Consider the following 179,392-nt stretch of genomic DNA (forward strand, 5'->3'; position numbering starts at 1 on the left):
AGTTTCCTCGCTTGGTGGAAAAAAGCTAAGCAAAATAACACCCAGTTATTAGACTTTAGTGAAGCTTTTTTATTGAATGAATCTAGTGATAAATTAAGTACTACACAATATCCAGATTTTTGGCAGCAGGGCAGTATAACCTTGCCGCTTAATTATCATTTTAGTCCGGGCGATATCGATGATGGTATTAGCGTCATTGTACCGATAGCTTTATTAAATCAAATACAAGATATTGGCTTTGATTGGTTGATTCCGGCATTACGCGAAGAGCTAGCCATTGCTTTAATTAAAGCGTTACCGAAATCATTAAGGCGTAACTTTGTTCCTGCGCCAAATTATGCTCAAGCTTGTTTAGCGGCGATACCAAGTGATGAAGGTTATTTGCAACCAGCCTTGGCTAAACAGTTATTACGCATGACGGGTGTACGCTTACCTGAAGATGCCTGGCAGGAAATCTCTCTTCCTGTACATTTAACTATGAATTTCCAGGTCGTTGATGATAAGGGTAAACTACTAAAGCAGGGCCGAGACCTTAATGAGTTAAAAGCTGAGCTGCAAGGTAAAGTTAAAGCCTCAATAAAGCAAGTCGCCGAAAAAGGTATAGAGAAAGCTGATTTAACGCAATGGGACTTTGGTAAATTACCTACTGGCTATGAAAAGAAAGTGGCAAATATCACCATTAAGGCCTTTCCTGCGTTAGTTGACCATAAAAGCAGTGTTGCCATTGAGTTATTTGAGCAAGAGCAACATGCTCAAGAGGCTATGCTTAAAGGTGTCAGTCGCCTTATTTTATTAAATATCCCGACACCTTTGAAATATTTACAAGAAAAGTTACCCAATAAGGCTAAGCTAGGTTTGTACTTTAACCCTTTTGGCTCAATTAATGATTTACTGCAAGATTGTATTCAAGGCGCGTGTTTATCTTTGGTACAGCAGTTTTCTGAGCAAAAAAATGCGGGTCAACTGCCTCGAACACAAGCACAATTTTCCCAGTGCAATGAGTATGTTCGGGCTGAAATAGCGGATTGTGTCTTAGCGGCCACCATTAAAGTTGAGCGGGCGTTAAGTTTACGCCATGAAGTGACCAAGAAAATGAAAGGTAGTGTGCCACTTAATGTTATCCAAGCTCATGGCGATATTAAGCAGCAATGTGAACAACTTGTTTTCAAAGGTTTTGTTAGCCATTCAGGTTTGAGTAAACTTGATGATATTAGTCGCTATTTACAAGGTATGTTACGCCGTTTAGAAAAACTGCCGATTGATCCGAACCAAGATAGGTTGAAACTTATTGAGGTGAATAAAGTCAAAGATGCTTATCAAGCTATTATAAGTAAGCAGAGAAAGGATAAACCTATTGAGCAGGCGCTTCTTACTACGCGCTGGTTAATTGAAGAGTTACGTATTTCCTTATTTGCACAAAACTTGGGTACCTCGGCACCTATATCGGTAAAGCGAATACTAAACCATTTAAAAAGTTTCTCTTAAACTAGGCGCTAGCAACGTTATGTTTCTATTTGCTTAATAGCTGGCAATTTAAGCTTTACTTTTTTGTCGGCAATAGTTGACACTACCCCTTTTGCTCAGTATAAATAATAGCGTGATAACTAGTCTACTTGGGAGAGAGAATGAACGGATTTGATGATAAACGCGATTTTTACCGCATGATGTTAAACAGTGAAGTTACGGTTACCGTTATAGATGATGAAGTAAACAGTCAACTTACCGCGACTTGTCGGGATTTAAGTGCAACAGGCATGGCGTTTGAAATTGGGCATCCATTAGCTATTTCTACCCAGGTAAGAATAAAAGTTGATTCAGCCAGTCCCCAAGTACAAACACTTGATATTAGTGGTCGAGTGGTACGTATTGAAGAAGAGAGTAACAATTGCTATCTCATAGGTGTTGCGATCGAAGAAATAGATTAACCAAGCGAGTTACTGAGGTAGGGTGGCGAGTCACCCTAATCATTACTCAATGTCAAAATAAAAAAGCCAGACTAACTTTCTGGCTTTTTTATTTGCTTTCCCGCTTCTGTTTTTACGCGAGCTAGTCTTTAAAGGCTGGATAAATCGACTCAAATATAGATTATTCTACTTGGCAAACTAGCCCTTTTAAATAATAGCCCTCAGGGTAATTAGATGAAATTGGGTGATCTGCAGCTTGTTGTAAGCGCTCAACAAAGTAAACATTACGCTTGGCATCTAATGCGGCATCAGCGACTACTTTTTGGAACAAACTAGCTTCCATCAGACCTGAGCAAGAGAATGTTAACAATAAACCACCAGGGTTTAATAATTGCATGGCAATCATGTTGATATCTTTATAACCACGACAAGCGCCCGTTAACTGTGCCTTTGATTCTACAAATTTAGGCGGATCAAGGATAATCATATCAAAGCGGCGTTTTTCTTCACGGTATCTGCGTAATAACTTAAAAACATCTTCTTTAATAAAAGAAACGTTGGCATCAGCTAAACCATTTAAGGCGAGGTTACGTTCACCCAAATCAAGCGCTGCTTGTGATACATCGACATTAATAACTTCTTTGGCATTATTCGCCGCGCAATGTAGTGCAAACGTACTGGTATAAGAAAAACAATTTAAGATAGTTTTATCTTTGGCGAATTTTCCGGCCGTTAAGCGAGAGTCTCGTTGATCAAGATAAAAACCTGTTTTGTGACCGGTAGCTATATCAACATGAATTTTGATACCGTGCTCTTCAATAATACATTCAGTCGACTCTTGCGGCTCGGTTAACCAACCCGTTACTGGCTCTAAACCTTCCTTTTTGCGGACATCAACATCAGACCGTTCATATATATGACAATCAGGGTAAAGCTCGGTTAAACAGCTAACTAGGGTATAACGGTGGAAATCTGCACCAGCACTAAGTAACTGACAAACTATAAAATTGTCATATCTATCAATAGTTACACCGGGAAGTCCATCGGACTCACCAGCGATTAAGCGATAGCCGGTTAAATTACCTTGCGCGATATACCAGTCACGTCTCACTTGGGCGTTGGACAGTTTATTTAAGAAAAAGTCTCGATCAATTTCCTGATTTTCATCGAAGCTCCATATGCGAATTCTTATTTGCGACTCAGGTGAATAAGCACCTCTAGCTAACCACGTTCCTTTGCTATCGAAGACATCTACGGTATCCCCAAGCATAGGTTTACCTTTGATCTTGTTAATAGCTTTCGAGAAAATCCATGGGTGTTTACGTAATAATGATTTTTCACGACCAACATTTAAATAAATTCTTGCTGACATAGGTCTATACTTATTTTTAATGAATAAAATACTTAAATAAATAAGCGGATTTTATTCTGTGAAAGGGAAGTTTGCGCCGATTTTAGACAATGACAGACTTAGGTGCAAACTTTACTGATAATAATAGTGATTTAAGAAGAGAAGCAGGTATGAATGTTAGCTATATTGCACATATTTCAGGTAGGGTACAAGGGGTTTATTTTCGAGCATCATCCCAGCAACAAGCCATCGAATACAGTTTAAGTGGCTATGCACGAAACCTAGCCGATGGTGATGTGGAAGTTTTACTTTGTGGTGAGCAAGTTAATATTGACAAAATGTTAGCTTGGCTTTCTCATGGCCCTGAACAAGCACAAGTCGATGATATCCAGCATAAAAAAGTTCCTTGGCAGGAACATAACTTCTTTTCTATCGGCTAAGGCGCAAGCTAACTAATTGATATATTCAACTAAAGCGTTATGGCTTAATGAAGCTGAAGCGCTTTAGTTGTTTCCCTTCTCGCTCTATTGTTTCATCAAACATAGCTAAAGGGCGTAGCCAAATATCTTCAGTATTATCCTTGGGGTGGTAAACCACCATATATTCTTCAGTTTCACTATGTCTGGCAATATAAAGTACTTGATAATAATTGCCTTTAAAGTGTTGGTAGGTACCTATTTTTAACATTTCTTTACCTTTGTTATTGTTTCTTACGGGGCCGATTTAGAACGGGTCTTTCAATATTTTATCCATAAACCATTTACCATCTACCTGAATAAACGCGAGGCGCTTAACGTCTTTAATACGGTTGTCTTGAAAGTAGCCGTCAAAATATATGGTGATGTTAGCACTGCCTTTAAATTGTTGACGCACTTGAACACCACCACTATCGGGTTTCATTTCAACACGGTCGTAAGACATATTAAATAAATGACGGCCAACGGCCGAGGGTGAACGATAATGCATGATCAGCCGTGCTAATTTGGGGCTACAAACAGAAGCGGCTTTCTTAACATTTTTTTCATTATAAAGTGCATCGAAAAAAGCCATGGCGACTATTTCGGGATCATCCACTTTGGTGATTGTTTGTGAGTCATCTCCACTACACGCAGTCAATAACGTGAAAGAGCATAAAAACAGTAAAGAAATTAAAACTTTAAAATAGCGCATTGAAATTCAATCAAAAAATTAAGTATTAGCTTTAATAATAGCGTAATTAGTTTATTAAAGTGAAGCGAAATATCCGTGGCGTTGGGAAAAAGAAAAAGGCACTGCTTTATTTAAACAGTGCCTTTAATTAGTTTTTCGAAGCTATTACTTAACTACGCTATTGATGAACGCTATTGAACGAGTTCTTTATCGCTAAAGCTCTCGCTAAATAATGCACTTGATAAATAACGCTCAGCTGAACTTGGCAAAATTACTACGATATTCTTGCCTTTGTTTTCAGGACGTTCAGCAATTCGTTTAGCCGCAACAACAGCAGCACCCGATGAAATACCAGCAAGGATGCCTTCTTCTTTCATTAAACGGTGCGTCATAGCAAAGGCATCTTCATTTGAAACAAGTTCAACAGCATCAACCATTTCAAGATCTAAGTTACCCGGAATAAAACCAGCACCAATACCTTGAATTTTATGAGGTCCCGGGGTTAATTCTTCGCCAGCAAGCGCTTGACTGATCACCGGAGAGTCTGAAGGTTCAACTGCTACTGTAGTGATAGCCTTACCTTTGGTTAATTTTATATAACGACTTGTTCCCGTGAGCGTACCACCGGTACCCACGCCAGAAACAAAGATATCGATATTGCCGTCGGTATCATTCCAAATTTCAGGGCCCGTAGTTTCTTCATGAATTTTAGGGTTTGCTGGGTTGTCAAATTGGCCTAATAGTACATATCTTTCAGGGTCAGAATCTTTCAATTCTTGGGCTTTAGCAATTGCGCCACCCATACCTTTTGCACCATCTGTTAATTCAACTTTCGCACCTAAAGCGATTAACAACTTACGACGCTCGAGACTCATGGTACTCGGCATGGTCAACGTTATGGCATAACCACGGGCAGCAGCAACAAAAGCTAAGGCGATACCCGTATTGCCACTTGTTGGTTCAACAATTTCCTTTCCGGGCTTTAATAAGCCTTTTTCTTCAGCATCCCAAACCATGCTAGCGCCGATACGACACTTAACGCTGAAACTCGGATTTCTTGCTTCTATTTTAGCGTATACATTAGCACCATTGTCTGCATTAATTACGCGATTAAGTTTAACTAGTGGCGTATTACCTATAGTCGTGGTGTTGTCTTCAAAAATTTTAGACATATTGGATCCTGTGAATTAGTGATATTAATAGCCTAAGAGTAGCTAGTTGTAATAAAAACAGAAGTGATATTTTGTTATAACTTATATTTCTATATAGCATAAAAGTATAGGAAGCTCTATTTTTAGTATTAACTGAGTACTTGGCTATCGCTTCGGGTAACTATGGTTGTGTTTTTTTTATTCTCTTTGCTGTTATTTGTAACTGGCCTTGCTGGTCGTACATTGAAAGCTGGCCACTAATTAATTGAAAGCGTTTAACTTTACTAATAGCTTGCAGTAACAATGTTTCTTGGTCCATCAGAGCGGGTTTACACATTTTACGCGTTGTTGCGATGGCACCGATACTTAACGAGTGATTCTTTGAGTTATAGCTAGATGAGATGTTATTACATGAAGCCGAGCCGGTTAACTTATTATCAGCATTAAAGGATAGTTGAGCATGGCTGTTATCAATTACCCGTTTACCTTGTATTGACACTACATAGAATTTGCCAGGTAATTTTTCTGTAGTTGGTAGGTCAGTAGTACTATTACAGGCCATTAGGGTAGTTGCTAGCGCAACGACTAACGAAATATTTTTATTCTTTATCATTTCTATTTTAATTCCTTGGTTGCTGCTAGAAAATAAGCGGCCTTCACTCAATAATGAGGAATAGTGTCAGTGTTATGTAATTGACGATAAAACTCAAGTGCTTAGTTTTATCGTCAATTACTCAGTTTTACACCATGATCCAGTTTGCTAGGGACACTATTTATAGGTAAGTTATTTCCTACACCTTATTTCTTCGCTTTTTTTAGGCTTAATTTTGCCGTTAATTATGACAGTTTACAGTTAAGTCATGGTTGCTAAGGTATTTACATGAAAGCAAGCCAACTCTTTATTGGTCAATTGACGTTATTGGTCAAATGAAGTTGTTGGTCTAAAAAAATTGTTGGCGTATAATCTTTTATTTTTTATATTTTATTTCGTATTAAGGATTTCATTTTGCCCTTTACTCTCGTTGATATTTTAGCTTTGTTTATATTTATTGCTTCTTGGTATGGCTATACTTTATTCGCACGAAAGAAAGCCAAGACAACAGACTGTATTGCGCGATGTTTGCATCAACATAGAATTCATTGGATGTATGAAGTTATTAGCCGTGAAGTGAGGGTATCAGAGGCTGCTCTTTTGGCTAATTTGGAGCGTAATATTGCTTTTTTTGCCTCGAGTACCTTATTAATTTTAGCCGGTGTTTTTACCTTATTCGCGAAAGTCGCTACATTGGAAGTGGTTATTGCTTCATTACCTTTTGCCACAGAAGTTAATCATTTAGCTATCCAACTTAAGCTGAGTTTATTAGTTTTTATCTTCGTTATATCATTTTTTCAATTCACTTGGTCAATGCGTCAATATGGGTTTTTGAATGTCATGATAGGAGCTACACCGCTAGATTTATCAGGAGGCAACGAAAACTTAACCGCTTATGCAAAACAAATGGCGATAGTGCAAGACCAAGCTGCGCATTCTTACAATTATGGTTTGAGAAGCTATTATTTCGCTTTAGCGGCAATGTGTTGGTTTTTTCATCCTTTATTATTTGTTTTTATGAGTTTGTGGGTTGTTTATACGCTATACACCCGCGAGTTTAATTCCAAGGCAGTTAAAGCAATCACCACAGCTCAGCATCTGCTACAACTAGAGCGCGAGATAAAAAATGAGCAACGTCCTCGTGCCTAAGACTTATCAAGAATATTCGATAGAAGACTTTGACAAGTACGATTGTTTAAAATTATCAAAGCGGTTTTATTTGGTATTGCTCTTTATTTTACGTGGCTATCTAGTTTGGCTGATGTCGGTCACTAATATGAAGGATAGAGTCGCAACCATGGAGTGGATTTACCCAGAAACAAGTTTATTCTTTTTAAGCTTAATCTCAGGCGCACTTGGTTTACTTGTTGTTGTTATGATCAGTTTTCGTCGTCCTAAAGCGAGCAACTGGGTAAAAATCATTTGGCCTTATAGCCGAATGTTTTTAGTGGTGGCCCTCATTTTTGATCTTAGCATTAACCTCGTTGGATTTTTTTACTGGCAACTGGCATCAATCCCTTGGTTAATTTGCCAAGGGGGCATTGTATTTGCGTTAATTATTATGTGCTTTACCAGTAAACGTATGCAAATTAATTTGAGTGAATTTCCTCAAACGTTACCTGAAAAATAGTCATCAATACATTTAGTGTTGAGAATGACTTATTATGATAAATATTACCTAAAAGGCTCGCTAGTGAATAATATGACCGATACCGAGATTCCAGAGAAAGAACAGCGATTAATAATTTTAGATACAGAAACAACCGGTATTAACCCTAGAGAAGGGCACCGAATTGTAGAGATTGGTTGTGTGGAAATGATAAACCGCCAATTAACAGGTCGTACCTATCACGCCTATATAAAACCGCTTGACCAACGTGGCAACGTGTTCGAAATGGAACAAGAGGTTATTAATATTCATGGTTTAACCAATGAATTCCTTAATGATAAACCTATCTTTTCACAAGTAGTTCATGAGTTTATCGAGTTTATTCGCGGTGCAGAATTGGTCATACATAACTCCAAGTTTGATGTTGGCTTTATGGATCATGAATTCTCAATCTTTAATTCCATGGCGCGCAGTCAAGATAAAGTGCCGATGACTGAAGATATCTGTACCATTACCGATACGTTAAAAGTGTCAAAAGATAAATTGGGCTCACCAAAAACATTAGATTATTTAGCGAGATTTTACCGAGTAGACAAACTAGTAGACCGTACTTATCACGGGGCCCTAATTGATGCGCAACTACTGGCCTATGTTTACATTGAAATGACGCGTCAGCAGTCAACATTAGATTTTTCAGTGGGTGATGGTAGCGGAGCTGATGCTAATGCCATAAGACGAATATCCTCGAATCGTAATAAATTAAAGATTATTACGGCTTCGGCCGATGAATTAAAAGCACATGCCGATCGCATTGCGGTAATCGCCAAAAAAGGAGGGGAACCACTTTGGAAATAAATTTACATCACCAAAATTACAGTCAACCCGCTAACGTAGTGAGTTTGAGTGTTGCTATGGTTTTGTTTTTTGTATCATTTAACGCAGCGGCATTTTTTGCTGGCGATATAGCTAATAGCGACAATAAACCTAAACTGACTAAAAAAACCGTTGAATATTACCAGAGTGATAATGCCACTAATCAAATTCCCTATTTCGATAACCGCTTTCGCCTAGATGCTGATATAGATGAAATAACGTTAATTTTTTATCGTAAGCAAGGCAGTAAGCCTATTATTCTCATTAGGCCGGACGGTAGTAAAATAAGAGTCAATGAATTTGACCTTGATAAAGTTGAGTGGTTTGATGACACCACTTTTGACATGATTAAGATAAAGCAGCCTATGCCTGGGCCTTGGCAAGCAGTAGGTAATATTCTACCCAATAGCCAAATACTAGTGGTCTCAGATATTAAAATTTCCGTTGAGCCTTTACCGGAAATTGTTTTTTCGGGGGAAACACTGAAAGTTGAGGGGAAACTCTTTAATGGTGACGATCCGATAAATAGCCCACACTTCAAGCGTGTAGTGAAACTAGATGTTAATTTTTATAGTACCAATAATTCAAAGTATGAAAACTTTGGTGCTGATGCGATTAAAGTCAGCTCTTTTCGGGATGATGGTTATGGTCTAGATGAATATGCTAATGATAATATCTTTACCGGCGAATTTGTTTTAGATTTTGCTCCAGGGGAATGGCAACCCGTTTACCTAGTAAAATTACCCATGGCGACGCGAGAGTTAAGGCAAACCCCGATCTTATTGCAAAATACACCGGTGAAAATTAGCATTGTGCAATCACAAGATTCAGATAAACCCCATCAAGTACTGTTCTCGATAGACCCAAGTTTTACTGATCCTAATAGTTTTGTTTTTCAAGGGAAATTTACCTTCCCGGATAAGCAAATCGAACCCTTTTCTATTATGGAAGGCGAAGGTGATAGTAGGGCGATAACGATGACTAATACCGAGCCCGGTATATATCGTATCAATGTCAGTGCTTTTGGCAAAACAATAACAGGGCGAGAGTTTCGCTTAGTGGTACCAGAATTTAGCTTTAATGTTGAAGTTGCTGATAACCTCGATAACATTACCAATGGCGATGAAGTCACTGCCGTTACCTCTACGACTCAACGTCAAGGTACAGATGAACTACTTGCTCAATCAGCAGAAAGTACTGCGTTGGCTTTATTAGAACAGAAAAAAGCACAAGCAGAGCAAGAACAAGAAACGATTTTACTCATCATCGCTGGTAACAGTGCCATAGTACTGATTGCGGTTGTTTTGTTTTTTACTTTACGTAGAAAGAAAGTAAAAACCAAGTAAGTTGAATGCTATTGTACTAAAGTGAGCGAAATGGGGTGAAATATGCTTTGATTTTCATCAGATTGCTCGTCAAACGCTCAGGCAGTAAGTTTTATTAAAAAAGTGGTTGACTGCGTCGCGTCATAACCGTATTATCTCGCCGCATTCAACGACATGTTGTTGAAGCAGAAGATAAGTCGGAGTGATTGGTTTAGGTCAATTAAACTAGCTTATAACAGAATATAGCGGAGTGGTAGTTCAGTTGGTTAGAATACCGGCCTGTCACGCCGGGGGTCGCGGGTTCGAGTCCCGTCCACTCCGCCAATTTTGTTTAAAATCATCATAGTTGATGCGAAGTAAGATTCGTTAAAATCTGCAAGCGAAATGTAGCGGAGTGGTAGTTCAGTTGGTTAGAATACCGGCCTGTCACGCCGGGGGTCGCGGGTTCGAGTCCCGTCCACTCCGCCAATTTTGTTAAAAATCATCATAGTTGATGCGAAGTAAGATTCGTTAAAGTCTTAATGCAAAGATCGCGGAGTGGTAGTTCAGTTGGTTAGCTTTTTATAAGATAATCGGCCTGTCACACCGGATGGCTTTTAGCGGGTTCGAGTCCCGTTCACTTACCTAGTGATAAACTCGAAGTAACAAAATATGCGGAGTGGTAGTTCAGTTGGTTAGAATACCGGCCTGTCACGCCGGGGGTCGCGGGTTCGAGTCCCGTCCACTCCGCCAATTTTGTTTATAATTAAGTATTAAATTTTCTAGCATTCTGTCTAGAAAATTGATTGCAAACCAATCATAACCAATCATAACCAATCATAACCAATCAAAACCAATGTTAATTCAAAAATAAAGCATAACCATTAATCAGCCTTTCTCTTAGCTTCTCAGTCCAATCATGACTGTTAAATTTGGCTAACATCAATCAAATTCATTCAGACCACTTCCAGTGTTAATTTAAAGCCAATAAATGGCCAATTATCTGTAATACCAATCGGACTAATTAATCCGCCAAAATTTCTTACTCGATTCATTTTTAATTCGCCAATGTTCATTTAGACTTTAGACTTTAGAACTTGATGCGCTTTATTAGCGAAGTTAACCTGCAGTTCCTTACTCTTGTCAGATCTTAAGTCATTTCAACCGCTGATTCGCTGCTGAATTAGCAGAGTAAATACAATTAAACAGTAATTTTTTTGATGATTTTTTCTAAAAAATAAAAAAACAGCTTGAATTAGTGGTACGACCAGTGCTTTAATCTAGGCATAAGTTAATAATTACATCGCTAAAATGATGGGAGAAGGTTAATGCTAAGTTATAAAGCACCAATAGCAGATATTAAATTTTTGATTGAAGATGTGTTCAAGTATTATGATCATTATAAAAAATATGAAGAATTTGAAGAAGCTAGTCCTGACCTAGTCGATGCTATTCTTCAAGAATGTGCAAAGTTTAGTGAAAATGTATTATTACCTTTATATCAAAGTGGTGATAAAGAAGGTTGTACGTTTGATAACGGTAAGGTAACCACACCAAAAGGTTTCAAAGAAGCTTACCAACAGTATATTGATGGTGGCTGGTCTTCGTTACCCCATTCAATAGAACATGGCGGACAAGGTTTACCACCTTCATTAGGTCTGGTGCAATCAGAAATGACAGGCACGGCTAACTGGTCTTGGGCTATGTATCCTGGGCTCAGCCATGGGGCAATGAATACTATCAACACCCATGGTAATGATAAACAAAAAGAGCTGTATTTAACGCGTTTAATTCAGGGTACTTGGACAGGTACTATGTGTTTAACTGAACCACAATGTGGTACCGATTTAGGGCAAGTTAAAACGAAAGCAGAGCCAAATGGCGATGGTACATACAATATCACCGGTACGAAAATATTTATTTCTGCGGGTGATCATGACTTAACTGATAACATTATTCATATTGTACTAGCAAGATTACCTGACGCGCCAAAAGGTACTCGTGGTATTTCATTATTTATTGTACCAAAAATCAAAGCGGATGCAGAGGGTACGCTAGGTGATGCAAACAATGTTACTTGTGGCTCAATAGAAGACAAAATGGGCATTAAGGCCTCTGCAACAGCGGTACTTAATTTTGACAATGCCGTTGGTACGCTAATAGGCCCAGAAAATAAAGGCTTAGAATGTATGTTCACCTTTATGAATACAGCACGTATCGGTACGGCGTTACAAGGGGTTTGTTCATCAGAGTTAGCTTTCCAAAACTCTTTGATTTATGCTAAAGAACGTCTATCTATGCGCTCTCTTACCGGTAAAAAATTCCCAGATCAAGTCGCCGATCCAATTATAGTTCATCCCGATGTACGTAAAATGCTGATGACACAAAAAGTGATCTCAGAAGGCGGCAGGGCAATGATTTATTATACCGCCAAAATTCTTGACGATATTTCTATGGCAAAAACAGAAGAACAGCGTTTAGCCGCAGATGATCGCTTAGGTTTTATAACGCCTATCTTAAAAGCTTTTTTAACTGAACTTGGCTCTGAAAGTGCAAATCATGGTTTGCAAATATTTGGTGGTCACGGTTATATAAAAGAGTGGGGCATGGAGCAAATAGTCAGGGATGCAAGAATCGCGACGCTTTATGAAGGTACCACGGGCATACAGGCTTTAGATTTATTAGGTCGTAAAATACTAATGACGCGTGGTAAGTCGTTAAATGATTTCACCAAAGAAGTACTTATCTTCTGTAAAGACAACAGTTTAATTTCAGGTAATCCTCATAAACGTCAAATGAATCGCTTTATCTGGCCATTAGGCAAAGCTATTGCTAACTGGCAACAGTATTCAGTACGTTTAGGACTTAAAGCTAAGTCGAATAGAGACGTTGTTGGCTCGGCATCAGTCGACTTCTTGATGTATTCTGGCTATATCGTAATGGCTTATTTCTGGGCGCAAATGGCGCAAACAGCTTATGAAAAGCTGGCCGGAGATGTGGAGAATCGTGATTTCTATCGTGCAAAAATAAAAAGTGCAGAGTTTTATTTTGAGCGTATGTTACCTAGAACGAAGTCATTATCAAAAACTATGATGGCTGATCCAAAAACCTTAATGCAGCTTGATCCAGAATTAATGTCTTTCCTTTAAGGCATAATACGTTATCTTAATGCGAAACTTGATTGATATGGGCTAGTCACGGTTAACTTTATCAATACTAAAAAAGCACGGTATATATTATATATACCGTGCTTTTTTATGTTTAGGTGTTTTTGTTAATGTTATGTTTGATGTGAACCAACTATTCGTTGTGTTGGTTGGTTGGTCAATTAACGGATCACCGGTAATGAATACATTGGCTATATAGCAATAACTGTTAGGTCTATCTTGAGCGCTAGTAACGCCTTTATTTATTTACCCCGATACAAGTTCATCAAGTTAACAATCTTTACGGCTAGATTTAAAGCCAGGCGTAGTTAACGCGACATGTTAAAGCTGATTACAAGTCGCAGTAGTTTTGTCTTGGCTATTTTCGATGTTCCACAGCGCTATGATGGTGCAATTATTCGTTAATTGTGCGTGTTTGCTGTTAATTCATTATGATCAAAATCATCAACAGCTATTACCCACTGTCTTGAAATCTCGGCGGCAATTAATAGTTCCGCTTCATCTTTTGAAATAATACTTTCTGCTAGCCCAAGATCAGCTACTTTATTTAACTGATAAAAAGGCAGCTTTTTATCAAGGGCCTGACAAACTTTATCAAAAATTGGTTCACAGTTAATGATATCTTCAAGTGCTTGCTCTAATTTGCCAAAAATATTATTACCATCGCGAGTTAAGTATTGACCTTGGCCCAAACGAGTACGGCTGGCATTAGGGCTTTGTAATAATTGGGCTACTTTATGTGCAATCTCATCACTAGGCTTGTGAAGCCATGTACCTAAAGGAAGTATGATCATACGCAATAGCTTGGCTATTATTCTATTGGGAAAGTTATTGATAAGCTCGTCAATGGCATGTTGTATTTCATAAAGGCTATCTTCAACCGCATACTGTACAAAGGGCAGGTCATCATGTTTTCTGCCTTCATCATTAAAGCGCTTCAAAGTTGCACTTGCTAAGTACAAGTGACTCAATATATCGCCGAGTCTTGCTGATATTCGCTCTTTACGTTTTAAATCAGCCCCTAATGACAACATAGCAATATCAGAAAGCATGGCTAAGTTAGCGCTAAAGCGAGTAAGTAATTGATAATAACGGCGGGTTTCATCATCGAACGGGCTATTCAATAGACGTGATCCGGTGAGAGAACACCATAAACTACGGCTAATATTGCTGATGCAAAAACCAATATGACCAAAGAGCGCGTGGTCAAAATCATTTAGAGCCTGTTCACTATCACTGTTGTTAGCCGCCTCTAACTCAGCCAATACATAGGGGTGACAACGAATTGCACCTTGACCATAGATGATCAAACTTCGGGTAAGAATGTTTGCCCCTTCCACCGTGACGGCGATTGGTGCACCTTGGTAACCTCGGGCAAGGTAATTATTAGGGCCCATACAAATACCTTTACCGCCATGAATATCCATGGCATCGATGATAGATGAGCGCATTTTTTCAGTGAGATGATATTTAGCGATAGCTGAAATCACTGACGGCTTTTCACCCAAATCGATTGCCCCCGTTGACATCGTCGTCACCGCGTCCATGAGATAAGCGTTGGCACCTATGCGAGCAAGAGGCTCTTCAATACCTTCCATTTTACCAATGGGCATTTTAAATTGACGTCTTATTCGACTATATGCACCAGTAGCTAAGGCCACGGTCTTAATACCACCGGCACTATTTGACGGCAAAGTGATCGCTCGGCCGATAGCAAGACACTCCACTAACATACGCCAACCTTGTCCGGCCATTTCAGCGCCGCCAATAATAAAATCTAATGGTACAAATACTTCATCACCTTGTGTTGGACCATTTTGAAAGGGGATATTTAACGGAAAATGGCGACGACCAATCGTTATCCCCGCTAAATTTGTCGGGATAAGTGCACAGGTGATACCCAACTCTTCTTTATCAGAAAGTAGCTTGTCGGGATCTAGTAATTTAAAGGCTAACCCTAACACGGTAGCGATAGGCGCTAAGGTGATATAGCGTTTATCCCACGTTAGTTTCATGCCTAAAACATCTTTGCCTTCAAATTGCCCATGACAAATAATACCAAAATCAGGAATAGCTCCAGCGTCAGAGCCCGCCTCAGGGCTGGTGAGAGCAAAACACGGAATTTCCTTACCCGTAGCCAAACGAGGTAAGTAATGGTCTTGTTGTTCTTTGGTACCATAGGCTTGTAATAGCTCTCCTGGCCCCAAAGAGTTAGGTACACCTACTGTACTGGCAAGAACTGAGCTGACACCGGTCAGTTTTTGTAACACTCTCGATTGCGCATACGCAGAGAATTCTAGGCCGCCATATTGTTTTTTTATGATCATGGCAAAGAATTTATTATCTTTTAAAAATTGCCAAATTTCGGCGGGTAAATCTGCAATTTCATGAGTGATATGCCAATCGTTCACCATGGCACACACTTGCTCAACCGGACCATCTAGGAATACTTGTTCAGCGGTGCTTAGTCTAGGTCGAGGGTAGTTATGTAATTTTTTCCAATCAGGGTCGCCGCGAAATAAATCGGCATCAAACCATGTCGTGCCGGCATCTATCGCTTCTTGCTCGGTTGAGGACATTCGTGGCATTATCTTTTTAAACAATGACAATAACGGCATACTAATAAACTGTTGGCGAATAGTATCGATATTTAGTGGCAATGCTATCACCGCAAAAAGCAGCCAAGAGACGATACCGATAATGTTAAATAACGAGCCTATGACCATCAACCCTGACAAAGTGATGGTATAAGTTGATAAGGAAGCCCTTGAATAACTCATAAACCAAGTTAACGAAAGTGCGATAAATAACCAAATCGTAATATCCACAAATATTGCCTTTTAGTTTTATTGATGTGATGGATGATGAGAGAAAAAGTATTTGAATTTAAAATAATTTTTAGTCAATGATATACTCTACTTATAGAGTAAATTGTTGATTTAGCCAAGCATATTTTACTAATAAGTGTTTGGTTGTTTTTAGGGGTTAAAAATGTGTGAATTGTTAGCGATGAGTGCCAATGTACCAACCGATATCTGTTTTAGTTTTAGTGGTTTAATGCAACGTGGCGGTAATACCGGACCACATAGTGATGGTTGGGGAGTGACCTTTTATGAAGGTAAAGGCTGTCGAAGCTTTAAAGACCCTATGCCCAGCGCTCAATCACCTATTGCAGAGCTCGTTACCAAGTACCCGATGAAAAGTGAAGCGGTGGTTTGCCATATACGTCAAGCTAATTCAGGGAAAGTTTGTCTTGAAAATACCCATCCGTTTGTCAGGCAAATGTGGGGCAGAAATTGGACTTACGCACATAATGGTCAGTTAAAAGACTTTGCCACTGAATTAGCAGTTAAGTTTCATTTACCGATAGGTACTACGGACAGTGAACATGCTTTTTGTTGGATACTTGATCAGTTACATCTAAAGTTTGGTAGCACACAGGTTGAAGCTGAAATTCTGTTTGCTTTTATTGCCTCACTCGCGGTAACGATGGATAAATTGGGTGTTGCCAATATCATTATCACCGATGGGGAATACTTGTTTGCCTATTGCTCTAATAATTTACACTGGCTTACTCGCCGAGCACCTTTTGGTCAAGCCAGTCTTATTGATGCTGAAATGGCGGTAGATTTCAAAAAAGAAACCACCAGTAACGATGTAGTCACTGTGATAGCAACTAAACCCTTAACTGATGATGAAACCTGGCATAAAATGAAACCTGGGCAATGGCAGTTATTTCGTTTAGGCGAACTTGTTGTCTCAGAGCAGCTCATGGCAAAGGGGTCAATGGTAAAATAATTTAAATGACCGCTTGGCAGGACTTAGGCAACTCAATCAAAGATCACCTTCACTTGCCTAGTGGTATTGCTATCAATTGTTAGCTTTTGATAGCAATACCGTCTACCCGGTATAAACCCTATGCTAGAGCTGAAGTATTGCTTAATTTGACTTAACTTTAGCTTCATTCACTTCATAAAAACTCCAGGCGATAAAGCGGCTTATCTTTTGTCCTTGCGCCATATCAATGACTTTAATTTGTTTTGCATGGGATTTTTTTAAGGTGAACTTTAACTTAGCCAGGTGTTCTTTTTTCGATACTAAGCAGGTAAACCAAAGTACTTGTTTGTCATAAATCTTACTCTCTTTTATCATCTTGCTAATAAAAGCTAATTCACCACCAGGGCACCAAAGTTCAGCTTTTTGTCCGCCAAAATTAAGTGCTTTGGATGACACTTTGTTGACAGGCTTGCCTTTATTAAGATTTTTCCATTTTCGCATCGTACCTTTACTCGCTTCAGCTAAGGAGCGATGAAACGGAGGGTTACACAAGGTAAGATGGAAAAATTCACCTGCTTTTATAATGTCCTTAAAGATGTGCTCACTGTTAGGTTGCAAACGACAACGGATATTTTTGCTCAGACTTTTATCTGCAGCGATTATTTGCTCCGCTACCTTGATAGAAGTAGGGTCGATATCAGAGGCGACAAAGTTCCATGCATATTCTCTTTGCCCTAATATAGGGTATATACAACTTGCGCCAGTGCCGATATCAAGAACATTTATCGGCGATTTACCGGTGGGTTTGATGTGTTTGCTTGATGTTAACAAATCATGTAGGTGATGAATATAATCTACGCGTCCTGGTATCGGTGGACATAAATACCCTTCAGGTATGTCCCAAAAATTAATGTGGTAGTGGTTTTTCAATAAAGCACAATTGAGGGCTTTAACTGCTACAGCATTAGCAAAGTCTATTGTATCTTGATTATTATATTTATTTTTTATAATAAACTTCGATAGAGTAGGGTACGCTCTAACTAAAGCACTAAAGCTATAACCTTGTTTGTGTTGATTATTTTTATGCAAAGTAAAATCGCTTTAATAATAAGGTGATTTGAAGGTCGTGCCGATTAATTATTGCTGGGGTTTATTGCCAGTCTTAAAACAACCATTGCTATTAAATTGTACTGCTTGTTGGCGTTTTTTACCGAGTAAAATAGGACCGTCATCCATAAATAAAAAATTCTTCCAGCAGCGTTTGAAAATCAGCCAATTTGTTTCTATAACGTTATCCCGAGAGCTACAGTAGTAAACAATAGTATTTTGGTCCCAGTTCAAATGCGACTCAATTAGCTCCGGTAGTGCGGTTTCATTACTATCCCAAAGCCCCTCCCATTTTCCTTGCTCTACCCAGCTACTTTTATCAAAAGGCCAATCACCTTTTTTGAAAAAATCAGGGTGATCTACTTGCTTGGATATAAAGGTATCCCATAAAGTGTTGGCGCGTTCGATACTCATGGGTTTTATTTTAGCTAAGTCGGCCTCGGCAATGGGTAAACTTTTATGCTTGAAAATCCAAGCATTTTTTAAACTCTCTAGTGGTTGATAATTCATTTAAATTCTCAAAAAGGGGAACAAGCTAATTATACCCACCAATAGTCAAATAAAAAAGCGCTACATAAAGTTACAAAGCGCTACTTATCGCTATGAGACAATTAAATTCAAGATATACGGTAAATTATCTAACTAAATTATCAGTCATTTTTATCACAAGGTTAAATTAAATGTTTACAAAGAAAATCGCTAGAAGGTTTTTACCCCTTACATCTTTAGCATTAACATTAGCATTCAGCGCTAATATCAACGCAGCACTTTTTGATTTCACTGAAAAATCCAAACCAATGGCTAATGATACCATTGTCGTGTTTCAAGCTGGGGATGAAGTATCACCTGATTTGACTCACTTTATTAAACAATCAAATAAGCAGGTAAGTCGCGCGTTAGCGATAGCAAAATTTAGCGGTAAAGCACAACAAGTGGTTGAGGTGATTGCTCCTTGGGGAATAAAGGCACAACGACTAGTGGTTATGGGTTTAGGTGATATAACGACACTTACTGAAGGTGAAATTAATAAATTGGGCGCAGAGCTCAGTGCCCGAATGCAAAAACTTAATGTTAAACAAGTTAAGATATTTACCCGTGGCATTGTCGATAGCAAAGGCAATGCAAGTTTTGCCGCTCAATTTAGTCACGGGATTAATTTACGTGATTATAAATTTGATAAGTACTTATCAACAGAAAAAAAACCGGAACTTCATTATCAAATAGCGGTCAAAAATGCGGCCAAAACAAAGCAGCAATATTCACAGTTAGCCGCTATCGAGCAAGGCGTTTTTTTAGCTCGAGATCTTACCTCAGAAGTACCCAGTGAAATGACGCCAGTTGATTTTGCTAATGCCGCGCTTGAATTACAAAAGCTTGGCGTTAAAGTGACTATTCTTGGGCCCGATGAAATTAAAGCGCTTGGTATGGGAGTATTGCATGCCGTTGGTCGTGGCTCTGATGATGGAGCTCGGTTAGTTGTAGCTCATTGGCAAGGTAGTAATGAAACACCTATCGCCTTAGTTGGTAAGGGCATAACATTTGACTCAGGTGGTTATAATATTAAAACGGGTAGTTCGATGGCTCGTATGAAATCGGATATGGCAGGAGCGGCTGCGGTATTAGGCACGGTCAAAGCCATGGCATTACAAAAAGCGAAAGTGAATGTCGTTGCTGTTATGCCGATGGCGGCTAATATGGTGTCTGCTACTTCATTTGCGCCAGGTGATGTATTAATGTCAGCAGAAGGGCTGAGTATCGAAGTATTGAATACCGATGCAGAAGGGCGTTTAATTCTCGCTGATGGCATGTGGTATGCCCGGGAAAAGTTTGAGGTAAATACTATGATTGATATTGCCACACTGACCGGTTCAAAAATACGCGCGGTTGGCAATCGCTATTCGGCAATATTTACCGATGATGCAAGTTTACTTGATGAGTTAACGGCTTCAGGTGAACGTGTTGATGAAAAAGTTTGGCGCTTACCACTGGCTTATAAAGATATGTTAAAAACACCTATTGCTGATTTGAGAAATACCGGTTCAGGAGGCCCTGGCGCAAGTACAGCGGCTGCTTTTTTACAGCACTTTTCCGGAGACACTCAATGGGCCCACCTTGATATCGCGGGAAATGCATTAATGTCGAAGGGTAAAGGCGTAACACCTGCAGGGGGTACAGGGCATGGTGTTCGTTTACTTAGTCACTGGTTATTAACTCATCATACGGATAAGTAACTGACTCAGTCATAATGTATAGGTCTTGATTGCAGTTAACTGAGCGTACGAGAAAAATACATCGCTTTAGTTAGTTAGTTAGTTAGTTAGATAGTGATAAAAGGGCCGGTTGGCATTGCAACCGGTCCTTTTTGTAGAAAAAGAGACAATGTTGCTTCATTAGTCAGCTAAATACTGTTTGCTTCATTCAGCCTTTATTCATTGTGCATTAATTCCTTCAGCCTTTTTAGCAATTCTAAAGGCGTCCACAGCTGAGAATACCCAGATAAACAAGAGTACATAGCCAACAAACGCTTGTTGCCCCCCTAAAACGTCTTGTTCGGCAAGTGCTTGGCTAATCGCGGTGAGGTCTAATGGCAAGTCGCCGCGAATAACCCTATCAACCACCTCTTGGCTTTTGGTCATAATTTCATTAACAATACCGAGTAATAAATAAGCAAAACTACCCATAAACGCCAAGGCGATAAAATATTTTTTCAACAGTAAATGGCCAGTTCCAGGGAATACCAGCAAGGATAATAAGGTGACTTGGGTTGTTTTTTTCATAAAAAGTACCGTAAAGGTGGATGATATAAGTGGTATCTTATCTCGTTAAGGCGAACTAGGCTATGTCAAAAATTCAGCAACATTAAGGATTTAGCTTTACAGTATGCGGCTTTCAATACGATTTAAGTGCAATTTTCAAACAATTGTTTTAATTCAGATAAAAGTGTAGACTGAATTTAATAAAAAAATCCTGTTACATTTTTTATTATAATAAACTCAGATAGTTGCAACGTAACGTTAAGGAAAGGCTTTATTAATAGGCTTATAGGGTAGTAGACCTCAGATTTTAAGTGATGTTACATAATATTGACTTTAAGTAACATTAAATTAACGCTTGTTTAATTTATGTACTAATGATACAAGTTACTAATTAATAAAATAAAAAACACAATACAAAATAAAAATAAAAATAAAAATAAAAATAAGGAGCGATCATGCCACAAGAAGCAATTCGCCAGTATGAAGAGGATGAACTCTTGCCTGAGGCCGCGGTTGAGCAGCAGGTAATATCTCAAGCACAAGCTAATGAAGTCGTCGTCGATTCCACCAGCGCTGCAGATAAACAGAACGAACCCTATTATCATTATACCGTAGATACTAAGGATCCCGATCCTTGGTTGATTTTGCATAAAGTTAAAATTATTGTTGTAGTGCTTATTATTGCTGCAGTGGTCGCGGGCTCAATCTATAAAAAAAATATAGAACAGGCTCAGCAAACGCTAGCCATTGTTGAACAACCTGCAATCAATGATCTCTACTATATCGATTTTCGAGTCATTAAAGATAATCTTCGTCCTGCGGAAAAGTTTCGCATGGCAAAAGTTCAAGATATTACCGGCGATGTGGTGACCATTAACTTTAGTAGCTATTTTTATTTGCAAGAGCATGAATTGAATGAAGCAATTCGGTATGCACAACTTAGGTACGAAAAATTCTTCCAAGAAAAACGCCATAACTATAAAATTTCTGAATTATTAACCATGATTGAATCAGGTGCTATTGTGCTAGCGCGAAGACCTGAAGGTAATATGCTTGATGGTAATGTAGTGGTTCCCGATTCGCACTTTGAATCGAGCTCAGTTTTTATTCCCGGTAAGAAAGAAAACTTTACCGGTTTAGAGTATTTAAATTTTGCTAACACCAATAATAAAGCTGAACAGGCCTTCACTAAATTTCAACAGTCTGCCGATTTAGGTTTTGCCAAAGGACAAGTTAACCTTGCTCAAATGTACCTTAATGGTACTGGGGTTGAAAAAGATTTATCTGTAGCACTTTCTTTATTCAAGCAAGGCGCTTTACAATCTTACGAGCCAGCAATATTAAAATACGCCATCGTATGTCAGCTAGTCGAAAGCTGTGTCGTGACCGATTTTTACCAAGAGTTAGTTAAGGCAGGGGTAAATATCGAATTTACTAAGCAAGTTAATGTAAGAGCAACGACGAAAGCTTTTGAAAAGGCATTAGAAGATACTAAGAGATAACAACACGTTGCTCCTAATAATTGCTCAAAGGCTTAAAGTTCATTTTAAGCCTTTTTTATGTGCGTTATAAAAGTGCTTTTTGTTAACGCAACCGTAATACTATTACGTTAAATTAATCTGTTTGCTTTTCAAAAACACGGCTAAAAGGCGGTAGTGAGTCAAGTATCTGTTTACCATAACGCTTAGTGACAACTCGCTTATCTAATAAGGTGATAACACCTTCATCCCTTTCATTACGTAGTAGCCTACCACAGGCTTGTACTAACTTTTTGGAGGTGTCGGGCACCGATAAGGTCATGAAGGGGTTACCGCCTTTAGCGGTAATCCATTCGGCTTGTGCCTGTTCGACAGGAGAGGTAGGTACAGAAAAGGGTAGTTTGGTGATGATGAGATTATTAAGATAGTTACCGGGTAAATCTAATCCCTCCGAAAAACTCTGTGTTCCAAAGATAATACTCGTTTTGTTGTTATCACATCGTTTTTTATGTTGCTCTATGATTTGTTGACGTGACATCTCACCTTGAACCATAATTTCGAGTTTATGCTCATCTCTAAGTGCTTGTGCAACTTTATTCATTTGCCAATAGGACGAGAATAGCACCAAGCTGGCGTTACCTTGTTCAAGATACTTTGGTAACTTCTCAATGACTTCATCGGTGAAGCCAGGGGCGCTGGCTTCATTTTTCATGTTGGCGATAATGAGTTGGGCATTGTTTTGATAATCAAAAGGGGAGTCAACTTGTTGGTACTGACTGCCATCATTATTTTTTAAACCGGCTTGAAAACAAAAATGGTCAAAGGAGTTTAATGCTTTTAGGGTTGCCGAGCATAATACCGCGCCTTCGCATTTGCTCCATAATTTGTCTTCTAAGGTAAAGCCGACCTCAATAGGTGAGGCGCTTAAAAGATAGTCTTGTCGCTTAGCCGTAAGTCTCTCTAACCAACGGGCCATTGGCGCACCCTTTTCACTGTCTGTTTTTGCATACATATACCAAAGAGACTGTAGGTTTTCAAGGCGTTGTAGCATAAAGCCTGCCTCGGCAAGTAGTGGCTCAGCTAAATACATTTGGGTATCGCCATCTTTTACTGACTCTATAAGGCCGTTATAGAGTTTATTTAGTTGAGCCAATGATTTTTTACTTAAACTTTGTAAATCTTCAGCCCAATTCTTTAAGGTTTGTGGAATGATGCCATTTTCAAAGCGGTACACTTGTTCATCATGTGAAGACTTCTTAGTGAATTTATTGCTCTGGGATGGGTCATTACTTTCTTGAAAATATACATTGGCATTTGCTTCAATAAAATTTAGCACCTTTTGCATTTCCATCAGCAGATCTTGGCAGTCATCACTCAACTTTAACGCAGGTGAAATGGCACTTTGTGATTTAATTAGCTTAGCCATCTTATCGCCCGTTTCACGAAGCTTAGTAAGCCATTCAATTGATCCCTTTAGGGTAATACTTGCACTGGAAAAATCACGGGTTACTTTGGGAAGGTGGTGTGCTTCATCGATAATATAAAAGGTATCCTCGGGAGAAGACAATATTCTGCCGCCACCAAGCTCAAGGTCTGCGAGTAACAAACTGTGGTTGATTACCAGCACATGCGCTTGATCCATGGTTTCACGGGCTTTGTGAAAAGGGCAATGGTTATGCTCAGATAAATTCTTTAAACAACTGTGTTTATCACTTTGTACTTGTTGCCAAATATGTTGGGGTAGGTTGGTTTTCCATGAATCAATATCGCCAAGCCAAGTGCCATCAAGTAAGGCTTTATGCATAGCATTTAACGTTCTGATATCTTTAGCATCGGGTTTTTCTGCAAAGGTAAAGCCCACTTGTGCCGGTTCGCTACCGGTTGTCACGGCCGATGTTAATTTTTGACGGCAGACATAACGCTGCCTGCCCTTAACGAGGGTAAAGTCAAAATTTAGTCCGGAAAACTTTTTTAAAAAGGGTAAATCTTTATCAACAAGTTGCTCTTGCAGTGCAACAGTGGCGGTAGAAATACAGACTTTTTTGTTTTTAGCCAGTGCTAACGGAATTGCCCCTAAACAATAGGCCAGTGATTTACCTGTGCCTGTACCCGCTTCAATAGTGATTATTTTTCTATCTTTACTGTACTCACCAGCGAGAGTCTTTGCTATTTCGGCAATAAGTAAAGTTTGCTGTTTACGGGGATTAAAGTTTGTCAGGTTCTCGCCTATGGCTTTATAAGCCGCGCGAATAGCTTGTTTTAACTTATCAGATAACATGGTTACTAGTTTCCAAAAATCAGGATATCGGTTACACTGCTGTATATATTAACAGGTTTGCCCGTATCGCACGAAATATATCACTATAAAATGACAAACTTTAAGACAACGGATATCAATCAAGGTTTTTTACTGACCCGACAAGTGCAAGATACCGAACACGGTTTGCAAATAACCTTGTGGCTAAAAAGTGACCTAGGGCCAACTAAACTTGTTATAGAGAATGAGCTAGCTGTTTTTTTTATTGAGCATCATCAGTTAGAACTTGCCTTAAACACGCTTGCTAAGCAAAGAATTCCTCTGGAAAAATCCCATCAATTATCGTTAAAAACATTTGCTCAACAAAAGGTTGCTGGCCTGTACTTTAACTCGATGCGCAGTTTTTACCGGGCTAGAGAATCTTTAAAAGCCCAACATATCAAATGTTATGAAGATGACATTCGCCCCGACGACCGTTTTTTAATGGAGCGCCATATAACCGCGGATATTACTTATCGAGGTCATTCAATCGATGCTAAGAAAAATCATTTAAAAGATAAACCCTGCCAGGGTTATCAATTAATCAAGCAAGCCAAGTGCAAACGTGCCTTAGTAAAAGACAAAGCTAAGCTGAGCATGTTATCTATCGATATTGAGTGCTCGATGAGTGGCGAGCTCTATTCCATCGGCTTGTATGCTTTTAATGGTAATGCTTCAGGCACTAAGGAAGTATTTAATCGAGTCTTGATGATTGGTAAAGCGCAAGTAGATTGTGAAAGTTATATCACGTGGCTAACCGATGAAAAAGAACTATTACAGCAGTTTATCGTTGAAGTTAACTTATTCGATGCTGATATTTTTATCGGATGGAATGTCATTAATTTTGATTTTGTTTTACTGCAAAAAAGGTGTGATCTACATGGTATTAAGTTTGCCATTGGCCGTGATGGTAGTAAGCCTTACTGGCGTAAAAATGCCAATAACAGCGAACAAAATTTCATTGAAATAGCCGGGCGTGTCGTGCTTGATGGCATAGATTTGTTAAAAACGGCCACGTATAACTTCCCTAGTTTTTCTCTCGATAATGTAGCCCAGACCTTACTTGGGATAGGTAAAAAAGTAACTGATGTTGAAAATAGAGTGCAAGAAATCACTGATAACTTTCATCATAACAAAACGGCACTGGCCGCCTATAATCTAGAAGATTGTCGCTTAGTTTGGCTTATCTTTGAAAAAACTCAATTATTGGCGTTTGCGCAACTCAGGGCCCAACTTACGGGCTTAGCTATTGATAGGGTAGGTGGCTCAGTTGCTGCATTTACCAACCTATATTTACCCAAATTACACCGTAGTGGTTATATTGCGCCTAATATGGGCGATGGTGAGTCAGGATTAGTGTCACCGGGTGGGTATGTGATGGACTCAATTCCCGGGCTTTATGAAAATGTATTGGTGCTTGATTTTAAATCCTTGTACCCCAGTATTATCCGAACTTTTAAAATTGACCCTATGGGTTTAATTGAAGGATTAAAAGTTGTCAATGAGCGAATTGATGAAGATAATCGTCTGCAGGTGATAAAAGGTTTTGATGGCGCTTACTTTTCAAGAACAGCACACTTCCTTCCTGATATTATTGAGACACTTTGGTTAGAACGTGATAAAGCAAAACAACAAAAAAATGCCGCTTTGTCACAAGCAATCAAAATCATTATGAACAGTTTTTATGGGGTACTCGGCTCAACAGGTTGTCGCTTTTTTGATCCAAGACTCTCTGGCTCGATTACCAAAAGAAGTCATGAAATATTAAAGAAAACTAGTCATTGGATAACCCAAAAAGGTCATAAGGTCATTTATGGAGATACAGACTCTATATTTGTTTTTATCGGTAAAGATAAGACTAAGCAACAGGCAAAGCAGTTAGGTCTTGAATTACAAGGTTTTATCAATGAAAAATGGCAAGTTACTTTACAACAAGACTTTAAAATTACTAGTCAATTAGACATTGAATTTGAAACCCATTTTACCAAATTTCTAATGCCTAAAATTCGTGGTCTGAATCACTCAAAAGATCAAAAAGTTATTGGTACCAAAAAGCGCTATGCGGGTATCTCTAATGACGTGATGATTTTTAAAGGCTTAGAAACAGTGAGAAGTGACTGGACTGAGCTGAGTAAAGAATTTCAACAGGAATTATATCGATTAGTTTTTAATAATGAGCCTATTGATGAGTATATTACTACCATGGTAGATGGCTTAAAAGCGGGTCTTTATGATGATAAATTAGTTTATCAGAAAAAGATTCGACGTCAGTTAAACGACTATGTCAATACGCCACCCCATATCAAAGCGGCATTAATGGCTAATAAAAGGCTAGTTGAGCAAGGTGTTAAGGCAAAATATAAACATAGAAGTTCTATCAAGTATGTGATTACTTTAGATGGTGTTCAGCCTTTAGAATTTCACGAGAGTAAACTTGACTATGATTTTTATGTAGAAAGGCAGCTTAAACCCATAGCCGATGACATTCTACCTTTTATTAACCGAGATTTTGACGCGATTACCAGTGATCAACTGGGACTTTTCTAACATAGTATTCAAATGCTGATATCAACAACGATTAGTAACTAATAGCACTTTCAATAAGTTTCTTCTCACTCAGTGAGCGTTAAAAGTCTTAGCGGCAAGGAATTGACTGCAGATAATGGCTATTCAGGAGAATATGCTCAGGATAATGTGCTCCTGCATTATCTAATAAGTCATATCCATGTATCGTCTGCATTCTCAATTAAGCTACATCCAAGTAACGTGCTTATCACAATCAATAACGCAGCAGGTAAGCCTTTCCCTTTTATTCGGTATTCGCCTTGGCGGAGCCTACTCAATAGCCACTAACATAGTTAAACTTTTTGGGTTTAGAATGACTAGACCGAAACAAATTTTCCTTGTTATTGAACCTTTCATTGAACCTTTCATTGAACCTTGAATAAAGCTATGTGCTGGGAAAAAAATTAATTAAATTGGTATTATTCTCAAACCGTTGCCAAGCTTTGAATGAGAACTAACTCAAAGGACTTGGTATAACTTATTTCTAATTTTTCTTAACAATGTCTAGCTAGTCTCCCTTAATCAGGTTATAAATACTTTAATGAGTTTTGGATGGCTAGATAGCTGTAAGTGATGAGAAAAAAATATGAAACAAGATACCAAAATAATTAAAGCTGGCCGTAGTGATAAATGGACTAATGGCGTGGTCAATCCGCCAGTAACTCGTGCATCAACGGTAGTTTTTAATACCGTCGCTGAAATGAATAGTGCCGTGGCCAACCGACATAACCAAACCATGGTCTATGGTCGCCGCGGAACGAACACCTCTTTTGCTTTTAGTGATGCCATGACTGAGTTAGAAGGCGGCGCGGGTTGTGCTTTATATCCATCGGGCACTGCAGCAATCACCAATGCTATTCTGGCTTTTGTTAAACAAGGTGATCATATCTTGATGGTCGATAGTGCCTATGAGCCTACTCGTGATTATTGCGATAAAATATTAGCTAAAATGGGCGTAAGTACTACCTATTATGATCCTATGGTGGGCGCTGAGATTGAAGCTTTGATTCAAGATAATACCCGTTTAATTTTCTTGGAATCACCCGGCTCTATCACCATGGAAGTACAAGATGTACCGGCGATAAGTGCGGTTGCCCATAAGCATGATTGTATAGTGATGCTAGATAATACCTGGGCGGCAGGCATTAATTTTCAGCCATTCGACTATGGTGTTGATGTTAGTGTCCAAGCAGCGACTAAATATATTGTTGGTCACTCTGATGTAATGTTGGGTACAGCAACCGCAGTTGAAAAGCATTGGCCACAACTTCGTGATTACAGTTACCTGATGGGGCAGTGTACGTCTCCTGATGATTTATATCTTGCCTTGCGTGGTATGCGTACTCTTGGTGTTAGATTAAAGCAACACCAAAAAAGTGCGATGAAAGTGGCTCGGTGGCTACAGAAACGTCCAGAAGTGGCTAAAATATTACACCCTGCGTTTGAGTCTTGCCCTGGCCATGAATTTTTTGAGCGTGACTTTAAAGGCTCCAATGGCTTATTTTCATTTGTACTAAATTGCGGTAATAAAGCCGCTTTGACCGCTTTTCTAGATGGTTTACAGCATTTTAAAATGGGCTATTCATGGGGCGGGTTTGAAAGCTTAATTCTGGGTATTAGCAATGTAAATTCGATTCGTAGTGCAACCACATTTGATTGTGAATTTCCATTGATTCGCTTGCATATAGGTTTAGAGGATGTTGATGATCTAATTAGCGACCTAGAGCAAGGCTTTACTCGATTTAATCAAGTGATGGCAAGCAGCTAAGTTTATCTCTGAAACTTATTGAGGCTCAGTTTAGGCCCAAGTAAGGCTCAGATACGGGGCAGTGAAGGTTTAGTGTAATCTAACGCCTCTTTACTCGAGCTGAACTTGGCATCTTCCCGCCAATTTCAATAAGTTTAGCGAGAGTTTTATACCATATAAGGTAAACGGTTACCTTATATGGCATTTGCTTTAGCTTCGAGTCAATCTTATAAGCTCGCGAGCAAAGAGTCTGTTGCTAGGTTAGCAGGGGGATTCTATCGCTGCTACGTTGCAGAGTTAAGTATCAGTGTGAAGTATCATAGTTAACTACAGTGTTAGCTTTCGGGCTGACTTAGCTTGACCACATAAAACAGACAGTCATTTATTGCGGTACTTTTATTTGTTGTTGCTTTAAATAGACGTAAATTATGTCGGCAAACAAGTTGATTTTCACGGGTATAAAAATACTCATCTAAGACGTTATCGCCGCGCTTATCAATAAGCTGCAAGTTATCTAGGCCGTTACCGTCGATCCAACCAAGCATTTCATCTTGATGGGCGCTACCAAAATTAAAACATTCAATATTATCTTTAAGCGTTACACCACTGTGACCTTCATCATGCTTGGCGTATGAAAGTTTAGCCTCATTTTTTAGCTGTAATCTTAACGGGCGATAGATAACTTCTACGGGCTTTTCTTGGTGGATATAACCAATACTCTCACAGTGAGCTACTTGGCTAATCCCTGAAAAGGCAACTTCATGGGCTTGTTCATCTTGGCAACCACCACATTCAATAGTGATAAATGGGCAATTAAAGTCTTGCTCTATCATTGAGCCCATAGTCAAGTCAGATAAAATTAACGTTTGGCAAAAAAGTGAAGCCAATGACAAGCTTTGTGTGGTCACGAAAGCGCTTATTGCAAAAGTCGGTCCTGGGCTTGACGAATTATGAAGGTCGATCACCATTTCCGGGTTGACCTCTCTTATTGCCTGCTCAATTAATGAAGCACGTTGACAATAACCTCTATGTCCCTCATTACATTGAAAAGAGCATTGTTTGCCAAAGCAACGATTGATATCCATACCACCAGGTATAAACCGTTGAGTGAAAAGCGGACGCGTACTCGCCGCTTCCACCGAGCAAATAATAAAACGTAAATTGGTTATTGGTTTTTCTTGCGTTACCACTTCTGTTAAATAACGATGTAAGGCGATTAAGCCAGAAGGTTCATTACCGTGCAGTAGTGTGGTAAAAACACGATACTTTTCCTGATTCTTTCCTGAGACATCAATAACGGTTGGACCAGTCATGGATAGCAGAAATTGTTCGTAGTCTGCATGTATATCTTGCCAAGTAGGATCTTTTATATAGTTTATTTCACTAAAATCTATATCCATAGTATCGCCTAAGTAATTGTTTGTTTGATGTGCATAGCGCTTTCTTGACGATTAGCATGTCACAGATACTGCTACTCGCATGTTGATTCAGGTCAATAAACTGTATTAAATAGGTGATTTATATTTATTTGGCGGTAAACTATCACTACATTTGCAAGAACTTATATAGAGGCCCCGTTATGAGTGAAGAAACTATCTTTTCTAAAATCATTCGTCAAGAAATCCCAACACCATTATTATATCAAGATGAATTAGTGACTGCTTTTCGCGATATTTCGCCCAGAGTTGATACTCATATTTTAATCGTGCCCAACAAACTTATAGCCACGGTTAATGATGTCACCAGCGAAGATGAATTAACATTAGGGCGTATGATTACGGTTGCCAAGAAACTTGCCAAAGAAGAAGGTATTGATGAAAAGGGTTATCGGCTAATCATCAATTGTAATAATGATGGAGGTCAAGAGGTATACCATATTCATATGCATTTATTGGGTGGACAACCACTAGGCGCGATGTTGTCTATTTAATTTGAACTAATGGCTTGCTTATCATTCAAGTTAAGCCAGGTATCAACATCCTGTTCAATATGCGACAAGTTGCCGGAATACTAAGGTCAAAAGCAATGAAATCATTTAATTATTAGCGCATACTTTCCTTAGTACCTTTTATATGGTTAATTTTGTGAACTGGAAAGACTTACTCGAAAATAGAAATCGCTTATTTTGGCTTGTGCATACAGCTGGCTGGTTTGGTTTTGCATTTGTGCATTACCTCGGCTCGTTGCAGCATGACCTACGTGATATTTTTGTGGTAATCATTTTTTTAAACGCTTATGCCGGTTGGTTATTCACGGTGCCCCTGCGTTATATTTACCGTAAAGCATGGAACTTCCCGCCCATTAAAATCGCCCTGGTGGTGATACTTTCCTCCTATTTCACCGGGGTATTATGGCAAATAGTTAAAAATATTAACTATTGGGAAATTTATAAACACGGTTATGAACCTGAGTTTTGGTATATGTATACCCGATCAAGCTTAAGCGCCTTTTATATTATCTTGAGTTGGAGTGGTCTTTATTTTGGTAGTAAATACTATCAAATGCTACAGATTGAAAAGCAAAATGTCTTAAAAGCGAATAGTGTTGCCCATCAAGCACAATTAAAAATGTTGCGCTATCAGCTTAATCCCCATTTTCTATTTAATACCCTCAATGCTATTTCTACGCTTATTTTGGTAGAAGAAAATAAAACAGCTAATAACATGGTTACTAAACTCAGTGCGTTTTTACGCTACTCATTAGATAAAGACCCGATGAAAAAAGTAACCTTAGAAACAGAAATACAAGCACTGAAATTGTATCTAGATATCGAAAAAGTACGCTTTGAAGATAGGTTACGTCTCGATTTTCAGATAAAAGAAGATGCTCAGCAAGCGTTAGTACCGAGTATGATTTTGCAGCCTTTAGCTGAAAATGCGATAAAACATGCCATCGCAGTGCAAGAGCAGGGCGGCAGTCTTACTATTTCAGTCAGCCGCTTTGCCGATGACTTATTGATAGAAATTGCGGATGACGGACCCGGGGCCGATATTGTCAACGGCAACTTACATCGCGAAAGTGGCGTTGGTTTAGTCAATACTCGTGAACGTTTACAAGCGTTATATCATGAAAAATATTCGTTAGTTGTTTCCCATAATCAACCTTCAGGTGTTAAAGTAAACCTGCGTTTACCTTTTCAGTTAAGCTAGCGAAGCCTAAATAGTATATTTTAGCCTCATAGGCTGCAATGCTTCGCTAATGTTTATCGGATCAAATTACTTAGGAATTTTGTATGTCACTATCAACCATCATTGTTGATGATGAACCACTCGCCCGAAAAGGCTTGGCAATACGTTTACAAGCGCATGGCGATATAAATGTTATTGAACAATGCTCTAACGGCAGAGAGGCACTCGAGGCTATTAGGGCATACCCCGTTGACTTAATGTTTCTTGATATTCAAATGCCAGGCCTTAATGGCTTTCAGGTCATTGAAAGTATTATTGAGCAAGGCCTCTCCATGCCGGTTGTTGTCTTTGTGACCGCTTTTGATCAATATGCACTAAAAGCCTTTGAAGTTCATGCCTTGGACTATCTATTAAAACCAGCGGATGAAGAAAGATTAGCGCAAACTATTGATAAAATTAAATATTACTTTAAAGGCGCTGTTGATACGGCACATAAATCGAAATTAGTACGTTTAGTGAGCGACGTTACCGGTAACGATTATCAGAAGATCTTAGCGGAATTAGAGAATAATCAAGAATTAAGCTTATCTAGCTATTCTGATGTCTTGGCTATTAAGGATGCTGGCGAAGTGAGTCGGGTACCCGTTAAAGATATTCTTTGGATTGATGCTGCCGGTGATTACATGTGTGTCCACACCTTAGAAAATAAGCAAAGCACTTTAAAAGAAAATACTTATATTCTTAGAAAAACCATGAAAGAACTCGAAACGTGTTTAGATCCTAAGCAATTTATCCGTAATCACAGATCGACAATCGTTAACAAGAATTTTATTGCTAAATTCTGCAGTCAAGTCAATGGTGAGTATTTTCTAGTATTGAAAAATGGCAAAGAATTAAAGGTAAGTCGCAGTTATAAAGATAAAGTAAAACAGGCCGTTAATAGTTAGCCCGTTAGTCGACTACTTAATACCATTCCGCATAAAGAAGTGCCCACTTAGAATGACATGGGCGACATTAGAACAAATAAAATATGTGAAGATATAGTTATTCTACATTAAACAAATTTTGTGAAGTTATCATGGTGTCCATGCATTCCCGAAGGGCGAGTTTTAAAGGCTTACATGCTACGTTATTGATTTTGATAAGGGAATAACCATTCTCTGCAATCAATGCCTTGCCTCTAAGCCTTTAAATTCTCGCTAAGTGATCACTTTCTTATACGGATTGGTATAACTTAATGGCACAAAAAACAACAGTAAAAAAAGGCCAGATGTTATCAACATCTGGCCTTTTTTGTTACTTACTAATTAGTTTTAGCATTTTTCGCTATTAGCGAAGATGTCTTTTAGTAACAGTTAACACTTTCAACGTATTTGAAGCACCAACGGTTTCCATGGTATCACCGTGCGTTAAAATTAACTTATCGCCTACGACTAAGTCAATGTGACCACTGACCGCTTTTAATATCTCATTAGATAAATCGTCATGGTTAACATCGGTAGAATCAAATTCAATGGGATAAACACCACGGTAAATTGCTGTTTTATTCAATGTCTTTCTATGACGAGACAAAGAGAAAATAGGTAAGCCAGAGGTAATGCGGGACATTATTTTACTGGTTTGACCGGACTCGGTTAACGCTATAATCGCTTTAACACCGTCTAAATGATTGGCGGCATACATAGCGGATAAAGCAATTGTTTCTGAAACTTCCGTGAAAGTAAGTTCAATTCTGTGACTAGAAATGTTTACCGAGCGATGTTTTTCAGCGCCTAGACAAACATTTGCCATCGCTTTCACTGTTTCAACAGGGTATTTTCCTGCTGCAGTTTCGGCTGATAACATTACCGCATCAGTGCCATCTAATACTGCATTGGCTACATCCATAACCTCTGCGCGTGTTGGCATAGGCTGCTCAATCATGGTTTCCATCATCTGTGTGGCCGTGATCACTACTCGGTTCAGTTGGCGAGAACGGGCAATAATATGCTTTTGCATACCCACTAGTGCTGCATCACCAATTTCAACACCTAAATCACCACGAGCAACCATAACAACATCTGAAGCTAAGATTATACCATCAAGAATTTTATCATCATTAACGGCTTCTGCACGTTCAATTTTAGAGACTAAACGCGCATCGCAACCGGCTTCTTGGGCGAGTAAACGCGCTTCACGCATATCGGCAGCATTACGTGGGAAAGATACGGCAAGAAAATCTACATCAATTTTAGCGGCAAGTTTAATATCTTCTTTATCTTTTAGCGTTAAAGCTGGGGCTGTTAAACCACCACCTTGACGGTTAATACCTTTATTGTTTGATAAAGGACCGCCAACGGTTACTTCTGTAAATACCGAAGAATCCGAAGTAGATAATACTTTTAATTGCACACGGCCGTCATCCAGTAATAAAACATCGCCAGTGCTAACATCTTGTACTAATTTTTTGTAATCGATACCGACTTTTTCTTGACAGCCTTGGCCTTTTTCTAAGGTGGCATCTAATTCGAATTTATCACCAATAGCTAATTTAATCGGGCCATTTTTAAAGGTAGATACACGGATTTTAGGGCCTTGTAAATCGCCTAAGATACCTACATAAATACCTAGCTCTTTGGCTATAGCTCTAACATTGTTTGCTCTGTCAATGTGATCTTGTGGGATACCATGAGAAAAGTTTAGTCTAACTACGTTGACACCAGCAGCTAATACATTTCTTAAAATTTCTATATCGTCAGTTGCCGGACCTAAGGTAGCAACAATTTTCGTTCTTCTAGGCATGTTAATCCTCTTACGTTGTCGATTACGTTAATAAGTATGATTTAATTCATCTATTATTTATTAATGCATTAAGTGAATAAAGCCACTTGTTAAGCTAAGTTAATCAGCCAAGCATTAATCTCTAAAAAATTAATCTTTTCTTTCAAAGCGTGAGCTTCTTAAACTGTCTTTTACTTTTTTTAGATTATCTCTAAATTTACTGCCGCGACGTAAAGTAAAGCCTGTAGCTAACACATCAATCAAAGCTAATTGAGCAATACGCGATGACATCGGCATATAAAGATCGGTATCTTCAGCGACATCAACCGTTAATACGATACTGCACTCTTTCGCTAACGGAGTTCCTTTCGTTGTAATACCAATAACAGTGGCATCATTTTCTTTCGCTAAACTGGCAACTTCAACCAATGATTTAGTACGGCCTGTGTGGGAGATAACAATAACAACGTCACCTTGACGACTATTTATAGCACTCATACGTTGCATTAATATGTCATCGAAATAAACCACAGGCACATCAAACCGGAAAAATTTATTTTGAGCATCATGGGCAACAATTGCTGAGGCGCCCAAGCCAAAGAATGATATTTTATTGGCTTGTGTTAATACATCAACAGAGCGATTGATATCATTTGTGTCTAAACTTTTACGGGCTGACTCAAGATTGGCCATTGTTGATTCAAATATCTTAGAGGTATATTCCTCTGCAGTATCATTTTCATCAACGTGACGGTTAACATACGGCGTACCATTGGCTAAGCTTTGTGCTAGATGTAATTTAAAATCAGGATAGCCCTTAGTGTCTAATCGGCGACAAAAGCGGTTTACTGTTGGCTCACTGATATTGGCTTGCTTAGCAAGAGCGGCAATACTTGAGTGAATTACGGTACTTGGTGACGCTAAAATTACTTCTGCTACTTTACGTTCAGACTTACTGAGCATGTCCAGTTCGTTAGAGATCTTTTCTAATATATTCATTACTTTTGATCCTAGAGCTTGTCTTCATAGTTTTAGGTAGTATTCATCAATATTTCAATGTTAGCCGCGCTAGAAAATAGGCTAATGTGCCTATACTGTAATTTATTTTCTGTTTGAGGAACAGAAAAAATGAAATTTTATTTCATAATGAACCCTTGATGTGATGAAAATCTTATCGGTTTCACCCACAGTGACCGTTTAAATAATACAGTGATTATCATTGCACAAGCTTAGATATATTGACCTTGACCACTATTCGACTCGTCAACAGCCATTTGTTTTAGCAATATACAATTAATGTAATTAAATTACAAAAAGTTCTTTACTGTCGGCTAAACAAGCGCTAAATTAGGATTATATGTAGTTTAGTTACAACTATTTTTTTCACTGTGAGTTCATTAGAATTACAGCTTAAGTAAAGAAATAAGTAAAATTAAAGCAATAAAATTTTATATAAGAGAAATTCTATGAGTAATTTAAATGGTCAACCCGCGAGTGAAATCGTCATTTTTGGAGCTTTAGGCGACTTATCACGTCGTAAACTCTTACCGGCACTGTATCAATTAGAGGTGTGTGGTTTAATCCACAATGATAGTCGTATCGTCGGTGCAGCAAGACAAGCACACAGTCTCGATGAATTCAAAAGCTTTGTGGTCGAGAATTTAAATGAATTTGTTAAAGAAGCCATAGATGAAAAAGTGCTGTCACGCTTTATCAATCGTTTGGTTTACCAACAACTCGATTTTAAAGACAGTGGTTCATTTACTCACTTAGGTGAAGCGCTTGCAAATGGCAATAGTACTCGTGTTTATTACTTTTCTACCCCGCCAGCAATTTATGGGGATATTTGTCAGGGTTTAGCCCAGGCGAATTTAATTACCGATGCTGATCGTGTAGTCATGGAAAAGCCCATTGGCCACTCCCTTGAGTCTTCTATTGAAATTAACAACCAAGTTTCACAATACTTCAAAGAACAGCAAACTTACCGAATTGATCACTATCTAGGGAAAGAAACGGTACTGAACCTATTGGTATTACGTTTTGCTAACTCACTGTTTACCAATAACTGGGATCGTAACAGTATTGACCACGTGCAAATTACTGTCGCTGAAAGCGTGGGTATTGAAGGACGTTGGGGCTTTTACGATGAAGCCGGCCAAATGCGCGACATGGTTCAAAACCACTTATTACAAATATTATCCCTGTTAGCCATGGAACCACCAGCCGATTTAAGCGCCGACAGTGTTCGTGCTGAAAAGCTTAAAGTCGTTAAAGCCTTAAAACCTATCAACCGAGAAAATATAAAAGAAAAAACGGTTCGGGGTCAATATAGCGATGGCTATTTAGAGGGAGTACCTGTGCCTGGTTATTTAAATGAAGAAGGGGCTAATGCTAACAGCAGCACCGAAACCTTCGTCGCGATAAAAGCAGAAATAGATAACTGGCGCTGGAAGGGCGTACCTTTCTATCTGCGCACGGGTAAACGTATGCCGAAAAAGCACAGTGAAATAGTGGTTCATTTTAAGCAACAACCACATAATATATTTAAAGACAGTCATAGCGATTTACCGGCCAATAAATTAACCATTCGTTTGCAACCCGATGAAGGGGTTGAGTTACAAATGATGAATAAAATTCCTGGCATTGCTTCCCAAATGCGTATCCAAGAAAATAAATTAGATTTAAGTTTTTCAGATACCTATAACGATGAGCGCGTTGTTGATGCTTATGAACGTTTGATGTTAGAAGTGCTAAATGGTAATCAATCATTATTTGTCAGTCGTGATGAAGTTGAAGCTGCGTGGATTTGGGCTGATAGCATCATTGAAGCATGGAAAACTACCAATGAAGCACCTAAACCTTATGCTGCCGGCTCTTGGGGGCCAGTATCTTCTATTTCTTTAATCGCGCGTGATGATCGCCAATGGGTTGAATAATGCACCAGTTAACAGAATTTCTTACACGTAATGATTTAGATGTCGCTTTGGCAAAAAAGGTAAGCCAACTGCTTAGCGAAGCGATAAAACTTAAAGGCAAAGCCAGTATTGCTGTTTCGGGTGGTTCAACACCAAAAGGTTTTTTTAAGGTGTTATCAGAACGTGATCTTGATTGGTCAAAAGTTACCATTACTTTAGCCGATGAGCGTTGGGTGGCTATCGACAGTCAAGACAGCAATACCCGCTTAGTGCATGAAAATTTACTACAAAATAATGCCACAGCAGCTAAATTCTTTCACTTAAAGCAAGGAGAAGAATTTAGCGATGAAACGCTCAATGATTTAAACATAGCCGCCAAAACTAGCTTATTACCACTTGATGTGTTGATTTTAGGTATGGGTGAAGATGGTCATACTGCTTCATTATTCCCGTGTAGCGACGAAATCAATGTTGGCCTTGATGAAAAAAACGATGCTGCTCTGCTTAAAGTTCAACCTAAAACAGCGCCGCATCAACGTATCAGTTTTACTTTTGCTAGCTTAATCACCAGCAAAAATATTTTCCTTCATTCATGTGGTGAAGCAAAGAAGACGGTATTAACACAAGCGTTAAAGGGTGAAGATCCGTTTGAAATGCCGATTAGAGCCTTTTTACACCACCCTAGCTTAAACACTCAAATATTTTGGGCTCCATAACTCACTTGTTAAATAAGTATAAGTTTAAGTATTAAATAAAATTAAAAGTATATAAGTTGAGAGAGTAAATGAAACAGCAAATAGTAGATATTACCGACAGAATCATAAAACGTAGTGCTAAAACACGTGCTCAATATTTAGCGAAAATTGATGCGGCAAAATCAGACACAGTACATCGTGCTGGTTTATCATGCGGTAACTTAGCCCACGGCTTTGCTGCCTGTGGTAAAGATGACAAGCAATCATTACGCGGCATACAACACTCAGATATCGCTATTGTTACCTCTTACAATGATATGCTTAGTGCACATCAACCGTATCAAACTTATCCTGATATCATTAAAGGTGCAGTAAAAGATGCAGGTGGTGTTGCCCAAGTCGCTGCTGGCGTACCTGCCATGTGTGATGGTGTTACGCAAGGTCAACCAGGGATGGATCTTAGCTTGATGAGTCGTGATGTCATTGCCATGTCAGCGGCTGTAGGTTTATCTCACAACATGTTTGATGGCGCAGTAATGTTAGGCATCTGTGACAAAATCGTCCCTGGTTTGTTGATAGCAAGTATGACATTTGGGCATTTACCTATTGTATTTGTTCCTGCGGGGCCAATGCCTTCAGGTCTTCCAAACAAAGAAAAAGCCCGTGTGCGTCAGCAGCATGCTAAGGGTGAAGTAGATGAGGTAGCGTTACTTGAAGCTGAATCTGCATCATATCATTCTGCCGGTACTTGTACTTTCTTCGGCACCGCAAACTCTAATCAGCTAGTGGTTGAAGTGATGGGCTTACATTTACCAGGTGCCTCTTTTATTGCCCCTAATACCCAGCTTCGTGAAGAATTAACAAAAGCTGCTGCTCGTCAGGCGACACGTTTAACCCAGCAATCGGGTAACTATATGCCGATTGGTAAAATGGTCGATGAACGTTCAGTTGTTAACGCAATTGTTGCGTTACTGGCAACAGGTGGCTCAACGAACTTGGTCATGCACATCATTGCATTTGCTAAAGCGGCTGGCATCATTATTAACTTCCAAGATTTTAATGACCTTTCTGAAAGCGTGCCTTTATTAACACGCATTTATCCTAATGGTCATGCTGACATCAATCAATTCCAAGAAGCTGGTGGTATGGCGTTACTGTTCCGTGAACTCATTGAAGGCGGACTGGTATACGAAGATGTCGAAACCATCTGTGGTCGCGGTTTAACTCGATACACTAAAAAGCCTGTTTTAGAGAATGGTGAGCTTAAGTGGGTTGATTGTGTTGAAAAATCACTTGATGATGAAATTATAGCAACCGTTGCTAAGCCATTCAGTTCACATGGTGGTTTACGCGTGATGAAAGGTAATTTAGGTGTTTCTGTTATTAAAACGTCATCACTTAGAGAAGGCAGCTTTGTCATTAAAGCTCCAGCGATTGTTTTTGAGGATCAACATGAATTACAGGCGGCATTTGACGCTGGTGAACTCGAAAAAGATTTTGTTGCCGTAGTAAGATTCCAAGGGCCTAAAGCGCGTGGTATGCCTGAATTACACAAATTAACGCCATTGTTAGGCGTACTGCAAGACAAAGGTTTTAAAGTTGCCCTTCTTACTGACGGACGTATGTCTGGCGCTTCAGGTAAGGTACCTGCAGCCATTCATTTATGCCCAGAGGCACTTGATGGCGGTTTGATTGCTAAGGTGCAGACAGGCGACATGATTAACTTAAATGGTGAAACAGGTGAGTTAACATTGCTCGTTGATGAGCAGGAATTAGCTAATCGCAAGACGGCACTATTTCAAGTTAATGGCCACCATGAAGGTATGGGGCGTGAGTTATTTGGCTTTATGCGCCGTAACTTGAGCTCTGCTGAAACAGGTGCATGTTCGTTATTCGATTCATAACTTGTAAGAACAAATCACGATTAAGGAGTCATACACTGACTCCTAATCAAAATTAATTATATATAGCATTCAGCGCTTATTTAATCCTAGGTTAAACAAGCTAAGAAAATAAAGAGGAATTATGACAGTATCAAAAAATTGGCAAATCATGCCAAAGGACCTTTTCAACATGGGGCCAATTGTTCCTGTACTAGTAATTAATAAAGTTGAAGAAGCGTTGCCTATTGCAGAAGCATTATTGGCAGCAGGTGTAAGAGTCTTAGAAGTTACTTTACGTACACCAGCCGCACTTGATGTGATTAGTATCATTGCCAAAGAGTTGCCAGAAGCGATCATTGGCTCAGGTACGGTGACAAATCGTCAGCAGTTACAACAGTCTTATGATGCAGGAGCTAAATTTGCTATTAGCCCAGGGCTAACCAAAGATTTATTACAAGCAGGTAACGACGGTAAAATCGCTTTAATACCCGGCATCTCTTCTATTTCTGATCTTATGGATGGCGCAGACCACGGCTATGACCATTTGAAGTTCTTCCCCGCGGAAGCATCGGGTGGTGTAAATGCGATAAAAGCCATTGGCGGTCCGTTCCCTAATATTCGTTTCTGCCCAACAGGAGGCATAAATATCAATAATATAGCTAATTACTTAGCCTTACCCAATGTGGTTTGTTGTGGTGGCTCATGGTTGGTTACCAGTGACATCGTCGAGAATAAAAACTGGTCTGAGATCACTCGATTAGCTAAGCAAGTACTAGCACAGGTAAAATAGTAGCTAAATAAATATCGTACCAACAATTGATAAAACTAAAAAAGCCAGTCCTTATAAATAAGGGCTGGCTTTTTTATCTACTACATAGCTTTAGTCGGTAGCTATTATAGATTTTCTTGTGCCATCTTCAAACGTTCTGCCATTGATAGAGGTTTATCTTTAGCTTTTTTAACTTCTACCTTCTCTACCTTATTTACTTTTTCTACTTTACTGTCACCTTTAAACACAGACTTCATCATGTTTTTCATACCATTAAAACCGTCTTTGGCACTATGGTTAGCTTCATATGTTTCATATGAAGTGGATTGAGACGCTGTTTTTTCTGCTTTTTTAGTTACAGTGCTAGGGCTAACTTCAGGTGTTTTTGTTGCTTTATCGGCTTGTATAGGTGTTTTATCAACAGGTTCAGCACGCCTATGAGGTGTCGCTAACTTTTCTTGAGCAAGCTTGGCTTTACTTCCTTGCGCATTGTCAGCAAGTAACTTATTTTCAATAGCTGCCGCCAATGTTTTACTTTGATTACAAGAGGGCATAAAAATGTCATTTGAGTTCATCTTTTGCTCGAATTCGACCACTACCTCAGTCATTTCCTTTTCTGCGATATGAACAGCGCCTTTAATTTGAGATAACTTACGATTGATGTTGTTATATTTTTTCTCTATGTTATCAATAGCACCTTTAACATCATCATTTAAGTTCTTGGTTAAGTCTTTATAACCTTTTATTTGTCGTTCAAGTTTACCAAGTGATGACAGGCTATGATTAATACTGTCGTCAATTGAGACTAACTTTGCATCCAATCGCGATTTCTTTGCTAAAAATTTATCAGATATTTCTTTTGGAATGAGTGGTACTTGTTCTGTAGGGGGGATTATATCAACAAACTCACTAATACAATTGACTGGCTTCCACTGAGTAAATGAAGGGTGCCAGCCATACACATTAGGATTACTGGTTAAATAATCTATTGCTTCGACTAAATCTAATGGCGCCGTTACTTGACCATTATTTGAAAAAAACCATTTTGTCATTGTAATTACTCTTATCGGTTAACTTTTATTTTTGTAATTAAGGTGAACTACTGTCAAATTGCAATTGATACAGCGAAAACTATTAATAGTCCGTTTTAATTACATTCGCTAAATTCTTCTGAAGAGCGGCGTATTGCTCTTCAATTTGTTTAACGACCACGCTCACTTCTTCTGTTAACTTATGAGTGATTTGTCCATAATTATCTAACTCAGCATCTATTTCATATAAAGAATCTGCGGTGATTTTTATCGTTTTATCAATGCGATCTAATGTGGTGATTAATTCTTTTTCTTCGCCAATAAAATCATCAATAAGGTCATTCGGTATTTTTATCGGTGGCGGAGGAGGGGTCATAATTGCTTCGAATTCATCGATACAGTTCACAGGAACCCAATGGGTGTAAGATGGGTGCCAAGCATATAAGTCAGATTTTTTTGCAATTAACGCATTTGACTCTGTAAGCCCAAAAGGACCGGTAACTTCACCATTGTCAGAAAAAAACCATTTTTTCATAATAATTATTACTCTCTTTTATATTTTTGCCCCTGATTAAACGGGGTAACAATAATGACCTTTGTTATTTTTAATAGCGGGCCTTTTAGCTAAAACCATTTAACGTTAGGCAAAGCTAACAGTCAAGTGCTTTGTTATAAAGCTAAGCTATAGTCTTATATAACCTTTCCAAGCCCCCTTGTAAACACTGCGTAATGCCGATGTAATGTTTTGAGCCTAAGCGAACTAATATATACCCATTACCATTCAAGATGCTTTTTTCAGAGTGCTTGAGCTATTTCAATTCAAGGCGCTGTTATGAAATAATGGTTGTTCCATTATAAGTCATAGCAACGATGAAGTGAGGTTGCTCAAGCGCTTCTTTGATGGGTTTAAAAACGATTTAATCCGCGTTATTAATTTGAACAATGGAACAACCATTCTCTAAAATTAACGCCTTGCCTAAATCGTTTTTAACTCCCACTGAAATCGAGCACTTTGAATGGTAACGGGTATAAGTCACCTAAGATACAGTGTTTTACCGCCATTGACTAAATTCATTTACCATAATCACGGGGCAGGGAAAGACAAAAAAAAACCAGTTATAATTTATATAACTGGCTTTTAAATTTACGAAACGCGTTTTGTTATGGCTTGGTAGCCTGCGCGGTACTGCGGTTTACTATATCTGCGACTATAGCGGTTCTACCTGATGACTGATGGGCTAAACGTTCGCTATCTGCCATAGAGTTTGTTGGGATCTCTTTAATGGTGGTGATAGTCTCTGTTTTGGTCATAGGGGCTGTTGCACGGCCCGATAGACGGTTTGCCTTTTTCACCTGTCTTGCTAACTTTTTGTCTTTAGGTGCAGACTTTTTAGTTGCTGGAGCTACTTTCTTAGCCTTAACCACTTTAACCTCTGACTCTACAACTTCGCTTACCACAGGTTCAGTTGCTTGAACTTCAACAATAGGCTCTACTGTTGCTGCTACAGCATCAGCTTTGACTTCAGTGTTAACTTCAGCTTCAACCTTAGGTAAAGTCTCAGTAGGCGCTACCATTGCTTCTTTTTGCTCTAAAGGTAATTCTTGTTGAACTTCAGTGGTAGGTTGAACAACGTCTGCTACTGCAGTTACTTCTTCAACTTTAGTCTCTACAACAGGCTCGTCAACTACAACAACAGGTTCTTCAACTTTAGTTTCTACAACAACAGGTTGTTCAATTTTAGTCTCTACAACAACAGGTTCTTCAATTACTGTAGTTGTTTCAGTGGCTTGAACCGCAACTTGCTCGACTTCAACAACAGGAGTCTCTACTGTAGCCACTTCACTTACAACAGCTGTAATCGTTTGTTGTTCAGTCGTTTGGCTATTAACTTCAGCTGAAGATGGGTAACGTGCTGTTACTGATTCATCGGTAGTAACATTATCACCAGTTAACGCTGCACTATCAGTTTCGTTGTTATTACGACGACGACGCTGACCATTGCCTCTAAGATGTCTAGGAGAACGTCTATTACGTGGGCGCTCTTCGTTAGTTGTAGCATTTTCTACCACAGGGTTAGCTATCTGCTCGACGTCACTGGTGTTAACTGCAGTTATCGCTTCAGTGGTTTCTACAGGCTTATCTGATTGAAGACGTATTTTCTTACGGCTTGTTCTACGTTGGCGACGCTCAGTAACTTTCTCTTCTTTGACAACGTTCTCTCTATCAATGTTGTCATTTTTACGAGCTGGTCTCTTCGGCTTACTCTGTTCTTCATCACGATTAGGGCGAGGACTTCTTGATTGAGTCGCTTTATTTTCAGGATGACTGGTGGTGTTTTCACCGCTTCGTTCACCGTTTCGTTCATTACGTTCAGGGCGGTTGCGATTACCACTACGGTTATTACGACGTTTACCTTGTTGGCTATCGCGTCTACTTTGTGGGCGTCTAGGTTTTTGAGTTGTCTCGGTTTCCTTAACTTCTTCCTTTACTTCTTCAGTAACAAAAAGGCTTTTCAACCAAGAAAAGAAGCCGGCAGGCTTAGTTTCTTTGACACTAACTTTAGCTTCTGCGTTTACAGTTTTAGGCTTAGGAGCACGAGTAGGTGCAGTCATTCCTTGGATTAAAGGCTGATCAGGCTTCACTGTAGTTTTATCAAATTTAGGCATTCTAGCTTCTTCAAGTTCAGCTTTTTTTACCGGTAATTCATAACTTGCTTCTTCGACAGTTTCATCATTTTTAACACGCAGTACTTCGTATTGTGGTGTATCCATATGCGGATTAGGAATGATTAAAACTCTGACATTATGATGTTTTTCAACATGCATAACAGAGCGACGTTTTTCATTTAATAAGTAAGTGGCAACGGGTACAGGAACTTGTGCTTGTACCTGTAGGGTATTGTCTTTAATGGCTTCTTCTTCCATTAAACGTAAGATAGATAAAGCTAAAGATTCAACACCACGTACATGACCAGTACCACTACAACGAGGGCATACACCTTGGCTTGTTTCACCGATAGAAGGACGCAAGCGTTGGCGAGACATTTCTAGTAAGCCAAAACGAGAGATTTTACCCAGTTGAATACGGGCTCTATCTTGGTGAACTGAATCACGCATTCTATTTTCAACTTCACGTTGGTGACGAACAGGGGTCATATCAATGAAATCAATAACGATTAAACCACCCAAATCACGTAAACGTAATTGACGAGCAATTTCTTCAGCTGCTTCTAAGTTGGTATTAAAAGCGGTTTCTTCAATGTCACTACCTTTGGTAGCACGGGCTGAGTTGATATCAATCGAAGTCATCGCTTCGGTAGGGTCAATAACTATTGAACCACCAGAAGGTAGGCGAACTTCACGTTGAAATGCTGTTTCAATTTGGGTTTCAATTTGGTAGTGGGTGAATAAAGGCACATCACTGCTGTAAAGTTTTATCTTGTTTAAGAAGTCAGGGCGCACTACTTCGATGTGTTTTTTAACACTTTCGAAAGTTTTAGGGCGATCAATTAATACTTCACCAATATCACGACGTAAATAGTCACGAATAGCGCGCAAAATAAGGTTTGTTTCTTGATGAATTAAGAAAGGAGCAGGGCGGGTTTTTCCTGCATCGCTAATGGCTTGCCAGTGCTGTAAAAGTACACTCAAATCCCATTGTAGCTCGTCGTAATCTTTACCAACGCCTGCAGTTCTAACTATTAGACCCATGCCTTTAGGTAATTCTAACTTACTTAAAGAGGCTTTTAACTCGGTACGTTCATCACCTTCGATGCGACGTGAAATACCACCGGCACGAGGGTTATTAGGCATTAATACTAAGTAACTACCGGCAAGACTAATAAAAGTGGTAAGAGCGGCACCTTTTTGGCCTCGTTCTTCTTTATCTATTTGCACGATAACTTCTTGGCCTTCACGAAGTACTTCTTTAATGTTGGGACGGCCTTGGAATGTATAGCCTTTAGGGAAGTACTCACGAGCAATTTCTTTCATGGGCAAGAAACCGTGGCGATCTGCACCATAATCAACGAAAGCAGCTTCTAAAGAAGGCTCGATGCGGGTGATTTTTGCTTTGTAAATATTAGATTTTTTCTGTTCGTGACCTGGGCTCTCAATATCTAAATCGTAAAGCTTTTGACCATCTACTAGTGCTACGCGCAATTCTTCTGACTGGGTAGCGTTAATTAACATACGTTTCATAGTTTGTCGGACTCATTTTTTAGTCACAACACACCATTTGCTTAGGACACAAAGCAATCTGTTTTTCTGCTAACAGCAGTTTGTCAACCTCACGGTTGTCAGGGTTAACCTGTCATAAAACCAAGTTAAGCTGTTATAAATTCTGATTGTTTCTAATATCACTGCCTTGACTTAAGTAGGCAATGCTAATGTATTTCTTTATGTGCTCAGCCTGTGTGCTGTGCAAAATACCAGATTATTCACTCCGGTATTATTTTATTATAATTGCTTTATGGTGCTGGGCTGATAACAAATGTTAAAAATGTTAAAACTGTTTATGCTTTTATGACAATCTACAACGGGTAAGTTACCAACTTGGTAATTTACTGTGTCAATTAATGCAATAGGCCGTACTATCAATATGTCGTATTTTTATTTTGTTAACGCTAAGTTGTTGCAATTAACTAAATTTAATTTCGCATAGCGATGTGGCCGCAGTTTGCCTCTTACGTCTCTCTTTAAAGCTTCTAAGGTTACATTGTTACGTCGATTAGCCAGTTGCGAATCTTCTCGTAAGGCTACTTAATACGGTGTTAGCGTTAAATATCAACTAATAACCTTTTTATTATCCCACTATCTTCGTTTTTTAGCCAATAAAAAAGGCTGCTAATTGCATTTTTCACTAAATAAAATGTGTTAAACTGCCCATATGAAAGAATTTAACAGTCAAAAAGCCAATCACGTGCATAAAAATAAATCAAACCATCAACAACGTCCTGTTGTAAAAAAGACACAGCATGCCAACAAACCTGTTGTAAACAAGATAAAACATTCAAATAAGTCTGCTGTAAAAAAGACGCAGCAAGCAAATAAACCTGTGGTAAAAAAGACTCAGCATGAAAATAAAGCTGTTGAAAACACTGCGCAAGTTAAAAGTGTAGAAGAAGAAAGACCGAAAGTACGCTATATCACTATAGATAGTGAAGATGCAGGGCAACGTATCGACAATTTTCTATTAAGAACCCTTAAAGGTGTTCCTAAAAGTCATCTTTATCGTCTTATGCGTAAAGGCGAAATAAGGGTTAATAAAAAACGTATCAAGCCTGTTTACAAATTATTGATAGATGATGTGGTACGTATTGCCCCTATTCGAGTGTCCGAGCAAAAAGATGCTGTTTCTACGGGGTTAAGTATTGTTGCCAATTTAGAGAAACAAATACTGTTCGAAGATGATAGATTAATTGTTATCAATAAGCCGTCTGGTATGGCTGTGCATGGCGGTAGCGGTTTAAGTTTTGGTTTGATTGAAGCACTCCGTGCGCTCAGACCTGAAGCGCGCATGTTAGAATTGGTACACAGATTAGACCGAGATACCTCGGGCTGTTTACTTGTCGCTAAAAAACGTTCGGCTTTGCGCAGTTTACATGAACAGTTTCGTGATAAAAATGTACAGAAATTTTATCACGCCTTAGTTAAAGGTCACTGGCCAACTAAGTTGACGCGTGTTACCGAAGCGTTGAAGAAAAATGACTTGAAATCGGGTGAACGTGTTGTCGTTGTCGACAACCAAAATGGTAAAGAGTCTGAAACACGCTTTAGGGTGTTAGAGCGTTATCGCGGCGCAACCCTAGTAAGGGCTTTCCCAGTAACAGGCAGGACACATCAAATACGTGTTCACTGTCAAACGAGTGGCCACTCAATTGCTATGGATGCAAAATATGGCCACGAAGAGTTTGATGAACAAATGAAGAGTAAAGGCTTAAAGCGATTATTCTTACATGCGGCTAGTATTGAATTTACTCACCCTGTAACGGAGCAACGCATGAAAATTGAAGCGCCATTAGAGGTAAGTTTAGAGCGATTGTTATCTAAACTGGTAAAAGAATAGTGCCGCTACCTGATTATAAATTAGTTGTTTTTGACTGGGATGGCACCTTAATGGACTCTATTGGTAGGATAGTTTCGTCTATACAAGCTGCTGCTGGTCATTGTCAGTTAACTATTCCAACCGTAAGGGCAGTTAAAGATATCATCGGTTTAAGTTTGCCCAAAGCACTTGGGCTTTTATTTCCCAATAGTGCAGAAGACAAAATAAAGGCTATGGTTGAGCAATATAAATATCAATATGTCGAAGGGGACAATACGCCGACACCCTTATTCGAGGGTGCTGAGCAATTATTAATGGCACTTAAAGCAAGTGATAAATTACTTGCTGTAGCGACAGGTAAAGGCAGGAAAGGCTTACAACGTGTTTTTTATGCAACTCAAACCGAGCATTTTTTCCATGCTTCACGCTGCGCTGATGAAACGAACTCTAAGCCTCATCCGCAAATGTTACTGAGTTTATTGACCGAACTTAATGTTTCTCCAGAACAAGCGGTTATGGTGGGTGATAGTCATCATGATATGAAAATGGCTCAAGCCGCAGGGATTGATAGTATAGGTATTACTCTAGGTGTTCATAGCCGAGACGTTTTACAGAACTATCAGCCGATAGCTATTGTTGATTCACTCGCCGAGCTACAACAAATATTATTATACCAAGTTGATTAAGTTCTTTCCCACTCAGCGAGAATTAAAGGGTTTAGAGGCAAGACATTGATTGAAGAGAATGGTTATTCAGGAGAATATGCTCCTGCATTCTCTATTAAGCTGCATCCATGCAGCGTCCTTGTCAAAATCAATAACGCCGCATATGAACCCTTTAAACTCGCCTTTTGGGAGCTTACTCAATGCCCACTAACATCGTTAAATTTATTTGGTTTAGAATGACTAGACCTAAACAAATTTGCCTTGTAATTGAACATTAAGTACAGCTCTGAGCTTGGAAGAAATTTAATCAAATTGGTATTACCTTCAACAGGGCGCATCTAACGCCTGTCAGTATTGAAGTAACAGTAGAAGAGGCGAGCACTCAATCAAAAGTGTTGCCTCTGTTCTAATGACATTAGGTAGTTATTTTAGCTTGTTCAGCTAATACATCGATACCTTGTTGTTTTAATAGTGTTACTAGCTTTATTAAAGGTAACCCTATCAAGGTATTTGGGTCATCACCTTCAAGTTTACTAAATAAACAAATACCCAAACCTTCACTTTTGAAACTGCCTGCGCAGTTATAGGGCTGTTCGGCATGAAGATAATTTGTGATCTCCTCTAAACTCAGTTGATTAAAGTGAACGGTAAAAGGCTCAACTAAGGCCGCTATATTATCGTGTTCACTATCATAAACACAAAGGCCAGTATAAAAGGTTATGCTTTTACCACTAAACTTACTTAACTGAATAACAGCATTGTTAAAGTTATGCGGTTTTCCTAATATTTCGCCTTCACATACCGCGACTTGATCTGAACCTATTATAAGTGCCTTTGGGTGTAGCGGGCTCACCGCTTTTGCTTTTTCAATAGCCAGTCGCTGTACTAGCACTTGTGGAGATTCACCTTGTAGTGCAGTTTCATCGATATTAGGCCTGGCGCAGCTGAAAGGTAATTGCAGCTTTTCTAAAATTGTTTTACGAAACGGAGACGTGGAACCGAGAACTAAGGTTTTCATAATTTGCCTTTAAAATTGTAATTTCTAGTAAAGTTGGTAAAATTATCAATGTTGTTCATTTAAGGAGCAAACGCTGTCTAAATAAACAATTGTTATGTGATTATTGCTGTTATTGGGGCTATCTTGAGCTTTTAAACAAAATAGTGCAATTTTCTTTTGACACTTGCCTATAGGGGCTATAATATGCGCGCCTTATGCAGAATCTTAAACTTCCAATAACAATTAGCCCATCCCGTAGCGCACAGCGAAGACTTGTGTGTGAAGGTGCGTTTAAATTGTCAGATATGACTCGATTACTTGCTGAATGCGAAAGCCGAAGCGATGAAGTCAAAGTTAGTGTTAAGTTTGATGTCGATGAACGGGGCCTGACAGTAATGACAGGTACTGGCTCGACATTAGTTGCATTAACTTGTCAGCGGTGTAACGAAAATTTTGACCATGCACTTAAAGTAGAGTTTACTTTTAGTCCGGCCAAAAATGAGGAAGCCGCTGAAAAAATTCCGTCATATTATGACGTAGTAGAATTAGATGAAAATGGTGAAGTAAACTTACGCGAATTAATAGAAGAAGAGTTCATGCTCATTCTTCCATTAATTCCACGGCATAAAATTCGAGACTGTTCAGCAGATGCTGATTCAGTTTGGGGTGAATTGCCAGAAGAGCTTGAGAAGCCAAATCCATTTGATGTATTAAAACAATTCAAGTAGTTAATAAGCATACAGCCCTTTAACTAATAACCGATTTAGGAGAAACTCATGGCAGTTCAAAAAAGCAAAAAGTCTCGTTCAAGACGTGGCATGCGCCGTTCACATGATGCAGTTACACCAGAAAACTTATCAGTAGACCCAGTATCAGGTGAAACGCATCGTCGTCACCATGTAACAGCTGATGGCTTTTACAAAGGCGTTAAAGTAATCGCTATCTAAGCGATTACTACGTTATAGTAAAATAGTTTAGGCTTCTCGCTTGAGCTTTAATACTGATCTAACCATAGCGTTAGATGTTATGGGGGGCGATAAAGGCCCCTCTATAACAATTCCCTCAGCAATAATGGCGATAAAACATCAGCCTGACTTGCACCTCATTCTTTGTGGTGATGAAACCATCATTACAGAAACCCTTGCCCAATTAAATATTTCTAAAAAGCAATTCGCTAATCATAGGCAATTAAGCCTTTTTGCAACGTCACAAGTCGTTTCAATGGACGATAATCCTCTCGTTGCCTTAAGAACAAAAAAAGATTCGTCGATGCGTAAAGCACTTGATCTTGTTCGAGAAGGACAAGCACAGGCTTGCGTTAGTGCTGGTAATACTGGTGCACTCTTTTCTATGGCACACTTCGTTTTAAAAAACTTACCCGGAGTCGAACGGCCAGCCCTTATTTCATCTCTACCGACCCATGATAAAGATAAACATGTTTTTATGCTTGATTTGGGCGCCAATGTTTTTTGTGACTCACATGTCTTATATCAATTTGGTGTTATGGGCTCAGTCATGGCAGAACAAGTCGATGGTATTATTAAACCTCGTATTGCTTTACTCAATATGGGCGAAGAAGCGATAAAGGGTAGCGATCATATAAAACTGGCTGCGTTGGAGTTAAGTAATAATAAAGATATCAACTATGTTGGTTTTATTGAAGGCAGTGATATTTTCTCCAATAAAGCGGATGTTATTGTTTGCGACGGTTTTGTCGGTAATGTCACCCTAAAAACGTGTGAAGGGGTAGCTCGCTTGGTTTACCAAAAGTCTAAAGCGGCTTTTAATGCGAGTTTGTTAGGCAAAATATTTGGCTCATTACTTAGACCTAGCTTTAAAAAACTATTTAAAACCATGAACCCCGACCAGTATAACGGCGCAAGTTTGATAGGATTACGCGGTATTGTGGTTAAAAGTCATGGTAATGCTAATTCAGGTGCTTTTTTTGCTGCAATTATGGAAGCGGTTAAAGAAGTGGAGCGGCAAGTACCCGAAAAGATCAAAAACTCTTTGGAACACGGCTTTTCTGTTCGATAGCGATTTACAATCATCTACGAAGCACAATCGACAGCCGCACCTACACTTTACATAAAGCACAATACATCATCTTATTCACCGAATAGAACATAATTAGAGTATCAATATGCAAAATAAATTAGCATTCGTTTTTCCAGGGCAGGGCTCACAAACTGTTGCCATGCTCAGTGACTTTGCAGAGAATAGTATCGTACAAGCAACCTTTGCCGAAGCGTCTAAAGCCTTAGGTTATGACCTATGGCAACTAGTTGCCATAGGTCCAGCAGAAAAACTTAATCAAACCAATTTTACTCAACCGGCATTATTAACTGCCAGTGTTGCTTTATGGCGCGTTTGGCAAGATGAGTCGACAGTCACTCCTGATGTCATGGCGGGTCACAGTTTAGGTGAATATTCTGCATTAGTATGCGCCGGTGTTTTTTCACTTAGTGAAGCGGTAGTACTTGTTGAAAAACGTGGTGAATTCATGCAAGCCTGTGTTCCTGCAGGCGTTGGCGCTATGGCTGCGGTTATTGGTTTAGGCAATGAAGAAATTATTGCTGCTTGTGTCAAAGCTGAAGGTACACAAGTTGTGTCAGCGGTGAATTTTAATTCGCCAGGGCAAGTGGTTATCGCCGGCCATAAAGAGGCCGTAGCTCGTGCCAGTGAATTGTGTAAAGCAGCAGGCGCAAAACGCGTCTTGCCATTACCGGTAAGTGTACCATCACACTGTGCTTTAATGAGGGATGCGGCAACTGAGTTGGCTCGTGAATTAGATAAAGTAACGTTTAACATCCCTGTCATAAAGGTAGTTAATAATGTTGATGTCGCAGCCGAAACAACAAGCGAAGCAATAAAACTGGCTTTAATTAAGCAGTTATATTCACCGGTACGTTGGAGTGAAACTATCAGCCAACTGGCCAGTGATGGTATAGAAAAAGTGGTAGAAGTGGGCCCAGGTAAAGTTTTACAAGGCTTAAACAAGCGCATTAACAAGTCAATAAAAAGTGTCAGTTTCAACACAATCGACACTTTACAACAAGCAAAAGAACTTATTAATAGTTAATGTTAAATAATTAGCCTAGGGTAATTATGAGCACAATGGCACTAGGTCAACAAAATAATTAATGTATATAACTCGTTATCTTATTTTTCAAGCTAACGAAATAAAATAAAAAATAGTAGGTAATAATATGTTTTCATTAGAAGGTAAGGTCGCTTTAGTAACAGGTGCAAGCCGCGGTATTGGTAAAGCTATCGCTACTCAATTACAAGCACTTGGTGCAACGGTAATTGGCACAGCGACATCAGAAAATGGCGCCACTAACATTGCTGAGTACTTAACAGCCAATAATGGTAGTGGTATGGGCTTAGTGCTCAATGTAACCAGTGATGAATCAATCAGCGAAATGTTTGCTGCTATTAAGGAAGCGCATGGCTCAATTGATATTTTAGTGAATAATGCCGGCATTACCCGTGATAACTTGTTTATGCGTATGAAAAATGACGAGTGGCAAGATATCATTGATACTAACTTAACCTCGGTATTTAAAGTAAGTAAAGCCGCGATTCGTCCTATGATGAAAAAACGCACGGGCCGTATCATAAATATTGGCTCTGTTGTTGGTACAATGGGTAACGCAGGTCAAGTCAACTATGCAGCAGCCAAAGCTGGTTTATTAGGCTTTACTAAAGCTTTGGCACGAGAAGTGGCTTCTCGTGGCATTACCGTCAATACAGTTTCACCTGGATTTATTGATACGGATATGACAAAAACACTGACGGACGAACAAAAAGAGGGCATTTTCGCTCAAGTACCGGCAAAACGTTTAGGTAAGCCTGAAGAAATTGCTAGCACAGTAGCCTTTTTAGCTTCTGATGCCGCCGCTTATGTAACGGGTGAAACAATCCACGTGAATGGCGGTATGTATATGGTATAAGCCTTATTTGTTAAGGCTTATTTTGTTTTTAATAATATTTTTCAATACTTCAACAGGTTAGACCAGTTTAAAAAAATGAATTAGAAGCTTGCATGGTAAGCTGTTGACGAATACACTACACACAATTTGAAAAAATGCACTTTCAGTCAAGGAAAAAAAATGAGTAATATCGAAGAACGCGTAAAAAAAATCACAGTTGAACAGCTAGGTGTTAGTGAAGCAGAAGTAAAAATTGATTCATCATTCGTTGATGATTTAGGTGCTGACTCATTAGACACTGTAGAATTAGTTATGGCGTTAGAAGAAGAATTTGATACTGAAATTCCTGACGAAGAAGCTGAGAAAATCACTACAGTTCAAGCAGCAATTGATTACGTTACTGCTAACCAGTAATTGTTAATAAGTTCGATTTAATCGGACTTATTAAAATATAAAAAGCGGTATACTTAATTGTAAGTGACCGCTTTTTTTTTATCTTTATTATGATGGTTTTATCCAACTTAACCATTATATTGAATAATAATACCACTTCCATTTATTACGTGATCTATTTTATGCGTAGAAAAAATTGCCAACTACAAGGCATTTATTTTAATAACTAGTTGTTCTAATTATTAAATAAATAACGAAGTAGTTGGTTGTTTTAGCAAGTAGAAATGTTCACATAGTTAGTGGGTTTGGTATAATATTAATTTTTCGGAGGCCGCTCTGTTATGAGACGTGTAGTAGTTACTGGTATGGGCATGCTTAGCCCTTTAGCCAACACCGCAGAAGAAACCTGGCAAAACTTGCTACTTGGAAAAAGTGGTATAGTTAATATGGACCATTTTGATACCACAGATTACCCGACAAAGTTTGCGGGTTTAATCAAAGATTTCGATGCCCAAAACTATATGGAACGAAAAGAAGCCAAAAAAATGGATCTTTTTATTCAATATGGTGTTGCCGCTGGCGTCCAGGCTTTTAACGATTCGGGTCTTGACATAACAGAGCAAAATGCTCCACGTATTGGTGTTGCTATTGGCTCAGGTATTGGTGGTTTAGGTTTAATCGAACAAAACCATCTCAAGCTTTTAAAAGCCTCAGGTAACCCACGTAAGTTATCACCATTTTTTGTACCATCAACCATCATAAACATGATAGCGGGTCACTTATCAATAATGTTTGGCCTGCAGGGGCCGAACATTGCTATTACCACAGCGTGTACTAGTGGTGTTCATAATATCGGTCATGCTGCGCGTATGATCGCTTATGGTGATGCCGACGCTATGGTTGCCGGTGGCGCTGAAAAAGCATCTACTACCCTTGGTATGGGTGGCTTTGGTGCAGCTCGGGCATTATCTCGTCGTAATGATGACCCAGAGGCTGCTTCTCGTCCTTGGGATAAAGACCGTGATGGTTTTGTTCTTGGTGATGGTGCCGGTGTGATCGTTGTTGAAGAATACGAGCACGCTAAAGCCCGTGGCGCTAAAATTTATGCTGAGCTTGTTGGCTTTGGTATGAGTGGTGATGCTTATCATATGACGTCACCACCTGAAAACGGTGCTGGCGCAGCGCGTGCAATGCAAAATGCAATCAATGACGCAAAAATTGATATTAGCAAAATTGGTTATATCAATGCCCATGGTACTTCTACTCTAGCGGGTGATATAGCTGAGACAAATGCTGTTAAAACCGTCTTTGGTAACAGTGCGCACAAAGTCATGATGGGCTCGACCAAGTCAATGACTGGTCACCTATTAGGAGCCGCTGGCGCTGTTGAAGCTATTTTTAGTATTCAAGCACTCATGAACAACCAAGTGCCACCAACAATAAACTTAGATAACCCCGATGTTGGTTGTGATCTTGATTATATTGCTGGTGCTGCGCGTGATGTTGAACTTGAATATGTATTGTGTAACTCTTTTGGTTTTGGCGGTACTAACGGCTCGCTAATCTTTAAGAAAATTTAATCGGCACAAAAGCATGAATAAGCCTGAATACTAGCCTCCCAATGTTGAGGAAGTCTTCAGGCTTTTTTGTTGCTTTTAATAAATCGGCTAAGAAATGATATGAAATATTGCTCGGTCAATGGTATAGAACAAAAAAACATCGATATTACCGATCGGGGTTTGGCCTATGGTGATGGTATTTTTACCACGGCAAAGATCGTTAATGGTAAGGTATTATTACTGGATAAACATTTAGCCAGATTAAATTTAGGTTGTCAGGCATTAGCAATAAAAGCCCCTTTAATGGCGCTGTTAACCCAACAAATAGCAGTCGTTGCCAAACTTTATCCGCTAGCGGTATTAAAAGTGATCATTACGGCAGGCAGTGGTGGACGTGGTTATTCAAGAGTCGGACTCAATGATAACGCTACCAATGTTATTATCATGGTGTCTGATTTCCCCAGCCATTACGCAAGTTTAGTTAAGCAAGGCATTAACCTTGGCGATAGTAAGCAACAAATTTCGACTAGCCCTATGCTTGCCGGAATAAAGCACCTTAATAGACTTGAGCAAGTATTACTTCGAGCTGAGCTTGATGACCGTTTGGAAGATGATCTTATTGTCGCTAATAGTGCCGGGGATGTCATTGAAGTAACCAGTTCTAATTTGTTTTATTGGTTAGATGGGCAATTATGTAGCCCTGACTTATCAATGTCTGGTGTTAATGGCATTATTAGACAACTGCTATTAGAAAAGTACCCACAAATAAAAGTACGCAAAACTAAGTTTTCGGATCTTAAACATACTAAAGCAATGTTTATCTGTAATTCTTTGATGGGCATTATGCCGGTAAAAACGTACAATAATCGAATACTTACTATTGATGCAGTTCAAGATTTACAAAATCAAATGAAAGCGATCATTTAAACCGTATTAGTATCGTGGTTGAATGATTGCCTATTAAGGAAGATTTGTGTTTAGAAAACTTATTGTTTTTATTACTTTTATGGTAATTATCTCATTGGCTGGAGCAGGAGTTTTAGTTTATAAATTTGATAAAGTATTAAACGCGCCACTAACCATCCAACAAGATCATTTTTTAACCGTGAGCCCGGGTAGTTCTATTAGCGCTTTCGCTAAAAAACTCGAGCGAAAAGGTTGGCTGCCTACACGTTTTTGGTTGAGAAATTATGGCCGTTTATTTCCACAAAAGACTAATATTAAAGCCGGAACTTATTTAGTCACTAAAGGGACTACGCTACAAGAATTGTTAGCTCAGCTTGATATGGGTAAAGAACACCAATTTTCAGTGACTTTTATTGAAGGTACTCGCTTTAAAGATGCCTTAGCTATTTTAGCTAAGCACCCGAATATCACGCAAAGTATTAGCGGTAAAAAAATCAGTGAAATGGCGAAGACCTTAGGGATAAAATCAGCCAACCCTGAGGGGTGGTTATTTCCTGATACTTATGCGTTTACGGCAGGTACGTTAGATATTACATTATTGCAGCGTGCTTATCGAAATATGCAGACACAGTTAAATACTTTATGGGAAAATAGAGCTAAAAACCTACCTTATAAAACACCTTATCAAGCCTTGATTATGGCTTCTATCATTGAGAAAGAAACCAGTTATATCGCCGAGCAGCCAGTGATATCTTCCGTTTTTGTGAATAGATTACGAAAGGGAATGCGCTTACAAACGGATCCAACGGTTATTTATGGCTTAGGGGATCGTTATCAAGGGGATATTACCCGTGCGCATTTACGTGAAAAAACGCTTTATAATACTTACAGAATAAATGGCTTACCGCCAACACCTATTGCAATGGCGGGCTTATCAGCACTAAAAGCAACCTTAAATCCAGAGACCACTGATTATTTTTATTTTGTTAGCGGTGGTAATGGTCAACATGTTTTCAGTAAAACGTTAGCAGAGCACAACCGCGCTGTTAGGGATTACTTGAGAAAACAAAGAAAGGCAAAGTAGTATAAAAACAAGCAAGTATTACTACTATAAATTTCATCATTATTTAATTTAGCAATATAACTGAACTAAGGTACAAGTTTAAATATGTCTACTGGAAAATTTATTGTCATTGAAGGCATGGAAGGCGCGGGTAAATCCTCTGCTATCGCTGTTATTGAACGTATCCTAAAGCAGCACGATATTGAGTATATTAATACTCGAGAGCCTGGTGGAACGCCACTCGCGGAATCGTTACGAACAATAGTAAAATCAGTCGACCATCAAGAAATATTGACCGTGGAAACAGAGTTGTTTCTAATGTATGCCAGTCGTAGCCAATTACTCGCCAACAAAATACTGCCGGCTTTAGCTGCAGGTAAATGGGTAATTGGCGATAGACACGATTTAAGTTCTCGCGCTTATCAAGGTGGTGGCCGAGGTTTTGATGAAACTATTATGAATACCATTAGTGATATTACGCTAAAAGGCTTCCGCCCAGATATCACACTTTATTTAGATATTGACCCCCATATTGGTTTATCCCGTGCTAAAGCGCGTGGTGATTTAGACCGTATAGAACTCGAGCAAATGGACTTTTTTATCCGTGTTCATAATAAGTATCAAGAGATTGCTTCACAAGATAGCACTATTGTCACAGTAGATGCCGCGCAAAGCATGGCAGATGTCCATCTAGATATTGAAAAGTCAGTACTTGAGTTTATCGCTAAAACGGCCTTGGATTAATTTGAACTTATGTTAAATATTTGCCAAGAAACGCAAGTGCTGTTAAGTAGACAGTTTCAACAGAAAACCCTAGCCCATGCTATTTTATTGCAAGGTATTGAAGGTACGGGGAAACCTGCCTTGGCAAAATGGCTAATTGAATTATTAATATGTAAATATCCTATATCGTTCATCAGTGACTTACCTGATCATGCAGAAATAAGCCAAGCGTGTAATCAATGTAAGAGTTGTCTACTAAGGAAAAGCGGGAGTTATCCTGATCATTTGTTATTATCGAGTGACAATAAAACGCTCGGGGTTGATGACATTCGTCGAGGTAATAGTTTTCTCGAAAAAACTGCGCATCTAGGGCAAATAAAAACCATATTAATTCCCCAAGCACAGACCATGACTGTTGCGGCAGCCAATGCTTTATTAAAAACATTAGAAGAACCAAGTCAGAACAGTTTCATCGTATTGTTATCAGAGGATCTTGATAGTTTATTACCGACTATTGTGAGTCGATGTGCCATTTATACTATTAGACCTGTGGTTGGAGAAGCCTTATTACTTAAGCTTAAGTCGTCAGGCTTTAGTGAGCACTCCTTACCCCAAAACAGGGCCGCGATGCCAAGAAAGCTTGATTCATCTTTTGTTAATTTAAGTCAATTGGCCGAATTAACCGATGCAGCAACGTTCCAAGCATTTGAAGAGTTTAATCAACGTTATCTTGACTACCTAACTACCGGACAAAGTGAGCCTCAGTTACTTATCCAACTTATTGAAAATAAACATGGTTTACGATGGTTAGAAAAAATAACCTGTAACCTAGTAAGGCAGCATTACCTGACAAATGGCCCTGACTCATCTAACTCTTTGGCTACTCACCAGGATGGGCTAGGTAAAAATGAAATCAGTGAATTGGTTATTTCCCCAGAGGTGCTTAATCAAATTTATCAAGCTATCATCAGTAGTAATAAACTGATAAAGTCTTTTACGCAAGCAAATCGGCAATTCGTCGCTGAACAGCTACTTATGACGATAAATACTATCGTTAGACCGTCGACCTAGGAGAGAAACTTGGTACCATTAAATGTAGAGTTTCATTCAGAGCGTGATTTATATCTGGGTTATATGCCTTTTTTAAATGAGGGCGGGATATTTATTAGAACACCGCGCCAATATGAATTAGGTGATGAAATTGAAATACATATTTTATTGCCAGATGCACTTGAAGAGTCAATCGTTCAGGGTGAGGTCTGTTGGTTAACCCCCATTGGCGCGCAAAATGGCACCCCTCCGGGTGTCGGAGTTATTTTTGTTAAAGACCCTGAAAAAATTCGTCATCAAATTGAACAGATAATTGCACGACACTTAAATTCATCAGAGCCAACGCTAACGATGTAGTTTTCTCTGTTGCCACATGTTTACTCAGTGGAACACCCCCCCTTTAATACCTTTTGAAACACAGGAGAACCTCGTTGTTTATAGACTCTCATTGCCATTTAGATAGGCTTAATTTATCCCTCTATGATAATAACCTTGATAATGTAATACAGGCTGCCAAAGATGCTAACGTTGATAAATTACTTTGTGTCAGTGTTACCTTAGAAGACTTTCCAGAAATGGCCGAAAAAACGGCACATTACGATAATGTCTTACTTACTTGTGGCGCCCACCCGTTAAACCAAGCAGATGAAATCATGCCTGAGCATTTACTTGCCTTAAGTCGTAATGAGCGTGTTATTGCGATCGGGGAAACCGGGTTAGATTATCATTACGCACCTGAGACGAAGGCGCTGCAGCTTGATTCATTCAAAAAGCATATTGATGTTGCTAAACAGTTGAATAAGCCTCTGATTATCCATACCCGAGCAGCGCAAGAAGATACTTTAGCGCTACTGCGTAGTGAAGGTGCAGAGCAGGTCGGTGGTATCTTACACTGTTTTACTGAAAGCTGGGAAATGGCCGAGCAAGCGATAGCGTTAGGTTTTTATATTTCTTTTTCCGGTATCGTCACTTTTAAAAATGCGACAGCATTAAGAGAAGTTGCGGCTAAAGTACCCGATGACAAATTTTTAATTGAAACTGACGCGCCATATCTGGCACCAGTTCCACATCGTGGTAAGGAAAATCAGCCCGCCTACGTAGTCGAAGTGGCTAAGCACCTAGCAAGTATTAGAGGTCAGTCAGTTGAGAAAATAGCGCAGCTTTCGAGTGATAACTTTAACCGTCTTTTTAAACTTTGATTTCTCTGACTGGCGAATAGCGCAATAGATTTAAGGTAAGCTTGGCAGAAATAAAGTTAAAAAAAAGCCCAAACAATCGTTTGGGCTCAAGGATGGCTCAAGGGGTTGAGCCGTGCGCTAATTAACCATTATCTGCTAATTAAGATAAAAACAAAAACAAAAATAAACTAGGGTATATCGTCCTATTTACTAACACCTTAGCGAGTGAAAAGTTACTTCTTGCTAAGCTTGTGTAACTAAGTGTAGTGTAAGTTTTTTAAATAGCTAATGTTTTTTGTCTTATTTGTTTTCTTCTTGTTTTACAAGCTGTTATCTGTTTTTATGACTGTTTTTATTACTAAATCCTCCCAACTAAATTACGTCTAAATCACAGCTTTATCACAAGTTTTCCACAGGTTATTATACGAGTTAAAGAGGGGGGGGGTAAAGGCTAAAAAGTCATTTAAAAGGCCCGTACGACCACATAAATCATATCAACCCGTGGTTAGAATCCTGCAGGGGGAATTGTGGTTTTTAGACTGATTTAGGTAATAAGGCTAAGCTTTCTTCAGCAAAACCAACCCCAGCCTCGGTATAAAAGTTAAATACTTTATCAATACCAAAGGCTTCTAATTCTAGACGTTCATCATCATAACGAGCGACAGCTGCAATTTTTCCTTGATAGTGTGCTGCTTTTAATTGTGTAGTAATGCTAATTGCATCTTGTACAGACGGTAATGCCAGTAACACGAGTTCAAGACGGGAAAGATCGATACTTTCCCAAAAGTGAATATCTTCAGCATCACCGTAATAGGCTTCAACACCCTTATTTATTAACCAGGTTATTTTGTCTTTATCCGCATCTAAGCCCCATGCCGGTTTCGTACTATGGCTATTAATCGCTTGATAAGCACCCATACCAACCCGACCCATGCCGATAATTACAATAGGGCGCTGACAAGGTTGACAAAAACTGTCCTCTTCAAGTTTTGTTTTACGCTCAAAACGAGAGAGAAAGCCTCTATGTTTGGCAAAGAGCGTATGGGCAAATCGATAAAGGATATTGGTTAAAATAAATGAGATAGAGACGCTTAATGCCAAGATGACTAACCAGTCATTACTTAGCCAACCGGCGGTAACACTTAGGGCACCAACAATTAAACCGAATTCACTAAAGTTACTTAATGAAAGGGCAGCGAGAAAGGCACTTCGACAACGCATTTTTAACAGACTAAAAATACCGTAAAACATGACAAATTTAACTGGAATGAGTAGCACTAATAAAGCGGCTAGCCCTAGCATTTCTAACGTGGGTATTGCGGTAAAACCAATTGATAAGAAGAAACCGATTAAAAAGATATCTTTAAAGCTCATTAATGCTTTATTGATCTCACTGGCTTTTCCATGAGATGCTAAGAACATACCGACAAGTAACGCTCCTAAATCACCTTTAATATTAACCAACTCGAATAATTCATAGCTGCCTAAAGCGAGGAAGAATCCCATTAAAGGCAGGAGTTCCCCATGGCCGACATGACTAATTAATTTATTGATCAGCGGTTTTATTAAAAATAAACCCAGTAAGGCAAATGCCCAAATTGATGGGGTTTTACCGGTAGCGAAAACTAAAAAAGTAACCGCAATAATATCTTGAATGACTAGAATACTTACCGCGAGTTTGCCATGGCGTGTTCGCATTTCGCCATTTTCTTCTAATAACTTTATCACACAAACGGTACTGCTAAAGCTTAATGCAAAGGCGATCAATATCGCGGTCATCAAATCTAAGTCACTGAAGTAACTAATCGACATTAAAGCGAGTAATTTAATGAACGTTATAGTGACAACAATCCAAAGTAGGGTATGTAAAGAAGAGCCTAGCCAAACCTCAGTCTTAAATAGGTTTCTTACGTTGAGCTTTAAACCTATGGTAAACAGCATGATGGTAATGCCTAAGTCGCTCAATAAGCTCAAGCTTTCATCTGCTTGATAACCAGCGATATTTAAAATAAAGCCTGCAGCTAGGAAACCAATTGAAGGGGGCAGTGCGATGGTTTTTGCCGCTAAACCGCAGATAAAAGCGAAAAGAATCCAGATAAAGTCCATTATTTAGCTCTAAGTTAAGTTGTTTTACTAAGCAGATTACGTTTTGGCTGTCTTATGCGATTATGCCAGTATATTATGACAACTAAATGTCTAGTAGTTGTTAATTTATATCAATGAATACTTAAAGTTATATCCACAGTCTAAAAAGAAGTTTACCTTAAAAACAGCCTCTTACACCAGTAAGTTTTAGTCAGACTCGGGTTTTATTTAGTCTTCTATCTTGTAGCCAGCTATCAATTTCTTTATGCATAAAGTCACGAATAATTGGCTGTGCTTTAGCATTGGGGTGTAAGTTATCGTTTAGCATTAAGGAAGGTTTTATCGCTATGTCTGTCATAAAGTAGGGCATAAGATACGCATTGGTTTGTTTTGATACCTTAGTATAAGTGTCCGTAAACATTTTCCGATACCTTGGCCCTAGATTTGGTGGTATTTGAATTTCCATTAAAGCGACTTTCGCACCATGTTGTTGGCTGATAGTGACCAGTTGGGTTAAATGTTTTTGGAGTAATTTAATAGGGAAGCCCCTAATACCATCATTACCACCCAGTTCAATCAGTACATGGCTGGGTTTGTGCGTGGTTAACCATGCTTCTATTTTTAATATGGCATTATCTGTAGTTTGGCCACTGATAGCGGTATTAATGATAGTGATAGGCGTGTTATCTTCGATATATTTATTTTGTAACAAATGAACCCAGGCTTGGGCTTGCTCAACGCCATAGCCAGCGCTTAAGCTATCACCAATAAGTAAAATCTTGTCCTTTGCATAACTTGTAAATGACAGGTTTGTCAGCATTAAGATAATAATAAATTTTAGGATACAACGTGTCATGTCAGTACTTTCTCAGTTAAATGTAATTCAAGTGTCAGGGCTTACTAAGCGTGTTAATACGCTTGATGGTAGCCTTACTATCCTTAGCGATATAAACTTTTCTGTCAAGTCAGGAGAATCAGTTGCCATCGTTGGTGCTTCTGGCTCAGGAAAATCAACCTTGTTGAGTTTGTTGGCCGGTTTAGATACCGCCAGTCAAGGAGATGTCTGCCTTGATGGTGACGCGTTGAGTACGCTCGATGAAGAAGCTCGTGCACGGGTGAGAGCTGAAAAGGTTGGTTTTGTCTTTCAATCTTTCATGTTGGTGCAAAGTTTAACCGCCCTTGAAAATGTGATGTTACCGGCAGAGCTTGCCGGCGATCATGATGCTAAAACCCAAGCTTTAGCATTGTTAGACAAAGTAGGCCTCTCGCATAGACTCGAACATTACCCTTCACAACTCTCCGGTGGCGAGCAGCAAAGAGTAGCAATTGCACGCGCATTTATTGGCTCACCGAAGATACTGTTTGCCGATGAACCTTCAGCAAACCTTGATAGTAAAAATGGCCATCTTATTGAAACACTCCTTTTTGATTTAAATAGGCAAAACGGTACAACACTGGTATTAGTTACCCATGATGAGCAATTAGCAAAAAAATGTCAGCGGATTATACATATTGAAGGTGGCAAACTTGAAAAAATCATCGAAGGAGTAGCTGCTAATGTGGGTTAAACTGGCGTTCAAGTTATTTTCACGAGAGTTTCGACGGGGCGAATTAACTATTATTTTTGCTGCCATTGCCCTAGCCGTACTTACTATTTTCAGTTTGTCTTCAATTACCGAGCGGATTAGTTTAAATATAGCGCAAAAAAGTAGTGACTTTATTGCCGCGGATCGCCGTTTATCAAGCAATCATGCCTTTGATGGCCAAATACTCATCAAAGCAAATCAGTTTGGACTTAAAACCGCCAAAATGCTTTATTTTGATTCTATGTTGTTCGCTAATGATGAGTTGGTGTTAGGCTCGGTAAAAGCGACGACAAATACTTATCCACTAAGAGGGAAAATCACCATTAAGGATAGCCTTATTAGCCAGGCTTATGAGGTTGGTTCTGGTCCTAAAGTTGGTTTTGTTTGGCTCAGCGAAGGCTTGTTCTATACCCTCAATGTAAACGTTGGCGATACGGTTGAATTGGGGGCCGGTATTTTTAAGATAAGCAAGGTGTTAGTAAAAGAGCCTGATGCACCATTTTTCTCATTATCGGGAAATAAACGCGTACTGTTAAATTATGCCGACATTCCTACCACACAAGCTGTGCAAGCGGGCAGTCGAGTATTTCATCGGTTGCTTTTTGCCGGCAGTGAAAAACAACTTAGTGATTATTATGCTTGGCTAAAACCTGAGCTGAAAAGTAACCAAACCTGGGAAGGCATCAAGGATAGACAATCACCTTTAGGTAATAATTTAGAGCGAGCAGAACGATTTCTCTTATTAGCCGGTTTATTTGGCATAATGTTAGCCGCAGTGGCCATGGCTGTTTCGGCAAAACGATATTGTGAACGCCAATATGACCCGGTTGCAATGATGAAAACTCTGGGGGGTAGTCGTAAAATCATCCGAAATATTTTCCTATTACACCTAAGTTTAGTGACAGGTTTTTCTATTATCGCTGGTTTAGCAATAGGTTTTGTCTTGCAGTATATAGGCGCAGAGTATTTATCGACCTTTATGGGCACACAATTACCACAAGCGGGAGTCCGTCCTTGGTTATTGTCGGGCTTTATTGGTCTTATTTGTGCACTGATGTTTTCATTAAAACCGTTGCTGGATTTATTCGATATTCCGCCACTTAGAGTTTTACGTCGTAATTTAGGTGATACCTTAGCCGTCAGTCGAATTCATATTGCGCTTTCATTCATGACTATTTTTGTTTTAATGTGGATATTTAGTGGCGAGATTATTACTACCTTAATTTTGTTTGCTTCCACCTTACTTGTCATTGTCATTTTATTTGTTATTTCTCGGTTAGTATTTTCTGCAGGTCGTCGACTAGGTCTTAGGCCTGGCTCTAGTTGGTCTTTAGCGATAGCTACCTTACAAAAAAGAAAAAATGCTAATGCCGTTCAACTGATCAGTTTCGCCTTAGCTATTAAGCTGATGCTCTTTTTGGTGGTGCTAAAAACCGACATTATTGCCGATTGGCAGATGCAAGTGCCACCCGATGCGCCAAATATGTTTATCATTAATATAGCTGAGCAAGAAGTCGAGCCCATCAAGCAATTTTTTAGTCGCCATAACATACCTCATGAAGATTTTTATCCTGTTTTTAGTGGCCGTGTTGATGCGGTAAATGGTGAGCCGTTTGCTCGTCGAGTTTCAAAACAAGAAGGTGAAGAAAAAGAGGAAGGCGCAAGAGAAGGGGTGCGCAGAGAGCCAAATTTAACCTGGTTAGCGTCTTTACCAGAAGGTAATGAGATAACAGAAGGGCAATGGTTTGCTGACGGAGCTAGTGATGGTGACGATATTGAAGTCTCTGTTTTTGAGGGCTGGCAGGAAGTTCTTGATCTCGAGCTAGGTGATACCATTACCCTATTAGTGAATGAACAGCCAATAGATGCCAAAGTAACGAGTTTTAGGAAAGTAGACTGGGGTTCGTTAAAACCTAATTTTGTCATGATTTTGAGCCCCAATATGGCAGGCAAGGTACCGGTAACCTATTTTAGTGCCGCACAGTTGCAAGACAAGCATACCAAAGAGATTAGCAAGTTATTACAGCGTTACCCCACGGTAAGCATGATAGATATCAAGGCTCAAATTGAACAAGCGCAATCAATCATTGCACAAGTTTCAATCGCGATAGGTTTTGTTTTATCTATTGTCTTAATCAGTGGCGCTTTAGTGTTAATTTCTCAGGTACAAGCAAGTTTGGCAGAGCGTATGCAAGAAGTAGTGATATTACGAACGTTAGGCGCAAAAGGTCGATTAATTAAACTAGCAACGCTTTATGAATTTATGTTACTCGGTGGAATTGCCGGTTTAGTTGCGGCAATAGTCAGTGATATAGCTTTATTAGTTATTCAGCAGCAACTCTTTGATATTGAAGGTCGTCTGCATTTGTATATCTGGATTTTAGGCCCGGTAAGTGGTGCGTTTTTTGTCTCCTTCATTGGTTACTTTATGGTGGCAAATACCATGCGACAAAACACCCAAGGCCTATTAAGAAAACTGGGTTGATGCTAGGTAGGGGCTCCTTGTTTCTGACGGGGAGCACAGCTAACTTGTTGGCAGTGGAATATTTAAAGTACTTGAATATAACTAATTGATTACCTGAGCTTAAGCATAAGTTAACTAGTGTAGCTCCTGTATTTAAGGTATATTGAAACCATAAAAATTTAAGGAATGATTTTCATGGTTTCAAGTTCAAATCATAGTTCTATCGTTAAAGCGTTTGTCACCGTTGCCGCAATCTTTATCATTTTTGCCGGTATTAAAACAGCGGCTAATATACTTGTGCCATTTTTACTGTCGGTATTTATTGCCATCATCTGTAACCCCCTAATCAATAAAGCCAGTGAATTTAAAATTCCGAAGGCCATTTCGATTATCTTTGTTATCGCAGCCTTTGTCACGATGGCGGTATTTTTAACGGGGTTAGTGGGCAGCTCACTAAACGAACTTTCACAACATATACCTCAATACCGGTTACAACTCAATATACAATTTGTTTGGTTAACCGATTTTCTTAGCGGTCACGATATCGAACTTTCCTCCACAATAGTGACTGAATATTTTGATCCGGCCGCAGCAATGGGCTTAGCAGCCGATATGCTATCAAGCTTTGGCTCGGTGATGACAAACTTGTTTTTGATTATCTTAACCGTGGTCTTTATGTTATTTGAATCATCTTCATTTCCGCATAAATTACATTTAGCGTTAGATGATCCACAAATGCGTATGAAACAAATTGAGCGTTTCGTGTCTTCAGTAAACCATTATATAGCGATTAAAACCTTAGTGAGTATTGCCACGGGTTGTATTGTTTCGCTGATGCTGTGGGCCTTTGGCTTAGAGTTCTTTTTACTTTGGGGGGTGTTAGCCTTTTTACTTAACTATATCCCTAATATTGGCTCTATCATTGCGGCGGTGCCACCAGTGACGTTAGCTATTTTACAATTAGGTATTGGCGATGCCGGCGCAATAGGATTAGGTTTTGTTTTAATTAACATGGTAATGGGTAATTTTATTGAGCCGAGATATCTGGGGAAAGGCCTAGGTCTATCAACGTTAGTGGTATTCTTATCTTTAATATTTTGGGGCTGGTTACTGGGCACCGTAGGCATGTTATTAAGTGTGCCACTGACCATGATTTTAAAAATAGGCTTAGAAAATTCGCCAGAAGGTCGTTGGTTAGCGGTTATGCTAAGTGATGAAAATGAGCTAGTCGAAAAAGAGGAGCAAGTGCTAGTTGATTAATATTGAGTCGTTCTCCTAATAAGTAATACACAAGCTCAGCAAAATATTAGACAAAATTTGAATCCTATAGCGCACTATAGTTGGTTTGTATGTTACTGAGACCATCTATACGGCTTAGACTGAGCATGATATAACAAGTCTTATAGGCTAAGTCAGCACCTGTTTCAGGTGATATGGCTAAGTATTGCCAACGACAATCATTCTCCCGATAAGTAATAAAATTACTTTGCGAGCGTTTAAACATTTTTAATGCCGAATAGCGACCATTGACTAAGGCCTTTTCTTCCAAGTTAAAAGTATGTAGGTTTACCCACGTTTGTAACTCTCTATCAACATGCGAAATAACGCCATCTAAACATCGAGACATTGCTGCAGTTGACATTTGATCGGCAGTTTTATTTTTACATGTTTCAATATCCTTCGCCGCATTTGCCGGATTACTCATCAGTAAAGGGCATAATAGTGCAAAAGCTAAAAGTATATGATTACGGATCATTTTAGGGTTAACAACTCAGTAGTTTAGGTATTAGGTACTATACAGTGTGTATTAGTATTCGTTAAGTAACTAAACTTATCAGCCTTAAGTTTATTAGGAATAAGTTTAGTTAGGATTAATTTTAGCTGACAAGTTACCCTACTATGCCGGTAATACCTTCTTATAAGGTTTCACCGTGACTTTTTTATAAACGCCGGCATCAACATAAGGGTCTTGATCAGCCCAGCGCTGTGCAGCCATTAAGTTGTTAAACTCGGCAACAATTAATGACCCAGTAAATCCGGCTTCACCGGGATCTTCACTGTCGATAGCAGGACAAGGGCCAGCTAATAATAATCGATCTTGCGCTTGAAGAACTTTTAATCGTTCAATATGTTTATCTCTAACCGATAGGCGCAAGCTAAGTGAATTGTCCACATCTTCACTGTAAATAACATAAAACATGTCAGGGTTCCTTTTTAATAATAGATCAAACAGAAGGGTCTTAAATAAAGATTGTTAATCTTACGGGGCATTTTTTTCATCACTGACTTTATCGCTATCATCATCTTCAAGAGGCAAATGTTTATATAATGCCAAAATAGAGCCGATAGAAAAGACAAACATTAAACCGGTTAAACCAAAAACCTTAAAGTTTACCCAGGTATCAAGGTCGAAATTAAACGCCACGTAATAATTTAATCCGGCGCAAAATAAGAAGAACATAGCCCAGGCAAAATTTAATCTAGACCAAATATTTTCAGGCAACTTTAACGACTCACCTAGAAACTCTTTAATGATGTTCTTGTTGAAAAAACTATTACTTACTATTAATGCACCTGCAAAAAAAGTATTAATAATGGTGACTTTCCATTTAAGAAAGGCATCATTTTGTAGGTAAATAGTCAGGCCGCCAAAAACGACGATTAGCCCGAAGAATATCCATTGCTTGGCCGGGATTTTCTTTTTCTTAATTTTGTAATAAATGATTTGCAAAAAGGCGGCAATTATCAAACTACCAGTGGCCCAATAAATACCGGCTAATGAATTAACAATGAAAAAAATAACAAGTGGGAAGTATTCAAGAAATAACTGCATATAAAACCAATATTGAAAGGGATTTAAAGATGACATTAAGATGTAACTAACATCACCAAACTACTCAGTACACAATTTTAACGAATGTGGGTTTAATAGCCAAGCTTATATTCATTTATCATCACACATTAAAAAGATAATTTTAACCATGCCACTTTTTCCTATCAACGAGCAACCCAAGGATAATTCTTGATAGGGTAAACTTATCAGTTGAAATGGTAATAAAACGACCAATTTTTTAATCCTTCTATTTTCTTTACTCTATAGTTGATTTAGCTATTTATTTTTTTCATATGTGACGGAGTAAAACAGGTAATATCAAAAATACAAGAGTTTAACTGAGCAGGAGGTCGAGATAGTTAAGTTGCTATTAATAAGTCATTTTATGACAAGGTTTACTTGCCCCTTGGTTAAAACAGTATTTGCAAAATATTCCACAGCAAAATATTGAAGATCAACAAGTAGACTTTAGGCAGAAAGTTTTGGGTGCAGAAAATCATTATGTTAAAGCTCCACTTATTGCACATAGCCTTATGTTTATTCCCGATGAGCTCTTCGAGGCTCGCCAAAAGCTACTTTTAGATGCGTTTAATGCGACGAGTACTCACCCAGGGTTAATTGATAAATGGTTGAATTTAGATGAATCGTTTCGCCGGGTATTAGTAAAAAATCGCCCATGGCATGTAATCTACGCCATTTCTTTTTCTATTAATGGCGTGATATCTACAGGATTAATTCACAATTTCTATTGCTAAATAGGGTAAGTCCTTATAAATACTCATGTTTAAAGTGTAAGCAAAAGTAATATTACTTGCGCATTAATTTTTTTATGCTAACAATAATATCAGTATAAAAACCTAGTTGTTCGCTTTTTAATAGTATAAATAAAACATTATTTACAGTGGGTTATAGTATTTTCATGTTTTCGAATCCTCTTTCTTGCAATCCTTTAAATCTGTCATATGCTTTAAGGCACAAACTAAAATAATAACAATACGGATATCTCAAATAAATGTTCAAATTCTCCAGTGAATTAACGATTGCTCAGGTTAACGAGTATCAAGCCCAAATCATTCCAATAAAAAACATATCAAAAAATACCGAACTACGATGCATTAAACGATGAGGAAATTAGTATGACTAAAGTGTTAGTTGTTGATGACTCAAACTCAATAAGAGACATGGTCAGTTTTACCTTAAAAAGTGCCGGATACGAAACGGTTGAGGCTAAAGATGGTCAAGATGGTTTAAGTAAAGCGCAAGCCAGTAATTTTGACTTGGTGATTTCAGATGTAAATATGCCCAATATGGATGGTATAAGTTTATGTACAGAACTGCGCAAGCTCCCTGATTTTAAATTTACTCCTATTTTGATGCTTACCACTGAAAGTTCCACTGATATGAAAATGCGCGGGAAATCGGCTGGGGCCACAGGTTGGTTGGTAAAACCGTTTAACCCGGAAAAGTTATTAGCCACCATTAAACGAGTGGTTAAGTAATTTTGTAAGCATGAAATTTTATTTAATCGTTTAGTTCAGTAACGTAGTTATCTTTGGTGCTTAATATCTAAGTGTTCTGTCGTGATAATTTACTAGATTTTGACAAGGACATAGTGAAAATCTAGTAAATTATCAACAGTATTTTAGTCATGTTGGTATAACTATTTTTAGAAAACCTTAATTCGTTGCCTAAAGCCAACTTTAATAAGGACGTTTTGTGCTAAAAAATAATCATCCACAAGTATCTGAATATATGGCGCAGTGCCTGCCAGAATTTATGCAGATTAATCATTATTGGGATAAACAAAGGAATATGGTAGTTGCTAAAATTCTACCAGGTGAGTTTTATATGACCACTGAGAATGTAGCGATAGCAACAACACTGGGTTCATGTATTTCTGCTTGTATTTGGGATGATCGCAGTCGTATAGGTGGCATGAATCATTTTATGTTACCGGTCACCAATAAAGAAGCTCATGAAGTAAATTGGGGGAAAAAAGATAAGACTTCAGATGCGACCCGTTATGGAAATTTTGCTATGGAACATCTTATTAATACTATTTTAAGATCGGGGGGCCGAAAATTAAATTTAAGAGCAAAACTATTTGGTGGTGCAAAAGTGCTTGATCAATTGTCCGATGTTGGACAAAAGAACATTAATTTTGCCTTAGCTTATTTAGATCAAGAAGAAATTGTCATTGAAAGTAGTGATCTTGGTGATATTTACCCCCGAAAAGTTATCTTTGAACCTTGTAGTGGCCGAGTCTTTATCAAACGACTGGATAACTTGCACAATGATACTATTATTCGCCGAGAAAGTGATTATCGCAATCAAATTAATCAAAAAGAGATTAGTGGAGATATTGAACTTTTTTAGTGGTTACAGCATAGGAATTAAATTGTATGGATATACTTAATGTATTTATCGTTGATGACGGCCAAGGAATGTTAGGTATAAAAGAGCTGGACTCAAGTACAATTATTAAAGATAAAAACTCTAGTCTTAGTTGGGGAATACCCAGCAGGGCTCATGATATTTCAGCGCACACCAATCAAGATCCTTTAACTGATATCGCTAGACAACTTCTTGATTATGCCTTTTTAAGTCGAGCAGAAATGCAACAGTTCCTAACTAAAGATTGCATTGGAGGCACGTTATGAGTCATATGAAAAATACTATGTACTTATCCTGTGTTTTAAGCTTATTGATATGGGTTAACTATTTTTTTATTCACCAAGAAATTATTTTTGTACTCTTATTCTCTGTGCTATTTATTTTATTAGTCGTCTTAACAAGTCAAATAAGTAAATTTATTTCATCCAGTATTGAGCCTAAAAACGGGGATACTATGTCGGTAGTCGATAATGAATTAATACATAGTGTTATTTTCGAGTTACAGCAGTTTATCCACCAAGAAGTAACTATTGTAGAAAATGAGCTTCAAAGAACCAAGGTCATAGTTTCTGATGCGGTTACGGGCATCTCCGATAGCTTTAAGCATTTGCAGAGTTTAAGTGAAGATCAGCAACAAATGATTAAATTGTTGATTTCTCATTCCTCTAGCATGGGAGATGATAACAACTCATCATTAGATAGTTTTGTTACCGACTCCAACAAAACCCTTGATGACTTTGTCGGGGTTATAATAAATACCAGTAAACAAAGTCTTGAAACCATGATTTATACCGATGAGATGGTAATACAATTTGACAGTATTTTTAAACTTTTGTCACAAGTTGAAGGTTTGGCGAGTCAAACAAATTTACTCGCACTTAACGCTGCTATAGAAGCTGCTCGTGCGGGAGAGGCGGGCCGTGGATTTGCCGTTGTTGCTAATGAAGTGCGTAATTTATCTGTAGGTTCAACAGAGCTTAATGAAGATATTCGTACTGAAATAAATAAAGCCAAAGAAATTATTGCTAAGTTACGTAATTCAGTTGAAATAATGGCCTCTGCAGATATGACTTCAACATTAGAGGCAAAAGACAAAATGTCGGTAATGATGAGCCATGTTGAACAGGTAAATATTCAGACGACAACGAGTGTGGAAGAGCTGGCTATTATTGCACCTCAGATTACCAACGCGGTAAGTCTTGGCGTGCGTTCGTTACAATTTGAAGATTTAACCAGGCAATCATTAGAGTCATTACAAGTAAATGTTAGCAGCCTGCATGAAATAAGTGATGTCTTGGCTACCTTTGATAAACAGCCAAATATTGCTATACATCAACAATTGATTAAGCTTAAAGAGACTTGTCAGCAAGTGTATCGCGAAACTCAACAGGCAGAAGATTCTCGCAGTGTTAAGCAGCTAAATATGGATGAGGGTGAGATTGATTTATTTTAATTTTAACAACAATAGGGAAAAGACTTATGGCAGTTAGCAGTAGACTTTCTGGAGATGATAAAGAACTTGTTATTAGAATTGATGAACGTTTTGATTTTTCATTACATCAACAGTTTCGTGACACTTATAACAGTATAACCATTCGAGACTTAACTTATACTTTAGATTTAAGCCAAACAGAATACATGGATAGCTCGGCACTTGGAATGATTTTGTTGTTAAAAGATCATGTGGAACTTTATGCAGGCAAGCTCATTATTTCTAGGCCGAGTGAGACAGTAAGAAAAATATTAGAGATAGCTCAATTTCAACGCTTAATGACGATTGAATAGAATCTTATTCCGTAATTGTAAAATAATGTCTAAACAATCGGTTATAAGGATATGGTATGCCAAAAATCCAAAAGCTTGCTCTTGTTGTCGACGACTCAAAATTGCAATGTAAATTGTTATCAGTTTTGCTGCAAGAAGAAAATTATCGAGTTGTGGTTGCAAACGATGGCGAAAGTGGCGTAGAAATGTATATAAAACACCAGCCAGATCTGGTGTTAATGGATATCAATATGCCGGTTATGAATGGTTTTGAAGCGACAAGGCGGATTAAAAAACTGTCGGGCGTGAACACCCTAGCGCCATTAATATTTATTACTAGCATGGATAGCGAAGAGGCATTTATCAAAAGTGTTGAAGCGGGAGGTGATAGTATTTTAGTTCGGCCTTTTACACCTAAGGTCTTTAAAGCAAAAATAAAGGCGATGCAAAGAATAAGCGACTTAGTCGATCAAGTAAAAAACCTTCAGCAACAACAACAAAATGATGCCGAATTGGCCGAAAAAATGATGTCTGGTGTTATTGAGGCAAGAAATTTTGCTTTAGATAAAATTGGCGTTATTAAAAAAGCGGCGACTATCTTTAGTGGTGATATCCAGTTGACAGCTTTGTGCCCAAATGGGGATATTCATGTTTTACTGGGCGACTTTACTGGTCATGGCTTGCGAGCTTCAATTGGTGCAATTCCTGTGACTGAAACGTTTAGAGCAATGACCAAAAAGGGCTTTTCAATATTAGAAATTGTTGTGGAATTAAACCGGCAAATGTTTACTTTACTGCCAGGTGATTTATTCTTTGCCGCAAGTTTTGCTTGTATTTCAGAGCATGACAAATCTGCCTATATATTTAATGCAGGCTTGCCCGATGGTTATCTATTTAATGACAGTGCAAATATTAAAAAGCGGTTTACTTCAACACACCCTCCTTTAGGGATTCTACCGAAATTATTACCCGATGCTCAGCTTGACGTTGTACAAGTGAAGGAAAAAGATCGGTTAGTTTTTATTACTGATGGAATCGTTGAAGCTAGGAATCAAGCGGGTGATCTATTTGGCTTTGCTCGATTTGAGAAATCAGCGAAAGATGGCATTACTCAAAAAAATCTAGTAAATAGTGTTTTAAAAAGTCTGGATGATTTTTGCCAAAACAGTGAGCAAGAGGACGACATTTCATTGGTAGAGGTACCTTGTAGTGGCTGGCAAGAAATCAAATTAAGCAAGAACGTTACTATTCCAGAAGGGTTTATCGAGGATGATTATTATTTAGGTACAACAACAAACTCATCACCGTCTTGGTCTTATCATTTATATTTAACCGGTCCGTTACTGAAAACAATAAACCCAATTCCATTAATTATGAACCAAATTAATGATTTAGAAGGCGCAGGAGAACACTGGCAAAGCCTATATACGATATTAACAGAACTTTTCATTAATGGATTAGATCATGGGGTATTAAAACTCGACTCTTCATTAAAAGATTCAGCTGAAGGTTTTAGTCAATACTTTAATGAACGAGCAAATAGGCTAAGCCAGCTCGCTGAAAATACCTTGAACGAGAAGGAAGATCACATCCGTATAGCTTTGAAATATTTCCCTTTATTGCACGGTGGAAAGATGGTGATAAATATCAAAGATAGTGGTCAGGGTTTTGATATATTGGAAGTTATGAAAAATAACAGCATTGCGAGGCATGATGGCTTAAAGTTGAGTGGTCGAGGGGTAGAACTGGTTAATCAACTTTGTGATACCTTGGAATATCAAGAGCACGGGACCTTAGTGACAGCAAGTTATATCTGGAAAAACTAAGTAGAGAGAAATTAGCGGCAAAGTAGAACAAAAAGGAATTGTAAGATGATAAAACATAACCTACTAATTATTGATGATGACATTGATTACTTAAACCTATTGGCTGAAAGTTTAAGTGATACCTTTAAGGTGAAATGTGCAAGTAACCTGTCAATGGCACAAAATCTACTTAACGAAAATATCCAATTCGATATCGCCTTAGTTGATGAACATATTGGTAATGAAAAAGGCTCTGATTGGATAAAAGAGCAGCAAAGTCATGAATCCTCTCCAACTTCTTTTATTTTGTATTCAGGGTTAGCCACCGAAGAAGCGATACTTAAAGGCTTAGAATGTGGAGCCGATGATTTTTTAGCAAAACCCTTTTCTTTATTAGCGCTGCATTCAAAGCTCGATAAACTGATTGTTTATCAGGATAAAATTCATAACTTTGAAGATGAAATAAAATCCAAAAATAACGTGATAAATATATCAATGGCACAGGCTTCAAAATATGGCAGCTGTATGCAATTGACTTCTAAACTGAATCATTGTTTTTCCTTTGAGCAAATTCGTGATGAAGTGTTTTCCTACTTGCATGCCATGGATTTACACGGTTGTATTGCCTTTTACCCTATCAATGACAAACCCCGATTTCATAGTGCTCAAAAAGGGTTTTGCTCCCCCGTAGAAATTGAAGTTATGGAGTTATTAAAGATAAAACCTCGCCTTTACCGTTTTGGTTCAAGAACCATTTTTAACCATAGTCTAGTCTCACTGTTTATTCTTAACCTTGAAGAGGGCACTGTTGATACCGATATATATATTGATGCTTTAGCTTCAGTTATTGAATGTATTGGCGCTAGAATCGCGTTTATAACCTATAAAAACTCTTTGGTGAGTGTGCAAGAGCAAATAAAAAAAGCGGTGACTACCACTAAAAAAATGGTAGAAATATCCAAGCATCATCAACAAGAAGTGATGAATGAGATAGTGCAAAAAATGGGTACTAGCTTTCATATTCTAGATATGACACAAGACCAAGAAGATTTCCTTACTGATTTGGTACATGGAGCACTTAAAAAACACAGTCAAGATGATATTAACTTTATAGAAGTTACTCAGTTACTTGATCAAGCTTTAAATAGTGTCGATCAACTCCAGCAATTAAACACCGAAAATGATCAAATTGATAAGTCTTATGATATTGATGATGAGGATGAATTATTTTGAAATCAAAATCACATGATTTTACCCACAAGGTATTAACGGGTATTGAAGAGGCCTACTGGCAATGGGATCTGATTAAAGAAAGCGTTTTTTACTCCGCTCAATTGATGAAACTATTGGGGTATGCAGGAGAAGATACAATAGGGGCAAGTATCATATGGGAGAAACACTTTGAGAGTGATAGCCTCGAGGAAATTCATGCTCAAATACAACAACATTTAAAGGGGGTCATTGAGCGCATTGATGTTACTCTGCCAATAACGAACAATCAGGGAGATAAGTTATGGTTACATGCTGTCGGTAAAGTAGTTGAGCGTATCGATGGTAGGGCTAGTTTAATGTTTGGCACAGTAAAAGATGTTACTGAAACCAAAAACTTGATTGTGCAATTAAAAAAACAGAATAATTGGCTAATGTTAGCTGAACGTATTAGCAATTCAGGCCATTGGCGCTATGATATCAAATCAGAAACCCTTGATTGGTCAGCAGAAGTATTTCGTATTCATGGGCTAGCTAATAAATCAATAATACCAAGCTTTGAACAAGCTATTGAACCAATTTTAGCCAAAGACCAACCAAAATTTCGTACAAGTTTTCATAGTGCCATACACCAACAGCAACCCTTTTACCTTAAAACGGCGATCACTCAACCATCTGGCAGTAAGGTTAAAGTCGAGGTGATTGCCGAAGTAGAGCGTGATTGTAATGGTATTGCAATGGCTATTTTTGGTGTGTACAAAGACATCACCCGTAGTGAAGATTTGCTTGAAAAACTAAAACTTTTAGCAATGGTCAATTATACCATAAAAGTGCCGGTTTTTTTTATTGATGATAATGATAATGTGGTTTATCAAGACATTTCTCCACACCATGACGGTGTCAGTGCTGTACTTTTTAATTATATAAATTTTAGTATTATTGAATATATGGAGTATAAAAAGCTGGCGAAAGAGCAGGGACAAATTAAAGAAAACAACGTTAGCTTTGATAAATATAATACGGTATTTGATTTATCTATAACGTATGAAGCGGATGAAGGCATTTATATCTGGATAGTTGAAAATGTGACTGATAAGTTTCGTAAAGAGCAGCAACAAGTCATTTCCAATCGGTTGGCTTTGTTAGGTAATACTTTTGGTAATGTCTCTCATGATATTAATAATGTACTAGGCGTAGCTCTTGGCGCTATTGAGATGTTAGAAATCAAGTTTTCTCGTGGCGAGAAAGATATTTCGTCATATATCGATAGAGTGAAAAATGCCATTGATAAAGGCAAAGATGTTACAGAGCGTTTATTGGCCTTTACGCGTAGACCTACAGTAAAAGTAGTTAGTTTTGACCCCATTCAAGATATTTTTGATAATCAGTACCTTTTTAAACAACTATTGTTAAGTACAATAAATATCAACTTTAATTTTAAGCCGATAAATTGCTTAATAAACTTCCCCAAAGGTGAGTTTATAAATATCCTGTTAAATTTGGTTCTGAATGCTCAAGATGCTATTCAAGAAAAGGGCCTTAGTGGTCAAATCGAAATTTCGGCAAACTTACTTGATAATAACCGATTAGAGATTCACGTTAAAGATAGTGGTATTGGTATTGCTAAGGATAACTTGACTAAGATATTTGATCCATTTTATAGCTCTAAATCTGTTAATAAAGGTAATGGTATAGGTTTAGCAAATGTCTATAGTACTATGTATAAGCATAATGGGCTGATACAAGTTGAAGGTCACAGCGATTTGGGTGGCGCGCATTTTACCCTGGTATTTAAATGTAAGATATTAAAAGAAAAATATTTACCAAAGCATGCTCAATTAAATACGATACAGTATAAAAACACTAATATTTTGGTACTGGATGATGAAGTCAGTATTGCTGAATTTGTTGCTTTATTTTTGGAGACTAAAGGCGCAAATGTTATTATCGCTAATAACAAAGAGCAGCTAATAGAAAGAATTAACGCTGGCGTCAATTTTGAAATATTTATCACGGATATGATTCTACCTGATCTCTCGGGTAAAGACGCGGTTAATATGGTAAAGGCAAAGTATCCTGATATTAATGTGTTTTCGATAAGTGGTTATGTTGCTATTGAAGATACAAGTTGGGATTACCCTGTACTTAGGAAGCCATTTAATTCAAAAGAGCTTGCTGAATTTCTCGCTATATAATACCTATATTGCAAGTGAACGATTACGCAAACAAATTGAGTAACTTTGCATTACAATTGTCAATGATGATAGGTCAGAGTCAGAGATTAATATAACCGTTAGCGTTGGTTTAGTTTTAGCTCAGGATGATTCTCAGACGATTGATGAGTTACTTAAACAAGCGGATAGTGCGTTTATTTTACTAAAGTACATGGCCGAAGCCAAGTAGTTGAGGCAAGGACACTTATTAACCCTGTTAGAAACAGGGTCAATCGAAGCGAGGCTCACCGCTATGGATAAAAAGAAGTCTGAAAATAACCAATTCGATATCATTAAATATGATGGCATTGACTTTGATGTCGGCCTAAATAATATATTAGGAGATGAAGCCTTATTTAAAGAGATTTTGGTGATGTTTTATCAAGATCATCATCTTGATGGACAAAAGTTACAAAGTGCAATAAAGCAGCAAGATATAGTAACAACCAAGCATATTTCTCATACGCTAAAAGGGGTTGCATGCTCGGTTGGAGCTATGGATTTGTTTAAAGTAACTAAAGCGCTCGACTTAGCGATTAATGATAAGCAGCAGGAAGATCTTGATAGCTTATTGTCTCTGTTGTTCTCAGAACTTAACCGAGTAATGAAAGGAATAGCATTACATTTGGATGTTAGCTAAAGAAAGTTACTCATCAATGAATAAGGTTATGTCGGTAACTGGGATACAACAGCAAGGTAGGATCTCACCTTGACCGACGAAGGCTAATGGCTCCCCTAAAGGGTAGTTAATTTCTCCGTTGACCAGAGTCACTCGACATGCGCCGCAAAAACCATCACGACAATGATAATGTACCTCGATATCGGCAGACTCTAAACATTCCAGCAAAGTTTGTTCATTATTCTTATAATGAACAATTTTGCCGTGTACGTTTATTTTTGGCTGCAAAGAGAGAGAATCTTTCATATTTTGAGTTGAGTTACTTACTTTTATACTCATTCAAAACGCCGGTAAAGAGGTCAAAACTGAGTGCCTGTACTGGCTATAAATCGAAATCATCAAAATCGTCAGCACTGACAGCTGAATCAACTTGTCCTACCAAATAGCTAGATATTTCCGTTTCTTGTGGAGCAACTTGGACATTATCGCTAACCAAGTAAGCATTCATCCAAGGCAACGGGTTACTTTTAATATCGAAAGGTGCATCAAAACCAATAGCAGACAAACGTTGGTTTGATATGTATTCAATATATTGATTTAATATTTCGGCATTAAGACCAATCATTGAACCATCTTTAAATAAATACTGTGCCCATTCTTTTTCTTGTTCAACAACATCTAAGAATATTTGTAAGCCTTGATCACGCATTTCTTCACTGATAATTTTCATCTCAGGATCATCGTTACCAGACTTCCAATTATTGAGGATATGCTGTGTGCCGGTTAAGTGCAGTGCTTCATCACGAGCGATCAGTTTAATTATTTTGGCATTACCTTCTAGTAATTCACGTTCAGCGAAAGCAAACGAACAGGCAAAACTAACATAAAAGCGAATCGCTTCTAATGCATTCACCGAGCAAATGGCCAGGTATAAACGCTCTTTAAGTTTTCTCGTGCTAACTTCGATGGTCTTACCTTCTACTTCATAAGACCCTTCACCCTGAGATTGTAATAATTGGGTGGTGAGTATCACATCATCAAAGAACTTGGCGATACTGGAGGCACGTTTTAAAATCGCAGGATTAACAAGGATGTCATCGAATATTTCACCGGGATTGGTAAATAAATTACGTAAAATATGGGTATAAGAGCGAGAGTGAATAGTTTCACTAAAAGCCCATGTCTCTACCCATGTTTCAACTTCTGGTAACGAGACTAAAGGTAATAATACCGCATTAACCGAACGTGCAGCGATAGAGTCTAAAAGAGTTTGGTACTTTAAATTCGATATAAATATATGTTTTTCAGAGTCAGTAAGGCTCTGCCAGTCGGCTCTATCCTTTGATACATCGACTTCTTCGGGACGCCAAAAGAACGAAAGTTGCTTTTCAATTAATTTTTCAAAGGCAATAAAACGCTGTTGATCGTAGCGCGATATATTAACACTATTGCCTAAAAACATAGGCTCTAATAGTGCGTCATTAGGAGTTTGATTAAACGTAGTGTACGTCATGAATTTATTCCTTTAGGGGACTACGTATTTGTAGTAACCAGAGTCTAGAATTTCGCTAGACTCTGTATATAGTAAATATGAGAGTATTTTAAGATTGAGTAATACGCTATTTAGATTTTACAAGCACCGCCAGCGCAACTGTCATCTTCGAGCTCAATGTTATCACTAGCACCATCGCGGGTGTTATGATAATAAAGCGTTTTAATACCGAGTTTATAAGCCGTTAAAATATCTTTTAATATTTGTTTAATGGGTACTTTACCGCCTTCAAACTTATTCGGATCATAATTAGTGTTGGCCGATATCGCTTGGTCGACAAATTTCTGCATAATACCAACTAATTCTAAATAGCCCTGGTTATCAGGAATATTCCACAGTAATTCATAGTTGCCTTTAAGTTTTTCATATTCAGGAACCACTTGCTTCAATACACCATCTTTACTGGCTTTAATACTGATTAAACCACGAGGTGGTTCAATACCATTGGTTGCGTTGGATATTTGTGACGATGTTTCTGAAGGCATTAATGCCGATACTGTTGAGTTTCTTACTCCGTACTTTTTAATACTTTTACGCAAGCTTTCCCAGTCAAGGTGCAGGGGTTCACCCGTAATGTCATCAATCGATTTTTTATAAGTATCAATCGGTAAAATACCTTGAGATAAACGTGTCTCATCAAACTTAGGACAGGCACCTTTCTCTTTGGCCAATTCATTGGTCGCTTTAAGTAAATAAAATTGAATAGCTTCAAAGGTTCGATGCGTTAAGTTATTTGCACTACCGTTTGAGTAGTAAAGACCATTTTTAGCAAGGTAATAGGCATAGTTAATCACGCCTATTCCTAGTGTTCTACGCGCCATACTGGCACTTTGCGCTGCTGCAATTGGATAATCTTGGTAATCTAATAAACTATCTAAAGCCCGGACTGCTAGGTCAGCCAAGCCTTCTAATTCATCTAATGAATCGATAGCACCTAAATTAAAGGCAGAAAGTGTACAAAGGGCAATTTCACCATTCTCATCATTAATATCGTTCATCGGTTTAGTGGGTAGGGCAATTTCTAAACACAAATTACTTTGACGAATCGGGGCTTTACTTGGTTCAAACGGACTATGCGTATTACAGTGGTCGACATTTTGTAAATATATACGACCAGTACTTGCGCGTTCTTGAGCGAACAGGGTAAATAATTCAATCGCCTTTATACGCTTTTTGCGGATAGAGTCGTCGTTTTCATATTGTTCGTATAAACGTTCAAATTTATCTTGGTCTTCAAAGAAAGCGTCATACAGCCCAGGTACATCGCTTGGACTAAATAAGGTAATAGAGCCGCCTTTAATTAAACGCTGGTACATCAGCTTATTAAATTGCACACCATAATCTAAATGACGGACACGGTTTTCTTCTACGCCACGGTTATTTTTTAGTACCAATAAGCTTTCGACTTCAAGATGCCACAAAGGATAAAACAATGTTGCCGCGCCGCCACGTACACCACCCTGAGAACAACTTTTAACGGCTGTTTGAAAGTGTTTGAAAAATGGAATACAGCCAGTATGAAAGGCTTCACCATTTCTAATCGAACTACCTAAAGCACGAATGCGTCCGGCATTTACACCAATACCAGCACGTTGAGATACATACTTAACGATAGCGCTTGAGGTAGCATTAATAGAATCTAAACTATCGCCACATTCAATCAATACACAAGATGAAAATTGACGTGTTGGTGTACGAACCCCTGCCATAATCGGTGTTGGCAAAGATATTTTAAAAAGAGAAATCGCGTGATAAAAATCTTCAACGTAGGTTAAGCGAGATTCAGCGGGATATTTAGCAAATAAACAGGCCGCGACTAAAACATAAAGAAATTGAGCACTTTCGTAAATTTCACCGCTAACTCTGTTTTGTACCAGGTATTTACCTTCGAGTTGCTTCATGGCGGCATAGCTAAAGTTAAGATCTCGGCTATGGTCCATAAAGCGCGCCATGTGTTCAAAGTCATCTTTAGTATAATCAGCTAATAAGTGTTGATCATATTTTCCAGCTTCAACTAATTTTACCACATGGTCATACAGTGCTGGTGGCTCAAATTTGCCATAGGCTTTTTTTCGTAAATGAAAAACAGCTAAGCGTGCCGCTAAGTATTGGTAATCAGGCGTCTCTTCTGAGATCAAGTCAGCAGCAGATTTAATGATAGTTTCATGAATATCTTCAGTTTTAATACCATCATAAAACTGAATATGAGACTTCAATTCAACTTGAGACACGGAGACTTTTTCTAAGCCATCAGCAGCCCAGGCAATGACACGGTGAATTTTTTCTAAATCAATGGCTTCTTTTTTACCATTTCGTTTAGTTACAGAAAGGTTGTTATTCATGAAATACCTGCAAAGCGATTATTGTTATTGTTTATTGTTCCTAATAAAAGGATCTAAAACGTCCCTAATAAAAAATCCCACACTCGTATTAAGAATAAGGTACTTAATACGTAGTATTAAAAAATAACAACTGAGCATCAAATGCACAATATCTAGGGTTTTTTATAATTCTAGACACAAGATAGTGAGGTTTGACCTTTTTTGCAAGTGATAAAATAGGTTGATCTTTACGATTTTTCAAGTCGTGTTTTCAGGGTTAGTAACGACTAACCTAGCAAGACTTTTTCATTTTGGAATTTACTAAAAGCAACGATTATTTTATCTTTTTTAAAGCGTGATCAGTTTGATGTTTTTTTTTGTTAAATTTTTATTACCAGCGAGCTAAAATCAACGAAAAATGATAATCCGTTAAAATTCAAAAGCTTAAGTTGGTCGGCCGAATGCAGTTTAATGTTTATACAACTTGCTTGTTTATAAAACAATTAACTTGCACTGACTGACCCGTTAAATTTCAATTAAGGAGTATTAAGAGCGTCACCCAATAATCGTCACTCTTAGAGTTTACGAAAACACAGTATATAATTGACATCAAGCGAATCATTCAACTTGTGATTTCCTGTGATTGGGTTGTAATGAATGCCACTGGCATCAATACATTTTAAGTTGTTTTCCTCAGCCCAAGAGATGAGCTGCGAGGGGCGAATGAATTTATCATGGTCATGTGTTCCCTGAGGTACTATTTTGAAGAGTTTTTCAGCGGCTATAATAGCCAGTAAATAGGATTTAATATTTTTATTAAGCGTTGAAAAGAAAACTAACCCGCCAGGTTTAACTAATGCAGAGCAAGCTTGAATAACTGATGCCGGATCAGGAACATGTTCTAGCATTTCCATACAAGTCACCATATCAAATTCTTCAGCACATTCTTGTGCTTTTTCTTCGGCAGTAATTTTTTGATAAGTAACGGATACGGCCGACTCGAGGGCATGTAATTTAGCCACATTGAGTGGTTCAGTGCCCATATCAATACCCGTAACCTTCGCCCCTAACTTTGCGAGTGACTCAGATAAAATACCGCCGCCACAACCGACGTCTATTATTTTCTTGCCAGAAAAGCCACTATTAATACCATCATAGTGTTGGGCAAGATGCTGACTTATAAATTGCACTCTTAATGGATTGATTTGATGCAGAGGCTTAAAATCACCGGTTAAATCCCACCATTGACTGGCGATTCGTTCAAACTTGGCAATTTCATCTTCATTGACGTTAAGCGGTTTGCTTGACATAAATTCACTACTATAAATTAACTTTTGATGTTGAGAGTCTAAACGAAAGTGATTTTTAAACAAAGGGGATTGATCCAATCTTGGCTTTTTAGTCGCTTTTTTAAGCTGTTCTAAATCCCTTAAAAAACCTTTACATAAAGCGGTATTGCATCAAACTTTTTTATGCTAGTATGCTGCGTTGATTACTATTATTAGTGTCTGATACATAACACTTACATAACAATAAAAATCTTTAAAATATCGTTTATACAACACCGAAAAATAGCTGAGCTATCTGACGGGTATTGATAAGCAAAAGAATTAGTTAAGGGATACCATCGATTTATGTCCGATCTGGCCAAACAAATAGTTCCAGTTAATATTGAAGATGAACTAAAAACCTCCTATTTAGATTATGCTATGAGCGTAATAGTTGGGCGAGCTTTGCCTGATGTTCGTGATGGCTTAAAACCTGTACATCGCAGGGTGTTATTTGCCATGGATGTCCTTGGCAATGACTGGAACAAAGCCTACAAAAAATCAGCCCGTGTGGTTGGTGATGTTATTGGTAAGTATCACCCGCATGGTGATACTGCTGTTTACGATACTATTGTACGTATGGCTCAACCCTTCTCATTACGCTATATGCTAATAGACGGGCAGGGTAACTTCGGCTCAGTTGATGGTGATAGTGCAGCAGCAATGCGTTATACCGAAATTAGAATGTCTAAAATAGCGCATTCTATTCTTGCCGATTTAGATAAAGAAACTGTGGATTTTGTGCCTAACTATGATGGCACTGAACAAATTCCGGTGGTTATGCCTACGCGTGTACCCAATTTATTAGTCAATGGTAGTTCGGGTATCGCGGTTGGTATGGCAACCAATATTCCTCCGCATAATTTAACTGAAGTCATTAATGCTTGTTTAGCACTTATTGATAACAGTGATTTATCTTTCGAAGAGTTATTAGAATATATTCCTGGCCCTGACTTTCCAACAGCCGGTATCATTAGTGGTCGTGCAGGTATTGAAGAAGCCTACCGCACTGGTCGTGGAAAAATAAAGATTCGTGCGCGCGCTAGTATTGAAGTTCATGATACTACGGGCAAAGAAACCATTATTGTTCATGAGCTGCCTTATCAAGTGAACAAAGCACGCTTAATTGAAAAAATGGCTGAGCTTGTAAAAGATAAACGTCTTGAAGGTATTTCTGCTTTACGCGATGAGTCAGATAAAGATGGCATGCGCATGGTGATTGAAATCAAGCGTGGTGAAGTCGGTGAAGTTGTATTAAATAACTTATATAAACTGACACAAATGCAGATTTCTTTTGGTTTTAATATGGTTGCCCTAACCAATGGCCAACCTAAAATATTTAACCTGAAAGAAATGTTAGAATGTTTTGTGCTTCATCGCCGTGAAGTAGTGACTCGCCGTACAATTTTCGAATTAAGAAAAGCGCGCGACCGTGCTCACCTCTTAGAAGGTTTATCGATTGCTTTAGCAAATATAGACCCGATCATCGAATTGATTAAAAGTTCAAACAACAGAAAAGAATCTGAAGAAAAACTTATTCTTCAAGGTTGGACATTAGGTAATGTTGCCGATATGCTCGGCGCTGCTGGTAACGATGCAGCTCGCCCTGAGTGGTTAGAGCCTGAATATGGTATTCGTGATGGTTTATATTATTTAACCGCAGAACAAGCAAAAGCCATAGTCGATTTGCAGTTATATAAACTATCTGGCATGGAACACGATAAGATTCTAAGCGAGTATAAAGGATTATTAGACCTAATTGCCGAATTGATGCATATTCTTGCTACACCAGCGCGTTTAATGGAAGTTATTTGTGAAGAGCTTATTGCTATTCGTGATGAATTTGGTGATGAACGTCGCACTGAAATTACCAATGCTTCACATGATTTATCTTTAGAAGATTTAATCACTGAAGAAGATGTTGTCGTAACCTTGTCGCATGAAGGTTATGTTAAATATCAAATATTAAGTGATTACGAAGCACAGCGTCGTGGTGGTAAAGGTAAAGCTGCGACTAAGATGAAAGAAGAAGATTTCATTGAGCGTTTATTAGTAGCGAATACCCATGACACCATTTTATGTTTCTCAGATCGCGGTAAATTGTATTGGTTGAAAGTGTACCAATTACCATTAGCGAGTCGAACTGCCCGTGGTCGTCCTATCGTAAATATTTTACCATTAGAAAGCGATGAGCGTATTACGGCAATATTACCGGTACGTGAATATGCAGATGATAAGTATATCGTTATGGCAACAGCCTCTGGTACGGTGAAGAAAACGCGTTTAGATGCATACTCTAATCAACGTGCTAACGGTATTATTGCCTTGAACCTTCGTGATGATGATACCTTAATTGGTGTTGATATTACTGATGGTAATAACGACATTATGTTGTTCTCAGATGCGGGTAAAGTTGTACGCTTCAATGAAAAAGTTCGCGACAGTGAAACAGGCGAAATTAAGCTTGATCCTGAAACGGGTGAACAGCGATGGGCATTAAAACCTATCGGTCGTACTGGTACGGGTGTTCGTGGTATGAAACTTGATGGCGATCAGAAAGTTGTTTCACTTATCATACCTAAAAATGACGGGCCTATCTTAACCATCACTGAAAATGGTTTTGGTAAACGTACTGATTTAGCTGAATATCCAGCTAAGAGTAGAGCAACTAAAGGTGTTGTTTCTATAAAAGTCAGTGAGCGTAATGGTAAAGTAGTTGGCGCTGTTCAAGTTGAAGAACTTGATGAAATCATGCTAATCACCGATAACGGCACGTTAGTTCGTACCCGCGTTAATGAAGTGAGTGTTATTGGTCGTAATACTCAAGGCGTACGATTGATTCGTACGGCTGAAGATGAACATGTGGTAGCACTACAACGTATTGATGAAATTGAAGAGCCAGAGCAACTTGAAGAAGTTGCTGAGGGTGATGAGATAGTCGAAACGAGTGCGGAACCCAATTCTGAACACAATCCAGAGCATAGCGCTCAGCAGGATAGTGCAGATAGCACAGAAGACGACAACCAAGCGTAGTCGTTATAGGAACATTTGAAAGGGCGGCTAATAACCGCCTTTTTTAATGAGATTTTATTAGTAAGCAGCATTAGTGAAATACTATTTCAAATAGCAGCAAGAATGTAGGAAAGATTATGTCAGAAGTTTTTAATTTTTGTGCCGGCCCTGCCATGTTACCGAAACCTGTCATGGCTAAAGCACAGCAAGAGTTTATCAATTGGCAGGGCACAGGTAGCTCTGTAATGGAACTAAGTCATCGTAGTGGAATTTACAAGGCTATGGCTAAAAAGGCTGAAGTAGATTTACGTGAATTAATGTCAATTCCCGACAATTATAAAGTGTTGTTTTGCCATGGTGGTGGACGAGGTCAATTCTCTGCAGTGCCGCTCAATTTATTACCTCAAGGTAAGTCTGCTGATTATATCGTTTCAGGTTCATGGTCTAAAGCTGCGGTTGCAGAAGCAAAGAATTTTGGTGAAATTAATGTCATTGAAATTAATCAAGACACTGATAATAGCTCAAGCCTGTTAGACAGCTCTGATTGGCCGCTTAATCCAGAAGCTGCTTACGTTCACTATTGCCCTAACGAAACTGTCAATGGTCTCGAAATAAATACGATTCCAGAAACCAATGGGGTGCCTATAGTTGCTGATATGTCTTCAACTATTTTATCCCATGAAATAGATGTTAGTAAATTTGGTTTAATCTATGCTGGAGCCCAAAAAAATATCGGCCCGTCAGGGTTAACTATCGTTATTGTTAGAGAAGACTTATTAGGTCAAGCTCAAATTGCAACGCCGTGTATTATGAATTATAAAACGGCTGCAGATAATGACTCTATGTATAACACCCCGCCAACGTATGCTTGGTACCTTGCTGGTCTAGTCTTTGAATGGCTTAAAGAATTAGGTGGGGTTAAAGCCATTGCTAAGGTGAACCAAGCTAAAGCAGAAATACTCTATCAAGCGATTGATAACAGCGAACTCTACTCTAATCACATTCAAAGCCAATACCGCAGTAAAATGAATATTCCCTTTTGGCTAAAAGATGAGAGCTTAAATGAAAAGTTTTTAGAAGAAGCTGAAAAAACAGGGTTAACAGCCTTGGAGGGACATCGAATTGTTGGTGGTATGCGTGCAAGCATTTATAACGCCATGCCGCTTGAAGGTGTACAGGCACTCATTGAGTTTATGCAACAATTTGAAAAGAGGAATCGTTAGCGTGGAGCAATTAACAATAAAGCCAATAAATAAAATTAATGGCGAGATTTTTTTACCCGGCTCTAAAAGTTTATCTAATCGCGCATTGCTAATCGCGGCGTTAGCTAAAGGTACAACTAAAATCACTAATTTATTAGTGAGTGATGACATTAACTATATGCTAAAGGCATTAAAAAGCCTTGGTATTGAATATACGTTAAGTGACTGTGGAAGAGAATGTACTGTGGTTGGCAATAATGGTTTTTTTAAAAACCAAGAGCCATTGGAGTTATATCTAGGTAATGCGGGTACGGCGATGCGACCTTTGTGTGCCGCACTTGCAGCGAGTGAAGGTGAATACATCTTAACTGGCGAACCAAGAATGAAAGAGCGACCGATTGGTCATTTAGTTGATGCCTTAATACAACTAAACGCTGATATAGAATACTTAGAAAACAAAGATTACCCACCAGTAAGAATTAAAGGAAAAGCGTTAACTGGTAATACAGTGACCATTGATGGCTCTATATCGAGTCAATTTTTAACGGCAATATTAATGATTGCGCCAATGTTAGCAACAGATACCAATATAGAGATTGAAGGTGAGTTAGTTTCCAAACCTTATATTGATATAACGCTTGATATTATGCGTAAGTTTGGTGTTGATGTAGAAAATAATGACTACAAATCTTTCTGTATTAAAGCAAACCAGTCATATCAAGCACTCGATAAGTATATGGTTGAAGGCGATGCATCGTCTGCCTCATACTTCTTAGCCGCAGGTGCTATTAAAGGTGGCGAAATTACCGTGCATGGCGTTGGTAAGTTGAGTGTGCAAGGAGATAAACACTTTGCTGATGTGCTTGAAAAAATGGGCGCAGAAGTGCATTGGCAGGATGAGTCAATTACGGTCGTGGGTAAGCCGTTAACAGCGGTTGATATGGACATGAATCATATCCCTGATGCCGCAATGACCATAGCAACCACTGCACTATTTGCTACAGGTACCACAACCATTAGAAATATTTATAACTGGCGCGTAAAAGAAACCGATCGTTTATACGCCATGGCAACAGAGTTAAGAAAAGTGGGTGCCGAGGTGATTGAAGGTGAAGATTTCATTTCAATTACACCACCAAAATCACTAAAACATGCAGAAATTGATACCTACAACGACCATAGAATAGCGATGTGTTTTTCTCTTGTTGCTTTGGGCGATACACCAGTGACTATTAATGATCCTAAGTGTACGGCTAAAACATTTCCTGATTATTTTGATAAGTTAGCGCAAGTATCTTGTTAATTCTGTTACAGAATAATTCTTTTACGGGATTTTCTGCTGCTAATCCCGTATAATTCCGCCGATTTTCGATGTTAGGAAAAAAATTATGCAGGAAAGCACACCAGTTATTACCATTGATGGCCCAAGTGGCGCAGGTAAAGGAACCGTTGCTAGGATAGTTGCGGATCAATTAGGATGGCACCTACTTGATAGTGGCGCCATATATCGCGTATTAGCGGTGGCAATTCAACACCATCAACTTGCCTTAGATGATGAAGAGGCGCTTGTACCTATAGCCGCTCATTTAGATGTGCAATTTGAAATCAATAGCCAAGGTGAAGCAAGCGTTATTTTAGAAGGTGAGAATGTTACCGATATTATCCGCACGGAAGAAATTGGTGAATTAGCCTCAAAAGTAGCTGCTTTCCCGCGCGTTAGAGAAGCATTGTTACGTAGACAGCGCGCTTTTAGTGTTAACCCTGGCTTAATCGCTGATGGACGAGACATGGGCACAGTTGTTTTCCCACAAGCCAAAGTTAAAATATTTTTAACTGCAAGCGCAGAAGAACGTGCACAAAGACGTTTTAATCAGTTGAAAGAAAAGGGAATTGATGTTAATATCGTGCGCCTTTTGGATGACATACGTCAGCGAGATGAGCGAGATCAAAACCGTAAGGTTGCTCCACTTATCCCAGCAGAGGGTGCGTTAACTATTGATTCTACGGACATTTCTATTACGGAAGTGGTCAATGAAATCCTTATGTTTGCCAATGGCAAATTAACGTAATGTAAACGCAATACACAGCTTTATGGTAGCTAAATCACTAATACCTGCTAGCATTAAAGAACTTTTATTTGAAAGCCTACTGTATGGATGCACTGGGCATACTTAACCACCCCATGAAACAATGACGTTGACTGGATTAATAGCTGAGTTATTACAAGTTATGATGGAAAATTTTGCAGAACTTTTTGAAGAAAGTTTAAAAGAAATCGAAACACGCCCTGGTTCAATCATCAAGGGTACAATCGTAGCCATAAACAAAGACAATGTAATTGTTGATGCTGGCCTTAAGTCTGAGAGTGTTATCTCAATTGATCAATTTAAAAACGCTGCTGGTGAAATCGAAGTAGTTGTTGGTGATGAAATTGACGTAGCCTTAGATGCAACAGATGATGGTTTCGGTGAAACTATCCTTTCTCGTGAAAAAGCTAAACGTCACGAAGCATGGCAAGTGCTTGAAAAAGCATACGAAGAAAAAGAAACTGTTATCGGTGTTATCAACGGTAAAGTTAAAGGTGGTTTCACTGTTGAAGTTAGCAATATCCGTGCTTTCTTACCAGGTTCATTAGTAGATGTTCGTCCAGTACGTGACACTGCTCACCTTGAAGGTAAAGATTTAGAATTCAAAGTTATTAAGCTTGATCAAAAGCGTAATAACGTAGTTGTTTCACGTCGTGCTGTAATTGAAGCTGAAGGCAGTGCAGAACGTGATGAATTACTTGAATCATTAGCGGAAGGCCAAGAAGTTAAAGGTATCGTTAAGAACCTTACTGACTACGGCGCATTCGTTGATTTAGGCGGCATTGATGGTTTATTACATATCACAGATATGGCTTGGAAACGTGTTAAGCACCCAAGTGAAATCGTAAATGTTGGCGATGAAATTCAAGTTAAAGTATTGAAATTCGACCGTGAGCGTACTCGTGTATCTCTAGGTATGAAGCAGTTAGGCGAAGATCCATGGGTAGCAATTGCTAACCGTTACCCAGAAGGTTCTAAACTTTCTGGTCGCGTAACTAACTTAACTGATTACGGTTGTTTCGTTGAAATCCAAGAAGGCGTTGAAGGTTTAGTTCACGTTTCTGAAATGGATTGGACTAACAAAAACATCCACCCATCTAAAGTTGTTAACTTAGGTGACACAGTTGAAGTTCTAGTATTAGAAATTGACGAAGAACGTCGTCGTATTTCTTTAGGTCTTAAACAGTGTATTGCTAACCCTTGGGAAGAGTTCGCTAAGAACTTCAACAAAGGCGATAAAGTATCAGGTAAGATCAAGTCTATTACTGACTTTGGTATCTTCATCGGTCTTGACGGCGGCATCGACGGTTTAGTTCACTTATCTGATATTTCATGGGCTGGCGGTGAAGAAGCTGTTCGTGATTATAAGAAAGGCGACGAAATCGACGCAATCGTACTTCAAGTTGACCCAGAACGTGAGCGTATCTCGTTAGGTGTTAAGCAAGCTGAAGACGACCCGTTCAATATGTATCTGACAGATAAGAAAAAAGGTGCTATTGTTACTGGTAAAGTAACTGAAGTTGATGCTAAAGGCGCTACAATTGAGCTAGCTGAAACTGTTTTCGGTTACTTACGTGTTAGCGACATTTCTGTAGAACGTATCGAAGATGCATCTGCAGTATTAAAAGTTGGTGACGACGTTGAAGCTAAGTTTATGGGTGTGGATCGTAAGAACCGTACTATTAGCTTATCTATCAAAGCGAAAGACCAAGCTGATGAACGTGAAGCAATGGATAACCTAAACCAAGTTGAAGAAACTGGTTTAAGTGCTATGGCTGCAGCGTTTAAAAACGCTAAAAACTAATATTCCTTAACCGGAACTAGTTTTACTTTGCAATGATGCTGTTATTTTAACAGCAAGTGAAAAGAGTATTTATCACTTTAGTGGTGATACTCTTTTCTTATTTTTAACGCCATCGGCGGAGCCAGTTTTATTCAAATGAATAAGATTGAGCGGTGCTAGGTAAATACTGTGAGGTCTAGAATGACTAAGTCAGAACTTATTGAAAAATTATCCGATAAATTAAGTCATTTATCCGCGAAAGAAGTGGAAAAATCGATAAAAGAAATCTTAGAATTAATGGCGCACTCCTTATCAAAAGGTGAGCGTATTGAAATTCGAGGTTTTGGAAGTTTTTCACTGCACTATCGTGCTCCAAGAGTTGGCAGAAACCCTAAAACGGGTGAATCAGTTGAATTGAGTGGCAAATACGTCCCCCACTTTAAGCCAGGGAAAGAGTTACGTGAAAGAGTTAATCTTTCTGTGGCATAAATTGCAAAGCTAACTAAAAAATTAGATAATAAACGGCATGTTACCCATGCCGTTTTTTTTTGGCAAATATAATAAGGCTGATGATAGTGCGATTATATATAATATCCTTTTTTATCTTAGTTTTACTTGCCGTTGCTTTTATATTCGGTAGTCAGAACGAGCAGGTACTGACTTTAAATTACTTGATTGCGCGTACAGAGATGACGGTTGCAGCCGCTATAAGCTTATTTACAGCCCTAGGGTTTTTTTTAGGACTCTTGGTTACCATCGCTTGGCGTATAGTGCGAAAAAGTAAGAAAGTACTCGCGAAAAATAAATCACTAGAAACCTAGTGTTATCTAAGGTAACACTAGGCTTTCTAACTTCTCTTTACAACATTCCCCAAGAGCACTAATGATTGAACTACTCTTTTTATTATTACCCGTTGCCATGGCTTATGGTTGGTTTATGGGGCGTAACAGCATCAAACAAAACCAACAAACGGCAAAGCAAGACTTATCGATAAAGTATTCAACCGGGCTCAATTACTTATTATCTAATCAGCAAGATAAAGCCATCGATTCCCTGCTTGATGCGTTAAAAGTTGAAGACGATAGTGTCGAAGCCCATTTTGCCATGGCTAACTTATTTCGCAAACGTGGCGAGTTAGACCGAGCACTAAAAGTGCATGAGCACCTAGTTAGACTCACTCACCTACCAACCAAAGATAAACAACAAGCTGTGTTTGAGTTAGGTAAAGACTTTTTAAGTGCTGGTTTATACGATCGCGCGGAAACCATGTTTACCAAGTTGTTAAAATCGAAAGATTATGGCTTGAAATCTTTGTCATATCTATTAAAAATATTTCAATCGACTAAAGATTGGCAGCATGGCATCGATCGCCAAAAGCTTATTGTAAAACATAACGATAAACGTATATTACATACCTTAGCTAATTTCTACTGTGAACTAGCGACGACTGCTTTTGAGCAAGATGAATTTATAGCAGTGATTGAACTATTAGAGCAAGCACTTATCCTTGACCCTAACTCATGTCGTGCAAATTGGTTAATGGCCAAAATTTATGAAAATCATCAGCAGTGTGAATTAGCGGCAAAATGTTACCAGGCAATCTATAAGCAGGATAATGAGTTTTTCCCGGATGTTATTGAACAAATGCTTGCTTGTTATACTCGTTTAGATGAACTTGACCAATTCTATAGCTTTATTAAAAAGGTTTATGATGAAACGGCTGGCTCAGGCGCTTTAATTTGTTATTTGAGTCACGTTGAAAACAAGCACGGTAAGAAAAAAGCGCTTGAGTTTATGGTGTCAGCGCTTAAGAGAAGACCTACAATTAGAGGCTTTGAACATTTTGTTAATATGCAAATGACACAAGCTGATGATGTTAGCAATGCTAGTTTAGATTTGATTAAAGAGTTAATTGGTGAATATTTAAAAATCAAACACAGGTATAGTTGCCGTAGTTGTGGTTTTAATAGCCAAATTCATTATTGGTCTTGTCCGTCATGTCATGAGTGGGAACAGCTCAAGCCCGTTCGTGGCCTCGAAGGGGAATAATAATCCCTTTCTTTGTTGTAAAACACTAGAGCTACATCGAAAGTACTCACTGACTATCGTCAGCTCCGTGCTTTCTCTTTGCTCTTGCACTTTACAACGTTGAAACGAATCATTATTAGTTTTAATAACTAGCTTGATTTAAATACTAATACTAAACTTATTGTCATTCCCGAACTTTCCATGTGAAGAGATATCGGGAATCTATTGTTTTAAAAATAGGAAACCCTATGAACGATCCAAAAGTAGTTGTCGCCTTAGACTTTGATAAAAAACAAGATGCCTTATCTTTTGTTGATAAGATTCAACCGACAGATGCTCGCTTGAAAGTAGGTAAAGAGATGTTTACCTATTTCGGTCCTGAGTTTGTTAAGCAACTCACCGGTAAAGGTTTTGACGTTTTTCTCGATTTGAAATTTCATGACATTCCTAACACAGTAGCAAAAGCCGTTACGGCGGCTGCAGACTTAGGTGTTTGGATGGTAAATGTCCATGCAAGCGGTGGCAGTCAAATGATGTCTAAAGCAAAAGAAGCCATAGATAGATATGGTGAAGAGGCACCACTGTTGATTGCTGTTACCGTACTAACTAGTATGAATGAAGCTGATTTACGTGGCTTAGGTATTCATAAAACACCTGCCGAGCAAGTAGACTTTTTAGCCAGTTTAACAAAACGATGTGGCTTAGATGGCGTAGTTTGTTCGGCTTGGGAAGCGGAACAATTGAAGAGAGATTTAGGAAAAGAATTCAAATTGATCACGCCAGGTATAAGACCTGCGGGCTCAGCACAAGATGATCAGAACCGCATTATGACACCCAAGCAAGCAATAGATGTTGGCGTAGATTATTTGGTCATTGGCCGTCCCATTACTAAAGCTGCTGACCCTCAACTTGTATTACAGCAAATTAATGCCTCGATTCGTTAAATAGTCATTAAATCCTTTTGTTTTAAAAGGTGCAGACCAAAAAAAGCTAGGCCATTGCTGACCTAGCTTTTTAGCTTATATACCAGTTGTTATAAAAGCGGTTGCTTACTTTTCATACTTGTTGATAAAGACAACAAGATCTAGCACCTTACTCGAATAGCCAATCTCATTATCATACCAAGAAACCACTTTAACGAAAGTATCTGTTAGTGAGATACCTGCTGTAGCATCAAACACAGAAGTACATGTTTCGCCGATAAAGTCATTTGAAACAACAGCATCTTCAGTGTAATCTAAAATTCCATTTAATTCACCTTCAGCCGCTGCGCTCATCGCTTGACAAATTTCAGCGTAAGTAGCTGGATTTTTCAAGTTAACGGTTAAATCAACCACTGATACATCTGGGGTTGGTACGCGGAATGCCATACCTGTTAATTTACCATTCAATTCTGGAATAACTTTACCAACAGCTTTGGCTGCACCGGTAGAGGAAGGAATGATATTTTGTCCTGCACCACGTCCGCCACGCCAATCTTTAGTCGATGGACTATCAACCGTTTTCTGTGTTGCTGTTGTCGCATGGATTGTAGTCATCAAACCATTTTCAATACCCCAGTTATCATTTAATACTTTAGCGATAGGAGCAAGACAGTTAGTAGTACAAGACGCATTTGAAACAATATCTTCGCCGTCATACTTGTCTAAGTTAACACCACAAACAAACATAGGTGTATCATCTTTTGAAGGGGCGCTTAGCACAACTTGCTTAGCACCGGCAGTGATGTGTTTACGAGCCGTCTCATCGGTAAGAAATAAACCTGTTGATTCCACAACAGTATCGACATCAATATCATCCCATTTTAAATTTTCAGGATTACGTTCAGCAGTTACACGTATCGCCTTACCATTAACAATGAGTTGGCCATCGACTACATCAACAGTGCCATTAAATCGACCATGTGTGGAATCGTATTTTAACATGTAAGCCATGTATTCAATATCCATTAAATCATTGATACCAACAACTTCAATATCATCACGATCTGCTGCTGCTCTAAATACAAAACGGCCAATACGACCAAAACCATTAATACCAACTTTAATTTTCATGGGAACCCCTTAAATACATTATGTAGTAAAATTACACCATTTTGACGAAAATACAAGAAAAAGATTGATTTTGTGTCGTAATATTTCATGTTTTCAATTATTTTTTTGCTTAAATTACTAAATTGTTTACCTTTACCTTAATTATTTGTATATTTTGTACAATACAATTTTAAATAGCATGGTAGAATGCGCAAAATTTTGCAGAATAGTAGCTAGTGGTAAACTACGCGCTTATTTGACATAGGAAGAATATTGATGACACAACAAAAGCTATTGTGTGATATCGGCTTTATTGGCCTAGGTGTTATGGGTAAAAATCTAGTACTTAATTTAGCTGATAATGGCTTTAATATCGCTGCATTTGATTTGAGTGATGACAAAGTACAAGCGGTTATTGCTCAGGATGAATCGGAGAATACTACAAATACTCCACGTGTATATGGTTGCTCTTCTTATACTGAATTGTTATCACAACTTAAAGCACCCCACCTTATTGTACTCAGTGTTCCTGCTGGTGCGCCGGTTGATCAGGTCTGTGAAAACCTTATTGGTGCGGGCATTCAACCCGATGATATTATTATCGATACCGGCAATAGTTTGTGGACTGATACCGTCGAGCGAGAAAAAAGATATAAAAGTAATTTTTTACTTTTCTCCTCAGCTGTTTCGGGTGGGGAAGTGGGTGCCCGTTTTGGACCGTCATTAATGCCAAGTGGCTCTCCCTATGCCTGGGCTCGTGTTAAACCAATTTGGGAAGCAATAGCGGCTAAAGTTGATGCCCAAACGGGTAAACCAATGGTTCGCACTCAACCAGGCCAAGTCATCACAGACGGTGAGCCTTGTGCGGCTTATATAGGTCCAGCAGGAGCTGGCCACTATGTTAAAATGGTTCATAACGGGATTGAGTATGCCGATATGCAAATTATCTGTGAAGCTTATCATGTGTTGAAATCAGGCCTAAATCTAAGCTGTGATGAAATTGCCGATATTTTTGAAAAATGGAACGATGGACCATTAGATAGCTACTTAATGGAGATATCGGTTGAGGTTTTACGTCATAAGTCTTCCGATACTAATACGCCACTGGTTGAATTGATATTAGATAAAGCGGGACAAAAAGGCACGGGTTTATGGACCGCAATGAGTAGTTTAGAACTAGGTTGTCCTGCTCCTACTATTGCTCAAGCGGTATATGCTCGCTCTATTTCATCATTTAAAACACTAAGAACTCAAGCATCAACGGTGCTTGACGGCCCTGAGCAACCAGCACTGTCTGAAATAGAAAAACAACAAGTCATTACGCAATTACACGATGCGATGTATTGCGCTAAAATTTGTGCTTATGCTCAAGGCTTTCAGTTAATGAAGCTTGCCGCAAAAGAACATGGTTGGACGTTAGACTTCGCTAGTATTGCTAAAATTTGGCGTGCGGGTTGTATTATTCGAGCTGCATTTTTACAGTCAATTACCGATGCTTACCAGCGAGATGAAACGTTAGATAATTTAATGCTTGATGATTTTTTTGCTAAGCAATTAAACGACCGTCAATTGAACTGGCGTAAAGCTATTTGCCATGCGACTATGCAAGGTGTGCCTATAGGTGCATTGTCTACCTCACTTGCCTATTATGATTCAATGCGCAGTGAAACATTACCTGCTAATCTTTTACAAGGTCAACGTGACTTCTTTGGTGCTCATACGTTTGAACGCATAGATAAGCCATCGGGTAAAAAATATCACGTGCAGTGGTCAACAAAAGCTAGAGAAACTATTCAAGTTGATACCTAAAAGTTAAAGAATAAGGGTAAAGTATGACCAATAATGATGATTATAAAAATAAATTAACCGAGGATGCCTATAAAGTATGCCGGTTAGCCGCTACGGAACAACCCTTTAGTGGCATTTATAATGATCATTGGCAGCAAGGCACATATCACTGTGCCTGCTGTGAACAACCATTATTTAGTAGTGACGGTAAATTTGACGCGGGCTGTGGTTGGCCCAGTTTTTTTGAGGAAATAGCAAGTAACGTGGCTTACCTGTCAGACGACACTCATGGTATGAAACGGGTAGAGATACAGTGCAAAAATTGTCAGTCTCATCTTGGCCATGTTTTTGATGATGGCCCCAAACCTACCGGAAAACGGTTCTGTGTTAACTCACTTAGTTTAAGTTTTCAGGCGAAGTAAACATCCCAATCAAAATTAATACGTAGGGCTAGTGAATTGCCCTGCTTCAATTTTATCTAAAGTGGAACTGGCGACTTTATCAAGAAAGTTAGCATCTAATGACTTGGCTTGCTGATAGTTACTTAAACTTGTTTCAATTTTCGGATCATCCTCTCCTAATAAAAGCTGATAAGTACGTAACCAAATATAGGACTGTTTATACTGTTTTTTCTTTGTGTATATCGTCACCAGTGACTGCAATATTTCTGGGTTTATCGTTGTACCTGGCGGATGCAGCTCAAGTGCACGGTATAACAAGCCTAACGTTTTCTTGGTATCACGCTTTATATAGTAAGTAGCTAAATGATATTGAGCCGTTGAATTATCTAAAATAGCTTTACCCTCAAGCGCTAGCAGTTTTGCTAAGGCCTGATCGTCAAACTCTCTAGACCAACGATAATAGAGTAGGTGAGGGTGTGTTGAACTTGCAGTTTTCTCGACTAATAACGATAAATTGGCTTTCGCTTTCAACACATTATTTTTTCTCTGTGTCGTTTTACCTTTTAACTTAATATGCTGAATTTGCGCAGCCAATGACATGCACTTGATGTATTTTTCATAACCCACAAGTACGTTATATTTCTCTATCTCAAGCCCTTCATTTTTTACTTTAATCCTACCTAAGATAACGGCTACTCTTTGGCTTTTACACCAACTATCCTTAGGGAATTCGTTACATATTTGTTGATTGTCTTTACAAAGTTGCGTTAAGTTAACATTATCACCGCAGCCGCTGATAAATAGTACGATAGGGAGAAGCCAATATCTTGGCAAAGAAGGTATTTTCACTCGTTTAGTTTCCGATCATTAATAATTAAAACACCAAAAAGATTTTTGTAACCCCTAGAGAAATATTTCATACTGAATTACAATACGCCTGTAAAAATACTCACAACTAGCTATTATCGTTTTTAGTATCGCATGATAATAGCCTAATGTTCAATTGACTGAAATAAAAGGTTTAAGTAATGACTTCTCATCTTGAGGAAAAATATCAAGCAAGCTGGCAAGAGCGTCAAACGTTCGCTGAAAATATGCAACCAATTATTGGACAGCTATACCGTAATAAAGGCATTGAAATTTTGGTATATGGCCGTCAGCTTTTAAACGCTTCTCCTATTGATATTATCAAAGCACATAAATCTGTTGCTCTTCATGAAGAGAGTAAATTGCGTTTACGTGAAAGCTTCCCTTTTATTGAAGCAATTAATAAAATGGACTTAGCACCGGCTCGCATCGATTTAGGTAAGCTTGCTTATAACTATTTATACCTAGGCAAAGCAAATGACTTGTCTATTGAACAATACCTAGATAAAGAGTTAACCGTAGAAAGCCGCGAAAACGCAGGTCAAAAAAGCCAAGACGTTGTTCTTTACGGTTTTGGTCGCATTGGTCGCCTTTTAGCGCGTTTATTAATAGAGCGTGCCGGACCAAATACACTATTAAACCTTCGTGCAATTGTTTTACGCCCAAGTAAAGGCGGTGACGATTTAGAAAAACGTGCAAGTTTACTACGTCGTGATTCAGTTCATGGTGCTTTTAATGGCAGCATTACTATCGATAAAGAAAATAACGTAATTAAAGCCAACGGTGCTTTTATCAAAGTTATTTATGCAAAATCTCCATCTGAAGTTGATTACACTGAATATGGTATTAATAACGCTTTAGTTGTTGATAACACAGGTATCTGGACTGACGAAGAGGGTTTAAGTCAGCATTTACAATCTAAAGGCGTGGCTAAAGTACTCTTAACTGCACCTGCTAAAGGCGATATCAAAAACATCGTTTATGGTGTTAACCACGATATGATTTTAGCTTCAGATAAAATTATCTCAGCAGCAAGTTGTACTACTAATGCTATTACACCAGTATTAAAAGCGATTAACGATGAATACGGTATTCGCAATGGTCATGTTGAAACTATCCATTCATATACTAATGATCAAAACCTGATTGATAACTACCATCCAGCGCCTCGTCGTGGTCGTAGTGCACCATTAAATATGGTTATCAGTACTACCGGTGCAGCAAAAGCAGTAGCTAAAGCATTACCTGAGCTTAAAGGCTTATTAACAGGTAACGCAATTCGTGTGCCAACGCCAAATGTTTCAATGGCTATCATGAACTTGAACCTGAAAAAATCGACGGATAAAGCAGCGTTAAATGACTATTTACGTAATATGTCATTAAACTCGCCGTTACAAAATCAAATTGATTACACTGCATCTAGCGAAATCGTTTCTAGCGATTTAGTTGGTTCACGTTATGCAGGTGTTGTTGACTCTCAAGCAACAATTGTTGAGGGTGATCGCGCGGTATTATACGTTTGGTATGACAACGAGTTTGGTTACAGCTGTCAAGTTGTACAAGTGATGCTTGAAATGTCAGGTATTACCGTACCTAGCTTACCACATAAATAAATTCACTTAACTAAGCATAAGTTAGCAAACCTAAGTGATTAAAAAAGCGCATATTATTTATTAATATGCGCTTTTTTATTTTTAGTAGTCAATAATGAATATCCCCTTTAGCTGAGATTATCAACTAAAAGCCTGAGACCTGATCTGCCATTATTGGGGGTGTTGTTAAATGGCTTATCGTGGGGAATAACTGAGCGCGGTAAAGCGCATTATCTAACATTAATTGAATTACTTCATCGTAGCTTAAACCAAATTCTATTTCACATGATTTTGGAAAATAACTAGAATCTGGAGTTAAGCCTGGAACAAGATCAGCCTCCATAAAAAAACAATCGCCATTTTTGTTTGCTTTAATGTCTATTCGTGCAAAATCTCTTATGCCAAGGTTAATAAATGAATTAAGAGCAAGTTGCTTTATTTTATTTAATATTTCAATATTTTCAATCTTTTTAAGTGCTTCGGTATTATCACGTTTTACCTTTAGTCCTAAAATTCTTAGGCCATTTTTTGATTCCGGTGGAATGATCTCAATGGCAGAAACAATGAATTCGCCATCCGATTTATTTATTATAGCCACTGTAAATTCTCGACCATCCAAATATTCTTCAACCAGTATAGGCTGAGAAAATAACGCATATAGTGATAAAACTTTTGCTTCAAATTCTGAAAAATTTTTGACCCATGATGAATCGTCTATACCATTGCCATTTGCTGCATCTATGGGTTTCAAGAATAAAGGGAATTTAATAGGCAATTCATTTTCACTGCGGTGCTTACCCGGTACCGTGGTGAAATATTTGGCGGTAGCAATGCCCTTATTTTGTAAGATTGTTTTAGCCAGTACTTTATTTGAATCAAATTCTAATATATTCCTGAATGAACCAGTAAAGTTCATTTTATAGCTCATGAAATATTCAGATAACCAAATATCACCGTCATTATCGGTAGGGATATATTTAACAGCCAGAACGACTAAATCAGGTTTTCTGGCGATGATATTACCTAAATCAGCCTTTGTTTTACAGACGGTTACTTGCACTGCATGACCCATTTCACTTATTGCCGACAACATGCCCTGGCAAGTATTAATACTGCCAAATCCAGTTTCTTTTAGTTTTTCATTTGGCGTGGTGATTATCTCTATTTTCATTATAATTTCCTGTAACAAATAAATGATACGTCTAAATTTTATTGACTGAAACAAACATGTTGCTGTTTTAATTTCAGACAACAAATTTTAAATACTGGACGCGGTGAAAAATAATTAAGTAAAAAGTAAAGCCCTGCATCTTGAAGTCGCTGGGTATACACTCAGAATAAGGCTCGTTTTAAGCCGTAATGCTTTGACTCACTGGGTAAAACAATACGCATTTTTTATGACGGCAATATGACAAAAAAAGGATATTTCTATGACAAGGTGCTCGATTGAGCAATAGCTGGTGTGTGTGTTTGAGAGCAACGCTGACATGGCGTATTTTAACCAGCACAAGTGAGCAAGAATTTAATGAAGTTGGTATATACCCGCTACCAATCAGAGTGCAGGATTTCAGTGGGAATTAAAATGGCTTTAGGCAATGAAAATAATGTAAGCATAGTCACTCTATGGTTTAATTATTTAACGCGGTATAAAGTCATTTTAAACCCATCGGAGAAGCGTTTGAGCAACATCGCTTCATCGTTGCTATGTACTTATAATGACGCTACATGGATGTAGCCTATTAGAGAATGCAGGAGCACATTCTCCTGAACAACCATTATTTCATCACAGCGCCTTGAATTGAAATTGCTCAAGCACTCTGAAACATGCATCTTGAATGGTAACGGGTATAATAGGTAAGTCGTGCTCTAATTTTTGCTAAAACCCCTCAAGAGCAAATGCTAATGGAACTTCACTGTCTGCTACTGGCATTATTAACCCAGAAAAACACTTATGTTTTTCACCGCTCTTCCGATATAGGTCTATTGCTAATTAATATACAAGGGTAGGATTTATGTCTATCAGCTTAGGACAAAATAACTCTGTTACAGCACAATCTAGCTCTGGTGCTGAATTTCTCACGGCAGCAGTCGCTAAAAGCCAGCAAGAATTAGAGGGTGAAATGGTATTACAGCTTATTCAATCAGTAAATGTAAATAATGTTCCCGCGCCAACGGGCAGTAGTGGCTTTCAAGTCAATATTAAGGTGTAAAGCTTAAATAGCAGTAAGTTGTTGTTTTTACTTAAACATCAAGCACTCATCATTCAGAATTCAGGTTAAATACAACGGGCCGGTTTTGGTAATCCTGCATATTTTGTCGCTTGTTTTGCGGGTCCTTCTGGAAATAACTTATACAAGTAACGGCTACTCGCTTTCTCTGCGCCGAACTCTGCTTTCATTGCTTTGGTGAGTGCCCGAATAGCAGGGGAGGTGTTATAGGTGAGATAAAACTCTCTGACAAAATTAATCACTTCCCAATGGGCTTCTGTCAGTTCAAATTCATCATTTTTTGCCATAATAAACGCTAACTCTCGCTGCCATAACAAATGATCAAGTAAATAGCCTTGTTTATCTGTGGGAATAATTTTGTCTTGGAACGTCAATGCTATTGCCATGTGATCACTTTATTATGATTAAAGGTAAGTTCAACAACGTCTGTCATTTCAATTGGATTGACCGCTGTTATGATTTCAATGGCTCTCGCCTGTGCATGACTGGCAATAACATTGATATTAACCGAGCCATCTACTCGTTTGATTAAACTATCCATCAACGAGTGCTTCAGATTATAACAACCATCATCCATCAACACGATTGAGTCTTGATGGGCTAAAACGCTTAAACACTGGGCGAAGTCATTGCTAGCAAAAGCCGATTGCCGTACAAAATGTAAAGTACTCATATTCTCTCTCTTGAAGTAAAAGGCCTAAAATAAGAGGTGTTAATTCTTAAAACCTTAGCACATGTTGGTGACGATTTAGCGCAGTGCCAAAGTCAATACTCGATAATACTTGTACATCATCAATATGAAAATCTTCAGCAAGTTGACGATTAGCTAATGACTGTTGGCAAACATAGATGTCTTCAATGTCATAGAATTCAAAAGCTGAAAAAGTTTTTAAATAATCCTTAATCGACACTAAACGGCCATCTTGATTAGCGCACAATTGATAAACACCATCACCTTGAAAGAATAGCGAAACCTTTTGTTCAAAGGCACCAAAAATCAATGCGACATCAAGGGCATCTTTACCATGAGTGCTGCTAAAAGGCGCTTTAGAGTTTATTATTGCTAGGCCCGAAGCGGGGAGTTCAGTACTCGCAATTTGAGTATTTAATACGGTCATTAAAATTGCACCAAGCGTGATGCTTTTGTTGTTAACTCAACTAATTCGCCTAAACCTGAGACAGTAAAAGCTTTATTTATTGTCTCATTGTCTATGGCATCGCAAGCAATACCACGTTTTTCTGCAGCGGTAATACAAATGTGTAGTGGTAATTGGTACTTTTGCTGTAATCGTTGCCAGTGTTCAATAGCTTGGTATTCATCACTAGCAATGCTGATGTCTTCATTAGCATGCATTACACCATCTTGGTAAAAGAACACACCAATAACATTAATACCAGCCTCTAATGCCGCCTCAACATAAGTTAATGCGGTAATTGTTAAGTGGCTATATGGGGGAGTAGTTATTACTACGGCAAGAGTTTTCACAACACATCCAAATTATAAAAAGAGAGTAAAAGGCAATAAAGGGCACCTAGGGTAAATAAGAGCAAAAAAAAGCCCCGCAAGAGCGAGGCTTTTATTATAAAGCTTTTTCAGCTAAATTTTTAGTGTTAACTAATCATCATTGCCTAATACACCTAATAACATTAGTAAGTGTACAAAAATGTTATAGATACTTAAGTATAAAGAGATAGTTGCACGAATGTAGTTACGCTCACCACCATTAATAATACGGCTAGTATCATATAAGATTAAGCCAGACATAATCATAATGATTGCTGCACTAATCGCTAACGATAACGCTGGAATTTGGAAGAAGATGTTAGCAACCATTGCGACTAAAGCCACAATCATACCAACCATTAAAAAGCCGCCCATAAATGAGAAATCTTTTTTACTTGTTAGCGCATAACCAGAAAGTGCGAAAAATATTAATGCGGTACCACCAAGGGCTTGCATAATTAACGCGCCGCCACCAGGCATGGCTGCGTAAGCACTTAACATTGGCCCCAACGAAGCGCCCATTAAACCAGTAAAAGCAAATATCCAATAAATACCACTGGCTGAGTCAGCTTTTTTATTTACCACGAACATTAAACCAAAGGCGACTAATGTCATGATAAGCGCTGCACCGTGTGGTAGGTTCATTGCCATTGATATACCTGCTGTTACTGCACTAAACCCTAGTGTCATTGATAACAACATGTAAGTATTTCTCAATACTTTATTGATTTCTATTGCCGAACTTTTGCTCGCCGTTTGAAAACTCATATTAGATTGCATAAAACTTCCTTAAGAATTTATTTCTAGTTATATAGATAAGGTCATTTTAGATAAGTTCAAGTTTTTATTAATTAAATAACTGACTTACACTAATTTTACCGTCTTGTGACATATTATGGCACGGTGTTTTTTAAAATACTACGCTTAGCTTTGTATATAACTGACAATAACTTGTTTTCTTTTGTAACAAACAAAGCCTTGGCATCACTTTATAGGGGGAAGGTATCAAACACTAGCTGGCCTAACATTGCTTCCACTTTACCCCAAGCGATTGATAACTGTTGATAACCTCTTGTTTTCTTTTACAATCATTACTGTGATCGTTAATCAAACCTGAGGCCTGTAAATGTGCATATATTGTAGTAGAGCCGATAAACTTGAAACCGCGCTTTTTTAGATCTTTACTTAATGCATCTGAAATAGGGGAGGTAGCAGGGTAATCACTTATTTTTGCAAGGTTACTGACATGCACCTTGTTATCAACAAAACCCCATATGTAGTTAACAAAGCTACCAAACTCTTTTTGTATGGCAATAAAACATTTTGCATTATTAACGGTAGCGGCAATTTTACCTTTGTGGCGAATTATACTCGCGTCCAGTAATAAGCGCTCTTCATCAGCTAGGGTAAATAGCGCTACTTTATCTACATCAAAACTTGCAAAGGCTTTTCTATAACCCTCACGGCGTTTCAATATGGTATACCAACTTAAACCGGCTTGGGCTGACTCAAGTACCAAGTATTCAAACATTTTATTATCTTCAAGAACGGGCACTCCCCATTCTTCATCATGATATTTCACATAGTCTAATTTTGTCGTGTCTAACCACGGGCAGCGGCAGGTGTTTTCAGTTGTCATTATCTCACTCTTCCTTTGAATCACTGTAAATTGCTTGAAAATAAAGCAAGCTGATTGTTTTTTAGCAAACTAACGTAAAACAAGCATAAATATTTAAAATAGTGCTTTACAACTTATTAGAGAGACTTTAGTATTCGCCTCGTTCTCAAGCAAGCTTTGTTTTACTCGCTTATTTGTTAACTTCAGGTGAGATGGCTGAGTGGTCGAAAGCACCGGTCTTGAAAACCGGCGAGGGTTTGTAGCCCTCCTAGAGTTCAAATCTCTATCTCACCGCCACATTTAAAGGGTTGCACAATGTGCAGCCCTTTCTCGTTTTAGGCACTTCCGAATATTTTTTCCGAATATAATCGCTATTTTAGCTCAATCTTTGATAAATTTGTTGTAAGGTTTAGTCTCTTTCAAAGACGACCTTAACCCCAGAACGTATTGATTATTTATCGATGATTTAGCTGGTATCAAAGTTAACACCTCGGAATACCCTTCAAATCGATCATGCTTAGGTATAACTAAGCCTTTTTGTTTGAACTCTTTTAACATGATCTGCTCAGCTTGAAAGCAGCGATGAAGTTCAGCATGTTGAGAATCAAGAATTTCTGTTCCTTTAGGTAATGATTTTTTACGCTCAGAAGGATTCAGGTATTTTGAAATTCCTATCTTTAAATAAAATGAATTATTACCAAGTGGAATTTTAGCAAGATAAAGGCAACCTATACTTTTTGCTAAGTCTGGTTTCGCTTTAAAACGGCCTAACGAATATCGGCCATGGCCTTTGGTTACAACGTTATCTATAGTAAGTGCTATAAACGCTTTTTTAGCTGTTTTTATTCGTTTGGAACACTGCTTAACTATTTCTTTTTTAAAGCGCTTTATACGCTCTACAGACTCTCTTGCTTTATTAATGATTTTAAAAAGTAAAGGTGACTTAAGTAGGAGTGCATGATCTGAGTATGACTTTCTTATACTGCCATGCTTATCAGTGAGTACCGCTTTTTCAGGAGACCACCCATAAGTTTTTATTCTATTGTAGACAAGCTCTCTATCTTGCCCAAAATAAGCAGCTAAAGCTGTATAAGTTGGATACTCTGTATTAAATGCGCTAATTGTTTTTTTCATGATTATACTCCTACTTTTGTGATAGTTTGGGCAACTAGGTTTTTTAAAACACGATCAAATTTCTGAGATATATGTGTTTTTATAAAACGCTCAAGTTGCTCATTAAATTCAATCAGTTCGTTATCGATGAATTCAGCAATAAGGTTTTCATCATCAACATAAGTGTCAGATGTTGCTTGTAATGCGAATTTAGCGAAAACATCATCGTCTAACTTTGCTACTAACTCTTTAATTAAACTTTCTCTTTCAAACTTATAAATGCACATTTTGATACCTTTAATATTCAGTGGATGCGTATACGCTACATTTGAATATACAGGTGAGATTTAAAATGTCAAGATATAATTGATATTTATATTATACTAATGTAGTGTGTACTCATCTTTATTAGAGTAAAAAGAAAATGATTAGATTTAAATTTAAAGAGTTGATGGCTGAAAAATCATTCCAAGAAGGACGTAGAATTACAATTGAAGAAGTAAGTAAATCAACAGGTATCCATAGAACTACATTATCCAAACTATCTAACATAAAAGGATATAATGCCTCTACTGATATTATTGATAAACTGTGTGTTTTTTTTGATGTGCAAGTATCAGATGTTGCTGTTTATATTAAGAGCATAGATTAGATTGTTATAATGAGGCGTTTCGCCAATTTAACCTTTTTCATCAATAACAGTTAATTTCATTCAAACTTATTCATTTAACATTTTTGTGAATAATTCTATTAGCTCTGTTGATGTTATTTCAGGATTATTCTCTAAAACTTTTATCAACATTTTTACTACTTCGTCGTCGACAGGCATTCCAGATAAACGGCAATTAGCTTTAGCTGCATTAATGTTTTTCATAGTAGATTCACGCATATCGAGTTAGGCGAATGATTCAATTTGCAGGTTAACAGCAACGAGATAGGCCATATTTTTCATTAAATCAATAGCAAACTGTCTATCTGAATATCGATTCATTGCTAATTGATTAAATGTGTAGTCAGGGTGGGGGTGGCCGACACTTTCAAAATAAGCACAAATTTTTATAGCTCGTTCGTAACCTGTTAGATTTCGAGAAGCTTGCCGAGCTTTTTTGATTTGTTGCTCATAAAGCGTTTCAATATCTAGTATCTTTTTTTTAATGACTTGTGTCATGATTTACTCCGTAATTTTTAAATGAGTTAAGAGTTAAGTAATAAGTGTACTTAGCTCTATTATGTTTTTAGTTTTATGAATACTTTAACTGCATGAATTCATTCACTGATAATTTGTGAATGATTATAGTTTTAGCTGCTATTCGATAATGACAATTAAGCGTTTTTATTAAAATATTATCACTGTTTATCCTTATTGATTTTAAGCGACTAGAAACAAACCAGAGCAGCTTGTCTTTGAAATAATACTCACAATGTAAGAATAAATAGCTTTTGTTATCAACTTTGACTCGAATAAGTCTAGCAACATGAATTGAGCAATTAAGTGATTTAATAACCTTAATTTTCATATTGCTAGACATTCTTTAGCTTGATTTCTTCATTTTTGAAGTCTCTACAGTGTCAACAACGACAGCTTTACGTTGATAAGCTATTGTTTGCTTGATATTGGTATGGCCAGCCGCCATCTGCTTTTCAACCATACTGCCATCAAAATCAGAAATTGATTTCGCTTTAAAATCGTGAATAGTGAAGTCCATTTTCTCTCCAGTAGCAACTCTCGCCTTTGCCCTTACATTCCGAAACCGCTCATCGAATCCTGACTTTGTATATCGAGCACCATTCTTCGGCTGAAAGATGATGTGTTTTGATTCAATTGCAGGGTATAGTTTAGCTAAGTAATTCACTGCCTTTTTTAATCGGGGTCCCCATTTTTTTATTTGGGCGACTTGAGTTTTACTTTGCTTAATATACAAACCCTCTTCAGTAAAATCAGATTTTTGCATCTTTAACACATCTTGCGGCCTTGTAGCACACAAACACATGATTTCTAACATTGCATATACAACTGGGCAGGCATGCTCTTTTATTGCAAAATATTCTTCATCACTGATGTACTTACTTCTAACAATCTCTTTGAGTTTTGGCACGCCAATACAAGGATTAACTTTTGTTTTCTCATAAAGTAAAGCCCATGAAAAAACTACTTGTAATGCCGATTTATGGCGGTTGGCTTGAGCGTTACCGGATTTTTTAGCTTTTGCATCTAAAAATTTCTTAACATCTGACCTAGTCACACGATTAACATTCATATGACCAAAAGATTTTATTAAGTCTTTTTTATATTGATGATAATCTTTTTGCGTTCTTGGTGACTTTTCACAAAAGTCAGACGATGCAAGATACTCGTTGATTAAGTTCGCTACAGTATTCGTGTTTTTAGTTAACGATAACGCTTCTTCGTATGCTTTATATACGACAGATAATGAAACATCGAGCTTACAAAGTTTGTAGCATTTTCCTGATTTAGCTCTAAATTCAAAAGCGCACTTACCCCGGTAAACTCGGGTTGGAAGTTTATTATCAGCTTTGTTTTTACGTTTTCTACCCATAATAATACCCCTTTAAAATTCTAAGTTAACTTCATCATTAGCAGAAAAAGCTCCGGAAAATGAAGCTTGTTCAAGCCATTTTGACGTTGTTACAACCTTACCGTCACGGCCTTCAATATAATAAATATTGTGCTGCCGTAGACATTCAGCTTGTTTAGCCGGACTATTAAATCCGGTTAATTTTTGAAGAAAAGGAAAGTCGATAATATCAATTTTAAGTAGTGTATTATTTGAATTCATAATAACCTCCACCTAAAGTGAATACCGTAAAATTTGTTTTGTTTGAGTTATATCTCTTTAATAAAATAATGTTAATTCTGTACATGAAGTACACCTCATCAGTACCTTAAGAATTACGTGAGGAGGTACTGATAATTAGCTATGTTTTTTGCTCACTTATATAGCCTAACAGTTTTGCTAACTTGACTTATAGCCCCTTTTTCCGATACTATTTTTATTACTTGACAACATTTTTTAATGTGCTTCTATTCAATATTGTTTTTGAAAAACAATATGTTATTAACAGTGAAATAACTTACTGTTTAACTGTGTGTTTTTACTTTTTTACCTCCTATCTTATTTTTTATTGTCTAATTAATCTCCACTTGTAACGCCGGAAATTTATTTTTTACTTTTTATAAATATTTTAAAAATGTGACTTTTTTCACGTTTATAAATAGAAAAGCGAAGAAGGGGCCTGTTTAAAACAGTTTTAGTATGAAATGATAAATGGGTCGGATATGCTCAGCGAGGTATGTATTTGTCAGACAAATACGCTCGAATTTTTGTCTGGCGACAAAAGATTAACGCCTGTCGGCTAAAAAAACAAACAACAACTTAAAGATTTTATATATTCAAATTTTAAGGTGTTGTGATGTTAAGTTTTTTACAAAAAATATTTCTAAAAGAAAAAAACAATGAGAGTAAGAAAGAAAAGGTTTTAGTTTCTAGAAAGCCTAAAGCTAAAAATAAATTATCTGAACGGGGTGTCAATTCAGCCTCAAAAGATAAGAAAAAATCTGTAGCTAAAGTTATTAGTTCAACTACGAATTGTATTCCTGCTAAAAAAAAATGTGTACCGAAAGTTAAAAATAATTCAGTAGTAAAAACCAATACAAATATTACAAAGTTAAAGTGCAATGAAAATATTGAAACTGATGATACGTTATCAGTTGAAGTAACAATAACGCCCTCACCAAATGCTTTAGCAAACAAGTTAACCTTCAGGGTGAATCTTGACGAACTACAGAAACTTAAACAATACGTTAAAGATAATCACTCAACGACATCAGCAGTCTTAAGAAGTTTGGTTCAAAAAATCACATCATCAAAAAGATGCACACATGACATGAATCAACAAATTGTTACTACTAACAAGCAAGCTCAAATACTTCATGAATTAAAACGCCAAGGGAATAATTTAAATCAAAGTGTGAGAGCATTGAATACACTAAATAAAAATATAAATGATGAAGATAAAATTCAAGCAGATTATTTATTAAAAGAGTTGAGAATTACATTAACCGAGCTACAAAAAATGTTTGCTCTTTTTATTTAGTGAAATAATTTATGATAATAAAAATATTAGAACGAGCACATAAAAATGTGCAACCATCTCGAATAAATTATGTTTTTGGCTTATCGAATGATGTAAAGATTAATGATGCAAAAATCAATGATGCAAAGATCAATGATAGAAAGATTAATGATGTAGAGTTCATCGGAAGTAATTGTTTGTCGCCATCCCCTCTTTTTATGATTAACGGAAAGCAAGCCATAGATAAAGCAAAACTTGCTCAGTTAAAAAAGGAAATGTCTCTACCTAATAAACATAATCAAAGAGCAAAAAAAACATCTGATCATTTTGTGATTTCTCTAGCTAAAAATGAATCGCTTTCAAATGAAAACTGGCTAATTATCATTGAAGACTACCTTGAATACATGGGCTTCGAGGGTTGCACTTGGTTGGCAACAAAGCATAATGATACAAAGCAGGAACACGCACATATAGTACTCAACAATCTTAAATATGACGATGAAAAGTCTCGTTATGTGCAAGTGAAAAGTAATAACAATCGACAACGCTCAATAAACGCAAGAGTTAAAATTGAAAGAACACTTCAAAAACGAGGGTTGGAAATAAGTTCGACACCTACACATAAAACCTCATCATCAAATTTAAGCTTTAGCTCGAAAAGCAAGCATTGTCGTAAACAAGTCATAAAATTAAGGGCGAATATAAAAGAAGCGAAAAAGGGAGAAATTGCTTTGAGTCAAAAAGAAGTATCCGCTATACAAAACACAATCAATAAGCTCAATAATACAGTTAAATCTGATATTCATTATCAAAGTAGTGAAAAAGAGTTAATTCAAATTATAAAAAAAGCGCACGCATTTGCGCTCAATACTGATAAATCCGTTGAACGTTTTTTGCTGTACTTGCGTTCACATCAAATATCACCACACATTCAATTTAGAAAACTAAAGGGTAAAGAAAAAAGTGTTAAGCGCATAAATGGCGTTAGTTTTTTGTTCAAAGGGTGCGCTTTCAAAGGTAGTAACCTTGGTACAACATTGAATAATAAAAAATTTAATAAACCATTTAGCGCCGCCTCTTTATTTACGGAGAGTAAAAATGAAAAGTATCAAAAAAAATTAAGTTTTAGGCAAGATGAAATCGAACGATTAACTTCAATTAGTGATAGAAATTATGATGTAAAAAGGTCGGTAGAGCCACTCAATATGCAAGATAAAGAAAACTTTCTTTTTTCGTTACTTCCTGATGAAACGAAAATTTTAATAAAAACTAGCGATAAACTCAAAGCTACTGTGCATGCAATTAATTTAAAAAGTAAATGCTCTATAGCGAATGAAAAAGACATTGTCATAACAAAAGAAAATGTAACAGACCAAACAGTGCTAATCCCTGACTTAGATAGTCCTATAGAAAAAAAGATGCTTGAAGAAGAAAGTGAGGCGATATTAGCGGACGATAACTCACCGTTAGCGCACTTACAGCAAACAGACTTTATTGTGGCTGAGTTATCAAGCACCTTATACAATAAATTTAATAACTTAAGGCAAAAAACAATTAATCAGCGTAAGACAAAACACGGACAACCAAACTTTTTGTTGTTTACCCGTTGCCAGCGTCATTATTATGCTTTTAAACCAAACCTGACTAAAACATATCAATACTTGATAGAGAAAGAGGTAATATCCTATCAAAAAAAACTCACAGATAAAGAAGTAGAGGAGTTAGTTCAACTCATACTCGCGTTAGTTAAAGCGTTTCTTGACTTTATTAGACAACTCTTTGATATACCCGACGTTCGCTCGTTAGATACAGTCACTTTCGAAAATACAAATCATGTTCTTGACGTTAAGATGCAAAATATTCAGGAAGTATTAAACCTGTTTGATGAAAGTGAATATCAGACAATTGAAAAGCAACTCAATAGACTTAAACCTGAAACTATCTATGTTGACTCGATAAATAATAAACGAGCATTAGCTGCTTTGTTCATGTCAGCTTTACATAAAGTGCCAGTACATTATTGGCTATTGTTATATAACAATAATTCCGAAGAGCCTTTGTTGAAATCTATAGGACAACATGCTTACACTGTTTGTGAAAGTAATGCCTTAGCTACGAAAAACAGGACGGATAACAAATCGTTATCAAAAGATATGCTTTATTATTTGGCGCATGATTTTCATGTGATTTATGACCCCGTGTTCGACGGTAAAATTAGCAGTTTAAAGAAAGAAGATGTCATCAAAGCTGTCAATCTAGCTTTTGAAAATAGTGACTCTGGTATTGATTATAAATTTACCCAAAGGAATTTGAGTCAAAATTTTGAAGATAAATATCTTTCTCGATAAATAGATATATTGATTTTTTGGATGTACTAAACAACGATAGTCTAAAGACGGTGGTTTAAAAAAAACAGTGGACTGAAAGTCCAACACTTCGGCTAATGCCTATTACCCAACTTCAAAGTTGTCATTTGGCTTACGTTCAAAGTGATGTTCCAAATATTCCTTGATCATTTCTTTCGTTAATTCTCCTGCTGTTACACAGAAGTAACCTCTAGCCCAAAAGTGCTGCAAGTAGTACATTTAATAATAAAACGATCAAATCCTTCTGGCCGTATATAAAGTTTCTATGCAGCTTTTATTACACATGCAGATCAGATGAACTTTTTTAAAATCCATCTCTTGCGGCCTAGGTTTTTATAATAGTCACTTAAAAAAACACTTAAAATATTTTTTATTTATCTCGCTCAAGACAGTATTCGCTTCAGCCATGTAAAACCGTTAGTAAAATCAATTATTCTTTGTTGCATCCACCGACTATAAGTCGGTGGATGTAGGGTGGTAAAAATAAAAGTTAATTTAAATAAACTTTTACTTTGTTATTTATTATTTGCATTAATTACAAGCTTCTTTTAAAGCCTTACCAGCTTTAAATCCTGGAGCATTAGATGCCGCTATTTGTATTTCTGCACCAGTTTGTGGGTTACGTCCTTTACGCGCCGCACGAGCTGAAATTTTAAACGTCCCAAATCCTACTAATGCAACATCACCACCGTCAGCTAACTCTGATGTTATAGCACTAATCAAACTATCTAATGAGCGTCCTGCTGAAGCTTTTGTAATGTCAGCACCTTCAGCTATTTTGTCTACTAATTCACCTTTGTTCATTGTTATTTTTTCCTTATCATTTTTTATTGTTATTTTGATAGTAAGAAATATAATTCTTGAGAGCAATAGATGCAGTTGGGAAAAAAATTATTTCTATCTCTAATGGGGCACATACCGTCTTAGATTTTTTACACTAAATTTTGCTATTACCCATTTCTATTTACTTTTTACATGCTCAAGTAAAAATATGAATACACATAAAATCGTGGCCAATATCCACTCGTCCACTGTAAAATGACTTTATTGATGGACAGCTAGAGTTTTTTAATTCGGTAAACTATACGGCTGTTATACGTGTCATTGACGTTTGTGTGAATTATGTTATGCTATACGTATATTAAACGTATAGGTAGGAGTTTTTCATGGTAGCTTTAGCACTGAAAAAAGATGCACGGTTGGATTTAAAAACAACTATGCAAAATAAAGAATTACTTGTACAAGCAGCTTTGTTACGTGGTGTGGATATGACCACGTTTATCATGATGCCTGCTTTACGAGCCGCAAGAAAGGTTGTAGAGCTTAATGAAAAAATGCAACTTGATCAGCAAGAGCAACATGCATTATTTGCTGCTTTATCTAAACCGTCTAAACCTACTGATGACCTGAAGGAACTACTATCAGCAGGAACATTTAGTGAGCGATAATCAATTTGTAATAGTAAAATTTGAGCCAACAACTTCATATTTTCAACAAAAGAAATTTGATTGTGGCAATAAAATTATCAATAAGTTTGTACATTCTTCATTAAAAAAGCAGGTAAGCCAACATTTCTCCCAAGCATTTATATTGCTTGATTTAGAAGAGAATGAACGGTTTTCTGCTTTTTACACATTAACGTCATTTAAACTACAAGCTAATGAATTAGAAAGACTATCCAAAGGTAGTTTACCTAGAGATATTCCTTGTGTTCGTCTAGTCATGCTTGGAGTTAACCTTTCCCTTCAAGGTCACGGTATTGGACGTAAAATGATGTCTGATGCTCTGCATCGAGTACATAGAGCATCAAAAGAGATTGGAGTATATGGGTTATATTTAGATGCAGACCCTGCTGCTACTAACTTTTATTTAAGCCTAGGATTTACGCGTTTAGATAATGGTGGAAGTAATGATGTTGCTAAAATGTTTTTAAGTATTGAGGTTATAAATCAGCTGCTTGGGTAGTACTTTATAAGGATTAATTATTAAAAGTATAGCTGGATCATAAACCGTACTTATTTATATGCAGGCACGATAGTATGATCCAATCCACCTAGATTTCTTTTTCTAAAAATATCAAAAACCACATATTAGATGCAACATCTAACGCCTTCTATAGGCATTGACTGAAGCCAAAATCTAGGTAACGAAAGGTGTATGGCCATAAGCTGACACTCGGTGATGACAGGCCCTATAATATTTGATAGTTTTTTCTAAAATCTGAAGGCAGTTCATCGAAAAAAACGCGAAATTGTTGAGTGAAATAACTCGGGTTGGGAAAACCTGATTCATAACCAACCTGTGCAATAGGCATATTGGTCTCTACTAAAAGTTTTTGTGCATTTTCAAGACGAACTTCGTTAATAAACTGTTTAGGTGATTTTTTCAGATGGTTTTTAAACCTTCGTTCTAAAGCACTGACGGATAAATGGCTAACTTGTGCAAGTTCATCAATGGTAAAGTTTTCATGATAATGTTCTCGAATATAGTCAACAGGAACAGTTAAAACTTCAATGCCTGATAATGCTACTGCTTGTTTTTCAAGTTGCTGTGTAATGCCATATGAGCCAATAATTTCATCATACTCATTGATGATAGGGCGCTTCGATGTTGAATACCATGCTTTATCACCCGTTTGGCTAATGTTAATTTCCAAACGCTCGGTAACTTGTTGTCCTGCTAATACCTTGTTGTCATCACGAAAAAATTGCCTTGCAAGATGAATTGGAAAAAGGTCAAAGTCGGTTTTTCCTACAATTTCTTCAGCTTTTTTAAGCTTTCTGTTATCAATAAATGCTTGGTTAACATGTATGAATTTATGGTTTTTATCTTTTATCCAAAACATAGTGTTGGGGAATAAATCAAACATCGACATTAATTGTTTTATGCCCATGTTATTTAGGAATTGTGTGTTGTTAGTCTTGGACATGGATACTTCAAATATTGATAAAGAATAATAGTTGTTATTAATGAGCGCCGAATTAGTGATACGGACAACCGATTTGTTTATACAGTGTTTTGAGAGTTAACTCTATAGTAGTAAGTATATTATAATCACTATTAGTAAGGATTTGTGATGAATAAAATACGTATGGGTATGGTCGGCGGTGGCCAAGGTGCCTTTATTGGTGGGGTACATCGTATAGCCGCACAGCTCGATAACAATATTGAATTAGTCTGTGGCGCCTTTTCAAGTACCGCTGAAAAATCTATTGCTTCGGGCAAAATGCTCATGCTCAATGAAGAGCGTTGTTATGCCGATTTTGACACTATGTTTGCAGCGGAAGCAAAGTTACCTGCTGAGCTGCGCATGCAATTTGTTGCCATAGTAACTCCTAACCATATGCATTTTCCTGCGGCAAAAGCGGCGTTAGAACATGGCTTTCATGTTTTATCTGATAAACCCGCAACCTTAAGTTTAGATGAAGTAAAATCACTAAAAAAAATCATTGATAAAACAGGCTTGTTATACGGATTAACACATACCTATACCGGTTACCCTATGGTCAAAGAAGCGCAAACCCTCGTTGCTAATGGCGAAATAGGTAAAGTACGTAAAGTTATTGTTGAATATATCCAAGGTTGGTTATCTGAATCTCAAGATGCCGATAATAAACAGGCTGACTGGCGTACCGACCCTTCTCGTTCTGGTATTTCTGGTTGTATGGGGGATATTGGTAGCCATGCAGCTAACTTGGTTGAATACATAACTTCTAAAGAAATTACCCATGTTTGTGCCGAGTTAACCGCTTTTGTCGAAGGCCGACGTTTAGATGATGACGGTATTGTCTTACTGAAAATGCAAGATGGCATTAAAGGCACATTACAAGCCAGTCAAATTGCCGCTGGTGAAGAAAATAACCTGACTATTCGTGTGTATGGCGAAAAAGGCGGACTAGAATGGCAACAGCAAGAGCCAAATACTTTAACACTTAAGTACCTAGATAAACCAATGCAAGTATTACGTACTGGCGGTATGCATAGCGCTCGTACTGCGAGCTACACCAGAACGCCTATGGGACATCCTGAAGGTTATTTAGAAGCTTTTGCCAATATATACGTGAGTTTTTCCCAAGCCATCAGAGATGTTGAAAGCTCAGAGTACAACGCCAATAAAGATTATGACTTCCCTGATATAAATGACGGTATACGCGGTATGGCGCTGGTTGAATCATTTGTAAATAGCTCAAACCAAGACACTAAATGGTATGACCTAGACCAATTGTTAGCCGATTAATGGCTTTGATTTAAAACTAGCAAAGATAACAAAAAAAATAACAAAGAGAGTTACTATGAAAACATTAAAAGGCCCCGCGATATTTTTAGCGCAATTTGCTTCTGACGAAGCACCATTTAATACCCTGCCCAATATATGTAAGTGGGTAGCAAGTTTAGGTTATAAAGGTATTCAAATACCCTCATGGGATGGGCGTTTTTTTGATTTAGAACGTGCAGCAAACGATTTAGTCTACTGTAAAGAAGTACAAGCCATTTGTGCTGAACACGGATTAGCGATCACTGAGCTTTCTACGCACTTACAAGGCCAATTAGTTGCCTCGCACCCTGCATATGACACACTATTTGATGCCTTTGCACCTGATCAGTTTAATGATGACCCGAAAGCGCGTACGCAATGGGCTGTTGAACAAATGATGTTTGCTGCTAAAGCTAGCAAGAACCTTGGTTTAAAGTCTCACGCATCCTTCTCTGGTGCTTTACTTTGGCACACCGTTTATCCTTGGCCACAACGCCCAGCAGGCCTAGTTGAACAAGGTTTTGCAGAATTGGCTAAACGTTGGTTACCTATTTTAGACGCATTTGATGACGCCGATTGTGATATTTGTTATGAGCTGCATCCAGGTGAAGATTTACATGACGGTGTGACCTTTGAGCGTTTCTTAAAAGCGGTAAACAACCATCCTCGAGCAAATATTTTATACGATCCAAGTCACTTCGTTTTACAACAACTCGATTACCTTGAGTTCATTGATATCTACCACGAACGCATTAAAGGTATTCATGTTAAAGATGCTGAGTTTATTCCTAATGGTCGCAGCGGTGTGTATGGCGGATATCAAAGCTGGATAGATCGTCCTGGTCGTTTTCGTTCACTAGGCGATGGCCAAGTTGATTTTAAAGGTATTTTTACTCGCTTGGCTAAGTACGACTTTGATGGCTGGGCAGTATTAGAGTGGGAATGTTGTATAAAACATCCAGTGGCAGGAGCAACCGAAGGCGCGCCATTTATTGCTGAACATATTATTGAAGTGACAGATAAAGCCTTCGATGATTTTGCTGCGGCCGGGGTTGATGAAGAGTTTAATAAAAAAATTCTAGGTTTGAAATAACTCACAATACCAAATATACATAAATTTAATCACGATAAAGAGGAAACTATGGGAACATCAACTATATCTACATCGCGCTTGTTTAGCGCTTCATGTATTGCGTTAATTGTTACGGCAATGACTTTTGCCATTCGCGCAGGAATTATGTCAGAGCTTAGCGTTGAATTTAACTTAACAGATACCCAATTGGGTTGGATAAATGCATTAGCTTTATTTGGTTTTCCTGTTGCTACTATTTTGGGTGGTTTTTTATATAACTTAATGGGCGCTAAAAAAATGTTATACATTGCATTTTTTGGTCACCTATTAGGTTTAATACTAACGATTACCGCTAATGGTTATGTCACCTTACTTATTTCAAGTTTCTTAGTTGGTTTTGCAAACGGTTGTGTTGAAGCGGCTTGTAACCCATTAATTGCAGATATTTACCATAAAAATAAAACCACTATGCTGAATAAGTTCCATGTATGGTTTCCTGGCGGTATTGTTATCGGCGCATTATTATCGAAGTTTATGACAGATTTTAATATGAGCTGGCAAATGCAAATTGGCGTAATGTTAGTGCCGACGGCTATTTATGGTTTTATGATTTTTGGTCAAAAATTCCCAGAAACAGCGAATACCGAAACATCTACCACTGCTAACTTTAAAGCATTATTAAACCCAATATTCATTTTCATGTTGTTCTGTATGACATTAACAGCAACCACTGAGTTAGGTACTTCAGGCTGGGTTGACCGTATATTAGGTAATGCCGGTGCAGATCCTATGCTTATCTTAGCAATGATCACGGGATTAATGGCCGTTGGTCGTTACTTCGCCGGGCCTGTAATACATGCACTTAACCCGGTAGGTGTATTGTTAGCATCAGCCATTGTTTCTTCTTTTGCACTTTATTTAATGAGCAGTGCAACAGGTTACATGGTCTATGTTTCCGCTATTTTATTTGCTGTTGGTGTAATGTATTTTTGGCCAACGATGATCGGTTATGTCAGTGAATACCATGAAAAAACGGGTGCTTTAGGTATGTCTATTATTGGCGGCTTTGGCATGTTAGGTGTGGGTTGGTGGAGTCCAATTATTGGTGGTTGGATTGATAAAGGTCGCGAAACTGCACTTTCATCAGGTTTAACTGGCGAAGCGGCTGAATTAGCCGCAGGTCAGTCAGCGTTAGCTAATATTGCAATATTTCCAATCATACTTGTAGGGTGCTTTTTTGTTTTATATTTAATCACCAAGAAACAAGCAATGTCAGTTCCAGTTTCAGCTGAAGCATCAAGCTAGTGACCTAATCGACCATAGAGTTACTGTATAAAGGCTTCTAATACCATATATGGTATTAGAAGCTTTTTTTGCTTTTAAACACTTTAGAATATCATCTCTAACGGGTCAACAAATTAGTTCGATTGGTATCATATCTTGAAGTTAAATAGCTGTAGAGGTAAAGCTCCAACAATAACCAAGCTATTCTATTTGGAAAAACAAGATGTTAAACTTTATGATATCGCTAACAGTGTTTGTTAAAGCGCAAACAATTACATATTGATAATGGTTAAAGGAATGATAGGTAGAATGACAACTTCTAAACGTATAAGAATTCAAGATATCGCAGAAAGAGTTGGTGTGTCTACTATGACTGTTTCTCGTGTACTTAATCAAGATAGTAAAGTGAGTGATGCTAAGCGAGCATTAGTGATGAAGGCGGTTAAAGAACTTAATTATCGACCTAATGTCGCGGCACGTAGGTTGGCAAGTAATAAGTCTTTCTTTATAGGTTTATTATATTTTGATGATTTAGATACTTCTTATCTCAGTAAATTCCTCTTACGTGGTTTAAAAATCTGTCGTTCAACGGGCCATCATTTAGTTGTTGAAGAAATTGATGATGATATAAATAAAGCACTCGCTTCCGTTAAAGAACTTATTGAAGTTACTCAGGTTGATGGTTTAATTTTATTGCCACCCATTTGTAACAATGAAAAATTGCTTACCACACTGCAACAAGCGAATGTTTCTTTTGTTCGTATTGCTCCAGATACTCAACTGAACTTATCTCCGTATATTTGCATGGATGATTATCAGGCAAGCTTTGAAATGACAGAAATGTTGATAAAGCAAGGTCATAGTAAAATTGGCCATATTATTGGTAATCCCAATCAAGGCGTGAGTCGCTTACGTTATCAAGGCTTTTTAGATGCGCTACGTTCAAATAAAATTAATGTACCACCCGAGTATATCGAGCAAGGTTTGTTTACGGTTGATTCTGGTGTGGAAGCAGCTAAAAAGATGTTGTCTTTAGATGATAGGCCGACAGCGATATTTGCTGCTAACGATGCTATGGCGGCGGGAGTTTTATCTGCTGCAAATATGGCTAGAATTTCTGTACCTGATGAATTATCCATTGCGGGTTTTGATGATGGTCACCTTGCTGTTTCTGTTTCGCCAAACTTAACAACCGTCAGACAACCCATTCAGCAAATGGCTGAACTTGCCATTGATATTATTGCTTCGGGTAAGTTTTCAGATCTAGCTAAAGCAAATGCTCGAGAGTTTCGTAATGTGCTAGATTTTGAAATTGTTGAACGAGAGTCTACAAATACTCTTAAATAATCTGATGTAATGGTTAAATAGTTATATTTCTAAGCAATAGACAATTTTAGTATTTAAAGATTTCTTTTTGGTGGTGAAATTAAATGGAAAAATCTGCTGGTTAGGGCTGTAGGGCAGAATTGAGGCTCTAAACAAATACCTTGATTAGTTAAAAAGGTGTCTGTAGATATTACCCTGTATATACTTGTAATGCAGGGTAATTTTAACCATTATATCAACTATCAACTATCAACTATCAACTTTGTTTTAATATACTTTCTTGAAAAAAAGTCATTAAGCCTTTAGTTGAACTGTCGTGATTATCACTGATTTTGTTTTCAGATAATTCAACTTCAATATTATTAGCCAAGCCTTTACCCAGCTCTACTCCCCATTGGTCGAATGAACAAATTTGCAAAAGAATACCCTGAGTAAAAATTTTGTGTTCATACAAAGCAATTAAACTACCTATAGATCGCGGCGAAATGCGTTTCATCAAAATAGTATTGGTTGGGCGATTGCCTTTATGTACTTTATGTGGGGCAACTTTATCAATATATTCTGGCGTACGACCTTTGGCTTTTAAGCCTGCTCGTACTTGTTGTTCATCCACACCTTGCATTAATGCTTGAGTTTGCGCGAAAAAGTTAGCCATCAAAGTTTGGTGATGACCTTGCACTGGGGTAACACTTTCTACCGAGCCAATAAAGTCAGCAGGCACAATGTTATTGCTTTGATGCAGGTATTGATAAAAAGCATGCTGACCATTAATACCCAACTCACCCCAAATTGACGGTACGGTTGAATAATCTATGGACTCTCCTTGCCAGTTAACCGATTTACCATTACTTTCCATTTCTGCTTGTTGTAAATAGGCTGACAACATATGTAGTGGCTGATCATAAGGTAAAATTGCTTGTGATTGTGCCCCTAAGAAAGTGCAGTTCCACAGGCTTAACAAGGCTAAAATGACCGGAGCATTTTGTTCTAACGGTGTTTCACAAAAGTGCTGATCAATTTCATCTGCACCTTCGAGTAACTCTATAAAGCGCTCAAAACCTAAATCGATAGCAATAGGTAAACCAATCGCCGACCAAAGTGAAAAACGGCCGCCGACCCAATCCCACAGTTCAAAAATGTTCTCTGGCGCAATACCAAATTCTGTGGCATTTTTCTTATTTGAAGAGACCGCAATAAAGTGTTTAGCAATGGCTGATTGATCAAATGAAGACGACACCAACCACTTCATGGCGGTTTTAGCATTGGTCATGGTTTCTGTGGTGGTAAAAGTCTTGCTCGAAATAATAAACAGTACTTTCTCTGGATTGAGCGGTCTTAATACATTGGCAATTTGAGTACCATCAACATTTGAAACGTAATGCACATTAACGCTATTATCGCTGTATTGTTTAAGTGCCTCAGTGACCATTTGTGGCCCTAGGTTAGAGCCGCCAACACCAATGTTCACTACATCAGTAATGCGCTTGCCTGAATAGCCTTTCCAATGTCCTTGCCGCACTTTCTCAGAAAAATCTTTCATATGATTTAACGAGCGCTGCACGTCTTCTTTGACATTTTTACCATCAAGCATAACCGGCTTACTTGAACGACTTCGTAAAGCTGTATGTAAAACGGCCCGGTCTTCGGTACTATTGATACGCTGTCCAGAAAACATTTTCTCGCGCCACTGTTCAACATCACATTCTTTCGCCAAGTCGAATAACATTGACATGGTGTCATTACTTATCAGGTTTTTAGAATAATCTAATAAAAAAGGCGCTAACTTAATGGAAAATTGTTCAAAGCGTTGACTATTTTGTGTAAAGAGTTCACTCATATGCTGCTCTTTCATATCTTGCGCATGAGTGACTAATTTTTTCCAGCTGGGTAGGGAGGTTCTTGGTTGCATGGTAATCTCTTCCAAATACTGTTTCAGAATTAAAAGCATGTTGACCTTTCTCTTCATTGCTGTTGAAAAAGGTCACACGATCTCAATCGTTAATTTAAGGTCTTATTAAGGTATTGTTAAGGTGCAGTTTATTTGCTAAATAAAGCTAACGCAGCATCAACAACTTTATCGACAGTAAAACCAAAGTGCTCTAGTAATACCGGACCTGGAGCAGATTCACCGAAGGTGCTCATGCCAATGATTTTACCGTTTCTGCCAACATATTTATGCCAGAAATCGACATGGGCTGTTTCAATGGCAATCACGTTTTCAACATCCAGTGGTAATACCGAATTTTGATAATCACTCGATTGTGCATCAAACAGATTAGTACAAGGCATAGAAACTACACGCACCTTATGACCCAATTCACGTAATTTAGTGGCAGAATCAGCCGCTAAACCTACTTCAGAGCCAGTGGCGATTAAGATAACGTCAAGGGAACCTTGGCTATTACTGCTATTGTCGCTAAGGATATAACCACCTTTTTCAATGGCAGCTACTTGCTCGTTAGTTCTTGCTTGATGTGGTAAACCTTGGCGACTAAAAATGAGTGCAGAAGGACCCTCTTTTCTAATGATGGCAGACTTCCATGCAGCAGCCGACTCAACTGAATCACATGGGCGCCAGGTATTTAAATTTGGCGTTAAACGTAGGTTAGCAATTTGCTCAATGGGTTGATGTGTTGGGCCATCTTCACCTTGACCAATAGAGTCATGGGTATAAACAAAAATATTTTGAATACCCATCAATGCTGACATACGTACCGCATTACGGGCATATTCCATAAACATTAAAAAGGTTGCGCCGTAGTTAATGAAACCGTCATGCAATGAGATACCATTCATGATACCGCTCATCCCAAATTCACGCACACCGTAGAATAAATAGTTCCCACTGGCATCTTCCGCGCTAATACCTTTTGAACCAGACCATAAAGTAAGGTTAGAGCCGGCTAAGTCAGCAGAGCCGCCAAGCAATTCAGGTAACATGGAACCAAACACTTCGATAGCGTTCTGGGACGCTTTTCGACTGGCAATGTGTTGACCTTGCTGCTGACAAAGCTTGATATATTGATTTGCTTTTGCTTCAAAGTCAGTAGGCAACGCTTTATCAATAACACGACGTTGGTATTCAGCAGCAAGCTCAGGGTGGGCTGCTTTATAAGCGTCAAACTTAGCATGCCAGCTTTGTTCAGCATCAAAGCCTTTAGCTTTAGCATCCCAGCCCTTATAAACCTCTAGTGGGATTTCAAATGGTGCATGTGGCCAGTTCAAAAATTCACGGGCTGCAGCAATTTCGTCATCGCCAAGTGGTGCGCCATGGCAACTGTGGCTACCTGATTTATTTGGTGAGCCAAAACCAATAATTGTTTTACAACAAATCATGGTGGGTTTGTCGGTAATCGCTTTCGCTTGAGCAATTGCATCGCTAATGGCTTGTGAGTCATGACCATCTATGTTACTAATGACATGCCAGCCGTAAGCTTCAAAACGGGCAGGCGTATTATCAGTAAACCAACCTTCAACATTTCCGTCAATTGAAATACCGTTGTCATCCCAAAAAGCAATTAACTTACCTAATCCTAAAGTGCCTGCCAAAGAACAAACTTCATGTGAAAGTCCTTCCATTAAACAACCATCACCTAAGAAACAATAGGTAAAATGATCAACAATATGATGACCTTTACGGTTAAATTGAGCCGCTAAGGTTTTCTCAGCAATCGCCATACCGACAGCGTTTGATACGCCTGCACCTAATGGTCCTGTAGTTGTTTCAATACCTGGCGTATAGCCATATTCTGGATGGCCTGGGGTCTTAGAGTGTAATTGCCTAAACTGCTTAAGTTCATCAATGGGTAAATCGTAGCCTGATAAATGGAGGAGAGAATAAATAAGCATTGAGCCATGGCCGTTCGATAATACAAAACGGTCGCGGTCAGCCCAATTAGGGTTGCTTGGGTTATGTTTAAGAAAGTCGTTCCATAATACCTCAGCAATATCTGCCATGCCCATAGGTGCACCAGGGTGACCTGATTGTGCTTTTTGTACTGCATCCATGCTTAATGCTCGAATCGCATTTGCGAGGTCTTTTCTAGAAGACATACCAATACCTTATATGATGCCAATTTTGTTAATAGATTTTATATTTATGGCAAAGTAATTAAATAAAAAGAATGAAATACATCGTGAGAATTAGCTTGTGTAAATGATATAAATGAAGTTGATTTTATTACACTAGCTCTGAAATTTGATGTGTTTCATGTAAACGCTGTTGCTTAAAAGCCGATAATGAAAATACCATGCATTTGGTAAACTCTATTTTCGGCTATTTAATTCCAAGCTGATTACGCTATTGCTGACTGATTAACTAAGTCAGAAACCAAGAGATCTAAGATAGCTTGATCTTTGGCGAAATTACGAATGCCTTCAGCAAGCTTTTCACTCGCCATAGCATCTTCGTTATGTTGCCAAGCAAAGGTAGATTCAGTTAATGGCATAATCTCATCTTGGCTTTTGCTTACTACGTTATCCGCAGATAACTTAGTGATAAGAGGAGCTTCTGTCGCTTGTAGTTCATTTAATAACTTAGGTGCGATAGTCAATAAATCACAACCCGCTAATTCAATGATTTCGCCGATATTGCGGAAGCTTGCGCCCATCACAACCGTGTTATAACCATATTGTTTGTAATAATTATAAATAGCGGTAACAGATTGAACACCGGGATCATCGCTGCCAACAAAGTCTTTGCCTTCTGTTTTTTTGTACCAATCAAGGATACGACCAACAAACGGTGAAATTAAAGTCACGTTTGCTTCAGCACAGGCAATGGCTTGCGCTTTAGAAAATAGTAGCGTTAAGTTACAAGCAATGCCTTCTTTTTCAAGCTGCTCAGCCGCTTTAATGCCTTGCCACGTCGAGGCTAACTTGATTAATACACGCTTTTTGTCAATACCTGCCGCTTGGTAAAGGCTAATAAGTTTACGGCCTTTTTCAATACTGGCTTGAATATCAAACGATAAACGGGCATCTACTTCAGAAGAAATTCGACCCGGTACGTGTTTCAGTATTTCACAACCAAAATTAACGATTAATTGGTCACAAATATCATCAACATTGTTGCCTGATTTTTCAATAGCATTTTCAATTAAATGTTGATATTGCGGCAGTTTTGCGGCTTGTAAAATTAACGATGGGTTCGTCGTTGCATCAGTTGGGTTCAAACTCTTGATAGAGTCAACGTCACCGCTGTCGGCTACAACAACAGTCACTTTTTTTAATTGTTCTAATAAATTCATAATAATGCCTTTATTAGAGCCAGAGATATATTAAGTCTCTGGCTCTTTACGCTTAAATTAAACGTAACGGTTAACGATGTTTTCAAGTAGCTCTTGGCGACCAGACTCTTGCTTAGGATTAATATCATTGTCTAATACTAATTTAGACAAGCTATCTAAGCTGTGATCACCCGACATAATGCTTTGGCCTAATTGACCTTTCCAACCAGCGTAACGCTCGTCAACGAAGTTAGATAATGGTGCATCTTCAATTAATTTAGCCGCGTTTAATAACGCTTTAGCCATAGTGTCCATACCGCCAATGTGAGCGATGAATAAATCATCACGCTCACATGATTGACGACGTAACTTAGTATCGAAGTTGAAACCACCTGTGTCTAAGCCACCATTTTTTAAGATTTCATACATTACTAAAGTACATTCAGCTACATCGTTAGGGAATTGGTCAGTATCCCAACCGTTTTGCATGTCGCCACGGTTAGCATCAATACTACCCAAAATTCCTTCAGCACAAGCAACAGCCACTTCGTGATGGAAGCTATGACCCGCAAGTGTTGCATGGTTAGCTTCAATGTTTACATGTACTTCACCAGCGATACCGTGTTTGTGTAAGAAACCCGCAACAGTCGCTGTATCGTAATCGTATTGGTGTTTAGTAGGCTCTTGCGGCTTGGGCTCAATTAATAACTTACCTTTAAAACCAATTTTGTGTTTATGTTCAATAACCATTTTAAGGAAGCGTGCGTATTGCTCGCCTTCTTGTGCAAGGTCAGTGTTTAATAAGGTATCGTAACCTTCACGACCACCCCAAAGTACGTAGTTTTCACCACCTAAACGATGAGTTACATCCATTGCGTGCTTAACTTGTGCAGCAGCATAAGCATATAAATCAGGGTTAGGGTTGGTTGAACCACCCGCACAAAAACGGGCATTTGAAAATAAGTTAGCAGTACCCCATAAAAGCTTAATACCAGTACGCTGCATTTCTTTTTCAAAAATACCAACAATGTGATCTACATTGTCGTGGAATTCTTGTAATGAATCACCTTCAGGTGCGATATCTGCGTCATGGAAGCAAAAATAAGGTGTACCTAATTTTTCGAAGAACTCAAAAGCTACTTTCGCTTTTTGCTCAGCAAGTTCTAGTTGGTTCGCTCCTGATTTGATCCAAGGACGATCGAACGTACCAGCACCAAAGATGTCTGAACCCGCCCAACAAAAGTTGTGCCAGTAACAAGCAGCAAAACGTAAATGCTCCTTCATTGTTTTACCCAGTACTACTTGGTTTTCGTCATAGTAACGAAAGGCTAATGGGTTAGTGCTGTCAGGACCTTTAAATTGGATTTTTTTTACATTTTCAAAAAACTGGCTCATGTTATTCTCCTAGTTAATACTGTTTATTTAAGTTGAATGTTGCTTGCAAAGGTTAAAAATGTTCTTTTAAACTTTGATAAAGTTGTTGATATTTTAAGTGTTGCGCAGGGTAGTAGTTTGTCATTTGTTGCTGGGGTTCGATCACATGGTCTACTTCACTGGCGATACAAACATCACTGACATTAAGCTTGTTAACGCCAATTTTAGCTAAACGTGCCGCGCCCAGGGCAGGGCCAACTTCACCACCTTTTCGGTAGGTCAATGGTTTGTTGAGTACACTGGCAAGGATTTTGCCCCAAAGCTTGCTACGAGAACCGCCACCAATAACGGAAACTTGATCTATTTTTGTACCGGCTGCAACAAGCGCTTGTTGGCCATCGGCAAAGGCAAATGCAATACCTTCTAGTACGGCACGACATAGCTCTGCAGCGCCGGTGTTATGGCCTAAACCAAAAAATACACCTTGGGCATGTGGGTTGTTATGCGGTGTTCTTTCACCCGATAAATAAGGTAAAAACATCACTGATGAAGGGGTTGAGAAATCGAGTTTTTCAACGTCATCTAATAAGGTTTTTTCATCGGCAAAGTCGGTTAACTTTGTTACCCAAGATAAACAACTTGCGGCACTTAAAACAACTGCCATTTGATGCCAGGTATTTGGTACACAATGACAGAAAGTATGAACAGCACTGTCTGGATTTGGCTTGTATGCTTCATTGGCGACGAAATAGACACCTGAAGTACCTAGTGATAAAAAGGCCTCGTTAGGATTGATAACACCAATACCTGCGGCACCCGCAGCATTGTCGCCAGCACCTGCAGCAACAGGCACTTGCTTCATGCCCCAGTTAGCAGCGATATCAGCGGTTAAAATTCCCGTTACTTCAGTACCTTCGTATAACTTAGGCATATGTGATTCATTTAAGCCCGTTACGGCCAACATTTCACTAGACCATTGGCGGTTTTCTACGTCTAACCAAAGTGTGCCGGCGCTGTCTGACATATCAGAAGCAAAATCACCGGTCATGAGAAACCTAAGATAGTCTTTTGGCAATAATACTTTGTTAACTCTAGCGAATAACTCCGGCTCGTTTTGCGCTATCCACAGCAGTTTTGGCGCAGTAAAACCTGGCATAGCAATATTGCCGGTTATGTTACGAGAGTTGGGTTGACGTTTTTCAATTTCGATGCATTGCTGCTGGCTTCGGCCATCGTTCCACAAAATGGCAGGACGAATAATGTCATTGTTATCATCTAATAACGTAGCACCATGCATTTGACCAGATAAACCAATTGCTTTAATCGCAAGTAATTCTTGAGGATACTTACTTTTAAGCTCGGCTATCGCATCATTCGTTGCTTGCCACCAGTGCTGAGGATTTTGTTCAGACCACAGCGGTTGAGGAATAGAAACCTCTAATGCAGCAGATGCCTGAGCTATTAATGTATCGTTATCATTAAGAATGATTACTTTTACACCGGATGTTCCTAAATCAATACCTAAATACATATCATGTCTTTTTAATGTAATGTTAGCGCTAACATTACCATTGGTTTTATGGTTGTTCAATGGTTTTTATCTAAATTTTACTTAATGCTATTGAGTGATTGTATTTTTATTATTTGGTTGCAGAATAATATTTATTGACCTGAGTGGTTATTTTCTTTTTAGAAATAAAGTATTTAACTAATGTTTCCTGGCTTCTTTCCCATATTTAGCTCTGTCTTGACAGATTGCAATTACTGCGGGTTATCTATAAAGCTTATCTGATTGTGTACCTATTTGTATAACTCTACAGAGGTGTTAAAAAACGATTAGAATGAGTCAAATGCAATTTAATTGTTAGCGCTACCGGTGAGGCGGTTTTTATCTTGGGAATTTATAGACATTGCTTACGTTAGCGTTTGTTTCTACTAACGGCAGCTTCTCACTAGAACTTGACCTTTTTGACAAGATTGGAAGCGCAACTATTGCCATGAAAACGATGGCTTTAGATACTGAAAATAGTTCTAGAAAAGGCTGCTCATGCCAAAAACTGTTGCTTGGTATTCTTCATCATTACAGATATTAGCCCAACGATTAACTTGAAATACTTTAGGAGTACTAGCAGCTTTGGTTAGGTAATTTCTTTACGCTTCATTATTTGAATCGTTATCTGTCATATTTCATCTTTAATATACTTTAAGGGTGTGATATAAACGTTTTCATAATTTATTACTATAAGACTCAGTATTAACAAAAAACTAAGTTTTTATTTTTCCATGTAAGCAAAGTAAAAGTGTCTCTTTATATAATAGGCTCTGAAATGATAAACCCCCCTTAAGTTTATTTTGCTGTTGTTTCGTTATATTTTAGTTGTTAAGGGGTAGTGCTTTTGAAGTCTATCTGTTGTCTAGTTACTAAAGTTCGTGCAGTTATATTTTTTATATTTATAACGTCGCTCAGTGCCAATGTGCAGTCGCAGGAACTCGATAAGAGCCATCATTTCACGATTAAGAGCAAGCTGGCTGTCAAGTCGCTCATTGAATTGTCTGTTCAATCTGGTTATTTATTCCTGATCCCTTACGACGTGCTCGAAGGGGTATCTACAACTAAAATATCTGGCCAATATACTGTATCGCAAGCACTTGAATTGATGTTTAAGGATAGTACCATCACCGTCGATATCGACGAACATGGTGATATAGTTGCTGTTAAAAGAGCTTCAGCCCCTCTTGAAACCCCTGACATTGAAATTGTTAAAATAACTGGTATTCGATCCAGTTGGGATACCAGCCAAATCAATAAATACAGTGCTAATACCATTACCGAAAGTGTTGTTGCACAAGACACCGGAAAATTTCCAGATGATAACCTCGCCAGTACGCTTAAAAGAGTCTCGGGTATCACAGCAGGTACAAGTCATGGGGCAGCTAAAAATATTGCGGTACGAGGTTTTGGCTCGCAATTTAATCTAGTCTTGATGAATGGTCGCAAATTGGCCAGCAGCACGATCACTAGAGGTTTCGATTTTCAGTCGATACCCAGTGAACTGGTGTCTGAAGCCACCATATATAAAACCTCACTGGCAAACTTACCAGAGGGCGGCATTAGTTCCACTATAAATCTTGAAACACAAAAACCGTTAAAAGCACTCAACTCTGCAAACATAGTAAAATTAAATTTAAACTATGAAGATTCTACCAAAAAACCAGGACTTGGCGTTTTTATTAGTATCAACGAAAGCTTTCTTCAAGATAAGGTCGGTATGTCACTTGCCATCTCACACCAAGAGCGAGATTTTTATACTGACTCTGCTACGGCTGGCAGTTGGCATCCAATAACCGTATCAGAAGAGCAAACGAGTGATTTTTTTAAAGATGCTAAAGGCAATGGTGCAGGAAATTATTGGCGGCCATCAAAAAATAACAATAGCAGGTCTTGGCAGCAGCGCTCAAGCACAGGTATTGTTAGTGCTTTACAGTACGCTGACGACAATATAAAAGTTACCTTTGATACTTTACATTCTAACTTTTCTACCGACTCAAAATCAATTTCAGCCGCTTATTTTCTTGATCCTACTACTATCCATAATGCTGAAGTTGGCGAAAATAACGTTATTGAAAGCCTTGATTATGTTAGATTTCCGGAAATGGTTAATCACACCACGCAGCGTCATCTTAATATGCAAATGTATGGCTTAAATATTGAGTGGGAATTAAATAATAACTTGTTTAGCCATTGGGATGTTTCTTATTCTAGTTCTAAAAATAAACCTAGCGATAAAACTAGTACAGTCGTGATTCGGGGGCCTGAATCAACCATGCGTATAGATCATGCCGATAATACCGTGTTACCAGTAGCTAGCATATTGTCTAGTCAAACAGATGACGGTGCTACATTTCAGTATTCATCGTTGGATGAATATAAAAGTTGGTTTGTTGGACGTAGTGGCGATCAACTTATCGAAGATATCACAGCGTTTACTTTTGAATTAAATTGGTATCCAGACTTGCCGCTGTTGACCCGAGTTCAAGTGGGTAGTGCGTACAGCCTAAATAATTTTGATAATATCCATCGAGTCAATGAAGATATATTTTTTTATGGCGGTGGCAACTATGTTGATATACCAAGCAATTTTTTATCATTATTGGATGTCTCTGACTTATTCCCAAACACAAACCACTCAGCTTTTAATACTTGGGCAGATTTTGATGCTGAAGAAGTGATCCAATATTTAGAGTCGGATGAAGCCTTGTTGGCAAGAGATAAAACAATAGGTGCGGAACCAGGCACTTCAAAATCTCAATTTCCAAATTCTGCAATGAATAGTGTTATATCGCCAGATAAAACATTCCACGTTAAAGAGCACAATTTTGCTGGATATTTAAGTGTGTTGTTTGAAACAGAAATCGCTAATATGCCTTTTATCACCAACCTCGGTGTCAGACTATCAAAAACTAATATAGAGCTAAATGGTCATCAAGCTAACTTAAGCGATCTCATTTTACATCCTGATGTCAACAATAGGTTGATTGCTTTTTATGATGAACCCACCGCAGTTAATAGTAAAAAAGATTACTTTTATGTTTTACCAAACCTTAACCTTAGACTAAATATCACAGACGCATTGGTCACCCGCTTTGCTGTTTCTAAAACCTTGACCAGACCTAACTTCTCAAGTCTTGGTCCGGCTTATAGTTATACAGGAACAATATATCATTCTGCGATGAATGTTAGAAAAGCTAACACTGAGTTAGAGCCTTATATTTCAACTAACTATGATTTCGCCTTGGAATGGTATGACGAAAAGGCTGGTTATTTATCTATTGGCCTTTTTCGTAAAAACCTTGACGGTTTTATTGTTACGTCTACCGAGCGTGAAGGCATAACTATAGAAAACTCAAGTAATCTTACCACCGAGAATATCCAAGGTAATACAGCCTACTTCAACGTTAATCAAGATAATAATCTTACCAAAACAAATGTTCAGGGTATCGAACTTTCATTTCAGCACAGCTTTAGATATTTACCGAGTATATTGGCAAATTTTGGCGTAAGAATGAATGGCACCTGGGTAGATATAGAAGATGAATTTCAACAGGACAACTTTAGCAATGCCATAACCTTACCCGGGCTAAGTGATTCAAAAAATATAATTTTATACTATGAAGACTCTGTTTTTGAAGCGAGATTGGCTTATAGTAGTAGAGATGAATACTTCTCTCAGTATTCAACAAGCGAAAGCTTAGAGCCTGAATTTGTTGAAAAATACAAGCAATTGGATTTTCGTATGAGTTATTACCTAAATAAGAACACACAAGTGTTCATTGATGGTATTAACCTTACAGGTGAAGTGGTTAAAGTTAGAGGCCGCTATGAAAATCAGTTTCTACATTACCAGGATGCTGGTCGCAGATTTAGCCTTGGCATCAGGACTAAATTTTAGTTGCTATGAACGAGGTTATCCCCAAAAAATTAATCGCCACAACAAGATGAAAACTGTCAGCTGCCATAAACCATTATATGGCCTAGCTACTTTAAGGCTGCCAAAACAAGGCGTTGAATGTAACTTAAAGTAGCAGGACACTATTTTTTTACTAATACGCTTTCTTTCTATTTTGACCTTTAAAGTCGAAGTTCCAGCTGTTCATATATGACTCCGTACGTGACTCGTCCATTAATTTAAGTGCTTTTTTAACTAACTCAGGATTTTTGCTGGCTAGGTTAGTGGTTTCACTTGGATCATTCGTTAAGTCAAATAACTCAATTTCAGCGCCATCTTCTGACGTACCATTATAATAACGGATCACTTTCCAGTCTGAGCCATTAACATTGTTCATGCGTACTGCTTGTGTGTGACCACCGGTGCTGCGATGAAATTCCCAATATAAGCTGCTATGTTTTTGTTGTTGGCCATTACCAGTTAATGCCGGTAAAAAAGAAATGCCGTCAGTTGTTTTTGGTGCTTCAACGTTGGCAATATCTGCTAACGTTGGCATTACATCCCAAAATGCTGAAACATGGTCGTTTTTAGTGCCTGCTTTTATCTTACCCGGCCAGCGAGCAACCATAGGCATGAGGATACCACCGTCATAGAAATCACGTTTTATGCCACGTAAATGTGCGGTAGCGTTAAAGAATTCAAGATCAGCACCACCTTCAGGGCTAGGACCGTTGTCACTGGTGAAAATAATCAGGGTATTGTCATCAATGCCTAAATCTTTTAATTGCTGAATTAAACGTCCTACGCCTTCATCAATGTGAGAAATCATCGCAGCACGTGTAGCACGTGGTTTAAATGACGGCACATAATTGAAAAAAGTCTCACCGGTATACGGCTCTTCTTCAAAGTTATATTTGGCAATTTCTTCATCAGGTGCTTGTAAAGCTGCATGTGGCGCAGCATAGGCTAAATATAAGAAAAACGGATTGTTTTTATTTTTCGCTACATAATCAAGCGCTTCTTCAGTTAAACGTTCTTGGGCAAAATCGGTGCGTTTAAATTGCTCATAAACTGACTCGTCATATTTATCTGCACCTTCTGGAAATCCAGGATGCGGGTGTAGCCATTCATTATCAAGCGGGAACTTTTCTTCATTTTGCCAAAGGTGGGTAGGGTAGTGGTTATGTGCTTGTTTTTGATCTAAATAACCAAAAAAATAATCAAAACCTTGCTTGGTTGGTACACCAATAGAGCCTGGACCACCTAAGCCCCATTTACCGATTAATGCCGTGGCGTAACCGGCGTCTTTCATCACATCAGCAATTGAGATTGTTCTACCGTCTAATGGTTCCTGACCTCCTTCTTCGCTGTCTAAGTAGCCGCCCATTTCATAGTTACCACGGATTTGACCATGGCCAGAATGTTGTCCTGTCATTAGTGCCGCACGAGAAGGTGCGCATACAGTATTACCCGCGTAGTGTTGAGTAAACACCATACCTTCGTCAGCCATGATCTGTAAGTTAGGGGTACGGGTTTTTTGTTGACCGAAAGGTTCTATATCGCCATAACCCATATCATCAACCAGAATATAAATAACATTGGGTTTGTCGGTGTTTACCGAGCTGGCCTTTGTTACCGGCGTAGTTGTACTTGAAGTAGGATTACAGCCGCCAAGCGCCAGGGAAGCGGCGATGACAGACAAAGAAAATACATTTCTAAAATTCATAAATTGACCTTAATTTGTTTCTTTTCTATTTCATAAAATACATATCAAGTCGTTATATCGACTGTTAAAGGCAGGAAAAATATTTCATGCATATATACAACCAGATCCCCACCAATATCGTTAGTGAGTTAGGACTAGAAAGTGCTATTGATAAGTGATTTACTACTTATAAATTTTTTTTACCTATCATATAGACTGATAGAAAAATTAAAAACCCTATGTTTATATTGATTTATTATTAGCGGGTAATAAAACGTTGGTCAGTGCGCTGACTTTTTTAGATCAGAGGGGGCAATGAACAATTGTCCATGGCTATTTTAAGAACCTGGTTTAAATGGCTAGTTTTACTTATCTAAATTTATGATACGTACTAATGAAATGGGCAACTTATCAGATTCAATGTAAAAGTCATTAAGCATATTTTTACCGTTGAAAGTCACATTTTCCAAAATAAAGCTAACAGTTTTTATCTTGTTATCACCTACAGTTTTAATATGTTGCCAAGTTTTATTGCCATTAGTTTTGCCACTAGATATTGCTAGTTCGCTAACTTTACTATCAAGGTAAGATACTTTTATCATCACGCGATTGATAGTTTTTCCAGGGGCAATAAACCTATCATCAATAGCAAAACCTATTTTGTCTGCTGTTTTTGCTAAATAACTAAAATGTTTATCTTTAGCCATGGTCCACATTGCTATTGGATGTTGCACCTTAAAAGCCGGTTGGGTTTTTATCTGGTCATCATCACGTTGGTATAGCCAACGTTCCATGTTTTTCACCGACTTAGATTTACTCTTACCTTGCTTTAAATCAGCTTCATTAAGAAAGGCCCAAGCCTCGTTGGTATGGTTTACATCTTTACCCATATTAACGGCTGTCCAGGCGGTAAGAACGGCTCGTTTAAGTGGCACACACCCAATATAAGATCAAAACAAGTGAAAATTAGAATTACCTTCAGTGATGGCAAAATTTATGATGAGAGTGATGGTTTCTTTTCTATAAGTGGGTAACCTGTCGGCTAAAAAAACAATATTTAAAGTTAAGTAATTAACATGAAGTGGTACGAGTATAGATGCTTTACTTTCTCTCTATGTGAGTAATTAAGTCGTAATGTGTTTAGATGGTTCCATTGATTGGTGTAACACATCAATAATATCTATATGGGTATGATGCACTCGATAGTAAATGGTGTGTGAGCCTACAAAGTTGCTGTAATACCCAACGTTCAAGTCTTCTCTTATTATTCCGCGAGATGGAGTTTCGGCTAGTTCATGAAATCGTTTACGAATGCTCTGGAGGTAAGCTTTCGTTCTTTTGGCACCAAAGTTTTTAATTGAATACGACCGAATACTTCTTAAGCTATTTTGCGCTTCAGGCGATAAAATAAATTGTGCCATTATCCGATAAGTTCTTGCATAAACCTGTCACCATCAACACCTTCCCCTCGATCAAGCTGTGCTTCACCAACTGAAAGTTTTTGTCTTAATAAGTCTAATTTTGTTTCATGCTCTTCTAGAAGACGAAGACCTGCTCTCACAGCTTCACTCGTTGATTCAAACCTACCTTGTTGAATTTTATTTTCAACAAACCCTCCAAAATGATCTCCTAATGTGACACTGGTATTTCTTTGCATAAATCACCTCTCTTGTTGTATTACATTCTAATACAACATAAAAGTATGTCAATGCTTTGACCTATTCATTAGCATTATCTGTGATTTCTTTGATAACTCTTTGTACAGTGCCAGTGCCTAGACCGAGGGTTTTGGCAATTTTAAACATTCCCATTGGTGGTTTGATACTTTAGCTCGTCCAAGTTTTACACCCTTATCCCTTTTGTAATATTTTAATATTTATGTACCAAACTTTGTCGCCATGGTTACTAACATAGTTAGCATGAAATAGTAGCGAAAATATATTAACATCAATTGCTAAAGTGACTGGTAAAGTCCAGCTTCTTTTATTTGTATATCGCCATCTATATAGCGGTGTTTTCCTGCCAGTTGAATACTTATAGCCTGTAACTGTTTAAATGATTTGAGTAAGTAATCTGTATGTAGTTTTTCTAATGGTACACCAAAATCAAATCTGACTTCTTGCCAGTCGGTCGTTGCTTCAACAAAAACTTTCACTGCCCGTGTTTCATAACCATCAACAGTAATCGAGGTATTGATTTGTATAGGGCCATCTGGAAACGCTTTTGTTTGGTCAAATTTAATTTTCATGGTAAACGCAGACTGGGTAAATTGTGCTAAATTCAGTGGAAAGGTTAATTTAGCTGCACCGCTTTTGTTAGGCAAATAAGCACGTATCGCTTGCTGATTGTCTTTAATATCACAATTTTTACAAGTCACTTTTTTATAGTCTGGCGAGGTAAATGAGTAGAGTGCTTTACCCAAAGTAACCGGCACGGATATTAAGAGATGATCCTTTTTAGGTAACAGCGCTTTATGCTGTGCAATTACCGACTTATATTCAGCAGCAGCACTTAAATTTGACCACTCTTTCGAGTCTTTATTATGATCATAAAGCTCTTCGGTGCCATCTTCCCAGCGGATATAACGGTATTGGTCACTGCGAACGGAATGATTTTTATAGCCCATGGTAGTTAAAATCGGCTCATGCCATTCTTGATCTGGTTTACTGAACAGTGGCGCGAAACTCTTGCCATCGATATCTTTTTTCTCAGGTAAACCCGCAAGCTCAACTAAGGTTGGATATAAATCTTGTAAGCTCACCAAGGCATCTGTTTTTACATTTTTGGCAATGGCGTTAGGTACTTTTATCAGTAGCGGTACACGCGCCGACTCTTCCCATAACTTAGTTTTACCAAACTGTAATTTTTCGCCAAGATACCAGCCATGGTCGCCCCACACCACTACGATGGTATTATCTGCGTAAGGGCTTTTTGCTAAGGCATCTAAGATAACGCCTATACTGTCATCAACATAGCTAATATTTGCTAGGTATGCCCGAGTTGTCTCTTTAAACAGTCCAGCTTCTTTAACCCGTAAAAAATTGTGATGAGGTTTATGTTTTTCTTTGCCATCTGTAGTTAGAATATCACTTAAATCGCTGGGTAAATAATCTGGTACTTGAATGGTTTCAAGCGGATACATATCGAAATACTTTTGCGGTACATACCAAGGTAAATGCGGTTTTGAAATCCCTACACCCATAAAAAAGGGTTTATCAAAGTCTTGTGTTAATTGGTCAGCAAACCAGAGCGCTGTTGCCATATCTTTGGTTTTTTCATCTGGTCCCGACGTTGCTCCCCAGTCAAACTCTTTCTGCAGTTTTTGACTTTTCCCCTTAACTGCTTTCAAGCCATTTAATGGCTTCTCGCCCTTTGGTCCGCCACCACCAGTCGCTTTTTGCCAAACATCCCAGGCCCATTGGCCATGATCTTTACCATGTTTATGGAATATTTTTCCGCGACTGATGGTTTGGTAACCATGCTGAGAAAAATATTGCGGCATGGTGGCAACGTCTTTGGTTACCTCAGAATGTTTTAAGTTGTTACTATTACCATATACGCCAGATTTTGAAGGCAAAAAACCGGTCATAATGGCTGAGCGGGAAGGGCCACATACAGTAGCAGGGGTATAAGCGCGGTTAAATACAACGCCTTGCTGAGCCAATTTTTCCATATTAGGGGTAATTGCCTGAGGGTGACCGCCAAAGGGTGATGGCCAGTCATTCATATCGTCAACCGAAATGAACAACACGTTGTAGGGTTGTTTTGCCAGGCTAACAAACGGCAACAACAGCAACAAAAACAAAGTGGAAAAAATTTTCCTTGTACTGGAATATGGGGGGATATGCATTATGAGAACTCTCTTATTTTTGTTTAATATTTATTATGTCATAAAGAATGGCGCTGAATTTCTTTGAATCAGAAAACTTATTCATATAGTAAGACATGGTAATAGCAAATAACCCTATAAATATTCTCGACCAATCCTGCTAGTTGTTTCGTCGATGCCGACAGGGATGTAAGTAGGAGCCGTTGCTGATGCAATAGCTAGCTTATCATTGGGATTGAACGCACTGGTTTTTTAATAACACAACCACGTTCTCGAATATTAACGGCGCACACAAATGACAGCGTATTAACTTTACTTACCCGTACTCTGTTGCTAGCTAAAATAGCTTATCCAGTTGAAATATTTTAAGGGTTATTTTCCCTTGTCGAGTCTAATTATTAAAGGGTATTACCCACTCGTGGCTGAAAATACATAATCTCAGCGTCGCTCTGATTATCCTTTCCAATGCCCAACTCAAGGAAACCATTAAAATATGAAAAATATAATAATAAGTATTTTGTTTTTATTTAGTTGCCAAGCAGCCTTTGCTGGGCCTGTAGCCAATTTACCGCAACCTGGTTTTTTTGGGGTATATAACTGGGCTAGCTGGAAACCTTGGAAAACCGATAAAGAGAACTCCCCTAATATGAAAGGGGCGACAGTTATTATGCATTGGCGAAATGTTGAACCAACGGAAGATGATTATAAATGGGATGAACAATTAGGTGAAAAACTCCGAGAAGCGGTCGAAAATGATTTCTATGTGCAAGCCATGATTTGGGTTGGTCCTCACGCACCGGAGTGGATATATGATGCACCATATAATGTGGAACTAGTTGAAACAGATCGTGATACTAATGGTTTAGGCGAACCGGTAGTGGGTGAAAACATATTTCCTTATTATTTCAACACTGAGTATAAAAATTTATTTTTTGACTTAATCGAAGATTTTGGTGCTTATGTCGACAGCTTGCCAGAAAAGCTGCAAGAGCGCCTCGTTTTTGTGCAAAGCTGTGAAGGCTCAACGGGCGATGGCTGGGGTTATAAAGGTACTCCACTTGATGAAGTATCATACCTGATGACCCGTGAACAGTTTGACGATTTTCGCCAAGAAACCTGGGCAGAATATAAAAAGCATTTTTCTATACCGATTGCGGTGAATATTGATAATGATACCTTGGCAAACCATGAAGATTGGTTATTCGACAACTTTACGCCAATGGGGGTAAAACAAGGCATGTTTTCGCATGGTTACCACGTAAGCGATAATAATGACCGTATCGAAGAGTATCAGCGCATTAATGAAAGAGCTCAGGCGGCAGGAAAATACATTTTTTCTCGCGGAGAAATGGACGGGGAATTAACTAACAGTGGCTGGTCTAAGCAAAATATTCCTGAGGCGCTTTATTGGTCGGCACTTTTTGCGACCCATGCTGGCTTAGATATATGGAATGTGACATGGGCTTCCTTAATCCCACCAGAAAACCAAGAAGCGTTTATTTTCTTTAACCGCTATGCCGGCCAACGCCAACCGGCAACCGCACAATATGCATTTGCTGCTTTACGCCAAGGTTTAAATGCAGCCGATACCAACACCTTTCCCGAGTCTGAATTTGGTCAAGCTAAAAAAAGCAACAAACAACGTTATCTAAACATTAAAGACAAGTTTGCTGCACGAGGGGCTGTTCAATTAGATGTCGATGCGGCAACGGGCGGCGGTATGACAAATAGACACCGCGACGGCTATAACGACGTGGGTTGGAATATAGTTGCGGGCAACTATGCTCGATTCTTAACGCAATTAAACCCAGAACAAACCTCAAAGGGTTACTGGCATCAAGGACCAGCGGAGAATATTTACAGCAGATTTTCTCGCGACTTTAAATTGACCAACGGCCAAGGAGAAATGAGTTTTGCCTTGCATCAGGACTTTTTCGCCGAGCCAGACATCCCTAAAAACGTCACCGTGAGAGTTGTTTATTTAGACGAGGGTACAGGCCAATGGTCGCTCGACTATCAACAAGCGGATAACACGGTGCAAAGCGTCATTGTGCACAACCAGGACACGGGTAAATGGATCAGTACAGAAGTTGTGCTTAATCAAACGCTGCTAAATCGCAGCTTATCCGGTGCTGATATTAAGTTAGTTTATCAATCGGGGGATAATACCAAATTCCATTTGGTCGAGCTCAATAGGCAGGTAGACTTTTCTATACTAATAGGCACCTTAAGCAGCAATGAAGGCTATTCAACAACAAAAGAACCATTTACCTTAACCGTATCTTTTAATTTGCCCGTATCCGGTTTAGCAATAGATGACTTTATAGTGGTTAATGGGACGGCAGCGAATTTATTAGCAGCAGGTAATAACCGCTGGTCGGTAGACATATCGCCGATAAATGAGGGGGATGTATCAATTTTTTTGCAAGAATATAGCGTACAAGATAGCCATAATAACTGGAATCAAGTCTCGTCAATTACTGTTAACTATCAACTTGCACCTCTTGTATCGATAGCATCATCTTCAATTGATGGAAATAGCGTTACAATAGAGGCAGCTGCGACGAGTGAGACGATTAGCCTAATGGGTTTTTATGTTGATGATGAATTACATGAAAATATTGAATCAGCCCCCTATACCTATACATCTACGGAACTTAGTAATGGCCCTCATGAGTTTAAAGTCAAGTTAGTAGAAGATGACGGTACAATAAGCTGGTCTGAACCGTTAACATTAACGATAGACCATACGCCTGAACCAACTAAACTTATAGAGATTTTAAACTCTTCAATTGACGGAAATAGCGTTACCATAGTTGCAGGCTCTATCAGTACTACTATTACCCATATTGGTTTTTATGTAGATGGTGTATGGAAGAAAAATATTGGTCCAGCCCTAGATGAATATACCTATACATTTACGGGTCTTAGCGATGGCGACCATAATTTTCAAACCTATTTGGTAGAAGATGACTTAACAAAAACCTGGTCAGATACGGTAACATTAACGATAGGAAATACACCTACACCAGAGCCTACGCCAGAGCCTGCACCTGAGCCCACGCCAGAGCCTACACCAGAGCCTACGCCAGAGCCCACGCCAGAGCCTACGCCAGAGCCCACGCCAGAGCCTACGCCAGAGCCTACACCAGAGCCTACGCCAGAGCCTACACCAGAGCCTACACCAGAGCCTACACCAGGATCTGACGAAGAAGGTTCATCTGGAGGTGGTTTTGAATTTATATCAGTCTTATTACTTTTAAGTTTGGCAATATTTAGGAATAGAAAGTTTAGGAATACAAAGTATAAAGGTACCAAGTTTAACAGTAAAAAATCGCAACGATAGAAAGCTCTTATTATTAATTATAAGTGATATAATTGCAGGTTTGATGTTGTACCCAAGCCCCTCAAGAGACTGAAACGAGCATCTTGAAGTCGCTTGGGTATAAGTCAGTAAACAATAATTTGGAAACGTTTATCTTTGAAATTCAACATAGTATTTTTTATAATTGCCATCTTTGAAAGTGTAGCTATCGCAGAACCGATACCCTTGCTACATTTTCCGATGGATGAAATATTTTCCTAATTTTATCTGTGGATATAACGACTTGATATGTGTTTTTTGAAGGAGAAAATAAACAAGTGAAACATTCTATTAAAATCATCTCCCTGCTTACTGCAGTATGTTTAATGTCGGCATGTAGTCTAACGAAAAAGGAAAAAACTTACGATGCCATTACTTTTATTGCTTTTGGCGATACTCCTTACGAAACAGCGCCTATTGGTGCTGCCAAAACGCCTTTTTTGAATGCTTTTTTGGGTTATTTAAATCAAACTGACACCCACCCTTTAGCACCAGAATTCACTATTCATGTGGGTGATTTTATAAAGGGCAGTGAATCAAAAAAACACTGTAACGAAAAACGCTATATTTTTATGAAAGATGCGTTAACGGCCAAGCTGAAAACACCTGCTTTTATTATCCCCGGCGACAATGAATACAATGATTGCGGCAATCGATCTGAAGCCATAGGGTTCTGGCATACTTATCTAGGAAAACTTGAAGACAATTGGTCACTAGAACAAAAAACGGCATTTGCTCTAACTCCAGTAAATAGACAAAATGAACAGCAAGATAATTTCTCCTTTGTAAGGCAGGGTGTTTTATTTATTGGCATTAATCTAGTAGGTAGTCGTGTTCGTGACGTTAAGGAATGGGATGCAAGGATAAATAATAACATTTCGTGGCTTACTCAGCAGATTGAAAAAAATGAAAAATACGTAAGGTCGGTTGTTATTTTTGCCCATGCAGATCCGATACGAAATATAAACACACCTAAATATAGAAACGCAAAATATATGAAGGCTGTCATGAACAACATCCTGAGTTTATCCACCACCACCGGCAAACCATTTTTGTTCATACATGGAGATTATCATTTTTTTGAAAGTGAATATTCGTGGTATGGGAAAAATATTCTTCGTGTAATGGTAGGACAAAAAATGGACAAACCTATCGTTATCACGGTGACCAATGACATAAATACGCCATTTATTGTCAATGACAAAGATGACCACTTTAAAATAATAGTGCCGTCACTAGTGCCGGAGAGTGCAACAGGTAACAAGTCTCTATCCCTTTAGGAGTCAACACTCATGAGAATAGAACTACACGAGATAAATAAATTCGATTAAAAATTACTAAACACTGAGACCACAAGAATGATAATAAAAAGAAATTTATCGGCTAAATTACCTGCGCTAGTGTTGGCTTTGGCTTCATGTACCGCATCGGCCACCATTGATTTACACCGCCTGACTTGGGATGCTGACCCCGCGCATCAAGCCGTCATTGGATTTACCCAAACCGGCTCAGCTGGCACAGCAACCGTAAAATACGGTTATTCTACTAATGAGAGTAACTGGGTAACCAAATCCGTTACTAATACTCAAAGTTTCAAAGGCGTTAACCGCTATAAAAAAAACAAGGGCTGCAGCAAAAAAATCAAAGACGACGTCCTAACAGGCAAGGACGGCAGTAAAAAAAGCAAGGGCTGCAGCAAAAAAATCAAGAACGACGGCCTAACAAGCAAAGACGACAGTCTAGTCAGCAAGTTTGTTCGACTTACTGACCTAAATGCAAATTCAGCGGTATATTATCGAGTTTGTGAAGGCAGTATCTGTGGCGATCGCATGTGGTTTAAAACCGCGCCCACTGACCATTCTGCTTTTGTTATGTTAGCGGGTGGTGATACCCGTACAGGCATTAATACTCGTCGTTCAGGTAATGAGTTACTTGCCAAAATCCGCCCATTATTCGTTATGCACGGTGGTGACTACACCAACTCAAATAATGTCTCGCAAATGAAAGATTACCTTGAAGATTGGAAGCTTACTTTCTCTCATGACAATATTGATGGTATGGCTTATAAACGCATCTATCCGGTAGTAGCTACTCACGGTAATCATGAAAACAAAAATTTCAGTACCTTGTGTCAGGTGTTTGGTGTCGATTACAATGGCGATGGCGTTTGTAACGACGATGATACCTATGGCGCCTTTGATATATCACCTTTGTTGCGGGTATACACCCTAAATACTGAATATAGGAATAGTGGCTGGTCGAAGCAGGCTAATGAGCAAAACAAGTGGTTAGCGAAAGATTTCGCCATTAACAAAAATAAAACCAACTGGCGTTTTGCCCAATACCATAAGCCATTTTTTCCACATTCAAGAGCCAAAAAAGATAATCTAATACTATTCAAGTGGTGGGCTGATGAATTTTACAAAAATGCCCTGAATATAGCGTTTGAGTCAGACACCCATATAACCAAAGTAACCCATCCGGTAACTCCTGTCAGTAATCAGTTTCAAGTCAGTAAAACAGGCGGCACCATTTATGCGGGTGAAGGCAGTTGGGGCGCTGATGCCCGCTCAGCCAATAGGCCCCAAGCATGGACAATTGATCTTGCGAGCATTCAACAATTTAAGATTGTAACGGTAAGTAGTGACAAGGTTGAAATGCGCACGGCACAATTCGACGCAGGTGCCAGTACCCTTACTGCGCAGCAGCGAGCGGATAATGCCACATTGTTACCCACAGGTGTAAACTGGTGGAGTGCCAACAGCATTGGCGAAGTTGTCAACTTAACTCGAAGTAAGCGTGGGCTTTCTATTCTAGAAAATGCACCAACACCGAGATTTACACCAGCACCTATGCCTGAAAATAATGATAGAAAATCAACAGACAGCAACAGAGCAAATGGTTCAACACATTAGTTGGCTTAGTTCAAAATCCATCTACAATAGAAGCGGTAACAAATGAGACTGAATCTTTCTTGGGTATTTATGCATACCCTATTGATGCTACTCGTCGTCATTAATTTACTGACCGGTTTTCGTATTGCTGCGGTTCACCGACCCGAAGTGTTGTTGTGGTCTGGCTTTCTCCCGCAAGGAAGTTTACATTCATTGCATTTCAGTATGGGGGTAACTTTATTAACCTTGGCATTGACATATGGTTTTTACCGTTTGTATCGCCAGCGTTTCTTAACGAGCTCAAAGCGTGTTGGTACCCAAAGCAAATATCATAAATTAATCATCTTATTAGGCTATACATGTCTGTGCTTATTATTATTGAGTGGTTGCTTTCTTTATCTGGGTAGTTTTTTTTATCAGGGAATGATACCGACAGGTTTTGTACTCAATAGCCATTATGTGGCCGCGCTTGTTTTGCTAGTTTATATACCTTTGCACGCTGGCAGTTATTTTGTGCAATATGGTATTGAGATATTTTCTACAATTTTTATTGCATCGAAGCAAGCACGTTTTGCTAATATCACCTTTATTTTCGGCAGCTTACTATTGGGTAGCGCGTTATTTTTATTGCTCGCTAAAAAAGCACCGCAAGCATTAATAGTGCATCAGGTGGAACTATCGCAATACATTAACATTGACGGCTATGCTAATGAAAAAATTTGGGCAACTATTAAGCCGCAAGTTATACATACTTTTGGCGGAGCCAATTTTAACAATGGCAGTACGGATGTACGGGTTAAAGTGCTGCAAAATGGCATTGACGCTTTTTTTAATATCAGTTGGGACGATACAAGTGAGAGCCTTAACCACCTGCCCATTCAGAAAACTAAAGCAGGCTGGCTAGTGCTCGAGAATGGTTTTTATCAGTTTGATGAGAAAACATACTACGAAGACAAATTTGCTATAATTATTTCAAATAACTGCGATTTTGCTGCTGCAGGTACTGCGCACTTAGGCCCTAAACCTTTAGCCGACAAACCGCCAAATTGGCATGGCAAAGGCTATCACTATACCTCGGATAAAAATACCACTGACCAAAGCATTGTTGATTTATGGCAATGGAAGGCTGTTCGTACCAATAACATGATGATAATGGATGATAATTTTATCGGTGCCCCGGTCAAGGTTCGTGCTGGCAAACGTCGTTATGCCGCAGGTTATCAAACAGATCCCAAGCTATCGGGTGCCTATTTAATGAATTGGCAGTGGTATAAACCTAATGGAATTGTGCCTAAGCGCATCCCGTTAGATACTTTGGTACTGAAAACAACGGGCAATCATTTACCCGCTGATAAATTATTGCCCTTCCTTGATTGGGATGACATAAAACCCTATAAAGCGGAATACGACTCTTTTGCTATTGGCGCTACCTTGCCATCGGTGCTTTATGCGACTAACAGTTTCGAGGGCGACCGCGCCGATGTTAGGGCATTCGCACGATGGCACGATGGCCAATGGACCCTTGAACTTAGCCGAAAATTAGTAACAGGATCTCAGTACGACGTCCCACTGCAAGAAAATGTTTGTCTTTGGTTTGCCGCTTTTGATCATAGTCAAACGGCTCATACTCGCCATGCAAGACCCTTGCAATTAAAGTTTAACTAGGAAGTTGACCATGTTCCTCAGGATGATTATATTACTGATGTTTATCGTCGCCATAATCATGGCGGCATACAAGGTAAATCAAATCAAACCAAACGCGACAGTGAGTCAATGGGTAAAGCTTAATGCTAGCGGGGTGGCTATTGCTAATTGGGCTGGACCTTGGTCTTGTATTTTAGATGAAAATACCGGCTTGATTTGGGAAAATAAAGATAACAACGAAGGTATTCACCATGGTAATTGGACTTACTCCTGGTCTAACGGACAAGGCCTAGGTGTTGAAGATAAGGGCACTTGCAGTTTTAACAACTTTCATTGTGATAGCCAAGACTTAATTCGACGAGCTAGGCTAGAAAAAACGTGTGGGCTAAGCCAATGGCGACTGCCTACAGCTAAAGAACTCAGCACTTTATTCAACCATACCCCTCCTGTGGGCGAGCCGATCATAGATATTGACTTTTTCCCGTACACACAACGTAGCGACTATTGGACAGCTGAAAGCCGTCAGACCCTAACAGGGTTTTATCATTTTTTAGGAGAAGGCGCAATTACCTTAGATTTTAGACAGGGCGATAAAACAGTAACCCCTTATCGGAATGCGGCTTATGTTAGGTTAGTGACCAGCGAACAGGAATAACTTAATACAAATATTACCAGCCAACCTGAGCTCATTTTATGTCGGTAAAACTTAAGTTGCAGCGATCAATACTTAGCTTAATTGAGGCGAAGTTTTAAATTTTTATTAGGGTTTTATTTGCCTAGACACTCTATTAAATGAATAAACAACAATAGTTAGCACTAATTGATTACCAAAAGGTACTCTCTTAAAAAAAACAATAACTAAGGTGTTAGCTTTGTTGCTAATATTTTTGTGCAGATAAATTATTGCAAATTTCTGCGCACGCTCAAGAAGTAGGTGAGCCCAAGGTAATCTCAGGAAAACAGGAACAACGTGAGAATTTGATCAATCAATAGACTGAACCAGTATTGCTAATAATCTACACTGAGAAATCAGTTAGGAAAAAAGGATAATTTATTTGAAAAAGCTTAATATTTTAACAACCTTAATGTTCTGTACCTTGTCTATGGCGGGGAACAGTTTAGCCGCTAAACCGGCTTTGTCAGCCTTGATCATCGATGGACAGAATAATCATAGGATCTGGCCAAAATCGACAGTAATGATGAAAAATTATCTTGAAGAAACTGAGCTATTTGAGGTTGATGTTTACCGCACTAAGCCAACCTGGCGAGGCCACAAACATCCTGATTACTATGCTATGCATAGTGGTAAAGCACAATTTAATGTTAAAAGTCCTGAGCAAGACAAAACTTTTTCGCCAAATTTTTCAGATTATGATGTCGTTATTTCTAATTTTGGCTGGAAAACTGCCGAGTGGCCCGCGGCCACTAAACAAGCATTTGAACAGTATATGAAAAATGGTGGCGGTTTTGTCAGTGTGCATGCAGCCAATAATGCTTTTCCTAATTGGCTGGAATATAACAAGATGATTGGCGTTGGAGGTTGGGGCGGCCGCACTGAAAAAAATGGCCCGCATCTTTATTATAACGATGCAGGCGAATTGATTCGCGATAAAAGTAAAGGCAAGGCCGGCGGCCACGGTAAACCGTTTGAGCTACCGCTGGTTAAACGCAACGACCATCCTATTTTGTCAGGCTTACCTGCAAAGTGGATGCATACAAAAGATGAATGTTACGGCAAGTTACGTGGCCCTGCAGAAAACTTGACGATACTAGCAACCGCGAATTGTAAAAAAGGCAAACAAGAACCCATGCTTATGGTGATTAACTATGGTAAAGGCCGTATTTTCCACACCACCTTAGGTCATGATGAATTGGCAACGAGTAGTGTTGGTTTTATCACCACGTTGCAACGCGGTGCCCAATGGGCAGCAACCGGAAAAGTAACCCAGGCGATACCGACTGACTTTCCCACGGCTACAAATGCTACAGTAAGAACGTTTAAAAAATGATCGTTGAACGGTAACCATCATTGATGATAATGCCGTTTAATACGTTATTTTATTACTCTATACCATGAGTATATACCATGGGTATATATACTCATTTATTAATAGTAATCTAGTTATATTCAAGAACATAAGGTTAAAAAATGCCAATTACTTTAACAAAAAAGCTAGCCACATTTTCGCTCATCTCAGTATTAGTGACGTTACCTGTCTCAGCTAAAAAGGTTCAGCCCGAGTTTGATGCAGAGCTACACAATAAAATCTTGCCCATGTCAGCAGAAGACAGCCTGAAAACGATGATATTGCAAGACGGTTACCGTATGGAAATTGTCGCAGCCGAGCCTTTAATCGAAGAGCCTGTTACTATGGCGTTTGATGGCAATGGCCGCATTTATGTCGCCGAAATGCTCACTTATATGCAAGATGCCGAGGGTACCGGTACTTTTAAAAGTATCAGCCGAATTAAAAGGCTAGAAGACAAGGATGGTGATGGACTATTTGAAAGCTATACTATCTTTGCCGATAATTTATTATTACCCCGGATGATTTCCACCCTCGACGATGGCCGTATTCTAATTCGTGAAACTAATACCAAAGATCTGTTATTACTGACCGACAGCGATGGTGACGGCGTTGCCGATAAGCGTGAGACCGTATACCAAGGTGGCAAACAGGGGGGCAACCTTGAGCACCAACCCAGTGGACTTATCTATTCCCTTGATAACTGGATGTATGTTGCCCGTAGCAAACAACGTTACAAGTATGTTGATGGCAAAGTTCAGACACAGAATATACATGCTGCAGGCGGGCAGTGGGGCTTGGCTCACGACAAGGCAGGACGTCATTATTTTTCCGCTGCAGGTGCACAAAACCCTGTTTTTGGTTTTCAAGCGCCCGTTGTTTATGGCTCAGTTAACATTGCTGGCGAACAGGCTGAAGGTTATAGAGAAGTGTTCCCCATTAGCACCACACCCGACGTCCAGGGTGGGGTGAAAATGCTTCGAGCAGATAATACCTTAAACCACTTTACCGGCGGCGGTGGCCAATCAATTTATGTTGGTGGTCTTTTTGATGATATGGAAGGTGACTATATTATCGCTGAGCCTGTTGGAAATTTGATCCGCCGATCTAAGGTAGTCCGTAGTGAAGGCCACACGGTTATTAGCAATCCCTACCAAGCTCAGCGAAAAGAATTTGTCGTATCAAGTGATGCTAATTTCAGACCGGTATGGACAGATACTGCACCGGACGGTTCATTAATGATTTTAGATATGTACCGCGGCATTATCCAAGAGAGTAACTGGACTCAAAAAGGCTCTTACTTACGCGGAGTCATCGATCAATACGGCTTCGATAAAGTGATTGGTCGTGGGCGCCTGTACCGGATATTTAAAGAAGGGGTACCGCTGTATTCATTACCTAAGATGTTTAACGAAACACCCGCGCAACTGGTTAAGCATTTAAGCCACAAAAATCGCTGGTGGCGCCTTGAAGCACAAAAACTCATTGTGCTTAGCGGTGATCAATCGGTGGTGCCAGCGTTGAAAAGTATTGTCTTAGAAAACCAAAATTCTGATGCCAGAATTCACGCCCTCTGGACCTTAGAAGGTCTTGGTATTGTTGATAAATCGTTATTGATAAAACTGTTTGACGACAACGACAATCAACTTAAAGTGCAAGCGATCAGAGTATCTGAACAATTAATTGCAGATAAAGATATTGCAGCGCATTGGGCTAAACTTGCTAACAGTAAAGATATCGAAGTAGCACAACAAGCGCTGCTATCAGCCTATTACCTGAAAACACAAAACCGTCAACAAATATTGAGTACTGTTAAAGAAAATCATCCTAAGTCAAAGGGTTTTAAAGCCATTGAAACATCAATAAACCAAAGAGCCGCTAAAAAATTAAGACTCGAACAACTGGCTGCTGGCAATAAGGAATTTGCCAAAGCGATGATAGCAGGTGAACACGCCTTTAAAGAAAATTGTGCTAATTGTCATGGAGACGATGGTAAGGGCACTGCCATGGGTAAGGATTTAATTGCCCCCTCTTTTCACAATAACCCTAGAGTTACTGGTAATACTACTTTATTGACTAATCTTGTGACTAAAGGGTTAACCGGTGAAATAGACGGTAAGTCATACGCTGGCGTGATGATGCCATCGATTGCTTCTAACGGTGCTGAGTATGTGGCCAATGTGTTGACCTATATTCGCAATAAATTTGGTAATTTGGCCAGTATGGTGACAGCTGAAGAGCTAGCAAACATCAATAAACTTTCGCCACAACGGACAGCTATGTGGACGCAAAAAGAGTTAGCATTAGCCTTTAATCAAGAAATTGATAATAAAGACCTGTGGAAAGTTAGCTCGAACTTTAAAGCGAGTCAGGGTAAACCGCTGAAAAATCTTCATGATGGTACAAAGGCAATGTTCTCTTCGTCTGTTAACAGAATGGCAGGTGATGCTATTACCGTGGAACTACCAGCAGCGGTTTTCTTAACAGAAATTTATATCGATTTTTTTAAGTGGAACAAAGCGTTTAGTAACTCAAGTAATTATCAAATTTCCTTGTCGATGGATGGTAAAGATTGGACCGTACTTAAAAGAGATAAGAATCTAAAAGACTTTCGTTCTACTCAGGCATTAGGACACCAGGCCAAATTTATTAAGATAACAAATAAAGAAGATAAACGAGAATGGAAAATTACTGAAATCAATCTGTTTGGTCGGACAGGCTCCTAGCCTAAATCATTAAAAAATAAGGATTATGTAATTTAAATTTTGCCTGAAATCGGGTGCTGATTGACTACAGTGCCAGTTTTTTTGCTTGTAACGTTAATATGAGGGTGGATTAACAGATGAAAGTATTGAAATGTATTTAGGTATTAATTTAGGAGCACCAATTGTTCAGCTTTAGTCGTTGTTGGGGGCTCAAGTTATATATTAAGGGGGCAGTCTCCTAATAAAGTCTTTATAAATAACGAAAGCAGAATTAATATGAGCACACAATCAATTAAAAATATTTGTATTTTACTTATGCTGCTTTTTTCGGCACAGACGTATGCCGAAGAAGGTGCAACAACAGTGAGATGGGATGAATCTAAGCCAAAGATGGATATCAAGCTTAAAGAACTCTCTGGCGTTGTCGAATTTGATTCGGATATAAAACGATATGCTCGGCATCATTTTAGTGAAATGTATCATACTCCGACAAATACACTGGTGAGCCCCGATAACGAGAAGATGAAGCATGTCGGTTTTCTGAACTTCTTCCGTGTATTGATCAGTGGCGGCTATTTGACCGAGCTACGAGCGGAAAGTCCGACAGTAAAGAAAGAGAAAGACGGTGTGACCCTTACTTATTCGCCGACAATAAGGCGGCAAGCAAAAGTTACTGTTCGTTTTACTTTTAAGCAACCCAATATTATTGATATGGATTTAGCGGTTGAACCCCTTACTCATTACAATGGTTTTGAAGTTTTGCTTTCTGCTTACCTTGCTAACGGATTTATCTCAGGTGCCTATGTAGCCGACAAAGAATTTAGAAAGCAACCCGGACCTATGCTGCCAGAACAAATACGTATTGTAGATCAACCTATGATTCATGGTGTGTGGCCGTTTTTCCAAGAGACGAAGCTGGAGCCCATTTACTCACTGATGGCCGTCATCAAAAAGGCCGTTTTTTCTGGAGGATGGCGATTGGACGACGTTATGCAATGCCGATGGCATTTTTTAGTAAAGGTGAGCTTGATGTTGTACTAATGGGACGCCCTGAAGACGTATATGCCGTGGGTGCCACCTATCAGGGAAATGCAGAAACCGACAGTATTGCAGCCCATCGCAGCCTCTATTTATCCCTGTTCGGTGCAGACATGGCCGCCGGCAGTGGACGTAGAACACAGATGCGCATGGTGGTTGGTGAATATGGCAGTGATCAGGAAAAGCATACAGCACTTTATGAATCTTTCTTGAGAGAAGTTGAATCTATACCGCGCACATTTCAAATCAATCCAAAGTATTAAGCTTAGCCAAGACACTGTCATTTAGTATTAACTGAAGTGGTTTCAGGACGATAACTAGTTATCTATGGTTTTACGTAGACTATCCAATATTGAATTGAAATAATTTAGGGGGTATTTACCCCTGTAGCGTCTAATACCTAATTGCAAAATATATTTATTACCAAGGATTTTATTTTATGAAAGAAATCATCATTCCGCTTTTAGCGAGCTTGATAAGTCTGGGCAGTTTTGCTTCAACTGAAAAGCAAAACGCATCATTGAATTCCCTCGACATGCCACCTAAACCCACCAATATTTTGTGGATTTACATGGAAGATCAAAATGGCTGGAATAATGCTTATGGTGATTTTACTGTTGCTACACCAAACATAGCAAGTTTTGCTAAAAGCGGTGTACTTTTTAATAATACCATAATGCCTGCGCCAGTATGTTCAGCAACTCGCTCGGCGATAATTACCGGAAAACATCAAGCGGCATTAGGTACCCATCAACATCGTTCGTCACGCAGTACCCGTGCCTCAATATTTTTACCTGAAGGTTATAAAACCGTACCTGAATTATTTAAAGAGGCAGGTTTCGCCACCTTTAATATTGGTAAAGATGACTATAACTTTAAATATGATCGTTCTACCTTATATTCCGAGCACCCGGGACCGGTAGTTGGTTGGGATGGCGGCATGGACGGTGAAAACTTCGATTGGGCAAAAGAATTAAAAAACAAACCATTTTTTGGCCAAATCCAGCTAAAAGGTGGCAAGTGGGGTGCTAAAGCACTCCCTACATTTGGCCTTGAAAAAGTCGACCGCAGTAAAATGAAACTTCCTGCCTATTATCCTGATACTGACACTTACCGTAATGACTGGGCGTTACATTACGAAACTCAAATAGCCTCTGACATAGAGCTAAAACAAATTCTCGGTAAATTGCAAGAAAACGGCCTGCTTGAAAACACCGCGGTATTTTGGTTTGCGGACCACGGTATGGGGTTACCAAGGCACAAACAATATTTATATGAAGACGGCGTACGTGTGCCTTTCATTGTTAACTGGCCAGCAGGTGAGAAATATTTACAACGTTTAGGTAAAAAACGTGATGAACTGATCAGTGGTTTAGACATCCCTGCTACCTCTCTGGCGCTATCGGGCATCGCTATTCCTGATTATTATGATGGTAAAAACTTATTCGCCGATAACTTTAGCGGTCATAAGTATGTCATCTCCGCTAAAGACAAAATGGACTTTACCTTTGACCGAGTGCGCTCGGTACGCTCAAAAGAGTTCCGCTACATCCGTAATTTTTACCCAGAGCGCCCCCATTTACAGGCTAACTACCGTGATGCTCGCCCGGTAATGATTGAATACCGAGCACATGCTAAAGATCCAAACGCTCATCCAGCCTTGAAATTTTTTGGCGCGGTTAACCGTCCGGCAGAAGAGCTATACGACCTAGTTAACGACCGTGACCAACTGGTAAATTTAGCCGATAATTCTGCCTACCAAGCGCAGTTAAAAGAGCATCGTCAAGCATTATTAGACTGGATCGCAGAAGTTGATGACAAAGGTGCATACCCACAATCAGACGCTGCAGTACGTGAAGTTATCGAAATGTGGGGACGTTTTTGTGTAAGCCCTGAGTGTCAAAGCTATCGCGCCCGCAACAAAGATAAACTGGGCTTAACGTTTGAACAAGCGCATCCAAAGGTTGAGTGGCCGCATTACCTTAAAGAGCCCACTGGCCCAGCGTACCAAAAACTGCAATCTGTTCACCGCGTAGATCGTCAATAAGATCTCCCTTGAATAAACTTATGCTGAAATATTCGCGGCGCAGCGAATATTTTAGCGTTCGATAAGTTCTCGCACTTTGCTATTAACCAGAATTAACCAGAGCTCAAAAAATATGAAAAATATAATAATAGGTGTTTTATTTTTATTTAGTTACCAAGCAGTCTTAGCTGCGCCCGTAGCCGATCTACCGCGACCTGATGTTTGGGGGGTATATAGCTGGGCCAACTGGAAGGTTCATAAAATTAATAAAGACAACGCGCCTAATATCAAAGGCTCGGCTGTTATTATGCATTGGAAAAATGTTGAACCGCGTAAAGGCGAGTATCAATGGGATGAACAATTAGGTGAAAAGCTCAAAGCCGCAATCAAAAATGACTTCTATGTGCATATCATGCTTTGGGTGGGTCCTCTGGCGCCCGAGTGGATTTATGATGAAGGTGTGCCTAAGGTAGAGACTGATCGGCAGGTTAATGCCTTAGGCCATAAAACTAACCAAACAGCTGCTCCTTATTATTTCTCACCTGTGTATAAAAAATTATTTTTTAACTTAATTAAAGAGTTTGGCGCTTATGTAAATAGCCTGCCAAAAGAACTGCAAGAACGCATCATTTTTATCCAAAGCGCCGAAGGGTCAACCGGTGATGGCTGGGGCTATAAAGGCAAGCCACTCGAGAAAAAATATTTGATGACCCGTGACGAGTTTGACGAATTTCGCGTTGAAACTTGGGCACACTATAACAAGCATTTCTCCCTACCTATTGTGGTCAATATTGATGGCCATACCTTAAAAAATAATGAAAAGTGGTTGTTCGACAACCTAATGCCAATGGGGGTAAAACAAGGCATGTTTTCCCATGGTTACCACGTAAGTGAAAATAATGCGCGTATCAAAGAGTGGCAGCGCATTAATGAAAAAGCGCAGGCGGCAGGAACGTACATTTTTGCTCGCGGAGAAATGGACAAAGAGCTGAGTGTGATGGGCTGGTCTAAGCAAAATATTCCAGAGGCGCTTTATTGGTCTGCTATTTTTGCTACCCATACCGGTATAGATTTATGGAATGTGCCAAGCGAGCAATTAACCAAACCAGAAAACCAAGCAGCGTTTATTTTCTTTAACCGTTATGCCGGACAACGCCAACCCGCCACAGCGCAATATGCATTCGCTGCTTTACGCCAAGGTTTAGATGCTGGTGATACTAAAACGTTTCCCGAGTCGCGTTTTGGTATAGCTAAGAAAAAGCGCAAAGAACGTTACCAAAAAATAGCCGAAAAATTTGCCGCACAAGGGGCTGTGCAATCAGATATCAAGGCGGCAATGGGCGAAGGTATGGTTAACCGTAAACGTAAAGGGTATAACGATGTTGGTTGGAACATTCCTGCTGGTAACTATGCACGATTTTTAACGCAATTAAACCCAGAACAAACCTCAATGGGCTACTGGCATCAAGGGCCAGCAGAGCAAATATATGGCAGATTTGCCCGCGCCTTTAAGTTGAACAATGGCGAAGGGCAAATGAGTTTTGCCCTACATCAAGATTTTTTCGCCCAGCCTAATACACCCAAAGATGTCACCGTAAGAATAGTGTACTTAGATCGCGGTAAAGGCCAATGGTCGCTCGATTATCAACAAGCAGGTAACAAGCTGCAAACCGTAACTGTACGAAGTGTTACCGTACAAAACCAGGACACGGGTAAATGGCGTAGTAAAGAAATTAAGCTAAACAAGGCGATGTTAAATCAAAGTTTGTCCGGCGCCGATCTTAAGTTAGTTTATCAATCGGGGCATAATACCTTATTTCATTTGGTTGAGCTCAATAGGCAAGGGGATTAGTAGACGATAAAACAACTCAAATAATGAGTTAGGCGAATTTAGTGGAATATTCGCTAAGGAAGTGAGCAGATATGCATCACTACTTATTAACAGCACTAACAATAATCTTTTTACAATAAATACATATGGTGTGGTGGCTGTACCACAGGCAATTAATATGATCCAACAGCATGGTACTGACATGAAGTTCTGCTATGAAAACGACGTTCATCCGAACCAGTATACGGCATTTCGGACATTGAATTTGAAAACGTCTTTAAATGTAATGGTTGGATGTCTCCGATTATCTCAACAAGAGAGAAAAAGAACGAAAACAAGAGTTTAAAATACAAGATGAGTGACTTAATTAACAGTATTATTCGTCAAGCAACTTGACCCCTTAAACTCCGTCCCTGTTAAATGAATTAAGGGTTTATTTGCCCTAGTAGCGTCTAATACATAACGCTAAATATACTCTTACAACAATAAAAGTCGGTACGCCTTCAACGGGAAATTTATAATGAAAAGTAACGAGATTTTAATCGAATTATTTACTTCAAAAGGAAAGATGGGATGGCCACGGGCAGTTGGTAGCAGACTTATCAATGCATTAGTGAATGCATCATCGAATGTAAAATTGATTGCCAAAACAATGATCGCCTTAACAGCAATATCGTTCTCTATTGAGGCGAATGAACAAGTGCCTTCAGCATTACCACTTGATGCTTACGGTGTATGGGACAGATCCGCTATTAGTTTAACTGATGATAAATATTTACACCTTTTCAAAGGTTTGCAACTCGGTTATGACTGGTCTGATATAGAGCCTGTAAACGGTGTTTATGATTGGACACAGTTGGATCAAGAAATTCAATTTGCTTATGATAACGGTTTATATGCCTATTTGTCTGTAAACGCCGGACCTGATTGCCCTGATTGGGTATATAATACCGTGCCTAAAATGCTGACAGATTTTGGAGGTCATGGTTGGGACGGAGATTTTCCTTACTACTATCATGAAGATTACATCACGCATTACAACGATATGATCACCAATCTGGCTACTCATATCGCATCTTTAGAGCCGGAACTTCGTGAAAAAATTGCTTTTTTACAAGTTAAGACAGGTGCTACAGGGGATGAAACGCCATCGCATGGTGTTTATCTTCAGAACAGTCCCTACAAAATAGCTATTAAAGACACTGATTGGCAGAGTTTCAGAATAGCGGCCTTTCAACACCATAAAGAAAAGTTCGTAGATTCAGGTCTCGGGATACCGCTATTGTTCAATAATATCGATGCCGATAAGGACGAACAACGTGCAGCATGGAGATGGGTCAGTAAAAATGTAGGAAGCGGTTTCGGTATAAAAGGCAGTGCCTACGTGCGTGGTCATCATCTTACAGGAGAAGGATATTTAAAAAACAAATGGTACGATAATTTAGTAAACCCGACAACATTACCTTTGTTTTCTCGTTCCGAAATGGACCAGAGTCACACCAGACCTCTTTATTTAATCAATAAGCCCTTAGGGTTTTACTGGGGCGTATTAAGTGGCTTAAATACAGGCTTGTCTGTTTTTGATGTCACAAAGAGTGCGATTGATGCATTAACCGACTATCCAGAAATTATACCATCGCTTGAATTCTTTAATCGTTATGCTCCTGAAATCTATCCGTCAACGACAAAAGGCGCATATTCAATTTTTCATGAAGGGTTAAATTCAGCAGATGCTGTAAAGTTTCCTCCTAGTGAGTATGGCATTAATAGTAAAGCGAAAAGAAGTGATCAACAAAGATATCAAGATATTTGTAACGACTCTGTTTACGCCGCGCGAGGTGCTCAGTGTGATGACCTTTATGGTGCGACTAAAGGACAAGTTTATCAACGTGAAGATCAAACCGGCTATAATGATGCGGGTTGGGATATTCATGATGGCAATTTTGAGCGTTGGATAGAGCAAATCGATCCTGACGGAACGTCCATAGGGCTTTTCAGATTGAATGCTGATGCTCAGGGCTTACTTAATGAAAACAATTCAATCTACGACCGGTTTGCCCGCTCTTTTGATACAGCAAATGACAAAGATACCATGTATTTTAAGTTCCATGAGCACGTTTTTTCAGAAACTGTAGGTCAACCCGATGTCATCACCTTGGAATTGATCTGGCTTGATAAAAACGCCGGTTCAACGTGGGAGCTAAGGTATGATGCAGGTCAAGATAACATCAAAACAGCCCATGCAGCTAAAGGTGATGGTGACAATAAATGGAAAACTATCACAGTAACGTTATCTGATGCTGTGATGAACAATAACGGCCCTAACGGCGCAGACTTTATCTTGGTAAATACGGATGACATAGATGATATTTTTCACGGGTTTGAAGCAAAAATCACCAGAAAGCTTAGCCCTTCAGATGACACTGATGGTGATGGTGTAGCTAACGACGACGATGCATTTCCTAATGACAGTTCAGAATGGCTAGATACTGATGAAGATGGTGTAGGTGATAACACTGACGCTTGTCCCAATGATGCAACAGAAACACTTGATGACGATAATGATGGTTATTGTAATGGCAAAGATGCATTTCCTAATGACAGTTCAGAATGGTTAGATACTGACGGTGATAGTGTTGGCGATAACGAAGATGCTTGTCCCAATGATGCTGATGAAACATTAGATACCGATGGTGATACCTATTGTAATGGCAAAGATGCATTTCCTAATGACCAAGCAGAATGGCTAGATACTGACGGTGATAGTGTTGGTGATAATGCCGATGCATTCCCCGCGGATGCAACAGAGTCAAAAGACAGTGATGGTGACGGTGTTGGTGATAATGGAGATGCATTCCCCGCGGATGCAACAGAGTCAAAAGACAGTGATGGCGACGGTGTTGGTGATAATGGAGATGCTTTCCCAGCGGATGTATCAGAGTCAAAAGACAGTGATGGCGACGGTATAGGTGACAACGCTGACGTTAGCCAACCTTCACCAGCTAAAAGCGGTGGCAGTTTTGAATTTATATCAGTCTTATCACTTTTAGGCTTGGCAATGTTCAGGAATAGAAAGTCCAAGAATAGAAAGTTTAAAGGTAAAAATGTACAAGTGCATATGAAAAAATCACAACGATAGAAGCACTTAAAGCTAAAACAAATTCTCGGCCAATTGGAATAAAATGACCTGTTTGAAAATACTGCGGTATTTTGGTTTTCCGACCGTGGTATGGGGTTACCAAGGCACAAACAATATTTATATGAAGACGGTGTACGTGTGCATTTCATTGTTAACTGGCTAGCAGGCGATAAATATTTACAACGTTTAGGTAAAAAGTGTGATAATACAGGGTGTTTGGGACAAATGTCAGCTGAAAACAAAAACTCAGCTAAAGGGATGTTTATAGAGGATTACCACAATGGTCATAATACGATAAGTGATGATTCCGAAACATCGCTATCCCACGCACTCGTTCGAACCACCCCTCAAGATGTACCAGAGCCTTCTACCTTTGCTATTTTTGCATTAGGAATTATGGGTTTAGTATCACGACGATTGAAAAAACAATCTTAATAATTCAACATTGTTTTATGTGAGAAAACATCAATTATAATGATTGATGTTTTTTTGTTTCTACGATTGGTAATTTATGTTTCTCCATTAGTAAATCACCACCATAGGATACTTATACCAATTTCATTAAATTATTGCTCACTTGTGCTGGTTTAAATACGCCATGTCCGCGTTGCTCTCAATCCCAATACCCATCACACTTCAAGATGCTTATTTGTTTTTCCTATACACAACAAGCAAACTTAGTGAAACTGGTATTAATCCTCTGTTATTTCACCATTTCAGTAACGACACAATATAGTTACACCAATTGAAAAAAATCAAAAGACATTATCGGTCAATTTCATCATGGGGTTATCAATGTAAGATAATGAGATAATTTCACTGTTTATATTAGCGAGCAATCGGCATGATTCACCTACTCGATTATTGACCTTTATGTTGCAATTTAACGAGTTTTATCATTTTTATGGGTATTAGTACCAGCATAAAACTTTATCTCTGTGACGTTTGTTAATTTGGCATAGTTGCAAATAGTGGAAATTAATTTAAGGGTTTTTTACATGTTAGTCAGTCTACCTTATTAACTTGTGTAAATTCACCATGTCTAGGTTGTATGCATTATACCCAGATGTGTTTTAGGGGGCATTAAACCTCTGCTAGCGTAATTAGCTGCTACATAATAAATATTCAATGGCCACAACAACTGAATATTATAGGGCCACAACAAATAAACAATAAACAGATGTATTTAAATGGGGATTACATGAATAACAACATAATAAAATCTGCAGTTTTACTTGCTTTGCTCGGATGCAGTACAGTGGCAAATGCCGACGAATTCAATAATATGAACGGTGTTACTGATGATAAAAATCATGCCGACGTATCACTAACCGTCGTCAATGGCGAATTGTTATTAAACAATACAAGTGATCCAGCAGCGAAAACGAATTGGAAGTTTTCAGTAGCGTTTGACGGCAACCAAACTGGTTTTAATACCGATCACAAAATTTTCTATCGTTACAAACCTGAAAATAATGAACAAAGCTCCAGAGATCATCAAATGAGAGCGCAATGGTACGTGAATGGTACAGATGCTGGTGGAGCCGACATAACAAGGGGCGGTACCCAAGATTGGTTCCCTTTTCAAACTAACGGTGACTGGCAAAATAAACAAGGCGATGGCCATGTATATAAAAGCGCTGACTACAATGAAGTGACATTGACACTTGATTCTGGCACATTACCCGGCGATGTATATACTAGTATACAATTTGCCGAAAAAGGAATATGGATGCATGGTCAGATTTACTTTGATTATATGCGTTTCGGTGGCAACACTCAGGTTTATGCACCGGCTGATATTGAGTTACCAGCAACTACCGCTGGTGGCCTCCCATTCGACGATGCCAGCTTAACAGCTTTCTATGCCGAAGCCTTTGGTTATACAGGTCATACCGATGAAACAGTAACGCATAATGGCGCAACTATTACTGGTGGTACTTTTCCAGTAGGTGATACCACAGTAACCTTTACTGCTGGTTCAGTCACTGCAACAGCGACTGTAACCGTTACTGGCGCTGCAGGTGATACCACAATACCAACGATTAGTTTACTAGGCGATGCAGCAATCACCTTAACGTTTGGTGATTTATACAACGACGCAGGTGCTACCGCAAACGATAATGTTGATGGTGAGATCACCGGTAACATTATACTTACTGGCTCGGTGAATACTTCAGTAGCAGGCACTTACACTTTAACGTATAACGTAAAAGATGCAGCAAATAACGCAGCGGTAACGGTGACACGAGAAGTGACGGTTAATGCCCTCATAGATGTTGACGCTCCGGTCATTTCGTTAATTGGCTTAGACCCCTTTTCGATACAAAAAGGTCAAACCTATACTGACCCAGGTTACAGTGCTATTGATACTGTTGATGGAGATGTTGCCGTTAGCGTGACAGGTACGGTTGATACTAATGTTGCTGCCAGTTACGTCTTAACTTACACTGCCACGGATACTGCTGGGAATGAAGCACAAGTGACACGAACTATCATTGTTACTGCTGGTGATGAAGTTGCGCCGATAATTATGCTGGCAGGTGATAACCCGCTGTTTCTGGAAGAGGGGTCAAATTATACTGAGCCAGGTTACAGTGCTAATGATGCTATTGATGGTGCTGTTGTCGTTAGCGTGACAGGTACGGTTGATACTAATGTCATTGCCAGTTACGTATTAACCTACACTGCCACTGATACTGCAGGGAATGAAGCACAAGCGACACGAACCGTTATTATTTCTTTAAAGGATACTGATGGTGACGGCGTCCCTGATGTGGACGATGCTTTTCCACAAGACCCATTAGAAACTGTAGATACAGATGGTGACGGTATTGGCGATAATGCTGATCCCGATATCGATGGTGATGGCGTATTAAATGAAAATGATGCTGATCCCTATACAGCTGTTTCACAAGCAGATGATCTTGATAGAGATGGTATTGCCGATGATATTGATAGTGATGGTGTAGATATTCTCGATGCCATTTCAGTAATTGAAACTGCGTTGTTAGCCCAAATAGACAGTGCCATCAGTATTGATGCTTCGGCTATTGAAACTGATATTGGCCCAAGTGTTGTTAGCTTTGTTAACGATGCTTTATCAGCGGCTAATGTTAATGGTGTGACGGTAGACAGTATTGTGGGAGATACTAGTAAACGCTCAGGTGCTCATACTGTAACTGTGCAGCTTATCAATACGGTTGGCTCTGAGGTTTCATTTGATGCCTTAATACATATAACCCCAAGTGTTTCTATTCCAGAGAAGGTGTTTGTTTTAGCTAATGAAGAGATAGTTTTTAACCTAGACCTATCTGGTGCGCCGGTATCATATCCAGTAACGCTTACTTACTTATTGGAAACGGTTGAAGCACAGCCCGTTAATATTAAAGAAGGTTTATTGACCCTTGAGCAAGGCGAAACGATTAACCTTGTCCTTCCTGCTCAGTCGCGTGGTGATTACCGTATAGTCTTTACCGAAGGTACTGACAGAAACGCGGCTATTCTAGCGAACGCAACTACGGTGATTTATGCCGAAGAAAATACCCCGCCGGCGATTGATGTCGCGCTATTGAAGGCTGGTCAAGAGGTTACTTTAATTGACCAAACAACAAGCGATGCAGCTATTGCTATCAATATTACCGATGTTGATATGAACACTGAACATACGGTAGTGGTGAATTTAGATGGCGTCGAAATCTTAAATACGCATAACGACATGAACAACCCAGCGGAAGTCATCAATATTGATGCGGCGATATTAGGCGCAGGTGAGCATGAGCTTGTTGTGGTTGTTACTGAGTTATTCACTGAAGAAGAATACAGTGTTACACAAACATCAGCCTTTACGATTGCTGAAGCGTTACCCGTGTTAGCGGATACTAACGACGATGGATCAATTGCTGACAGTGACGGTGATGGAATTTCTGATGCCGATGAAGGCTTTGGTGACGTTGATGGTGACGGTATTGCCGATTACCTTGATGATGCAAACTTAATGAGTAATGAGCAAAAAATTGGTAGTGGTGACAATGCTCTAATAGTTTCGGTTGACGATGGTTTATCTATTAGTATTGGTAACACGCTCAAATCTCTTGAGTCGGGTATGTCAGATGATATCGCAATTGAGGTGACTCGCGAGAACTTCATTAGTGTACTTGAAATATCGGATTTATCGGATGAGAAGCAAATACAGCTTGAACAATCTTTAGCCGAAGTGAAAAGCTTCTTGATGCCGTTAATTGATTTTAAAATTACCGGCGTGAGAGCAGGAGCGACGGCGAATATGATATTGCCACTACCTATGGCACTTACCGCGAAGACTGAATATCGTAAACTTAAAAAGGATGGCTCGTTAATCGCTTTTGATATCAACAATGGTAATGCCATTATGTCAGCAATGAAAGATGCGCAGGGTGAATGTCCGGCAGCAACATCCGATGTTTGGCAAACAGGATTAGTGCAAGGTAACGATTGTGTCAAATTAGCAATAGTAGATGGTGGTGCCAATGATGATGATGGTGAAACCAACGGTGTTATAGTTGACCCAGCGGTAATTGTTGATGTTAACTCAGCGCCAAATGTATCGTTAAATGAACTAAAATCTGTCAACGAAAACACTCAGGTTAACCTCAATGCCAGAGCAGTGGATATTGATGGTGACGTGCAAACCTATATTTGGACACAAACGGCTGGTCAGACGGTTGTCATGTCGGGTGTCGATAGTGATACCTTGACGTTTACCGCGCCTGAAGTCGCAGCTGACGAAACACTGACCTTTACCTTAAGTGTTAGTGATGGTGTTAATGCGACAGTGAAAACGATTAACGTCAAAGTAGTAGCTATAGCAATACTGGACGCAACTTTCGCCTCAAGTGAAGGCACCGTCTCTTTGACAGCAAGCGTAACGGGTTTAGATGATTTTACTCGATATAGTTGGACACAAATAAGCGGTGAAATTGTAATACTTAGTGGAGCTGAAGAAGCGGTAGCAAGCTTTACTGCGGTTAATGTTGCTGGCACCTTGATGTTTAAAGTTACAACCAGTAATGAAAATGGCACCAAAGTGCTCACTAAAACTGTGGAAGTAGACTTAACTGAGACTGGAGTTGCAGGTGAAGAAGCTGAAACTGACAGCAAGAGCGGTGGTAGCTTTGGTATTAACATGATGTTGTTATTAGCTGGTTTTATCGGCTTACGCAGAAAAGTAAAAGCTAAATAGTTCAACTGGTAAATATTGAATAAAAATAGCCTAAATGAAATGCCAGTCAGTAAGTTTGACTGGCATTTTTGTTTGTTTTACTTTGCTTTTGCCAGTAATACCAATGGGTATAATCCCTATTGCTTAATGGCATAGTCCATTTTTTAGATGCTTGCTCAATTACCAAATAAATAGCGTTTACATTGTTGTAACAATATGTTCAAACCTTATTGGTTAATATAAATACATAGGGTGGTACGCCCGAGTGAATTTGAATTAACTTCTCACGTGCTATGTTCAGGGTTACTAAAAAAAGTACATCATTCATCGCTGCCAAAAAAATAAGCTAATTAAATAAATAAATTTAAGGGTAATTATCCCCTTAAACACTCTGTATACATAGAACTAAAATAATACTCATAAAATTAAGCCGTTTAAGCATTAAATAAGTTACTTAATTAACAATAAAAATAGTATTAGATATTTCGCACAGTTTAAACATTTTTACAGGAGCAGAAAGTTAATGTATAAAAAAAATAAGATAACAAAAAGCATACAGCTACAGCTGTTAACTGCGGCACTTTTGATGCCATTGCCATTTATGGCAGTTCAAGCACAAGAAACAGCACAAGAAACAGCAGAAGAAAAAACACAAAAAACTAACGAAGCCAAAACCGAAGATGCAGTAGAAGTCATCTCCGTTACCGGCACACTAAACTCATTACGCGAAGCTGCAGCTGCTAAAAGGTATGCAAACCAAATTCTAGATGCTATCTCTGCTGAAGATATCGGTCAATTGCCTGATAACAATATGGCAGAAGCATTACAACGTATTACTGGTGTGCAAATTGGCCGAGACGATACGGGTGCAGGATCGGGTTTTGCAGTACGTGGTTTAAGTGATAACAGAGTTGAGATAAACGGTCAGACTATGGCCGGCTCAGGTGAAAGCCGCAGTAATGATCTCAGCAGCCTCGACTCGGCGTTATTTAGTGGTGTAGAAGTCATTAAATCGCCAACAGCAGACATGATTGAAGGTGCATTAGGTGCCACGGTACGTTTAAAAACTCGTAAGCCTCTAGACATGAAAGACAATATGCTTAACCTTGATGTCAGAGGTACTAAAGACTCTATGGCTGACGATTATGGTCATAAAGTATCTATCTTAGGTGCAACAAAATTTGATTTGAACGATTACGGTCAATTCGGGGTGATTGTCAACCTGAGTACCAACAACACCATAAATTCCAGTCATAATTTTGGCTCTAATTGGGGCTTAGCTTCACAGAGCCAAATAGACGGTAAAAGTATTTTTCAGGACGATGCCCAGCGCAGCTTTAATTTATATAGCCCATTAAACTTAGGACTAAAACAATCTTATTTTGATACACAAAAAGACAGTGCCAATCTAGAATTGCAGTGGCAGGTAAATGATAGTTTAGATTTTAGCTTTTCAAGTACGGCCTCAAAGAAAGTAGAAGATAGAACGTCTCGTGGCATGAGAATTGTTTTTGATAAAAACCCCATTTTATCTCACAATCAGCGTGAGTCAGCCTACAATGATGCACCGGTATTTTTACCAGTATTCTCCAGAGCACCCACCGGTAGTGAATACGAAAGAACTTGTCAAGATCTAAACGATGACGGAAATACAGCCGCCAGCTGTTTTACGCAAGTACCCGCGGGTGGCAGCATTGATCGTTATATATTGCAAGCCGGTACCTTCGACGCGGCAAAAGATCAATCTAAATTAGATTTTAAAACCGGTGAAATAGAACAAGACGTTATTACCAATACCTTGGGTTTTAATTATTTTATTACTGACGATCTTAGCATGGAAATGGCTTGGTCTACCTCGACCAGTAAGACTAAAACCGATGAGGTTGCGCTTAACTATTACTCTAACCTGAGCAATACCGATATTGAAGATGAAGATGGTGAAAATTTAGAGAAGCTAGCGAATGAAACTTTTACCCATGTTAATTTTGCTACAGGCTCAACGTTACCTGATTTTTCTTTATATGCATTAGAAGATGGGCTGTCAGCTGAGGATAATGAAAGTAGGGTGGCCGATGCGTTTATGGCATCCCAACTTTATTCTCTAAATACTATGTCACCCAGCTACAATGAAAGTGAGAATAAAGTTGAATCACTCAATGTTGATTTTGATTGGTCTCTAGACAATGACATTTTTACCTCAATTGAGTTTGGCGCACGCCTAGGAAAAAACGCAACAAATCGCGCGGAATGGAAAACACAAGTTACGCCGAGCTTTGTGAGACATGCCATTACGAGTTGGCGTTGGCGAGAAACCGATCAAGATTTTTCTACTCAGGCTAATCCACTCTACAGCGGTAGTAATCAAGACCGGCCCAATTTTGACTGGGTTGATACCGTTATGGCCGAAAACGGCGGCCCAGAAAATTACATAAGCCAGCATCTAACCACAACAGAACCCTTCTTCCCTAACAGTACTACCAATGTTAATGTACCAAACTGGGTTACCTTCGATATGAATCATAAAGAGCTAGGCCAGATGGTAACTGATTTGTTCCCTGGGCGAGAAGGAAACTGTATTGAGGGATTAGATGCATGTTATACAAACTCGGCGCCTCGTTTGGTTGATCCCAACAATCCAAATAATACTGAAGAGCTGGCAATAACCTACACGCTGCCTTCAGGCGAGCTTAACCATTTTAATGAAAGATACGCCTACCTTATTGAAGAAGAAACCACCGCTTTCTACCTGAAAACCAATTTTGAAAATGTCGTCTTTGAACTACCCTATACCGGTAACATCGGTGTACGTTATGTTAAAACCCAGACAACTTCACTGGGGGCACAAAGCCAAGTGTTTTACGATGGTGAAGTTGCAAAAGATGAGGCGGGTGAAACTATCTATGAAATTAATCCGATTGAAATTAAAAACAGCTATACCAATATATTACCGTCAGCCAATATTAATTTTGCGCTGCAAGACAATATGTTCCTTAGGTTTGCGGCATCTAAAACTATGTCACGAGCTAACCAGAGAAAAATGTCACCGTCACAGTTCGTCAGTCCGACTGCGTCAAGTGCCAGGATAGGTAATCCCTATTTAGAGGCACAAACTGCCTGGAATTATGATAGCTCATGGGAATGGTACATTGATGACGTTAACATGGTATCGGTTGCCGTTTACAGAAAAGAGTTATCAAACTTCCTGGAAGATTCCACTTACACTATACCTGGCGATGGTACCAAAGAAAATCCAGTTATTGTCATTACTCAACCCGTTAATGGCGGTGATGGCACCATAAATGGTATTGAAATAGGGGGCAATCATACCTTTAGCTATCTGCCCGGTTTTTTAAATGGTTTCGGTGTGTCAGCAAATTATACCTACACTGACTCATCGCAGTCATCCGGTTTAAGTGACCTAGATGGCAGTAAACTACCTGTGCCTAACCTTTCTAGCAATAGTTTTAATTTTGTTCTTTTCTACGATAAAGCCGGCTTTAACTTTCGGGCAGCCTACAACTACCGAGATGAATCTTATGCTGGTCCGGCAACAGCCAGTGACGACTTAATTTATTTTGAACCTAAGGAAAACGCCAATTTTAACGAAGCATATTATTCACCAGTCGGGGTTTATTTACCGACATGGAATGACGAATTCGCGACTTTAGATTTATCGATGAGCTACAAATATAAGCAAACACGCATATTTTTACAGGCAACTAACGTGTTAGATGAAGTTAGCAGAAAGTATGTTGGCGATAAAGAGACCACTCATATGCTCACCAGTTCGTATAACGACTCGGGTGCCAGTTACGTACTTGGTTTCAGCCAACAGTTTTAGCCTCAGCTATTTGAAAAGGAACAGAAATATTATGAAAAATAAATTTAACAACCTGGTTAAAATCGGCTTGTACACCTCAATTATTCTACTTAGCGCTTGTGGCAGTGAGAGTGGTTTAGATAACCCGGGCATTAAAATGGGCTCAGAATCAACCGTAGATCCCGTGACCTTACAAAATTTTAACGCAATAACGCAAGTAAGAGTACTGATTGATGAACAAGGTAATGAAACAACTGAACTCTACGCGCTTAGATCAGGGGTGATTGCAGACTTTCAACATGTATTTAATACCCAGGCAATTACCGGCATCGGCTTAAACGCTACGGTGAATGCTTCAGTGACAAGCGTTATCGATATTACCGGCACAAAATTGGACCCGGCAATTGTACCGCTACTCACCCAACTAGCCAACCAAAGAGCAAGCTGCGAAGTGAGAAATAGCTCGAAAGTAAATTTGCTGGATAAAGAGGCATGTAGTGCTTCTGGGGCCATTGCAATATGTAACGAAAATGACTCTTATAAAGTTGACCCAGAAAAAACGTGTGCAGAGCAACCGGATCCGTATTCTTATGAATATAAATATGGCATCACGTTACAAGAAGTTGCTGTTATTGAGCCAACAGACGTTGATCCACTTGACATCATTTCGCTGAGAAGTATTTACACCACAGATGCCTATGGTGAAAAATTGGGAACAGCAAGCGAATACGCCGGTTACTCTAAAGAACACGGGGTAGATATTGCTCAATTTTCTGCTTTAGCCATTCAATTTAACTTAGGTGATACAGAGGGTTATTGGAATAAAGCCTTTCAGGCCATAATAAACGTCGCTGGCGACCCGACTGAAATAGTCGTGTCCACCGTTGACAGAGATCCACTTCCAGAGACGCCGCGTAATAAATTTGCCGGTGACGATATGAAAAACGTTACGCCGGGTAAAACTGTTGAAACCATGCTGTCATTTACGGGTCACAATACCAGAATGCCAGTGCAAATCAGCAAAAGCACTGAATTTGAGTTAGCGTATGCAATAGATGACGGTGAATTTGTCACTTTATCTGGCAACGAGTCGGTTATGGCTTCCTGCGGTAGCGCAGGCGTTATTTGTCTTCGTAATGGCGAACAACTTAAGGTACGTATTCCTACGTTAATAAATAACGCGATCGACGCAAGCGACCCTGCCTTTGATGCTGCTTATGCTTTTACCGTTAAAGTCGGTGAGGGTTGGTTGGGAGACGAAACGCTACCTAAGTATGAAACCAACTTTAGTGCCACTACCCATGCTTGGGATTATGTGCCAGCTGTAGAACCTACTTTGTTATTTCCCACCTTAAATAGTGCCACTCGTGATAGTGATAAAGTTATTCGTGGTCAGTTTACCATCACCCAAGAGATGAAAGATTTTACCCGTGGTGAGGGGCAAGGTACTGTCGATAAACCCGATGTATTACAGCCAGTAAGCGCAACATTGCAAAGGTCTATCGATGGCGGCACGACTTGGACATCACTAGCAAATATTGTTATTGCTGAACTTACTGACGAAAATGGTGACAATGTTGAATTAAGTAGTAATATTCTGCCCACCAGTAATAGTGACGTTTTTGACTTTAGTTTTAATGATGTGGTGTTAGAACCAGGAACAGAAATTGATGGTCCAAGAGTGAATATGTTCCAAATTGTGGCTACTGCAAACCTTAAGTATACAACACCCTCCAATGTTGAAGTAAGCAGTGTCAGCGAGCCATTAAAGGTTAATATTGAACACAGCTTGGCAGACATCGTATCATTCCCTACTGGCAGTACGGCCATGTTAAGTCATCTTCGAGACGTTTCCATCAACCCGAACAATGGCTTGCTATATATGATCGACTCAACATCACCTGACGCCGATGCTGAGGGTAAAGGAGGCATAAATAATATCATTTGGAAATACAATTTAGATGCCATTAACCCACCTGTTTGTGCCAGCGTGCCAAAATCAACCCATAACAATAGTAAGAAAAATGAAGAGGGTACTAAGAAACACCCATCCACTATTATTCAATTTAATCATGCTCGAGCAGATCTTGGCGGCGTTTTCGTTAAAGCCGGTATCAACTTAATGTATTGGAATGAAGAGCTATTAAATGCCGGCCCCCAAGACAGCCGACAAGTAAGCGCCTTCAAGGAAGATGCTGCTAGTCATACCCCATGGTCTGCAACCTCCGGCCAATTTGATTACACCGGCCGATTTTTCTATATGACCGCTCAAGGTAGGAAGCCTGGCAGGGGCCAATGTTTTGTTTGTACTTTGCAGTATGAAACAGTTTCACAAGACGGTAAAGAAGTCATTTCAAGGGTTAGAGCAGCACCGAGTGACGCTTCTGGTAGAGCAGCTCGTGAAGAGCAAGCCCCGACGAATTCAGGCCCTTATAATAATGGTATATCGCTAGATATTATCACCTATAAAGATGAAGTGACAGACGAAAATGGCGGCGTTGACGTCAACATTGATGAGTGGCTTTTATCCTTGGATATGGTAAATAATAACACTCATTGGAACAAGTCTGGGGTTGGTACGCTACCTAGCAAGCCAATGGGGGCAATGAATTTGAGAAAGATGCAGTTGCAACAGCCATTGCCAAGTGAAAACATCTCTTACAACGAAGATACTTCTTGGAGTGAGGTGTTTTTAAAAGATGAAAACAACGATGTACTTGTGATCAACGAAGGCCATTCGATAGCCATTGATGACAAACGACAAAAAGCCTACATTGTTGACAATACACCAGGCAGCCAGAAAATCTATCAGTTCGACCTATCAAACCTTCGCACAGAGCAAACGTTGAAAGTTGAAAAGGTACTCATTGATTTGGCCGTTACAGACGGTGAAAACAAAGTAGATACCAAATATGAAATGCTTGCTTCGTTAAAAATGGACCCAGGTGCAGATTACCTATTAGGAACAGATCGTGTTACCGGCACGGTATATATCATCGATCCCATATCCGGCGACATCTCCATTTTATTAAGGGGTTTATTAACTAAGACCGATCCAGACCAGAAGGTGTGTAATCAATAAAGAACATAAGCCATCAGGGGCGTTGACCCCTTAGTGGTATAAACCTTCTAACTCTTATAGGAAACATTATGAATAATAACAAATTTAAGCTAAATCTTGTCACCGCAACACTGTTGTCGTTGCTGGCAACTGCTTGTAGCGAAGAAACAGACCAAACGGCAAATATCAGTGACGACATCCCTGAACCATTAGCATTCGTAAAAAGCGGCGAATATCAAACCGTCATTTCTGCCCCAGCAGGCAGTAACAAATTAAATGGCTTGTCGTTAGAACTTATTGATGAAGCAACCCTAGAGGCTAGATTACAAGAAGAAAGAGAAAAACCTGAATACGCTGAGCTCAGTGCTGATGAATTAGAAACTATTATCAATGAGTTTGAGGCAACGATACGTACAAGCGCCATTTACGATGGCACTGCCACTACTTATAAGTTATTGCCAACCGAAGCGACAAGAAAAGTTACGGGTATAGAGTCATTGGCTCACCACCAATTTAGCCTAGCTTTAAATGGTGCTGCGCCTAATGTGCCTCACCCTGACAGATGTCCTGGTGATGCTGACTTTTTAGTGCCAGAAGACCCGACAACGGCTAAACCCGACGGTCAAACGGCGCCTATCACGCAATTTTATAGTTATGGAGCCGACGTAGACACAGTTGTTTTAGGCGATGAAGTTGATATGCGCTTTAATATTCCAGCTTATCGTTATGGCATTACTTATGCCGCCACGCTTAATTATGGTGATAAGCAATATGATTTTTCAGTATCAACACCAGAAGAAGTAAAACTGCCCAATGACCTCGAATTTATCAGCAATGGTGACGGTCAGTTGTTGGCTCGCGTGCAAGACAGGTTTTCAACAGACGTGGTAAAAGGGCTGGACTTTACCGAATCGCTTTTTAACTTCACTGGCGGTAACGTAGAACACCAAATGTTAACCACACCGGTTGCTGATACCGATGGCAATATTATTCCAGTAAAAGCGGGCAAAGTTTATACCTTTTTAACGTCAGCGCCAGTCACGGGCATGAGCGCTTTTTCTCGTAACTCATTTAACTTCACCGTTGAAGATCATGACCGAACCTACGTTGAAACGGGTTATCGCGTTATCAATGAAGGTAAACCAAGTGAACAAATTTTTGAAGAATACTCAATAGAGCAAAGTGTGGTTCAGGTTCGCTCAATTAGTACTGATAAAATTACGCAAACATACTCTGGCGGCTGTGCTGCTCAGGGAGATGTTATTGCGGTTAGTTTTCATTTGCCTGCCGATTCATATGATAAAACGTTTTCAGCAACACTGACTTGGCCTAGCTATGAACTTGTACAAAAATTAGATGATAACGGTGATGTCGAGCTAGACGATGAGTTAAACCCAGTGATGGTATCTCAGCTAAAGCAAGAGGAAATTACCTTTAATGTCCAAACGGCAGTCGAAGATAGTGAGCCGACCAAACTCGACACCGATACTGTCTTTACCAAGCGTAGTACTAACGTGCCTGCCGATGGGTTTGTTTATTACGAAATAGACTTAAAAGACTTTAATAATGCATTGGCTGTTTTTAATGTTGAAAATACTGAATATTCTATTGATGGAGCGCCGTATACATCAGGTGTAGCTTCAATAGCACCCGGTCAGAGTTTGATTATTCGTGTTCAGGCCGCCAATACGGGGTCAAAGTCACACACCGTTAGAATTGCGGGAGTAGACTACCAATGGGACACAATAGTAGCAGCCGGTGCTAGTGTTGAAGCCTTTACTGCGGCTATTAATTACCCGCCAGCCGTTTCTGCTACTTTATCGGACAGTGTGACACTTAGAGGGCATGCTTATTTTGCCAAAGAAGTTGACGGCAAAATGGTTACCTCTACAACCTCTGTAGATCTTGAAGAAAATATCACAATTACAGCAAGTGATATTTTAATAGAGGGTACAGCATTAAATGCTGAAGGCTTAACGGAAGGTATTGATTATACCTTTGACGCCCAAACCGGTATTTGGACAAGAACCCTTTCGCTTGTTGAAGCGGGTGATTACAACTTTACGCTTACCAGTGCTGATACTATTACCGATACGGTATCTATACGTAAGTTAGCCAGTGACGCCACAATGCCGAGTGATATGACTACCGACTACAAAGGTTTTGATGACATCAGCTTTGATCAGCGCAACAATGTATTTTATGCAACATCTGTAGGTTCTTCTCAATTGGTTAAATTTCCACTGGTATCAACGTTGACTGAACCAGGCGACGAAACCGGCAGAGAATTGTTAACCATAGAAAACAAGCATGATAAGTCGAAAAGTTATAGTGACAATTACATGGTGCAGATCAACAATAATGACCCCATTGACCGTCGTTATATTTTCAAAAGTGGTAGAAATAAATTATCAACTAGCTTACTAGAGCCAGGCATATTAACCGAAAAAATAAGTTCAAATAACTATCTGGATGTCACTAAGGGAATACCTGACGAAACATCACACGCGGTGTTTGATGATGAGGGCAAGGTAATTTACGTTACCGGAAAGGCTAAGTTATCTCAGGTAACACCAAACTACAGTGACTTATATGACGTTAACGATGGCGGCGTGCAAATTCCATTTATATCCACCGAAGGTTTTTACAATGTGCAAGGTGTCGTGGTTTCTTCGCAATTTGATTCACAGTCTGTTGATATTTTTACCCTTAACAGTGGAGAGTTCAGCGGTCAGCAAATAATCATTGCACTGTCTAAAGTCCGTTGGAAAAATGATGGTGACAATACACTGTGGTTTATCCCGAAAAAACCGACTTACATTGCCGATTCATCAGCGACACCTATTACGCTGGTTGTAATGAATGGTGATACTGAAGAAGCACTGCAGCTCGATAAAGCAACAAGCGTAGCCGTTGATGATAATCGACAAACAGCGTATGTAGTTAATGGTGATAATACGTTATATGCCATTGACTTATCTGCTCTTGCAGGACTGTTTGAAAACGCTATTCCGCAGGCGAGTTCCGACCCGGTGAAATTAGTGGCTAAACAATTATCACTGATGTCAACGCCTGACGGTGCAATAACGTCACTTATAATGGAAGGTGGATTGCCCTATTTGGTCGCGACCGATAAGGAAAGTTCAGTTTACGCCATCGACCAGGTTACCGGTGAAGTTGTTTATCTTATTAAAACTAAATAACTTGGTGTAGCAGAAACAATCAACGGGATAGCTATTATACCCGTTGTAATACGCACTAAACACGCCCATTAATCATCGGGCGTGTTTAGTGCCTTGCGAGGTCGCAAAGCTGATAAGCGAAAGCAAGCGGTATTAAAGAATTTATAGGAAGTTAGCGCTAAACAACACAAGTATAGCTATGTATTTACAGCGATAAACAGCCCTTAATAAAGCTTCAAACTGTAGCTTTAAATTAAAATTTCATATTTAAATTGAAATAAGTCTAGGGTTTTTCATCACTTTTAGCTCTATCTATATATTGTTAATGTGAAATCAAAATTTCCGCAAAAATTTGAATTAAGGGTACTAATGAATAATTCTCTAACAGGCATAGCGTTAGCTTTGTCGCTAGCCATAACGGGCTGTAATTCGACATCGCCTGAAACATCAGGCCAAAGTTTAGTGTCAGCAGCGCCAATGGCACAATTAGCCCAAACGCCGCCACTGGGTTGGAATAGTTTTAACAGCTATGGTGTTTATTTACACGAAAAAGCCGCTTTAGAAAACTTAGAAGCGTTTGCTGAAAAATTACAACCGCACGGTTATGAATATTTTGTTATTGACGCTGGCTGGTACGGCGAGTTTGAACTTAGACCAGGCACACTGTTTCCGGCAGAAAAACATGCCGAAGAGGTTAATCTTGATGAATACGGTTTATTAGAGCCAAGCCAAACGTATTTTCCTGGCGGTATGACACCGATTATTGACCGTGCCCATGAGTTGGGTGTTAAGTTTGGACTTCACATGATGCGCGGTATTCCACGTAAAGCTGTTGAACTGAACCTGCCTATTAAAGGCACTAAATATCGTGCCCGTGATATTGCTGATACCTCAAGTACTTGTGGTTGGAACAATCAAAACTATGGCGTTGATATGACCAAGCCTGGCGCTCAAGAATATTATGACAGCGTTTATCAAAAACTTGCCGATTGGGGCGTAGATTTACTTAAAGTGGATGACTTAACTCACTACCCGAAAGAAATTGCAGCCATTAAAAATGCCATTGCTAAAACCGGTCGCCCTATTGTTTATAGTTTATCGCCGGGTGGCTCTACCAATACTAAAGATTTCTCCCACTACCTAAACGCAAATATGCTACGCGTTACCCACGATATCTGGGATGAACAGGCGTCTATCGAACGTTCTTTCGAAGTATGGCGTGACTGGCAAGGCATGGCTCGTCCAGGATTTTGGCCTGACTTAGATATGCTACCTTTTGGTCCTCTGCAGTTGATGAACCCAGCAGGTGACAGCGCTAAAGATGAAGGTACCGTTGCTTTAGCGGGTAAAGGTCACACTCGCATGAGTGAATTTAACCAAGAGCAAATGCGCACCTTTATGACGCAGCGCTCACTATTTGCTTCGCCGATAATGATGGGGGGCGACTTACCAACATTGGATGCTTATTCTTTAGAGATAATTACCAATAAAGACATGTTGGCCTGTAACCAAACAGGTATTAGCGCTACTTTAGTAAAAGAAGAAGACGGCATTGAAGTATGGGGTAGTACTACACCAGCAGTGCAGATCCAAGGTTGCATGGGGATATTCAACCGTAGCAACGAAGTTAAAACGATAAGTCTCAGTAAAGAATGGTTAGATTTTAGAGAGTTCTACCAAAATGACTATTCTTTAACACGTAAAGGTAAGAGCAAGTATAACCGCGTATATAAAAACGCCTTTAATGTTAAGGATGTTTGGGGTGAGAAAACTTACCTAATAGACAACCAGACTATTACGGTACAAGTAAAACCTAATGACGTATTGTTTTTAGTTTACGAAGAGCAACTGTAATTCGCTAGCTAAAAGCGTTATATTTCGATATATCGTGTAATAACAAATAAACTTAGGGTTTATTTGTTATTACAGACTCTATAGTAATAGAATATGAAAACGTCAATATCACGCCCTTAACACTTTTTGAAAGATGAAATATGACAGATAACGATTCAAATAATATAACTAGCTTGGTTTCTCATCGAGATTATGCAATGAAAATCGTCTCTAGATTGTTACCTCCATCCGACGTAGAAGATGTTGTGCAAGAAGCGTATATCAAAGCTTTTCAAATGATGAAACGAAAAACAATTGATTACCCAAAGACGTACTTATGCACAATCGCAAAAAATTTGGCTTTTGATCTATTAAAAAGAGCTCATTTAACAGTAAGTATTTTTGATGACGAGAATGAATTATCAGAATTACAGTTAATAGGGCGGCAAGATGATACCCACAAGAAAGTATGCGTTGAACAAAGTTTAGAAAGAGTGAGCGAAGCCATGCGATTAATTCCAGAGAAATGTCGGCGGGTATTAATTCTTAAAAAAGTTTACGGTTACAAAAATAAAGAAATAGCGACAGAGCTAGATGTGACCATTAAAACGGTCGAAGCACACATGACAACGGGGATAAAACGTTTTAACTTCTACATGAAAACTCTTGAATCAAGAACGACGCTTCAAGAAGCATATGGAACTGAGAAGCAAAGGCAAAGATGATGAATACTACCAAAGATACAGTAATTGAATTTCCTAAAGATGACCGAGTTGAAGAGGAAGCCGCACAATGGTGCGTAAAACTGATGGATGATTTAACGCTAGAGGAAGAAGCTAAACTACAAACTTGGTTGGCTAAGTCATCTACTCATCGTAAGTTATTTGTCAGTATGGCACATAGTTTAGATCAGATGGAACAATTAGCACCTTTAGCTGAAGTTTTCCCTCATGAACCTAATAAAAAAACGAAACCATTTAGCCATAGATATATGGGGCTAGCCGCCTCTTTAGTTATTGGTTTTGCATTCACTTTCACTTGGTTTACTTCACAGGATGTCTCCAAAGAACTTGTAAGTCTGCCAGTTATTGAGCAACAAGAAGTTAAAGAGCAACAATACTATTCAACTGAAGTAGGCGAAATTCGTACGGTCATGCTTAGTGACGGCTCAGCACTTCTGATGAATACAAATACACATGTCAATATTAATTACACCAAAGAACGTCGTGAATTAATACTTACCCAAGGTGAAATACATATCACGGTTGCTCATAACAAACTGCGCCCTTTAAGTGTTGATGTTGGGGGGAAAACCATTGAAGCGGTGGGCACTGCCTTTAATATAGAGTATGCCAGAGATGAATTGATCGAGCTGATAGTCACTGATGGTACTGTGAAGGTGTTTGATCAACTACAAACAAGTGAAATTGATAGCGAACCTGTTAGCATCAAGGTTGAAGCTGGCAGACAAATCGCTATTGATGGTAAAACTGTTATCACCCCCGATCTGATTAACAATGCTAGCCTGACATCTGACGTAAACCAAACTCTAGCATGGCAAAGTAGATATTTAGTTTTTACCGGTATGCCGCTTGAAGATATGGTTGCTGAAATAACTCGCTATACTGGTGTCGCTATAGAAATCGCTGACAGTGATTTAAAGCAGGTTAAAATAGTAGGTCGATTTAAAACCAAT

At 38.8% G+C, this 179,392-nt stretch carries 144 protein-coding genes, 4 tRNA genes and 2 pseudogenes (1 of these 150 only partly in view); 95 read left to right on the plus strand and 55 right to left on the minus strand.

The window, feature by feature from the left end:
* Together hrpA and F580_RS0111290 are read left to right on the plus strand one after the other, a co-directional pair.
* Positions 1-1,485 carry the end of an ATP-dependent RNA helicase HrpA gene (gene hrpA / locus F580_RS24405; RefSeq protein ID WP_051092074.1) on the plus strand. It extends 2,649 nt beyond the left edge of the window, so the window shows 1,485 of its 4,134 coding nt (coding positions 2,650-4,134); its start codon lies beyond the left edge, outside the window; its stop codon occupies positions 1,483-1,485.
* A gap of 140 nt (positions 1,486-1,625) precedes the next feature.
* Positions 1,626-1,925 carry a PilZ domain-containing protein gene (locus tag F580_RS0111290; RefSeq protein ID WP_019027844.1) on the plus strand — a complete coding sequence of 100 codons (300 nt, stop codon included), beginning with the start codon at positions 1,626-1,628 and terminating at the stop codon, positions 1,923-1,925.
* Between the two features lie 160 nt (positions 1,926-2,085).
* Here F580_RS0111290 and F580_RS0111295 read toward each other — a convergent pair whose 3' ends face one another.
* A complete protein-coding gene (locus tag F580_RS0111295) occupies positions 2,086-3,276 on the minus strand; it encodes a class I SAM-dependent methyltransferase (RefSeq protein WP_019027845.1) in 1,191 nt (396 codons plus the stop codon).
* 89 nt (positions 3,277-3,365) lie between these two features.
* Here F580_RS0111295 and F580_RS0111300 point away from each other — a divergent pair, with 89 nt between their 5' ends.
* Positions 3,366-3,695 carry an acylphosphatase gene (locus F580_RS0111300; protein WP_019027846.1) on the plus strand — a complete coding sequence of 110 codons (330 nt, stop codon included), beginning with the start codon at positions 3,366-3,368 and terminating at the stop codon, positions 3,693-3,695.
* 37 nt (positions 3,696-3,732) lie between these two features.
* On the opposite strand, the gene F580_RS0111305 is transcribed toward F580_RS0111300, so the two are convergent.
* The 4 genes from F580_RS0111305 to F580_RS0111320 form a co-directional block, all read right to left on the minus strand.
* Positions 3,733-3,942: a DUF1653 domain-containing protein gene (locus F580_RS0111305; protein WP_019027847.1), complete on the minus strand. Its 210-nt coding sequence runs from the start codon at positions 3,940-3,942 to the stop codon at positions 3,733-3,735.
* Positions 3,943-3,978: 36 nt separating this feature from the next.
* Positions 3,979-4,425, minus strand: coding sequence for a hypothetical protein (locus F580_RS0111310; protein ID WP_019027848.1), 447 nt, complete (start codon positions 4,423-4,425; stop codon positions 3,979-3,981).
* Positions 4,426-4,595: 170 nt separating this feature from the next.
* Positions 4,596-5,576: a cysteine synthase A gene (gene cysK, locus F580_RS0111315; protein WP_019027849.1), complete on the minus strand. Its 981-nt coding sequence runs from the start codon at positions 5,574-5,576 to the stop codon at positions 4,596-4,598.
* A 160-nt stretch (positions 5,577-5,736) separates the two neighbouring features.
* On the minus strand, positions 5,737-6,168 hold the full coding sequence (locus tag F580_RS0111320) for an META domain-containing protein (RefSeq protein WP_019027850.1): 432 nt from the start codon (positions 6,166-6,168) through the stop codon (positions 5,737-5,739).
* Positions 6,169-6,561: 393 nt separating this feature from the next.
* Here F580_RS0111320 and F580_RS0111325 point away from each other — a divergent pair, with 393 nt between their 5' ends.
* The 8 genes from F580_RS0111325 to F580_RS0111365 all read left to right on the plus strand — a co-directional run bounded on the left by F580_RS0111325 (position 6,562) and on the right by F580_RS0111365 (position 13,082).
* On the plus strand, positions 6,562-7,296 hold the full coding sequence (locus tag F580_RS0111325; RefSeq protein ID WP_026301392.1) for a DUF599 domain-containing protein: 735 nt from the start codon (positions 6,562-6,564) through the stop codon (positions 7,294-7,296).
* Entirely contained in the window at positions 7,274-7,777 is a 504-nt protein-coding gene (locus F580_RS24410) for a DUF2919 family protein (protein WP_083926974.1), read from the plus strand. Before F580_RS0111325 ends, F580_RS24410 begins: the two co-directional genes overlap by 23 nt.
* A 72-nt stretch (positions 7,778-7,849) precedes the next feature.
* Positions 7,850-8,611: a DNA polymerase III subunit epsilon gene (gene dnaQ / locus F580_RS0111335; RefSeq protein ID WP_026301393.1), complete on the plus strand. Its 762-nt coding sequence runs from the start codon at positions 7,850-7,852 to the stop codon at positions 8,609-8,611.
* On the plus strand, positions 8,602-9,975 hold the full coding sequence (locus F580_RS0111340) for a TIGR03503 family protein (RefSeq protein WP_019027854.1): 1,374 nt from the start codon (positions 8,602-8,604) through the stop codon (positions 9,973-9,975). The genes dnaQ and F580_RS0111340 overlap by 10 nt, the downstream gene beginning before the upstream one ends.
* 226 nt (positions 9,976-10,201) lie before the next feature.
* Positions 10,202-10,278 (plus strand) — tRNA-Asp (locus F580_RS0111345).
* Positions 10,279-10,345: 67 nt separating this feature from the next.
* A tRNA-Asp gene (locus F580_RS0111350) sits at positions 10,346-10,422 on the plus strand.
* A gap of 187 nt (positions 10,423-10,609) precedes the next feature.
* A tRNA-Asp gene (locus F580_RS0111355) sits at positions 10,610-10,686 on the plus strand.
* 575 nt (positions 10,687-11,261) lie between these two features.
* Positions 11,262-13,082 carry an acyl-CoA dehydrogenase C-terminal domain-containing protein gene (locus F580_RS0111365; RefSeq protein ID WP_019027856.1) on the plus strand — a complete coding sequence of 607 codons (1,821 nt, stop codon included), beginning with the start codon at positions 11,262-11,264 and terminating at the stop codon, positions 13,080-13,082.
* Between the two features lie 419 nt (positions 13,083-13,501).
* On the opposite strand, the gene fadE is transcribed toward F580_RS0111365, so the two are convergent.
* Entirely contained in the window at positions 13,502-15,928 is a 2,427-nt protein-coding gene (gene fadE / locus F580_RS0111375) for an acyl-CoA dehydrogenase FadE (RefSeq protein WP_019027857.1), read from the minus strand.
* A gap of 163 nt (positions 15,929-16,091) precedes the next feature.
* On the opposite strand from fadE, the gene F580_RS0111380 reads away from it, so the two are divergent.
* Positions 16,092-16,898, plus strand: a complete 807-nt coding sequence (locus F580_RS0111380) for a class II glutamine amidotransferase (protein ID WP_019027858.1) — start codon at positions 16,092-16,094, stop codon at positions 16,896-16,898.
* 141 nt (positions 16,899-17,039) lie between these two features.
* Here the strand turns inward: F580_RS0111380 and rlmF are convergent, their stop codons facing one another.
* Together rlmF and F580_RS0111390 are read right to left on the minus strand one after the other, a co-directional pair.
* Entirely contained in the window at positions 17,040-17,966 is a 927-nt protein-coding gene (gene rlmF, locus F580_RS0111385) for a 23S rRNA (adenine(1618)-N(6))-methyltransferase RlmF (RefSeq protein ID WP_019027859.1), read from the minus strand.
* 48 nt (positions 17,967-18,014) lie between these two features.
* Positions 18,015-18,494 (minus strand): DUF2947 domain-containing protein, encoded by a 480-nt coding sequence (locus tag F580_RS0111390; RefSeq protein ID WP_019027860.1) that lies wholly within the window; start codon positions 18,492-18,494, stop codon positions 18,015-18,017.
* A 170-nt stretch (positions 18,495-18,664) separates the two neighbouring features.
* On the opposite strand from F580_RS0111390, the gene F580_RS0111395 reads away from it, so the two are divergent.
* On the plus strand, positions 18,665-20,215 hold the full coding sequence (locus F580_RS0111395) for a leucyl aminopeptidase family protein (RefSeq protein ID WP_019027861.1): 1,551 nt from the start codon (positions 18,665-18,667) through the stop codon (positions 20,213-20,215).
* A 198-nt stretch (positions 20,216-20,413) separates the two neighbouring features.
* On the opposite strand, the gene F580_RS0111400 is transcribed toward F580_RS0111395, so the two are convergent.
* Positions 20,414-20,761 (minus strand): hypothetical protein, encoded by a 348-nt coding sequence (locus F580_RS0111400; RefSeq protein WP_019027862.1) that lies wholly within the window; start codon positions 20,759-20,761, stop codon positions 20,414-20,416.
* Positions 20,762-21,195: 434 nt separating this feature from the next.
* On the opposite strand from F580_RS0111400, the gene F580_RS0111405 reads away from it, so the two are divergent.
* Positions 21,196-22,242 (plus strand): tetratricopeptide repeat protein, encoded by a 1,047-nt coding sequence (locus tag F580_RS0111405; RefSeq protein WP_019027863.1) that lies wholly within the window; start codon positions 21,196-21,198, stop codon positions 22,240-22,242.
* A gap of 112 nt (positions 22,243-22,354) precedes the next feature.
* Here F580_RS0111405 and dinG read toward each other — a convergent pair whose 3' ends face one another.
* Positions 22,355-24,496: an ATP-dependent DNA helicase DinG gene (gene dinG, locus F580_RS0111410; RefSeq protein WP_019027864.1), complete on the minus strand. Its 2,142-nt coding sequence runs from the start codon at positions 24,494-24,496 to the stop codon at positions 22,355-22,357.
* Between the two features lie 90 nt (positions 24,497-24,586).
* Here dinG and F580_RS0111415 point away from each other — a divergent pair, with 90 nt between their 5' ends.
* On the plus strand, positions 24,587-27,061 hold the full coding sequence (locus F580_RS0111415; RefSeq protein ID WP_019027865.1) for a DNA polymerase II: 2,475 nt from the start codon (positions 24,587-24,589) through the stop codon (positions 27,059-27,061).
* Between the two features lie 604 nt (positions 27,062-27,665).
* Entirely contained in the window at positions 27,666-28,847 is a 1,182-nt protein-coding gene (locus F580_RS0111420; RefSeq protein WP_019027866.1) for a cystathionine beta-lyase, read from the plus strand.
* A 314-nt stretch (positions 28,848-29,161) separates the two neighbouring features.
* Here the strand turns inward: F580_RS0111420 and F580_RS0111425 are convergent, their stop codons facing one another.
* The gene (locus tag F580_RS0111425; protein ID WP_019027867.1) at positions 29,162-30,226 is read right to left on the minus strand and encodes a M14 family metallopeptidase; all 1,065 of its coding nucleotides are present in this window, start codon (positions 30,224-30,226) and stop codon (positions 29,162-29,164) included.
* Positions 30,227-30,405: 179 nt separating this feature from the next.
* On the opposite strand from F580_RS0111425, the gene F580_RS0111430 reads away from it, so the two are divergent.
* From F580_RS0111430 to F580_RS0111440, 3 genes are all read left to right on the plus strand, one after another.
* The gene (locus F580_RS0111430) at positions 30,406-30,756 is read left to right on the plus strand and encodes an HIT domain-containing protein (RefSeq protein WP_019027868.1); all 351 of its coding nucleotides are present in this window, start codon (positions 30,406-30,408) and stop codon (positions 30,754-30,756) included.
* 142 nt (positions 30,757-30,898) lie between these two features.
* Positions 30,899-31,975 (plus strand): sensor histidine kinase, encoded by a 1,077-nt coding sequence (locus F580_RS0111435; protein WP_019027869.1) that lies wholly within the window; start codon positions 30,899-30,901, stop codon positions 31,973-31,975.
* 83 nt (positions 31,976-32,058) lie between these two features.
* Entirely contained in the window at positions 32,059-32,901 is an 843-nt protein-coding gene (locus F580_RS0111440; RefSeq protein WP_019027870.1) for a LytR/AlgR family response regulator transcription factor, read from the plus strand.
* A 382-nt stretch (positions 32,902-33,283) separates the two neighbouring features.
* On the opposite strand, the gene pyk is transcribed toward F580_RS0111440, so the two are convergent.
* Together pyk and F580_RS0111455 are read right to left on the minus strand one after the other, a co-directional pair.
* The gene (pyk, locus tag F580_RS0111450) at positions 33,284-34,735 is read right to left on the minus strand and encodes a pyruvate kinase (protein ID WP_019027872.1); all 1,452 of its coding nucleotides are present in this window, start codon (positions 34,733-34,735) and stop codon (positions 33,284-33,286) included.
* 129 nt (positions 34,736-34,864) lie between these two features.
* Positions 34,865-35,713: a MurR/RpiR family transcriptional regulator gene (locus tag F580_RS0111455; RefSeq protein WP_019027873.1), complete on the minus strand. Its 849-nt coding sequence runs from the start codon at positions 35,711-35,713 to the stop codon at positions 34,865-34,867.
* 467 nt (positions 35,714-36,180) lie between these two features.
* On the opposite strand from F580_RS0111455, the gene zwf reads away from it, so the two are divergent.
* From zwf to F580_RS0111475, 4 genes are all read left to right on the plus strand, one after another.
* Positions 36,181-37,650: a glucose-6-phosphate dehydrogenase gene (gene zwf / locus F580_RS0111460; protein WP_019027874.1), complete on the plus strand. Its 1,470-nt coding sequence runs from the start codon at positions 36,181-36,183 to the stop codon at positions 37,648-37,650.
* Positions 37,650-38,345, plus strand: a complete 696-nt coding sequence (gene pgl / locus F580_RS0111465) for a 6-phosphogluconolactonase (protein ID WP_019027875.1) — start codon at positions 37,650-37,652, stop codon at positions 38,343-38,345. The genes zwf and pgl overlap by 1 nt, the downstream gene beginning before the upstream one ends.
* 68 nt (positions 38,346-38,413) lie before the next feature.
* Positions 38,414-40,228 (plus strand): phosphogluconate dehydratase, encoded by a 1,815-nt coding sequence (edd, locus tag F580_RS0111470; RefSeq protein ID WP_019027876.1) that lies wholly within the window; start codon positions 38,414-38,416, stop codon positions 40,226-40,228.
* A gap of 121 nt (positions 40,229-40,349) precedes the next feature.
* Positions 40,350-40,997: a bifunctional 4-hydroxy-2-oxoglutarate aldolase/2-dehydro-3-deoxy-phosphogluconate aldolase gene (locus tag F580_RS0111475; protein WP_019027877.1), complete on the plus strand. Its 648-nt coding sequence runs from the start codon at positions 40,350-40,352 to the stop codon at positions 40,995-40,997.
* Positions 40,998-41,101: 104 nt separating this feature from the next.
* Here the strand turns inward: F580_RS0111475 and F580_RS0111480 are convergent, their stop codons facing one another.
* The 3 genes from F580_RS0111480 to rne all read right to left on the minus strand — a co-directional run bounded on the left by F580_RS0111480 (position 41,102) and on the right by rne (position 46,207).
* Positions 41,102-42,028 (minus strand): DUF4339 domain-containing protein, encoded by a 927-nt coding sequence (locus tag F580_RS0111480; protein WP_019027878.1) that lies wholly within the window; start codon positions 42,026-42,028, stop codon positions 41,102-41,104.
* An 82-nt stretch (positions 42,029-42,110) separates the two neighbouring features.
* Positions 42,111-42,542: a DUF4339 domain-containing protein gene (locus tag F580_RS0111485; protein WP_019027879.1), complete on the minus strand. Its 432-nt coding sequence runs from the start codon at positions 42,540-42,542 to the stop codon at positions 42,111-42,113.
* A gap of 626 nt (positions 42,543-43,168) precedes the next feature.
* Positions 43,169-46,207 carry a ribonuclease E gene (gene rne, locus F580_RS0111490; protein ID WP_019027880.1) on the minus strand — a complete coding sequence of 1,013 codons (3,039 nt, stop codon included), beginning with the start codon at positions 46,205-46,207 and terminating at the stop codon, positions 43,169-43,171.
* A 688-nt stretch (positions 46,208-46,895) separates the two neighbouring features.
* Between rne and rluC the strand changes: the two genes are divergently transcribed.
* Both rluC and F580_RS0111500 read left to right on the plus strand, forming a co-directional pair.
* Positions 46,896-48,074, plus strand: coding sequence for a 23S rRNA pseudouridine(955/2504/2580) synthase RluC (rluC, locus tag F580_RS0111495; RefSeq protein WP_019027881.1), 1,179 nt, complete (start codon positions 46,896-46,898; stop codon positions 48,072-48,074).
* A complete protein-coding gene (locus F580_RS0111500) occupies positions 48,074-48,739 on the plus strand; it encodes an HAD-IA family hydrolase (protein ID WP_019027882.1) in 666 nt (221 codons plus the stop codon). The genes rluC and F580_RS0111500 overlap by 1 nt, the downstream gene beginning before the upstream one ends.
* Positions 48,740-49,133: 394 nt before the next feature.
* Here the strand turns inward: F580_RS0111500 and F580_RS0111505 are convergent, their stop codons facing one another.
* Complete coding sequence (locus F580_RS0111505) at positions 49,134-49,736, minus strand: Maf family protein (protein ID WP_019027883.1); 603 nt, start codon at positions 49,734-49,736, stop codon at positions 49,134-49,136.
* A gap of 194 nt (positions 49,737-49,930) precedes the next feature.
* Here F580_RS0111505 and yceD point away from each other — a divergent pair, with 194 nt between their 5' ends.
* The 13 genes from yceD to F580_RS0111570 all read left to right on the plus strand — a co-directional run bounded on the left by yceD (position 49,931) and on the right by F580_RS0111570 (position 60,543).
* A complete protein-coding gene (yceD, locus tag F580_RS0111510; protein WP_026301397.1) occupies positions 49,931-50,443 on the plus strand; it encodes a 23S rRNA accumulation protein YceD in 513 nt (170 codons plus the stop codon).
* Positions 50,444-50,491: 48 nt separating this feature from the next.
* Positions 50,492-50,662 (plus strand): 50S ribosomal protein L32, encoded by a 171-nt coding sequence (gene rpmF, locus F580_RS0111515; RefSeq protein WP_019027885.1) that lies wholly within the window; start codon positions 50,492-50,494, stop codon positions 50,660-50,662.
* A gap of 79 nt (positions 50,663-50,741) precedes the next feature.
* The gene (gene plsX, locus F580_RS0111520; RefSeq protein ID WP_051092078.1) at positions 50,742-51,752 is read left to right on the plus strand and encodes a phosphate acyltransferase PlsX; all 1,011 of its coding nucleotides are present in this window, start codon (positions 50,742-50,744) and stop codon (positions 51,750-51,752) included.
* A 106-nt stretch (positions 51,753-51,858) separates the two neighbouring features.
* On the plus strand, positions 51,859-52,797 hold the full coding sequence (gene fabD / locus F580_RS0111525; protein ID WP_019027887.1) for an ACP S-malonyltransferase: 939 nt from the start codon (positions 51,859-51,861) through the stop codon (positions 52,795-52,797).
* Positions 52,798-52,924: 127 nt separating this feature from the next.
* On the plus strand, positions 52,925-53,671 hold the full coding sequence (fabG, locus tag F580_RS0111530) for a 3-oxoacyl-ACP reductase FabG (protein WP_019027888.1): 747 nt from the start codon (positions 52,925-52,927) through the stop codon (positions 53,669-53,671).
* A 159-nt stretch (positions 53,672-53,830) separates the two neighbouring features.
* Positions 53,831-54,064 (plus strand): acyl carrier protein, encoded by a 234-nt coding sequence (gene acpP / locus F580_RS0111535; protein WP_011043112.1) that lies wholly within the window; start codon positions 53,831-53,833, stop codon positions 54,062-54,064.
* A gap of 320 nt (positions 54,065-54,384) precedes the next feature.
* Positions 54,385-55,623, plus strand: coding sequence for a beta-ketoacyl-ACP synthase II (fabF, locus tag F580_RS0111540; RefSeq protein ID WP_019027889.1), 1,239 nt, complete (start codon positions 54,385-54,387; stop codon positions 55,621-55,623).
* Between the two features lie 99 nt (positions 55,624-55,722).
* Positions 55,723-56,529, plus strand: a complete 807-nt coding sequence (gene pabC / locus F580_RS0111545; protein ID WP_019027890.1) for an aminodeoxychorismate lyase — start codon at positions 55,723-55,725, stop codon at positions 56,527-56,529.
* A 46-nt stretch (positions 56,530-56,575) separates the two neighbouring features.
* Positions 56,576-57,592 carry an endolytic transglycosylase MltG gene (mltG, locus tag F580_RS0111550; RefSeq protein WP_019027891.1) on the plus strand — a complete coding sequence of 339 codons (1,017 nt, stop codon included), beginning with the start codon at positions 56,576-56,578 and terminating at the stop codon, positions 57,590-57,592.
* Between the two features lie 84 nt (positions 57,593-57,676).
* A complete protein-coding gene (gene tmk / locus F580_RS0111555; RefSeq protein ID WP_019027892.1) occupies positions 57,677-58,315 on the plus strand; it encodes a dTMP kinase in 639 nt (212 codons plus the stop codon).
* 9 nt (positions 58,316-58,324) lie between these two features.
* Positions 58,325-59,365 (plus strand): hypothetical protein, encoded by a 1,041-nt coding sequence (locus tag F580_RS0111560; protein ID WP_019027893.1) that lies wholly within the window; start codon positions 58,325-58,327, stop codon positions 59,363-59,365.
* Positions 59,366-59,374: 9 nt separating this feature from the next.
* Complete coding sequence (locus F580_RS0111565; RefSeq protein ID WP_019027894.1) at positions 59,375-59,701, plus strand: PilZ domain-containing protein; 327 nt, start codon at positions 59,375-59,377, stop codon at positions 59,699-59,701.
* A 74-nt stretch (positions 59,702-59,775) separates the two neighbouring features.
* Positions 59,776-60,543, plus strand: coding sequence for a TatD family hydrolase (locus F580_RS0111570; protein ID WP_019027895.1), 768 nt, complete (start codon positions 59,776-59,778; stop codon positions 60,541-60,543).
* Between the two features lie 513 nt (positions 60,544-61,056).
* Here the strand turns inward: F580_RS0111570 and F580_RS0111575 are convergent.
* Positions 61,057-62,628: a cation:proton antiporter family protein gene (locus tag F580_RS0111575; protein WP_019027896.1), complete on the minus strand. Its 1,572-nt coding sequence runs from the start codon at positions 62,626-62,628 to the stop codon at positions 61,057-61,059.
* 190 nt (positions 62,629-62,818) lie between these two features.
* Positions 62,819-63,463 (minus strand): arylesterase, encoded by a 645-nt coding sequence (locus F580_RS0111580; protein WP_019027897.1) that lies wholly within the window; start codon positions 63,461-63,463, stop codon positions 62,819-62,821.
* Between F580_RS0111580 and F580_RS0111585 the strand changes: the two genes are divergently transcribed.
* The 3 genes from F580_RS0111585 (at position 63,462) to F580_RS0111595 (ending at position 67,917) form a co-directional block, all read left to right on the plus strand.
* Positions 63,462-64,175 carry an ABC transporter ATP-binding protein gene (locus F580_RS0111585; RefSeq protein ID WP_019027898.1) on the plus strand — a complete coding sequence of 238 codons (714 nt, stop codon included), beginning with the start codon at positions 63,462-63,464 and terminating at the stop codon, positions 64,173-64,175. The genes F580_RS0111580 and F580_RS0111585 overlap by 2 nt on opposite strands.
* Positions 64,165-66,678, plus strand: coding sequence for an ABC transporter permease (locus F580_RS0111590; protein WP_019027899.1), 2,514 nt, complete (start codon positions 64,165-64,167; stop codon positions 66,676-66,678). The genes F580_RS0111585 and F580_RS0111590 overlap by 11 nt, the downstream gene beginning before the upstream one ends.
* Positions 66,679-66,852: 174 nt before the next feature.
* Positions 66,853-67,917, plus strand: a complete 1,065-nt coding sequence (locus F580_RS0111595; protein ID WP_019027900.1) for an AI-2E family transporter — start codon at positions 66,853-66,855, stop codon at positions 67,915-67,917.
* A gap of 64 nt (positions 67,918-67,981) precedes the next feature.
* Here the strand turns inward: F580_RS0111595 and F580_RS0111600 are convergent, their stop codons facing one another.
* The 3 genes from F580_RS0111600 to F580_RS0111610 all read right to left on the minus strand — a co-directional run bounded on the left by F580_RS0111600 (position 67,982) and on the right by F580_RS0111610 (position 69,526).
* Positions 67,982-68,413 (minus strand): lysozyme inhibitor LprI family protein, encoded by a 432-nt coding sequence (locus F580_RS0111600; protein WP_019027901.1) that lies wholly within the window; start codon positions 68,411-68,413, stop codon positions 67,982-67,984.
* A 141-nt stretch (positions 68,414-68,554) separates the two neighbouring features.
* On the minus strand, positions 68,555-68,857 hold the full coding sequence (locus tag F580_RS0111605) for a YciI family protein (RefSeq protein ID WP_019027902.1): 303 nt from the start codon (positions 68,855-68,857) through the stop codon (positions 68,555-68,557).
* 60 nt (positions 68,858-68,917) lie between these two features.
* The gene (locus F580_RS0111610) at positions 68,918-69,526 is read right to left on the minus strand and encodes a septation protein A (RefSeq protein WP_019027903.1); all 609 of its coding nucleotides are present in this window, start codon (positions 69,524-69,526) and stop codon (positions 68,918-68,920) included.
* Positions 69,527-69,912: 386 nt separating this feature from the next.
* Between F580_RS0111610 and F580_RS0111615 the strand changes: the two genes are divergently transcribed.
* The 10 genes from F580_RS0111615 to F580_RS0111660 all read left to right on the plus strand — a co-directional run bounded on the left by F580_RS0111615 (position 69,913) and on the right by F580_RS0111660 (position 79,515).
* Positions 69,913-70,245, plus strand: coding sequence for a globin family protein (locus F580_RS0111615; protein WP_019027904.1), 333 nt, complete (start codon positions 69,913-69,915; stop codon positions 70,243-70,245).
* A gap of 381 nt (positions 70,246-70,626) precedes the next feature.
* Positions 70,627-70,989, plus strand: coding sequence for a response regulator (locus tag F580_RS0111620; RefSeq protein WP_019027905.1), 363 nt, complete (start codon positions 70,627-70,629; stop codon positions 70,987-70,989).
* 217 nt (positions 70,990-71,206) lie between these two features.
* Positions 71,207-71,866 (plus strand): chemoreceptor glutamine deamidase CheD, encoded by a 660-nt coding sequence (gene cheD / locus F580_RS0111625; RefSeq protein WP_019027906.1) that lies wholly within the window; start codon positions 71,207-71,209, stop codon positions 71,864-71,866.
* Positions 71,867-71,892: 26 nt separating this feature from the next.
* Positions 71,893-72,150, plus strand: coding sequence for a hypothetical protein (locus F580_RS0111630; protein ID WP_019027907.1), 258 nt, complete (start codon positions 71,893-71,895; stop codon positions 72,148-72,150).
* A complete protein-coding gene (locus F580_RS0111635) occupies positions 72,147-73,337 on the plus strand; it encodes a methyl-accepting chemotaxis protein (protein ID WP_019027908.1) in 1,191 nt (396 codons plus the stop codon). Before F580_RS0111630 ends, F580_RS0111635 begins: the two co-directional genes overlap by 4 nt.
* Before the next feature lie 26 nt (positions 73,338-73,363).
* Positions 73,364-73,669: an STAS domain-containing protein gene (locus F580_RS0111640; RefSeq protein ID WP_019027909.1), complete on the plus strand. Its 306-nt coding sequence runs from the start codon at positions 73,364-73,366 to the stop codon at positions 73,667-73,669.
* 56 nt (positions 73,670-73,725) lie between these two features.
* Positions 73,726-75,474, plus strand: coding sequence for a SpoIIE family protein phosphatase (locus F580_RS0111645; RefSeq protein ID WP_019027910.1), 1,749 nt, complete (start codon positions 73,726-73,728; stop codon positions 75,472-75,474).
* 45 nt (positions 75,475-75,519) lie between these two features.
* Positions 75,520-76,686, plus strand: a complete 1,167-nt coding sequence (locus F580_RS0111650) for a response regulator (RefSeq protein ID WP_019027911.1) — start codon at positions 75,520-75,522, stop codon at positions 76,684-76,686.
* Positions 76,683-78,857 carry an ATP-binding protein gene (locus tag F580_RS0111655; protein WP_019027912.1) on the plus strand — a complete coding sequence of 725 codons (2,175 nt, stop codon included), beginning with the start codon at positions 76,683-76,685 and terminating at the stop codon, positions 78,855-78,857. Before F580_RS0111650 ends, F580_RS0111655 begins: the two co-directional genes overlap by 4 nt.
* Before the next feature lie 271 nt (positions 78,858-79,128).
* On the plus strand, positions 79,129-79,515 hold the full coding sequence (locus F580_RS0111660; RefSeq protein ID WP_019027913.1) for an Hpt domain-containing protein: 387 nt from the start codon (positions 79,129-79,131) through the stop codon (positions 79,513-79,515).
* Between the two features lie 6 nt (positions 79,516-79,521).
* Here the strand turns inward: F580_RS0111660 and yfaE are convergent, their stop codons facing one another.
* From yfaE to ubiG, 4 genes are all read right to left on the minus strand, one after another.
* The gene (gene yfaE, locus F580_RS0111665; RefSeq protein WP_019027914.1) at positions 79,522-79,833 is read right to left on the minus strand and encodes a class I ribonucleotide reductase maintenance protein YfaE; all 312 of its coding nucleotides are present in this window, start codon (positions 79,831-79,833) and stop codon (positions 79,522-79,524) included.
* Between the two features lie 43 nt (positions 79,834-79,876).
* A complete protein-coding gene (gene nrdB / locus F580_RS0111670) occupies positions 79,877-81,007 on the minus strand; it encodes a class Ia ribonucleoside-diphosphate reductase subunit beta (RefSeq protein WP_019027915.1) in 1,131 nt (376 codons plus the stop codon).
* A 110-nt stretch (positions 81,008-81,117) separates the two neighbouring features.
* Positions 81,118-83,388, minus strand: a complete 2,271-nt coding sequence (nrdA, locus tag F580_RS0111675) for a class 1a ribonucleoside-diphosphate reductase subunit alpha (RefSeq protein WP_019027916.1) — start codon at positions 83,386-83,388, stop codon at positions 81,118-81,120.
* A gap of 554 nt (positions 83,389-83,942) precedes the next feature.
* Positions 83,943-84,677, minus strand: a complete 735-nt coding sequence (gene ubiG, locus F580_RS0111680) for a bifunctional 2-polyprenyl-6-hydroxyphenol methylase/3-demethylubiquinol 3-O-methyltransferase UbiG (protein ID WP_026301401.1) — start codon at positions 84,675-84,677, stop codon at positions 83,943-83,945.
* Positions 84,678-85,001: 324 nt separating this feature from the next.
* Here ubiG and gyrA point away from each other — a divergent pair, with 324 nt between their 5' ends.
* From gyrA to pyrF, 9 genes are all read left to right on the plus strand, one after another.
* Positions 85,002-87,728 carry a DNA topoisomerase (ATP-hydrolyzing) subunit A gene (gene gyrA, locus F580_RS0111685; RefSeq protein WP_019027918.1) on the plus strand — a complete coding sequence of 909 codons (2,727 nt, stop codon included), beginning with the start codon at positions 85,002-85,004 and terminating at the stop codon, positions 87,726-87,728.
* A gap of 116 nt (positions 87,729-87,844) precedes the next feature.
* Positions 87,845-88,930 carry a 3-phosphoserine/phosphohydroxythreonine transaminase gene (serC, locus tag F580_RS0111690; RefSeq protein ID WP_019027919.1) on the plus strand — a complete coding sequence of 362 codons (1,086 nt, stop codon included), beginning with the start codon at positions 87,845-87,847 and terminating at the stop codon, positions 88,928-88,930.
* A gap of 1 nt (position 88,931) precedes the next feature.
* Entirely contained in the window at positions 88,932-90,212 is a 1,281-nt protein-coding gene (gene aroA, locus F580_RS0111695) for a 3-phosphoshikimate 1-carboxyvinyltransferase (protein ID WP_019027920.1), read from the plus strand.
* An 85-nt stretch (positions 90,213-90,297) separates the two neighbouring features.
* Entirely contained in the window at positions 90,298-90,978 is a 681-nt protein-coding gene (gene cmk / locus F580_RS0111700) for a (d)CMP kinase (protein ID WP_019027921.1), read from the plus strand.
* Positions 90,979-91,138: 160 nt separating this feature from the next.
* A complete protein-coding gene (gene rpsA, locus F580_RS0111705) occupies positions 91,139-92,800 on the plus strand; it encodes a 30S ribosomal protein S1 (RefSeq protein WP_157443094.1) in 1,662 nt (553 codons plus the stop codon).
* 180 nt (positions 92,801-92,980) lie between these two features.
* Positions 92,981-93,268 carry an integration host factor subunit beta gene (ihfB, locus tag F580_RS0111710; RefSeq protein ID WP_019027923.1) on the plus strand — a complete coding sequence of 96 codons (288 nt, stop codon included), beginning with the start codon at positions 92,981-92,983 and terminating at the stop codon, positions 93,266-93,268.
* Between the two features lie 80 nt (positions 93,269-93,348).
* The gene (locus F580_RS0111715; RefSeq protein WP_040357170.1) at positions 93,349-93,600 is read left to right on the plus strand and encodes a lipopolysaccharide assembly protein LapA domain-containing protein; all 252 of its coding nucleotides are present in this window, start codon (positions 93,349-93,351) and stop codon (positions 93,598-93,600) included.
* A gap of 61 nt (positions 93,601-93,661) precedes the next feature.
* Positions 93,662-94,828 (plus strand): lipopolysaccharide assembly protein LapB, encoded by a 1,167-nt coding sequence (gene lapB, locus F580_RS0111720; RefSeq protein ID WP_019027925.1) that lies wholly within the window; start codon positions 93,662-93,664, stop codon positions 94,826-94,828.
* Positions 94,829-95,055: 227 nt separating this feature from the next.
* Positions 95,056-95,751 carry an orotidine-5'-phosphate decarboxylase gene (gene pyrF / locus F580_RS0111725; protein WP_019027926.1) on the plus strand — a complete coding sequence of 232 codons (696 nt, stop codon included), beginning with the start codon at positions 95,056-95,058 and terminating at the stop codon, positions 95,749-95,751.
* A gap of 105 nt (positions 95,752-95,856) precedes the next feature.
* On the opposite strand, the gene gap is transcribed toward pyrF, so the two are convergent.
* Entirely contained in the window at positions 95,857-96,861 is a 1,005-nt protein-coding gene (gap, locus tag F580_RS0111730) for a type I glyceraldehyde-3-phosphate dehydrogenase (RefSeq protein WP_019027927.1), read from the minus strand.
* Positions 96,862-97,116: 255 nt separating this feature from the next.
* On the opposite strand from gap, the gene gndA reads away from it, so the two are divergent.
* Together gndA and msrB are read left to right on the plus strand one after the other, a co-directional pair.
* Entirely contained in the window at positions 97,117-98,649 is a 1,533-nt protein-coding gene (gene gndA, locus F580_RS0111735; RefSeq protein WP_019027928.1) for an NADP-dependent phosphogluconate dehydrogenase, read from the plus strand.
* Between the two features lie 23 nt (positions 98,650-98,672).
* Positions 98,673-99,050, plus strand: a complete 378-nt coding sequence (gene msrB / locus F580_RS0111740) for a peptide-methionine (R)-S-oxide reductase MsrB (protein WP_019027929.1) — start codon at positions 98,673-98,675, stop codon at positions 99,048-99,050.
* 15 nt (positions 99,051-99,065) lie between these two features.
* Here the strand turns inward: msrB and F580_RS0111745 are convergent, their stop codons facing one another.
* On the minus strand, positions 99,066-99,878 hold the full coding sequence (locus F580_RS0111745) for a DUF2989 domain-containing protein (protein ID WP_019027930.1): 813 nt from the start codon (positions 99,876-99,878) through the stop codon (positions 99,066-99,068).
* Between the two features lie 179 nt (positions 99,879-100,057).
* On the opposite strand from F580_RS0111745, the gene F580_RS0111750 reads away from it, so the two are divergent.
* Positions 100,058-101,509, plus strand: a complete 1,452-nt coding sequence (locus tag F580_RS0111750) for a glyceraldehyde-3-phosphate dehydrogenase (protein WP_019027931.1) — start codon at positions 100,058-100,060, stop codon at positions 101,507-101,509.
* 124 nt (positions 101,510-101,633) lie between these two features.
* Here the strand turns inward: F580_RS0111750 and F580_RS0111755 are convergent, their stop codons facing one another.
* Positions 101,634-102,659, minus strand: coding sequence for a D-alanine--D-alanine ligase family protein (locus F580_RS0111755; protein ID WP_019027932.1), 1,026 nt, complete (start codon positions 102,657-102,659; stop codon positions 101,634-101,636).
* Positions 102,660-103,500: 841 nt separating this feature from the next.
* Between F580_RS0111755 and F580_RS0111760 the strand changes: the two genes are divergently transcribed.
* Complete coding sequence (locus F580_RS0111760) at positions 103,501-103,698, plus strand: hypothetical protein (protein WP_019027933.1); 198 nt, start codon at positions 103,501-103,503, stop codon at positions 103,696-103,698.
* 65 nt (positions 103,699-103,763) lie between these two features.
* On the opposite strand, the gene F580_RS0111765 is transcribed toward F580_RS0111760, so the two are convergent.
* The 6 genes from F580_RS0111765 to F580_RS0111790 form a co-directional block, all read right to left on the minus strand.
* Positions 103,764-104,102, minus strand: coding sequence for a TusE/DsrC/DsvC family sulfur relay protein (locus tag F580_RS0111765; protein WP_019027934.1), 339 nt, complete (start codon positions 104,100-104,102; stop codon positions 103,764-103,766).
* Positions 104,093-104,389, minus strand: coding sequence for a sulfurtransferase complex subunit TusB (gene tusB / locus F580_RS0111770; protein WP_019027935.1), 297 nt, complete (start codon positions 104,387-104,389; stop codon positions 104,093-104,095). Before tusB ends, F580_RS0111765 begins: the two co-directional genes overlap by 10 nt.
* A 46-nt stretch (positions 104,390-104,435) precedes the next feature.
* On the minus strand, positions 104,436-104,834 hold the full coding sequence (gene tusC, locus F580_RS0111775) for a sulfurtransferase complex subunit TusC (RefSeq protein WP_019027936.1): 399 nt from the start codon (positions 104,832-104,834) through the stop codon (positions 104,436-104,438).
* Positions 104,834-105,202: a sulfurtransferase complex subunit TusD gene (tusD, locus tag F580_RS0111780; protein WP_019027937.1), complete on the minus strand. Its 369-nt coding sequence runs from the start codon at positions 105,200-105,202 to the stop codon at positions 104,834-104,836. Before tusD ends, tusC begins: the two co-directional genes overlap by 1 nt.
* Positions 105,203-105,331: 129 nt before the next feature.
* Positions 105,332-106,000 carry a Bax inhibitor-1/YccA family protein gene (locus F580_RS0111785; protein WP_019027938.1) on the minus strand — a complete coding sequence of 223 codons (669 nt, stop codon included), beginning with the start codon at positions 105,998-106,000 and terminating at the stop codon, positions 105,332-105,334.
* A 241-nt stretch (positions 106,001-106,241) separates the two neighbouring features.
* Positions 106,242-106,859: a DNA-3-methyladenine glycosylase I gene (locus tag F580_RS0111790; protein ID WP_019027939.1), complete on the minus strand. Its 618-nt coding sequence runs from the start codon at positions 106,857-106,859 to the stop codon at positions 106,242-106,244.
* 185 nt (positions 106,860-107,044) lie between these two features.
* On the opposite strand from F580_RS0111790, the gene F580_RS0111795 reads away from it, so the two are divergent.
* Positions 107,045-107,135: transfer RNA gene (locus tag F580_RS0111795), tRNA-Ser, on the plus strand.
* Positions 107,136-107,219: 84 nt separating this feature from the next.
* Here the strand turns inward: F580_RS0111795 and F580_RS0111800 are convergent.
* Positions 107,220-107,972 (minus strand): hypothetical protein, encoded by a 753-nt coding sequence (locus tag F580_RS0111800; protein WP_019027940.1) that lies wholly within the window; start codon positions 107,970-107,972, stop codon positions 107,220-107,222.
* A gap of 2 nt (positions 107,973-107,974) precedes the next feature.
* On the minus strand, positions 107,975-108,238 hold the full coding sequence (locus F580_RS0111805; RefSeq protein ID WP_019027941.1) for a hypothetical protein: 264 nt from the start codon (positions 108,236-108,238) through the stop codon (positions 107,975-107,977).
* 137 nt (positions 108,239-108,375) lie between these two features.
* On the opposite strand from F580_RS0111805, the gene F580_RS0111810 reads away from it, so the two are divergent.
* Positions 108,376-108,603: a helix-turn-helix domain-containing protein gene (locus F580_RS0111810; protein ID WP_019027942.1), complete on the plus strand. Its 228-nt coding sequence runs from the start codon at positions 108,376-108,378 to the stop codon at positions 108,601-108,603.
* 66 nt (positions 108,604-108,669) lie between these two features.
* On the opposite strand, the gene F580_RS26350 is transcribed toward F580_RS0111810, so the two are convergent.
* The 4 genes from F580_RS26350 to F580_RS0111830 all read right to left on the minus strand — a co-directional run bounded on the left by F580_RS26350 (position 108,670) and on the right by F580_RS0111830 (position 110,749).
* Positions 108,670-108,825: a hypothetical protein gene (locus F580_RS26350; RefSeq protein ID WP_157443083.1), complete on the minus strand. Its 156-nt coding sequence runs from the start codon at positions 108,823-108,825 to the stop codon at positions 108,670-108,672.
* Between the two features lie 21 nt (positions 108,826-108,846).
* Complete coding sequence (locus F580_RS0111820; RefSeq protein WP_019027944.1) at positions 108,847-109,119, minus strand: hypothetical protein; 273 nt, start codon at positions 109,117-109,119, stop codon at positions 108,847-108,849.
* Positions 109,120-109,483: 364 nt separating this feature from the next.
* A complete protein-coding gene (locus tag F580_RS0111825) occupies positions 109,484-110,509 on the minus strand; it encodes a tyrosine-type recombinase/integrase (protein ID WP_019027945.1) in 1,026 nt (341 codons plus the stop codon).
* Positions 110,510-110,521: 12 nt separating this feature from the next.
* On the minus strand, positions 110,522-110,749 hold the full coding sequence (locus tag F580_RS0111830) for a DUF4224 domain-containing protein (RefSeq protein ID WP_019027946.1): 228 nt from the start codon (positions 110,747-110,749) through the stop codon (positions 110,522-110,524).
* Between the two features lie 634 nt (positions 110,750-111,383).
* Here F580_RS0111830 and F580_RS0111835 point away from each other — a divergent pair.
* The gene (locus F580_RS0111835; RefSeq protein WP_019027947.1) at positions 111,384-112,067 is read left to right on the plus strand and encodes a hypothetical protein; all 684 of its coding nucleotides are present in this window, start codon (positions 111,384-111,386) and stop codon (positions 112,065-112,067) included.
* Positions 112,068-112,078: 11 nt separating this feature from the next.
* A complete protein-coding gene (locus tag F580_RS0111840) occupies positions 112,079-114,394 on the plus strand; it encodes a relaxase/mobilization nuclease domain-containing protein (RefSeq protein ID WP_019027948.1) in 2,316 nt (771 codons plus the stop codon).
* A 102-nt stretch (positions 114,395-114,496) separates the two neighbouring features.
* Here F580_RS0111840 and F580_RS25975 read toward each other — a convergent pair.
* Together F580_RS25975 and F580_RS0111845 are read right to left on the minus strand one after the other, a co-directional pair.
* Positions 114,497-114,628 (minus strand): annotated as a pseudogene (locus F580_RS25975) (transposase); the annotation flags it as partial.
* Between the two features lie 315 nt (positions 114,629-114,943).
* The gene (locus F580_RS0111845) at positions 114,944-115,216 is read right to left on the minus strand and encodes an HU family DNA-binding protein (protein ID WP_019027949.1); all 273 of its coding nucleotides are present in this window, start codon (positions 115,214-115,216) and stop codon (positions 114,944-114,946) included.
* 362 nt (positions 115,217-115,578) lie between these two features.
* Between F580_RS0111845 and F580_RS0111850 the strand changes: the two genes are divergently transcribed.
* Together F580_RS0111850 and F580_RS0111855 are read left to right on the plus strand one after the other, a co-directional pair.
* Positions 115,579-115,860, plus strand: coding sequence for a type II toxin-antitoxin system TacA family antitoxin (locus F580_RS0111850; protein ID WP_019027950.1), 282 nt, complete (start codon positions 115,579-115,581; stop codon positions 115,858-115,860).
* On the plus strand, positions 115,850-116,377 hold the full coding sequence (locus F580_RS0111855) for a GNAT family N-acetyltransferase (protein ID WP_019027951.1): 528 nt from the start codon (positions 115,850-115,852) through the stop codon (positions 116,375-116,377). Before F580_RS0111850 ends, F580_RS0111855 begins: the two co-directional genes overlap by 11 nt.
* Positions 116,378-116,603: 226 nt before the next feature.
* Here the strand turns inward: F580_RS0111855 and F580_RS0111860 are convergent, their stop codons facing one another.
* Positions 116,604-117,341, minus strand: coding sequence for an AraC family transcriptional regulator (locus F580_RS0111860; protein WP_026301403.1), 738 nt, complete (start codon positions 117,339-117,341; stop codon positions 116,604-116,606).
* Positions 117,342-117,488: 147 nt separating this feature from the next.
* Between F580_RS0111860 and F580_RS0111865 the strand changes: the two genes are divergently transcribed.
* From F580_RS0111865 to F580_RS0111880, 4 genes are all read left to right on the plus strand, one after another.
* Positions 117,489-118,649 carry a Gfo/Idh/MocA family protein gene (locus F580_RS0111865; RefSeq protein WP_019027953.1) on the plus strand — a complete coding sequence of 387 codons (1,161 nt, stop codon included), beginning with the start codon at positions 117,489-117,491 and terminating at the stop codon, positions 118,647-118,649.
* 55 nt (positions 118,650-118,704) lie between these two features.
* Positions 118,705-119,760, plus strand: coding sequence for a sugar phosphate isomerase/epimerase family protein (locus tag F580_RS0111870; RefSeq protein ID WP_019027954.1), 1,056 nt, complete (start codon positions 118,705-118,707; stop codon positions 119,758-119,760).
* A gap of 48 nt (positions 119,761-119,808) precedes the next feature.
* Positions 119,809-121,044: an MFS transporter gene (locus F580_RS0111875; RefSeq protein WP_019027955.1), complete on the plus strand. Its 1,236-nt coding sequence runs from the start codon at positions 119,809-119,811 to the stop codon at positions 121,042-121,044.
* Positions 121,045-121,332: 288 nt separating this feature from the next.
* On the plus strand, positions 121,333-122,370 hold the full coding sequence (locus F580_RS0111880; protein WP_019027956.1) for a LacI family DNA-binding transcriptional regulator: 1,038 nt from the start codon (positions 121,333-121,335) through the stop codon (positions 122,368-122,370).
* A gap of 235 nt (positions 122,371-122,605) precedes the next feature.
* Here the strand turns inward: F580_RS0111880 and pgi are convergent, their stop codons facing one another.
* The 5 genes from pgi to xylB form a co-directional block, all read right to left on the minus strand.
* Positions 122,606-124,258, minus strand: coding sequence for a glucose-6-phosphate isomerase (pgi, locus tag F580_RS0111885; RefSeq protein WP_019027957.1), 1,653 nt, complete (start codon positions 124,256-124,258; stop codon positions 122,606-122,608).
* 128 nt (positions 124,259-124,386) lie between these two features.
* A complete protein-coding gene (gene tkt, locus F580_RS0111890) occupies positions 124,387-126,402 on the minus strand; it encodes a transketolase (protein WP_019027958.1) in 2,016 nt (671 codons plus the stop codon).
* A 242-nt stretch (positions 126,403-126,644) separates the two neighbouring features.
* A complete protein-coding gene (tal, locus tag F580_RS0111895) occupies positions 126,645-127,601 on the minus strand; it encodes a transaldolase (protein ID WP_026301404.1) in 957 nt (318 codons plus the stop codon).
* A 54-nt stretch (positions 127,602-127,655) separates the two neighbouring features.
* The gene (xylA, locus tag F580_RS0111900) at positions 127,656-128,972 is read right to left on the minus strand and encodes a xylose isomerase (protein WP_019027960.1); all 1,317 of its coding nucleotides are present in this window, start codon (positions 128,970-128,972) and stop codon (positions 127,656-127,658) included.
* A 52-nt stretch (positions 128,973-129,024) separates the two neighbouring features.
* On the minus strand, positions 129,025-130,482 hold the full coding sequence (gene xylB / locus F580_RS0111905; protein ID WP_026301405.1) for a xylulokinase: 1,458 nt from the start codon (positions 130,480-130,482) through the stop codon (positions 129,025-129,027).
* Positions 130,483-131,500: 1,018 nt separating this feature from the next.
* Here xylB and F580_RS0111910 point away from each other — a divergent pair.
* Complete coding sequence (locus F580_RS0111910; RefSeq protein ID WP_157443084.1) at positions 131,501-134,401, plus strand: TonB-dependent receptor; 2,901 nt, start codon at positions 131,501-131,503, stop codon at positions 134,399-134,401.
* 151 nt (positions 134,402-134,552) lie between these two features.
* On the opposite strand, the gene F580_RS0111915 is transcribed toward F580_RS0111910, so the two are convergent.
* From F580_RS0111915 to F580_RS24415, 5 genes are all read right to left on the minus strand, one after another.
* Positions 134,553-136,124 (minus strand): arylsulfatase, encoded by a 1,572-nt coding sequence (locus F580_RS0111915; RefSeq protein ID WP_019027963.1) that lies wholly within the window; start codon positions 136,122-136,124, stop codon positions 134,553-134,555.
* A 344-nt stretch (positions 136,125-136,468) separates the two neighbouring features.
* Positions 136,469-137,038 carry a hypothetical protein gene (locus F580_RS0111920; RefSeq protein WP_157443085.1) on the minus strand — a complete coding sequence of 190 codons (570 nt, stop codon included), beginning with the start codon at positions 137,036-137,038 and terminating at the stop codon, positions 136,469-136,471.
* Between the two features lie 189 nt (positions 137,039-137,227).
* A complete protein-coding gene (locus tag F580_RS27300; RefSeq protein WP_019027965.1) occupies positions 137,228-137,524 on the minus strand; it encodes a type II toxin-antitoxin system RelE/ParE family toxin in 297 nt (98 codons plus the stop codon).
* The gene (locus F580_RS0111930; protein WP_019027966.1) at positions 137,524-137,760 is read right to left on the minus strand and encodes a type II toxin-antitoxin system ParD family antitoxin; all 237 of its coding nucleotides are present in this window, start codon (positions 137,758-137,760) and stop codon (positions 137,524-137,526) included. Before F580_RS0111930 ends, F580_RS27300 begins: the two co-directional genes overlap by 1 nt.
* A 297-nt stretch (positions 137,761-138,057) precedes the next feature.
* Positions 138,058-139,953 carry a sulfatase gene (locus F580_RS24415; protein ID WP_083926977.1) on the minus strand — a complete coding sequence of 632 codons (1,896 nt, stop codon included), beginning with the start codon at positions 139,951-139,953 and terminating at the stop codon, positions 138,058-138,060.
* Positions 139,954-141,838: 1,885 nt separating this feature from the next.
* On the opposite strand from F580_RS24415, the pseudogene F580_RS27305 reads away from it, so the two are divergent.
* Positions 141,839-142,414: pseudogene (locus F580_RS27305) on the plus strand (Ig-like domain-containing protein); the annotation flags it as partial.
* Between the two features lie 473 nt (positions 142,415-142,887).
* On the opposite strand, the gene F580_RS27310 reads toward F580_RS27305, so the two are convergent.
* A complete protein-coding gene (locus tag F580_RS27310) occupies positions 142,888-143,250 on the minus strand; it encodes a hypothetical protein (RefSeq protein ID WP_425393327.1) in 363 nt (120 codons plus the stop codon).
* A gap of 324 nt (positions 143,251-143,574) precedes the next feature.
* Here F580_RS27310 and F580_RS0111950 point away from each other — a divergent pair, with 324 nt between their 5' ends.
* From F580_RS0111950 to F580_RS0112040, 19 genes are all read left to right on the plus strand, one after another.
* Positions 143,575-144,576, plus strand: a complete 1,002-nt coding sequence (locus F580_RS0111950; protein WP_157443086.1) for a hypothetical protein — start codon at positions 143,575-143,577, stop codon at positions 144,574-144,576.
* Between the two features lie 78 nt (positions 144,577-144,654).
* Positions 144,655-146,211, plus strand: a complete 1,557-nt coding sequence (locus F580_RS24420; RefSeq protein WP_019027971.1) for a metallophosphoesterase — start codon at positions 144,655-144,657, stop codon at positions 146,209-146,211.
* A 42-nt stretch (positions 146,212-146,253) separates the two neighbouring features.
* Positions 146,254-147,855, plus strand: a complete 1,602-nt coding sequence (locus F580_RS0111960) for an ethylbenzene dehydrogenase-related protein (protein WP_026301406.1) — start codon at positions 146,254-146,256, stop codon at positions 147,853-147,855.
* A gap of 10 nt (positions 147,856-147,865) precedes the next feature.
* Positions 147,866-148,489 carry an Lcl C-terminal domain-containing protein gene (locus F580_RS0111965; RefSeq protein ID WP_040357177.1) on the plus strand — a complete coding sequence of 208 codons (624 nt, stop codon included), beginning with the start codon at positions 147,866-147,868 and terminating at the stop codon, positions 148,487-148,489.
* Between the two features lie 400 nt (positions 148,490-148,889).
* Positions 148,890-149,843: a ThuA domain-containing protein gene (locus tag F580_RS0111970; RefSeq protein ID WP_019027974.1), complete on the plus strand. Its 954-nt coding sequence runs from the start codon at positions 148,890-148,892 to the stop codon at positions 149,841-149,843.
* Between the two features lie 140 nt (positions 149,844-149,983).
* Positions 149,984-152,587, plus strand: coding sequence for a DUF7133 domain-containing protein (locus tag F580_RS0111975; protein WP_019027975.1), 2,604 nt, complete (start codon positions 149,984-149,986; stop codon positions 152,585-152,587).
* A 255-nt stretch (positions 152,588-152,842) separates the two neighbouring features.
* On the plus strand, positions 152,843-153,607 hold the full coding sequence (locus tag F580_RS0111980) for a hypothetical protein (RefSeq protein ID WP_019027976.1): 765 nt from the start codon (positions 152,843-152,845) through the stop codon (positions 153,605-153,607).
* Positions 153,568-153,867, plus strand: a complete 300-nt coding sequence (locus tag F580_RS0111985) for a hypothetical protein (protein WP_019027977.1) — start codon at positions 153,568-153,570, stop codon at positions 153,865-153,867. Before F580_RS0111980 ends, F580_RS0111985 begins: the two co-directional genes overlap by 40 nt.
* A gap of 176 nt (positions 153,868-154,043) precedes the next feature.
* Complete coding sequence (locus F580_RS0111990; RefSeq protein WP_019027978.1) at positions 154,044-155,651, plus strand: sulfatase family protein; 1,608 nt, start codon at positions 154,044-154,046, stop codon at positions 155,649-155,651.
* Between the two features lie 112 nt (positions 155,652-155,763).
* On the plus strand, positions 155,764-157,482 hold the full coding sequence (locus F580_RS0111995; RefSeq protein WP_019027979.1) for a hypothetical protein: 1,719 nt from the start codon (positions 155,764-155,766) through the stop codon (positions 157,480-157,482).
* Between the two features lie 499 nt (positions 157,483-157,981).
* Positions 157,982-160,600 (plus strand): beta-galactosidase, encoded by a 2,619-nt coding sequence (locus F580_RS24425; RefSeq protein ID WP_019027980.1) that lies wholly within the window; start codon positions 157,982-157,984, stop codon positions 160,598-160,600.
* A 90-nt stretch (positions 160,601-160,690) separates the two neighbouring features.
* The gene (locus F580_RS26885; protein WP_019027981.1) at positions 160,691-161,035 is read left to right on the plus strand and encodes a PEP-CTERM sorting domain-containing protein; all 345 of its coding nucleotides are present in this window, start codon (positions 160,691-160,693) and stop codon (positions 161,033-161,035) included.
* Between the two features lie 766 nt (positions 161,036-161,801).
* The gene (locus F580_RS0112010) at positions 161,802-165,821 is read left to right on the plus strand and encodes an immunoglobulin-like domain-containing protein (protein ID WP_019027982.1); all 4,020 of its coding nucleotides are present in this window, start codon (positions 161,802-161,804) and stop codon (positions 165,819-165,821) included.
* A 502-nt stretch (positions 165,822-166,323) separates the two neighbouring features.
* Positions 166,324-169,641 carry a TonB-dependent receptor gene (locus tag F580_RS0112015; protein ID WP_019027983.1) on the plus strand — a complete coding sequence of 1,106 codons (3,318 nt, stop codon included), beginning with the start codon at positions 166,324-166,326 and terminating at the stop codon, positions 169,639-169,641.
* A gap of 31 nt (positions 169,642-169,672) precedes the next feature.
* Entirely contained in the window at positions 169,673-172,702 is a 3,030-nt protein-coding gene (locus F580_RS0112020; RefSeq protein ID WP_019027984.1) for a hypothetical protein, read from the plus strand.
* A 68-nt stretch (positions 172,703-172,770) separates the two neighbouring features.
* Positions 172,771-175,884, plus strand: coding sequence for a hypothetical protein (locus F580_RS0112025; RefSeq protein ID WP_019027985.1), 3,114 nt, complete (start codon positions 172,771-172,773; stop codon positions 175,882-175,884).
* A gap of 348 nt (positions 175,885-176,232) precedes the next feature.
* Positions 176,233-177,717, plus strand: coding sequence for a glycoside hydrolase family 27 protein (locus tag F580_RS24435; protein WP_019027986.1), 1,485 nt, complete (start codon positions 176,233-176,235; stop codon positions 177,715-177,717).
* 140 nt (positions 177,718-177,857) lie between these two features.
* Positions 177,858-178,421 carry an RNA polymerase sigma factor gene (locus F580_RS24440; RefSeq protein ID WP_019027987.1) on the plus strand — a complete coding sequence of 188 codons (564 nt, stop codon included), beginning with the start codon at positions 177,858-177,860 and terminating at the stop codon, positions 178,419-178,421.
* Positions 178,421-179,392, plus strand: a 972-nt coding sequence (locus F580_RS0112040) for a FecR family protein (RefSeq protein WP_019027988.1), incomplete at its 3' end; no start/stop codon positions are given. The genes F580_RS24440 and F580_RS0112040, both read left to right, overlap by 1 nt.

It is taken from the genome of Colwellia piezophila ATCC BAA-637 (genome assembly GCF_000378625.1).
In the GTDB taxonomy this organism is placed as follows: domain Bacteria; phylum Pseudomonadota; class Gammaproteobacteria; order Enterobacterales; family Alteromonadaceae; genus Colwellia; species Colwellia piezophila.

Coding starts and splice junctions, on each gene's coding strand:
- F580_RS27300 (WP_019027965.1), bottom strand. CDS start 137,524: ATGGCACAATTTATTTTATCGCCTGAAGCGCAAAATAGCTTAAGAAGT.
- F580_RS0111985 (WP_019027977.1), top strand. CDS start 153,568: ATGGCATTTTTTAGTAAAGGTGAGCTTGATGTTGTACTAATGGGACGC.
- F580_RS0111305 (WP_019027847.1), bottom strand. CDS start 3,942: ATGTTAAAAATAGGTACCTACCAACACTTTAAAGGCAATTATTATCAA.
- pyk (WP_019027872.1), bottom strand. CDS start 34,735: ATGCCTAGAAGAACGAAAATTGTTGCTACCTTAGGTCCGGCAACTGAC.
- F580_RS0111610 (WP_019027903.1), bottom strand. CDS start 69,526: ATGTCATCTTTAAATCCCTTTCAATATTGGTTTTATATGCAGTTATTT.
- gyrA (WP_019027918.1), top strand. CDS start 85,002: ATGTCCGATCTGGCCAAACAAATAGTTCCAGTTAATATTGAAGATGAA.
- F580_RS0111300 (WP_019027846.1), top strand. CDS start 3,366: ATGACAGACTTAGGTGCAAACTTTACTGATAATAATAGTGATTTAAGA.
- gndA (WP_019027928.1), top strand. CDS start 97,117: ATGACACAACAAAAGCTATTGTGTGATATCGGCTTTATTGGCCTAGGT.
- xylA (WP_019027960.1), bottom strand. CDS start 128,972: ATGAGCCAGTTTTTTGAAAATGTAAAAAAAATCCAATTTAAAGGTCCT.
- F580_RS24425 (WP_019027980.1), top strand. CDS start 157,982: ATGAAAAGTAACGAGATTTTAATCGAATTATTTACTTCAAAAGGAAAG.
- F580_RS0111930 (WP_019027966.1), bottom strand. CDS start 137,760: ATGCAAAGAAATACCAGTGTCACATTAGGAGATCATTTTGGAGGGTTT.
- F580_RS0111290 (WP_019027844.1), top strand. CDS start 1,626: ATGAACGGATTTGATGATAAACGCGATTTTTACCGCATGATGTTAAAC.
- F580_RS0112025 (WP_019027985.1), top strand. CDS start 172,771: ATGAATAATAACAAATTTAAGCTAAATCTTGTCACCGCAACACTGTTG.
- F580_RS0111800 (WP_019027940.1), bottom strand. CDS start 107,972: ATGAAAAAAACAATTAGCGCATTTAATACAGAGTATCCAACTTATACA.
- F580_RS0111580 (WP_019027897.1), bottom strand. CDS start 63,463: ATGACACGTTGTATCCTAAAATTTATTATTATCTTAATGCTGACAAAC.
- F580_RS0111395 (WP_019027861.1), top strand. CDS start 18,665: ATGTTTACAAAGAAAATCGCTAGAAGGTTTTTACCCCTTACATCTTTA.
- F580_RS24410 (WP_083926974.1), top strand. CDS start 7,274: ATGAGCAACGTCCTCGTGCCTAAGACTTATCAAGAATATTCGATAGAA.
- F580_RS0111865 (WP_019027953.1), top strand. CDS start 117,489: ATGAATAAAATACGTATGGGTATGGTCGGCGGTGGCCAAGGTGCCTTT.
- fabF (WP_019027889.1), top strand. CDS start 54,385: ATGAGACGTGTAGTAGTTACTGGTATGGGCATGCTTAGCCCTTTAGCC.
- pabC (WP_019027890.1), top strand. CDS start 55,723: ATGAAATATTGCTCGGTCAATGGTATAGAACAAAAAAACATCGATATT.
- F580_RS0111760 (WP_019027933.1), top strand. CDS start 103,501: ATGTCTATCAGCTTAGGACAAAATAACTCTGTTACAGCACAATCTAGC.
- ihfB (WP_019027923.1), top strand. CDS start 92,981: ATGACTAAGTCAGAACTTATTGAAAAATTATCCGATAAATTAAGTCAT.
- tmk (WP_019027892.1), top strand. CDS start 57,677: ATGTCTACTGGAAAATTTATTGTCATTGAAGGCATGGAAGGCGCGGGT.
- cysK (WP_019027849.1), bottom strand. CDS start 5,576: ATGTCTAAAATTTTTGAAGACAACACCACGACTATAGGTAATACGCCA.
- plsX (WP_051092078.1), top strand. CDS start 50,742: ATGGGGGGCGATAAAGGCCCCTCTATAACAATTCCCTCAGCAATAATG.
- F580_RS0111810 (WP_019027942.1), top strand. CDS start 108,376: ATGATTAGATTTAAATTTAAAGAGTTGATGGCTGAAAAATCATTCCAA.
- F580_RS0111480 (WP_019027878.1), bottom strand. CDS start 42,028: ATGACAAAATGGTTTTTTTCAAATAATGGTCAAGTAACGGCGCCATTA.
- F580_RS0111420 (WP_019027866.1), top strand. CDS start 27,666: ATGAAACAAGATACCAAAATAATTAAAGCTGGCCGTAGTGATAAATGG.
- F580_RS0111975 (WP_019027975.1), top strand. CDS start 149,984: ATGCCAATTACTTTAACAAAAAAGCTAGCCACATTTTCGCTCATCTCA.
- F580_RS0111835 (WP_019027947.1), top strand. CDS start 111,384: ATGTTAAGTTTTTTACAAAAAATATTTCTAAAAGAAAAAAACAATGAG.
- F580_RS0111645 (WP_019027910.1), top strand. CDS start 73,726: ATGCCAAAAATCCAAAAGCTTGCTCTTGTTGTCGACGACTCAAAATTG.
- F580_RS26350 (WP_157443083.1), bottom strand. CDS start 108,825: ATGAAAAACATTAATGCAGCTAAAGCTAATTGCCGTTTATCTGGAATG.
- rpsA (WP_157443094.1), top strand. CDS start 91,139: ATGATGGAAAATTTTGCAGAACTTTTTGAAGAAAGTTTAAAAGAAATC.
- nrdA (WP_019027916.1), bottom strand. CDS start 83,388: ATGAATAACAACCTTTCTGTAACTAAACGAAATGGTAAAAAAGAAGCC.
- yceD (WP_026301397.1), top strand. CDS start 49,931: ATGCAGAATCTTAAACTTCCAATAACAATTAGCCCATCCCGTAGCGCA.
- F580_RS24420 (WP_019027971.1), top strand. CDS start 144,655: ATGATAATAAAAAGAAATTTATCGGCTAAATTACCTGCGCTAGTGTTG.
- F580_RS0112015 (WP_019027983.1), top strand. CDS start 166,324: ATGTATAAAAAAAATAAGATAACAAAAAGCATACAGCTACAGCTGTTA.
- F580_RS0111980 (WP_019027976.1), top strand. CDS start 152,843: ATGAGCACACAATCAATTAAAAATATTTGTATTTTACTTATGCTGCTT.
- F580_RS0111575 (WP_019027896.1), bottom strand. CDS start 62,628: ATGGACTTTATCTGGATTCTTTTCGCTTTTATCTGCGGTTTAGCGGCA.
- F580_RS0111320 (WP_019027850.1), bottom strand. CDS start 6,168: ATGATAAAGAATAAAAATATTTCGTTAGTCGTTGCGCTAGCAACTACC.
- F580_RS0111650 (WP_019027911.1), top strand. CDS start 75,520: ATGATAAAACATAACCTACTAATTATTGATGATGACATTGATTACTTA.
- F580_RS0111560 (WP_019027893.1), top strand. CDS start 58,325: ATGTTAAATATTTGCCAAGAAACGCAAGTGCTGTTAAGTAGACAGTTT.
- F580_RS0111915 (WP_019027963.1), bottom strand. CDS start 136,124: ATGAATTTTAGAAATGTATTTTCTTTGTCTGTCATCGCCGCTTCCCTG.
- fabD (WP_019027887.1), top strand. CDS start 51,859: ATGCAAAATAAATTAGCATTCGTTTTTCCAGGGCAGGGCTCACAAACT.
- F580_RS0111785 (WP_019027938.1), bottom strand. CDS start 106,000: ATGCAATCTAATATGAGTTTTCAAACGGCGAGCAAAAGTTCGGCAATA.
- F580_RS0111715 (WP_040357170.1), top strand. CDS start 93,349: ATGATAGTGCGATTATATATAATATCCTTTTTTATCTTAGTTTTACTT.
- F580_RS0111630 (WP_019027907.1), top strand. CDS start 71,893: ATGGATATACTTAATGTATTTATCGTTGATGACGGCCAAGGAATGTTA.
- F580_RS0111590 (WP_019027899.1), top strand. CDS start 64,165: ATGTGGGTTAAACTGGCGTTCAAGTTATTTTCACGAGAGTTTCGACGG.
- xylB (WP_026301405.1), bottom strand. CDS start 130,482: ATGTATTTAGGTATTGATTTAGGAACATCCGGTGTAAAAGTAATCATT.
- tusC (WP_019027936.1), bottom strand. CDS start 104,834: ATGACCGTATTAAATACTCAAATTGCGAGTACTGAACTCCCCGCTTCG.
- F580_RS0111790 (WP_019027939.1), bottom strand. CDS start 106,859: ATGACAACTGAAAACACCTGCCGCTGCCCGTGGTTAGACACGACAAAA.
- F580_RS0111640 (WP_019027909.1), top strand. CDS start 73,364: ATGGCAGTTAGCAGTAGACTTTCTGGAGATGATAAAGAACTTGTTATT.
- F580_RS0111585 (WP_019027898.1), top strand. CDS start 63,462: ATGTCAGTACTTTCTCAGTTAAATGTAATTCAAGTGTCAGGGCTTACT.
- F580_RS0111475 (WP_019027877.1), top strand. CDS start 40,350: ATGACAGTATCAAAAAATTGGCAAATCATGCCAAAGGACCTTTTCAAC.
- fabG (WP_019027888.1), top strand. CDS start 52,925: ATGTTTTCATTAGAAGGTAAGGTCGCTTTAGTAACAGGTGCAAGCCGC.
- F580_RS0111415 (WP_019027865.1), top strand. CDS start 24,587: ATGACAAACTTTAAGACAACGGATATCAATCAAGGTTTTTTACTGACC.
- nrdB (WP_019027915.1), bottom strand. CDS start 81,007: ATGACGTACACTACGTTTAATCAAACTCCTAATGACGCACTATTAGAG.
- rluC (WP_019027881.1), top strand. CDS start 46,896: ATGAAAGAATTTAACAGTCAAAAAGCCAATCACGTGCATAAAAATAAA.
- F580_RS0111405 (WP_019027863.1), top strand. CDS start 21,196: ATGCCACAAGAAGCAATTCGCCAGTATGAAGAGGATGAACTCTTGCCT.
- rne (WP_019027880.1), bottom strand. CDS start 46,207: ATGAAACGTATGTTAATTAACGCTACCCAGTCAGAAGAATTGCGCGTA.
- cmk (WP_019027921.1), top strand. CDS start 90,298: ATGCAGGAAAGCACACCAGTTATTACCATTGATGGCCCAAGTGGCGCA.
- F580_RS0111965 (WP_040357177.1), top strand. CDS start 147,866: ATGTTCCTCAGGATGATTATATTACTGATGTTTATCGTCGCCATAATC.
- F580_RS0112010 (WP_019027982.1), top strand. CDS start 161,802: ATGAATAACAACATAATAAAATCTGCAGTTTTACTTGCTTTGCTCGGA.
- F580_RS24435 (WP_019027986.1), top strand. CDS start 176,233: ATGAATAATTCTCTAACAGGCATAGCGTTAGCTTTGTCGCTAGCCATA.
- zwf (WP_019027874.1), top strand. CDS start 36,181: ATGAGTAATTTAAATGGTCAACCCGCGAGTGAAATCGTCATTTTTGGA.
- F580_RS0111850 (WP_019027950.1), top strand. CDS start 115,579: ATGGTAGCTTTAGCACTGAAAAAAGATGCACGGTTGGATTTAAAAACA.
- tkt (WP_019027958.1), bottom strand. CDS start 126,402: ATGTCTTCTAGAAAAGACCTCGCAAATGCGATTCGAGCATTAAGCATG.
- F580_RS0111600 (WP_019027901.1), bottom strand. CDS start 68,413: ATGATCCGTAATCATATACTTTTAGCTTTTGCACTATTATGCCCTTTA.
- F580_RS24415 (WP_083926977.1), bottom strand. CDS start 139,953: ATGCATATCCCCCCATATTCCAGTACAAGGAAAATTTTTTCCACTTTG.
- F580_RS0111960 (WP_026301406.1), top strand. CDS start 146,254: ATGAGACTGAATCTTTCTTGGGTATTTATGCATACCCTATTGATGCTA.
- F580_RS0111990 (WP_019027978.1), top strand. CDS start 154,044: ATGAAAGAAATCATCATTCCGCTTTTAGCGAGCTTGATAAGTCTGGGC.
- F580_RS0111635 (WP_019027908.1), top strand. CDS start 72,147: ATGAGTCATATGAAAAATACTATGTACTTATCCTGTGTTTTAAGCTTA.
- dinG (WP_019027864.1), bottom strand. CDS start 24,496: ATGTTATCTGATAAGTTAAAACAAGCTATTCGCGCGGCTTATAAAGCC.
- F580_RS0111845 (WP_019027949.1), bottom strand. CDS start 115,216: ATGAACAAAGGTGAATTAGTAGACAAAATAGCTGAAGGTGCTGACATT.
- pgl (WP_019027875.1), top strand. CDS start 37,650: ATGCACCAGTTAACAGAATTTCTTACACGTAATGATTTAGATGTCGCT.
- F580_RS0111400 (WP_019027862.1), bottom strand. CDS start 20,761: ATGAAAAAAACAACCCAAGTCACCTTATTATCCTTGCTGGTATTCCCT.
- F580_RS0111765 (WP_019027934.1), bottom strand. CDS start 104,102: ATGGCAATAGCATTGACGTTCCAAGACAAAATTATTCCCACAGATAAA.
- tusB (WP_019027935.1), bottom strand. CDS start 104,389: ATGAGTACTTTACATTTTGTACGGCAATCGGCTTTTGCTAGCAATGAC.
- pgi (WP_019027957.1), bottom strand. CDS start 124,258: ATGCAACCAAGAACCTCCCTACCCAGCTGGAAAAAATTAGTCACTCAT.
- acpP (WP_011043112.1), top strand. CDS start 53,831: ATGAGTAATATCGAAGAACGCGTAAAAAAAATCACAGTTGAACAGCTA.
- F580_RS0111435 (WP_019027869.1), top strand. CDS start 30,899: ATGGTTAATTTTGTGAACTGGAAAGACTTACTCGAAAATAGAAATCGC.
- F580_RS0111440 (WP_019027870.1), top strand. CDS start 32,059: ATGTCACTATCAACCATCATTGTTGATGATGAACCACTCGCCCGAAAA.
- F580_RS0111380 (WP_019027858.1), top strand. CDS start 16,092: ATGTGTGAATTGTTAGCGATGAGTGCCAATGTACCAACCGATATCTGT.
- gap (WP_019027927.1), bottom strand. CDS start 96,861: ATGAAAATTAAAGTTGGTATTAATGGTTTTGGTCGTATTGGCCGTTTT.
- yfaE (WP_019027914.1), bottom strand. CDS start 79,833: ATGAGTATAAAAGTAAGTAACTCAACTCAAAATATGAAAGATTCTCTC.
- F580_RS0111860 (WP_026301403.1), bottom strand. CDS start 117,341: ATGTCCAAGACTAACAACACACAATTCCTAAATAACATGGGCATAAAA.
- F580_RS0111880 (WP_019027956.1), top strand. CDS start 121,333: ATGACAACTTCTAAACGTATAAGAATTCAAGATATCGCAGAAAGAGTT.
- F580_RS0111805 (WP_019027941.1), bottom strand. CDS start 108,238: ATGTGCATTTATAAGTTTGAAAGAGAAAGTTTAATTAAAGAGTTAGTA.
- F580_RS0111505 (WP_019027883.1), bottom strand. CDS start 49,736: ATGAAAACCTTAGTTCTCGGTTCCACGTCTCCGTTTCGTAAAACAATT.
- F580_RS0111830 (WP_019027946.1), bottom strand. CDS start 110,749: ATGAATTCAAATAATACACTACTTAAAATTGATATTATCGACTTTCCT.
- F580_RS0111995 (WP_019027979.1), top strand. CDS start 155,764: ATGAAAAATATAATAATAGGTGTTTTATTTTTATTTAGTTACCAAGCA.
- F580_RS0112020 (WP_019027984.1), top strand. CDS start 169,673: ATGAAAAATAAATTTAACAACCTGGTTAAAATCGGCTTGTACACCTCA.
- serC (WP_019027919.1), top strand. CDS start 87,845: ATGTCAGAAGTTTTTAATTTTTGTGCCGGCCCTGCCATGTTACCGAAA.
- F580_RS0111605 (WP_019027902.1), bottom strand. CDS start 68,857: ATGTTTTATGTTATTTACAGTGAAGATGTGGACAATTCACTTAGCTTG.
- F580_RS0111365 (WP_019027856.1), top strand. CDS start 11,262: ATGCTAAGTTATAAAGCACCAATAGCAGATATTAAATTTTTGATTGAA.
- F580_RS0111310 (WP_019027848.1), bottom strand. CDS start 4,425: ATGCGCTATTTTAAAGTTTTAATTTCTTTACTGTTTTTATGCTCTTTC.
- F580_RS0111820 (WP_019027944.1), bottom strand. CDS start 109,119: ATGACACAAGTCATTAAAAAAAAGATACTAGATATTGAAACGCTTTAT.
- dnaQ (WP_026301393.1), top strand. CDS start 7,850: ATGACCGATACCGAGATTCCAGAGAAAGAACAGCGATTAATAATTTTA.
- F580_RS0111755 (WP_019027932.1), bottom strand. CDS start 102,659: ATGAAAATAGAGATAATCACCACGCCAAATGAAAAACTAAAAGAAACT.
- F580_RS24440 (WP_019027987.1), top strand. CDS start 177,858: ATGACAGATAACGATTCAAATAATATAACTAGCTTGGTTTCTCATCGA.
- F580_RS0111430 (WP_019027868.1), top strand. CDS start 30,406: ATGAGTGAAGAAACTATCTTTTCTAAAATCATTCGTCAAGAAATCCCA.
- F580_RS0111485 (WP_019027879.1), bottom strand. CDS start 42,542: ATGAAAAAATGGTTTTTTTCTGACAATGGTGAAGTTACCGGTCCTTTT.
- F580_RS0111840 (WP_019027948.1), top strand. CDS start 112,079: ATGATAATAAAAATATTAGAACGAGCACATAAAAATGTGCAACCATCT.
- F580_RS0111750 (WP_019027931.1), top strand. CDS start 100,058: ATGACTTCTCATCTTGAGGAAAAATATCAAGCAAGCTGGCAAGAGCGT.
- F580_RS0111595 (WP_019027900.1), top strand. CDS start 66,853: ATGGTTTCAAGTTCAAATCATAGTTCTATCGTTAAAGCGTTTGTCACC.
- ubiG (WP_026301401.1), bottom strand. CDS start 84,677: ATGTCAAGCAAACCGCTTAACGTCAATGAAGATGAAATTGCCAAGTTT.
- F580_RS0111660 (WP_019027913.1), top strand. CDS start 79,129: ATGGATAAAAAGAAGTCTGAAAATAACCAATTCGATATCATTAAATAT.
- pyrF (WP_019027926.1), top strand. CDS start 95,056: ATGAACGATCCAAAAGTAGTTGTCGCCTTAGACTTTGATAAAAAACAA.
- F580_RS0111875 (WP_019027955.1), top strand. CDS start 119,809: ATGGGAACATCAACTATATCTACATCGCGCTTGTTTAGCGCTTCATGT.
- F580_RS0111295 (WP_019027845.1), bottom strand. CDS start 3,276: ATGTCAGCAAGAATTTATTTAAATGTTGGTCGTGAAAAATCATTATTA.
- F580_RS0111425 (WP_019027867.1), bottom strand. CDS start 30,226: ATGGATATAGATTTTAGTGAAATAAACTATATAAAAGATCCTACTTGG.
- F580_RS0111620 (WP_019027905.1), top strand. CDS start 70,627: ATGACTAAAGTGTTAGTTGTTGATGACTCAAACTCAATAAGAGACATG.
- edd (WP_019027876.1), top strand. CDS start 38,414: ATGAAACAGCAAATAGTAGATATTACCGACAGAATCATAAAACGTAGT.
- lapB (WP_019027925.1), top strand. CDS start 93,662: ATGATTGAACTACTCTTTTTATTATTACCCGTTGCCATGGCTTATGGT.
- F580_RS0111455 (WP_019027873.1), bottom strand. CDS start 35,713: ATGAATATATTAGAAAAGATCTCTAACGAACTGGACATGCTCAGTAAG.
- F580_RS0111390 (WP_019027860.1), bottom strand. CDS start 18,494: ATGAATTATCAACCACTAGAGAGTTTAAAAAATGCTTGGATTTTCAAG.
- F580_RS0111870 (WP_019027954.1), top strand. CDS start 118,705: ATGAAAACATTAAAAGGCCCCGCGATATTTTTAGCGCAATTTGCTTCT.
- msrB (WP_019027929.1), top strand. CDS start 98,673: ATGACCAATAATGATGATTATAAAAATAAATTAACCGAGGATGCCTAT.
- F580_RS26885 (WP_019027981.1), top strand. CDS start 160,691: ATGGGGTTACCAAGGCACAAACAATATTTATATGAAGACGGTGTACGT.
- F580_RS0111825 (WP_019027945.1), bottom strand. CDS start 110,509: ATGGGTAGAAAACGTAAAAACAAAGCTGATAATAAACTTCCAACCCGA.
- rpmF (WP_019027885.1), top strand. CDS start 50,492: ATGGCAGTTCAAAAAAGCAAAAAGTCTCGTTCAAGACGTGGCATGCGC.